The organism is Streptomyces sp. NBC_00536 (genome assembly GCF_036346295.1).
Classification (GTDB): Bacteria; Actinomycetota; Actinomycetes; order Streptomycetales; family Streptomycetaceae; genus Streptomyces.
Genome location: NZ_CP107819.1, coordinates 6,456,412 through 6,687,097, shown reverse-complemented (window position 1 = coordinate 6,687,097; position 230,686 = coordinate 6,456,412). Strand labels below are relative to the sequence as shown.

The following is a 230,686-nucleotide window of genomic DNA, read 5'->3' as shown; positions in this document are numbered from 1 at the left end:
GCTGGACCCGGCCACCGTCCGGGTGGCGGACGGCCTGCTGTGCGCCGGGGAGCACCGCTTCCCGCTCCGGGCGGGTACGGAGGGGCTGGCGCCGCCCGCGCTGCTCGCGGCCCAGTGGTACCGCCCGGCGCACTGGCGGGAGGCCCGCACCGGGCTCAACTACCGGCGGTTCTTCACCATTTCCGAGCTGATCGGGGTGCGCGTGGAGGACCCCGAGGTGTTCGCCGCCACCCATGCCAAGCTCCTGGAGCTGGTCGCCGACGGGGTCGCCGAGGGGCTGCGGATCGACCACGTGGACGGGCTCGCGGACCCGGCCGGATACCTGCGGCGGCTACGGGCCGCGGCCGGGCCCGGGGTGTGGATCGTGGTGGAGAAGATCCTGGCCCGCGGGGAACGGCTGCCGGACGACTGGCCGGTGGCGGGCACCACCGGCTACGACGCGCTGCGCCAGATGGACGGGGTCCTGACCTGCGGCGCGGGCGCCGCCGAACTCGCCGCCCGCTACCGGCGCGCCACCGGCCTGCCCGACTGGCCCGCGACGGCCGCCGCCGCCACCCGCGAGGTGCTGACCGGGGACCTGGCGGCCGAGCTGGCCGCCCTGGAGCGGCGGGCCGGGCCCGGCCTGGAGGCGGCCGTACGGGAACTCCTCGTCGCCTGCCCGGTCTACCGGACCTACCCGGGCCGCGCGGACCTGCCCGGTCTCGTCGACCCGCCTCAGTCCGCGGCCGCGCCCGAGGCGGTCAAGTCCGTGCGCGAACTGCTCCTGTCCGACCCGGGGTTCGCGGCCCGGTTCGCCCAGACCTCGGCGGCGCTGCGCGCCAAATCCCTGGAGGACCGGGCCTTCTACCGCTACGCGCCGCTACTGTCGGCGACCGAGGTGGGCGGGGACCCCGGCAGTCCGGCGGTGGACCCGGAGGAGTTCCACGCGTACTGCACCCACCTGGAACGGGACTGGCCCGGCACCGGCACGGTCCTGTCCACGCACGACACCAAGCGCAGCGCGGACGTCCGGGCCCGGATCGCGGTGCTCTCGCAGCGCCCGGAGCTGATGCCGCTGCTCGCCGGGGCCCCGGACCCGCAGCAGGCGTGGGTGGCCTTCCAGAGCGCCCTGGGCCTGGGCGAGGTGCCCGAGCGGACGGAGCGGCTGGCCGCGGCCCTGCTCAAGGCCGCCAAGGAGGCCGCGCTGCACACCAGCTGGACGGAACCGGACCCCGCCTACGAGGCCACCCTCGCGGGACACCTCCCCGGCCCCGGAGCCCTGCCCGACGTCTCCGGGCCGGCCGGGGACGGCATCCTGGCGATGACCGCGCTGCACCTGACCATGCCGGGCGTACCGGAGGTCTACCAGGGCGGCGAGGAGGAGTACCGGGCCCTGGTGGACCCGGACAACCGGCGCCCTGCCTCCTTCCCCGGCCCCCCGCAGACCGGCACCGGCGCGGCGAAGCGGGCCCTGACGACCACCCTGCTGCGGCTGCGCCGGGAGCGCCCCGAGCTGTTCACGGGCTACGCCCCCCTCTCCGCCGAGGGCCCGGCGGCCGAGCACTGCCTGGCGTACACCCGTTCCCCGGACCTGCTGGTCGCGGTCACCCGGCTGCCGCACCTGCTCGGCGTCGCGGGCGGCTGGCGCGGCACCCTGCTGCCGCTCCCGCCGGGCACCTGGACCCCGGCCCTGACCCCCGGCGGCGGACCCCTGAGCGGCGTGGTCCCCCTCCGGGACCTCCTGTCGGCGGGCCCGGTGACGGTCCTGCTCCGGGGTGCCCCCTAGCCCGGCCCGTCGGCCAGCAGGTCGGCGAAGGAGCGGGCCGCGCCGGTCAGGGGCTGCCGGGAGAAGACCGCCAGGGGGCGGTGCCACGGCGGGTCGACCGGGAGCAGGACGCAGTCCTCGCCGACCGCGCTGCGGACCAGGTGCGCCGGGGCGGCCACGACGCCGAGGCCCGCGGCGGCCATCCGTACGGCGGTGGAGGTGTGTTCCGTGTGGACCGCGGTGCGCGGGGTGAAACCGGCCCGGCCGCACACCCGGTCCAGGAAGGGCTCGCCCTGGACGCGGGGCTCCATGGCGCAGCGGATCCAGTCGCGGTCGGCGAGTTCGGCGAGGCGGACCGCGGCGCGCCCGGCGAGCGGGTCGTCGAAGGGGACGACCAGCACGATCTCCTCCCGGCCCGCCGGGAGCAGCGGGCCGGTCCAGTCCTTCGGCTCCGGGCCCACGGCGAGGTCCGCCGCGCCGCGCTCCAGCTGCTCCTCCAGGGTCTCGGTGGTGGCGTACTCGCGCAGCACCAGCCGGACCCCCGGGTGCAGCGCGCGCCAGCGGGCGACCACCCCGGGCAGCAGTCCGACGGCCAGCGCGTGGACGGTGGCGACGTGCAGTTCGCCGCCGGCCGCCCCGGCGGCGGCGCGGGCCGCGCGTTCGGCCTCCCGGGCGCTGCGGACGGCGAGCTGCGCGTGGGGCAGGAAGGCCCGGCCCATGGCGGTGAGCCGGACGCCGCGCGGCATCCGTTCGAGCAGGTCGCCGCCGAGCGACCGCTCCAACGCCTTGACCTGATGGGACAGGGCGGGCTGGGTGACGTACAGGACCTCGGCGGCCCGGGTGAAGGAGGACTCCTCCACGACGGCGAGGAAGTACTCCATCTGGCGCAGGCTCATGACCAGCCATCATGTGTCATGCACGCTGTGCATGGGAGCGACAAGATCATTGCCTTGGACGCCCAACGGCCTTGCACCGCACGCTGGATCCATGAACACCGACGTGAACACAGAAGCGACCGACGTGATCGTGATCGGCGGCGGCACCGGCGGGTACGGCACCGCCCTGCGCGCCGCGGGCCTCGGGCTCAAGGTCGTCCTCGCGGAGCGCGACAAGGTCGGCGGCACCTGCCTGCACCGCGGCTGCATCCCCAGCAAGGCGATGCTGCACGCCGCCGAACTCGTCGACGGGATCGCCGAGGCCCGCGAGCGGTGGGGCGTGAAGGCGAGCCTGGACTCGGTGGACTGGTCCGCGCTGACCGCGACCCGCGACGACATCGTCGGCCGCAACCACAAGGGCGTCGAGAGCCACCTGAGCCACGCCGGGGTCACCGTGGTCCGCAGCGGGGCGCGGCTGACCGGTCCGCGGTCGGTACGGACCGAGGACGGCCGGGAGTTCACCGCCACCCGGGGGATCGTGCTGGCCACCGGATCGCGGCCGCGAATCCTGCCCGGCCTGGAGCCGGACGGCCGGACGGTGGTGACCAGTGACGACGCGCTGTTCGCCCCCGGTCTGCCCGGGTCGGTGCTGGTGCTGGGCGGCGGGGCGATCGGCGTGGAGTACGCCTCCTTCCACCGGTCGATGGGCGCGGAGGTCACCCTCGTCGAGGCGGCCGACCGGCTCGTCCCGCTGGAGGACGTGGACGTGTCGCGGCACCTCTCCCGGGGGCTGAAGAAGCGCGGGATCGACGTGCGGACGGGCGCCCGGCTGGAGGGCGCCGTCCGCACCGCCGACGGGACCGGGGTGCGCGCCACCGTGCGCACCGACCGCGGCGAGCTGCGCGAGATCACCGCCGAGCGCCTGCTCGTCGCGGTCGGCCGGGTGCCGGTGACGGACGGGCTGGACCTGGAGGCGGCCGGACTGGCCGTGGACGAGCGGGGGTTCGTCGCGCCCGCCGACTGGTCGCGGCTGGAGACCGCGGTCCCCGGCATCCACGTGGTGGGCGATCTGCTGCCGCCGCCCTCCCTCGGGCTGGCGCACGCCTCGTTCGCGGAGGGGCTGCTGGTCGCGGAGACCCTCGCGGGGGTGGCGTCGGCGCCGGTGGACTACGCGGCGGTGCCGCGGGTGACCTACTCGGCCCCGCAGACGGCCGCCGTCGGGCTGACCGAGGCGCAGGCGCGGGAACGGTCGTACGACGTGGTGGTCAACTCGATGCCGCTGACGGCCGTGGCCAAGGGCATGGTGCACGGGCAGGGCGGCATGGTGAAGGTGGTCGCCGAGCGCGACGGGCGCGTGCTCGGGGTGCACCTGGTCGGGCCGCACGTGTCGGAGATGATCGCGGAGAGCCAGCTCATCGTGGGCTGGGACGCCGAACCGGCCGATGTGGCCCGGCACGTCCACGCCCACCCGACCCTCTCGGAAGCGGTCGGCGAGGTGTTCCTGAGCCTGGCGGGCCGCGGCCTGCACCAGCAGTAGGGGGCAACCCGGGGCCCCGGGAGCGGTAGGGGCGCACGTCAGGCGGGCAGAGCTTGACAGTGACCCTCCTCCGAGACATGTGCTACCCCACACCGCTCGAACTCGCCCTGGCCGCCCGCGCGCTGGCCGACGCGCACCCCGCCCTGGCCCGGCTCCGGCGCGCCGGAACCTCCCGGGGCGGGCGGCCCCTGTGGCTGCTCTCCGTCCAGTCCCCGGCCGCCTACGGTCCGGAGCCCGGCCAGGCGCCGGAGCCCGGCCAGGGCCCCGGTCCGTACGCCGCTCCCTACGCCGCCGCCGCGCAGCGCAACGTGCTGGTCGTCGCCGGGGCCCACGCCAACGAACCCGTCGGCGGGCCGACCGCCCTCGCGCTCGCCCGTCGCGTCCTCGACACCCCGGACCTGCGCGCCGGGTGCGGCTGGCACTTCCTGCTCTGCGCCGACCCGGACGGCGCGGCCCTGCACCACACCCCGCACCCGCATTCGATCCTCGACTACCACCGGGGCTTCTTCCGGCCGCCCGGCCCCGAACAGCCCGAGTGGGCGCCCTCTTTACTGCCCCCGGACCGGCTGCCGCCCGAAACCCTGGCCCTGACCGCGCTGATCGACGAACTGCGCCCGGTGCTCCAGGTGTCCCTGCACGCGACGGACCTCGGCGGCAGCTGGGTCCAGCTCACCCGCGACATACCGGGACTCGCCGAACCCTTCGCCAAATCGGCCGCCGAGCTGCGGATCCCGGTGGAGACGGGGGCCTCGGACGCGGCGGGCTGGCCCTCCCCCGGCCCCGGCATCTTCGTGATGCCCGCGCCGGGCGGCGACGCCGCCGGGGTGTTCCACCCGGAGGACACCCGGCTGAGCACCTGGTACCACGCCCACGCCTACGACGGGACGACCGCGATCGTCGAAGTCCCCATGTGGGCCAGCGACCTGGTGGACGATCCGGCCCCGCACCCCGATCCGCGGCGCGCCCTGCGCGCACTGGCCCGGCGGCTCACCGAGGACGCCGAGCAGGTGGCCCGGGTGCTCGCGGGGGCCCGTACCGAACTGCCGTACGGGGACCCGGTGTCGGGCCCGCTGCTGCGCGCGGTGGACTGGACGCTCGCGCTGATCCCGCGGATCGCCGCCGAGTGGTCCGGCGGCTCCGCGCCCACTGAGGCGACGGCCGCGTACATCGGGAGCATCGACGCCTTCGCGCGCCGCCTCGCGCTGCGGGCCGCCGCCATGCTGCTCCGGGTGCTGCGCGCGGCCGGGCACCCGGCGGCGGGCTCGCTGGACCGGCTGGTCACGCTCTGGTGCGAGGCGTTCGCGGCCCGGTTCCAGGCCCGCTGGGTGCCGGTGGCCACCCAGGTCGAGCACCAGACCCGGACCGTGCTGGCGACGTACGAACGCCTCCTGGCGGTCAGCCCTTAGGCCGGGCCGGGTACCCCGCCGGGCCCGGCGGTCCACGCGTACCGGCGCTTGGGCGCGCCCGCCGCGCCGAGGCGGTCGTAGAAGCGGACGGCCCCTTCGTTCCACTCGGGAGTCTGCCATTGGACCTGGTCCAGGCCCAGCCCGGCCGCGAGGTCGGCGACGGCGGCCATCAGGGCCGCGCCGAGGCCGTGCCCGCGCGCGCCCTCGGCGAGGTAGAGGCAGTCCATGTGGAGGTAGTGTCCCGCGTCCCAGAACGCGAACTCCCGGGAGCAGGCGGCGTATCCGACCGTTTCACCCGCCGGGTCCTCGGCGATCAGCACCCACAGCCCGGGCGGCGGTGCATCCCCTTCGGGGAAGAGCAGCGGTCCGAGCCGCTCGGCCAGGCCGGGCGGCCGGGGGGCGGAGCGTTCGTAGGCGATGTGCTCGTGGATGAGTTCCACCACGCGCGGGAGGTCTTCGGGGCGCGCCGGGCGCACCGCGGAGCGATGATCCTTGGAATCCATGCCGCCATCCTGCGCGCCCGGCCGTCCCGCGCGGCGCGCGGGGGTGCCCCGCTAGTGCTGTGGCCGGGAAGGTTTGCCGGGTCGCGGTGTCCGGTGCCCTGGGGTCTCCCCAGGCCCGAAGGGCCGAGGGGACGCATCGCAAGGCGGAGGGCCGCGACTCGTACTGGACGTACCGTCGTGGTCCGACAACGCCGGGGGCACCTCCCAGCGGTAGCTGGGGGAGAGGCGCCGTGCCGGGCGCCGTGACACGGTGAACCTTTCCGGTCACAGCACTAGGGCCGGCGGACCTCGAACTGGAAGCAGCCGTACTCCAGGGCCCGTACGTGTACGAGCGCCACCCCGGGCGCGGCGAACGCCTCCCCCAGGGCCCGGTCGAACCCGGCCTGCGCGTCGTCCGGGACCTCGAAGAGGCGGCCCCCGACGATGTGCCCGGCGGCGTCGTAGCGGCGCAGCGTCCGCAGCGCCCCGGGCCGCGCGAACGGGTACCCCGGGGCCTCCCCCGGCCCCGCGCAGGCGTCGGCGTGGATGAACACCGGGCCCGCCTCGTCGTAGGCCCCGGGCTCGGCCCCGGTCTCCCCCGCCCAGCGGCGCAGCGGCGCGTACGACACGAGCGCGACCCGCTCACCGGCTTCGATCCCCCGCAGACAGCAGCGCAGCGGGCTGCCCACGCAGTCGAGCGGCGCCCCGTCCTCGCGCGCGGTGAACGGCCGCACCGGCCGCCCGGAATCGTCGGCGGTCCGCAGCTCCCGGAGCGCGGCGGGCGGGATGGCGAGGGGTGTGTGAGCGGTCATGGGAACAGTCTCGGCGGCGCCGTCCGGCCGGGCTGGCGGAAATCGGACGTGTGGCTCCCGCCCCGTAGCCAGCTGCTAGTTCGAGGACAGCCGGTAGGACATGTTGCCGAAGCCGACCTGATCGCCGGCCCGGACCACGGCCGCGCCGGTGACCCGCTGGCCGTTGACCGTGGTGCCGTTGGTGGAGCCGAGGTCCCGCAGCACCCACCGGCCGCCCTGCAAGCTCAGTTCGGCGTGGTGGCGGGAGACCGTCTCGTGCACGAGCCGCAGCCCGCTGCCGGGGTCCCGGCCGATGGTCAGCGCGTACCCGCCCGCGCCGTACGGCGGGAGCAGCAGTTTCGGCAGCTTCTCCGCGGTCCAGGCGCGCCGGACACCCGCGCTCACCGCGGACACCCGGCCGACCCAGCCGAACAGCCGCTGGGTCAGGGGGCTTTCCAGACCGCCGGGGCGCCGGGTGCCGAGGTCCGCCGTGAGGGCCGCCAGGTCCTCGGAGCGGCGCGCGACCAGCGCGAGTTCCATCCGGCGCACGAAGGTGTCGTGCGAGAGCCGGCCGTCGGCCGCCCCGTCCCGCAGCCACCCGAGGGCGCGGTCGCGCTCGGCGTCGGAGACCCGGCGCACCGGGTAGGCGGGGAACTCGAAACTGGACGTCACAGGTCTTCTCCCAGGAGGCCCCGGGCTTCAGCCCGGGGAGGAATGGGTCCTTGGGGCGGAGACGCCGAGCGCCGAAGTTCGGTTCGCATCTGGCCCGACCTGTCCTTTCGGTTGTTGTCAGTGGGCGAGGATAGGACCGTTGCCGCTGGGTGTGGAACGAGTGCTGCGCGAAGTCGAAGCAGACACATCTGAAGAAACGGGAAGCACTGCCGTCTCTGAACTACACCAAGCGCGGCTTCCGGCTGAAGGACGGCCGCCTGCACCTGGCGGGCGGGATCGACTGGGGTGTCGAGGAGACCGCGACCACCACCAGCGACGCCCACGACCTCCCGCACGCCGAGCACGGCAAGAACGCCGCGCAGAGGCTCGCCCGGTATCAGCGGATGATGGCACGCCGGAAACCCGCGAAGGGCAAACCCGGGTCGAAGGGCTACCAGCGGGCGAAGAAGCAAGTCGCGAAGCTCCACAAGAAGGTGGCCCGGCAGCGTCAGGACACCGGCCGCAAGTGGGCCAAGTCCGTCGTCCGCGCCCACGATGCCCTGGCCGTGGAGGACTTCCGGCCGAAGTTCCTCGCCAAGTCGACCATGGCCCACAAGGCGGCCGACGCGGCGATCTCCGCGACGAAGACGGCCCTGGTCGAGATGGGCCGCAAGCACGGACGGGCTGTGCACCTGGTCCACCCCGCGCACACCACCATGGACTGCGCGCAGTGCGGAGCGAGAACCAAGCACGCACTACCCCTCTCAGAACGAACCTATACGTGCACCGCGTGCGGAGCCGTGTCCCCCAGGGACAAGAACTCCGCCCGCGTGATGCTGGTCCGGGCTGGTCTCCACCCCGGCTGGTGCTGATCGCAGAAGACCAGACGGGGCGCCGCCCCATCTGGCGGCGTGAGCCAGAAATCCCCGATCAGCCCTGAAGGACGAGGAATCCCCTCCCCTCAAGGAGGGGAGGATTCAAAGGGTGATTGTCGGCCCGTCGTGCACCAAGTGTCCAGAACTCCCGCGTCCGGCCCGCGATGATGGGCCGCGTCAAGCCGGATCACGTGGCCGTCGTGGCACGAACGCCGGTTGCCGCCCGAGACGAGGGGACCGTCCATGCAGTTCGAGGTGTGGGCACCGCAGGCAGGACAGGTGGGTCTGCGGCTGAACGACGGCACGCGGGCCATGGCTCCCGATCCGGAGCGGGACGGCTGGTGGACCGCCGAGGCGCCCGCCGCCGACGGGGACCGGTACGGGTTCGTTCTGGACGAAGCCGATGCACCGCACGGGGATCCGCCGCCCGTACGGCCCGATCCCCGCGGCCGGCGGCTGCCCGACGGCCCGGACGGGCTCTCGGCGGTGGTGGACCTCGAAGCGCTGTTCCCCGCCGCCCCGGCCCCCGCGCCCCGCACCTCCCTCCAGGACGCCGTCCTGTACGAGCTGCACATCGGCACCTTCACCCCCGAGGGCACCTTCGACGCGGCCGCCGCCCGGCTGCCCCACCTCACGGCCCTCGGCGTCACGCACGTGGAGCTGATGCCCGTCTGCTCCTTCCCGGGGCGGCACGGCTGGGGTTACGACGGGGTCGCGCCCTGGGCCGTGCACGAGCCGTACGGCGGCCCGGCCGGGCTCGCCCGCTTCGTCGAGGCCGCGCACACCGCCGGGCTCGGGGTGGTGCTGGACGTGGTGCACAACCACCTCGGCCCGTCCGGCAACCACCTCCCGGCCTTCGGCCCGTACTTCACCGACACCCACCACACCCCGTGGGGCGCGGCGGTCAACCTGGACGCGCCCGGCTCCGACGAGGTCCGCGCGTACCTCCTGGGCAGTGCGCTCGGCTGGCTGCGGGACTACCGGATCGACGGGCTCCGGCTGGACGCCGTGCACGCGCTGGCCGACGGCCGGGCGCTGACCTTCCTGGAGGAACTGGCCGCGGCTGTGGACGCGTTCGCCGCCGAGGCCGCCCGCCCGGTCTTCCTCATCGCCGAATCCGACCAGTGCGATCCGCGGACCACGACCCCGCGCACGGCCGGCGGGCTGGGCCTCACCGCGCAGTGGAACGACGACTTCCACCACGCCCTGCACTGCGCGCTGACCGGCGAGTCCCAGGGCTACTACGCCGACTTCGCCCGCGCCCCGCTCACCGCCCTCGCCAAGACCATGACCCGGGCCTTCTTCCACGACGGGACCTGGTCCTCCTTCCGGGGCCGCACCCACGGCCGCCCGGTGGACCGGCGCCGCACCCCCGCGCACCGCTTCCTCGGCTACGCCCAGACCCACGACCAGATCGGGAACCGGGCGCTCGGCGACCGGCTCGCCGCGTCCCTCTCCCCCGGGCTGCTGGCCTGCGCCGCGACCCTGGCCCTGACGGGGCCCTTCGTGCCGATGCTGTTCATGGGCGAGGAGTGGGGGGCGGGGACCCCCTGGCAGTACTTCACCGACCATCCCGACCCGGCGCTCGCGGAGGCGGTGCGCACGGGCCGCCGCCGGGAGTTCGCGGCGCACGGCTGGAAGGCGGAGGAGATCCCGGACCCGCAGGACCCGGCGACCCGGGAGCGGTCCTGCCTGGACTGGGCCGAGCCGCGGGAGGCCGGGCACGACCGGCTGCTGGAGTGGTACCGGGCGCTGATCACGCTCCGGCGGACCCTGCCCGACCTGCGGGACCCCGATCTCGCGGCGGTCCGGGTGGCCTGCGACGAGGAGCGCCGCTGGGTGACCTTCCGGCGCGGGGACGTCCGGGTCGCGGTCAACCTGTCCGCCGAGCCGGTGACCATCGCGCTGGGCCGCAACGGCGTACGGGTGCTGGCCTCGTGGGAGCCGCTGGAGCACCCGGGGCCGGACGGCCGCCTCCACCTGCCGGGCGAGTCGGCGGCCGTCCTGGGTCCGTGAGCGCGGCCGTTTTCCGCCTACGGGCCTTGTACGGGCGTTACTCGACGATCGCGAGTTCGTGCGGGGCGTTGTTGAAGCTGCGCCCGCCGTCCTCGGTGACCGTCACGATGTCCTCGATCCGGACGCCGAAGCGGCCGGGGAGGTAGATGCCGGGCTCGACGGAGAAGCACATGCCGGGGACGAGCGGTTGCTCCTCGCCCTCGATCATGTAGGGCGGTTCGTGCGTGGTGACGCCGATGCCGTGGCCGGTGCGGTGGATGAACCGCTCGCCGTAGCCGAACTCGGTGATCACGGCACGGGCCGCCCGGTCCACGTCCTGGCAGGCGATGCCCGGCCGGACCGCCGCCACGGCGGTCCGCTGGGCCTCGCGGACGATGTCGTGGACGCGCTGCTCCTCGGCCGTCGGTTCGCCGACGTGGACGGTGCGGGAGATGTCGGAGCCGTAGCCGTGCTTGAGGCCGCCGAAGTCCAGGACCACCATGTCGCCGTGTTCGATCACCCGCGCGCCCGCCTCGTGGTGCGGGTTGGCCCCGTTGGGTCCGGAGCCGACCACGGTGAAGTCGACCTGGGAGTGGCCGTGTTCGCGCAGCAGGGCGGCCAGGTCGGCGGCGACCTCGGTCTCCGCGCGCCCGGCGAAGCGGACTCCGAGGATCCGGGCGTACGCGGCGTCGGCGGCGGCCCCCGCCGCCTCCAGCCGGGCCAGCTCGCGCGCGTCCTTGACCGCGCGCAGCATGGGCAGGGCGTCGGTGAGCGAGACGTGGGAGGTGGTGGGCAACTCGCGCTGGAGGCCCAGCAGATGGAGCGCCCAGGTGTTGTCACTGACCCCGAAGCGGCCGGACACGTCGAGCAGCGGGGCGGTGACGCCGTAGGGGTTCTTGCCGTCGGTCCAGTCGCGCAGGGTGAGCGCCCCCGCGCCCGGCGCCGCGGCCGCGTCGGGGGCTTCCAGGGTGGGGACGACGAGCACCGGGTCCTGCCCCGCGGCCAGCACGAGCAGGGTCAGCCGCTCGGTGTCCACGGGGCGGTAGCCGGTGAGGTGGGTGAGGTCGGGGCCGGGGGCGATCAGCAGACCGGCCAGCCCGGCGTCGGCGGCGCTCTGCGCGGCGGCGGCCATCCGGGCCGCGTAGTCGGCGGCGGTGAACGGCTCGGGGACGGTGTCGGACGCGGCGGGGGGTGCGGTGTCGAAGGCCATGGGGCGATCCTGCCGTGAGCGGTGCGGCGAGCGCGACGGCCGCGCCGGTCGGAATCCGGGGCGGGCGGGTCGGAATCCGGGGCCGGCGGGCGGGGCGGGCGGGCCGCGGAAACGGTGTCGCGGGACCACCTCCCTGATCGGCTATGCTGTGCATGCACATCGAACGGGCGGTCCGCCGCCCTTCGTGGTGGGTGTAGCTCAGTTGGTAGAGCACCTGGTTGTGGTCCAGGTGGCCGCGGGTTCAAGTCCCGTCACTCACCCTGATCCCGTGGGGGGTACGAGGTTTCCTCGTACCCCCCACGGGCTTTTCGCGTCCCCCCGGGCGGCGGCCCGCGGACCGGCCTGGCAAGATCATGGCCATGGTTCCCGTCCTCGTCACCGCGCTGATCGTGGCGGGCGTGGTGTTCGTGGCGGCCGTCGTGTGGGCCTGGCCCCGGCTGGCCGGACCGGGGCTGCGGCCGGTGCTCGGCCGGATCGGGCTCCAGCTGGCGATCACCCTCACCATGGGCCTGCCGCTGCTGCTCGCGGTGAACCACACCTACGGCTTCTACTCCTCCTGGAGCGACCTGCTGTCCCTGTCCCGGGACGCGCCGGTGGCGGCCGGGCAGGACCAGGGGGCGCGCGGCCTGGTGGTGCGCGGCACCCACTCCTGGCGCTACCGGGGCTCGGACGACCCGGCGGAGATCGGGCGGATCGAGGCGGTGACGGTGCGCGGGGCCCGTAGCGGGCTGAGGGGGCAGGCGTACGTCCATCTGCCGCCGGAGTTCCTGCGGGCGGACGCGGCGGAGCGGGCGCGGTTCCCGGTGGTGCTGGCGCTGAGCGGGTACCCGAGCACGACGCGGGTGCTGATCGACCTGTTCCGGTACCCGCAGCTGGCGCTGGACTCGGTCCGGGCGGGGAAGATGCGGCCCGCGGTGCTGGTGATGATGACCCCGACGGTGGCGCCGCCGCGCGACACCGAGTGTGTGGACGTACCGGACGGACCGCAGGTGGAAACGTTTTTCTCGCGGGACCTGCCGGAGGCCGTCGCGGCGCACTACCGGCTCACCCGGGACCCGCGGGCGTGGGGCGTGATCGGCAATTCGGTGGGCGGGTACTGCGCGCTGAAGCTGGCCCTGCGGGCACCGGACGCCTACCGGGCCGCGGCGGGGCTCTCGGCCTCGTACCAGGCGGCGCGGGACGACGAGACGGGCGACCTGTTCGGCGGGGACGCGGCGCTGCGGCGGGAGAACGACCTGCTGTGGCGGCTGCGGACGCGGCCGCAGCCGCCGGTGTCCCTGCTGGTGGCCAGTAGCCGCAAGGGCGAGAAGCAGTACCCGCAGACGCTGGAGTTCATCGCGGCGGTGCGGCCGCCGGCCCGGGTGTCCTCGATCGTGCTGGACAGCGGCGGGCACAACTACGAGACGTGGGGGCGGGAGGTCCAGCCGGCGCTGGAGTGGCTTGTGGGACGGCTGCGACAGCCGGACTGAGCGGGCGGGCCCGCGCCCAGGACCGGCACCCGGGCCGAGCGGCGGACCCGCGCCGTCACACCCGTCCGGGGCCCGCCGCAGCGGGCCCCGGACGGGGCGCGGCGCGGGTCAGGCCGTCTTGATCGCCGGGTCGGAGACGCCCGGGGCGCCCGTCTCCACGTGGCCCGCGAAGCGGCGCAGGAAGGTCGCGTCCGCGTCCGAGACGACCTTCACGTCGTACCAGCGGCCCGTGGCCTGGAGGTTCACGGTGTACGCGACCGTGGCCCCGGCGAGCACCTTGAAGGTCTGCGCGGCGCCGCCGTAGGCATTGGTCACCGTGAGGTTGACGGCGGCCGTGCCCGTGTTGGTCATGGACAGGTCCAGGTTGCCGGACGCCGTGACGTGGCGGGCGGTCACCTCGGGACCGGCCTTCTTCGCCGGGCCCTTGAAGGTGCGCAGGAAGCCGTTGGGCCCCCAGACCGAGAGGTTGATCTGGTTGCCGGTGGAGCTGCTGGTGCTCCAGGTGTCGGAGAGGGTCTTGCCCGCCTCGACCGTGTAGGGCCAGGGGCCGTCCGTACGGTTGCCCGAGGTGCTGTGGAAGTGCGCGCCCAGCGCCGGGCCGCTGGCGAAGGTGAGGGTGAACTTGCCGGTGGAGACGGTGGCCTTGCCGTCCACGTACGGGGCGTAGCCGAGCGCGCGGGTGGGCTTGGAGCCCGGCTCCTGCACCGGCAGGGCGCCGGTGGCCGGCGGGACCGGGTGGTAGGAGGCGTGCGCGTTGTGGTCGGGCGGCAGGTAGCCCGCGGTGGACGGCAGCGCTGCGGGGGCGGCGTCGGCCTGCGTGAAGTCGAAGGCCGCGGTCAGGTCACCGCAGACGGCGCGGCGCCACGGCGAGATGTTGGGCTCCTGGACGCCGAAGCGCTTCTCCATGAAGCGGATCACCGAGGTGTGGTCGAAGGTCTCGGAGCAGACGTAGCCGCCCTTGCTCCACGGCGAGACCACGATCATCGGCACGCGCGGGCCGAGCCCGTAGGGACCGGCCGCGTAGCCGGAGACCCCGCCGGTGTAGAGGTCCTTGGTGACGTCGGCGGTGGACAGGCCCCAGGACGAGGAGGCCGGCGGGTACGGCGGGACGACGTGGTCGAAGAAGCCGTCGTTCTCGTCGTAGGTGATGAAGAGGGCGGTCTTCGCCCACACGGCCGGGTTCGAGGTCAGCGCGTCGAGGACCTGGGAGATGTACCAGGCGCCGAAGTTGGTGGGCCAGTTCGGGTGCTCGCTGAAGGCCTCGGGCGCCGCTATCCAGGAGACCTTCGGCAGGTTGCCGCTCTGCACGTCGGCGCGGAGCTTGTCGAAGTAGCCGTCGCCCGCCTTGGCGTTCGTACCGGTACGGGCCTTCTCGTACAGGGCGTCACCGGGCTGGGCGTTGCGGAACGAGTTGAAGTACAGCAGCGAGTTGTCGCCGTAGTTCCCGCGGAAGGCGTCGCTGATCCAGCCCCAGGATCCGGCCGCGTTCAGCCCGTCGCCGACGTCCTGGTAGACCTTCCAGGAGACCCCGGCCGACTCCAGGCGCTCGGGGTAGGTCTTCCAGCCGTACCCCGCCTCCTGGTTGCCGAGGACCGGGCCGCCGCCGGTGCCGTCGTTGCCGGTGTGACCGGACCAGAGGTAGTAGCGGTTGGGGTCGGTGGCTCCGATGAAGGAGCAGTGGTAGGCGTCGCAGACGGTGAAGGCGTCGGCGAGGGCGTAGTGGAACGGGATGTCGTTCCGGTTCATGTACGACATGGTGGTCGTGGTCTTGGCCGGGACCCACTTGTCGTACTTGCCGTTGTTGTAGGCCTGGTGACCGCCGGCCCAGTCGTGGTTGAGGCCCTCGACGAACTGCATGCCCAGGTCGTTGACCGTGGGGTGGAACGGCAGGATGTCCTTGGTCCCGTTGGACTGGTAGAAGACGGACTTGCCGTTGTCCTGGAGGACCGGGCGCGGGTCACCGAAGCCGCGTACGCCCTTCATCGTGCCGAAGTACTGGTCGAAGGAACGATTTTCCTGCATCAGTACGACGATGTGCTCGATGTCCTGGATGGTGCCGGTCGTGCCCTGCGCGGGGATGGCGGCGGCGCGGGCGATGCTCTCCGAGAGCAGCGTGGCGGCGGCGGCGCCGCCCGTGATCTGCAGGAACCGGCGACGATCGAGTTCTGCCATGGTGTGAGGACCTCTGGGGGTGAGGAGGGGTGCTGCGGGGCGCTGAGGGGCGACCCAAGGACAACGTGCCCGGCCCACCGGCAGGGGACTCCTCCATGACGCGCCGCGGTACAACCGGCTAACGGAAGCCGCGTCGGCCCCCGCGGCGGCGCCGGGTACGACGACGCCGGGGCCCGCTGTCCGATGACAGCGGGCCCCGGCGTGCGGAACGTGCGGTGTGCTCAGCCCTCTTCGGGGGCCAGGCGCAGGGAGATGGAGTTGATGCAGTAGCGCTGGTCGGTCGGCGTGGGGTAGCCCTCGCCCTCGAAGACGTGTCCCAGGTGGGAGCCGCACTTCGCGCAGCGGACCTCGGTGCGGACCATGCCGTGCGCGGTGTCCGCGATCAGCTCGACCGCCTCGGAGTCCTTCGGGTCGAAGAAGGACGGCCAGCCGCAGTGCGACTCGAACTTCTCCGTGGAGCGGAACAGTTCGGAGCCGCAGGCCCGGCAGGAGTAGACGCCGGGCGTGGTGGTGTCCGTGTACTCACCGCGGAAGGCGGGTTCGGTCCCGGCCAGCCGCAGCACCTGGTACTCCGACGGGGTCAGCTCCGTCTGCCACTGCTCGTCGGGCTTCTCGATCTCGTACGCCATCGCGCCTCTCCCCTTCAGTTCGCCAGCCGGGCCAGGATGGCCGGCCCCAGGTCGGTCACGTCACCCGCCCCCATGGTGAGAACGAGGTCGCCGGGCTTCACCATTCCCGCGATGACCTCCGCGACGGCGTCCTTGTCGTGCTCGGCGCTGACGTCGGCGTTCGCGGCGCGCGCCGCGGCGATGATGATCTCGCTGGTGACCCCGGGGACCGGGTCCTCGCGGGCCGGGTAGATGTCGAGGACCACGGAGGCGTCGGCCAGCGCGAGGGCCTGGCCCATCTCCTTGCCCAGTTCCTGGGTGCGGGAGAAGAGGTGCGGCTGGAAGACGACCAGGATCCGGGAGTCACCGGCGGCGCCGCGGATGGCCTCCAGGTCGGCGGTCATCTCGGTGGGGTGGTGCGCGTAGGAGTCGATGACCTGCACGCCCGCCGCCTCGCCCTTGAGCTGGAGGCGGCGCTTGACGCCGGTGTACTTGCCGAGCGCGGAGGCCAGGTTGTGCGCCGGGATGCCGAGGGCCACGCCCGCGGCGAGGGCGGCGACGGCGTTGAGCGCGTAGTGGCGGCCGGGCACCGAGACGGTGAAGGTGAGCAGCTTGCCGCCGATGAGGACGGTGACCTCGCCGGCCAGCCCGCGCGGGGTGATCTTCAGGACGCGGACATCGGCGGTCTCGGTCTCGCCGTAGGTGACGACGTTGACGGAGGACAGGTCGCGGACCCGGCGGGTCAGCTCGACGGCGCCCTCCTGGTCGGCGGAGACGACCAGGGTGCCGCCGGGGACGATCTTGCCGACGAAGGTCTCGAAGGAGTCGTGGATCTCCTCCATCGAGGCGTAGTTCGCGTGGTGGTCCAGCTCGCTGTTGAGGACGATGGCGACCTGGGGCGCGTACTTGTGGAAGCTGCGGTCGCTTTCATCCGCCTCGGCGACGAAGATGTCGCCCTCGCCGTGGTGGGCGTTGGAGCCGGGGGCGTCCAGGTCGCCGCCGATGGCGTAGGAGGGGTCCAGGCCCAGGGCCGAGAGGGACACCGCCAGCATCGAGGTGGTGGTGGTCTTGCCGTGCGTACCGGCCACCGCGATCGGGCGCAGGCCGTCCATCAGCGCGGCGAGCGCGTCCGAGCGGTGCACGACGGGGACGCCCAGCTCGGCGGCGCGGGCCAGCTCGGGGTTGTCGGCGCGGATGGCGCTGGAGACGACCACGCAGGTCGCGTCGTCGGCGAGGTGGCCGGCGGCGTGCCCGATGTGGACGGTGGCGCCGTGGGCGCGCAGCGCCCCGGCGGTCTCGGAGTCACGGGCGTCGCTTCCGGCGACCCGCGCGCCGCGCTGCGCGAGGATCTTCGCGATGCCGGACATCCCGGCGCCGCCGATGCCGATGAAGTGGGGCCGTTCCATGGCGGTCGGCAGGCCGGGCGTCATACAGGTCGCTCCTGATGGTCAAACGTGACGGTGTGCGTGGCGCCCAGCCTATTCGTTGTGGGCGAAGAGTTTGAGCACCGGAACCCCGACCTTGTGCCGTGCCCGCGAGGCCCAGTCCCGGTGGAAGAACTCCTCCACGAAGTGCGGGGCGGTCAGGACGATCACTTCGTCGGCGCCCGTCTCGGCCACGACGGCCTTCAGTTTGTCGAGCGGGTGGTCCTCGATGACCTGTCCGACGGCCTTGGCGCCCTTGGCCCGCAGGGACGCCAACGAGTGGGACAGGGCCTGCTCGGCGGGGCCGCGGGCCGCCTCGCCCTCGGGTTCTTCGCCCTCGCGCAGCGCTTCGGGGATCTCGCCGAGCGCGACGTCGTCGATGGCGCGCAGCAGCCGGTCCTGGTCGCCCCGGGGCTGCATGAGGACGAAGAAGGAGACCGGGTCGTCGCCGTGCAGGGTGGTGACGAAGTCCACGTCTACGGGTGTCAGAGGCTGCTCGATCATCAAAACGCTCGTGAACACGGACGCCCTCTCCTTCATCGGCCGTGGCCGGCCCCTGCGGAAACCATCCTGCCCCGCTGTCGCACGGGGCTCGCGCTGGTATATGTGCCCAGCGGAAGCTAAGCGGAACGACAAATTCCGCTCGCTTGTCAGATCCGACGGTAACTCGTGTAGAGGAACCCGGCCTCTTCCAGCAGCGAGGCCAGTGCCAGCCGGTGCGGTACGTCGACCCGCGGGCCCCCCGCGATCCGCTGGGCGTCACCCGCGGTGAGCGTCGGGGACACGCTCAGGCACAGCTCGTCCAGCACCCCGGCGGCCACGAACTGGCCCAGCAGCCTCGGCCCGCCCTCGGTGAGCTGACGGCGCAGACCCCGGCCGGCCAGCTCCCGTACCGCCCGGGCCGGGTCCACGCCCGCGCCGTCGCCGGCCACCACCACCTCGGCCCCGGAGGCGGCCGCGGCCGCCACCTGGTCGGCGGGGGCGGTGGCTCCGGTGAGCACGAGGGTGGGCACCAGCGGGGAGGTGAACAGGGGGAGGGTGAAGTCCAGGTCCAGGCTCGCGGTGACCACGGCGATGACCGGGGCGGGGCCCTGGCCCGCGGCGGCCCGGCGGGCGGCGAACTCCGCGCGGGCCCGGGCCGGGCGGTACCCCTCCTGGCGAACCGTTTCCGCGCCCACCACCACCACATCGGCCAGCGCCCGCAGGGTGCCGAAGATGCGCATGTCGGTCTCGCTGGAGAGGGGCTGCGAGCGCCCGTCGTGCTGGCCCGCGCCGTCCAGCGAGGTCACCATGTTCGCGCGCAGCCAGTGCGCCCCGCCGCTGAGCGCGGGGTACGCGTAGGCCTCCGCCAGCTCGTCCAGGGACCACGGGTGGTCGCCCGGGGCGGGGGATGTCTGACCGGTGGATGTCTGACCGGTGGATGTCTGACCAGTGGATGTCTGATCGGTCACAGGGAACAGGCGTCGCATCGGTGCAGTGTGACACGCCCCGTAGAGTTAAGGGCTGTGTCAACCTCTCTCTCCCCCTCCGGTGCCGCCACCGCACACGGCGACGCCGCCAGGCGGGACCCGATAGCCGACGCGGGACCTGGTGACGGACCCGACGCGGGTCCGCTCGCGCTGTGCGCCCGCGCCCCCCACGTGCCCGCCGAACGGCTCGTCGCCGAGATGGTGCCGCCGCCCCGCTTCGACTCGGTGCGGTTCGACACCTACAACCCGGATCCGGACCAGCCGAGCCAGGCCGAGGCCGTCACCGTGCTGAGCGGCTTCGCCGCCGGTCTCGGCGGGGCCCACGCGAGCGGCGCGGGCAAGCGCCGCTGGTTCGCGCGGAGCCCCAAGGGGAACCCCAAGAAGAACGCCCCCGCCGGCGGACCGCGCGGGGTCTACCTCGACGGCGGCTACGGCGTCGGCAAGACCCACCTGCTGGCCTCGCTGTGGCACGCCACCCCGGCCGAGCCCGCGCTCAAGGCCTTCGGCACCTTCGTGGAGCTGACGAACCTGGTCGGCGCGCTGGGCTTCCAGCAGACCGTCCAGACCCTGGGCGGACACCGGCTGCTGTGCATCGACGAATTCGAACTCGACGACCCGGGCGACACCGTGCTCGTGTCCTCGCTGCTCGGCAGGCTCGTCGAGCAGGGCGTCGCGCTCGCCGCCACCTCGAACACACTGCCGGGCAAGCTCGGCGAGGGCCGGTTCGCGGCCGCCGACTTCCTGCGCGAGATCCAGGGCCTGTCCGCGCAGTTCCGGCCGCTGCGGATCGACGGCCAGGACTACCGCCACCGCGGCCTGCCCGAGGCGCCCGCGCCGTACTCCGACGAGCAGGTCGCCAAGGCGGCGTACGCGACGCCCGGCGCCAGCCTCGACGACTTCCCCGGGCTGCTCGAACACCTGGCCAAGGTGCACCCGAGCCGCTACGGCGCGCTCACCGAGGGCGTCGCCGCGGTCTGCCTCACCGATGTCGGCCCGGTGCCGGACCAGTCGACCGCGCTGCGCCTGGTGGTGCTGGCCGACCGGCTGTACGACCGCGAGATACCGGTCCTCGCCTCCGGCGTGCCCTTCGACCGCCTGTTCAGTGACGAGATGCTGAACGGCGGGTACCGCAAGAAGTACTTCCGGGCCATCTCGCGGCTCACCGCGCTCGCCCGCGACGCGAAGGGCCTGGTGGCCCAGTAGGTTTGGGGGCGCCGGACTGGTCGTCAGACCGCCCGGCCGCTTCCACCTATGCGAAGGGAACTGCCATGGCCACCACGCGTCACGCGCACACCGTCTGGGAAGGCAACCTGCTGAAGGGTTCGGGGGTCGTCACCCTCGACTCCTCGGGCAAGGGCTCCTTCGAGGTCTCCTGGCCCTCGCGCGCCGAGGCGGCCAACGGCAAGACCAGCCCGGAAGAGCTGATCGCCGCCGCGCACTCCAGCTGCTACTCGATGGCGCTCTCCCACGGTCTGGACGGTGCGGGCACCCCGCCCACCCGCCTGGAGACCAAGGCCGACGTCACCTTCCAGCCGGGTGAGGGCATCACCGGGATCCACCTCAGCGTGCGCGCCGAGGTGCCGGGCCTGGACGCCGAGGCCTTCGCCGCCGCGGCCGAGGACGCCAAGAAGAACTGCCCGGTCAGCCAGGCCCTGACGGGGACCACGATCACGCTCTCCGCCGAGCTGCTCTGACCCCTCGCCGCCTACGGCCCGCGCCCGCCCACCCCCGGCATCCGGTGGGCGGCGCGGCCGACGGCTGTCCGCCGCTCTCGCGCCCCCGTTCGATCTGATGGAAGATCGGACGAAACCGAGGCGATTGGGGTTGCGGTGGCCAAAAAGAAGGAGCAGTCACAGCGGAAGCGGACGCCCCTCACCGAGCTGCTGCGGGTGCCGGTCGGGGACGCGGTCCACCTGGCGCGGACCGACCCCCGCTCCACCCCGGGGACGAACGGCGGGAAGGCGGCCGCACTGGCCGCCGGCGCCGCGACGGGCGAGCGGCTCGCCGCCCTCCAGGAACGGCTCTACGCCGCCAGCACCGCCGGGGACCGCCGCCGGGTGCTGCTCGTGCTCCAGGGCATGGACACCAGCGGCAAGGGCGGCACGGTCAAGCACGTGATCGGCTCCTTCAACCCCTCCGGCTGCCGGATCAAGGCCTTCAAGGCGCCCACCCCCGAGGAGCGGGACCACCCCTTCCTCTGGCGGATCAAGCAGGCCCTCCCCCAGCCGGGCGAGATCGGCATCTTCGACCGCTCGCACTACGAGGACGTCCTGATCGCCCGGGTGCGCGCGCTGGCGCCGCGCGCTCAGCTGCGCCGCCGCTACGAGCAGATCAACCGGTTCGAGAAGGCCCTCGCGGACGACGGCGTGAGCGTGGTGAAGGTCTTCCTCCACATCTCCTACGAGGAGCAGCGCGAGCGGCTGCTGGCCCGCCTGGACGCCCCCGCCAAGCACTGGAAGTTCAATGTGGGGGACATCGAGGAGCGCGCCCTGTGGCCCGCCTACCAGGAGGCCTACGAACTGGCCCTGGAGCGCTGCTCCACCGCCGCCGCGCCCTGGTACGTGGTGCCCGCGGACCGCAAGTGGTACCGCAACTGGGCGATCGCGGCCCTGCTCCTGGAGCACCTGGAGGCCCTCGCGCCGCAGTACCCGGAGGGTGACTTCGATGTGGACGAGTGCCGCTCCCGCCTGCTCAGCTCATAGTCATATATTTTGCGTGCGTGACCATTTCTGTACGCAAAGTGGCCGTAGTGGCCGTGCTCGGTGCCGCTCTCGTGGGCTGCGGGGGCGGCCAGGGCGCCCCGGGGGCCGCCCACGGACCGGCCCGGTCGGACGCTCCCGCCCCGGCCGCGCCCTCCGGCCCGGCCGCGTCCTCACCCTCCGCCTCCGCCGCCGCCTCCGCATCGCCCTCCAAGGCGCCCACGATCGCGCCCGGTCCGGGCGGGCTGACCCCGGTCTTCGAACGCGCGCGGCAGACGACGGACAAGACCGTCGCGCTCACCTTCGACGCGGACATGACCTCCGACCAGGGGCCGCGCGCGGCGGGCGGCGAGCACTTCGACAACCCGCAGCTGATCTCCACGCTGCGGCAGCTGAAGGTGCCCTCGACCGTGTTCATGACCGGCCGCTGGGCCGAGGAGTACCCGGACCAGGCCAAGGCCATCGGCACCGATCCGAACTTCGAGATCGCGAACCACTCCTACAGCCACCACGCCTTCAAGTCCCCCTGCTACGGGCTCCCCGCGCTCGACGGCGCGGAGGCGCGGGCCGATGTGGACCGGGCCTTCGAGGCCTTCCGCAAGGCGGGCGCGGTCAACACCGTCCCGTACTTCCGCTTCCCCGGCGGCTGCTACGACGACCAGGCGCTGCGCGTCCTGTCCACGGCCAAGGTCACGGCCGTCCAGTGGGACGTGGTCAGCGGGGACGCCTTCGCCAAGGACCCGGACGCGGTGGCCGAGCAGGTGCTGGCCGGGGTGAAGCCCGGTTCGGTGGTGGTCATGCACTGCACGCGCAGCGCCGCCCCGGTGACCGAGGAAGCCGTCCGCAAGATCGTCCCGGAACTCCGCAAACGCGGCTACCGCTTCGTCAAGGTCTCCGACCTGATCGGCAAGTGAGCGCGCGGGGGCGGGACTTTGAAAGCACGCCCTAGCCGGAGCAGGCGGTGCGCTGGGCGTCCTGCCACTCGCAGACCGGGCACAGCACCACGCCCGGGGTGGCGACCCCGTATTCGGTGGGCTTGCCGCACTCCAGGCAGTCCGCGTACGGCGGCCCGGGCACACGGCCGGCGGGCGCGGCCGGGGCGGGGCAGTACGTCGCGCTCTCGTCCGGGCGCTGCGGCCCCTGCGGCTGGTCCATGAGTACGACGGTACCCGGCCGAGCCGGGTACCGCGTCGGCGGTCGCCCGGTCAGTGGGCGGCCGCCGCCTCCGTGACCTCGCTCGGGCGGACGATGACGAAGCCCTCGCCGCGCAGCATCAGCTGGACGGCCTCGCCGGAGCCGCCGCGGATCATCGAACCGACGGACTGCGAGCGGTGCAGGCCGGTCTCCAGGTGGGCGCTCCAGCCGACGACCGCGTCCGTGTCGACGTACACCGGAGCCTGCGCGGTGACCGGGATGATGATCGGGTTGCCGTCGCAGACCAGCGCTATCTTCCCGTAGCCGGTGAAGACGCTGTTGAAGAGGCCGCCGCCGGTCATCCCGGCGCCCTTCACCATCTTGATCTCGTAGGACAGGGTCGGGTCGAAGCACAGGACGTTGCGGCCGTTGATGGTCAGCGCGTCGCCCTGCTCCATCTCGACGATGAAACAGTTCCCTGCCTGGTGCGCGAACCAGGCCTCGCCCTGCCCGCGGACCGACATCAGGGCCAGGCCCTCGCCGGTGACCGCGCGCTTGAGCATGCCGCCGATGCCCTGGCCCTTGCGCTCGAACTGGAGGTTGCCCCGGAAGGCGATCATCGCGCCCTGGCGGGCGAGCATTTCACCGTTGACGGTGTACTTGACGGATTTGGCGTTCTGCAGCTCCATGCCGGGGGCGGTGGGTGCCTGAGCCAGGTTCTCTGATGCGAAAAGATCACTCTTCATGGAAGGGATCCTCGCCCGGGAGGGGGCGTGCGGACATCCTCCTGAAGTCGGAGGCCCCGGTGCGGGGTGGCAGACTTTGCCGGATGAGCGCTCCCGAGACGGCCCCCGACACGGCCCCTGAAACCGCACCTGAATCCGCCCCTGACACCGCACCCGGGTCCACCGCCCGCGACGAGGCGCCGCAGTTCGTGCTGCCGCTGGTCGTCCGGCTGGAGAAGACCGCGCCCCCGGCGCGGACGGACGCCCTGGAGACGGCGGCCCGCGCGGTGCTGGTGCTGCTCTCGGACGAGCGGGCGCTGGGCGAGGGCGAGTGGGCGCGGGCCGTCCACGACTGGCAGGACGCGCGGATCCGCAAGGTGGTGCGCCGGGCGCGCGGAGCGGAGTGGCGCAAGGCGGAGACCCTGCCGGGCATCACCGTGAACGGCGGCGGGTCCGAGGTACGGGTGTTCCCGCCCGTCCCGCTGGACGGCTGGCCCAAGGAACTCGCCAAGCTCCAGGTGTCCGGCACCGACCTGGACGACCCGGAAGCGGTCGCTCCGGCGGCGCCCGGGGTGCCCGTGCTCTGGCTCAACCCCGAGCTGGACATGTCGGCGGGCAAGGAGATGGCCCAGGCCGGGCACGCGGCGCAGCTGGCCTGGTGGGAGCTGACGGGCCCCGAGCGCGCGGCCTGGCGGGCGGACGGCTTCCGCCTCGCCGTGCGGACGGCCGGGCCCGAGCAGTGGGCCGAGCTGACCGGGAGCGGGCTGCCGGTGGTCCGGGACGCCGGTTTCACCGAGATCGCGCCCGGCTCCTGCACGGTCGTCTCCGACCACCCCGCCCTGCGCGCCCGCCTGCGGTAACCGCCGGGCGGGGGCCGGAGCGGCCCGTTCCCCCGTGTGCGGAACCTCAAATATTGCTCTGAACGTCCCTTCCTGCGGTTGGCGGGTCTTCGCCGGGGTCATGACACCGGCACGGACCGCTTGGAAGGGGGCGAGGGGTACATGAAGCGCACGGCACACCTGGGGGTGGGCATCGGCTGGCGGCCGGAGATCGCGGAAGCGGTGGAACGGCTGCCGGACCTGGACTGGGTCGAGGTGGTGGCCGAGAACATCTGCCCGGGCCACCTCCCCGCGTCGCTGCTGCGGCTGCGCGAGCGCGGCACCGCGGTCGTCCCGCACGGCGTCGGCCTGGGCCTCGGCGGGGCCGACCGCCCCGACCCGGCGCGGCTCGCCGCCCTCGCCGAGCGCGCGGTGGCGCTGGGGGCGCCGCTGGTGAGCGAGCACATCGCCTTCGTACGGACCTCCTCGCCGGTGCTGGAGGCCGGGCACCTGCTGCCCGTGCCCCGGACCCGGGACGCCCTGGACGTGCTGTGCGAGAACGTGCGCATCGCCCAGGACGCGCTGCCGGTGCCGCTGGCCCTGGAGAACATCGCCGCGCTGATCTCCTGGCCGGGCGAGGAGCTGACCGAGGGACAGTTCCTGGCGGAGCTGGTCGAGCGGACCGGCGTACGGCTGCTGATCGACGTGGCCAACCTGCACACGAACCGGGTGAACCGGGGCGAGGACCCCCTCGCCGCGCTGGACGCGATCCCGCTGGAGGCGCTGGCGTACGTCCACGTGGCGGGCGGGGTCGAGCGCGACGGGGTGTGGCACGACACCCACGCGCACCCCGTCGCGCCGGTCGTCCTCGACCTGCTGGCGGAGCTGCGCACCCGGGTGGACCCGCCGGGGGTGCTGCTGGAGCGCGACGACGACTTCCCCGCGGAGGCGGAGCTGGTGGACGAACTGACCGCGATCCGCACGGTGGTCCGGGGCGACGGGCGGGCCGGCGGCCAGGGCGGTGACCGGGTCGGCGGCCGGGACGACGGCCGGGGCGGTGACGGCCGGCGCCCGGTGTCCCGCGCGCCGCGCTCCCCCGCCGTGGCCGCGGCGCCCGCCGCCGCGCCCGCCCCCGCACCCGCCGTCGCGGCCGGAGGCCTCGCCGCCGCGCGCACCCGGGTGGGCCTCGGCCAGGCCGCCCTGCTCTCGGCCCTGGTCGCGGGTACGCCCGTACCCGAGGGGTTCGACGGACAGCGGCTGCGGGTGCAGTCGCGCGCCCTCGCCGCCAAGCGGGCCGGGGTGGTGCGCAAGCTGGCGCCCGAACTGGCCGAGGTGCTGGGCGCGGCCGCCTACCGCGAGGCCTTCCTGCGGTACGCGGGGACCCGCCCGATGACCGGCGGCTACCGGCGCGACGCGCTCGATTTCGCCGAGCACCTGCTGATCCGGGACCTGCCCGAGGACCCGGCGGCGCGCCGCCTGCTGACCGAGTGGTGGCAGGACCGGGCCGGGGTGCGCCCCGTGGGCCCGCTGGCCCGCTGGGCGCGGGCGCTGCTGCCCTGGCGGCGCAGGCCGCCCCGGCCCGCCGCCCGGTCGGCGCACGCCCCGCACACCGGGCACACCCCGGACGCCGGTCACTCCGGTCACTCCGGTCACGCCGGTCACTCCGCGCCCGCCGCCGCCGAGGCAGCCGCGGCGGGCCGGGGCGCGAGATGAACACGCTCGCCGTCCTCGTGTGGGTGGCCGTCCTCGCCTCCTCCATCGCCCTGCACGTGGGGATCCGGCGCTTCCGGACCCGCCCGGCCGGTCCGCTGCCCCGGCTGCACGACCTCTCCGAGGCCGCCTTCCTCTCCGGCGGTCCCGGGCGGGTCGTCGACGCCGCGCTGGTCTCGCTGCTCTGCGACGGCCGCCTCGTCATCGGCGGTCCGGGCATCGTCCACGCGCTGCCCGGGGTCCGGGCCCACGACCCCGCCGAACGGGCGGTGCTCCAGGCCCACTCCACGGCGCCCTCGGGGGCCCTGCACCTGCTGCGGCTCGCGGCGATGCGGGACCCGGCCGTCCAGGAGACCGGCGACGTACTGGCCGACCGCGGGCTCATCGCGCTGCCCGGCACCGGCCGGCTGTGGCGGCGCTGGGGGAAGATCCAGGCCGTCGTCTGCGTGCTCGGCTTCCCGCTGGCGATCGCGCTCACGGTGCTGCAGTTCGCGCGTCCCGGGCCCCTCGGCTTCCAGCTGCCCTTCATCGCCATGGTGTTCCCCGTGCTGCTGGGCGGCGCGGTGGCGGGCGGGGTGGGCGCCGCCCGGGGGCTGGGCCGGATCACCGCGGGCGGGCGCCAGGCGCTGAACGAGATCCGGGCCCTGCACGCGGGTGACCAGAGCGCACAGGTGCAGGCCGCGCTGTTCGGACTGGCCGGCGTCCGGGACCCGTACCTGCGGGCGCAGTTGCTGCCCGCCGCCCGGCTCGGCGCCGCCCGCGCCACCGCGCCCCGCGCCTCCCACGGCGCGCACGACGCGACCGGCTCCCACGCGTCCGCCGGGGCTTCCGCCGACATCCTGCCCGTCGTGTGGTGCGCCGGGAGCGACGGCGGCGGAGCGAGCGGCTGCGGCGGAAGCTCCGGTTCCAGCTGCGCCTCGTCGGGATCGTCCGGCTCCTCGTGCGGATCGTCCGGCTCCTCGTGCGGTTCCACGGGATCGAGTTGCGGTTCCTCGGGGAGCAGCTGCGGGAGTTCCTCCAGCTGTTCGAGCGGTTCGAGTTGCGGCAGTTCGTCAGGTTCCAGCTGCTCCAGCAGCACCTGAGCGCTCCCGACCGGTCCTGACCGCTCCCGACTTCTCCTGACCGCTCCCCAGGAGCTTCAGCATCCTGTAGGAATCTGGCCATGTTCTGGGTCCTGTTCCTGCTGACGGCCTGGGCCGGGGCGCTGCTGTCGTGCGCCCGCCTGCTGAGAGCCGCGTCCGACGGCGCGGAGCCCGCCCCCGGCGGCGCCACCGCGCACCACTACGACGAGCTGAACCTGTACGAGGCCGCCTACCTGGCGGGCGGTCCCCGGCGGGTCGCCGAGCTGACGCTGCTCTCGATGGAGCGCCAGCGGCGCCTGCTGCTGACCCACACCGGGTGGGCGACGGTCCTGGACCCGGTCGGCCGTGATCCGCTGGAGCGCTCGGTGCTCGGCGCGTTCGGGCCCGACGGGCAGTCACCGGTGGAGTCCGTCCGTACCGCCGCGGCCGGGGACGAGGCCGTACGGGCGCTCGCCGACCGGCTCGGCGCGGCGGGCCTGGCCGTGCCCGAGGACGCCCGGGCGGGGATCAGCGCGGGGGTCGACGCGGTCCGCGGGGCCAGCGCGCTGACCGTCGCGCTGGCCGCGGCCTCCTTCGCGGTGCCCACCGGCGGCACCACGCCCACCCTCGTCCTGTGCTGGTTCGCCCTGCCGCTCATCCTCACCCTGGGCTGCCTGGGCATCGCCCGCTTCGAGTCCCACCCGTACTCCTCCTGGGCCTCCCCCGCCGGCCAGCGGCTGCTGACGGCCCTGGACCGCGAGCGCGGGCGCAGCGAACCGCTGGCCGCCATAGCGGTGCGCGGGGTGCGCGCCGTCGGGGATCCGGACCTGCGGGCCGCGATGTCCTGCGGCAATCGGGGGACGGTCCCGCGGCAACGGGGGTACTGAGCGCGACATGCGGCGGTGATCCTGTACAAGCGCGCCACCCTGTCGTCCCATCGGCTGATCCGATGAGACGACAGGGGCCGCCATGCGGACGACGCTCACCCGCTACGGAGCCACCGCGGCGCTCCTCTCCTTCGCCCTGTGCGCCCCGACGGCCCCCGCCCGGGCCGCCGACGGCCCGGACGCCACGGCCCCGTCCGGCCGGGCCCGTACCGCACCGGAGCCCCGGCCCCCATCGGAGACGCCCGCCGAGCGCGCCCGGCGCCTCGGGGCCGAGACCGCCGCCCGCCGGGCCGCCCTGCACCGCCCCCGCTTCGGCGCCTGCCCCGCGAGCGAGGGGCTGGCGGACCCCGTGCGCTGCGCCGTGCTGCGCGTACCGCTCGACTACGCCCGTCCCGACGGCCCGCAGATCTCCCTGACCGTCAGCCGGGTCACCGCCACCGGCGACCGGACGGCCCGGCAGGGCTCCCTCGTGTACAACCCGGGCGGGCCCGGCGCCTCCGGCATGTACTTCCCGCTGGTCGCCGACCTGCCCGAGTGGCGGCGCGTCGCCGCCGCCTACGACCTGGTCGGCTATGCCCCGCGCGGGGTGGGCCGCTCGGCGCCGCTCTCCTGCCAGGACCCGGCCGCCCGGCCCGCGGGGCCCACCCAGGTCCCGGACCGGCCCTCCACGGCGTACAAGGAGCAGCGGATCGCGGCGGCCCGGGAGTACGCGCGGGGCTGCGCGCGCCGGGCGGGCGCGGCGCTGGCGCACTACACGACCCTCGACAACGTCCGGGACCTGTACGTGCTGCGCGCCGCGCTCGGCGACGAGCGGCTGAACTTCCTGGGGGCGTCGTACGGGACCTACCTCGGCGCGGTCTACGCGACGCTGTACCCGCGGCAGGTGCGCCGGGTGGTCTTCGACTCGGCGGTCAATCCGGATCCGCGGCGGATCTGGTACCGCAACAACCTCGACCAGTCACCGGCGTTCGAGCGGCGCTGGGCCGACTTCCGCGCCTGGGCGGCCCGCCACCACGACGTCTACGGGCTGGGCCGCACGGCCGAGGCGGTCCGCGCGAGCTACGAGAAGGTCCGGGCGGGGGTGGCCCGTACGCCCGCGGGCGGCGTGGTCGGCACCGGTGAGCTGCAGGCGGCGTACCTCAAGGCCGCCTACTACGACGACGTCTGGCCGCGGCGGGCGGCAGCGCTCAGCGCCTACCTGCGCGGCGATCCGGGGCCGCTGACCGAGCAGGCGGGGCCGGACCCGGCGGCGGCCGCCGGATACGAGAACGCGCGGGCGGTCTACACGGCGGTGCTGTGCAACGACGCGCCCTGGCCCGCGGACTGGGCGACCTGGGACCGCGACAACACCGAACTGGCCCGGACCGCCCCCTTCGAGACCTGGCCGAACGCCTTCCTGAACCTGCCCTGCGCCTCCTGGCCGGCGGCCGGACACCGGCAGCGTCCGGTGGCGGTGGGCGAGGGCATGGGCATGGGCCAGGGTGTGGGCGAGGGCGGCGCGGGGGCCGTGGCGCTGCCCCGGACGCTCGTGGTGGCCGCGGAGCGGGACGGGGCGACCCCCTATCCGGGGGCGCTGGAGCTCCAGCGGCGGCTCGGCCCGCAGGCCTCGCTGGTCACGGAGGCGGGGGCCGGTACGCACGGCGTGGTCGGCGGACGCAACGACTGCGTGGACCGGCATGTGGAGCGGTATCTGCTGACAGGTGACACGCCGGGACGGTATGTCATGTGTGCGCCGCATCCGGAGCCCGCACCGGTGTCGCTGGACGACCGGGCAGCGGGCACCCGCAGGGTGCCGCTGCCGCCAGTCGTCTGAACTTCCGGGCGGGATCTCCGGCTGCGTCGATTCGGGGGCATGGCCTCCCGATCCCCGGAAGCCCGCGTCGGTCTGAACACGCGGTCTTCCGGTCCTTCCCCCCAGGGGAGGTATCAGGCGAGCCCGGCCACCAGATCGGCGACGGACTTGCGGCGTCCTGTGTAGAAGGGGACTTCTTCACGGACGTGCATACGGGCCTCGGAGGCGCGCAGGTGACGCATGAGGTCGACGATGCGGTACAGCTCGTCGGCCTCGAAGGCCAGCAGCCACTCGTAGTCGCCCAGCGAGAAGGACGCGACGGTGTTGGCACGCACGTCCGGGTAGCCGCGGGCCATCATGCCGTGGTCCTTGAGCATGCGGCGGCGGTCCTCGTCGGGCAGCAGGTACCAGTCGTAGCTGCGTACGAAGGGGTACACGCTGACGTAGTCGCGCGGGTTCTCGTCGGCCAGGAAGGCCGGGATGTGCGACTTGTTGAACTCGGCCGGGCGGTGCAGGGCCATGTTCGACCACACCGGCTCCAGCGCGCGGCCCAGCTTGGTGCGGCGGAACAGGTTGTAGGCGCTCTGCAGCTCGTCCGAGGTCTCGGCGTGCCACCAGATCATGATGTCCGCGTCGGCGCGCAGGCCGGAGACGTCGTAGCTGCCGCGGACGGTGATGTCCTTCGCGGCGAGCTGGTCGAACAGCTCCTGGACCTCGTCGGCGTAACCGGCGCGGTCCTCAGGCAGGACGTCCTTCAGCTTGAAGACGGACCACAGGGTGTAGCGAATGACCTCGTTGAGGTCCTTGGCCTTCTTCCCCGCGTTGGGAATCTTCTCTGGTGCAGTCATGTGCCTATTGTCCCGTGTCCTGATCAGTGCTCTGTGCCTGGGGTGCCGAACGCGCTCGCGGAGCCCGGAGCGGAGCCCGCCGCGGACAGCGCCGCGGCCACCGCATCGGCGGCCCGGTGGGCGCTCGCGACGCACGCGGGGATGCCCACGCCGTCGTACAGCGCACCGCAGACCGCGAGCCCGGGCAGGGCCGCGACGGCCGTCCGGATCCGGGCGACCCGGTCCAGGTGGCCGACCGGGTACTGCGGCAGTCCGCCGGTCCAGCGGGTGACGGCCGAGGCCACCGGGCGGGCGGCCAGCCCCACGGCCGCGCCGAGGTCCGTCAGCGAGACGTCGACCAGCTCGGCGTCCTCCCGCTCCAGGACCGCCTCGTCGCCGTGCCGGCCCACCGAGGTGCGCAGCAGGAACAGGTCCGGGTCGGCGCCCGACCAGGCCCACTTGTTGCTGGAGAAGGTCGAGGCCTTGATGGTGCGGCCGTCCACCGGCGGCACCAGGAAGCCGCTGCCCGCCAGGTCCGGCGGCAGGTCGGAGCGCCGGAAGGCCAGGGTGACCAGCGCCATCGAGGCGTAGTCGACCCCGCGCAGCTCGGAGGCGGCCGCGGGCGCGAGGCGCTCCAGCAGCCCGGCCGCGGGGCCCGCGGGGGTGGCGAGGACCACGGCGTCGGCCTCGATGACCTCGGCCGGATCGCCGCCGGGGCCGCCGGTCACCACGCGCCAGCCCGCGTCCGTACGCAGCAGTTCACGCACCGGGGCTCCGGTCAGGATCCGGGCTCCGGCGGCCCGGCAGGCGTCGGCGACGGCGAGCGGGAGGCGGCCGATGCCGCCCTCGATGCCCGCGAAGACGGGTCCGGTGTCCTGCGGCCGCTCGGCGGCCCGGCGCTGGATCTCCCGTACGCCCTCGCCGAGCGAGCGGTGGGACCGGGCGGCCTCGAAGAGCTGCGGTACGGCGGCGCGCATCGAGATCCGGTAGGCGTCACCGGCGTAGACCCCGCCGAGCAGCGGTTCGACCAGCCGGTCCACGACCTCGCGGCCCAGCCGGGCGGCGACGTACGCGCCGACGGCCACGTCCTCGCCCGTCTCGGTGCGCGGGAGGTCGGCGTCGGCGGAGATCCGGGCGAGGCCCTCGGCGGAGAGCACGCCGGAGGCGGCGAGCGGGTTCAGGTCGCCGGGGACGCCCATCACGTGGCCGCGCGGCATGGGGCGCAAGGCGCCGCGGGTCCACAGGGCGGCGGTGGCGGTGGCGGGTGCCTGCAAGGCGTCGCCGAGACCGACCGCGCGGGCCAGGTCCACGGCTTCGGGGCGGCGGGCGAGCACGGATTCGGCGCCGAGGTCGACGGGGAGCCCGGCGAGTTCCCCGGCGTACAGCTTGCCGCCGAGCCGCGCTCCGGCCTCCAGTACGGTCACCCGCGCGCCGGCGGCGAGCAGCCGGTGGGCCGCCGCGAGTCCGGCGATGCCGCCGCCGATGACCACCGCGTGGCCGGCCCGGCCGGGGGTCCCGGGACCGGGGCCGCCGCGCCCGTCCGCACTCATGTCCGCTTCCTGCATGGACACATCGTCTCAGACCGATCACCGGCGCCGGACCCTGACCTCATCGGGACCGGCCCGGGGCCGACCCTCCCGGGGCTCCGCCCCGGACCCCGCGCCTCAAACGCCGGCGGGGCTGAAAGTGGCCGACTGAACGCCCGTTCGCCCGTAGCGTGTTCCCGACCTGCAAGGCGGCGGAGGGACGGTAGGGACGATGGCGGCGACGGAACGACTGGTGGTGGTCGGCGGGGACGCGGCGGGGATGTCCGCCGCCTCGCAGGCCCGGCGGCTCAAGGGCCCGGCGGAGCTGGAGATCGTCGCCTTCGAGCGGTCGCACTTCACCTCGTACTCCGCCTGCGGGATCCCGTACTGGATCGGCGGGGCCGTCTCCGGACGGGACGAGCTGATCGCCCGCACCCCCGAGGAGCACCGGGCGCGCGGGATCGACCTGCGCACCCGGACCGAGGTGCTGGAACTGGACGTGCAGGGCCGACGGGTCCGCGCCCGCGATCTGGACTCCGGGTCCGAATCCTGGACCGGCTACGACCGCCTCGTCCTGGCCACCGGCGCCCGCCCGGTCCGCCCGAAGCTCCCCGGGATCGGCGCCCACGGGGTGCACGGCGTCCAGTCCCTGGACGACGGACAGCGCCTGATGGACACGCTGGAGCGTACGGACGTACGCCGCGCGGTGGTGGTCGGCGCGGGCTACATCGGGGTCGAGATGGCGGAGGCCCTGGTCCTGCGGGGCTACGAGGTGACCGTCCTGCACCGCGGCGCGCAGCCGATGGCCACCCTGGACCCGGACATGGGCGGCCTGGTGCACCGGGCGATGAACGCGATGGGGATCCGCACGGTGTCGGGGGCCGAGGTGACGAAGATCCTCACCGACGACGAGGGCCGGGCCCGGGCCGTGGCGACGGCGGCGGGCGACGAGTACCCGGCGGACGTGGTGGTCCTCGGCATCGGCGTGGAGCCGCGGACCGCGCTGGCCCGGGCGGCCGGACTGCCGCTCGGGGAGTCGGGCGGGCTGCTGACGGACCTGTCGATGCGGGTCCGGGGGCACGAGGACATCTGGGCCGGCGGAGACTGCGTGGAGGTCCACGACCTGGTCTCGGGCCGCACCCGGCACATCCCGCTGGGCACGCACGCCAACAAGCACGGCCAGGTGATCGGCTCGGGCGTGGGCGGCGGCTACGCGACCTTCCCCGGGGTGGTGGGGACGGCCGTGAGCAAGGTGTGCGACCTGGAGATCGCCCGCACGGGGCTGCGGGAGCGGGACGCGCGGGAGGTCGGGCTGCGGTTCGTGACCTCGACGATCCGCTCGACGAACACGGCCGGGTACTACCCGGGGGCGGCGGAGATGACGGTCAAGATGCTGGCCGAGCAGCGGACGGGGCGGCTGCTGGGGGTCCAGATCGTGGGCGGGGCGGGGGCCGCGAAGCGGGTGGACATCGCGGCGGTGGCCTTGACGGCCGGTATGACGGTGGAGCAGGTGGTCTCGCTGGACCTGGGGTACGCCCCGCCGTTCTCTCCCGTGTGGGATCCGGTGCTCGTGGCGGCGCGCAAGGCCGTGTCCGCGGTGCGGGCCGCGGGGATCTGACCGGGCCCTGCGGGGCTGGTCCCCTACCCGCCCTTCCACCGTTCCCCGGGCTCTGCCCGGACCCGCGCCTCAAACTCCCCCAGCTACCGCTGGGAGGTACCCCCTGGCGGGGCTGGAATTGGCTGCGCCAATTACCAGCCCGCCCGGCGATTGAGGGCATCTTTCAGCCCGTCCGGCGTTTGAGGACCGGGGTCCGGGGCGGAGCCCCGGGAGCGGCGGGTCAGCGCTGCGTCTGCGTGTGGACGTAGTCCACCAGGCGGGTCAGGGCCGTGGGGTCGGTCGTCGGGAGGACGCCGTGGCCGAGGTTGAAGATGTGGCCCTCCAGGCCGGACGCGGCGGCGAGGACCTCGTCCGTCTTGGCCTCCACGGCCTCGGTGGTGGAGAAGAGGACCGCCGGGTCCAGGTTGCCCTGGAGCGCCTTGCCGGGGCCGACGCGGCGGACGGCCTCGTCGAGCGGGACCCGGTAGTCGACGCCCATGACGTCCGCACCGGCCTCGCCCATGAGGCCGAGCAGCTCACCGGTGCCCACGCCGAAGTGGATCCGCGGGACCCCGTAGGAGGCGATGGACTCCAGGACCTTGGCGGACGCGGGCATCACCGAGCGGCGGTAGTCCGCCGGGGCGAGCGCGCCGACCCAGGAGTCGAAGAGCTGGACCGCGGAGACGCCGGCCTCGATCTGGACCTTCAGGAAGGCGGAGGTGATCTCGGCGAGGCGGTCGACGAGGTCGGCCCACAGCTCCGGGTCCCCGTACATCAGGGCCTTGGTGTGCTCGTGGTTCTTCGACGGGCCGCCCTCGACGAGGTAGCTCGCGAGGGTGAAAGGCGCACCGGCGAAACCGATCAACGGCGTGGCGCCGAGTTCACCCGTGAGCATGCCGATCGCCTCGGTGACGTACCAGACGTCCTCGGGGGTGAGGTCGCGCAGCTGTGCGAGGTCCTCGCGGCGGCGGATCGGCTGGGCGACGACCGGGCCGATGCCCGGCTTGATGTCGAGGTCGATGCCGATGGCCTTGAGCGGGACCACGATGTCGGAGAAGAAGATCGCCGCGTCGACGCCGTGGCGGCGCACCGGCTGCATGGTGATCTCGGTGACCAGGTCGGGCCGCATGCAGGATTCCAGCATCTGCGTGCCCTCGCGGACCTTGCGGTACTCGGGGAGCGAGCGCCCCGCCTGGCGCATGAACCACACGGGCGTGTGCGGCACCGGCTCACGGCGGCAGGCCTTCAGGAAGGCGGAATCGTACGTCTGACTCGGCGTGCCCTTCGGGCTTTCGTTGGCGCTCACGACCCAAATCTTCGCACGTATGAAGAAGTGCCCGGCCCGGCGCGGGTGTCCCTGCGCCGTACGGGCTCCCGCTGCGCCTAGTCTTCCCGGCATGGCTGCGGCTCAGGGACGATTTTCAGATGGCGCTGACGGTGTGGACAGCGCGAAGGAGAGCGCCGTCCCGCTCCCGTTCCGGCGTGCGGTCGACGGCTTGAAGAAGGCGCGGCTGCGCCCGGGGATCGAGATCGACCCGACGAAGCCGCCCCAGCGGCTGGCTCCGTACGCCTACGCGCTGGAGGCGGCGGTCGTCGACGGCGAGGACGACCTGGCCGACGGGCGGCTCATCCTGCTCCACGACCCCTCCGGGCACGACGCCTGGCAGGGGGCCTTCCGGCTGGTGACGCTCGTACGGGCGGAACTGGAGCCGGAGATGGCGGCCGACCCGCTCCTCCCCGAGGTGTGCTGGTCCTGGCTGACCGGGGCGCTGGACGCGCGCGGGCTGACGTACGGGGAGGCGAGCGGCACGGTGACGATGGCCGGGTCGCACTACTTCGGCGGGCTCTCGGAGCGGCGTCCCGCGACCCAGATCGAGATCAGAGCCTCGTGGACGCCCCGCGAGGGGGTGGGCGGGGTGCCGGACACGGCGGCCCACCTGGCCGCCTGGTGCGATCTGCTGTGCCAGATCGCCGGGCTGCCGCCCACCGGGCCGGTGGACACGGGCGTGGTCTCCCTGCCACAGCGGCGCGGTCCGCACCACCCGTAGCGAAGGGGCCGGACGGCCCTGTCGCGCGGCCCCGCCGGGTGCCGCGCGGCGGCCCGCGGGTGCGCCTCAAGGCCCGCGTGTTCCCCTCTCCGCCCGCGACGGGCGGTCAGAACGGGGCAACCGATGCGGTCTTCTGATCACCCCTTGATCGATCGTGCGTCCGAATTGCCCGAATTGTTACTCACCAAATCGTGATCATTCCCTAAAGCCGGGCGGGTGACGTGCCGAAGGAGTGAGTGACCATCCGCACGGTGGGTATCGGCTCCTTCCCCGGCCGGCACCCACTCGCCACTCCCTCAGGAGGCCTGGTGTCCGTTCTTCTCGAGCAGCCCGCAAGCCTGGTCGCCTACCGCCCGAACAAGCCGACGGCCATGGTTGTCGTGGCCGACCCGCGCGTCCGCTCCACCGTGACCCGCCACCTGTGGGCTCTCGGGGTCCGTGACGTCATCGAGGCTTCGTCCATCGCGGAGGCCCGCCCCCGCGTCGGAAGCCCGCGCGACATCTGCGTGGCCGACGTGCACCTGCCCGACGGTTCCGGTCTCACCCTGCTCTCCGAGACCCGTGCCGCGGGCTGGCCCAACGGCCTGGCCCTGTCCGCCGCCGACGACATCGGCGCCGTACGCAACGCCCTCGCGGGCGGAGTCAAGGGCTACGTCGTCACCGGAACCCGTACCAACATCGGGCTCCCCAGCCGGCCCGGCTCCGCGCCCATCGGCGCGGCCGCCGCCCGGATGCACCGCCGCCCCCCGGGTGCCCCGAGCCACCCGGGCGGCTACCGCGAGCTGTCCGGCCGCGAGGTCGAGGTCCTGCGCCTCGTCGCGGAGGGCCAGTCCAACAAGGCCATCGGAGTCTCGATGGGCCTGTCCGCCCTGACCGTCAAGTCCCACCTCGCCCGGATCGCCCGCAAGCTGGGCACCGGCGACCGGGCCGGGATGGTCGCCGTCGCACTGCGGACCGGGATCATCCACTGACCCCGCTCCCGGGGTCCCCGGCGCACGCCTCCGGTTACCGCCGGGAGGCGCACCGGGGTACCCGGGGAAACGTCCGTGTTCACACCTCGCGCCCGTCGCCGGAACGTTCCGGCGACGGGCTCGTCGCATCCATGGATACCCTTGACCGGTGACCGACGCCCAAGAGACCGCAGCAGACCTGCGCACCACCACCGGGGGCGGCCCCCCGGACGACGAGGTTTCGTCCGATGGGCTGCCCATCCCGCTGCTCGAACCCCGTGAGGGCATCCCTCCGGTGGTCGCCGACGAAGAGGCCCTCGCCCGGGTGGTCGCGGCCTTCGCCGCGGGCACCGGACCCGTGGCCGTCGACGCCGAGCGCGCCTCCGGATACCGCTACGGCCAGCGCGCCTACCTGGTGCAGCTCCGCCGCGAAGGGGCCGGGTCCGCGCTGATCGACCCCGTGGGGTGCCCCGACCTCTCCTCGCTGGGCGAGGCGCTGTCCGGCACCGAGTGGATCCTGCACGCCGCCACCCAGGACCTGCCCTGCCTGCGGGAAATAGGCATGGTCCCCACCTCCCTCTTCGACACCGAGCTGGCCGGGCGCCTCGCCGGGTTCCCCCGGGTCGGACTCGGCGCGATGGTCGAGAGCGTGCTCGGCTACGCGCTGGAGAAGGGGCACTCCGCCGTCGACTGGTCCACCCGCCCGCTGCCGGAGCCGTGGCTGCGCTACGCCGCCCTGGACGTGGAGCTGCTGGTGGACCTGCGCAACGCGCTGGAGAAGGAACTGGACCGGCAGGGCAAGCTCGACTGGGCCCACCAGGAGTTCGACGCGATCGCCGCCGCCCCGCCCGCCCCGCCGCGCAAGGACCCCTGGCGGCGCACCTCCGGGATGCACAAGGTGCGGCGCCGCCGTCAGATGGCGGTCGTGCGCGAACTGTGGGAGGCCCGCGACCGGATCGCGCAGCGACGTGACGTATCCCCGGGCAAGGTTCTGGGAGATGCGGCGATCGTCGAGGCCGCCCTCGCGCTCCCCCTCAACGTGCACGCCCTGTCCGCCCTGCCCGGCTACGGGCAGCGGATCGGCCGGCGTCAGCTGGACCAGTGGATGGCCGCGGTGGACCGGGCCAAGGCCCTCCCCGAGAGCGAGCTGCCGCAGCCCGGGGCCACCCCGGCCGGTCCCCCGCCGCCGCGTTCCTGGGCGGACAAGGACCCGGCGGCCGCGGCCCGGCTCTCGGCGGCCCGTACCGCCGTCTCCGCGCTGGCGGAGGGCTTGAACCTGCCCCAGGAGAACCTGATCACCCCGGACAGCGTCCGGCGGCTGTGCTGGGAGCCCCCCTTCCGGGTATCGGCCGATTCCGTGGCGGAGGCCCTGGCCTCGTACGGGGCCCGCCCCTGGCAGATCGAGCAGGTGACGGACGCCCTGGTCACGGCCCTGGCCGTGACGGGCTAGCGCCGCCGCCGACCGAGATCCCGAGAGCCCCCGCCGAACCCGGCGGGGGCTCTTCGCGCACCGCGGCGCGGCGCGGCGCCCTACGGCACGGGCAGGGGCGTGACGTTGTCGTGGTCGTCCACGTGGAAGCTGCCCTGGTCCTTCCCGAACACCTTGGTGTGCTTGAGCCACTGCTTCGACATCTCGTGCAGGATGATGCGCCGGCCCTCCCACGGCATCTGGTGGCTGGCGCAGGACACCTTGAACATCAGCTTGTTCGCGCCCACGATGGCCTTGTAGAGCTCGGTGACCGACAGGCCCAGGGTGGTCACGGTCTTGTCCAGGTCGCCGTACACGATGAGCACCGGGACCGGGCCGCCGAGCGTGCCGTGGAGCGGCGCGGTCTTCTTGTTCCAGCCCCACCAGAAGGTCTGGCGCTGGCGGCTCAGCCCCTCCGTCCGGCCGTTGGGCAGCGGCTTCCCCCACAGGCGGCCCTGGGTGTCGCTCGCGATGATCGCTTCCCAGACCAGGTCCACCGCGCCCGGTGCCTGCTGGGCCGCGCAGTCGGGACCCAGCTCGTTCCTCCAGGCCTTCGTCAGCCCGTCCTTGTTGCCGAGGGTCATCGGGTACGGCGGGGTGTTCAGCGGCAGCGGGGACGGGGCGTCGAACTCGGTCCCGGGGGCGCTGTCCGGGCCGTCGGGCTTGAACACCGGGGCCTGGAACATCAGGCTCCTGACGTTCTCCGGGTGCTGGATCGCGTAGGGGCCCAGCGCGTACGCGGCGGCGGAGTTGCCGATCATGTCCAGCTTCTGCACACCGTGGAGGTCCTTGATGTACTCGACGACCCTGTCCAGCTCGTCCCAGTCGCTCTTCGAGTTGCCCAGCTGGTGGGGGTAGGAGGGGGCGCAGTCGGCGGTCAGCGGCAGGTTGGGGGGCAGGACGCGGTCATGCTGGGCCGGGTTGGCGTTGCAGGGGGTGTCCATCTCCGGGCGGGGGGAGAGCCCCATCCCCTGGAAGTCCAGCAGGAACACGTCGTAGCCGGCGTGTGCCAGCACCCGGGACCAGCTGTAGTCACCGAGGCCGATGTCGTAGGTGGCCAGGACCGGCACGGACCTGCCGTGCAGCATCAGGACGACGCGGCGGTCGGCGGCCGGGGTGCCCGGCGGGGTCCCGTCGTACTCACGGAGGAAGAGCTTCACCAGCTGGTTGGCGTTGGCGGGGACGGTCGACTTGTGCTCGACGGCATGGTCGGTGTGCTTGATGGGCATGCGGGACTCCGTCGCGTCGGCGGCTGTCCGGAGGCGGGCGCCCCGGGCGCGGTCAAGGATCGGGGCCGCCGGGACGCCGGGCCCGGAGCGGGGCCGGGCGGACGGCCGAGGACGACCCCATCGGGGCGCTGCGCCGGGCCGATCGGCCGGGCGCGCGGCCGGGGCGCACGGACCTGGGGACGTGGGGCGGAGTGTGACCTTCACCGCTCCTTCCGGTGGGGGTGTCCACATGGGTTACCCGCAAGTAGCATGGGGCAGGTGAGCGGGCGCTCAGGACCATCTGACCGCGCCCCCGCGCAGCAGTGCCACCCCGCACCCTGGAGGAGAGCCATCGTGCCTCGTACCGTCAGGGACGTCGTCTTCGTCGACGGCGTCCGCACCCCGTTCGGCAAGGCGGGCCCGAAGGGCATCTACCACGAGACCCGGGCCGACGACCTCGTCGTCAAGGCGATCCGGGAGCTGCTGCGCCGCAACCCGGACCTGGACCCCGCGAAGATCGACGAGGTCGCCATCGCCGCGACCACCCAGATCGGCGACCAGGGCCTGACGCTGGGCCGCACGGCCGGCATCCTCGCGGGCCTCCCGCAGTCGGTTCCCGGCTACTCCATCGACCGCATGTGCGCCGGTGCGCTCACGGCCGTGACGACCGCCGCCGGTTCCATCGCCTTCGGCGCCTACGACGTGGTCATCGCCGGTGGCGTCGAGCACATGGGCCGTCACCCGATGGGCGAGGGCGTGGACCCGAACCCGCGCTTCGTCAGCGAGAAGCTGGTCGACGAGTCGGCCCTCTTCATGGGCATGACGGCGGAGAACCTGCACGACCGCTACCCGACGATCACCAAGCTCCGCGCCGACGAGTACGCCGTGCGCTCGCAGGAGAAGGCCGCCAAGGCGTACGCCGACGGCAAGATCCAGCAGGACCTGGTGCCGGTCTCGGTGCGCAACACCAACCCGGAGGTCGGTGAGACGGGCTGGGGCCTGGTCACCACCGACGAGCCGATGCGCCCGGGCACCACCCTGGAGAACCTGGCGAACCTCAAGACGCCGTTCCGTACCCACGGACGCGTCACCGCGGGCAACGCCGCCGGTCTCAACGACGGCGCCACCGCCTCGATCCTCGCCTCCGAGGACTTCGCCCGCGAGAACAACCTCCCGGTCAAGATGCGCCTGGTCTCCTACGCCTTCGCGGGCGTGGAGCCGGAGGTCATGGGCTACGGCCCGATCCCGGCCACCGAGAAGGCCCTGGCCCAGGGCGGCCTGTCGATCTCCGACATCGGTCTCTTCGAGATCAACGAGGCCTTCGCCGTCCAGGTGCTGGCCTTCCTGGAGCACTACGGCATCGCGGACGACGACGCGCGCGTCAACCAGTACGGCGGCGCGATCGCCTACGGTCACCCGCTCGCCTCCTCCGGCGTCCGCCTGCTCACCCAGCTGGCCCGCCAGTTCGAGGAGCAGCCGCACGTCCGCTACGGCCTGACCACCATGTGTGTCGGCTTCGGCATGGGCGCGACGACCATCTGGGAGAACCCGCACTTCGACGGAGGCAGCAAGTGAGCACCACCACCACTGACCTGCTGAAGGGCGCGGCCGAGCTGTTCCCGGACGAGGTCGTCACGCAGGCGCACGTCCGCCACCTCGACCTGCCGTTCGGCGCAGGGCGCTTCGCGCTCGTCACGCTGGACAACGGCCTGGACCACACCAAGCCGACCACCTTCGGCCCGCAGTCGCTCGCCAACCTGAACGCGGCGGTCGACCAGCTGGAGCAGGAGGCCCTCGCGGGCTCCATCGTCGGCGCGGGCATCACCGGCAAGCCGTTCATCTTCGCGGTCGGCGCCGACCTCAAGGGCGTCGAGCTGCTCAAGAAGCACGACGAGGCGCTCGCCATCGGCAAGGGCGGCCACGACGTCTTCAAGCGCCTCGCCGCGCTGGCCGTCCCCACCTTCGCCTACTACAACGGCGCGGCGATGGGCGGCGGTGTCGAGGTCGGTCTGCACTGCACCTACCGCACCGTCTCGAAGGCCATCCCGGCCTTCTCGCTGCCCGAGGTCTTCCTCGGTCTGGTCCCCGGCTGGGGCGGCTGCGCCCTGCTGCCGAACCTGATCGGCGCGGACCGCGCGGTCTCGGTGATCATCGAGAACTCGATGAACCAGAACCGTCAGCTCAAGGGCAAGCAGGTCTTCGAGCTGGGCATCGCCGACGCCCTGTTCGAGGGTGCCGACTTCCTGGAGCAGTCGCTGATCTGGACGGCGAACGTGCTGTCCGGCAAGACCGAGGTCGTACGGGCCGAGGTCGACCGCGGCGAGGCCTGGGACGCGGCGGTCGCCCGCGGCCGCGCCATCGCGGACTCCAAGGTGCACGGTGCGGCCCCGGCCGCCTACCGCGCGCTGGAGATCATCGAGGCGGCCAAGGACGGGGACCTGCAGAAGGGCTTCGACGCCGAGGACGCCGCGCTGGCCGACCTGATCATGGGCGGCGAGCTGCGCTCCGGCATCTACGCCTTCAACCTGGTCCAGAAGCGCGCCAAGCGCCCGGCCGGCGCCCCGGACAAGAACCTGGCCCGCCCGGTCACCAAGGTCGGCGTCGTCGGCGCGGGCCTGATGGCCTCGCAGCTGGCGCTGCTCTTCCTGCGCCGCCTGGAGGTGCCGGTGGTCCTCACCGACATCGACCAGGAGCGCGTGGACAAGGGTGTGGGCTACGTCCACGCCGAGATCCAGAAGCTGCTCGGCAAGGGCCGTATCAACCAGGACAAGGCGAACCGCCTGACCGCCCTGGTGACCGGTGTCCTGGACAAGGCCGAGGGCTTCGCGGACGCGGACTTCATCATCGAGGCCGTGTTCGAGGAGATGTCGGTCAAGCAGAAGGTGTTCGCGGAGGTCGAGGCGGTCGCTCCGGCGCACGCGATCCTCGCCACCAACACCTCCTCGCTGTCGGTCTCGGAGATGGCCTCCAAGCTCCAGCACCCGGAGCGCGTGGTCGGCTTCCACTTCTTCAACCCGGTCGCGATCCTCCCGCTGCTGGAGATCGTCCGCGGTGAGCAGACGGACGACGCCTCGCTGGCCACGGCCTTCGGTGTGGCGCGCAAGCTGAAGAAGACCGCGGTCCTCACCAAGGACGCCCCGGCGTTCGTCGTGAACCGCATCCTCACCCGCTTCATGGGCGAGATCCAGAACGTCATCGACGAGGGCACCCCGGTGGTCACCGCCGAGAAGGCCATCGAGCCGCTCGGCCTGCCGATGTCCCCGCTGGTGCTGCTGGAGCTGGTGGGCCCGGCGATCGGTCTGCACGTGTCGGAGACCCTGAACCGCGCCTTCCCGGAGCGCTTCACCGTCTCGCCGAACCTCAAGCGGGTCGTCGAGGCCGGCAAGCGCGGGTTCTACGTCTACAAGGCCGAGAACGGCTTCAAGCCGGAGCTGGACCCCGAGGTCGCCGCGCTGCTCGTCCAGGGCGACTCCGTCCTGACCGAGGAGCAGGTCCGTGACCGCGTCCTGGACGCGGTGGCGCAGGAGATCGGCCTGATGCTGGAGGAGGGTGTCGTGGCCGAGGCCCAGGACATCGACCTCTGCCTGATCACCGGTGCGGGCTGGCCCTTCCACCTGGGCGGCGTCACGCCGTACCTGGACCGTGAGGGCGTCTCGGAGCGGGTGAACGGGAAGAAGTTCCTCGCCCCGGGTCTGGCGAGCGTCCCGGCGTAACGCCGGACACCACCGCACGACGGCGAACGGCGGGCGGTACGGGATCACTCCCGTACCGCCCGCCGTTTCGCGTGTCCGACGTGTCCGACGTGTCCGGCCGAAACGTTACTGCTTGAACTGGAAGACGCCCTCGTACAGCACGTGGTCCGACTCCGGGACCTTCACCGTCACCGCCCGCGGCGCGGTGAAGTGGGCCTCGGTGGCGAAGATGTAGTCGATCTTGCGGCCGTCCTCCGCCGTCGGCGCGCCGTTGCGGCAGCGCGCCGGTACCGGGTCCTGGCAGCGCACTCCCCCGGTGCCGCCCATCTTGAACCAGCGCCGGTTGCGCTCGTCCGCCTCCAGGAAGCGCCCGTCGGGGTCGTGCTGGTCCTTCTCGCCGCGCGTGTGCCCGTACAGCCCGGCCAGGGAGCCCTCGTTGGGCTGCTGGTTCAGATCTCCCGCCAGGATCACGGGGGTGGCGGGCGGGAAGGCGACCGGGTCGTCGAACCAGCGGTGGAGTTCCTTCAGCTGGCTGTCGGCGGTCCCGGCGTGGGCCCCGCAGAAGGTCAGCCCCCGGCCGCGCGCCCGGGTGGGCAGGCACAGCAGTCCGCGCAGCACCGGCTCGGTCCGGCCCGCGGCCAGATAGGTCTCCCCGTCGGTGTCGGTGAAGGGGCGGTAGCGCGGCGGCCCGGTCGGCGCTTCGGCGGAGAACACCGCCAGCCCGTAGGAGGAATCGGCGCCGCAGGCCGGGACGTTGCCGTGCATCTGCTGGTAGGCGCCGCGCAGGGGCAGGCCGCGCTCCTTGAACACGGCCTGGAGCGCCTCGAACTGGCCGCGGCAGATCTCGTTCACGCCGATCAGGTCCGGGTGGCGCAGCACCACCTCGTTGACCAGCCGGGCCACCGAGGTGCCCTTGCCCGTGCCGCCGTGGTTGGCGCACTGGTGGGCGGCCCCGCAGATGTTCCACTGCAGGACCACCACCGAGGCCCCGGCGTCCGGGTCCGCTTCCACGGAGCCGTCCCACAGCGGGGCGTCGGCGCCCGTACCGGCCCACCCCAGGGCGGCGGCCGCGAGCGCCAGGCCCAGGCCCAGCGCCGCCAGCCGTCGTCTCCTCGTCACGCCGTCACGGCGGGCCCCAGCGGGCTGCCCGTCTCCGGGGCGAGCTGACGGCGGACCCGGAGCCTGCCGTCGGTCCCGACGACCGCGACGACCACGGCGCCCGCGGCGTCGTAGGCGAGCGCGGGGGCCTGTGTGAACATCTCGCCGCTCTCCCGCCAGCGGGCGCCGGAGACGTCCTTCTCCCGGTCGGGCAGCGAGACGGTGAGCCGGCCGCGCGCGCTGCGGTGGGCCAGGTGCGCCTCGCGGGCACCGCGCTGCGGGGCCCACAGCGCGGCGACCGCGCCCGTACCGCCGTGCCCGCCGACGCCCGCGCCCGAGCCGGGCCAGCGGCCGGTGTCGTGCTGGCGGTAGGCCATGACCTGCTGGGTGCCCGCCTCGCGGTAGTAGAGGCAGGTGCGTCCACCGCCGGAGTTCACGGCGGTGATCCCGCCGGTGGCCACGGGCCCGGTCACCAGGGAGTCGTCGCGGGTGAAGGGCGCGCCCGGCTCCTTCTGGAACCAGCGGACCACGGAGCTCTTGCCCGGTACGTACAGCTCGACGGTGCCGAACTCGGTGGTGATCGCGGTGCCCGCGTCCTGCAGGAAGCTGCCGCCGAGGCTCACCCAGGGCTCCCAGCCGCCCTGGGCGTTCTGGCGGCGCAGGGAGATGCCCTGGTCGAAGTTGCGGGCGAAGACGTACAGCAGGCCCGCGCCGTCCACCGCGGCCATCGGGACGCCGAGTTCGCGCTGGCGGCGGCCGTCGGGGTGGACCCACTCCGGGGACTCCAGCGACTGCCAGCCGCTGAACCCGCCGCCGTCCGCGTTCTGCGTGGTGTACACGAGGTCGATGGCGACCGCCCCGCCCTCGGCCGTGCGGCGGCGCTGCGCCACCACGTGCGCCGGTCCGCCGGGGATCCCCGCCAGCGCCGTGGTGGGCGCGAGCCAGCCGTCGCCGAGCGGGAAGGGGCCCTGCCACCGGCCGCTCGCGGGACCGGTCTCGGTGAAGAACACCAGGCGGCCCGCGAGGACGGTGAAGGCGTTCAGGCGGCCGCCGGGTCCCAGCCGGAGCCAGTCGGTGGCGGGCGAATAGCGGTAGGCGGTGCTGCGCATGTGGGTGCTGCGGTACGGGTTGGGGCCGAGCTGGCGGTCGCCGCAGGCCTGGCAGGTGCCCTGCGGGCAGTGGGTGGCGTCCAGGCCCATGTAGGTGGCCAGGTAGTCGGCCTTCTCGGCGAGTTCCATCCGGTCCAGGTTCGGGCCCCAGAAGCGGTTGGCGTAGGCGCGGTAGAACTCGACGGCGGGGGCGTGCTCCGCGCTCTCCCGGTAGCGGGTGAGGGCCGCGATGGCGAACTCGGCGGTGGTGGCGTGGTCGACGTGGTCGGAGGTGACGAACTCGCTCTTGCCGCCGTCGTGTTCCGGATCGGGGTCCAGCGTGCGGACGGTGGTGGGCCGGATCTCGGCGAGCAGCGCGGCGAGGCCCGCGATGACCATCTCGCGGGAGATCTGCTGCACTTCGCTCAGCGCGGAGCCGTGGACCGGCACGGTCGCCTGGGTGGGGTGGACGCCGTTCCACAGCTCGAACATCCGGGTGCGGACACCGGAGGGCGTGGGCACGCCCATGTGCAGCTGGCAGAAGTACATCCGTACGGCGGGGTGCGCGAGGAGGGTGAAGCGCTCCACCGCGAAACCGGGGACGAGTTCGGTGATCTCGCGGGCCCAGGGGCTGTCGCGGTCGCCGGTGGCCATCCGCGCGTAGGCGGAGCGCAGGCCGCAGCCGCGGGCCGTGCTGTAGCCGGTGTAGTCCGTGGGCAGCGCGGCCCGTTCGGGGTCGTTGGTGTCGGCGTTGATGCCGTCGCCCTCGCCCGCGGTCAGGACGACCGTGGCGACCGGGTCGCCGTCCTGGAGCGAGCGGACCAGGTCCGGGTTCATGAAGTACAGGTCGTCGTCCTGGTGGGCGACGACGTGCAGGATCGATCGGTTTCGGTTCATCGGTCCACCACGTTCATAGCCATGGCTCCGGAGACGGAGCAGTAGGGCCGGACTCGGACCGGCCGGGACGGGTGCACGACGACGAAACGGGACACGTCGTCGGCGGAGAGCGGAACGGCGGGGTACGGGTAGGCGCCCCGGACGTCGGGGAAGTCCTCGAAGAGGTGGCAGACGCGCACCCGGCGCCTGCTCCCGGGGTGCGGCTGGAGCCACCAGTCCCAGTCCTCCCAGCGGGCGAGGCGGTCCTCCACCAGCCGGGCCAGGGGCAGTTCCATCCGGAAGGAGCGCTCGCCGAGCACCTCCACCGGCAGGGACACCTCGCTGCGGTACGGGCCGCGCCGGACGAGCACGAAGCGGGCGCCGTGCTCCAGGGTCCGCGCCCCGCACAGCACCCCGGAGACGGTGATCCCGTCCTCGCCGACACGCACCTCGCTCGCTTCGGCGTGCGCCTCGCGGTGCACGGTACGGAGCATCAGGGCGCCGTTCGGCTGCGCGTAGGGCAGGTTCCACAGGACCGGGCCGGGGCCCGGGGCTTCGAGGAGGCGGGCGCGGGCGTCGATGAGCCCGCGGGTGTCGCGGATCCCCGCCGTGAGGTGGACGGGGTCCCCCTTGCCGGTGGCGAGCATGACCCGCCAGCGGCCGTCGCCCAGGTGGTCGAGGGCGGCCGGGGGCACGACGGCGGTGTGCCGGACGGCCCCGGTGGGCAGCGTCTCGCGCTCGGTGTCCAGCGCCAGGTCGGGCAGCCGGGAGCCGCTGGAGGGCCGGTGCCGCAGCAGGAACCCACCGCGGCCGCGGGCTCCGGCGGGGCCGTCGCAGGTCAGGCGCAGCCAGCCCGCGTCGGGTGCCTCGGCGTGGCACACGGCGCTCTTCGGGGAGTCGGGCGGAGCGCTGTCGCCCGGCGGGCGGCCCAGGCGGGCGGCGGTCGGCCTGCGGTACCCGGAGCGGGCGGCCGCGCGGCGCCCGGCGGCCTCCTCGAACAGCGCGGTGTACCGGGCGGCGATCACGGCGGGGTCGTAGCGCTCGGCGTTGCGCAGGGCGGCGGCGGCCATCGCGGCGCGCAGCGGGCCGTCCGCCATCAGCCGGGCGAGGCCCGCGGCGACGGCTCCGACGTCGCCGTTGGCGACGAGGAGGCCGTCCTCGCCGTCGCGCAGGATCTCGCGCGGGCCGACCGGGCAGTCGGTGGCGACCACGGGCAGGCCGCAGCGCATGGCTTCGACCAGGGTCATCCCGAAGGACTCGGCGCTGGAGGTCACCGCGGCGATCGAGCCCTTGGCCCACTCCGACTCGATCGGTGAGAAGCCGCCCATCAGCAGGATCCGGCCGGACAGGTCCAGGTCGTTGACGAGGGTCCGCAGCGCGCCGGCCTCATCCCCGTCGCCGTAGATCCGCAGCCGCCAGTCCGGGAACTCGGGGGCGAGCCGGGCGAAGGCACGGATCAGCAGGTCGTAGCGCTTGACGTGGTGCATGCGGCCCGCGCTGACGATGACCTTGCGGGCGCCGTCGGAGGGCGGGGCCACGGGCCGCGGCACGCTGTTGGGTACGGCGTGCACGGGCACCCCGGGCACCGGGGTGTGCTCCCGGAAGGAGCGGGCGTCGGCCTCGGTGACGGTGGTGACGAGGTCGAGGCGCGGATAGACCCGGGCCATCTCCGCCCGCACGGCCGGGGGGATGGCCAGGTGCGTCATGTGCTCCTGGGCCACCCGCAGCGCGCCGTCGCGGGTGTGGCGGGCCACGAAGAGGTTCAGGCTGGGGCGGGTGCCGACGACCACGTCGGCGCCGGTCCCCTTCAGCTCCTCGATGATGCGCCGGTCGGACAGGGCGCTGTACTGCTCGTGGAACTCCTCCTGGCGGGGCACGACCGTGGTGGGTCCGGCCAGGTCCGGGTGGCCCCGGTCGGCGCCGGTGCGGCCGGGCCGCAGGTCGACCAGGGCGCGGACGGTGACCTGCGGGGAGATGGCGAACTTGGGGGGCGCGGCGGTGCGCCGGAAGACCGAGACGATCTCGACCTCGTGGTCCGCGGACAGGGCCTCGGCGAGGTTGATCACCGTCCGGTTCGTGCCGCCGATGCCGTAGATGTTGTTGATCAGGAAGGAGATCTTCATCGGCCGTGGGACTCCTTCCGCTCGAAGGGGCCGGGTACGGGGAAGTAGGCCGCCAGGAAGTCCTGGAGCATCGCGGCCTGGCGCTCCTGGTCGCGGCCGTCGGAGACGGTGTCGTTGACGCAGAAGGCCTGCCGGTCGCGCCGGGCCAGCAGGATGTTCATCCGCCGCTCGATCCCGGGCCGGTCCAGGGGGAGGTAGGCGAACGTGATGTCCGAGGGCACCGCGCGTCCCGTCAGGTAGGCGTAGTAGTGGTAGAGGGACGAGGGTATGGAGATGTCGGTCGTGCTGCGCAGCCGGCTGAAGGTGGTGGCCCGGTGCGGCCCGGCGAAGGTCTCCTCCATCTCCGCCAGGATGCTGCGGCGCAGCGGGTAGGGGGCGTGCCGGATCTTCTGCACGAGGGTGGTCCCGAAGAACTCCTCGATGAGCCGGCGGTTGTTCTTGGCCGCCGCGTTCACCGGGCGGTCCCCGAGGGTGACGCCGGAGCGCGGGACCTGGGCCGGTGACAGGAACACCCGGGTCATCCCGTTCGACAGGAAGAAGTCCTGGGGGGTGACGGGCCGGCCGAGGAACATGTCGTCGTTGAAGTACAGGAAGTGCTCCGCGAGGCCGTCGATGTGGTGCAGGCGGCTCTCGATCGCATGGGAGTTGAAGGTGGGCAGGGCCGCGGGGTCGTCGAATATCTCCCGGTGGTCGACCACCGTGATCCGGGGGTGGGCGTCGTCCAGCCAGTGCGGCCGCTGCCGGTCGGTGACCAGGAAGATCCGGCGGGCCCAGGGCGCGTGCTGCTCCAGCGAGCGCAGCGAGTAGCGCAGTTCGTCGCGGTTGAGGTAGCGCGCGGGGTTGGCGGACTCCTCGTGGTAGCCGTCGCCGTCCTGTTCGCGGCGGCGCCGCTGCCAGGCGGGGTCGTCGCCGTCGACCCAGGTGTAGACGACGTCGACGGGGAAGCGGATGTCCTCGGGCAGCGCGGCGGCGTAGGCCTCGACGGTACGGACGTGACGGGTGCGCCGGGTGTGGCGGGAGGCGAAGGCGGTGAGCCGGTTCACGGGAACCGTGATCCGGGGCGCGTCGCAGGCCACGCTGCTGGTCACCCGGTTCGCCCGGGGCGCGACCAGCCGGCCGTCCTCCGGCTGCCAGAACTCCAGGTCGCAGCCGTATTCGAGGCCGAGGGTGAGCGAGCCGCCCGGGTCCCGCCAGACCATGCCGACCCGCAGCACCTCGGCCGATCCGGTGATGCGGCGCCCGCGCCGGGAGTCGCCGAGCGCGGCCCGGCCCGGGGCCCGCGGTACGCCGCCGGGCGCGTCCTCGGCTCCGGCGAGGCCCTGGGCGACGTACACCGGGGCCCGGCGCGCACACTCCCGCAGGGCGGCGATCACCGCGGGCCGGTCCTCCTCGCGCACGGCGAAGCACGCCCGCAGGTCACTGAGCCCGCGCACGGCGAAGTGGTCGACGCCCGCCTGCTCCAGGGCGGTGACGACCAGTTCGAGGTTGGCCTCGCGCAGCCCGAGCGGCGAGGCCGTGGCCCGGACCAGCGCGATCCGGGCGCTGCCCGCGGCCAGTACGGCGAGGCCCTCGCCCTCCTGGAAGAGGTGCGGCCAGCGCCCGCGGGCCCGCCGGGCGCGCAGCGCGCGGGCCGGTCCTGAGCCGAACCGGGCGCGGCGCAGCAGCCGTTTGACCCCCGCGCGCAGCCCGCTCGGGATGCGCCGGGCCACGCCGCGGCGCAGCCGGGTGGGCAGCACGGCCCGGTAGAGGGCGACCGCCGGGGACGCTTCGGGGTTGGCCGTGGTCATGAAGGGCTGCCCGCCTCCCCGTGCGCGGTCGCCGCCGGGATCGCGAAGCCGCTCCCCGGGCCGGGATCGGACCCGAAGCCCGCCGGGTCGAAGGCCGTGGGTGCGAAGGCCGTGGGGTCGAAGGCCGCGGGGGCGGTCGGCCCGAAGTCGGCGAGCAGGTCGGACGCGGAGTCGAAGCCGGTGGGGACGGCGGAGGCGGCGTCGGCGTGACGGTCCGAGTGCGGCTCCGGCTGCGCCGCGGCCCGTTCGAAGGGGCTGGGCACCGGGTAGTACCGGCGCAGGAAGTCCAGGACGGACCGGGTCCCGCCGTGGGCCAGCGCGTCGGGCGAGCCCAGCCCGCACAGCTGGATCTGCTGCGCGTCCCGGCGTACGAGGAGCCGGTCGAGCCAGCGGGTGACGCCGGGCACCGCCGCGTGCACCGCGATCGTGGCCTCGCCCGAGGGTTCGGCGTGCCCGGAGAAGTGCGCGGCGTGGTGGACGACCCCGTCCAGCGGGTGCGTGCCCTCCAGTTCCGGGGCGTACTGGCCGTCGGTGAGTGGCTGGTGGGCGCCGAAGCCGTCGGCCACGGCCTCCAGTATCTCGCGCGCGTACGGCTGGGGGCCCGGCGCGTACCCGTGGGTCACGGCGCGCTGGGTGAAGGAGTAGGCCCAGCCGGTCCAGGGCGCCGCCGCCTCCCGGGCGGACCAGGGCCCGCGCCGGGGCCGGGTGCCGCCGAGCGCGGTGAAGTAGTCGAACGGCCGGACGGGGCGGCCGAGCAGCGCGCCGGGGCGGAAGTACAGGAACCGGTCGGCGAGGCCGGGCACCGCGTGCAGGTTCCGTTCCGCGTCCGGCCCGGCGGGCACGATCCGCAGCCGGTCGTCGGCGTGCACCCACTCCGGTACGGGCGCCAGCGCCAGCACGTGCACCATGTCGGTCCAGGGCGCGTACTGGTGCAGCGACCGCAGGGTGGCGCGCAGGAGTTCCCCGGCCCACGGCTCTTCGTGCGCGTCGTGGCACCAGAGCACGGCCGCGTCGACGGGGAAGGTGACCTCTTCCACGCGCGGGACGTCGAAGCCCGGCCGGGTGCGCGTCGGGTCGGCGCCCGCGTCGGTGTCGGCGTACCCGGTGAGCCGCTCGTGGGGGATCTCCACGGTCTGCGGATCGTCGGCCGGGACCACCCGCTGCACCCGGTTGGGGCGCGGGCCGACCAGGCGGGGGGCGCTCCGGGTGGTGTCCGTGGTCCAGAACTCGATCTCCACGCCCTGGTTCTCGCCGACCCACAGGGAGCCCGTGGGATCCGTGCGCAGCCAGACCAGGCGGATCACCCGGGACGCACCGAAGTGCTTCCAGGCCTTGACGTGGCTGCCGGGGATCCTGGCGGTGTCGTCCTTGCCCGGGGAAACGGAGACCACGTAGCCCGTCTGCCGTTCCAGCAGGGCGCGCAGCACCCGGCGGACGGCGCCCTTGTGCTCACGGGCGACGGCCAGGCACATCCGGCGGTCGTCCAGCGCGGGCACGCTGAACCAGGGGATCTTCGCCCGGTCGAGCACGGCGGTGACCAGCGCGAGGTCGGTGCGCCGGGCGAGGTCGGCGGTGAGGCCGGAGTGGACGTGACCGACCCGGCCGTCCGGCGCCTTGGCGCGTCCCTCGGGCAGATTGCTGAAGTCCGTCGTCCGCAGCCGCCGCAGGGCCCGCTGGTGCAGCCGCGATTCGCGCTGGGCCAGCGCCCGGTCCAGGCGCTTCTTGAGCGTGCGGCGCACCGGGACGGGCACGGTGTTCATGGCCACGGTCCGCACGGGCCGGGGCACCAGCTTCTGGTAGACCTGAGAGGCGGAACTGGTCGATCCGGAATCTTGCATCTCGCACGCTCCTTCTCAGAGTTCGCAGGGGCCGGGGACGGGGAAGTAGGCGTTCAGGAATCCGCTGAGGAGTTCCTGCTGCACCGCCATGTCCTCCGGGGTGGAGAAGGCGTCGTTGAGGCAGAAGGAGTCCTGGTCCCGGTTCCCCAGCAGGCGCTCCAGGCGCCGCGCGAGGTCCGGGACGGCCAGCTGGAGGTAGGTGAAGGCCATGGAGCCGGGCTGGGCCCGGCCGGTGAGCGCCGCGTAGTACAGCGCCAGCGACGAGGTCGGCGACAGGTCGGTCATCGCGCGGAACCGGCTGGCGGACGTACGGGCCCACTCGCGCGGGAAGTCCGCCTCGGCCTCCGCCATCGCGCTGCGGCGCAGGGCGTAGGGGATGTGCTCCATCGGCTGGGTGATGACCCGGCCGAACCGCTCCAGCAGCAGCGCCCGGTTGTTCTTGCAGGCGGCGTCGACGGGGGTGTCGGCGTCGGTCACCGGGCCCTGCGGGATGCGGTTCTGGGAGAGGAAGTAGCGGGCCGTGCCGACGGGGGTGAAGAAGGCGTGCGGGGTCAGCGGCCGGCCCAGGAACATGTCGTCGTTGAAGTACAGGAAGTGCTCCGAGAGCCCGGGTATGTGGTGCAGCCTGCTCTCGATGGCGTGCGAGTTGAAGGTCGGCAGGTCGGCCGGGTTCCGGAAGATCTCGCGGTGGCTGACGATGCGGAAGCCCGGCAGGTCGCGCCGCATCCAGGCGGGCACCTGGTCGTCGGTGACCACGTGGACGTTGCGGATCCAGGGCGCGAACAGGTGCAGCGAGCGCAGCGAGTAGCGCAGTTCGTCGCGGCTGAGGAAGCGGGCGTCGCTGGCCGATTCGGCGTGGTAGGCCTCACCGCGGGCGGCGGCCTTGCGGGCCGCCCAGGCCGGGTCGCCGCCGTCCACCCAGGTGTAGACCGCGTCCACGGGGAAGTCGACGTCCTCGACCAGCGGGACGAGGAACTCGGGCCGGGTCGCCAGCGCGGGCGCCTCGTCCAGGGTGGTGTGGACGGGCACGAAGCGGCTGAACAGCCGTCCGGCGCCCAGCATGACGGGGCCGTCGGCGGCCACGGACCAGGTGACGCGGTTGGCGCGGGGGGCGGTCAGCCGGTCGCCCTCGCGGCGCCAGAACTCGACCGCGCAGCCGTATTCGTGCCCGAGGAGCAGATGGCCGCCGGGGTCGGTCCGGTACCAGCTGACCTGGACGGCGGCGGCCGTACGGGCGCGCTCCCACACCCGCCCGTCGTGCCCGGGGACGGGCCGGGCGGCGCGCAGCGGTTCGGCGGCCAGGGCGCTGACGTGCCCGGCGGGCCCGGCGAGGCGGCGGCGCAGGCCTTCGAGCACCCGGGCCCGGTCGGCCTCCTCCACGGCGATGACCGTGCCGTGGTCGGACTTGCCCCGGACGGCGAAGTACGGCACCCCGAGCGTGTCGAGGAGCGCGGCGACGGCGGCGCGGTTGGCCTCGCGGGCGGTCAGCGGGGTCGCGCGGGGGTCGGCGTACGCCTCGTCCCCCGCGTCGCCCACCAGCAGGGTGGGGCCGTCGGCCGCACCGGCCGGACTCGTCTTCCCCGCCCCGGCCTGTGTCGCACTACCAGGCATGCTGAACCTCTCCGCGCCTTCTGTCACCGGTCTCTCACTCTGCGGTCCCGCACACTGCCGAGTTCCCGGTCCCATCGCCGCAAGATACGGAAATTGTAATTCCATTTGCTTGGTCGCCCGGCACCCGCGGTCCGCGGCCACGGGCGTTAGGCGACCACCCACCCGCCGAAGGCCAGCCCCGGCACCGCCGGATCCTGGCGCGCCACGCGCAACCGGCCGTCGGCGCCCAGGGAAAGGACCGTGAGACGGCCGAACCCGTCGATCGCGGCGGCCGGTTCGCGCGGTCCGGGCGCGCCCAGCGGCTCCCACCAGAGTCCGGCCTGCTCCTGTTCGGTCGGGTACGCCCCGATACCTACGGCGCCCTCGGGGGTCCGGCGCAGCAGCACGGTGCAATCGTAGGAGTCTATGTCCGTCCGCAGCGCACAGGCTCCCGCCGCCGCGGCGGCGCCGGCCGCTCCGGCCCCGCCCAGCGCGGTCACCGTACCGTCCGCGCGCAGGGCGTACGTCACCCCGTCCCGTTCGTCACAGCCGTACAGGGTGACCCGGCCGGGCCCGGTGGCCAGCGCGGTCAGCCCGGTGCCCGGGGGCACCCGCAGCGGCAGCGGCGGTCCGGCGCGGCGCAGGTCACCGGCCGGGGCGTCGTGGCGCCAGTGCAGCACCCCGTCCCGGGACGGGGCGAACAGCACGGGCTGCCCCGCGGCGTCGAGCGCGGCGGCCATCCCGTCCTGGACCCCGGACCCCTGGAGGTCGCGCCAGGGCGTCCAGGAGCCGTCCGGGCGCTGCGAGCGGGCGCTGACCCCGCGCCCGAAGTTGCGGACGTACACGTGGACACAGCCCTCGGCGTCGACCACCGCGCACGGCACCCCGGCGGCGCGGCCCTTGCCGGTGGCGGCGCCGTTCGGGTTGCCCAGCGAATGCCAGGCGCCCACCGGGCGTCCGGTCTGGTACTGCACGGCGTGCATCACCTCGACCCCCGCGCCGTCCGGCCCGGGGGGGGTGCGCCGCAGCGCGAGGAGGTGGACCCAGCCCTGCGGGCTCCGGGCCACGGACAGCACCGGCAGCAGGGACGGGGTGTCGAGGTGCTCGCGCACCCACTCGGGCCCGCCCGGGGTCCGCTCGGTCCAGCGCGTCACCGCGCCGCCGAGCGCGGCGTAGGCGGTCAGCCGCCCGTCCGCGCCCCGGACGGCCCCGATCCGGGGCCCGGGGTAGCGGACGATGGCGGCGGGGGCCGCCCGGCCGCAGGAGGCGGCGGCCCGGAAGCATTCGACGGCGAGGCCGGGCGGGCGCTCGGCCCGCACCGCCTCCAGGACGCCCCCGGCGACCGCCGCGTGGTCGGGGTGGTCGGCGTACACGGCGCCCTCCGCCTCGTTCCACGCGAGGTGTTCGGGGTCGGGGTCCAGGGTGCACACCAGGGTGGGCGCGAACCGGCGCAGCAGCGCGGCGGCGAGGCCGGCGAAGGACGGGTGCACCCGTTCGGACGGCTGCGACGGCTGCGACGGCTGCGACGGTTCGGTGAAGCAGACCCTCGTGGCGGGCCGGGTGCGGAGCCGGAAGAGGTGCAACACGGCGTCGGGCCCGAGCGGTTCGGTGGCCCGCTCCCAGGGGCCGCCGCGGCCGATCACATCGAGGAGGTGGTCGCGGGCCTGCGGGGGCGCGGGGATCAGGCAGACGACCGTCACGGCGCGGTCCGGTTCGCCCAGCGCGCCGAAGAGCGCGGTGCCGGTCACGGCGAGGGCGTCGGCCGGGTGGGCCACCAAGTGCAGCGTGTGGGAAGGGTTCCGGGGAGCCGGGCCGGTGGCCGGGGTGCCGCGGCGCCGGCGCCGCGACGATCGCTCGTTCTTCACAGTGGCGCCCGCCCCCACCCGTCGCTCCCGCCCGTTCTTTCGCGCCCGCGATCCTCGCACACCCATGACATCAGTCGACTATATGAAGGTCGCCGGTGGTCTATAGTGCGCGATCGAACAATCGAGCGGAGGACCGGGGCAGATGAAGACCAACGCCGCGTCAGCGGACAGTACGTCGGCCACTTCGCCGGACGGCGCGGACGACTCCGGTTCCGGTTCTGGTTCCGGTTCCGGTACGGGTCCCGACTCGCCCCGGCCGCCCCGCTCGCGCGGCCGCCGGGTCCTGCGGATCGTGCTGGTGCTGGTCGCGGTGCTGATCCTCGCGGGCGCGGGCGCCGGGTGGTGGGCGTACAGCCACCTGAACGGCAACATCGACAGCGTCGACCTCGACAAGGCCATCGGCGACAACCGGCCCGCGAAGGTGGTGCCCGGGGCGCAGAACGTCCTCGTGCTCGGTTCCGACTCGCGCGCCGGGGCCAACGGCGAACTCGACCACGGCGATGTCAGCGGGGCCCGTTCCGACACCGCCATGCTCGTGCACCTCCCCGAGGGCCGGGCGAAGGCCACCGCAGTGAGCATCCCCCGCGACACCCTGATCACCCGGCCCGAGTGCAAGGACAACGACGGCAAGACCCTGGCTCCGGCGAAGCGGGTCATGTTCAACTCCGTCTACTCCGTGGCCGGTCCGGCCTGCGTGGTCAAGACGGTGGAGGAGATGTCCGGGATCCGGGTGGACCACTTCGTGGAGGTGGACTTCGCCGGGTTCAAGGACCTGGTCGACGCCCTCGGCGGGGTCACCGTGACCCTGGACAAGCCCATGTCCGGGAAGAAGGGCGGGCTCAAGCTCGACGCCGGCACGCACCGCCTCAACGGCACCGACTCGCTGAAGTTCGTCCGTACCCGCTACGGCTACGGCGACGGCAGCGACCTCGGACGGATAGGCCTCCAGCAGCAGTTCATGATGGCGCTGCTCTCCGAGATCAAGAACCAGGACGCGCTGGGCAACCCGGCCCGGCTCTACAAGCTCGCGGACGCCGGGACCAAGTCGCTGACCACCGACTCCGGCCTCGGTTCGCTGACCGCCCTCGCCGACTTCGCGCAGAGCATGAAGGGCGTCGACCCGAGCACCATGGAGACCATCATGCTGCCGGTCGACTACGACAAGGTCGACCGCAACCGCGTGGTCGTCGCCGAGCCGCAGGCCGGGACGCTGTGGGAGGCCCTGCGCAACGACCGGAAGATCCCGGCCGACGCGAAGAAGTCCCCGGCCACCGGCGGCTGAGCCGCCGGCGGCCGGGGGCCGGGTCAGGGGTCGGGGGCCTAGTACTCCGCGTCCCGGCCGGACTGGCCCAGGCGGCTGTTGCGGCGGCTGTACAGGAAGTACACGAAGAAGCCGATCACCATCCAGATCCCGAAGCGCAGCCAGGTCTCGGCCGGCAGGTTGAGCATCAGCCAGAACGAGGCCGCGATCGACAGGATCGGGACCACCGGCACCCACGGGGTGCGGAACGCCCGGTGGAGGTCGGGGCGGGTCCGGCGCAGGACGATCACGCCGAGGGCGACCACCACGAAGGCGAACAGGGTGCCGATGTTCACCAGTTCCGCGAGCTTCTCCAGGCTGGTGAAGCCCGCGACGACAGCGATGATCACACCGAGGAGCAGGGTGGCCCGGTAGGGGGTGCGGTACTTGGGGTGGGTGACGGAGAAGACGCGCGGCAGCAGTCCGTCACGGCTCATCGCGAAGAACACCCGCGTCTGGCCCAGCAAGAGGATCATGCACACCGTGATGAGCCCGACGGACGCCCCGAGGCTGATGGCACCGGAGAAGAAGGGCTGGTCCACGGATTTGAAGGCTTCGGCGAGCGGGGCACTCGGCGACATCTGCTCGTAGGACTGCATGCCGGTGACCACCACCGTCACGGCGACGTAGAGCACCGTGCAGATGAGCAGAGAGCCGAGGATGCCGCGCGGCATGTCCCGCTGGGGATTCTTGGTCTCCTCGGCCGCGGTGGCCACGACATCGAAGCCGATGAAGGCGAAGAAGACGAGAGAGGCCGCGGTGAAGATGCCCATGACGCCGAAGTTGGTGGGCTGGTAGCCGAACATCAGCTGGACCAGCGGCGCCTTCCAGCCGCTTCCACCGGGCTGCGGCTGCGCGGCCGGGATGAACGGGGAGTAGTTGTCGGCCTTGATGAAGAACAGGCCCGCGACGATGACCAGCATCACCACGATGAGCTTGATCGCGACGACGATCGCCGTGATCCGGGCCGACAGCTTCGTCCCGACGACGAGGATCGCGGTCAGCGCCAGGACCAGGACGAAGGCCAGCAGGTCGAAATGGCCTCCCGGAACGTCGGGCCCGGACAGTGCGGCGGGCAGGTCCCAGCCGAGGTTGGTGTGCATGAGGTGGCGCACGTACCCGGACCAGCCGACCGCCACCACGGCCGTGCCGAGCGCGAATTCGAGCACCAGGTCCCAGCCGATGATCCAGGCGGGCAGCTCACCGATCGAGGCGTAGGCGAAGGTGTACGCCGATCCGGCCACCGGCACGGTGGACGCGAACTCGGCGTAGCAGAGGGCCGCCAGGGCGCAGACGACGCCCGACACCACGAAGGCGAGGGCAGTGGCGGGTCCGGCGTTGTTCCGGGCCGCGATGCCCGTGAGAACGAAGATGCCGGTTCCGATGATGACGCCCACACCGAAGACGGTCAGGTCCCAGGCGGAAAGGGATTTACGGAGCGCGTGCTCCGGTTCCTCCGTATCGCGGATGGACTGTTCCACCGACTTGGTACGGAACGGGCTGTTCAGATTCGTACTCACCGACGCACCTCCCAGAAGAGAACGCATCGCACCGCACGGAACCACGGGAAACGGGACGGGCCGGAAAGTCCGCCCCTCTCAGGGTGAACCTTCCGGCCCGTGCCGTGCAACCGCAGATGATCAGGGACGACCTAGTCGACCGTGGCGGCCGGCTCGTTCTCGTAGCGGCCGTCCAGCTTGGCGACCAGGCCGGTGACCTGCCGCGCGATGTCCGGAGCGGTCAGCCCGATCTCGGCCATGACCTCCTTGCGGGAGGCGTGGTCCAGGAAGCGCTGCGGGATGCCGAAGTCGCGCAGCGGTACGTCGACCCCCGCGTCCCGCAGTGCCTGCGAGACGGCCGAGCCGACACCGCCGGTGCGCCCGTTGTCCTCGACGGTGACGACGACCCGGTGGGCGTCGGCGAGCGGGGCCAGGGCCTCGTCCACCGGCTTGACCCAGCGCGGGTCCACGACGGTCGAGGAGATGCCCTGCTTGTCGAGCAGATCGGCGATCTCCAGGCACATCGGGGCGAGCGCGCCGACCGAGACGATCAGTACGTCCGGACGGGTGACCTCGGGGGCCGGAGTGCGCAGCACGTCCATTCCGCCGATCCGGCCGACGGCCGGGACCGCCGGGCCGACGACGCCCTTGGAGTAGCGCACGACGGTCGGGGCGTCGTTGACCTCGACGGCCTCGCGCAGCTGGGCGCGCAGCTGCTCGGCGTCGCGCGGGGCGGCGAGCCGCAGGCCCGGGACCACCTGCATGATCGACATGTCCCACATGCCGTTGTGGGAGGCGCCGTCCGAACCGGTGACACCGGCCCGGTCCAGCACGAAGGTGACCCCGCACTTGTGCAGGGCCACGTCCATGAGGACCTGGTCGAAGGCGCGGTTGAGGAAGGTCGCGTAGACCGCGAAGACCGGATGGGCGCCGCCGGTGGCCAGGCCCGCCGCCGAGGTGGCGGCGTGCTGCTCGGCGATGCCGACGTCGAAGATCCGGTCCGGGTAGGCGTCCGCGAACCGCTTGAGGCCCACGGGCTGGAGCATGGCCGCGGTGATCGCGACGATGTCCTTGCGCTCCTTGCCCAGCTTGACCATCTCGTCGGCGAAGACGGAGGTCCAGCTCGCGGCGTCGGTGGAGACCGGCAGCCCGGTGTCCGGGTGGATCGGCCCGATGCCGTGGAAGCGGTCGGCCTCGTCCTGCTCGGCCGGCTCGTAGCCCCGGCCCTTCTGGGTGAGGCAGTGGACGATGACCGGGCCGCTGAAGCGCTTGGCGCGCTGCAGGGCGGACTCCAGGGCCTCCACGTCGTGGCCGTTGATGGGCCCGATGTACTTCAGGCCGAGGTCCTCGAACATGCCCTGCGGGGCGATGAAGTCCTTGAGGCCCTTCTTGGCGCCGTGCAGGGTCTCGTAGAGCGGCCTCCCGACGACCGGGGTGCGCTCCAGGAGGTCCTTGCCGCGGGCCAGGAAGCGCTCGTAGCCGTCCGTGGTGCGCAGGGTGGCCAGGTGGTTCGCGAGGCCGCCGATGGTGGGCCCGTACGAGCGCTCGTTGTCGTTGACGACGATCACCAGGGGGCGGTCCTTGGCGGCGGCGATGTTGTTCAGCGCCTCCCAGGCCATGCCGCCGGTGAGGGCGCCGTCGCCGATCACGGCCGCAACGTGGTGGTCCTCGCGGCCGAGCACCTCGTTCGCCTTGGCCAGGCCGTCGGCCCAGCCCAGCACGGTGGAGGCGTGCGAGTTCTCGATCACGTCGTGGTCGGACTCGGCGCGCGAGGGGTAGCCGGAGAGGCCGCCCTTCGAGCGCAGGTTCCCGAAGTCCTGGCGGCCCGTGAGCAGCTTGTGGACGTAGGACTGGTGGCCGGTGTCGAAGAGGACCTTGTCCTTCGGCGAATCGAAGACCCGGTGCAGGGCGATCGTCAGTTCGACCACGCCGAGATTGGGGCCGAGGTGCCCGCCGGTCTTGGAGACGGCGTCGACGAGGAAGGACCTGATCTCGGCGGCGAGCTGAAGGAGCTCCTCCTGGCTGAGCCGGTCCAGATCGCGCGGTCCCTTGATGCGGGTCAGCAGCACCCGTGCCTCCTTGCAGTTGCTTGCTGGTCTGTCGAGTCTAATGTTCCGCTCGCGGCGCCGGTCGCCGGGCCGTCCCGGTGACATCACGCCTTTGTCATATCTGTACACACCCGCGCCGCCTCACACGCCACGTTCGGGTGGATGTACGCACAGGTGCCCGACACCACGCGGGGTGGTGTCGGGCACTGTGGCGGCGTACGTCCGGACGGGTGAGGGCCCGGGCGTGTCCCGGCCGCGGCCGGGCCGGACGGGGTCCGACCTGGGCCGGGTCCGGATCCGGGCGGGTGCCGTTAGGCGCGTCCCGCCGTCTTCTGCGTCTTGCGGGTGACGGAGTCGATCACCACGGTGGCCAGCAGCACCGCGCCGGTGATCATGTACTGGATCGGCGTCGCGATCCCCTCCAGGGCCAGACCGTACTGGATCGATGTGATCACCATGACACCGAGCAGGGCGTTCCAGGTGCGGCCGCGGCCGCCGAAGAGGCTGGTGCCGCCGATGACGGCCGCCGCGATGACGTTCATCAGCAGGTCGCCCGCGCCGGCGCTCTGGTTCGCCGCCGCGATCTTGGAGGCCCAGAACAGGCCGCCGATCGCCGCGAACGTACCCGCGATGGCGAAGACGGTGATGCGGACCCGGTTCACGTTGATGCCCGCGCGCCGGGAGGCCTCGACGCTGCCGCCGAGGGCGAAGATCTGACGGCCGAAGGTGGTGCGCCGCAGCACGAAGTCGGTGGCGACCAGGGCCAGCAGGAAGAGCAGCACCGCGAGCGGCATGCCCTTGTACTGGTTGAACACGACCGCGGGGCCGAAGGTGAACACCGCGAGCAGACCGGTGCGCAGCAGGATCTCGCCGAGCGGCCGGGAGGGGACGCCCGCGGCCTCGCGGCGGCGCGCGTCGGAGAACGAGGCGAGGAAGTACGCCGCGGTGGCGAGGGCGGCCAGCCCGTAGCCGACGGCCACGTCCGTGAAGAAGTACGTGGTCAGCTTGCCGACCACGCCCTCGGAGTCGATGTTGACCGTGCCGTTGCTGCCGAGGATCTGCAGCATGGCGCCGGACCAGAAGAGCAGGCCCGAAAGGGTGACGGCGAAGGCCGGGGCGCCGATCTTGGCGAAGAAGAAGCCGTGGACGGCGCCGATCAGGGCGCCTCCGGCGATCGCCGCGAGGATGGCCAGCCATTCGTTGACGCCGTGGGTGACCGCGAGGACCGCGACGATCGCACCCGAGACGCCGCTGACCGAGCCGACCGAGAGGTCGATCTCGCCGAGCAGCAGGACGAAGATGATGCCGACCGCGATCATGCCGGTGGCCGTCATCGTGATCGCGATGTTGGTGAGGTTCTCGGGGCCGAGGAAGTGCGAGTTCAGGCTCTGGAAGATGCTCCAGATGATGATCAGACCGAGGACGACGGGGACGGAGCCCAGGTCGCCGGACTTGAGCTTGCGGCCGAACTCGTTCAGGTATCCGGCGAAACCCTGCTCGCGCACGAGCAGCCGGGGGTCGACGGCCGGGATGGCGTCGTGCGCCGCGGCCGGGTTGACCGGGTCGATGTGACCGCTCGGCTTGGCGTGCGCGGGGCCCTTGCCCAGCGGTCCGGCGGAGGGATTCTGGGTGCTCACTTGCGGGCCTCCCCGGTGCGGGCCGCCCGGCGGGTCACGGCGTTGTCCGTGGCACCGGTGATGGCGGAGATGATCTCTTCCTGCGACGTGTCCTTCACGGAGAAGACGCCGTTGTTGCGGCCGAGGCGCAGTACCGCCACCTTGTCGGCCACCGCCTTCACATCGGCCATGTTGTGGCTGATGAGGATGACGGCGTGGCCGCGCTCGCGCAGCCGCTCCACGAGGTCGAGCACCTGTGCGGTCTGCTCGACGCCGAGGGCGGCGGTGGGCTCGTCGAGGATGACGAGCTGGGGCTCGCCCAGCATGGAGCGGGCGATCGCCACGGTCTGGCGCTGACCGCCGGAGAGCGAGGCGATCGGGATGCGGACGCTGGGGATCCGGATGGACAGGGTGGTGAGCAGCTCGCGGGCGCGCCGCTCCATCTCCACCTCGTCGAGGACACCGCGCCGCTTGAGCTCGCGGCCCAGGAAGAGGTTGCCGACGACATCGATGTTGTCGCAGAGAGCGAGGTCCTGGTAGACCGTCGCGATGCCCAGGTTCTGGGCGTCGTGGGGCTTGGTGATCGACACCGGGCGCCCCTCCCACTCGATGACTCCGTCATCGATGGGGTGTACGCCGGCGATCGTCTTGACCAGCGTGGACTTACCGGCGCCGTTGTCGCCGACCAGGGCGACCACCTCGCCTGAGTGGATCTCGAGTTCTACGTCGGTCAGGGCCTGGACGGCGCCGAACCTCTTCGAGACCCCTCGCAACGCCAGCACGGGCGCAGCGGACACATGAACCATCTCCTTCGCCGCCTGACCGGCGGGGATGTCGTGCAAAAGAGCAGGACCACAGGGGGTATTTACAAGGGTAGAGAAAACGTTTCCTCACGGCTTCGCGAGGGGCGTTTTCTGTCCGGCGCCCCGCCGATGGCGGGATGGAGGCGGGGCACCGGACAGGTGTGGGGGCCGGCGCGGCGGGCGATCGGCCCGCCGGGCGCGGCGCGGCCTTACTTCAGGCCGAGGGTGGCGCAGGCGGCCGTGTACTTGTCGGTGCAGATCTCGTCGGCCGAGTAGACGTTGTCCCGGATGACGGTGTCCTTGATGTTCGCCTTGGTCAGCGAGACGACCGGGATCAGCACGGACGGGATGCCCTTGGTGGTGGGGCTGTCGACCTTGGACGTCGTGACGACCTCGATCCGCTCCTTCTTGGCGAGGGCGACGGCCATCTTCGCGGCGGCCTCGGCTTCGGGGGCGTACGGCTTGTAGACGCTCATGAACTGCTCGCCCGCCACGATCCGCTGCACACCGGCGAGTTCGGCGTCCTGACCGGTGACCGGGGGCAGGGTCGTCAGACCGGCCGCCTTGAGGGCGGTGATGATGCCGCCGGCCATGCCGTCGTTGGCCGAGTAGACGCCGACGATCTTGTCCTTGCCGACCGCGGAGAGCGCGGCCGCCATGTTGGTGTTGGCGTTCTCCGGCTTCCACTCGACGGTGTCGTACTCCTTGGCGATGTTCACCTTGCCGTCGAGGACGGAGTGCGCGCCCTGCTTGAACAGCTTGGCGTTCGGGTCGGTGACGGACCCGTTCATCATGACGATCTGGCCGTCCTTGGCCTTGTCGCCCAGCGCCTCCAGGAGCGCCTTGCCCTGGACCTTGCCGACCTCTTCGTTGTCGAAGGAGGTGTAGGCGTCGATCGGGCCCTCGGCGAGGCGGTCGTAGGCGACGACGGGGATGCCCGCGTCCTTGGCCCGCTTGACGGCGCCCGCGATGGCCTTGGAGTCCACGGCGTCGACGATCAGGACGTTCACCTTGTTGGTGATCATCGTGTCGACCTGCGAGTTCTGCGTGGTCGCGTCCTGCTTCGCGTTGGCGTAGACCACTTCGCCCTTGCCACCGGTCAGGTCGGCGACCTGCTTCTCGATGAGCGGCTTGTCGAACTTCTCGTAGCGCGCGGTCTGGTTCTCCGGCAGGAGCAGGCCGACCTTGATCGCGTTGCCCTTGACCGTGTTGGTGTCCGACTTGGTGCCGGACTCCTTCGCACTGCCGCAAGCGGCGAGCGAGACGGCCATGGCGCCGGCGGCGACGGCTACGGCGGTTCTGCGCATACGCGTGTTCATTACTTGAACCTCCCTGACGAGGCCGCAACGTTGCGGCCGAGGTGGGTGTGAGTCAACCCCGGCCGCAAGATTGCCGTCAAGGAGTGAATCCTTAACGAGATGACAACGGTGCCATCCGTTATCTAACTGAATGCAGCAGCACGGGTTCCTGAAACCCGCCAAGCAGGGTCGAATCGCCCATCTCGCTCAGTACGAGCGCCAGCGCGCCCAGTACCTCGGCCCGCCCGCCCAACGACCCGGTGAGGACCGACAACTGACGCGCCGCACTCGGTATCGCATAGCGCCCCACGGACTCGCGTATGGGAGCCAGGACCAGCTCTCCGGCGTCCGCCAGCGAACCGCCCAGCACCACCCGGCTCGGGTTCAAGAGGTTGCAGAGGCTGGCCACCGCGCTGCCCACGTGCCGGCCCACGTCGGTGATCACGCGGCGGCAGCCCGGATCGCCGCCCCGGGCCAGCTCGACCACGCGCTCCATGGTGAGTTCGGGGCCGTGGCTGCCCTGCAGCAGCGGCAGGACGTAGCGGGCCGCCGCGAAGGTCTCCAGGCAGCCCCGGTTCCCGCAGCGGCAGACCGGACCCGACTCGTCCAGCGTGATGTGCCCGATCTCGCCCGCGGTGCCCCCCGGGCCCCGGTAGATCTGCCCGTTGATCACCAGACCGGCGCCGACGCCGCTGGCGACCTTGATGTACGCCAGGTCCTTGACCCCGCGGCCGCTGCCCCACACCAGCTCGCCCAGGGCGCCGAGGTTCGCGTCGTTGTCGACGTACACCGGCACGCCGAGCCGCTGCGACAGCTCCCGGCGCGGATTGATCCCGGCCCAGCCCGGCAGGATCGAGGTGGACCCGAGGTTCCCGGACTCCCCGTCGATCGGGCCGGGGACGCCGAGACCGACGCCGATGACCTTGTCCCGGCTCACCTCGATGCTCTCGATCAGGCTGCTGACCAGGGCCTCGGCCCGGTCGAAGCCGTCCACCCAGGAGGCGTCGACGTCCAGCGGCTCGGCCTCCTCGGCCAGCACCTGGTGGGCGAGGTTGCCGACCGCCACGCGCAGGTGCGTATGGCCGAAGTCGACGCCGATGACGATGCCCGCGTCCCCGCTGAGCGAGACGCTGCGGGCCCGGCGGCCACCGGCCGAGGTCGGGGTGACCTCGACGGTCCCGCCGTCCTTCAGCTCACGGACGATGTTGGAGACCGTGGCCGCCGACAGTCCGGTGGTACGGGCGATCTCCGCCTGGGTCAGCGAGCCGGCGAGCCGGACCGCGCGCACGACCCGTTCGAGGTTCGCGCGGTGCAGAGACGACTGCGATCCCGGAGTCTTCACGACTCATCCACTCCTGCCATTAGCGACGGCCTGCCGTCGCCCCCCGGCCGGGGTCGGGTCACGAGACCCCGGCGTCTCTCCAACTTGTGAACTCTAAGTCGAGCCTTTGGACATCCAGACGTCAAGAGGCCGACGCAGCACGAATCGGCCACTATCGGTCATAAGTACGAGAGAAACATCCCCCCGGCCCGTGTTACGGTCGCTGAGGCGCCGATCCTCTGCGGCCTTTCCGGCCGGACCGGGCGCCCTGTCGATGTCAGCGCTATGCGAGGAGGTGTTCGGGATGAGTCCCGATCGAAGTCCTTGCCGCGCTCTCGTTGGTTAATCAGCCGCTGATCGGCTGACTCTTCTTCCTTGAGTGCGCACGGCCGCGGTGTGTCCGCGGATGTCCGTGCACTTCCTCATGCCCTCCGTACGCCCCGGCCCCGTGCCCGGCGTGCGCCCCCCGGACTTTGTCCGGAGAGAACCCCGCCATGCCCGTCGGCGCTCTTCCCGGCTCCGTGCCGCCCCGCGCCGACCCATGATCACTCCACGTGACCGCACGGCTCCATGCCGTCCGGGCGCCGTGGAGGGAGGTATTCGTCATGACCATGCTCACCCCTCGCACCCCCACGAAGCTCGCACCGCCGGGCCGGGCCCGCCGCGAGCGCAAGGCCGCCGAGCTGGAGGCCCGTACCCGCGCCGTCGGCGAGCGGCTCGCCACGCTCAGCGCCCGGCCCGGCCCGCAGGTCCTGCAGGACCTGACCGCCGGCCGCCACGGCCTCACCCACGCCGAGGCCGCGCTGCGCCTGGAGCGGGACGGCGCGAACGTCGTCGCCCACGAGCGCGCCCCCCGCTGGTGGATCCAGCTCGCGAAGGCCTTCGCGAACCCCTTCATCGCGGTCCTCGTCTTCCTGGCCGCCGTCATGTACTGGCAGGACCCCGCCGACCCGGGCGTCGTCATCCTCTCGGTGATGGTCGGGATCAGCGGCCTGCTGCGCTTCTGGCAGGAGTTCCGCTCGGGCCGGGCCGCCGACGCGCTGAACAAGCTCGTCACCACCACCTGCGCGGTGCAGCGCCGGGCCGGCAGCGGCTCCGGCCCGACCACCTTCGAGGTCCCGATGGACCGGGTGGTCCGCGGTGACATCGTGAAGCTGGCCGCCGGCGACCTGATCCCCGCCGACCTGCGGCTGGTCACCTCCAAGGACCTGATGGTCAGCCAGGCCGCGCTGTCCGGCGAGTCGTTGCCGGTCGCCAAGGCCGACACCCGGGCCGAGGACCTCGGCCAGTTCGAGACCACCGACCCGGTGGAGGCCGACAACCTCTGCCTGATGGGTACGTCCGTCACCTCGGGCACCGCCACCGCGGTGGTCGTCGCCACCGGCTCCGACACCTACTTCGGCTCGATGGCGGGCTCGCTGGTCGGCGAGCGCCCGCAGACCAACTTCGACACCGGGGTGCGCAAGGTCAGCTTCCTGCTGATCCGCTTCATGCTGGTGATGGTCCCGGTCGTCTTCATGATCAACGGCTTCACCAAGGGCGACTGGAACGCGGCGTTCCTGCTCGGCATCGCCGTGGCGGTGGGCCTGACGCCCGAGATGCTGCCCATGGTCGTCTCCGCCAACCTGGCGCGCGGCGCGGTCGCCATGGCCAAGCGCAAGGTCGTCGTCAAGCGGCTCAACGCGATCCAGAACCTGGGCGCGATGGACGTGCTGTGCACGGACAAGACCGGCACCCTCACCGAGGACCGGATCGTCCTGGACCGCTACCTCGATGTGCACGGCGCCCCGGACGACGAGGTGCTGGAGTACGGCTACCTCAACTCGCACTTCCAGACGGGCCTGAAGAACCTGATGGACCAGGCGGTCATCGACCGCGTCAACGAGGCCGAGGAGGTTGTCGTCGACGCTCGGTTCTCGATGGTCGACGAGATCCCCTTCGACTTCGCCCGGCGCCGGATGTCCGTGGTCCTCAACCGCAACACCCTGGCCGGCGGGGTCGGCCGGTCCGAGCACATCATGATCACCAAGGGTGCGGTGGAGGAGGTCCTCGACCTGTGCACCCACATGACGGACCGCGGGCAGAAGGTCGAACTGACCGAGCAGCTGCGCTGGCACGTGACCCGGATCGCCGAGGAGAACAACCGCGAGGGCCTGCGCGTGCTGGCCGTCGCCACCCGGTCGGTCGCCACCCCCCGCGACACCTACACCGTCGCCGACGAGGACCAGCTGACCCTGGTCGGCTTCCTCGCCTTCCTCGACCCGCCGAAGGCCGACGCGGCCCGGGCCCTGCAGGGCCTGGCCGACAAGGGCATCACGGTCAAGGTGATCACCGGTGACAACGAGCTGGTCGCGGCGCGGGTCTGCGCCGACGTGGGCATCGACGTCGGCCAGGTGGTGACGGGCTCCGCGCTCGACGCCCTGGACGACGCGGCACTGCGCGCTCTGGCCGCCCGTACGACGGTCTTCGCCAAGGTCAATCCGGTCCAGAAGGCCCGGATCGTGCGGGCCCTGCAGGCCGACGGCCACACGGTCGGCTTCCTCGGGGACGGCATCAACGACGCGGCCGCGCTGCGCGACGCGGACGTCGGCATCTCGGTCGACACCGCCGTCGACATCGCCAAGGAGTCGGCGGACATCATCCTGCTGGAGAAGGACCTGACCGTCCTGGAACAGGGCGTGCTCCAGGGCCGGACCACCTTCGGCAACACGATCAAGTACATCAAGATGACGGCCAGCTCGAACTTCGGCAACGTCTTCTCGGTGCTGGTCGCGAGCGCGTTCATCCCGTTCCAGCCGATGCTCGCGATCATGCTGCTGGTGCAGAACCTGGTCTACGACATCGCCCAGCTGGCCACCCCGTGGGACCGGATGGACGAGGAGTACCTGCGCAAGCCCCGCAACTGGGACGCCAAGGGCATCGGCCGGTTCATGGTCTGCATCGGCCCCATCAGCTCGATCTTCGACATCGCGATGTTCGTGATCATGTGGAACGTGTTCGCCGCCAACAGCGAGGCGAACCAGGCGCTCTTCCAGTCCGGCTGGTTCATAGAGGGGCTGCTCTCGCAGACCCTGATCGTCCACATGATCCGTACCCGCAAGATCCCCTTCATCCAGTCGCGGGCGTCCTGGCCGGTGATGGTGATGACCGTCCTCGCGGTGCTGACCGGGCTGTACCTGCCCTTCTCGCCGCTGGCCGAGTCGCTGGGCTTCGTGGCGCTGCCCGCGGGCTACTTCCCGTGGCTGATCGGCGTCCTGCTCGCGTACTGCACGCTCACGCAGCTGTTGAAGACCGTGTACATCAAGAAGTTCAACACCTGGCTCTAGCAGGCCGCACACAGAGGGGAAAAGGCCGATGCAGCTCACCGAATGGCAGATGGCCGGGCACCTGGCCGCCGCGCTCGGCTTCGGGGCGGCGATCGGCCTGGAACGGCAGTGGCGGGCCCGGATGGCGGGTCTGCGGACGAACGCCCTGGTGGCGGGCGGCGCCGCGCTGTTCGTGCTGCTCTCGCAGTACGGATTCATGAGCGAGGTGTCCGAGGTCCAGTACGACGGCTCGCGGGTCGCGGCGCAGATCGTCTCCGGGATCGGCTTCCTCGGCGCCGGTGTGATCATGCGCGACGGCCTGAGCGTTCGGGGCCTGAACACGGCGGCCACCCTGTGGTGTTCGGCGGCCGTGGGCTGCCTGGCCGGCACCGGGATGTTCGTCCTGGCCGCCTTCGGCACGGCGGGCGTGGTGGGAGCCAACCTCCTGCTGCGCCCGCTGGGCCGGCGCCTGGACCGGGAACCGCGGGGCGGCGCCGAGGTGGCCACCGACTTCCACTTCGAGGCGGTGTGCCTGGAGGCGGAGGAGGCCCACATCCGCCACCGGCTGGTCGACGCGCTCGGCCGGCCCGGCTACCAGCTGCGCTCCATCCGCAGCCAGGACGGCCCGAAGGAGGGCCTGGTGACGGTGTCGGCGCTGCTGACCGCCGAGGGGGCCGGGGGCAAGGCGCTGGAGGATGCGGTCAGCAACCTCTCGCTGGACCCCTCGGTCTCGGCGGTCAGCTGGTCGGTGGTGCCGGACCCGTCCGCTACTTGAGGGTGGCGGAGGTCAGACCGGCCTGGATCTGCCGCTGGAAGGACAGGTAGACCACCAGCATCGGGATCATCGCGATGGTCACACCGGCGAAGAGCACCGGCAGGTCCGTCTCGTAGCCCATCTGGTACTGGAGCTGGATCAGGCCCTGGGTGAGCATGTAGCGCTCAGGGTCCGATCCGGTCTGGGGCTGCATGAGCACGGCGGGCAGGATGTACTGGTTCCACTGGCCCAGGACATTGAATATCCCGACGGAGATCAGGCCGGGCTTGGCCATCGGCAGCATCACCTGGAAGAAGATCCGGGTGTCGGACGCCCCGTCGATCACCGCCGCCTCGTACACCGCGGTCGGCAGCGTGCGGAAGAACGAGTGCATGAAGAAGACGGTGAAGGGCATCGAGTAGGCGACGTACACCAGGATCAGGCCCTGGTAGCTGTTGAGCATGTCGAGCCGCTTGACCATGAAGAACAGCGGTACGAGCGCCAGGAACACGGGGAACATCGCCCCGCTGACGAAGAAGTAGTAGATGGTCCGGTTGCCCTTGAACGGGTACCGGGCCAGCACGTACGCCGCCATCGAGCCCAGCAGCATGGTCAGCGGGACCGAGAACACCATCACGATGACGGTGTTGCCGAAGTAGTCGCCGATGCCCTTGTCCCAGGCGCGGGAGAAGGCGTCGAAGTGCCAGTTGGAGGGCCAGCTCAGCGCAGAGCCGCCGATCTGGCTGTCGGTCTTGAAGGAACCGAGCGCCAGCCAGATCAGGGGCAGGACGATCAATATGGCCCACACGGCGAGGAAGCCGTGCGAGAAGACGTTGAGCACCGCGCCCTCGGAGCGGCCCGGGCCGCCGGTTTTGGCGGGCTTCTTGCGGTCGGTCCGCTCGGCCGCGGCCTCACCGGGTGCCTTGGTGACTGTGGTCATGGTGTCTCCCGCTCAGAACTCGATGCGCTCGCGGCGGGTCGCGCGCAGCGTGATGAGGGAAAGGATCAGGGTGAGGACGAGCATGACGACTCCCATGGCGCAGGCGTAGCCGCTCTTGCCGAAGTACAGGAAGTTGCGCATCAGGACCGTCGCCATGACCTCGCCGTGATGGTCGGGTCCGCCGCCGAACTGGCCCGATGTCATGGTCGACACGAGGACGAACATGTCCATCGCGGCGATGCCCAGATAGACCGCGGAGGTCTGCACAGAATCCCACAGCAGGGGCAGCGTGACCTTGATGAAGGTCTGGGCGCGCCCCGCGCCGTCGAGCAGCGCGGCCTCGTAGATGTCCTTGGGGACGGTCTGCATCGCGGCGGAGAAGAGCACCAGGTAGAAGCCGACTCCGTGCCAGACGACGACCCCGAGCATGCACCACAGCACCAGGTTGGGCTCGTTGAGCCATTCGATGGGGTGCTGCGGGTCGACGATGCCCAGCTTGATCAGTACGCCGTTGAGCAGGCCGCCCTGGTCACTGCGGTAGACCGCGCCGAAGAGGACGGCGAGGATCGCGAGGGAGAGGACCTGCGGGAAGAAGTAGACGATCTTGTAGAAGGGCGCGCCCCGGACGCCCCGGACACCGCCGGCGCCGCTGCGCCCGCCGACGTTCACCATGAAGGCGAAGAAGAGGGCCAGCAGGATGGTGATGGTCGGGACGAACACCAGGAGGAACAGGTTGTGCCACAGGGCGCCCCGGAAGACCTCGTCCTTCATCAGGGCCGAATAGTTGTCCAGGCCGACGAAGTCGAACGTCGGTGACTGGCCGGACCAGTTGGTGAAGGAATAGCCGAACGTCTGAATGTACGGCCAGATGACAAAGGTCAGATACAGCGCGAGCGGCAGGAGGAGGAAGCCGGCGATGAAGCCGGCCTGTCCTTTGCCCCGGGCGACTTGGCTCATGGTGTCCGTCCCTGATGGTTCCCCCAGCTACCGCTGGGTGGGTGCCCCCGGCCGGGGGGACCGGCCGGGGACGATGGCGTCAGCTGCGGTGGTTGTTCTTGGCGTTGGGGTCCTTGGCCGCCTTGTCTACCGCAGCCTGGGCCCGCTTGATCCATTCCTTCGGCTGAATTCGCTTGGCCATCAGCTCATTGGACGCGGCCTGGATGTCGTTGTCCATCTGGCTGTACCAGTCGGGGTACAGGTAGGCGAAGGTGTTGGTGCCGGCCGCCTTGAGCGCGGTCACCGCGGACTGGGTGCCGGGGCGCAGCTTGACGTTGGGGTCCACGCCGTCCTTGACCACGGTCAGGGAGTTGGCCTGCTGGGCGAAGAGGGTGGACCACTCGCGGGAGAGCATCGAGCGCAGGAACTCCAGGCCGCCGGCCTTGTTCGCGGCCTTCTCCGGGACGATGAAGGGCTCGCCGGCGCCGGCGCGGATGGCCTCGAAGGGCATCTTGCTGTCGGCCAGGACGGGCATCGGGAGGAACTTCATGTCGAAGTCGTCCGGGGTCTGCTTGAGCTGCTCGTTCTCCAGCCAGGAACCGGAGGGGATGAAGGCGGCCTTGTACTGGTTCCAGGCGGTCTGCGACTCGGTGTGGGTCAGACCGTTGGTGCCCGGCATCAGGAGGTCCTTCTCGACGACCTCGTAGACCGCTTCGACCGCGGCGAGGGCGGCCGGGTTGTCCGCGAAGGCGTTCGGCGCCAGGTTGTCGATCGCCTTGACGGCTTCGATGCCGCCCTTCTTGGCGATGAGGTCCATGATGACGACGTTGATGTAGTAAGGGAACTTGCCCTGGTGGGCGAGGCCGCCGATGCCGGCCGCCTTGGCCTTGGCGCAGACGGCGAGGAACTCGTCCCAGGTCTTGGGCTCGGTCCAGCCCTTGTCCTTGAAGAGCTTGCCCGAGTACCAGAAGCCGAAGACCGTGTAGACGTAGTAGAGGGCGACGAACTTGCCCCCCTGGGTGCCCTGTTCGACGGTGCCCGGGAGCAGCATGTCCCGGACCTTCTTGGCCGGGTCGTCGAGCGAGGGCGCGTCGAGCACCTGCGTCAGATCCGCGAGCTGGCCGCCCTTGGCCAGGACGTCGACCTTGATCTGCTGGGCGCCCGAGTCGTCGACGACGTCCGGCGGGTTGCCGCCGTTGAAGCGCGGCTGGAGCTTGGCGGTGATCTCCTGGGTGCCGAGGTGGGTGCTGGAGGTGCCCCACTTCTTGTCGAAGGCCGCTTCCCAGGCCTTCGCGTAGTCGTCACCGAAGCCGCCCTTGAAGACGACGATGTCCATCTTGCTGCCCTTGGCGACACCGAAGGGGTTGTCCTTGGACGTGACGCCCTTGGAGGCGGTGTCCGAGGGCTTGTCGGCGCCGCCGCCGGAGGCGCAGGCGGACAGGAAGCTCATCGTCGGCACGGCGATCAGGCCGAGTGCCGCCGACCGCCGGATCAGGTCGCGGCGGCCGAGGCCCTCACCGTTGTTGTGCTCGCCCTGGGCGGAGATGGATCCCATGCTCATGTCCTCGCCTTCGTCAGAAGTGTGAAGGAGGCCGGAAGTCACGGCAGCTGCCGCGCATGCGGACAACGCCGCAGGTCCCCGCCCGTCCCCCGGTCCGGCACCGCGGGAGACGCGGTAGTCCGGACGGGCACAGGTATAGTCCACTTCCGCTCGGGTGAGCAAGATCATGCACAGAGAAGACCTTGGGCTTTTCCGAGTTGAGACCTCACCGTCACCTGGCCCCGCCCGCCGGAGGTGGTCCGGGACAACGAAAAGGGCCGTACCCCCTTTAACGGGGATACGGCCCTTTGGTGCCGATGTGCTTAGTTGCGGATGAGGTTCCGCAGCACGTACTGCATGATGCCGCCGTTGCGGTAGTAGTCCGCCTCGCCCGGGGTGTCGATGCGGACGACCGCGTCGAAGTCGACACCGGTGTCGGTGGTGACCTTGACCGTGCGCGGGGTGGTGCCGTTGTTCAGCTCCTCGACGCCGGTGAAGGAGAAGGTCTCCTCGCCGGTGAGGCCGAGGGAGGCCGCCGTGACGCCCTCCGGGTACTGGAGCGGCAGGACGCCCATGCCGATCAGGTTGGAGCGGTGGATGCGCTCGTAGGACTCGGCGATGACGGCCTTGACGCCGAGCAGCGCGGTGCCCTTGGCGGCCCAGTCACGGGACGAGCCCGAGCCGTACTCCTTGCCCGCCAGGATGACCAGCGGGATGCCGGCGGCCTGGTAGTTCTGCGAGGCGTCGTAGATGAACGCGACCGGCGCGCCCTCGACCGTGAAGTCGCGGGTGAAGCCGCCCTCGGTGCCCGCGGCGATCTGGTTGCGCAGGCGGATGTTGGCGAACGTACCGCGGATCATGACCTCGTGGTTGCCGCGGCGGGAACCGTACGAGTTGAAGTCGCGGCGCTCGACACCGTGCTCGGTGAGGTACTTGCCCGCCGGGGTGTCGGCCTTGATCGCACCGGCCGGGGAGATGTGGTCGGTGGTGACCGAGTCGCCCAGCTTCGCCAGCACGCGACCGCCGACGATGTCGGAGACCGGGGTGGTCTCCATCGTCATGCCGTCGAAGTACGGGGGCTTGCGGACGTAGGTGGACTGCGGGTCCCACTCGAAGGTGTTGCCCGTCGGGATCTCCAGCGCCTGCCACTGCGCGTCGCCCGCGAAGACGTCCTGGTAGGACTTGCTGAACATGTCCTCGCCGATGGCGCTGGCGACGACGTCGTTGACCTCGGCCTCCGTCGGCCAGATGTCGGAGAGGAAGACCGGCTTGCCGTCGAGGTCCACACCGAGGGCGTCCTTGGTGATGTCCACCTTCATGGAGCCCGCGATGGCGTACGCGACGACCAGCGGCGGCGACGCCAGGTAGTTCATCTTGACGTCCGGGTTGATCCGGCCCTCGAAGTTGCGGTTGCCCGAGAGCACCGAGGTGACCGCGAGGTCGTGCTCGTTGATCGCCTTCGAGATCTCCTCGTCCAGCGGACCGGAGTTGCCGATGCAGGTGGTGCAGCCGTACCCGACGAGGTTGAAGCCCATCTTGTCGAGGTACGGGGTCAGGCCGGCCTTGTCGAAGTAGTCGGTGACGACCTTCGAACCCGGGGCCAGGGTGGTCTTGACCCACGGCTTGCGGGTCAGGCCCTTCTCGGTCGCCTTCTTGGCCACGAGCGCCGCGGCGACCATGACGTAGGGGTTCGAGGTGTTGGTGCACGAGGTGATCGCGGCGACCGTGACGGCGCCGTGGTCGATCTCGAAGGACGAGCCGTCGGCCAGGGTGACCAGCGTCGGGCGGGTCGGCACGCCGTTGGCCGAGGCCGGGGCGTCGGAGGCCGGGAAGGACTCCTTGCCCGCCTCGTCGTCGTCCTCGACGTAGTTGCGCACGTCCTGCGCGAACTGCTGCGAGGCGTTGGCGAGGACGATGCGGTCCTGCGGGCGCTTCGGGCCGGCGATCGACGGGACGACCGTCGACATGTCGAGTTCCAGCTTCTCGGAGAAGTCGGGCTCGGCGGCCGGGTCCAGCCACAGGCCCTGGGCCTTGGCGTACGCCTCGACGAGCGCGACCTGCTGGGCGTCGCGGCCGGTCAGGCGCAGGTACTTCAGGGTCTCGTCGTCGATCGGGAAGATCGCGGCGGTGGAACCGAACTCCGGCGACATGTTGCCGATGGTGGCGCGGTTCGCGAGCGAGGTGGCGGCGACGCCCTGGCCGTAGAACTCGACGAACTTGCCGACGACGCCGTGCTTGCGCAGCATCTCGGTGATCGTGAGCACCAGGTCGGTGGCGGTGGTGCCGGCCGGCAGCTCGCCGGTCAGCTTGAAGCCGACGACGCGCGGGATCAGCATGGAGACCGGCTGGCCGAGCATCGCGGCCTCGGCCTCGATGCCGCCGACGCCCCAGCCCAGCACGCCCAGGCCGTTGACCATGGTGGTGTGCGAGTCGGTGCCGACGAGGGTGTCGGGGTACGCCTGGCCGTTACGGACCATGACCGTGCGGGCCAGGTGCTCGATGTTGACCTGGTGGACGATGCCGGTGCCCGGGGGGACGACCTTGAACTCGTCGAAGGCGGTCTGGCCCCAGCGCAGGAACTGGTAGCGCTCCTTGTTGCGGCCGTACTCCAGCTCCACGTTCTGCTGGAAGGCGTTGGCCGTGCCGAACTTGTCGGCGATGACCGAGTGGTCGATGACCATCTCGGCCGGGGCCAGCGGGTTGATCTTGGAGGCGTCGCCGCCGAGCGCCTTCACGGCCTCGCGCATGGTGGCGAGGTCCACGACACAGGGCACACCGGTGAAGTCCTGCATGATCACGCGGGCCGGCGTGAACTGGATCTCCTCACTCGGCTGGGCCTGCGAATCCCAGTTGCCGAGCGCCCGGATGTGGGCGGCGGTGATGTTCGCGCCGTCCTCGGTACGGAGCAGGTTCTCCAGCAGCACCTTCAGGCTGTAAGGCAGACGGGCGGAGCCCTCGACCTTGTCCAGCTTGAAGATTTCGTACGACTCGTCGCCCACCTGCAGCGTGCTGCGGGCGTCGAAGCTGTTCGCCGACACGACAGTCTCCTTCATGCATGAATTCGCGCGTTCTACCGCATCCTGCCGCGTGGCACTGTGGCCAATCCGCTAAGGTGAGGCTAAGTTAGGTAACCCTTACTCCAGCGGGGGGCTGCGGCGCGCCTTCGGCAGTTATCTCGATGTCGAGATAACTCTAGTACATGTCCGGCCCGACGGGTGTTCCCGTGGGGGCGGGGCGGGGCGTTCGGGTCCCCCGCGGTGGGTGCGCCTCAATCGCCGGCGGGGCTCGGGGTGTGTCCCCGCACCCGGGGTCGGTGGGGTGTCAGGGCGGTGGCGCCGGCCCCCTACGGAGTGTCTCCTCGGCTCGCGGAACTCGGCGGGTCGGAGAAGCGGAGCTGTGCTGTCCGCTCGTCCTGCGGGGACCCTCCTCCGCGGCCCGACCCCACCACCCTGACGCCGGACCCGCCGCGGCGGGTCGTGGCCGGGACGGGGACACGCAGGAGTGTCCCCGCAGGACGAGCGGTCACCACCGGGCACAGTCTCCGACCGGCCCGCGGCCGCGAGCCGAGGAGACACTCGTGCGGGGCACCGGCACGGACACGGCCCGCCCACCCCGACCCCGGATACGGGGGACACCCCAAGCCCCGCCGGCGTTTGAGGCGAACCCACTCGGCCGGCAACTGCCCGACGCGGCCCAGGGGGAGCCACTGTCCCCTTTTGTCCCCATCCGCGCAGGCGGGCCGAATGCCGGGCGCCGCCGCACGCCTGACGGTCGGTGACACCCGTCCGCCACACCCGGCGCGATCTACATCTCATATGTGAGATACCGTGCAGCCATGGCAGACGACTACCTCGTACGCATCGGCAAGCTCATCCGTGACGCCCGTCAGCACCGGGGCTGGACACAGAGTCAGCTCGCCGATGCGCTCGGCACCAGCCAGAGCGCGGTGAACCGCATCGAACGCGGCAACCAGAACATCAGCCTTGAGATGATCGCCCGAATCGGTGAAGCGCTCGACAGCGAGATCGTGTCGCTGGGTTACGCCGGCCCGATGCACCTGCGGGTCGTCGGCGGCCGCCGCCTCTCCGGCGCCATCGACGTCAAGACCAGCAAGAACGCCTGTGTCGCGCTGCTCTGCGCCTCACTGCTCAACAAGGGCCGCACGGTCCTGCGCCGGGTCGCCCGCATCGAGGAGGTGTACCGCCTTCTGGAGGTACTGAACTCCATCGGCGTGCGCACCCGCTGGATCAACGACGGCGTGGACCTCGAACTGATCCCGCCGGCCAAGCTCGACATGGACGCGATGGACGCCGACGCGGCCCGCCGGACCCGCAGCATCATCATGTTCCTGGGCCCGCTGCTGCACCGGATGGACCACTTCAAGCTGCCCTATGCGGGCGGCTGCGACCTCGGCACCCGCACCATCGAGCCGCACATGATCGCCCTGCGCCGCTTCGGCCTGGACATCACCGCGACCGAGGGCATCTACCACGCCGAGGTCGAGGCGGGCGTCTCCCCCGGCCGCCCGATCGTGCTGACCGAGCGCGGGGACACGGTCACCGAGAACGCGCTGCTCGCCGCCGCCCGGCACGACGGCGTCACCGTCATCCGCAACGCCTCGTCGAACTACATGGTCCAGGACCTGTGCTTCTTCCTGGAGGCGCTGGGCGTCAAGGTCGAGGGCATCGGCACCACGACGCTGACCGTGCATGGCGTACCGAACATCGACGTCGACGTCGACTACTCCCCCTCCGAGGACCCGGTCGAGGCGATGAGCCTGCTCGCCGCCGCCGTGGTCACCGAGTCGGAGCTGACGATCCGCCGGGTCCCGATCGAGTTCATGGAGATCGAACTCGCCGTCCTGGAGGAGATGGGCCTCGACCACGACCGCTCGGCGGAGTACACGGCCGACAACGGCCGCACCCGCCTGGTGGACCTCACCGTCCGCCCGTCGAAGCTCGAAGCCCCGATCGACAAGATCCACCCGATGCCGTTCCCCGGGCTGAACATCGACAACGTCCCGTTCTTCGCGGCCATCGCGGCCGTGGCCCAGGGCCAGACCCTGATCCACGACTGGGTGTACGACAACCGGGCCATCTACCTCACCGACCTCAACCGCCTCGGCGGCCGCCTCCAGCTCCTGGACCCGCACCGCGTCCTGGTCGAGGGCCCCACCCGCTGGCGCGCGGCCGAGATGATGTGCCCCCCGGCCCTGCGCCCCGCGGTGGTCGTCCTCCTGGCGATGATGGCGGCCGAGGGCACCTCGGTCCTGCGCAACGTCTACGTCATCAACCGCGGCTACGAGGAACTGGCGGAACGCCTCAACTCGGTGGGCGCCCAGATCGAGATCTTCCGCGATATCTAGGAACCCGAGGCATCGGATTTCAGAGGGACCCACCTGGTCATCGTGTCCCAGGCCTCCACGGCGTCTATCACGACTTCCGCGGAGGCCTGGGAAGCAGGTCCGACGGCGCTCGCCACGATGAGCAGCATTTCCCCGTACTGCTGCACCAGTGCGATGAACTCCTCGGTCGCGGGAGCGGTCCAGAGCTGGCCGAGCGTTGCCACCGCGACCTCACCGGGACCGGTGAACGCCCAAGCACGCCCGTCGGAAGATCTGGGCGGCAAACCGGACCACAGCGGTTGCAGGTTGAGCGCCTCGGCGAGGGGCGACCGGGGCCCGTAAGCAGACGTGGCCGTCCAGCTGTCCCCGCTCTGGACCAACTGCGCCGCCTCGATGGAGGGGTTGACCAGGAGAGCGGGAACGAGCAGGCCGTTGCGCTCCCGCACGGGCACTCCGGCGGCGAAGGCCTTCCAGCTGAGACCCGCCTCTTTGGCCACATTGATCAGGGCCGAATCGTTCCATTGCGGATATCGGCACAGGCCGAAGTGGAAGAGCCGTGCCTGGGCCCAGCTGTACTGGTCGTCCACGTGGAGCGCCGGAACGCCGTCGCGCAGCGGGTAGCCGCAGTCCTGGCAGTCGCCGGCCCACAGCAACTGCATGAGGGAACGGGCTTCCTCCTGCCCGAGTCTGTCCAGGCAGTCCTGGCTGAAGGCCAGGCGCGGGAGTCCGGCCGAGCCCTCCTCGGCCTCCAGGACCACCCAGTCCGATGGCTGGCCGTGCTCCCGCGCCCGGTTCCACCACTCCTCCCCCAGCGGGACGTTGCCGAAGGAGTACGCGGTCACTCCGGCCATCAGGCAGCCGATGGGGTCGCCCAGATTCCCCTGCTTGACCGCCGTTTCGTAGGCACGCGAGACATAGGCGTTCGCCGTCTCGGGGTCTTCTCGGCGCAGGAGGACACCGGCGTACGAGAGTGCGGCGAGCGGGATCTCGCCGTCCGCGGCAACCCTCAGGGCCTCGACGGCTTCGTCGGACTGCCACTCGGACCTCAGCCAGTCCGAGTAGTGCAGGGCGCTCCCGGGATCGCCTGCCTCGGTACCGCGCTTCCAGAGCGCTATCGCCTCGTGCTGGTTCCCCAGCTTTTCGTGGACCAGGCCGAGGGCGCCGATCGACTCTGTCTCCCCGGACTCGATCGCACGCTCGTACCAGTCCCGTGCCGCGTCCAGGTCGCCCCTCGCGACCGACAGGGAACCCATGTTGTGAGCCCCGGCGGCTTCGCCCAGGCAGAAGACGCGCTCGAAGCAGCGGCCGGCACCGTCATAGTCCTTCTCCGCGGTCAGCAGCGCCCCCAGGTTGATCAGGCCGTCGGGATCGTCCGCCTCCACGAGGGGGCGGAGCACCTCCTTGGCCACGTCCGGCCGGCCCGCCACCCTGGCGACGGTCGACACCAGCACACGGCGCGTGTCGTCCACGATGCGCAGGGCCTCGTCCCACACCTGGCCCGGGAGCTCGCTCGGACGGGACCGGCGCGCGGCGTCGGACACGAGGTAGTCGAAGGGCTTCCACGTTCCTCCCCGGCCCGGGACCAGGGGGCTGGTCACGCCCAGCACGATCCTGGACGCCCAGTCCCAGGCTTCCTCCATGCCTTCCGGCCGCAGCGCCGGGCCGCCCGCCCGGTCGAGGAAGTACGCGTGGAGACGTTCCAGGGACTCCGGCGCCAGCGCGGTGTCCACACCTGTGCGGGCGAGGGCGACGGCGGCCGCGACGAGCGCGGCACCCCGGGGGTTGCCCTTCACCCGGGAAGCGGCCTTCCACCGCTTGAGGACCTGCGGTCCCGCCGCGAGGTACTCCGCCACCCCGTGTGCCCTGTCGGCGTTCAGTGCCGCGACGATGCGCGGATCCTCGCGCGACGACGCGGCCCGCCGCTCGTCATCGGTCCAGATCCGGTCCAGGGTGAGGTGATGTGCCGCGCGGATCACTCTGCCCGGCGAGGACGGCAGGCGCGGCCCCGTGCCCCGCGAGAGCGACGGGCCGTCCTCCTCATCCGTGTAGTGCTCGTGGAACTCGGTGCGCAGCGTGGCGAGCACGACCGTGCCGCGGCGGACGAGCCGGTCGAGCAGGGACGGCGTCAGCCCGTCGGACCGCAGGTAGTTGTGCAGGTCGTCGAGCCATACGACCTTCTCCTGATCGCTTCCGGAGGAGGAGAGCAGGAAGGACAGGTCGACGTCGGGGTCCGGCTTGCAGACCGACCGGTCCCGGAGATTGCGGACCATGCCTTCGAACAGGGCCCTCGACTTGCCCGCGGCCGAATCCCCCGTCAGCAGCAGCATGCCGCCCGTTTCCGCCAGCGCTTCGAGCCGGGCGTCCACCTGCGCATCGACGCGGCGCGGCACGTACTGCACGACGTCCGGGTGGCCGACGGCATCCGGCGCACGATGAACACCGAAGGAGACCGCGTGGGCGTCGGCGACGGGGAGCCAGTCGCCCTCGCGGGAGGCGGAGGCCTCGTGCACCACCTGCGGCGCCGGCCTGCCGATCTCCACCACTTCGGGGCAGACCCCTGCGGCTGCCTCCACCGCCCGCCGGAAGCCGGCATCGGCCGCCACGACGGAGAGGGGAACGGCTTCCACCCGCGCGTGACCCCACTGCGCGGGATCCCCGGAGACCACGCCGATCAGATACTCGCCGGCGAAGAGCGCGGCGCCCGACATCCCCTGCCACGGCGATGCGCTGGGGGTGCCGTCCGCGGGCGGCGGGGCGTGGGAACTGTCCAGGACGTAGCGGCCGCGCAGGATGGACGACCCCGGCTTCAGCGTGCCCACGATCTGCTCGGTGTCCGGCCTCATCCCGTCCCGGAGCGAGATGCGCGGGTAGCCCACCGCTTCGCAGTTCTCCCAGGCGGCCAGGCCGGTGGTCCGGCCCCACCGGACGTCGGACATCCGGCACGTCGTGGCGTCCCTGACCAGGTCTTCGTCCGCTTCCAGCAGGGCCGCGTCGCACGACTCGTCGTAGCGGCGCCACACGAGGCGGCAGCTGCGCGTACCCGTCCCTCCGGGGACGGCGACGCGAGCAGCCCCGCCCTCCCCCTCGAACAGGTGCGCCGAGGTGAGCACCAGGCGGGAGTCCAGCAGGAAGCCGCTGCCCTGCCGCGCTCCCTGGACGATGGCGATGCGTTCGACGGACCGGGCGCTCATCCGCCGCGCAGTCCGGACGGACGCTCGAAGTCACCCATGTCGACTTCGGCCTGGTGTCCGATCTCGATCGGCCCGCCGTTGGCCGAGTCCTTCGGCTTCAGCTTCACGGACACCTTGTGGACGGCGTTCCGCGCCACCCCCACCTGGGCGTCGCCGGAGACCACCCATGCCTTGAACCCGGCCTTGGCGGTCGCGTCGCGCCGCAGCTCGACCGAGAAGTCCAGAGTGATCTCGTCGACCTCGAACCTGATGCGCCGGCCGTCCGCGGCGTGCACCGAGGCCATCAGCTGATCCCGCAAGCCCTGTACGGCCTCCGTGAGTTCCACGTTCTCCAACGGATCGCGCACGTCTCCGACTCCCCCGTTCGGTCCACCGTCAACCGCTACCACTATCACATTGTCCTGGCGCGAAGCGGCGATACGGACCGCTGGACAACTGGGCCGCCCGCGCGGTCAGTCGACCTGGAGTTCGCCCATGCGGCTCCAGCCGGTGGCGCCTTCGATCGTGGTGCTCACGATCTCGGGCGTACGGGTGACCAGGGGGCGCATGGTGTCCAGGGCGGCGCGGAAGTGGTCCGAGGTGACGTGTGCCTCCGCGGCGCCGTCCTGGAAGGCCTCCACCAGGACGTAGGTGTCGGGCTCTTCGAGGCTTCGGGACCACTCGAACCAGAGGTTGCCGGGCTCGGCGCGGGTGGCTCGGGTGAACTCGCCGACCGTCTCGGGCCACTGGTCGACGTACTCGGACTTGACGCGGAATTTCACCACAATGAAGATCATTCGCTCATTGTAGACAGGAGGTGGCGAGCAGTTCCGGAAAGGGCACCCACGGGCCGGGGTACGCGCATATGCTGCGGGCTTTGTTCAACGTACAACCTGTGGGGGGTTCATCGTGTTCGTTCGCCGTGGGGCGGCGGCAGCCGTCGTCATGAGTGCGGTTCTGCTGGTGGGGGCGGGGTGTGAGGATCCGGCGCCCAAGGCCGCGGGCGGTGGGAAGGGCACGGCCGCCGCGACGGCGAGCCCGTCCGCGACTCCGTCCGCGGGCGCTGTGATGCCCTCGGTCGTCGGGAAGCCGTTCACCGAGGCCGAGGCCGCCGTCAAGGGACTGGTCACCCCGCCCGTCAAGGCGCGCAGCGCCTATGCCGACGTCACCCTCGCCCCGGACCACGGCGCGTGGGCGGTCTGCTTCCAGACCCCGGCCGCGGGCGCCGCGGTGCAGGCCGCCTCGGTGGTGGAGCTGTCGCTGGTGGCCGCCGGTACGCCGTGTCCCGGGCAGGCCGGGGCGACGCTCAAGCCCTCGACGGCGCCCACGCCCCCGGCTCCCCCGGCGACCCCGACGCCCAAGCCGGTCCCCAAGCCGAAGGCCACCGTCCCGACCGATGCCGGGAGCACCGGCGGGGACGGCGGCAACGGTGAGACCGCGAGCAGCAGCAGCGGCGGCGGCGGGGCGGACGTCTACTACAGCAACTGCACCGCGGCCAAGGCCGCCGGGGCGGCGCCCATCCGGCGCGGTCAGCCCGGTTACCGCAGCGCCCTCGACCGGGACAACGACGGCATCGCCTGCGACAAGTAGGGCAAGGGGCGAGGGGCGCGGACTGGCCGGTTTCGGTCGTACGTCCCGCCGGGCTCCCGCCACTCGTGGCGGGAGCCCGGCAGAATCGGCCCGTCGGTACGTGTCGAGGGGGCGGCCATGTCAGTCGGAACAGCAGCGTCGAACGCGGCGAGCCGGGCGGGGACTCCGCAGCTGGAGGGGGTGCCGCTGCTCGGGTCGCTGTTCGACCTCACGTCGGATTCGCTCGGCACCTATCTGCGGGCCCGGCACCGGCACGGGGACGTGGTGCGGATCAGCGCCGGGCCGCCGGGGCTGCGGGCCGAGCTGCACTGCGTGTTCTCCGCGGAGGGCGCGCAGCAGGTGCTGGCCTCGGAGTCCGCCAACTTCCGCAAGGACAACCCCTTTTACCAGGAGATCCGCGATTCCTTCGGCAACGGTCTGCTGACCAGCCAGGACGAGGACTATCTGCGCCAACGTCGCCTGGTCCAGCCGCTGTTCACCCGGCGCCGGGTCGACGGGTACGCCGCCGCGGTGGCCGCCGAGACCGCGCAGACGCTGGAGAGCTGGCAGGAGGCCGTCGACTCGGTGGTCGACGTCTCGGTCGAGATGATGCACCTGGCCCTGCGCGCGGTCGCCCGGATCCTCTTCGGCACCGATGTGGAGGCCACCGTCGATGTCGTGGACCGGTGTTTTCCGGTCATCACGGAGTACGTCCTGCGGCGCGGGTACTCGCCCGCCAACATCCCGCGTTCCTGGCCGACCCCGGCCAACCGCCGGGCGGCCGCCGCGCTGGACGAGCTGTACGGGGTGTGCGACCGGATCATCTCCGAGCGGCGTGCGGCGCCCGACCCCGGCGCGGACCCCGGCGCGGATGCGGGTACCGGCACCGGCGAGGGCCGCAAGGGCGAGGACCTGCTGACCCTGCTGGCCGCCGCCCGGAGCGCGGACGACGGCGCCTTCGACGCCGACGAGCTGCGCGACCAGGTGCTGATCTTCCTGCTCGCCGGGCACGAGACCACGGCCACCTCGCTGTCCTTCGCCCTGCACCTGCTCGCCCGGCACCCCGAGCTGCAGACCCGGGCGCGCGAGGAGATCTCCCGGGTGCTGGGCGACCGTACGCCCGGGGCCGAGGACCTGGAACGGCTGCCGTACCTCACCCAGGTGCTCAAGGAGGCGATGCGGCTCTACCCGGCGGCGCCGGTCATCGGGCGCCAGGCCGTCGCCGAGACCGAGATCGACGGGCACACCGTGCCGGCGGGGGCCACGGTGATCCTCGCGCCGTGGGTGACCCACCGGCACCCGGACCACTGGCCCGACCCGGAGCGCTTCGATCCGGACCGGTTCACCCCGGAGGCGGAGGCGGCCCGTCCGCGCTACGCGTGGTTCCCCTTCGGCGGTGGCCCCCGGGCGTGCATCGGCCAGCACTTCTCGATGCTGGAGTCGGTGATCGCCCTGGCGATGACCCTGCGGGCCTACGAGTTCGAGGCGGTGGACACCGAGATCCCGGTCACGGCCGGGATCACCCTGCGGGTCACCGGCCCGGCCCGCTGCCGGATCCGCCCGCTGCGCCCGGCGCCGTAGCGGACGTAGCGGACGCAGCCGACGCAACCCGCGTATCCGAACGCGGCCGACGTAGCCAGCGCGGCCGTCATGGCCGAGACTCGTCCCGTGGAACAGGCAGGGGGCATCACCCCCTTCGGGACGTGGCGGCTGATCAGTGAGGCGCCGGACGCGCGGCTGGGCCGGGGAGTGGTGGGCTACCGGGGGTACCTGGTCGCCATGGACCGGCCACAGCGCCGCGTCGAGGTGCCGAACGGGCTGGTGACGATGGTCGTCAACTTCGCCGCCCCGGTCCGGGTGTCCCGGGCCGGGTCGGGCCCCGGGACCGCCTACAGCTCCCTGGTCAACGGCCTGCGGACCGATGCGACGGTCGGCGAGCACGACGGCCGGATGCACGGGGTGGAGGTCCATCTGGCTCCGTGGATGGCGTTCACCCTCTTCGGCGTACCGATGTGGGAACTGCGCGACCGGGTCGTCCCGTTGAGTGATCTGCTGGGTCCGTCGGCGCACGTACTGGAAGCACGCCTCGCCCGGGAGCCGGGCTGGCCCGGGCGGTTCGCGCTGCTCGACGCCCTGTTGCTGGAGCGCGCGGCCGCGGGCCCGGCGGCCGCCCCGCAGACCGCGTGGGCATGGGACCGCCTGGTGGAGAGCGGTGGCACGGTTCCCCTGGCCGCCCTCGCGCGGGGCACCGGCTGGAGCCCGCGCCACCTCGAACAGCGGTTCAGGGAGCAGATCGGCCTCTCCCCCAAGACCGCCGCCCGGGTCCTGCGTCTCCAGCGGGCCCTGCGGATGCTGGCCGGTGGGGCCGCGGCCTCCGTCATCGCGTCGGCGTGCGGGTTCTACGACCAGGCGCACCTGCACCGGGACTTCCGCCGGATGACCGGCTTCGCGCCCGGGGAGTTCCTGGTCCACCGGGGGAACGGCGCCCGCCCGGTGGACCGGCTGCCGGGTCAGGTGACCAGCGCGCTGGTGGACGCACAGGTCAGGTGAATGTGCCGGTACGGAGCCTGCGGAGCGGCTTTCCGGCCATAGCGTTTTTGTCCAATACCCCGGCTCCGCGTCCTGCGAGGGTGGGGTGACCCACGGGGGACGGCGGGGTCGGGCGGATTCTTCCGCCCGGCCCCGCCGTGGCGTTCAGACCGCCGCCGGGGTGTTGTTGCCCTTCAGCCGTTCGAGGTCGGAGGGCCGGACCTGGATGACGACCAGCGCGATGACGGCCGCGACCAGGGCGAAGAGGGACGCGGCGATGAACGCCTCCGACACGCCGGAGGTCAGCACCTGGGCGCCGTACTGGCCGGGCAGCTGGCCGGTGCGCTGGAAGGCGAGTTTCTCCGCCGGGGTGGAGTGGGCGAGGAAGGCGGGCACCTGCTTGGCCGCCTCGTTGCGGCTGGCCGTGCCGTAGAGGGTCACCAGGATGGACAGGCCCAGCGAACCGCCCACCTGCTGCATGCTGTTGAGCAGCCCGGACGCGGCGCCCGATTCGCGGTGGGGGACGTTGGAGAGCGCCATCAGCGTCAGGGAGACGAACTGCATGCCCATGCCGAGGCTGAAGAGGAGCATCGGGCCGAGGATGCTGCCCAGGTAGGTGGAGTGCACGTCGGTGAAGGTGAGCCAGCCGAGGCCCGAGGCCGCGCACAGGGCGCCCGCCACCATGAAGGGTTTGGGCCCGAACTTCGGCAGCAGTTGTGAGGTGATGCCCGCGCTCACCGCGATCACGGCGCTGACGGGGAGGAAGGCGAGGCCCGCGCGGATGGGGGTGAAGCGGAGCACGTTCTGCACGAAGAGGGTCAGGAAGAAGAACATCCCGAACATGGCGCAGGCGAGGAAGAGCATCATGCCGTAGGTGCCGGCGCGGTTGCGGTCGGCGAACATGTGCAGCGGGGTGATCGGCTGGGGCGAGCGCCGTTCGACCATGATGAAGGCGCTCAGCAGGACGACGGCCAGGCCGAAGGACGTCAGGGTGTAGGGGTCGGTCCAGCCTTGCTGCGCGGCCCGGATGAACCCGTAGACCAGGGAGACCATGCCCAGGGTGCCGGTCAGGGCGCCGACGAAGTCGAAGTGTCCGGGATGGCGTTCGGATTCCCGGATCACCCGCGGGGCCGCCACGGCGATCAGCACGGCGATGGGGACGTTCACGAAAAGCACCCAGCGCCAGTTGAGCCATTCGACGAGTGCGCCGCCGGCCAGCAGGCCGATGGCCCCGCCGCCCGCCGAGACGCCCGCGAACACGCCGAAGGCGCGGTTGCGTTCGGGGCCTTCGCGGAAGGTGGTGGTGATCAGGGCGAGCGCGGTGGGGGACGCGATGGCGCCGCCGACGCCCTGGAGCGCGCGGGCCGCCAGCAACTGGCCCGCGTTCTGGGAGAATCCGCCGAGCAGCGAGGCGAGGCCGAAGAGGAGCACGCCGAAGATGAAGACGCGGCGCCGGCCGAGGATGTCACCGGTGCGCCCGCCCAGCAGCAGCAGTCCGCCGAAAGTCAGTGTGTAGGCGCTGACGACCCATGAGAGGCTCTCGGTGGAGAACTTGAGGGCGGTCTGGATGTGGGGCAGCGCGATGTTCACGATGGTGACGTCGAGGATCACCATGAGTTGGCAGGAGGCGATGACGAGCAGTGCGAGCCCGCCGTCACCGCCCCCTCGGACCTTGCCTTCGGTCCCGCTGGTGCTCGGCGATGTGTTCGGGTCCACTGTTCGACGCTAAGCCCGTGCCCCGGGAGTCACCACTCGAACGGCCTAGAGCATGTGGTATTTCACATGTCACACTTCCCCCATGGATTCTCAGGACGACTTCCTCCGCCTCTCCGCGGCCACGGCCCGCTTCACCCACGGCGCCCCCCGCGCGTTCTCCTTCGGGGACGACGGCCGGCTGCTCTGGTTCCTCCGTTCCACCGGCCCCACCGACCCCTTCGACAGCCTCTGGGTCCTCGACACCGTCACCGGCACGGAGACCCGGCTCGCCGACCCCCGCGACCTGCTGCCGGACGGCCCCGGCGAACTCCCCCTCGCCGAGCGGCGGCTGCGCGAGCGGATCCGGCTGAGCGCCGCCGGGATCGGCTCGTACGCGCTCTCCGGCGTCGGCCGCCAGGCGGTCTTCGCCCTGTACGGGCGGCTGTACGCGGTCACCGCGGACAAGGACGCGGCGCCCGCGGAGATCCCGGCCGAGGCGGCCGCCTTCGACCCGCTCCCCAACGCCGACGGCTCGCGCACCGCCTACGTGAGCGACGACGCCCTGTACGTCTCCCCCGGCGGGCGGGTCAGCCCCGCCGACGGAGCCCGCTGGGGCATCGCCGAATTCGCCGCCGCCGAGGAACTGGACCGCACCCGCGGCCACTGGTGGTCCCCGGACGGGGTCACCCTGCTGGCCGCCCGCGTCGTCGAAGACGCCCTCCAGCGCCGCTGGTTCGCCGACCCGGAACACCCCGAGCGGCCCGCCGAGGACTTCGCCTACCCGGAGGCGGGCGGCCCCAACGCCGACGTACAGCTCTGGGTGCTCGGCGCGGACGGCGGACCGGGCGTCCGGCTCGACTGGGACGCGGCCACCTTCCCCTACGTCTCCGAGGCCGGCTGGGAATCGGAGCGGGAGATCCTGCTGACCGTCCAGGACCGGCTCCAGCGCACAGTGGTGCTGCTCAGCGCCGACCCGGTCACCGGGCGGACCACGGAGCTGTCCCGCACCACGCACCCCCAGTGGGTGGACCAGCTGGTGCCCGGCACCCCGGCGCGGCTGTCCGACGGGCGGATGCTCACCGCGGTCGACACCCCGGGCGGGGCCGCGCGCGCCCTGGCCGTCGACGGCGTACCCCTCACCGGGGACGGCGTACAGGTGCGCGGCGTGCTCGGCGAGCACGACGGGCGCCTCCTCGTCGAGGCCGGACTGCGGGACCCGTCCGAGCAGCAGGTGCTGCTGCTCGACACCGCCACCGGGGAGCTGACCCCGCTCGCCGACGGGCCCGGGGTGCACACGGCCCTCGCGTCCGCCGGGGCCCTGCTGCTGACCTCGGCCGACGCCGACGGCTTCCGGCGGACCCTGCGCACGGCGGACGGGCGGGAGCTGACCGTCGCCGACCTCGCCGAGCCGCTGCCGTACCGGGTGGCGCCGCGCTTCGAACGGGTCACCGAGCACGGGATCCCGACCGCGCTGGTGCTGCCGCGCGGCCACGTCCCGGGGCGGCGGCTGCCCGTGCTGCTCGACACCTACGGCGGCCCCGGCTACCAGGACGTGTCCGCCGAGCCGCGGCGCTGGCAGGCCCGTCAGTGGTGGGCCGACCAGGGGTTCGCGGTGGTCACGGTCGACAACCGGGGCACCCCGTACGTCTCCCCCGCCTTCACGCACGCCATGTACCGGGGGTTCTCGGAGGTGACGATGGCGGACCAGGTGGCGGCGCTGCGCGCGCTCGGCGAGCGGCACCCGGACCTCGACCTGGGCCGGGTAGGGGTGCGCGGCTGGTCCTACGGCGGCTATCTGGCCGCGATGGGCGTGCTGCGGCACCCCGAGGTCTTCCACGCGGCGGCGGCCGGGGCCGCGCCGACCGATTTCCGGCACTACGACACGGCGTACACCGAGCGCTACCTGGGCCTGCCCCAGGAGGAGCCGGAGGTCTACGAGCGGGACAGCCTGATCGGTGACGCCCCGGCGCTGACCCGGCCGTTGCTGCTGGTCCACGGGCTGGCCGACGACAACGTGCACCCCTCGCACACGCTGCGGCTCTCGCGGGCGCTGACCGACGCCGGGCGCCCGCACCGGCTGCTGGCCCTGCCCGGGGTCACGCACATGCCGACCGGCGGTGTCCGCGAGAAGGTGATGGCGCAGGAACTCGCCTTCTTCCGCGAGGCGCTGGGCCTGGCCTGACGTCGCCTCCCGAACCCGTACGGAGAAGGGCCCCGCCGCCGGAGACCGGCAGCGGGGCCCAACCCCTTTCTTCCCCGGGTCCCGTCAGTTCCCCGGGAAGTGACACGCCACATCGCGTCCGGCGACCGGCTGGAGCACCGGCCGCTCGGTGCGGCAGATATCCTGCGCCTTGGGGCAGCGCGGGTGGAAGGAGCACCCGGGCGGCGGCGCGGCCGGGCTCGGCGGGTCGCCGAGCAGCACGATCCGCTCCCGGCGCCGCTCGGCGACCGGGTCGGGCAGCGGTACGGCGGACAGCAGCGCCCGGGTGTAGGGGTGCTGGGGGTCGGCGTACAGCGCGTGCTTGTCCCCGATCTCGACGATCCGGCCCAGGTACATCACGGCGACCCGGTCGCTGACCCGCTTGACGACGGAGAGGTCGTGCGCGATGAAGACGTACGCCAGGCCGAGTTCACGGCGCAGCCGTTCCATCAGGTTGACGATCTGTGCCTGTACGGAGACGTCGAGGGCGGAGACCGGCTCGTCGGCGATGATCAGCCGGGGGCTGGTGGCCAGCGAACGGGCGATGCCGATGCGCTGGGCCTGGCCGCCGGAGAACTCGTGCGGGTAGCGGTCGATGTGCTCGGGGATCAGCCCGGTCAGTTCCATCAGCTCGGCCGCCCGGCGGCGGGCGTCCTGCGCGCTCCAGCCCTGGACCAGCAGGGGGTCGGAGATGATCCGGGCCACCGTCTGGCGGGGGTTGAGGGAGGAGTGCGGGTCCTGGAACACCATCTGGAGGTGGCGGCGCAGCGGCCGCATCGCGCCTTGAGAGAGCCGGGCGATCTCCCGGCCCTCGAAGGCGATGCTCCCCGAGGTGGGTTCCAGCAGCCGGACCAGCATCCGGCCGGTGGTGGACTTGCCGCAGCCCGACTCCCCCACCAGGCCGAGGGTTTCCCCGGCGGCCAGCTCGAAGGAGACCCCGTCCACGGCCCGGACGGGGGCGCCCTTGCGGCCGGTGGCGGTGCGCTTGCCGGGGAAGGCCATGGTCAGGTCGCGGACGGACAGCAGGGGTGGCGCGGCGGCTCCGGCGCCGGTCGCGGTGCTCGTGGTGGTCACCGGGAGGCCTCCTGTACGGGATCCGTGGCGGCCGGGGCCGCGCCGGGGCCGCCCGCGAAGTGGCAGGCCACCCGGCGCGCGGGGCCCGCGTACGGATCGAGGGCGGGCCGGACCGTCGTACAGCGCAGCCGCTCGGCATCGGTGCCCGCGGCGGCGCGGGCGCAGCGCGGGGCGAAGGCGCAGCCCGGGGCGGGTTCGCGCAGGGAGGGCGGGGAGCCGGGGATGGTGCGCAGCGGCTGGTCGTCGGCGTCGTCGAGCCGGGGCAGGGAGTCCAGCAGGCCCCGGGTGTAGGGGTGGGCGGGGTCGGCGAACAGCGCGTCGGCGGGGGCCTGTTCGGCGGCCCGGCCGCCGTACATGACCAGCACCTCGTGGGCGACGCGGGCGACCACCCCGAGGTCGTGGGTGATCATGACGACGCCGAGGCCGCGGTCCTGCTGGAGCCGGGCGATCAGTTCGAGGATCTGCGCCTGGACGGTGACGTCGAGGGCGGTGGTGGGCTCGTCCGCGATGAGCAGGTCGGGTTCGCAGGCCAGCGCCATGGCGATCATCGCGCGCTGGCGCATGCCGCCGGAGAACTGGTGCGGGTACTCCCCGGCGCGGCGGGCGGGTTCGGGGATGCCGACCTCGCCGAGCATGTCGACGGCGCGTTTGCGCGCCGCGGCCCGGCCGGCTTTGAAGTGGACCCGGAAGTGCTCGGAGATCTGTTCGCCGACCGTGTAGTAGGGGTGCAGGCTGGAGAGCGGGTCCTGGAAGATCATGGCCATCTTGCGGCCGCGCAGCCGGGAGAGTTCCTTCTCGCCCAGCGTGGTGAGTTCGCGGCCGTCGAGGGCGATGGAGCCGCTGATCTCGGCGTCGCGGTGCAGTCCCATGACGGCGAGGGAGGTGACGGACTTGCCGGATCCGGATTCCCCGACGATGCCGAGGGTGCGGCCCGCCTCGACGGTGAAGCCGAGCGAGTCCACGGCGCGGACGGTGCCGCGCGGGGTGCTGAACGTGACGTGCAGGTCGCGCACTTCAAGGAGAGCGGCCATCAGTACCTCACCCTCGGGTCGATGACGGCGTACAGGAGGTCGACGACGAGGTTGGCGACGACGATGAAGAAGGCGGCGAGCAGGGTGACGCCGAGGACCACCGGCTGGTCGGAGTTGACGAGGGCGCCGTAGAAGAGCCGTCCGATGCCGGGGAGTCCGAAGAGGGATTCGGTGATGACGGCTCCGGCGAGCAGGCCGCCGAGGTCCATGCCGAAGATGGTGAGGATGGGGGTCATCGCGGAGCGCAGGCCGTGTTTGACGACGACGGTGCGTTCGGGCATGCCCTTGGCCCGGGCGGTACGGATGTACGGCTCGGCCATCGCCTCGATCATCGAACCGCGGCTCTGGCGGGCGTACATGGCGGCGTACAGCAGCGCGAGGGCGGTCCAGGGCAGCAGCAGGTTGCCGGCCCAGCCGAGCGGGTCGTCGGTGAAGGGATGGTAGGTGGGGTAGGGCAGCAGGTCGGCGACGCGGATCACCCCGTAGATCAGCATCACGGAGGTGAAGTAGACCGGCATCGAGGCGGCGGCGACCGCGCCGACCATCAGGGCCTTGTCGGTGACGGTGTCCTTGCGCAGGGCGGCGGTGACCCCGGCGCCCAGGCCCAGCAGCAGCCACAGGGCGGCGGCGCCGACGGCGAGGGAGGCGGAGACCGGGAGCCGGTCCATGAGCAGGTCCCACACGGGCAGGGAATTCTCGTACGAGTAGCCCAGGCACGGGAAGTCGCACTGCACGGCGTACTGGCCGGTGCCCAGGGTGCGGCCGGTGAAGATGCCGCTGAGGAAGTCGAGGAACTGGCGCCACAGCGGCTGGTCGAGGCCGAGGTACTCGCGCACCACGGCGATCCGTTCCTCGCTGCAGCTCTTGCCGCAGGCGGCGGCGGCCGGGTCGGAGGGCAGGACGTAGAAGATGAGGAAGGTGACGGCGGCGATGGCGAGCAGCACCCCGGCCAGGGCGAGCAGGCGGCGCAGCAGGTAGAGGATCACGTGCGGCCGCCCCGGGGGTCGAGGATGTCGCGCAGTGCGTCGCCGAGCAGGGTGAAGGCGAGGACGGCGAGGAAGAGGAAGGCGCTGGGGATGACGAAGTACATGGGGTCGGTCTCGTAGAAGGCGACGCTCTCGGCGATCATCTGGCCCCAGGACGGGGTGGGCGGGCGCACGCCCACGCCCAGGTAGCTCAGGGCGGCCTCGGTGCTGATCATGCCGGGGATGAGCAGGGTGGTGTAGGCGATGACGGGGCCGGAGACTCCGGGGAGGATGTCGCGGGTCAGGATCCGCCAGGCGCCGGCGCCGCCGACCCGGGCCGCGTCCACGTACTCGCGGTGTTTGAGGGAGAGGGTCTGGCCGCGGACGACGCGGGCGATGCCGGGCCAGCCGAAGAGGCCGATGACGGCGGTCATGAGGACGATCCGGTTGACGTCCTTGGCCACCGACAGGACGGCGATCATGAAGATGAGGGAGGGGAAGGACATCGTCAGGTCCATCAGCCGGGACAGGACGGCGTCGGTTCGGCCGCCGAAGTATCCGGCGGCGATGCCCGCGGCGGTCCCGGCGATGACGACGATCGCGGTGGCGGTGAAGGCGATCAGGAGGGAGACCTGGGCGCCGTGCACGACGCGGGAGAAGAGGTCGCGGCCGGTGACGGGTTCGACGCCGAGCCAGTGGTCGGGGCCGATGCCGCCGAGGGAGCCGAGCGGGAGGCCGCCGAGGTAGGCGTCGATGGCGCTCTTGTCGTAGGTGTCCGGGTCCCAGCCGCCGAGCGCGCCCAGCCAGGGGGCGGCGGCGGCCATCAGGACGAAGAGGACGACGATGACGAGACTGACGCGGACGGCGGGGCGGCGGCGGAGTTCCCGCCGGGCGAGCTGCCAGGGGCTGCTGCCCGGGGGGACCTTGGCCGCCGCCGCCCCAGGGGCGGCGGCGGGTGCGGTGTCGGTCATGGTCAGCCCTGGCTCTTCGCCGGGTCCTTGAGACCCACGGTCGCGTAGTCGATCTGGCCGACCCAGACGGGGTGGCCGAAGGCGCCCGCGATGTTGGGTCCGACGAGCAGCGGCTTGCGCTCCAGGAAGAGGGGGACGGACGGGGACTTGGCCATGATGGCCGTGTCGAGATCCTTCCAGGCCTGGTTGGCTTCCTTGGCCTCGGCCATGGCGTTGATCTCGTCGATCCGCTTCATGGTTGCGTCATCGCGGAACTGGCTGTTGTTGCCCTGGTTGCCCTTGGGCTTGATGGTGCGTCCGTCGAAGACCATGGGGAGCCAGGTGGAGCCGGAGGGGTAGTCGGGGCACCAGCCGGCCATCGTCATGTCGGGCGTGGTGGACAGGTCACCGATGACGTCGTAGTAGGCGCCCGGGTCGACGGTGTCGATGACGACCTCGATGCCCGCGCGGGACAGGCCCTGCTGGATGGCCTCCGCCTTGCCCTTGTCGCCGGTGGAGACGGCGAGGGAGACCTTCAGCTTCTCCTTGCCCGCGGCCTTCAGGAGGTCCTTGGCTTTGGCGGGGTCGCCCGCGGGGGCGATCTTGAGGGGATCGGCCTGCTTGCCGCCGGCGAGCGCGGGCGGCAGGTAGGAGGTGGCGACCTCGTTGAGGGCCGGGCCGCCGCCCGCGGTGATGATGGCCTCCTTGTCGACCGCGTACTGCATGGCCTCGCGGACCTTGGGGTCGTTGAAGGGGGCGCGGGAGTTGTTGAGGCTGAGCATCGTGGTGCAGCCCTGGGACTCGGCGAGCAGGCGCTGCTTGATGTCCGGCTTGGGCAGCACCTTGGGGGCGCTCTCGGGCCGCATGTTGGACCACTCGACGGTGGAGGCGTCGGCGCCCTCCCCGGCGATGATGCGGTCGTCGATCTGGCCGCCCTTGAGGCCCATGACCACGACGAACTTGTCGGGGTAGGCCTTGCGGACGGTGTCCGTCTTCGGGTCCCAGTGCTCGTTGCGGACCAGGACGAGCTTCTTGTCCCGGTCGTAGGACTCGATCTTGTACGGGCCGGAGGAGAAGGGGCGGGCGTCGTACTGGGTGCCCTTCTCCTGGGCCACGGGGACCGGTGCGAAGGTCGGCAGGGTGGTGGTGGCGGAGAACTCGGCGACCGGCCGCTTCAGTTCGAAGACGATCGTGCGGTCGTCCGGGGTCTTGACGGAGTCGAGATGTTGTCCCTGCAAGGGACCTTTGTAACCCTCGGTGCCGGCCAGGTACTGGGCGGCGTAGTCGGGGCCGCCGGTGAGGTCCGGGGCGAAGGAGCGCTCGACGTTGTACTTGATGTCGGCGGCCTTGATCGGCGTGCCGTCCTCGTACTTCAGGCCCTCCTTGAGGGTGAAGGTCCAGGTCCGGCCGCCGTTGGAGGGGGTGCCGAGGTCGGTGGCGAGGTCGGGGACGAGGTCGCTGCCGCCCTTGCCCGGTTCGGCCTTGAAGGTGACCAGGGTGCGGTAGAGCAGCCGGGTGCCGAAGTCCATCGTCGGCATGACCCAGTTGCGCGCCGGGTCGAGGTGGGCGAAGTCCTGGTTGGACAGGACGGTGAGGGTGCCGCCCTTGACCGGGGTGCCGCCGACGGTCCGGCCGTCGTTGGCGGCGGCCGGGTTGGCACCGCCGCCCCCGCCCGCCGAGGCCTTCTTGGTGCCGGAGCAGCCCGAGGCGCCGAGTGCGAGAGCCGCCACCAGGGCGGTGGCGAGGGCGAGTTGATGGCGCTTGGTCATGGGTCACTCCAGGGAAGGGCCGCGCTCTACGATGTGACCGGTAACATAGTAATGTGAAATTGCACTGACAAGGGGTCTGCGCCGACGTTATCCAGCCGTGTCCAAATGTGCCGCCCAGAAAGCGAGTTGGGGCCCCGACCAGACGGTCGGAGCCCCGGGAACGCGCGCGGCGGTACTGCCGCCGGATCAAGCGCGGATCAGGCGCGGATCAGGCCTTGGCGGCCGCTCCGCCGCCGAGCCGGGCCGCGCCGCGGCCCACGGGCTCGTCGCGGCCCTGCGCCCACAGCGAGCGGACGTGGCCGAGGTGGCGGGTCATGCAGGCCTGCGCCCCCGCCGCGTCGCCCGCGATCATCAGGTCGAGCAGCTCGACGTGCTCCTCGGCGGAGGAGACCAGCTTGCCCGCCTCATCGAGGCCGGTCAGCCCGTACAGCCGGGAGCGCTTGCGCAGGTCGCCGACCGTCTCGACGAGCCGGTCGTTGCCCGCGAGGGCGAGGAGCGACAGGTGGAAACGGCGGTCCGCCTCCAGGTAGCCGATGAGGTTGTGCTCGCGCGCGCTGGTGACGATCTCCTCGGCGATCGGCCGCAGCGCCTCCAGCTGCGCGACGGTGGCCACCTCGGTGACCCGGCCGATGGTCGGCACCTCGATCATCGTGCGCAGTTCGGTGTACTGGTCCAGGTCCCGCTCGCTGACCTCGGTGATCCGGAACCCCTTGTTGCGCACGGGTTCCACCAGGCCCTCGCGGGCCAGGTCCAGCATCGCCTCGCGCACCGGGGTGGCCGAGACCCCCAGTTCGGCGGCGAGCCCCGGCGCCGAGTAGACGTTCCCGGGACGGAGTTCACCCGCTATCAGGGCGGCTCGAAGGGCGTGTCCGACCTGGTCGCGCAGCCGCTCCTGGGCCTTGATGAGACTGTGCTGTTTCAGGTCACCCATAGCTTTTCCTCCGAGAATCGCAGAGGGCACAGCGTACAATGTCACGTTTCGCTATTGCCCCCGGCCGCCGTGTACAGGGCCACTGCCACGGCAAGATCCTCCCAGGCCATGCCCACGCTCTTGAAGAGCTGTGGACAACTCTGCGTCCGCCCGCCCGGCATCCGGCCCGCGACCAGGTCAGCCAGGGTGCCGTTGATATGACCGGGCCCGATGGCCCCTTCCGCCTCCGGGATGAGCAGGTCCCCGGCCTCCCGCAGCGCGGCCGCCCGGGACTCGACGTACACGGAGGCCCGCCGCACCAGGGCCGTGTCCGTCTCCCGCGCGTCCGGCTCGTGCGAGCCCACCGCGACCACGGTGGCGCCGGGCGCCACGAGCCGCCCGTCGAAGAGGGGTTCGCGGGCGGTGGTGCAGCAGACGACCAGGTCCGCGTCCGCCACGTCGCCGGGGCCGCCGGTGCGGGCGGGCACGCCGAGGGTACGGGCGTACGCGGCCAGCTTCCCGGCGCCCGCCGGGTCCCGGGCGACCACGACCACCCCGGCCAGTTCCCGCACCGCGGCCACCGCTTCGAGGTGCCCGTACGCCTGGGGGCCCGAGCCGAACAGCACGAGCCGCAGCGGCCGCCCGGCCGGGGCCAGGTACCGCAGCGCGAGGGCGGAGACCGCCGGGGTGCGCAGCGCGGTGAGGGCCGCCCCGTCGAAGAGGGCCAGCGGGCTCAGGGTGGGGCCGTCCAGCAGCAGGTAGGACCCGGTGATCCGGGGCAGTCCGCGCGCCGGATTGCCGGGGGCCACCCCGGCGATCTTCACCCCGGCGTACGCCCCCGACGCGGCCGGCATCAGCAGCAGCTCGCCGCCGGGCACCGCGAGGGCGGTCCGCTGCGGGCAGCCCTCGGGGTCGGGCCCGGTGCGCAGCGCGTCCGCCAGCGCGTCGGCGGCCGCGCCCGGCGTGAGCAGGCCCGCCATCCGCGCGGCATCGAACTGCGGGATCCCCCCGGGCGCGGCGCCGCTCACGGGACCCACGGGACTCGCCGGACTCGCAGGACTCACCGGGCTCACAGCGCGAACCCGGTGCCGAGGACGTCGTGCGGGTCCCGGACGAAGACGTGCTCGCCGGTGCGGTGGACGGTGCCGGTGACCTCGGTGACCAGCCCCTCGGCGGGTTCGCCGGAGCCCGCGTACCCGAGGACCCGGCCGGTGAAGACCGTACCGGCGACGGATTCGTGGAGCAGGTCCTCGTGCGCGCCCAGGCGCCCGTCCTCGGCGAGGAGGGCGAGGCGGGCGGAGGTGCCCGATCCGCAGGGCGAACGGTCGATCTGGCCGTCACCGAACACGGTGACATTGCGCTGATGGGGACCGAAGGGGGTGTCGGGCAGTTCCTCGTACAGGATCACCCCGTAGACCCCCGACAGCAGCGGCCCGTCCGGGTGCCAGGTGCCCGGGTGCGCGGCCAGCGCCGCCCGGATCTCCTGTCCGGCCCGCACCAGCGCGGGCAACGCCTCCCGGCCGGTGCCCAGGCCCAGGTCCCGCGCGGCGACCGAGGCGTAACAGGCCCCGGCGTGCGCGAGGTCCACCTCGGCGACGCCGAAGGAGGTGGCGACGGGCACCTTGCGGGCGGTGACCCTGGCCGGGACGTTGCGGAAGGTGACCCCGGTGGTGCGGCCCTCGGCGCGGTGGACGGTGGCGGTCACCCGGCCGGAGGGCACGTCGATGCGCACCTGGGCGTCCCCGTCGTGGGGGGCGGCGACCAGGCCGCTGTCCACGGCCCAGGCGCCGAGCGCCATCGTGCCGTGCCCGCAGGCCGTGGAGTAGCCGTCCTTGTGCCAGAAGAGCACCCCGAAGTGCGCCCCGTCGTCATCGGGCGGGACCACGAACCCCCCGTACATCCCGGCGTGTCCGCGCGGCTCCTGGACCAGGAGGCGGCGTACGTCGTCCAGGGCGCCCCGGCGCGGAGCCGTGCCGCTGCCGCCGGGGCCTATGGCGGTGGCGCAGCGCTCGGCCACGGTGTCGCCGGGGACCGGCGGGAGGCCGCCGGTGACGATCCGGAAGGGTTCCCCGGCGGTGTGGTAGTCGGTGGTGCGCACGGGAGTGAACGCGTCGCCCCCGGGGGCCGGGTGTTCGCCATGCGTGGCGGTCACAGCTGGAAGCCTCCGGGGAAGGGGTCGGACGGGTCGAGGAAGTACTGGGCGGTGCCGGTGATCCAGGCCCGGCCGGTGACGGTCGGGACGACGGCGCGCAGGCCGCCGACGGTGGTCTCGGAGACCAGCCGGCCGGTGAACTCGGTGCCGATGAAGGACTCGTTGACGAAGTCCCGGCCGACCGGGAGGAGGCCCCGGGCGTGCAGCTGGGCCATCCGCGCGGAGGTGCCCGTTCCGCAGGGCGAGCGGTCGAACCAGCCGGGGTGGATGGCCATCGCGTGCCGGGAGCGCTCGGCGTCGGAGCCGGGGGCCGCCAGGTAGACGTGCTTGACCCCGCCGATGGAGGGGTTCTCCGGGTGGACGGGCCGGTTCTCGCCCGCGTTGACGGCCTCCATGACGGCCAGCCCGGCGGCGAGCAGGTCATTGCCGCGGGCCCGGTCGAAGGGGAGCCCGAGGGCGTCGAGTTCGACGAAGGCGTAGAAGTTGCCGCCGTAGGCGAGGTCGTAGGTGACCGTGCCGTATCCGGGGACCTCGGCCTTGAGGTCGAGGCCGACGCAGAAGGAGGGGACGTTGGTGAGGGTGACGTGTTCGGCCACCCCGTCCCGGACCTGGACGTCCACGCTGACCAGGCCCGCCGGGGTGTCGAGGCGGACCGTGGTGACGGGCTCGACGACGGGCACCATGCCGGTCTCGACGAGGACCGTGGCCACCCCGATGGTGCCGTGGCCGCACATCGGGAGCAGCCCCGACACCTCGATGTAGAGCACCCCGAAGTCGGCGTCGGGGCGGGTGGGCGGCTGGAGGATGGCCCCGCTCATCGCCGCGTGTCCGCGCGGTTCGTTCATCAGCAGGGTGCGGACGTGGTCCATGTGCGCGATGAAGTGGAGCCGCTTGTCGGCCATGGTGGCGCCGGGGATCACCCCGACTCCGCCGGTGATCACCCGGGTGGGCATGCCCTCGGTGTGTGAGTCCACGGCGTGGTAGACGTGGCGGGTGCGCATGGAGTCCCCCTGGGGTCTCGGCTGGAGTCGCGGCTGGAACGGGCCGGGCGGGCGTGGCGGGCCGGGCGGGCCTGGGCGGAGACTAGTTGAGGCCCTCGGCAAGGGCCTTCTCGGTGGCGGCGCGGACGGCGGCCTCGGTCTCGCCGGTGAGCGGGAAGCGGGGCGGCCGGACGGACCCGCCGGGGCGGCCCGCGAGGTCCATGGAGAGCTTGATGGCCTGGACGAACTCGGTCTTGGAGTCCCAGCGCAGCAACGGGTGCAGGGACTTGTACAGCGGCAGGGCGGTCTCCAGGTCACCGGCGACGGCGGCCCGGTAGAGCGCGGCGCAGGAGTTCGGCAGGGCGTTGGGGTAGCCCGCGATCCAGCCGACGGCGCCGGCGAGGGCGAGTTCGACCAGGACGTCGTCGGAGCCGATGAGCAGGTCGAGGCCCGGGGCGAGTTCGGCGATCTCGTAGGCGCGCCGGACGTCCCCGGTGAACTCCTTGACCGCGACGATGCTGCCGTCGGCGTACAGCCGGGCGAGCAGCGGCGGGGTCAGGTCGACCTTGGTGTCGATCGGGTTGTTGTACGCGACGACGGGCACCTGGACCTTGGCGACCTCGGCGTAGTGGGCGCGTACGGCGTCGTGGTCGGCGCGGAAGGCGTTCGGCGGGAGCAGCAGGACGGAGCCCGCGCCCGCTTCGGCGGCCTGTTCGGCCCAGCGGCGGGACTCGGCGCTGCCGTAGGCGGCGACGCCCGCCATCACGCGGTCCCCGTCGCCGGCGGCCTCGATGGCGGTGCGGACGACCCGGGCGCGCTCCTCGTCGGTGAGCGTCTGGTACTCGCCGAGCGAGCCGTTGGGGACGACGCCGTCGCAGCCGTTGGCGATCAGCCAGGCCACGTGTTCGGCGTAGGCGTCGTAGTCGACGGACTGGTCCTCGCGCAGCGGCAGGGCCGTGGCGACCATGATGCCGTGCCAGGGGCGGGTGCGGGGCGAGGGGGTGGTGGGCGCGGGGGTGGGCGCGTCGGTCATGACAGAACTCCTTATGTGATGTGTGACATTTTACTAGCGGGCGCAGGGCGGCCACAAGGGGTGCGGCCACCCGATCGGTGCGCCTACGGGGATACGGGCTCGTCGCCGGGCCGGTCGGCGGGCTCCCCGGCGGCGGTCCGGCCCGCGGCGGGCAGCGCGGCGAGCTGGCGCAGCGGCACCGGACAGGACAACGGGCGCCGGTCGGCGGCCGCTTCGCCGCCCGCGAGCGCGGTGACGGCGGCGCCGCACATCCGGCCCTGGCACCAGCCCATGCCCGCGCGGGTGAGCAGTTTGACGGTACGGGCGTCCCGCGCGCCGAGATCGCTCACGGCCTCCCGGATCCGCCCGGCCGGGACCTCCTCGCAGCGGCACACGTCGGTGTCGTCCGGCAGCCACCCGGTCCACCCGCCCCCCGGGCGGTGGGCCGCGCCCATCGCGTCGGCGAAGGCCCGCAGCCGGGCCCGGCGGCGCACCAGGGCGGCCGGGGCCGGGCGGCCCGCGACGGAGTACGCCGCCAGTTCACCCTCGGCCAGGGCCAGTCCGGCGCCGCCGATCCCGCCGGTCTCGCCCGCCGACCAGATGCCGGGGACCGAGGTCCGCTGGCTCCCGTCGAGGCCGAGCGCCACCGTCCCGTCCGCCGCGGGCACGGTGGCGCAGCCGAGGCCGGTGGCGAGTTCCAGCTGGGGCACCAGGCCGTGGCCGACGGCGAGCGCGTCGCAGCGGATCCGGCGCTCGGTGCCGGGCACCGGCCGCCAGTCGCGGTCGAGCCGGGCCACGACCACGGCCTCGACCCGGTCCGTGCCGAGGGCTTCGACCACGGCGTGGCGGGTGCGCAGCCGCACCCCGTGGCGCAGCAGCGCCCCGCCGTGGACGGCGCCTTCGAGGAGCTTGCCGGGGTTGCGCAGCAGGGTGGGCACCCGGCCCGCGTAGGCCGTGTAGGAGGCGGCCTCCACGACGGCGGGCACCCGGGCCCCGGCGGCGGCCAGGGATCCGGCGACCGCCAGCAGCAGCGGACCACTGCCCGCGACCACGATCCGGCGGCCGGGCAGGACGAGACCGGCCTTGAGCATGGCCTGCGCTCCCCCGGCCCCGACCACGCCGGGCAGCGTCCAGCCGGGGAAGGGCAGCTGGCGCTCGTGGGCGCCGGTGGCGAGCAGGACGGCGCGGGCGCTCAGGGTGACGGCGCGCTCGTCCTCGCCTCGGGTGCCCGCGACGGCGTGCAGCAGCCAGTGCCCCGCGCCGGCGGCGGTGTCCGGGACCACGGTCCAGACGTGGTGGGCGGGCAGGAAGGTGATCCGGCCCGCCGACTCGTGGGCGCGCAGCCGCCGTTCACGGCCTTGGAAGGCGGCCCAGTCGTGGTGCAGGGCCTCGGGGCGGGCGGCGCCGAGCCCGGGGGCGGGGTGGCGGTAGTACTGGCCGCCCGGGCGCTCCCCCGCGTCGACGAGGGTGACGCGCAGGCCCAGGTCGGCGGCGGTGACGGCGGCGGCGAGCCCGGCGGGGCCCGCCCCGACGACGGCGAGGTCGCAGGAGCCCGCGGAGGCTCCGGCGGGGTCAGACGGCGAGGTCGGCACGGCCGGTTCCCTCCTGGGTGGTGACGGTGTCCCCGGGCCGGGCCGGGACCAGGCAGGCGCGCTGGTTGGGGAGGCCGTTGACGGTGACGAGGCAGTCGTAGCAACTGCCGATCCCGCAGAACGCGCCGCGCGGGGCGCCGCCCTCGCGGGTGGTGCGCCAGGCGAGGATCCCGGCGGCCCACAGGACGGCGGCGATGCTCTGGCCGTCCTGTGCGGGCAGCGTACGGCCGTCGAACTCGACGGTGTGGGCGGCCGGTGCCGCGCCGCCGACGAGGTCGCGCGGTTCCCGGGGCCGACGGGTGCGGCGCGGGCTGGCCATCAGGCCTCCTTCGTGGGGCGGTCGGACGTCGAGGGGCCGGGCGTCGAGGCGTCGGGCGCGAAGCGGTCGGGCCGGAAGGGCCCGGGGTCCAGCGGGGCGGCGGCGCCGGTGAGCGCGGCGGCGATCAGCATCCCGGTGCCGGGGGCGAGGCCGATGCCCGCGCCCTCGTGGCCGCAGGCGTGCAGCAGCCCGGGGACCCGCGGGTCGGGGCCGATCGCCGGGAGGTGGTCGGGGAGGTAGGGGCGGAAGCCGTGGTAGGCGCGCAGCACCCGGACGTCCGCGAGGACCGGGAAGAGGGCGGCGGCCTGGGCGGCGAGGCGGCGCAGGGCTTCGGTGGACAGGGCGCGGTCGAAGCCGACCCGTTCACGGGTGGCGCCGATGAGGACCGGCCCGGCGGGGGTGCCTTCGACGACGGCGGAGGACTGGAGGGCGGCGGAGCCGCTGGCGACGTCGGCGATGTAGTCGGCGGCGTACACCTTGTGCCGCACGACGCGCGGGAGGGGCTCGGTGACCAGGACGAAGCCGCGGCGGGGCATGACGGGCAGGGTGGTGCCGGCGAGTTCGGCGATCGCGCCGCCCCAGGTGCCGGCCGCGTTGACGACGGCCGGGGCGTGCAGGGTGCGGCGCGGGGTGCGCACGCCCCGTACCGCGCCGTCGGCCGAGCGGAGGACCGCGGTGACCTCCTCGCCGGTGAAGACGCGGGCGCCGCTGGCGGCGAGCAGCCGGGCGGCCGCCTGGGCGGGCTGGACCTGGGCGTCGTCGGGGTAGTGGAAGCCGCCCGCGAGGCCGGGGGCGAGGTGCGGCTCCAGGTCGTGGAGCGCGTCCGCCGCCACCTCGGTGGCCGTGACGCCGACGGCGCGCTGGCCGTCGGCGAAGACCCGCAGGGCCTTCAGGGTGGCTTCGTCGGGGGCGACGACCAGGCCGCCCTTGGCTTCGTACTCGGTCTGCGCCGGGAGGGCGGCGGCCAGTTCGCGCCACAGGGTGGTGGAGAGCAGCGCGAGGTCGAGTTCGGGTCCCGGCCCCTTGTCGGAGACGAGCAGGTTGCCTTCTCCGGCGCCGGTCGTGCCGCCCGCGACGGGGCCGCGGTCGACGACGGCCACGGAGAGTCCGGCGCGGGTGGCGTAGTACGCGCAGGCGGCTCCGACGACGCCCGCGCCGATGATGACGGCATCCAGCGGGGCGTCCGGGGCGGCGGCCGCGGGTGCGCCGGAGGATGCGTCGGCGGGTGCGTCCGTAGGTGGTCTCTTGGGCACGGCAGTAATATGTCACATTCTTTATCGGCCATCCAGGACATGGCGCCGGGATGTGCACCGGGATGGAGCCGGGCCGGTCCGGCCCCCCGTTCAGGTCCGGACCGGCCCGCACCGGATCAGCTGCGCAGCGGGCCCTCACAGCTGTAACTCGACGTCCCCGCGACCTTGCTGGACCAGATCTCCACCGCGCCGAAGGAACAGTTCATGTCGGCGAGGTTGTTGGAGACCGCGCCCGCCCGGTCGAGGATGAAGTAGTCGACCGTCTCGGACATGTCCTTGAAGTTCTGGTCGTTGCTGCGCCAGTCCTTCAGGTTCGCGGTGATCCGGCCCGTACAGGTGAAGCGGCGCTTGCCGGGGTCGCCGTTCTCCACGCAGTCCGGGTTGTTGGAGGTGGCGGTGGCGAAGGAGGACTTCACCGACGCGAGCGCGGAGTCGCGCAGCTGGTCGTTGGCGGTGAAGACGGTGTTCGGCACGTACAGGTCGTTCACCTTGGCGATCTGCGCGTCCAGGAACTTGTCGTAGTCGCGCTGGATGTAGCTGTCCGAGCCCATGCGCACGCGCCAGGCGTCGAAGCCCGCCACGTCGTTCGCGCGGATGCGGCTGTACATCTCGCGCAGTTCCGAGGGCTTCTGGGTCCACAGGAACTCGAAGAACGTTCCCGCGTAGTTGTAGAAGCGGAAGCCGTCGTTGCTGTAGGTGGCGTGGAGCAGCTGCTGGACGTTCATCCGCGGCCCGCCGCCCGCGGTGTCGTTGATGATGCCCTTGACCAGGGACTTGCGGACGGCGATGCCGTTGTCGCGGGTGGCGCCGTCGAAGAACTCGGCGGTGCCCTCGTCCATGGCGGTCGTGCGGTCGTTCTGGTACCAGTCGCCCTGGCCGAAGAAGCCGGGCACGGCCCAGCGGCCGTTGAGGTAGTGGGTGTACTCGTGGCGGAACAGCTCCTCCAGGGTGAGGGAGGAGTCCTGCGGCACCCGGCGCTGGTAGGTGTAGAAGGTGGCGCCGTTCTCGATGTAGATGCCGCCGTTGTTGGTGCCCATGCCGGTGAGGATCGGGTGGTAGTTCTCGTAGTCGGCGCGGGAGGCGTACAGCACGATGTTCAGGGTGGTGTTGGTGTCACCGGCGAGCGGCTGGTCGGTGCCGAGCACCCGGTGGAACTGGGTCTTGACCTGCTTGCTCGCGTAGTAGAGCTGGTCGACGGTGGCCCGGTCGAGGGCGGTGCGGACCTTGATGCCGCCGTTGTCGTAGGTGTAGGTGTTCGGGAAGAGCACCTTCTCGATGTCGTCCTTGCACACCCCGTACGGCTTGCAGGCGTTGTAGGTGTTGAGCCAGGAGACGATCTTGGCCCACTGCTCGCTGCCGTTGCCGAAGGTCGTCTTGACCGGCTCCAGCAGGGCGCCGAGGTCGGCGGTGATCTGCGCCTCCAGCCCCTCGACCTGGCCGAACCGGCCGTACTCGCTGATCGCGTCGCGCGCCGCCCAGGCGTTGGCGGTGCCCTTGAGGTGGCCGTAGCCGGCGTAGGCCTTGAACATGGCGCGGTAGGCGGGGTCGGCCGCGACCGCCGTGTGGAACGCGGCGTCGTTGTTGCCCGGGTAGACGCCCAGGTAGTTCACGGACAGACCGGCGAGCACGGCGCCCGCCCAGGAGGCGTCCTGGTTGGTCTGCGGGTGGGCCGGGTCCAGGACGGGCAGGACCTTCTTGATCAGGCCGATCTGGTGCTGGCGCAGACCCGGGGCGCTGCCCGCGTAGAGGGCCTCGCGCAGGGTGCGGGCGTTGGAGGCGCTGACGTCGAAGGTGTGGGCGGCGGCGCCGAAGTCGGCGATGGCGGCGCGCATCGCGTCGACCGTCGGGGCGTCGGTGACGTCGATCTCGGTGTGCGAGTAGTCGTGGTAGACGACGGCGTGCAGGTACGTGAACATCTCCTCCAGGTGCGAGGAGTTACGGCCGTCGTGGGCGGCGGCCAGGCTGGATATCCGGCGCGAGACGGCCTGGACGTGGGCGTCGGACATCACCGGGACCAGGCGGGCGTCCCAGGTCCAGATGAGCCCGCGCAGGCAGCCGTCCGCGGTGACCGAGGAGTCGGCGAGGAAGTCGGCGAACTGCTCCGGGGACAGGCCCGTGATGCCGTCGAGGGTGCAGGGGACGCCCGCGGCCAGCAGGCCGTTGCCCGCCGTGCGCTGCGAGGTGGCCTTGCCGGCCTTCTCCGCGCCGCGGTCGGCGAGTTGGGTGGCGCTGGGGGCGGCGGCCGGGGCCGGTCCGGCTATCTTGCCCGCTTCCTGACCGGTTCCCGGGGCGGGGGCCGGTGCCGAGGTGAGCGCGGGGGCGGTGGCGAGGTGTTGGACCTCGTCGAAGGGGTTCTGGCCCGCCGGGGCCGGGGCGGCGGCGGGCGTGCCCGAGGCGAACGTCGCGGGGACCGGGGCGGCACCGGCACCGGCCGTCTGGGCCACGACCTGGCCTGCGGAGGCGAGGAGGGTCACCGTGACGGCGGCGGCGAGGAGGGACGTACGCACAGCTCTGTGCTGGGACACCGGGAACTCCTGGTTGCGGTGAGGGAGGTGGGGGACCAAAGGGTGCAACTGCCCTGCGTCACACGGCGTTTGACGGGGATTAATGTGAACGCCGTGTGACCTGTAACATAGTAATGTGAAATTGCACTGACAACCCCTGTGCGCCCACCAGTTCACGTCTTCCCAGGGAGCTTTCGTGACCGACCGCCCCTCCCGTCTCAATACGGGCAGCCACGATCTGCCCGTATCAGCCGAGTTGTCCGCCTTCATGTCCGGAAACTGGTCCGCCTCACCCCTGCCGGCCGATGCCCGCGTCGCCGCCCACGCCGTCACCCCGGCCCGGCGCGCACGGCTCTCGGCCCGCTTCCCGGGCGAGCGGCTGATCATCCCGGCGGGCGAACTCAAGGTCCGCTCCAACGACTGCGACCACCGCTTCCGCCCGCACAGCGCCTACGCCTGGCTCACCGGACTCACCGGCGAGGACCAGGTCGGACACGTGCTGGTGATGGAACCGGCCGGGCCGCACGGGCACGAGGCCGTCCTGTACCTGCGGCCGCGCTCGGCGCGCACCGACGGCACCGAGGAGTTCTACCGGGACCGCCGCTACGGCGAGTTCTGGGTCGGCCGCCGCCCCGACCTCGCCGAGGCCGAGCGGCTCACCGGCATCCGCTGCGCCCACCTGGACACCCTGGGCGCCCCCGAGGCCCGCCACGCCGCGCACGACCCGGCGCTCGCCACCGCCCTCTCCGAGCTGCGCCTGGTCAAGGACGCCTGGGAAGTGGCCCAGTTGCAGCTCGCCGTCGACCACACGGCCGCCGGGTTCGAGGACGTCGTACGGGCGCTGCCGCGCGCCCTCGCCCACCCGCGCGGCGAGCGCTGGATCGAGGGGGTCTTCGGGCTGCGCGCCCGCGCCGAGGGCAACGGCACCGGCTACGACACGATCGCGGCCTCCGGCGCGCACGCCTGCGTGCTGCACTGGATCCACAACGACGGCAGGCTGAACCGGGACGAACTCCTGCTCCTGGACGCGGGCGTGGAGACCGACACCCTCTACACGGCCGACGTCACCCGCACCCTGCCGCTCTCCGGCCGCTTCTCACCCGTCCAGCGGCAGGTCTACGAACTGGTGCTGGCCGCACAGGACGCGGGCATGGCGGCGCTGCGCCCCGGGGCCAGCTTCCGCGACTTCCACCGGGCCGGGATGCGGGTCATCGCCGAGGGGCTCGCCGACTGGGGCGTCCTGAAGGATGCGGAAGGGGACCTGCACCGCCGGTACACGCTGTGCAGCAGCGGTCACATGCTGGGACTGGACGTCCACGACTGCGCCCAGGCACGGCAGGACACGTACCTGGACGGAGTGCTGGAGGAGGGGCAGGTCCTCACCGTGGAGCCGGGCCTCTACCTCCAGCCGGACGACGAGACCCTCCCCGCGGAACTGCGGGGGATCGGGGTCCGGATCGAGGACGACCTGGTCATCACAGCGGAAGGAGCGCGCCTGATGTCGGGCGCGCTCCCCCGCACGGTGACGGGTATCGAGGAATGGATGGGGACCCTGCTGGAGGGCTAGCGGTTCCTGCTCCAGCTGCTGTCGTGGCTCCAGTTGCCGTCATGGCCACCGTTGCCGTCGTGGTTCCAGTTGCCGTCACCGCCGTTGTCGTGGTTCCAGCCGTTGTCGTGGCTCCAGTTGTCGTGGTTCCAGTTGCTGTCGTTGTTCCAACCGCTGTCGTGGTTCCAGTTGTTGTCACGGTTCCAGCTGTTGTCCCAGCTGCTGTCGTGGTTCCAGTTCCCGTTGTCCGAGCGCCAGTCCCAGCACCAGCTGGGACGGTCGTCCCCGCGCGAGGGGTCGCAGCAGGTACGCCAGTCCTGTCCGTGCCACTGATCGGAGCACCACCAGGTCTGCGGGAGGGTCTGTGGCTGGGCCGCCGCTACGGCGCTGCCCAGCGGAGCCAGGCCCAGCACGATTCCGGCGGCCCCGGCGACTACGGCCGAGGCGATCGCACGGCGCATATCCATGCACCTCCGAGTATCGGAGAGTTCTATCAGAAATGGGGCATATCAACCCTAGGCGAGGACCGCGATGCCGTCGAGTTCGACCAGCGCCTGCTCGTCCCAGAGCCGGGTGGTGCCGATGACGGCCATCGCCGGATAGTCGCGGCCCGCCAGCCGGTGCCAGATCCGGCCCAGTTCCGGGGCGCACGCCCGGTAGTCCGCCACGTCCACGGCGTACACCGTCACCCGTGCCAGCTCCGCGGGGGTGCCGCCCGCCGCCGCGAGGGCGGCCAGCAGGTTGGCCAGGGCCCGTTCGAACTGCTGCGGCAGGGTGTCCCCCACCACCTTGCCCGCGGCGTCGAGCGCCGTCTGCCCCGCGAGCAGGACCAGCCGGGACCCGGAGGCCGCCACCGCGTGCGAGAAGCCGGTCGCCGGGGAGAGCCCGGGCGGATTGATCCGCTCGATCACCGGGCCACCCCCGCCGGTCCGTGCTGCCCGTGCTGCCCGTGCTGCGTGAGCGGGCCGACCTGCCCGTGCGGCCCCTGCTGCTCCTGCCGCGCGTACAGCGACCGCGCGATGATCGTGCGCTGCACCTCGCTCGCCCCCTCGTAGATCCTCGGCGCCCGGACCTCCCGGTACAGGTGTTCCAGCAGGTGGCCGCGCTGGAGCGCGACCGCGCCGTGCAGCTGGACCGCGTGGTCGACGACGTACTGCGCCGTCTCCGTGGCCAGCAGTTTCGCCATCGCCGCCCGCCTCGGCACGTCCGGCGCACCGCTGTCCGCGTCGTACGCCCCGGCCGCCGCGTAGACGAGCAGCCGGGCGGCCTCCGTGCGGGTGGCCATCTCGGCGACCCGGTGGGCCACCGCCTGGAGGTCGCCGAGTACGCCGCCGAACGCGGCGCGGTGCGCGGTGTGGGCCAGGGTCGCGTCCAGGGCCGCCCGGGCCATGCCGACGGCGAAGGCGCCGACGCTGGGCCGGAAGCGGTTGAGGGTCTCCATGGCGACCCGGAAGCCCCGGCCGGGCTCGCCCAGCAGGTCCTCGGGGCCGACCGGCACGCCGTCGAAGGCCAGGGAGCCGATCGCGTGCGGGGAGAGCATGTCGAGGGGCTCGCCGGTGAGGCCGGGGCGGTCGGCGGGGACCAGGAAGGCGCTGACGCCCTTGGCCCCGGGGCCCTCACCCGTCCGGGCGAAGACGGTGTAGAAATCCGCTTCGGGGGCGTTGGAGATCCAGCGCTTCTCCCCGGTGAGCCGCCAGCCGCCGCCCTTCCCCGCTGCTCCGGTGCCCCCGGCCGGGTCCGCCGCCAGGGCCAGGGCGGCCGCGTCCGAGCCCGCGCCGGGCTCGCTCAGCGCGAAGGCGGCGACGGTGCGTCCGGCCCGTACGCCGGGCAGCCAGCGCTCGCGCTGCGCCGCGCTCCCGGCGCTCAGCACGGGGTGCGCGCCGAGACCCTGGAGGGCGAGGGCCGTCTCGGCCTCGGTGCAGCCGTAGGCGAGGGACTCCCGCAGCAGGCACAGCTCCAGCGCGCCCGCACTGAAGACCCGCTCCAGCAGGCCGTGTTCGCCGAGGGCGGCCAGCAGCGGCCGGTTGACGCGCCCCGGTTCACCTTTTCCGGCGAGCGGCCCGAGCCGCTCGGCTGCGAGCGCGCGCAGCCGCTCGCACCATTGCTCTTGTTCCGGGTCGAGCGCGAATCCGGCCATCCGAATGCCTCAGTTCTCCGCGGGAGCCACGGTTTTCCTGTCGCACCAGTTTTCCTGTCGCACCAGTCTTATCGCGTGCAGTTGACTGTCGTCACCATCACGATACGCTCGTCACGCGTTCGCACGGCCGGCACCACCCCCCATCCCGGACCGTCGCAAGGGGGCGAACCCGCCTTGAAGCTCATGCCTTCCGCCCACGCCGACACCTTTGCCCGTGACCACCTGCCACCCGGCCACGAGTGGCCCGAACTCCTCTTCCAGCTGCCGGAACTGGCCTATCCGGACCGGCTGAACTGCGGGGCCGAGCTGCTCGACGCCACCGTGGCCCGGTTCGGCGCGGACCGCCCGGCCTTCCGCACCGGATCCGGCGAGGTCTGGTCGTACGGCGAACTGCGCGAGCGGGTGGACCGGCTGGCCCATGTGCTCACTGTCGATCTCGGCGTGGTCCCCGGCAACCGGGTGCTGCTGCGCGGACCCACCGGCCCCTGGCTCGCCGCCTGCTGGCTGGCGGTCATGAAGGCGGGCGCGGTGGCCGTCACCGTCCTGGCCCAGCAGCGCTCCCGGGAACTGGCCACGGTGTGCGCGATGGCCCGGGTGCGGCACGCCCTGTGCCACGCCGACGTGGTGGCGGACCTGGCCGGGGCGGAGGTGCCGGGGCTGCGGATCACCCCGTACGGCGGCGAGGACCCGGACGATCTGCTGCGGCTGGCCGAGCGGGCCCCGGCCACCCCGTACCGGGCCGTGGACACCTCGGCCGACGACGTGGCGCTGATCGCCTTCACCTCGGGCACCACCGGACGGCCCAAGGGCTGCATGCACTTCCACCGGGACGTCCTGGCGGTCGCCGACACCTTCTCCCGGCAGGTGCTGCGCCCGCGCCCGGACGACGTCTTCACCGGCAGTCCGCCGCTCGGCTTCACCTTCGGCCTGGGCGGGCTGGTGGTCTTCCCGCTGCGGGCCGGGGCCTCGGCGCTGCTGCTGGAGCAGGCGGGGCCGCGGGTGCTGCTGCCCGCGCTCGCCGAGCACCGGGTGAGCGTCCTGTTCACGGCCCCCACGGCCTACCGGGCGATGCTGGACGAGCTGGACGGCCACGACCTCTCGGCGCTGCGGCGGTGCGTCTCGGCGGGCGAGAACCTGCCCGCCGCCACCTGGCAGGCGTGGTACGAGCGCACCGGCCTGCGCATCATCAACGGCATCGGTGCCACCGAGCTGCTGCACATCTTCATCTCGGCGGCCGACGCGGACATCCGCCCCGGTACCACCGGCCGGGTGGTGCCGGGCTGGCAGGCGCGGGTGGTGGACCACACGGGCCGGGAGGTGGCCGACGAGGAGCCGGGGCTGCTCGCGGTGCGCGGTCCGGTCGGCTGCCGCTATCTGGCCGATCCGCGGCAGGGCGAGTACGTACGGGACGGCTGGAACGTCACCGGTGACACCTACATCCGCGACCGGGACGGCTACTTCCGCTATGTGGCCCGCGCCGATGACATGATCATCTCGGCGGGCTACAACATCGCGGGCCCCGAGGTCGAGGAGGCCCTGCTGCGCCACCCGGACGTGGTGGAGGCCGCGGTGGTGGGCCGCCCGGACGAGCGACGCGGACAGGTCGTGGTCGCCTACGCGGTGGCCCGGCCGGGCGCCGAGCCGTCCGAGGAGGATCTGCGGGCGTTCATGCGGGCGGAGCTGGCCCCGCACAAGTGCCCGCGCGCCTTCGTCTTCGTGGCTGCCCTGCCGCGGACCCCGACCGGCAAGCTGCAGCGCTACCGCCTGCGCGATCTAGAGTGAACCCGTGGCCGAGCAGCACACCCCACGATCCTTGATCGTCACGTTCTACGGCGCTTACGGGCGCACCTTCGACGGACCCGTCCCGGTGTCCGCCCTGATCCGCCTCCTGGGCGCGGCCGGGGTGGACGCCCCGGCGGTCCGCTCCTCGGTGTCCCGGCTCAAGCGGCGCGGGTTCATCCTGCCCGCGCGCGGGGCGGACGGCGCGGCGGCCTACGACCTCTCGGAGGAGGCCCGGCAGCTGCTGGCGGACGGCGACCGCCGGATCTACGCGGCCGCCGCACCCGGGGAGGCCGCGGCCTCGGGCGGTGAATGGCTGCTGGCCGTCTTCTCCGTGCCCGAGGAGGAGCGGCACAAGCGCCACCTGCTGCGCTCGCGCCTGGCCCGGCTCGGTTTCGGCACGGCCGCGCCGGGCGTGTGGATCGCCCCGGCCACGCTCTACGACGAGACCCGGCACACCCTGGAGCGCCTCCAGCTGACCCCGTACGTCGACCTCTTCCGCGGCGCGCACCTCGGCTTCGCGGCCACCGCCGAGGCGGTGTCCCGCTGGTGGGACCTGGCGGCCCTGGCCAAGCAGCACGAGGAGTTCCTCGGCCTGCACGGACCGGTGCTCCGCGGCTGGCAGTCGGGCGCCGAGCCGACGCCCGAGCAGGCCTACCGCGACTATCTGCTCGCGCTGGACTCCTGGCGCAGGCTGCCGTACGCGGACCCCGGCCTCCCCCCGGAACTGCTGCCCGCCGACTGGCCGGGCGAGCGCGCGGCGGCGGTGTTCGCGGCGCTGCACTCCCGGCTGTGGGAGCGGGGGGCGGCGTTCGTGCGGCCCGAACCGCCCACGTCCTGAGCGGGTCCCGCGGCGGGTGAAATTGAGGTGCCCGGGCCCGGCCGTCCACCGCACAATGACCCATGACCTGGACCTTCACTGAAGACCTGACGGCGTACCTCGACGCGGCGGGCGCGGCGGTGGCCGCCGAACCGGTGCCCAACACCCTGTTGCGGACCACCGCCGACGGCCTGCGGCGGCGCGGCCCGCAGGCCTTCGGCAGCGGCACCCCGTTCTTCGGCTGGTGGACCGGCCCGGACGGGGCGGTCGCGGCGGGCCTGGTGTGCACCCCGCCGAATCCGCTGCTGGTGGGCGCGCTGCCCGCCGAGGCGCTGGCCGCACTGGCGGACGTACTGCACACCGAGCCGCTGCTGGCGGGCGTGGCCGGGTTCAACGGGCGGCGCGCGGACGCGCGGGTGCTGGCGGAGGCCTGGGGCCGTCCGGTGGACATCGAGGAGAACCGGCTGTTCCGGCTCGGCACCCTGGTGGCCCCCTCCCCCGCCCCCGCGGGCGCGGCCCGGCCCGCCACCGAGGAGGACCTGCCGCTGCTGCTGGAGTGGCTGGCCGCCTTCGCCGCCGAGGCCGACACGATCACGGCCGGCACGACCTGGGTGCGCGACCGGCTGTCGTACGGCGGTGTGCTGCTGTGGCAGGACGCGGCCGGGACGCCCGTCTCGCTGGCGAGTTTTTCCCGCCCCCTGGGCGGGGCCGCGCGGGTCGGCCCCGTGTACACCCCGCCGGGGGCGCGCGGGCACGGCTACGGGGCGGGGTCGACGTACGCGGCCACGCTGGGCGCGCGGGCGGCGGGCGCGGCGGAGGTGATCCTCTTCACCGATCTCGCCAACGCCACGAGCAACCGCCTGTACCCGAGGCTCGGTTACGTCCCGGTCGGGGAGCGCTCGATGGTGCTGGCCCGTACCACCTCGGTCGTTTAGCCGCGCCCTGTCGGGGGTTTGCGGCTGCCCGCGCGGTAGGGGGCGGGCCAGGGGGCGGCCGGGCCCGTGTAGTCCTGGTCGGCGGCGGCGTGCAGGGTCCAGTGGGGGTCGTAGAGGTGCGGGCGGCCGAGCGCGCACAGGTCCGCGCGGCCCGCGAGGAGCAGGGAGTTGACGTCGTCCCAGGAGGAGACGGCGCCGACCGCGATGACCGGGACGCCGAGGGCGCCCCGGATCCGGTCGGCGTAGGGGGTCTGGTAGGAACGGCCGTATTCGGGGCGCTCGTCGGCGACGACCTGGCCGGTCGAGACGTCGATGGCGTCCGCTCCGTGGGCGGCGAAGGCCGCCGCGATCGCCACGGCCTCCTCGGCGGAGGTGCCGCCGGGTGCCCAGTCGGTGGCGGAGATCCGCACGGTCATCGGGCGGTCGGCGGGCCAGACTTCGCGGACCGCGTCGAAGACCTCCAGCGGGAAGCGCATGCGGGCGGCGGGCGAGCCGCCGTAGGCGTCGGTGCGGTGGTTGGTCAGCGGCGAGAGGAACCCGGAGAGCAAGTAGCCGTGGGCGCAGTGCAGTTCGAGGAGATCGAAGCCGCAGTCGGCCGCGCGGACGGCGGCGTCCGTGAACAGGCCGCGGATACCGGCCAGTTCGGCGGCGCTCAGTTCGTGCGGGACCTGTGAGACGCCGGGCCGGTACGGGAGCGGGGAGGCGGCGACGAGCGGCCAGTTCCCGGAGTCGAGCGGCTGGTCCATGCCTTCCCACATGCGGCGGGTGGATCCCTTGCGGCCCGCGTGGCCGAGCTGGACGCCGAGCGCGGTGCCGGGTGCGGAGGTGTGCACGAAGTCGGCGATCCGGGTCCAGGCCGCTGCCTGTTCGCCGGTGTACAGGCCGGTGCAGCCGGGGGTGATCCTGCCGTCGGCGCTGACGCACACCATCTCGGTCATCACCAGGCCCGCGCCGCCGAGGGCCCGCGCGCCGAGGTGGACGAGGTGGAGGTCGCCCGGTACGCCGTCCTCGGCGCTGTAGATGTCCATCGGGGAGACGACCACGCGGTTGCGCAGGGTCAGGCCGCGCAGCCGGTACGGGGTGAACATGGGCGGGGTCGCCGGGTCCGGGCAGCCGAAGTCCTGCTCGACGGCGCGGGTGAAGCGCTCGTCGCGCAGCCGCAGATTGCCGTGGGTGACCCGGCGGCTGCGGGTGAGCAGGTTGAAGGCGAACTGCCGGGGCGGCTGGTCGACGTATCCGGCGATGTCCTCGAACCAGCGCATGCTGGCCGCCGCGGCGCGCTGGGTGCTGGCCACGGCCGGGCGGCGGGCGGCTTCGTAGGCGGCGAGTGCGGCCGGTACGCCGTCGGGGCCGGGCAGTTCGCGGACGGCCTCGGCGAGCGCGAGGGCGTCCTCGACGGCGAGTTTGGTGCCGGAGCCGATGGAGAAGTGGGCGGTGTGCGCGGCGTCCCCGAGGAGGGTCACGTTGCCCTGCGACCACCGCTCGTTGACGACCGTACGGAAGGCGGTCCAGGTGGAGCGGTTGCCGCGCAGGGAGCGCCCGCGCAGCGCCTCGCTGAAGGTCTTGGCGCAGCGGGAGGCCGATTCGGCCTCGTCGCAGAGGTCGAGTCCGGCGGCCCGCCAGACCTCCTCGCGCATTTCGACGATGACGGTGGAGGAGTCGGCGCAGTAGGGGTAGCCGTGCAGCTGCATGACCCCGTGCTCGGTTTCGGCGATCTCGAAGCGGAAGGCGTCGAAGGCGAAGTCGGCGGCCAGCCAGATGTACCGGCTGCGGCCGGTGTCCAGCCGCGGGCGGAAGGTGTCGGCGCCCGCCTCGCGGGTGGCGCTGTGCACGCCGTCGGCGGCGATGACCAGGTCGTACGTCGCTCCGAGCGCCTGGGCCGCGGGCAGCCGGGTCCGGAAGCGGAGCCGGACGCCGAGGGCCGCGCAGCGCGCGTGCAGGATCTCCAGGAGCCTGCGGCGGCCGAGGGCGGCGAAGCCGTGGCCGCCGGAGGTGAGGATCCGGCCGCGGTGGACGACGTCGATGTCGTCCCAGCGGACGAATTCGGCGGACAGGGCGGCGTAGACCTCGGTGTCGGCGCGTTCGATGCCGCCGAGGGTCTCGTCGGAGAGCACCACGCCGAAGCCGAAGGTGTCGTCGGCGGCATTGGCCTCCCACACCTCGACCCGGTGTCCCTGCCGGGCCAGCAGAGCGGCGGCGTACAGTCCCCCCGGTCCCCCGCCCACGACAGCGACCTTCATGGCGCTACCTTCCCCTCCACTGGGGTGGCCGCTTCGCGGTGAAGGCGGCATGGAATTCGGCGTAGTCCTCGCCGTTCATCAGCAGGGCCTGGGTGTTCGCGTCGAGTTCGACGGAGGCCGCGAGCGGCATGTCGAGTTCGGCGGTGAGCAGGGCCTTGGTCTGGGCGTGGGCGAGGGCGGGGCCGGAGGCGAGGCGTTCGGCGAGTTCGGCGGCCCGCTGGCCGGCCTTGCCCTCTTCGGTCAGTTCGCTGAGCAGGCCGATGCGTTCGGCTTCGGCGGCCCGGACGGTTTCGCCGAGCATGAGGAGCCGGGTGGCGTGGCCGAGGCCGACGACGCGGGGCAGCAGGTAGGCGGCGCCCATGTCGCCGCCGGAGAGGCCGACGCGGGTGAAGAGGAAGGCGAAGCGGGCGGTGGGGTCGGCGATCCGGAAGTCGGCGGCGAGGGCGAGGACGGCCCCGGCTCCGGCCGCCACCCCGTGTACGGCGGCGATGACGGGGAAGGGGCATTCACGGATGGCCCGGACGACCTGTCCCGTCATCCGGTTGAAGTCCAGGAGCTGCGCGGTGTCCATCGCGAGGGTGGCACCGATGATCTCGTCGACGTCACCGCCGGAGCAGAAGCCGCGGCCTTCGCCGCCGAGCACGAGGGCCCGTACGGACCGCTCGCGGGAGAGTTCGGCGAGCAGGTCGCGCAGGTCGGCGTAGGCGCCGAAGGTGAGCGCGTTCAGCTTCTCGGGGCGGTCGAGGGTCACGGTGGCCACGCCGTCCTGGCGGGTCAGCCGGAGGTGGCGCCACCGTTCGGTGGGGGCTGCGGAACCGGTGAAGGGGCTCACACGGTGACCGTATCACCGGATCGTGACTGTCGTCAGGGAAACGCAACAGCACAAACGCAACAGCACCTACGGCGCCGAAGGTCCCGTCCGGAAGGAGCGGTGGTCCCCCGCGCCGACGGCGGGGTGCCCTACGCCACCGGATCGCCACTTCGTATCGTTGAAAGCAGGACCTTTCCCCTCACTCGCGTGCCAGACCCCCATGCCAGCCCCTCGACGGAACGGACGGACGCCCATGCCCGACACCTGCGCGTGGCGGATCGCCCTCCCGCACACGACCGCGGCCGTGCCGATCGCCCGCGCCCTGGTCCGTACCGCGCTCGCCGAGATCGACGCGCCCGCGGACAGCGACACCGCCGAACTGCTCACGGCGGAGCTGGTCGCCAACGCCGTCGAGCACACGAGCGGCGCATCGCCGATCGAACTCGTCGTGGAACTGCTGGCCAACGGCTGCCAGGTCGAGGTGCACGACGGCGACCCGCGGCTCCCCGCCGGCCTCGGCCCGCAGCCGCCGGACCCCTGGCAGGAGCACGGCCGCGGTCTGCTGCTGATCCGCGCCCTCAGCTCCGCCTGCGGCCACCGGCCCACCGCGCACGGCAAGGCCGTCTGGTTCACCCTGCCCGCGCGGCCGCCCGCCGCCGCGTGCTGACCGCGTAGGGGGCCCTTCCCTTACGGCTTCGCGAGGGTCGCGTTACGGCTTCGCGAGGGTCGCGACCAGGACCGCCTTGATCGTGTGCAGCCGGTTCTCCGCCTCGTCGAAGACGATGGAGTGCGCGGACTCGAACACCTCGTCCGTCACCTCCAGCGACTCCAGGCCGTGCCGCTCGTGGATCTCGCGGCCGACCTTGGTGCCGAGGTCATGGAAGGCGGGCAGGCAGTGCATGAACCTGACGTCCGGGTTGCCGGTGGCGCGCAGGACGTCCATGGTGACGGCGTACGGCGACAGCGCCGCGATCCGCTCGTCCCAGACCTCCTTGGGCTCCCCCATGGAGACCCAGATGTCGGTGATGACGAAGTCGGCCTGCGCCACGCCCTCGGAGATCTCCTCGGTGAGGGTGATCCGGGCGCCGCTCGCGGCCGCGAGTTCGCGCGCCGCGGCCACCACCGGCTCGGCGGGCCAGTACGCCCGGGGCGCCACGATCCGTACGTCCATGCCCAGCAGGGCGCCGGTGACCAGGTAGGAATTGCCCATGTTGAAGCGGGCGTCGCCGAGGTAGGCGAAGGCGATCCGCTCCAGCGGACGGCCCGGGCAGTGCTCGGTCATCGTGAGGACGTCGGCGAGCATCTGGGTGGGGTGCCAGTCGTCGGTGAGGCCGTTGAAGACCGGGACGCCCGCGTGCGCGGCCAGCTCCTCGACCGCGGCCTGACTGTCGCCCCGGTACTCGATGCCGTCGAACATCCGGCCCAGCACCCGCGCGGTGTCCTTGACCGACTCCTTGTGGCCCATCTGCGAACCGGAGGGGTCGAGGTAGGTGGTGTGGGCGCCCTGGTCGGCGGCGGCCACCTCGAACGCGCAGCGGGTGCGGGTGGAGGTCTTCTCGAAGATCAGCGCGATGTTGCGGCCCTGGAGCCGGCGCTCCTCGGCGCCCGCCCGCTTGGCGGCCTTGAGCTCGGCGGCCAGCTCGATCAGGCCGCGGAACTCGGCGGCGGTGAAGTCGAGCTCCTTGAGGAAACTGCGGCCGACGAGGTCGGTGGCCATGGGGACGCTCCAGAGTCGCGCTGACAGGGGATACTGGAAGTCTATACGATCCTCTGCATTGATATACAGCCCCCCACATGGGCTGACCTGCCCGGAGATCCCCCGGCCTCAGACGGCGTCGCGTTCGACGGGACAGCTCATGCAGCGCGGCCCGCCCCGGCCGCGGCCCAGTTCGCTGCCCGGGATCTCGATCACCTCGATGCCCTCCTTGCGCAGGTGGGTGTTGGTGGTGACGTTCCGCTCGTAGGCGACCACCACCCCCGGCTCCACCGCCAGCACGTTGCAGCCGTCGTCCCACTGCTCCCGCTCCGCGGAATGCACGTCCTGGGTCGCGGTCAGCACCCGGATCGAGTCCAGGCCCAGCGCCGCCGCTATGGCCCGGTGCATGTGCTCCGGCGGGTGGTCGGTGACCTTGAGTTCCTGGGCGCCGTCGCCCGGCTCGATCGTGTAGGAGCGCAGCATGCCGAGACCGGCGTACTGGGTGAAGGTGTCCCCGTCGACCATCGTCATCACCGTGTCCAGGTGCATGAACGCCCGCCGCTTGGGCATGTCCAGGGCCACGATGGACGTCGCGGAACCGGCGGCGAACAGTCCGCGCGCCAGCATCTCCACCGCCTGCGGGGTGGTGCGTTCGCTCATCCCGATCAGCACCGCGCCGTTGCCGATGACCAGGACGTCCCCGCCCTCGATGGTCGAGGGGTAGTCGGCCTGGCCCTGGGTCCAGTAGTGGAAGGCGCCGGAGGCCGTGAAGAGGGGGTGGTGCTTGTAGATCGCCTCGAAGTGCACGGTCTCGCGCTGCCGGGCGGGCCAGCGCATCGCGTTGATGGACACGCCGTCGTAGATCCAGGCCGAAGTGTCGCGGGTGAACAGGTGGTTCGGCAGCGGCCCCAGCAGGAAGTCGTCCAGTTCCATCGCGTGGAAGCGGACCGACACGGGCTCGGTGTGCCGCTCCAGGAACTCCCGCTTGGTCATCCCGCCGACCAGCGCCTCGGCCAGCTCGGCGGAGGTCAGCCCGTCGAAGGCGGCCCGCAAGTGGTCGGTGGCGAGGGGACCGTACTCCTTCTCGTCGAAGACCCGGTCCAGTACGAGGCGGCGCGCCTCCGGGATGTCCATGGACTCGCCCAGCAGATCACCGAAGAGGTGCACCTCGACGCCCCGGTCGCGCAGCACGTCGGCGAAACCGTCGTGTTCCTGCCGGGCCCTGCGCACCCACAGCACGTCGTCGAAGAGCAACTGGTCCTTGTTGCTCGGCGTCAGCCGCTTCAGCTCCAGATCGGGCCGGTGGAGGATGACGCGGCGCAGCCGCCCGGTCTCGGAGTCGACATGGAATCCCATGGCGTACACGTTCGCAGACCGGGCGGCGTTTTGACGTGCCGTTGACTCAGCGCAGGCCGAGCAGGGCCGAAGGGGCACCCTTCAGTTCCGGGGCGATCACTCCCAGCTTGGGGGCGACCACGTTCGGCAGCCCGAAGTTGTGGCCGTCGGGCATCGTGATCGGCGCTCCGACGATCACCCCGGCGCCCCGGGCGAGCAGGGTCGTGGCGGGCGCGTCCAGGGAACCCTCACCGTCCGTCTCCTTCCGGCCCAGCAGGTTCGGCACCGGGGAGGTGATCCCGGTGTGGCCCAGCTCGGTGCCGATCGGGATGACCGGCACGAGCGGGGTGGGGAGCAGGTCCCCGGAGTGGTGCACGGGCACCTCGGGCGCACCGACGACCGGGACGGGCACCCCGGTGGCCACCCGCGGGGTGTCCACGCCGAGCGAGGTCTCCACGGCCTCCAGCGGTACCCCCACCGGCACCGTGCTCGCCAGGGCCGGGCTCGCCGCACCCGCCGCGGCCATACAGGTCATGAGCGCCGCAAGGCTTCCGCGCGCGGTCATCTTCATATCTGACGTTCCGTCCTTCCAGGGTCGCGGATGATTCCGCTGCCCTGGAAGAACGATCCCGCCCGGTGTTTCCAGGGAGTTCCACGGCAAAGTTCCCCCATACGACCTAACCGGGGGCGCGCGGTTCACACGGATCGCACCCCCGGCCGGCCCCGGGCGGGCCCCCGGCCGAGGGTGCGATCCGTCGCTCACAGACGCGGATCGACCGGTTCCGACTCCAGGGCCAGCACGGCGAAGACGGCCTCGTGCACCCGCCACAGGGGTTCGCCGCCCGCCAGCCGGTCCAGCGCCTCCAGCCCGAGCGCGTACTCGCGCAGGGCGAGCGAGCGCTTGTGCCCGAGGAACCGCGAGCGCAGCCGCTCCAGGTGGTCCGGCCGGGTGTACTCGGGACCGTAGATGATCCGCAGGTACTCGCGTCCGCGCACCTTGAGGCCCGGCTGGACCAGCCGCTCGCGCCCGCCGCGCACGTACGCCGCCAGGGGTTTGACGACCATGCCCTCGCCACCCTCGGCGGTCAGCCGCAGCCACCAGTCGGTGCCCGCCCGGACGGACTCCGCGTTGCCGGTGTCCACGAGGATCCGGTCGGTGCGGCGCAGCAGCGCGGCGGCGGCGCCCTCCTTCGCGCGGCGCCCGTCGGCCTCCACCAGCCGGTCCAGCCAGCGGAGCTGTTCGTCGTGCGGGACCGCCGCCAGGGACCGCCCCTCCACCGCGAGCAGCTGGAAGGGCGCGAGCCGCACCCCGTCCAGGCCGTCCGTGGGCCAGCAGTATCGCCGGTAGGCCTCGGTGAAGGCCGCGGCGTCGGCGGACCGCTGCCGCTGGCGGTCCGCGAGCGCGCCCACGTCCACGCCGCGGGCGGCGGCCGCGTCCAGGGCGGCCAGGGCGTCGGGGAAGACCGCGCCGGAGGCCGCGCCCACGGCGGCGTACTGCTCGCGCAGCAGCCCGGTCGCCTTCAGCGACCAGGGCAGCAGTTCGCCGTCGAGCAGGAGCCAGTCGGTGGCCAGTTCCTCCCACAGGCCCGCGCCGGAGACCGCCGCGCGCAGCCGGTCGAGCACCTCCTCGGTGAGGGCGGGATCCGTGAAGAAGGGCCGCCCGGTACGGGTGTACACGGAGCCGGTGGAGCCGGTGGTTCCATCGCTGACCCCGAAGCGCGCCGCCGCGGCGCCGGCGTCCCGGCAGAGCAGTACGGTGGCCCGCGAACCCATGTGCTTCTCCTCGCACACGACCCGCTCGACACCGTCCTTGCGGTACTGCGCGAAGGCCTCGGCGGGGTGCTCCAGGAAGCCCTCCTCGGCGGACGCCGCGGTGGGCGCCATGGTCGGCGGCAGGTACGGGACCAGCCGCGGATCGACCGCGAAGCGGCTCATCACCTCCAGGGCCGCCGCCGCGTTCTCCTCCCGGACGGTGACCCGGCCCAGGTGCCGGGTCTCCACCGCCCGGCGCCCCTGTACGTCGGCCAGGTCCAGCGGGCGGCCGTCCTGCCCGCCGGGCGCGGCGGCCGCGAGGGGGCGGGTGGGCTCGTACCAGACCTGCTCGGCCGGTACGTCGACCAGTTCGCGCTCGGGCCAGCGCAGCGCGGTCATCCTGCCGCCGAAGACGGCGCCGGTGTCGAGGCAGAGGGTGTTGTTGATCCACGTGGTGTCCGGGACCGGGGTGTGGCCGTAGACCACGGCGGCCTTGCCCCGGTAGTCCTCGGCCCACGGGTAGCGCACGGGCAGCCCGAACTCGTCGGTCTCGCCGGTGGTCTCGCCGTACAGGGCGTGCGAGCGGACCCGGCCGGAGGTGCGGCCGTGGTACTTCTCGGGCAGCCCGGCGTGCGCGACCACCAGCTTGCCGCCGTCCAGCACGTAGTGACTGACGAGGCCCGCGATGAAGCGGCGGACCTCCTGGACGAACTCCTCGTCCTCACGGGCGAGCTGCTCGATGGTCTCGGCGAGGCCGTGGGTGCGGCGGACCTTGGCCCCCTTGAGGTAACGGCCGAGCTTGTTCTCGTGGTTCCCGGGCACGCACAGGGCGTGGCCCGCCGCGACCATGCCCATGACGCGGCGCAGCACCCCGGGGCTGTCGGGGCCGCGGTCGACGAGGTCTCCGACGAAGACGGCGGTGCGGCCCTCGGGGTGGACCCCGTCGCGGTAGCCCAGCTCGGCGAGCAGGGTCTCCAGCTCGGAGGCGCAGCCGTGGACGTCACCGATGATGTCGAAGGGGCCGGTGAGGTGGGTGAGGTCGTTGAACCGCTTCTCCAGGACGACTTCGGCGGCCTCGGCCTCCTCGACGGACCGCAGGACGTGCACCTTGCGGAAGCCCTCGCGCTCCAGCCCCCGCAGCGAACGGCGCAGCTCGCGCCGGTGGCGCTGGATGACCTGCCGGGGCAGCCCGGCCCGGTCGGGGCGCTCGGCGTTGCGCGCGGCGCACACCTCCTCGGGCAGGTCGAGGACGATCGCGATGGGCAGCACGTCGTGCGCGCGGGCCAGCTGGACGAGAGCGCGGCGGGCCTCCTGCTGGACGCTGGTCGCGTCGACGACGGTGAGCCGCCCGGCGGCGAGGCGCTTGCCCGCGATGAAGTGCAGGACCTCGAAGGCGTCCTTGCTGGCGCCCTGGTCGTTCTCGTCATCGGCGACCAGGCCCCGGCAGTAGTCGGAGGAGATCACCTCGGTGGGCTTGAAGTGCTTGCGGGCGAAGGTGGACTTGCCCGAGCCGGTGGCCCCGATCAGTACGACGAGGGCGAGGTCGGTGACGGGCAGCGTCCGCGGTGCGGTGGTCGTGGTCACGGCTGTATCGGTGGTGCTCATGCGGCGATGCCCTCCTTCGGGGCGGAGTCCTTGCGGAAGAAGACGGCCAGCTGGGTGGGCGGCCCCACCTCGGGGTCGTCCGGTCCGACCGGCGCGAAGTCCACGGCGTAGCCGTACCGTCCGGCGGTCCGGTGGGCCCAGTCGCGGAACTCCGCCCGGGTCCACTCGAAGCGGTGGTCGGCGTGCCGGACGTCCCCGGCGGGCAGCGTCTCCCAGCGGACGTTGTATTCGGCGTTGGGCGTGGTGACCAGCACCGTGCCGGGCCGTGCCGCGCCGAAGACGGCGTACTCCAGCGCGGGCAGCCGCGGCAGGTCCAGGTGCTCGATGACCTCGCTGAGCACGGCCGCGTCGTATCCGGTCAGCCGCTTGTCGGTGTAGGCGAGGGAGCCCTGGAGCAGCCGGACGCGCCCGCTCTGCCGCTCGCCCATCCGCTCCAGGCGCAGCCGCCGGGCGGCGACGGTCAGCGCCCGCACGGAAACGTCCACGCCGACGATCTCGGTGAAGGACACGTCCGCGAGGAGGTCGTGGATCAACTGGCCCTGGCCGCAGCCAAGATCGAGGACCCGGTGGGCGCCCGCCGCGCGCAGGGCGTCGAGGATGGCCGCGCGTCGCTGCCGGGCGAGCGGCACCCGCCGCTCCTCGGCTTCCGGGGTGGCCGTCTCCTCGATGACGGCGTTGTCGATCTCCTCGACGGCGCTGCCGTCGGACTCGGCGAGGCGGACCAGCTCCAGGCGTTCCAGCGCGTCCTGGGTGAGCCGCTTCGAGCGGGCCAGGTAGCGGGCGGCGATCAGGCCGTGCTCGGGGTGCTCGGCGAGCCATCCGTCCCCGGCCCGCAGGAGTTTGTCGACCTCGTCGGGCGCCACCCAGTAGTGCTTGGAGCCGTCGAGAACCGGCAGCAGGACGTAGAGCTGGCGCAGGGCGTCGGCCAGGCGCAGCTCCCCTTCGAGCACGAGCCGTACGTACCGGGAGTCGCCCCACTGCGGGAACCGGGTGTCGAGCGGTACGGGCGTCACCTCGACGGCGCTCCAGCCGAGCGGGCCGAACAGGCGGCGCACCAGCTCCGGACCGCCGCGCGCGGGCAGCGCCGGGATCACCACGCGCAACGGGCGTGCCTGCTCCGGCAGTTCCGGGCGGGCGGCGCAACGGGCGTTCAGCGCGCTGCGGAAGACCGAGCCGAGGGCGACGGCGAAGAGCGAGGAAGCGGCGTACGGACGGTCGTTGACGTACTGCGCGAGCGCGGCGTCGGGCGCCCCGCCCCGACCCCGGCCCTGACCGCGCCGCACGAGGGCGACGGGATCCACCTCCAGCAGCAGCGCCGCGGTGCAGCGCTCGGGCGTGGCCTCGGGGTAGAGGACGTGCGCGGTGCCGTGGGAGGTGCTGAACGACTGCGCCTTCTGCGGATGCTTGTGCAGCAGGAAGCCCAGGTCAGTGGCTGGTTTCTCGGCGGTGCCGGTGGTCGTGATCGTCAGGAACATGCGGTTCAGTATGGGCAGGCCGCGGGAGCCCGGACAACGCGATTTAGGGGGTGCCGGGGGGACGGGCGCCGCGGGATGCGGCGGCCGCCAGGGCGGCGGTCTGGGGCGGGCCCGTGCCGCAGCAGCCGCCGATCAGGCGGGCGCCCGCGCGGCGCCAGGCCGCGAGCGGCCAGTCGGCCGTGCCGGAGCTGTCGTTCGGGTACGCCAGCAGGGGCTTGGCCGTCACCGCGGCCGCCGCCTCCAGGGCGGGCAGGACGTCGGCCGCGGCGCAGCAGTTGACGCCGACCGCGATCACCTCGGGGGCGGCGGCGGCCGCCGCGAAGGCCTCGGCGAGCGGCTGGCCGGCGCGGGTACGGTCCCCCGCCACCGTGTACGACAGCCAGGCCCGCGCCCCCGTCCCGGCGAGCAGGGACAGCAGCGCCTCCGCCTCGTCCGTGTCGGGGACGGTCTCCAGGGCCAGTACGTCGGCCCCCGCCTCCAGCAGGGTCTCGATCCGGGGGCGGTGGAAGGCGGCCAGCTCGCGCACGCTCAGCCCGTACCGGCCGCGGTACTCGGAACGGTCCGCCAGCGTCGCCCCGTACGGGCCGACGGACGCCGCCACCCACACCTCGTGCGCCACGGCCCGCGCCGCCCGGTCGGCCAGGGTGACGGAGTCGCGCAGCAGGGCGGTGGTCCGCGCCCGGTCGTAGCCGTGCCGGGCGAAGGCCTCGTAACCCACCTGATAGCTCGCGGTGATCAGCACCTCGGCCCCGGCCCGCGCGTACGCCGTGTGCGCGGCCTGCACCTGCGCCGGGTCCTCGGCCAGCACCCGCGCCGACCACAGCCCGCCGGACAGGTCGCAGCCCTGAGCGGCGAGCTGGTCGCCGAGCCCGCCGTCCAGGACCACCGTGCGGTGGCGCAGCGCCTCGGCCAGCGGGGTGCGGGCGCGGGTCATGGCGGGGTCACTCCTTGAGCTGGGACATCACCCGGGAGGAGATCAGCTCCAGGTGGTCCAGGTCGTCGAGGTCGAGCATCTGGAGGTAGATCCGCGAGCAGCCGATGGCCTCGAAGGCGGCGATCCGCTCCACGACCTCGTCCGGGGAGCCGGCCAGGCCGTTGGCCTTGAGCTCGGCCACGTCCCGGCCGATGGCGGCGGCCCGGCGGGCCACCTCGGCGTCGTCGCGGCCCACGCACGCCACGAGCGCACTGGAGTAGACGAGGTCGTCGGGTGAGCGGCCCGCCGTCACGGCCGCGGCCCTGACCCGGGCGAACTGCGCCTCGGTGGGATGCCGTACGCCGTGTGCTCCGCCTCGTACCAGGCGGCGCCCAGGCCGAGTTCGACCCGGCCGCCGGACATCTGGTCGACCTGTGCCACCTGGATGGCGAGGACGCCGGGGAGCCGGAAGGTGCCCGCGGTCATCAGGGTGCCCAGCCGGATCCGCCGGGTTTCCCGGGCCAGCCCGGCCAGGGTGATCCAGGCGTCGGTGGGCCCCGGAAGTCCGTCGGACGATCCCATGCTGAGGTAGTGGTCGGACCAAGAACCAGTACTCTTGCTAACCATTGCCTATCACCGACCTGAGCTGCGAGGGCTGGTCTACGTCCAGTCTGCATCGCACTTGCGGATATGCACGAGCCCCGCCCGCCCGAAGAGGACCCGGGCTCGTTGTGATCTTGTCGCTAGCCGATCAACTGCTCAGCGGTGCCAAGCCACACCCGCTGCTCGACCGTGACGCCAAACGGGGTGATGTGAGGCCGGTCGCGCTCCTCGTACCACGTGTACGCGATGCGTTGCTGGATGCGGGGCCAGCCCTTCGGAAGGCGCACCCTTCGTGTGGACCCTTCCCACGCCATGCCGCCACCTCCCTTACTCTCTTCAGCTATGGGCTTTCGAAACGACGTCACAGCCGCACGGATAGACACCGCCGCAGAGGCTCGAATAAAGGCTGGACACCGCGTGTTCGCGTACCGCCTTCAGGTTCCGCAGACGTCGGCCAACGACATGTCGACTGTTGCGGACGCGATTGAGGCTGTGGAAGCACTGGGATGGCAGCTCGACCGAATGGAGCCGGACAGCTTCGTCGGGAAGGGCGCGCTCGCCCCCAACGTGTCATGGATGCTCGTCTTCCGCAGCATGCTCTGACGCCTGCTTGATCCCGCGCCCGTCGTTCACGTGGACGACGGGCGGTGCCGTAAGGCTCTTCGCTCCCTCGATCGCGAGGAAGCTCGCCCGTGTGCGGTTTAGAGAGTCCGGCAGTAGGTGGTTCGAACAGCGACTCTTGGTGATTATTGGTTCATGCGAGCGGCGACCTGTCGCGCTTACTGAGCGTGGTGAGGGCGGTGCGTGCCGGGTCTCTTGCGCTTTCCGCTACGTCAACTCCTACGGTCATTGGTGTGGCCGGAGAGACCGGCCCGGCGATGAAAGGCACGGCTATGGCCTGGTCCATCGCGGACGTGGCCCGGATGTCCGGGGTGACGTCCCGGACGCTGCGGCACTACGACGAGATCGGGCTGCTTGTTCCTGCGTACATCGGGAGCAACGGCCACCGCTACTACGAGGAGGCAGAGCTGCTGCGGCTGCAGCAGATCCTGCTGATGCGGGAACTCGGTCTGGGACTGCGCGAGATCGCGGCGGTCCTGGAGTGCCAGGTCGACCAGGTGGCCGCGCTGCGGGAGCACCACCGGAGGTTGCTGGCGGAGCGGGAGCGGCTGGATGTGCTGGCCGCCACGGTCGGCCGCACCATCGCCGAACTTGAGGAAGACAAGGACACCCACGACATGGCGAAGATCAGCAGGCCGGAGAACTTGTTCGAGGGCTTCGATGCCGCCCGCCACGAGGCGGCCGCCCGCGAGCAGTGGCCTGACGAGGGGGAGCAGTCGAGGCAGTTCGCCGGCGCACTCACCGATGAGGACCAGGCGCGGCTGCAGCGGGAGGCGACCGCGGCAATGGTCCGCATGGCCGAGTTCGCGGCATCCGGCACGCCGGCGACCGACCCGGCAGTGCAGGCTGAGGTCGATGCCCACTACCGGGGCATCTGCCGGATGTGGACCCCGAACGCGGCCGCGTTCAAAGCTCTCGGGCAGACGTATGTCGACGATCCGCAGTGGCGCGCGGCCTGCGACCAGGTCGCTGACGGGCTCGCCGCCTACCAGCGGGACGCGATGGCCGCCTACGCGGACGCCCGCCTGAGCTGACCGGGTCACCGGCAGCTGGAGGGCTGCAGACCTCCAGCTCGGGCATCTTCCACCCGATCTGATCCACCACCCGGCGATGCCCTGTCCACGCGATGCGGATTGCCGCACACTCATTGGAGCATCCGCCGTGATCCCCGCCCACTGGGCCCGCCACCACCGCCGTGAGGACAGCGAACTCCTCGGCTACCTGCGCCCGGTCGACGACAACCCGCTTCTGTTCACCCCAGTCACCGTCTTCGGCCACCCGCTCGGCGTACCCACCCACGAGCATCACGCCCGCCAGTGCCTTGACCGCATGGGGCTGAGCTACCTGGCCCAGGACTGGCTGCTGTCCCTGCCCGGCCGCCCGGACCCCATCGCCGTCCAGATCGTCGAAGCCACCCCGCAACAGCTCCGGGTGAAAAACGTCGACTACGGCTACGCAGACGCGAACATCGGCCACATCTTCGTCCTCGACGTCCCCGCCGCCGGGCAACTCCACCCGCGCTGACCCCAGCCCAGCAGCCCCGGTCGCATCAGCAACGCTGGACGGGACGAGAGCGGCGGCACCACATGTCGGCCTCATCCCCTCCCGGAGATCTTGTGCCCGTCCTGCCGTCCTGCCTGCTCGAACCCTTGTGGGACCAGTTCGCGGCGCTGCTGCCTGAGCATGTGGACACACACCCGCTGGGCTGCCACAACCCGCGCATACCCGACCGGGTGGTCTTCGAGCATGTCATCGCCGCGCTGGTGCACGGCTCCGGCTACGAACGCATCGCCAGTCCCGGCTGCTCGGACCGCACCATTCGACGCCGCGTCAAGTACTGGGCCCTGCTGGGAATAGCCGAGCAGATCCACGCGCTCGCCCTGCAAGCGTACGACCGCATGATCGGCCTTGAGCTCGACGAGCTGTCCGTGGACGGCTGCATCACCAAGGCCCCATGCGGCGGCGAGGCCGCCGGGCGCTCCCCGGTGGACCGGGGCAAACAGGGCCTGAAGCGCTCGATGGCCACCGAGGCCACCGGCGTTCCGCTCGGCATCGTCTCGGCTGGGGCCAACCGCCACGACTCTCCGCTGCTCGTGCCCACCCTCAAGGCGGCCAACGAGCAGGTCGGCGGGCTTCCCGACCAAATCAACGTGAACCTGGACCGCGGCTACGACAGCGACAAGACCCGTTGTGCCCTCCGAGAGTTGGGCTTCACCGGCGAGATCGCCCGCAAGGGCGTACCCGCCCCGATCCAGGCCGGCAGGAGGTGGGTGGTGGAACGGAGCCACGCGTGGATGAACGGCTTCGGCAAGCTGCCGCGCTGCACCGAGAAGCGCACCCGCGTCGTGGATTTCTACCTCTACCTGTCCGCCGCGATCGTCACACTGAGTATGCTCATCCGCCGCGCGACCCCGCGCTACCGCTGGGACGGCCGTCCCACCACCAAGCGCTTGAAGTGACGCCTATTGCCGGGCGCTCTTAATCGCGTTCGTCCGCCTCGGTCTCGCCGTCGGGCCTTGACGCCCATGGGGTCTGCCGCACGATCGGGTGACATCTGATCTGGCTTGCCCTGTGGGGTAGGTGGGAAGGATGTCGCTGTGCCCAAGCCTTATCCGGAAGAGTTCCGTCAGGATGTCGTGCGGGTCGCGAGGAACCGCGGCCCGGGCGTGACGGTCGAGCAAGTGGCCGCCGACTTCGGAGTCCATGCGATGACGCTGTGGAAGTGGATGCGCCGGGCGGACATCGACGACGGGGCCAAGCCCGGAACAACCAGCCAGGAGAGCGCGGAGCTGCGCGAAGCGCGTCGGCGCATCAAGCTGCTGGAGCAGGAGAACGAGGTCTTGCGCCGGGCCGCGGCCTACCTGTCCCAGGCGAACCTTCCGGGAAAAGGATCTACCCGCTCGTGAAAGAGCTGGCCGTGGACGGGGTGCCCGTCACGGTGACGTGCCGGGTCCTCAAGCTCGCCAGAGCGCCCTACTACCGGTGGCTGGAGCGGCCGGTGACCGATGCCGAGGTCGAGCGGGCCGCTCGCGCGAACGCGTTGTTCGACGCCCACCGTGAGGACCCGGAGTTCGGCTACCGCTTCCTGGCCGACGAGGCCCGCCGCGCGGGATCCGGCATGGCCGACCGGACCGCGTGGCGGATCTGCCGGGACAACCGCTGGTGGAGCGTGTTCGGCAAGAAGCGTGGCAGGAACAAGAAGGCCGGCCCACCGGTGCACGACGATCTCGTTCGCCGCGACTTCACCGCGACCGGCCCGAACCGGCTGTGGCTCACCGACATCACCGAACACACCACCGGCGAGGGGAAGCTGTATCTCTGCGCGATCAAGGACGTCTTCAGCAAGCGGATCGTGGGCTACTCCATCGACACGCGCATGAAGTCCCGCCTGGCCGTCGCCGCCCTGGACAACGCCGTGGCCCGGCGTGAACACGTCGCCGGATGCATCCTGCACAGCGACCGCGGATCGCAGTTCCGGTCCCGGAAATTCGTCCGGGCGCTCGACCGGCACCGCATGGCCGGATCGATAGGGAGGGTCGGGGCGGCCGGCGACAACGCGGCCATGGAGTCCTTCTTCAGCCTGCTGCAGAAGAACGTCCTCGACCGCCGGACGTGGACCACCCACCAGGAACTGCGGATCGCGATCGTCACCTGGATCGAGAGGACCTACCACCGCCGCCGCAGACAAGCCGCACTCGGCCGGCTGACCCCCGTCGAATTCGAGACCGTCATGACGACACCGGCCCTCCAGGCCGCGTAACCGAACCTGTCACCCAAACCTGCATCAGACCCATGCGATCGCGATTCGCCTGTCCACCCGCTCTCGGTCCGTGCCAGCCTTCGTGGTGCTTGGTGCCACCGTGACGGCATCGACGAACAGGGCCAGGAAGCTGCGGCGCTCGTCGACTCCCCACTGCGTCCACGCCCCGTTATCAGCGAACGGGTCGCCCTCGGAGTTACTGAACCACTCGTCGACCGGAAGGCGGCTGGACGACGTTGCTGATGCTGTCAGTTCAGCAATTCGGTCCGTGCAGGATTTTTCGTGGGTCTGGTATTTCTGAATGGTGTCCTTAAACGACTTCGTGCCTACGCTGCCGTCGTAGAGACCTTCGGCCCGATCCGCGTACAAGGCTTCCATGCTCGCCTGCACGTGGAGCAACTGCGCTTCCTGCTCAGCAAGCTCCTCCGTTGCTTGTGGGTCCGTCCCCTGGACCGCGAAACGCTCCGCTGCGAGAGCCAGCCACTCAATGTCATCGGGATCGGACACGTCCAGCGCGCCAAGCCGTGCCCACACGCGCGACGCCACCACGTCGTCCGCGTGCGGCATCGTGACACCTGTTGCGTGCTTCGGCTGATCCGCCACCGTGCGTCGCATGTTGCATACATAGGAGCCGTACGGCCCTTTGGCCCGCGCCACAGTCATGCCGGAGTCGCAAAGCTTGCAGCGGAGGAGCCCCCAAGAACCCAGAAGCGTCCGCTCTCCGGTCCGGTCCCGCTGCACCGTCCGCTTGCGCCCGTCGAGCATCCGCTGAATGTCGTACCACCGCTTGGGGCTGATGAAGCCCGTATGCGGTGACACAGGCTGTCCATTGTCGTCGCGGAGGATGGTGCGGACCTTCGTCTTGGGATCAACGGGCCCGATGGCGTAGCCAGCTAGCCGGGGGTCTCGAAGGATGCGCCCGACGACTGTAGGAGACCATTCCGAACTGGCTTCGTCGGAGGCGCCCCCCTTGCGGGTCTTCCGAGCAGCGGTAACACGTGCCTTGGCCGCGTCTTCGTCCAGGCTGCCGTAGGGCGTCCGTGCACCCTTCTCGGTAAGATCTGAAGCGATGGCGCTTGTCCCCTTGCCGTCCTCCGCCATCTCGATGATGCAGTTCACCGTGTCGGCGGGGGTGGACTCAGGGCCAGGAACCGCTACTTCGCTCTGCGGCCCGGGGCTCAGTACACGGATAGTCAGACCGTCGACGTTGACTTGATCGGCCACGAACCCGAAGGGCACGGGGCCGGAAGAGTGGCTTCCCTTGGCGTTGAGTTCGGCGAACGCGTCACGGATGAACTTGCTCTTGTTCTTGCTCTCCTGGTGGGCCAGGCCGGCGATCAGAGCGAAGAACGCGACGCCGAAGGGGTTGTCATCGCTGGTGTTGATGAAGGGCTCTTGCGTCGACACCAGTGCGACGCCGTGCTTCGCCAACTCCTGCTGAATGCGCAGCGCTTCCGCGGCCCCCTGACGGGTCAGGCGGGAAAGCATGTAGATGACCACAACATCGAACTTCTTCGCGCGGGCGTCCGCCATAAGCCGCTCGAAGCCGGGCCTGACAACGTTAGGGTCGTACCCGGAGAGTCCTACGTCGGCATAGTCGGCCTCGACGTGGGCCCAATTGTCCTGGGACTTGATGTAGGCAACGCTCTTGTCCCGCTGCATCTTGGGGGACGCCTGGCTGTCGGTCTCACTCTTGTGACTCTGACGCTCGTATGTGACGGCCCTGATCATGTCCTGATCCCTGTCCCCCAGGGCGATTAACTCCACGGGTAGATACGAAGGAAAGCTCTTCGGTGGCCTTGGCGACCGAAGGAGCGTGTCGTAATTCGCACCCTGCTGGGGCTCGGTGAAAATACGCAGATCCATGCTCCCATCCTGCCCCTCCCGCCCCAGCCAGGTGAATCTGTGTCAACCGGAAGGCGCGACGCACGGCCGCGCCAGTGACCAGGGCGGAGGGGGATCGTTTGCTCGGACGGAGCCGGACCGCCCGGCCCGCGCGCCGGCGGCCTTCGCCAGCGCGTCCACCGCCCCCTTCCGCTCCCCGGAAGGGCCAGGGCCGAGGAGGCCGCCATGTCCCACGAGTCCGTGCCAGAGCACCCCGGACAGACCGGACAGGCAGCAGAGCACCAGGTTCGCCAGGAGTCCGTGGTTCCCGCCCAGAGCGGCGGAGCGCCGAAGGGGCTCCTGCAGCAGATGGAAGAGCTGATGGCGGCGCTGAACGCCGACCTCTCCGATCTCGACGCCGATCTCCAGTCCTCCGTGGGCCGCACCACCGGGACCCCCGGGACCACCGGGACCCCCGTGGCCTCGGGCCGCGTCCCCGAGAGCGAGCAGCCCTTCGGAGTCCGCTGATCGCAATCCGTTGATCATGCGGGTCCCGCCGCCCCGGTACGGCGGGACCTCGCCCGGCGCCGGGCGCCCGCCATCCGCGCCGGAACGGGACCAGGACCGCTCAGACCACGCCCGAGGCGGAACCCCGCTCGCGCACCGTCATCTTGCGCAGGATCGCCCGTACCCGGTCGCTCGACTCATCCGCCGCGTCGATCGACTCTATGCACTGCCAGTACAGGCCCTCGTCGTCCGTGGCACAGGCCACCCCGACCAGGGCTATCCCCACTTCGCCCAGTAACGCCTGGAGCCCGAGCAGGCACTGGCGGACATCCGCCACCTCGGTCAGCTGCGCCGCTCTGGGCGGATAGTCGGGGACCCGGCCCTCGCCGCGCACCGCGGCCCGGTCGATCACCCCGCAGCCTCTGGTCCCCGCCTCGCCCAGCCCTCGTGCCTCCGCTCTCAGCTCCGGCGGCCCCGTAATGGCCAGCCATCCCCCTATCCCCTGCGCGAGGGCCTGGGCCTGCCAGGCCTCGCCCACGATGTCCATCGCCGCCCCGCTCTGTGCCAGAGCATGTCGGCCGGCCGCGATCAGCCGTACCGCGTCCATATGCCGTCCCCCGTCCGCACGACACCCCGCTGTTCCCTCATCACTACCCAGCGTGAGGGCAACGGGCCAGTAAAGCCAGGGGTATTCGGAAATCTGTGGACACAAACATGGTTGTGGACAGCGCCATCACTCCGAAGAGTGACAATCTGCTTCCGAAGTGCCCTTCACAGGAAAACGAAGTTCATTCCTGTCGATCTTCGCGGCCAGCGCATCGAGCACGTCCACCCCCAGAACCTCACAGAACTGCAGCAGATACGCCAGTACGTCCGCGACCTCATCGGCCACACGGTGCGCGGTGTCCGGCGACTCCATGACCCGCTCCGACTGTTCGGGCGTCAGCCACTGGAAGATCTCGACCAGTTCGGACGCCTCCACGCTCAGCGCCACCGCCAGGTTCTTCGGCGTGTGGAAGGGCTGCCAGTCGCGCGCCGCCGCGAACGCGGCCAGCCGCCGCTGCAGCACCGCCAGCCGCTCGTCCGGCCCGGGCGCGGGTGCGCGTCCGGGCGCGGGTGCGGGGTTCTCGTTCACGGGGTCGTTCATGGAGTCGTTCACGGGGTCAGGTCTACCACCGACACCCCCGGCAGTTCCCGGGCGTTTCCGATGCCTTCCTCGCCCACCGCCGCCACCAGCCGGATGTGCCCGCGGCCGCACGAGAGCAGGGCCAGGCGCAGCAGTTCGGCGCGCTGGGCGCGGTCGAGGCCGCGGTCGAAGCCGTCGGCGAGGACGGTCAGCGCCTGCTGCGCGGGCAGCAGCTCGGCGCTCTGGTCCACGGCCAGCACCCCGGGGCCGGTGAGCAGGACCAGGGCCAGGGCCAGGAAGCGCAGTTCGCCCGCGCCCAGGCGGCCCAGTTCCGTTGCGGGGAGCGCGCCCCGGTCCAGTTCGGCCAGCACCCGCCCGTCGGCCGCGGCCCGCTCCCGCAGCCCCTCGACCGCGCCCGCGCAGCCGGTCCGGGCCGCCTCGGTCAGCAGCGCGTGCCGGGTGCCGCACTCCTGCCGGGTCCGGCGCAGTACGTCGGCCAGGTTGCCGCAGTCGCCGCGCAGCCGTCCTTCGCCGGGCGGCACGGGGGCGCGCATCGCACCGGGCGCCGGATCGCAGGGGAACACCGACCGCAGCGCGACCACCACTTGTTCGGCGGCGGCCAGCACCTGGCGCTGGCCTTCGGTGCTGCCGGCCACCCGCAGCGGCAGCAGCGCGGTGCCGAGCCGGTCGTCGGGGAAGGGGGCCCGGGTGACGCCGGTGGATCCGCCGGTCAGCCAGGCGGCCTGGACCGAGCGCCGTCCGGGGTCGCGCAGGGCGGTGTTCAGCAGGATCTGGTCGCCCGCGGTGAGCCGTTCGCCGACGATGCGCAGGGCGGGTTCGGCCTGGACGGCGAGGTCGAGGCGGACCGGGCCCACGGGCCCGTCGACGGTGCAGCCGATCCGGAAGCCGCGGCGCCGCTCGGCGTCGGGGCGGGCCCGCTCGGGCACCAGGGCCACCGGGTCGGGGAACACCTCGTCCAGGCCGGCGCCCGAGCCGAGCCGCGCCAGGGCCTCGTATCCGGCGAGGGCCTGGGACTTGCCGCTGCCGCTGGGCCCGGCGAAGAGGGTGACCGGGGCGAGCGGGAAGACCGCCCCGCGGTGCGAGGCGAAGGCGGACAGGCGCAGTTCGGTGATGGCGGGCCGGGGGTACCGTACGCCTCCGGCGCGGTGGTCGGCGTACGGCCTCGGGGCGGGCACATGGGCAGGCGGAGGTAAGGCGGCGGCGGGACCGCTGCGCGTGCCGTCCAACGTGCCGTCCGAACCGGCATCCGAAGTGCCGTCCGAATCGGTGTCCCAAGTGGTGTCCGAAGTCGTGTCCGAAGTGGTGTCCAACGTGGCGTCCATGCCCGGACGCTACGGGCCACCCGGGCACCCCCGGCTCCGCTGAACCGTTCCGCCGCCGCGACCTTCCTACGATCGGGGGACGGCCGCGGCGGCGATCCCCTCCACCTCGGTGCCCACCGGCGCCAGCAGGAAGACATTGCGGTCGACCCGGTGCATGCCGCTGCCCAGCCCGAAGACCACGCCGCTGCTGAAGTCCAGGATCCGCTTGGCCACTTCGCTGTCGGCGCCCGTGAGGTCGAGCAGGACGGGGATCTGCGCGATGAGGTACTCGGCCACCTCGCGCGCGTCCGCGAAGATCTGGACCCGGATCACCACGAACCGGCGCTGCGCCGAAACGGCCGCACCGGGAGCCGTGGGCATGGTGCGGTGGTCCACTCTGGAGGGCCACTCGTTGCGGCTGCGCAGGGGTACCACCTGCGCGAGCCCCTCCCACTGTTCATCGGTGACGTCGTACCTGCTCACCAGGCCGCCTTGGCCAGACGCTTCTTGTGCATCTCCCCATCCTCTCGCGTTTCACCCGTTCAGCCCAACAGCGACACGAAGCACGTAAGGTCGCCGCCATGACCCATCGCGACGAGGTCCCCGCGGTCCGTGAACCGGCGGGTCGTACGCCCCCCGCGCCCCGGTTCGTCAAGCGCGCGGACGCCTTGCGCAATCACGAGCAGATACTCGCGGCGGCGGAGCAGCTGTTCGCCGAACACGACCCGCGCACGGTGACGATGGACCGGATCGCCAAGGCCGCCGGGGTCGGCCGGGCCACCCTCTACCGCCGCTTCCCCGATCCGCGCTCGATCGCGGTCGCGCTGCTGGACGAACACGAGCGCATCCTGCAGGGGAAGCTGGCCTACGGCCCGCCGCCGCTCGGCCCGGGCGCGCCCGCCGCGGAGCGGCTGTCCGCCTTCTACTCCGCCGCCCTCGACCTGCTGGAGCGTCACCTTCCGCTGGCGCTGGGCGCCGAGCACGGACCGGCCCGGTTCACGGGCGCCGCGTACAGCCACTGGCGGGCGCACGTCCGGACGCTGCTCGCGGACGCGGGCATGGAGGACCCGGAGAGCGGCGTGGACATCCTGCTCAGCCCGCTGGCGCCCGAGGTGTACCAGCACCAGCGGCACACCCTCGGCCTCAGCAGGGAGCGGATCGCGCGGACCCTGGACCGGCTCGCGCGCCGGGTACTCAGCGACACCGATTTAGGTTAGGTTAGGCATACCTAACCACCTCGGGACGATGGAGAGATCCGCATGCGCATGTCCGGCGACCCCGCCCAGCCGACCGACGCGGAGCGCGCGCGGTCCGTCCTGGCCGCCGCCCACTCCATGACCGTGATCGCCGACGGACTGCGCACCGAGGTCTGCCACCTGGACGGCACCGACGTGCTCGGCCGCCTGCACCTGCACCCGGCCGGACCGGCCGCGGGGAACCCGCTCGCCGAGCGCTCCCCGCTGCACGACGGGCGGCCCGCGATCCGGCTGCCCGCGATCCGACTGGAATTCACCGACATCGCGCCGACGCCCGTACGCGACCGGGTCCGCGCGCGGGTCACGATCCTCGGCCACCTGCTGACCCCGTACGCCGACGGCTCGGACGGCTCCGACACCGGCACGTGCGTGGAATTCGGCCAGGCCATCCTGGAGACCGGCGAGGGACGCTCGTACATCGGTCTCGAAGAACTCGACGCGGCCCGCCCCGACCCGCTCGCCGCCTACGAGTCGGGCATGCTCACCCACCTGCTCGACGAGCACAACGAACTGGTCACCCTGCTCCTGCGGCTGGTCCAGCCGCCGCCCCTCACCGGGGTGCTGCGCGCGCTGCCGCTCGCCATGGACCGCTACGGGATCACCCTGCGGCTCGAAGAACGTGCCGGGCACCGCGACGTGCGCCTGCCCTTCCCCTCCCCGCTGGACGACGTCGAACAGTCGGGGGTCCAGATCCAGGCCCTGCTGGCCGCCGCGCGGCGGCTCTCGCACCGCAACAGCCTGCCCGCCTGACTGGCCGCCTGATTGGCCGGATCTCGCCCCGTTCGCTCTGGAATAGCCCTGGATCGAGGGCGGTTGGAGCGATCATGAAGGCACTCACTTACGCCGCTTACGGCACCGACGGCTCCCCCGGCACCCTCGAACTCGTCGACGCGCCCGAACCCAGGGTGGGCCCCGGCGAGGTGCTCGTCCGGGTCAAGGCCGCCGGGGTCAACCCGGTCGACTGGAAGATCGCCGCCGGATACCTCGACTCGACGCTGGAGGTCCGCTTCCCCGTCATACCGGGCTGGGACGTCGCCGGAGTGGTGGAGGCCATCGGCCCCGACACCTTCGGCTACGCCGTGGGCGACGAGGTGTACGGCTACCTCCGCAAGGAATGGGCGCAGCTCGGCACCTACGCCGAACTGGTCTCGGCCCCCGTGCGCACCCTCGCCCACAAGCCCCGCGAGCTGACCTTCGAGCAGGCCGCGGGCATCCCGCTGGCCGGGCTCACGGCCTACCAGTCGCTCCAGCGGGTGAAGGTCACCGCGGGCGAGACCGTGGTCATCCACTCGGCGGCGGGCGGCACCGGCTCGCTGGGCGTGCAGATCGCCGTCGCCCTCGGCGCCCGGGTGATCGGCACCGCCGGGGCCCACAACCACGACTACCTGCGCTCGCTGGGCGCCGAACCGGTGCTCTACGGCGAGGGGATGGGCGACCGGATCCGCGAGCTGGCACCCGACGGCATCGACGCGGGCCTCGACTTCTTCGGCGACGGGGCCGTGGAACTGCTCCAGGGCCTGGTCAAGCAGCGGGACCGGGTGGTGTCCATCGCCGACTACGAGGCCGCGGCCAAGGGCGCGCACCAGCTGTGGGTGCGCCCCGACACCGCCGATCTGACCGCGCTCGCCGAGCTGGCGGACAGCGGGAAGCTCGTCGTGAACGTGGAGCACGTCCTTCCGCTCGCCGAGGCGGCCAAGGCCTGGGAGCTCAGCGCGGCCGGCCGCACCCGCGGCAAGATCGTGCTGAGCGTCTGATCACACGGAGATGCGGAGGGCGGGCGGGTGGGTGCGCACCCACCCGCCCGCCCGCCCGCCCGTCCGTCCGTGGGGTCAGAGCGCCCGCGCCGGGGCGGCGTAGCGGCTCGCCGGGCGCGCCAGGCCGTAGTTCTCGCGGAGGGTGCGGCCGGTGTACTCGGTACGGAAGAGGCCGCGCTTCTGCAAGATCGGCACCACGTGGTCGACGAAGTCGGTCAGCCCGGTGGGCAGTACGGGCGCCATGATGTTGAACCCGTCGGCCGCGCCCTGGGTGAACCACAGCTCCAGCTGGTCGGCGATCTGCTCCGGGGTGCCCGCGAAGACGCGGTGGCCACGGCCCGCGCCGAGGCGGGCGATCAGCTCGCGCAGGGTGAGGCCGTCGCGGCGGGCGAGTTCGGCGACGAGCGTGAACCGGCTCTTGTTCCCGTTGATGTCGCGCTCTTCGGGCAGTTCGGGCAGCGGCCCGTCGAGGGGGTGCCCGCTGAGGTCGGTGCCGAGCATCCCGGACAGCTGCGCCAGACCGTACTCCGGCACCTGGAGGTCGGTGAGCTGCTGTTCGAGGGCCTTGGCCTCGGCCTCGGTGGAGCCGATGACGGGGGCGATGCCCGGCAGGACGAGCAGGTCGTCCTCGGCCCGGCCGTACGCGGCGAGGCGGGACTTGAGGTCCTTGTAGAAGGCCTGGCCGTCGGCGAGGGTCTGCTGCGCGGTGAAGACGGCCTCGGCGTACTGCGCCGCGAACTCCTTGCCGTCCTCGGAGGAACCGGCCTGGACCAGGAGCGGGTGGCCCTGGGGCGAGCGGGGCACGTTGAGCGGGCCCGCGACGCCGAAGTACTCGCCGCGGTGGGCGGCCGGGTGCAGCTTGTCGGTGTCGGCGTAGATCCCGCGCTCCTTGTCCAGGACGATCGCGTCGTCGTCCCAGCTGTCCCAGAGCTTGGTGGCCACGTCGAGGAACTCGCGGGCGCGGTCGTAGCGCAGACGGTGTTCCAGGTGCTCGTCCTGGTTGAAGTTGCGGGCCTCGTCGACGGTGCCGGAGGTGACGATGTTCCATCCGGCACGGCCGTTGCTGATGTGGTCGAGGGACGCGAACTTGCGGGCCGTGTGGAAGGGCTCGTTGAAGGTGGTGGAGACGGTCGCGATCAGGCCGATGTGCTCGGTGACCGCGGCGATGGCGGAGAGCAGGGTCAGCGGTTCGAAGCCGCCGAGGGCGTTGTAGCGGGCCTTGCCCCACAGGGCGAGGCCGTCGGCGAAGAAGATCGAGTCGAGCCGCCCGCGTTCGGCGGTCCTGGCCAGCTCCTGGAAGTAGCGCAGGTCGGTGACCCGCTCGGGGCTGCTGTCGGGGTGGCGCCAGGCGGCGTCGTGGTGGCCCGCGTTCATCAGGAAGGCGTTGAGGTGGAGGGTACGGCGGGACTCGCTGGTCGTGGTCATGACGGGTTCCTCAAGGGGAGGTGAGAGCGGCAAAGGGAGCGGGGGTCAGCCGGCGGCCGGGACGCGCCACAGGCTCAGGCGGCGCTCGATCGAGACGAGCAGCTGGTTGAAGGCCACGCCGATCGCGGAGATGGTGATGATCCCGGCGTACATCTGGGGGATCGCGAAGTTGAACTGCGAGGCGTTGATCAGATAGCCGAGGCCCGCCTTGGCGCCGATCATCTCGGCCGCGACCAGGACCAGGATGGAGACCGCCCCGGCCAGCCGGATGCCGGTGAAGATGGTCGGCACGGAGGACGGCAGGATCACCTTCTGGAACAGCCGGAGGGTGGAGAGGTCCATCGAGCGGGCGAGCCGCACGAGGGTGGGGTCGGCGCCGCGGACGGCGCTGATGGTGTTCAGCAGGACGGGCCAGACGCAGGCGTAGACGACCATCGAGATCTTCGAGGTCTCGCCGATGCCGAGGAGCAGGACGAAGACGGGGAGCAGTGCGAGGGCGGCGGTGTTGCGGAACACCTCCAGGAGCGGGCCGAGCAGTTCCGCGACCGGCCGGTACCAGCCGATGAGCAGGCCGAGCGGTACGGCGACCGCGACGGCGATCCCGAAGCCGCCGAAGGAGCGGACCAGGCTGGCCCAGGTGTGCTCGCCGAGCTGCCCGTCGGCGAGCAGCTCCCACCAGGCGACGGCGACCTCGCTGAAGGGGGGCAGGAAGGTCCGGTCCACCAGGCCGAGGCGGGGCGCCGTCTCCCATACGAGGAGCAGCGCGACGAGGGCGGCGGAGCGGAGGGCGGCGGCGCGGATCCAGTACCGGGCGCCCTTGCGGGCGGCCTTGCGGGGTGCCGTGCCCGTGGCCCGGGGCTGCGCCGCGGGGGTGGGCTCCGATGCGGGGGCGGGCTGGGCGGCGGCTGCGCCGGGCGTCTCGGGGCTCCGCCCCGAACCCCGCTCCTCAAACGCCGGAGGGGCTGGATTCGCCCGACCGGGGGCTGAATTCGCTCCCGCCGGAGGGGCTGGGTATGCCGGGGCGGGGGCGGTGGCGGTGGCGGGATCCGCGGCCAGTTCGGCGGCCAGGCCCGCGGTCTGTTCGGAGGCCGGGCGGGCGGTCAGCTCGGCCGAGGTGTGGGCCGGGGTGTGGGCCGGGGTGTGGGTTTCGGTGCTCATGCGGTGGCCTGCTCCTTCTCCAGTTGCTGGGCACGGGCCACCTCGTCGTGGAGCAGGGTCCAGATCTCGTGGCGGTAGCGGGCGAATTCGGGGCTGGAGCGCAGGTCCTCGCCCAGGAGGCCGTTCGCGCGGCCCCCGAAGGAGACGGGGACGATCTCCTTGACCCGGCCGGGGCGGGAGGTGATGACCGCGACGCGCTGGCCGAGGTACACCGCCTCCTCGATGCTGTGGGTGATGAAGACGACGGTCTTGCCGGTGGTCTGCCAGATCCGCCGGAGTTCGTCCTGGAGGGACTCGCGGGTCTGCGCGTCGAGCGCCGCGAAGGGCTCGTCCATCAGCAGCACGTCGGGGTCGTAGGCCAGGGCGCGGGCGATCGCGACGCGCTGGCGCATCCCGCCGGACAGTTCGTGCGGGTGCCGGTCGCCGAAGCCGGTGAGCCCGACCAGGTCGAGGAACTCCCGGGCTTTCGCGGTGCGTTGGCGGCGCGGTACGCCGGTGGCCTCCAGGCCGAATTCGATGTTGCCCAGTGCGGTGCGCCACGGCAGCAGCGCGTACTGCTGGAAGACGATGCCCCGGTCCAGGCCCGGCCCGGTGACCGGCTCGCCGTCGAGCAGGATCCGGCCGCCGGTCGGCCGGGTCAGGCCGCCGAGCAGGTCGAGCAGGGTGGACTTGCCGCAGCCGCTGGGGCCCACGACGACCAGGAACTCCCCCGCCCCGATGGAGAGGTCGATGCCGTCGAGTGCGGTGAAGTCGCCCCGGGACGCGGACGGGAAGGTCTTGGTGACCGATTCGAAGACGATCTTCGCCATGACGCTCAGGCCCCCTTTCCGTAGCCGTTGAACTCGTTGGTGTAGAGGTCGGCGGCCTTGAGCTGCCCCTTCTTGATCTCTCCGCGCTCCCCGAGCCAGTCGAGCCAGAGCTGGAACTCCTTGTCCCCGATCCGGCCGCCGGTCTCGGCCACTCCGTACGAGTGCCAGTACTGGAGGGTGGTGGTGTCCTCGTTGCGGCCGCGCTTCTTGACGATCGCGGTCATCCGGGCGATCACCTCCTCGCGCGGGGTGGTGCGGGACCACTCGATGGCCTTGGCGACGCCGGTGACGAACGTACGGACGGTGTCCGGGTTCTCCTTGATGAAGCGCTGGGTCATCACGTACGTACCGGCGCTGAACGCGCCGAGCAGTTCGTAGTCGGTGAACAGGGGCCGGATGCCGCCCGCCGCGAGAGCCTTGTCGCGCAGGACGCCGCTGAGCACGGCGACCTCGATCTGCTTCTGTCTCAGCGCCTGTTCGGTATTGACCGGGGGTATCACCAGCGCCTCCACCTTGGCCGCGTCCGCCTTGGAGAGGCCGTTGCGGCTGAGGTAGATGTCCAGGAGGGCCTGGTAGTGGGCGCCCAGGGTGTTCATGCCGACCTTCTTGCCGATCAGGTCGCGGGCGGATCGGATCGGGCTGTCCTCCAGGACGTAGTAGCCGCCGTAGGAGTACTGGTCGGAGCCGTAGTAGGAGACGACGGCCTTGATCGGGGCCTTGCCCGCCGCGAGTTTGACGACGGCGCCGTTGAAGGCTCCGCCGAAGTGGGTCTGGCCGGTGGCGGCGGACTGGATGTCCTGCGGGCCGCTGATGGTGTTGCCGACCCAGTCGAGGGTGACGTCACCGAGGTAGCCGAGGTCCGCGGCGAGTTCGGGCAGCGAGACCGCGCCGACCGAGCCCTGGTACTTGAGCTTCTTGAGCTGCGCGCCCCCGCCCCCGCCGCCGCCGCCGGAGGCCGTGGCCGTGCCGCAGCTGACCGCGGCCGCCGAGATGCCGAGCAGGGTGAGGAACTGGCGTCGGGAGGTGGTGGTCCGGGTCCGGGCGGGTGCTGCGGGCATGGCTGGTCCTTCTCGGGGCGGTGGAGCGGGCGGGCGGGCGGTTACGGGGCGGTGGTCAAGGTGGGGTCCGGGTGGAGCGCGGTGCGCGCGAGCACGGCCCCGGCGAACTCGTCGACGGCCTGGAAGAGGTCCAGCTCGGCCTCGGGGCGCAGCCGGTCGGGTCCCTCGCCGCGCTCGATGGAGGAGTCCAGGACGAAGCGGCCCGCGGTGACGTGCCGGGCGCCGAGCGCGGTGAGCACCGGGCGCAGGGCGTAGTCGAGGGTCAGGACGTGGGCGAGGCTGCCGCCGGTGGCGAGCGGCAGGACCGTTTTGCCGGCCAGGCCGTCCTGCGGGAGCAGGTCGAGGAAGGCCTTGAGCAGGCCCGTGTACGAGGCCTTGTACACCGGGGTCGCGATGACCAGGCCGTCCGCCCCGGCGACGGCGGCCAGCGCCCGGCGCAGTTCCGGCTGGCCGCTGCGGGCGGCCAGCAGGTCGGCGGCGGGCAGTTCGCGGACGGCGAGGTGCGCGGTCGCGAAGCCCGAGTGGGACAGACGGCGCAGGGCGTGCTCGGCGACGACGGCGGTGCGGGAGTGCAGGGAGGGACTGCCGGTGAGGGCGAGGATGCTGGCCACGAGGGCTCCTTGGGCGTCGTACGGGGTGGGGCCGGGCGGGGTCGGACTTACTGGGCGGCGCCGCCCGAGGCGCCCGACGCTCCCGAGGGGATTCCGAAGGACGGGGCGGGGACGCTCTCCGGGCTGATCAGGCGGGAGGGGCGGCCGTCGGGGCCGACCGGGACGTCGCCGTCGACGGTGACCCGGCGCAGGGTGCGCTCGTGGTCGTCGGAGTCGTCGACCCCGTAGTGCTGGGTGGCCCGGTTGTCCCAGATGGCGACGTCGCCGGCGCTCCACTGCCAGCGGACGGTGTTCTCGGGGCGCTCGACGTGCGCCTGGAACAGGTCGAGGAGGGCGCGGGAGTCCTGGCCGGCGAGGCCGTCGATGCGCTGGACGAAGTTGCCGAGGAGCAGGGTGCGTTCGTCGGTCTCGGGGTGGACGCGGACCACCGGGTGCTCGGTGAGGAACTTCGTGGAGGTGAACACCTCGCGGTACTGGGCGAGGGCCTCGGGCAGGGCGTCGGGGCGCAGTGCGGCGTAGTCGTACTCGTTGGAGTGCACGGCGCGCAGGCCGTCGGCGAGGGCGCGCAGCGGGGCGGGGAGGCCGGCGTAGGCGGTGGCCGTGTTGGCCCACAGGGTGTCGCCGCCGTAGGGCGGGATGGTGACGGCCCGCAGGATGGAGAAGGCGGGATAGGCGGGGACGAAGGTGACGTCGGTGTGCCACTGGTTGGCGCGGGCGCCGTGGTGGGAGTCGATGCCGAGGGCGTACCGGCCGTCCGCGGAGGGGACGGTGGGGTGCGCGACGGGGGCGCCGAGGAGCTGGGCGAAGGCCTCGTGCCCGGCCTCGTCGAGGTGGTCCTGACCGCGGAAGAAGACGACCTTGTGGGTGAGGATCGCGGCGCGGATCTGGGCGACGGTCTCGGGGGCGAGGTCGCCGCCGAGGCGGACGGAGCCGATCTCGGCGCCGATGCGGCCGCCGACCTTCCGGACGGTGACGGTCGCCTCACGGTGGGTGGTGGCAGTGCTCATGGGGAGCCTCCTGGGGATTCGTTCCGCAGCGGAAGAAATGTGGGTGGGCGTGCCGGGGGGCTGGCGCCGGTGGGCGGTGTGCCGGGGGCCGGTGGGCCGGGTGGTGGGGCAGCGCGGGGCCGGGCGGGGGTGGCGCGGCGGCGGCCGGGGCCCCTGGCGGGGCTCAAAGGAGGGGTGCGTCGGGTGCGTCGGGGCGCGGAAGGCCGAACGCGGGTGGGGCGGTCAGGCCCGGGAAGGGGCCGGACAGCGGCCCGGACAACCGACCGGAGCGGTACACGCGCCGGGGGTGTGGAGCCGCGAGACGTTTCGAACAGTCGCGGACATGGCCCGGACTCTGTCAGCGGGCCCAGTGCCGGTCAACCCCCCGGGGGGACCGTCCGGAACCGGCCACGGGGCGTGTGTACGGGGATCAGCACACCCGGCCTGACCTGCGGTTCTGCCGCTCCCAAGGGCGGGCTCCCGGTGCCCGGTGGCGCATGATCGCCCCTGCCGGATTTCACGACCCCGCAACGCGGCCGCCACGCGCCCGCACGCAGACCGGCCTCTTCCGGGCCCGACCCCGGCCCCCATCCCGGCCGCGCCGGGGCCCGCGCCGCCCTCACCTTGGCCGCTGCCCTGGCCCATTTCAGCCCCGCCGGCGTTTGAGGCGCCCCCGGAGGGCCGTGCCACGGGTCGCGGCGCCCCCACGCCGGCCCGATCCCGGCCGCGCCGGGGCGCGCGCCGCCCAGACCCTGGCCCCTTCCAGCCTCGCCGGCGTTTGAGGCGCCCCCGGAGGGCCGTGCCAGGCGCGTTCGCGCGGCGGCGGGAGGTGGGACGGGCGGCCGCGCGTGTCCGGGTGCGGCTTCCGCTGCCCTCCGGGGGCGCCTCAAACGCCGGCGAGGCTGATTTTGGCGCCCCGGACACCGGCACGGCCGAGGTTGGCGCCCCGGACACCGGCGAGGCCTAGATGGGTGGGCCCGTTGTTCCGGGATCCCGCCGGTCTGTCCTGAACCTGCCACGCGGCGGGAGTGCGAGATCACATATGGGGGTTATGGCTTCGCTTTAGCGGCGCCCCTAGCATTCGAGCCATGACGGTCCTGCCTGATGACGGGCTTTCCCTGGCCGCCGAGTTCCCTGACGCGACGCATGAGCAGTGGCAGCGCCTGGTAGAGGGCGTGCTGCGCAAGTCGGGCAAGGAAGCATCCGGCGAGGCAGCTGAGAACGCGTTGTCCACCACGCTAGAAGACGGGCTCACCACGCGCCCGCTCTACACCGCGCCCGCTTCCGGCGGCTCCGCGGACGCCGATGCCATCGGCCTGCCCGGATTCGCGCCGTTCCTGCGCGGGGGCCGGGCCGAGGGGACCGCCGCCTCGGGCTGGGACGTGCGCCAGCGGCTCACGCACACCGATCCGGCGCTGCTGAACGAGGCCGTCCTCGCCGACCTGGAGAACGGGGTCACCTCGCTGTGGCTGACCATCGGCCGGGGCGGCGTCCCGGTCGCGGGGCTGGCCCGGGCGCTGGACGGGGTCTACCTCGACCTCGCACCGGTCGCCCTGGACGCCGGAGCCGAATTCGCGGCGGCCGCGCGGGAGTTGCTGCGTCTGTACACCGAACGCGAGGTGGCCCCGGAGGCCGCGCGCGGCAGCCTCGGCGCCGACCCGCTGGGCCACGAGGCCCGTACCGGTGAGGCGTTGGACCTGTCGGCGGCGGTGGAGCTGGCCCGGGAGACCGCGGCCGGCTGGCCCGGGCTGCGCGCCCTGACCGTGGACGCCCTCCCCTACCACGAGGCGGGCGGCTCGGCGGCGCAGGAGCTGGGGCTGTCCCTGGCCACCGGCGTGGCCTATCTGCGCGCGCTCACCGAGGCGGGCATCGGGACGGAAGCGGCCTTCGGGCAGCTGGAGTTCCGGTACGCCGCCAGTGCCGACCAGTTCCTCACCATCGCCAAGCTGCGGGCCGCGCGCCGCCTGTGGGCCAGGATCGCCGAGGCGTCCGGCGCCGCGGAGGCGGGCGCCCAGCGCCAGCACGCGGTGACCTCGCCGGTGATGATGACCCGGCGCGACCCGTGGGTGAACATGCTGCGCACCACGGTCGCCTGCATGGCCGCGGGCGTGGGCGGGGCGGACTCGGTCACGGTGCTCCCCTTCGACCACGACCTCGGGCTGCCGGACGCCTTCGCGCGCCGGATCGCCCGCAACACCTCCACCATCCTGATGGAGGAGTCGCACCTGGCCCGGGTGATCGACCCGGCGGGCGGCTCCTGGTACGTGGAGCAGCTCACCGACGAACTCGCGCACGCCGCCTGGGAGTTCTTCCAGGAAGTGGAGAAGGCCGGCGGACTGCCCGGCGCACTGCGCTCCGGCCTGGTCGCCGAGCGGCTCGCCGCCACCTGGGCCGACCGGTCCAAGAAGCTGGCCAAGCGCCGCGAACCGATCACCGGGGTCAGCGAGTTCCCGTCGCTGGCCGAGAAGCCGGTGGTCCGCGAGAGCGCGCCCGCCGCGCCGGCCGGCGGGCTGCCGCGGGTCCGTCGCGACGAGGCCTTCGAGGCGCTGCGCGCCCGCTCGGACGCGCACCTCGCGGCGACCGGGTCCCGGCCACGGGTGTTCCTGGCGGCGCTGGGTCCGGCCGCCGCGCACACCGGGCGGGCCACCTTCGCCTCCAACCTGTTCCAGGCGGGCGGCGTCGAGGCGGTGCACGATCCGGTGTCCGTGGACGCGGAGTCGGCGGCCGCCGCCTACGCGGCGAGCGGCGCCGACGGCATGGCGGTGCTGTGCTCCAGTGACGCGCTGTACGAGGAGCGGGCCGGGGCGGTGGCGGCCGCGCTGCGCGCCGCGGGCGCCACGACCGTGTTCCTCGCCGGGCGCCCGGGTACCTGCGCGGCCGATGTGGACGAGTACGTCTTCGCCGGCTGTGACGCGGTCGCCGTGCTGTCCTCCGTACTCGACCGGATGGGAGTGACCTCGTGAGCATCCCCGATTTCTCCGAGCTGGCGCTCGGCGGGACCGCTCCCGCCGGGTCCGAGGAGCAGTGGCGGGCGGCGGTGAAGGAGTCCACCGGCTCCGCCACGGGCGACCTGCTGTGGGAGACCCCGGAGGGCATCGGCGTCAAGCCGCTGTACACCGGGCGGGACCTGGAGGGCCTGGACTTCCTGGGGACGTACCCGGGCGTGGCCCCGTACCTGCGCGGCCCGTACCCGACGATGTACGTGAACCAGCCCTGGACGATCCGGCAGTACGCGGGTTTCTCCACGGCCGAGGAGTCGAACGCCTTCTACCGGCGCAACCTCGCGTCGGGCCAGAAGGGCCTGTCGGTGGCCTTCGACCTGCCGACGCACCGCGGTTACGACAGCGACCACCCCCGGGTGACGGGCGATGTCGGCATGGCGGGCGTCGCCATCGACTCGATCTATGACATGCGTCAGCTGTTCGACGGGATCCCGCTGGACAAGATGTCGGTGTCGATGACGATGAACGGCGCGGTGCTGCCCGTGCTGGCGCTGTACATCGTGGCGGCGGAGGAGCAGGGGGTGTCCCCCGACAAGCTCGCGGGGACCATCCAGAACGACATCCTCAAAGAGTTCATGGTCCGCAACACCTACATCTATCCGCCGAAGCCGTCGATGCGGATCATCTCCGACATCTTCTCCTTCACCTCGCAGAAGATGCCGCGGTACAACTCCATCTCGATCTCCGGCTATCACATCCAGGAGGCGGGGGCGACCGCCGATCTGGAGCTGGCGTACACCCTGGCCGACGGGGTGGAGTACCTGCGGGCGGGCCTCGGCGCCGGGATGGACGTGGACGCCTTCGCGCCGCGCCTGTCCTTCTTCTGGGCGATCGGCATGAACTTCTTCATGGAGGTCGCCAAACTGCGGGCCGCGCGCCTGCTGTGGGCGCGCCTGGTCAAGCAGTTCGACCCGAAGAACGCCAAGTCCCTTTCACTGCGCACCCATTCGCAGACCTCGGGCTGGTCGCTGACGGCGCAGGACGTCTTCAACAACGTGACGCGCACCTGTATCGAGGCGATGGCGGCGACGCAGGGGCACACCCAGTCGCTGCACACCAACGCCCTCGACGAGGCGCTCGCGCTGCCGACGGACTTCTCGGCGCGGATCGCGCGCAACACCCAGCTGCTGCTCCAGCAGGAGTCGGGGACCTGCCGGGTGATCGACCCGTGGGGCGGCAGCGCGTACGTCGAGAAGCTGACCTACGACCTGGCCCGCCGGGCGTGGCAGCACATCGAGGAGGTCGAGGCGGCGGGCGGCATGGCGCAGGCCATCGACGCGGGCATCCCGAAGCTGCGCGTGGAGGAGGCCGCGGCCCGTACGCAGGCGCGGATCGACTCGGGCCGCCAGCCGGTGATCGGGGTGAACAAGTACCGGGTGGAGACCGACGAGCTGATCGACGTGCTCAAGGTGGACAACTCCTCGGTGCGCACCCAGCAGATCGCCAAGCTGCGGCGGTTGCGCGAGGAGCGGGACGAGGCGGTGACGCAGGACTGTCTGCGGGCGCTGACGAACGCCGCCGAGCGCGGCGCCGGTTCCGGGCTGGAGGGCAACCTCCTCAAGCTGGCGGTGGACGCGGCGCGCGCGAAGGCGACCGTGGGCGAGATCTCGGACGCCCTGGAGAAGGTGTACGGGCGGCACGCGAGCCAGATCCGTACGATCTCGGGTGTGTACCGCAACGAAGCAGGCGAGTCCCCGTCGGTCGAGCGCACCCGTGCGCTGGTGGACCGGTTCGAGGAGGCGGAGGGCCGTCGTCCGCGCATCCTGGTGGCCAAGATGGGCCAGGACGGGCACGACCGCGGCCAGAAGGTGATCGCGACCGCCTTCGCCGACCTGGGCTTCGACGTGGACGTCGGCCCGCTGTTCCAGACGCCGGAGGAAGTGGCCCGCCAGGCCGTCGAGGCGGACGTCCACGTGGTGGGCGTGTCCTCGCTGGCGGCCGGTCACCTCACCCTCGTACCGGCGCTGCGCGAGCAGCTCGCCCACGAGGGGCGCGAGGACATCATGATCGTGGTCGGCGGGGTGATCCCGCCCGCGGACGTGCCGACGCTGCTGGAGATGGGTGCCACCGCGGTGTTCCCGCCCGGCACGGTCATTCCGGACGCGGCGCACGACCTGGTGACGCGGCTGGCCGCCGACCTCGGCCACGAGCTGTAGGCGGGGGCGGCGACCCGATGCCCCCGAAGATCGACATCGACGCCTACGCCAAGGGCGTGCTCGACGGGAAGCGCGCGCACATCGCGCGCGCCATCACCCTCGTGGAGTCCACCCGTGCCGATCACCGCGTGCTGGCGCAGCGGCTCCTGACGGAGCTGCTGCCGCACGCGGGCGCCGCCCGGCGGATCGGGATCAGCGGGGTGCCGGGCGTGGGCAAGTCGACGTTCATCGATGCCTTCGGCACGATGCTGACCGGGCTCGGGCACCGGGTGGCGGTGCTGGCAGTGGACCCTTCGTCCACCCGTACGGGCGGGTCGATCCTGGGCGACAAGACCCGGATGGAGCGCCTTGCCGTGGATCCGGCGGCCTTCGTCCGGCCCTCGCCGTCGGCGGGCACCCTGGGCGGGGTCGCGAAGGCGACCCGCGAGTCGATGATCGTCATGGAGGCCGCGGGCTACGACGTGGTGCTGGTGGAGACGGTCGGCGTCGGCCAGTCCGAGACCACGGTGGCCGGGATGGTCGACTCGTTCCTGCTGCTGTCCCTGGCGCGTACGGGCGATCAGCTCCAGGGCATCAAGAAGGGCGTCCTGGAGCTGGCGGACGTCCTGGCCGTGAACAAGGCGGACGGCCCGCACGAGCGGGACGCCCGGGCGGCGGCGCGCGAACTCGCCGGTGCGCTGCGGCTGATGCACCCGGTGGACGCGGCCTGGACCCCGCCGGTCCTGACCTGCAGCGCGCGCGAGTCGGCGGGTCTGGACGAGGTGTGGAACCGGCTGGAGCAGCACCGCAAGGTGCTGGAGGCCGACGGCAGGCTGACGGCGAAGCGGGCGGCGCAGCAGGTGGAATGGACGTGGACGATGGTCCGCGACGAACTGCTGGGACGGCTGCGGGCCGACCCGGCCGTACGGGAGCTGGCGCCGGGCCTGGAGGCGGAGGTCCGCGCGGGCACGGTGACCGCCACCTCGGCGGCGGACCGGCTGCTGGCGGCCTTCGGGCGCGGCGGCTTGTAATACCACCAGCTGGTACCACCGGGGCGGGTCGCCCTCTGACGCGTGGTGAGCGGGCGACCCGGACCGGGTGCGGTCAGGCGCCGACGAGGACCGGGCCCTCCGAGGTCAGCGAGCGGCGCAGGATCCGGACCCGCTCGGCCGGGTCCTGGCTGGCCAGCAGGGCGGAGAGGACCGCGATCCGGGTCTGGCCGGCCCGCAGGGTGCCGGAGGCCACGGCCCCGGCCGCGACCAGGTCGACGGCTCCGCCGTGGGTGTAGATCTCGGTGACCGGGCCGGCCGCGACCCGGGTGGTGAGCGCCACCAGCACGCCGCGCGCGGTGGCGGCGCGGACCGCTTCCACGATCTCGGGGGTGGCGTTGCCCGCGCCGGTGGCGACGAGGACGATGCCCTGGGCTCCGGCGGCGACGGCCGCGTCGAAGAGCACCGGATCGGCGTCGGCGTGGTGCATGACCATGTCGACGCGCGGCAGCAGTTCCGGCATCGCGGGCAGCGCGAGCGGCTCCGGGCGGACCGGGTGGCGCAGCACGGTGATCTTGCCGAAACCGACCTTGCCGAGCTGCTGGCCCGAGGGGTCCGCGAAGGCGTCGGCGATCAGGGTCTGGGTCTTGACGGTGCCGCGCGCGGCGTGGACCCGCCCGGCGAAGGCGATCAGCACGCCGAGCCCGCGGGTGGTGGCGGCGGTGAGCAGGGCGTCGTAGAGGTTGCCGGGTCCGTCGCCGTCCTCGGTGCCCATGGGCAGCTGCGAGCCGGTGAAGACGACCGGGCGCGGGTCGTGGTGGTGCAGGTCGACGAGGAAGGCGGACTCTTCGAGGGTGTCCGTGCCGTGGGTGACGACGACGCCCTGTACGCCGGGGTCGGCGAGCACCTCGTGGACGGTGCGCAGCAGGGTGAGCTGGTGGGCGGTGGTGAGGCGGGGGCTGTTCACGCTGAACAGGTCGACGATCTCGACGGTGACCCCTTCGGGCAGCGGCGCCGTGGCCATGACCTCGCGCCCGTCGGCGTCGGCCGCGAATCCGGAACCCTGCCAGCGGCTCGCTATCGTCCCGCCGGTGCTGATGACGACGATCCGTCCCACGGCTGCCTGCCTTTCCCTGAATAGCCCCCGTACGTATATTCGTATCCAGCAATCATAGAAACATCTACGCGCAATGTGATTGCTAGTTCAGCCCCAGATTTCACACGGGGTGGGGGATGATTGCGCCATGGACGCTATTGACCGCGAAATATTGCGTGAGCTGCAGAAGGACGGGCGGCTCAGCAACCAGGAGCTGGCCCAGCGCGTGGGCCTCACCCCCTCCCCCTGTATGCGCCGGGTCCGCCAGCTGGAACAGGACGGGGTGATCCAGGGCTACCGCGCGGTGATCGACCCGGACGCGGTGGGGCGCGGCTTCGAGGTGCTGGTCTCGGTGGAGGTGCGCCGCGACCGGGAATCCGTGGAGGCCTTCGAGGCGGCACTCCAGGACATTCCGGATGTGATCGAGGCGTACCGGCTCTTCGGCAGCCCGGGCTGTCTGCTGCGGATCGCGGTCGCGGACCTGCGGGCGTACGAGCGGCTGTGGATCGAGCAGCTGACCGCGCTGACCGGAATCACCGAGGTCAACTCGCAGATCATCATGAAGCGGATCAAGGAGCCGACGGGCCTGCCGGTGTGAGGGCCGGGCGGCGTCCGTGGTGTCGTAGCCTTATTGCACATTGGTCGCAATAAGAGGCTGCGACAAACTGCGACGAAAGGGTGCCGCGTGGGCTCTCCGGTGGTCCTCGGGATCGAATCGTCCTGCGACGAGACGGGCGCGGGGCTGGTGCGGGACGGGCGGCTGCTCGGGCACGCCGTCGCGTCGAGCATGGACGAGCACGCGCGCTACGGCGGGGTGGTCCCCGAGATCGCGGCCCGCGCGCACCTCCACTCCTTCACCCCGGTGGTCCGCCGGGCGCTCGCCGACGCGGGGCTGAGCGCCACGGACATCGGCGCGGTCGCCGTGACCACCGGACCGGGGCTCTCCGGCGCCCTCCAGGTCGGGCTCGCGGGGGCGAAGACCCTCGCGTACGCGCTGGGCGTGCCGCTGTACGGAGTCCACCACCTGGCCGGGCACGTCGCCGCCGACACCCTGGCGCACGGCCCGCTGCCCGACCCCTGCGTGGTGCTGATCGTGTCCGGCGGGCACACCTCGCTGCTGCTCGTACGGGACCTGGCCCGCGATCCGATCACGCACCTGGGCGACACCGTGGACGACGCGGCGGGCGAGTGCTTCGACAAGGTGGCCCGGGTCTTCGGGCTGCCGTACCCGGGCGGACCCGCCGTCGACCGGGCGGCCCGGGAGGGCGACCGGCGTGCGGTGGCGTTCCCGCGCCCGCTGACCGGGCCGCGCGACGACCCGTACGCCTTCTCCTTCTCCGGGCTGAAAACGGCCGCCGCCCGCTGGGCCGAGCAGCACCGCCTCCGGGGCGAGCCGCTCCCGTTGGCCGACGGGGCCGCCTCGCTGCAGGAGGCGGTCGCCGACGTGCTGACCCGCAAGGCGGTCGCCGCCTGCCGGGCGCACGGGGTGGGCACCCTCGTGGTGGTCGGCGGGGTCGCGGCCAACTCCCGGGTCCGGGCCCTGGCCGAGGCCCGCTGCCGGTCCGCGGGCATCACCCTGCGCGTCCCGCCGCTGGGCCTGTGCACCGACAACGGCGCGATGATCGCCGCCGTCGGCGACCTGCTGGTCCGCGCGGGCGCCGAACCGGCCCCGCTGGACGTCTCGATCGACCCGTCGGCGCCCCTGGAGTACGCGGCCCTGCATCCGGTGGCCCGCCTGGCGGCCGGGGCCGTGGCCCGAACCTGACGATGGCCGGTTGATTTTCAGCCATTGCATCAGGCCTGGCAAAAAGGCGAGTTACCTCCTTCCCTGATGTTTGACCGCGCACTTCCGGGCTCGCCCGCCGATCCGGGCGAGCCGGCTCCCGGACACCCCGTGTGACCTGTCCAACAAGAAATGCGTCACACCTCCGGAGCACCCCTGGAGCGCCCGCCCCCCGCCCCGGCCGCGCCCGATGGCCGGTCGTCACCGGGTTGTCCGGATTCACCCCCTCGCGCCCGAGGCCGTCCGCGAGCCCGCCCCCGCCCGCTCCACAAGAGCCGCTCGACCGGAAGTCAAGCCGGTCCGGTCCATCCCCCGGACGGGCCGGATCCGCCGCGGAACACAGGCCTCCGCTCCCCCGGCTCCCCCGGCTCGGAAAATCTCGACACCGTCACGGGGAGACCTGAACATGAGTGCTGGTCCTGCTGTTCACCCAGGTCCGACGGCTGGCTCAACTCGGTCGGCCACGCGGGAGGGTGCGGCAGGATCACCGGACAACACTGTGCGACGCGACTTCTCGGGACAGGTGGAGCGGCGGTGTATCAAGGCGATGAGGCTGCTTCCGATGTACGGCATGACGACGCCGAGGCGCGCACACGGGCCTGCCACGTGGCCTCCGGGCATACGCGGCAACCAGCTCATGAGTACCTACACACGGGGTGAATTCGAAGTGCATCAGCCTGAACCACAGCCACCGGGACCCGAAGAGTCCGCATCAGTTCCGCAGCCGATCGGCACGCCCACCGGCGTACCCGTGTCGCGTACCGGCGCCCCCGCGCCGCGCACCGGCCGCGAGCCCGTGATCGTCCCCGTTTCGATCGCCAGCCTGCTGCCGGGTGAGTCGCCCCGCTCCGAGGGGCCCGACCAGGAACACGTGGCCCGGCTCTCCGAGGTCGAGGGCCCGCTGCCGCCCATCCTCGTGCGCCGGTCCGACATGCGCGTGATCGACGGCATGCACCGTCTGCTGGCCGCCCTGATCAGGGGCCAGGGGACGATCGACGTCGAATTCTTCGAAGGCACCGCCGAGGAAGCCTTTTTAAGAGCGGTCCAGGCCAACATCACCCACGGTCTGCCGCTTTCGCAGACCGACCGGAGGGTCGCGGCCACACGCATCATCGAGTCCCACCCGCAGATGTCGGACCGCGCCATCGCCCGGGCGTCGGGCATCGGCGCCAAGGCGGTCGCGACCATCCGGCGGCGTTCAACTGACGCCGTGCCGCAGTTGAACGTCCGGATCGGCCGCGACGGCCGGGCCCGTCCGCTCAGCAGCGTCGAAGGGCGCTGGCGCGCCGCCGAGCTGATGGCCGAGAACCCGCAGGCGTCCCTGCGCGAGGTGGCCCGCCTGGCGGGGATCTCGCCGGCCACCGCCAGCGACGTCCGCAAGCGCCTCCAGTCCGGCGAACTGCCCGCGACCACACGGCCGGAGAACGTCACCTCCCTCGGGGCGTCCGCCGCCTCGTGCCGGACCGGGAAGAACTCCGGTGCCGCCACCGGCTCGGACGCGTCCGCCGGCGCCGATGGCGGGAGCGACCGGGAGGGCGACGACGAAGCGCAGACCGGGGCCGACGGGTCGACGCCGGCCGCGTCGCAGCACGACCGGCTCCGGCGCGACCGCCGGACGCGGACGGCCACGGCGGAGCCCGCGATCGTGCTCGACAAGCTGCTGCGCGACCCGTCGCTGCGTCTCAAGGAGGAGGGGCGGCACCTGCTGCGCCTGCTCCAGCAGAACGCCTCGGCGGAATGGAACCACCTGACCGCCGCCGTCCCGCCGCACTGCGGGGCGCTGGTCGGCAGCCTGGCACGGCAGTACGCCGCGACCTGGCTGGAATTCGCGCAGCACCTGGATGAGCGCGACCGGTCGGTCCCGCAGAAGGCGGCCGGCTGACGTGCAGGCCGTAGTGCGGGGTGCCCGGACACCGGGTGCCCCGCACTACGCTGTCCCCTGGTGTGTCGGGCAAAGTGCCTGACGTTGTCTGGGGGTTGGTGTGGTTTCCGGTCGTGTGATCCGCTTTGACGGGACCCGGGGGTACGGGTTCATCGCACCCGAGCACGGCGGGGAGGACGTCTTCCTGCACGTGAACGACCTGTTGATCCCGGAGTCGTACATCCGCTCCGGCACGGCGGTCGAGTTCGAGATCGAGGACGGTGACCGGGGGCTCAAGGCGTCCTCGGTACAGCTGGCGAAGAACGACGACGGAACTCCGGTGACACCGCCGGTGCAGGGTCCGGCCGCCGGGTCCGCTTCCGGGCCCATCGACGATTCCCTGTGCGACGCGCTGAGCCGCGCCGAGTACATCCGGGAGGTCACCGAGGTCCTGCTGGAGGCGGCGCCGTCGCTCACCGGCACCCAGATCGTGCAGATCCGTCAGAGGTTCCTGCAGGTCGCGAAGAACCACGGCTGGATCGAAGGCTGAGGCACGCGCACAAGCCAGGCACCTGCGCGAAGGGCGCCCCTCCCGTCGGGAGGGGCGCCCTTCGCGCAGGTCCGGCCCTACGCCTGGCGGGGGGCGGGCAGCGCCGCCGGGTCGTGCTCGGGGTCGAGCAGTTCGTTCAGGTGGCGGGCCTGCGCGTCCCAGGACCACGACCTGCGCGCCCACTGGCGGCCCGCGGTGCCCATCTCGGCGGCCCGCCCGGTGTCGAGGAGCAGCCGCGTCAGCTCGGCCGCTATGCCCTCGGCCCGGTTGCCGTCCACGACGCTGCCGGTCGTGCCGTCGAGCACGGTGTCCGGGGCGCCGCCGGAGTCGCCGACGACGACGGGCAGCCCGCTGGCGGCGGCCTCCAGGAAGACGATGCCAAGCCCCTCGGCCTCCAGGCCGCCCTTGCGGGTGCGGCACGGCATCGCGAAGACGTCGGCCGCCGCGTAGTAGCGGGGGGTCTCGCGGTGCGTCTTGCCGCCGACGAACCGGACCGCGTCCTCGCCGTGGCGGCGGGCCAGCTTGCGCAGCCGGGCCTCGTCCGGGCCCTGGCCGACGATGAGCAGCACCGCGTCGGGCACCTGCCGCCGGATCATCGGCATGGCCTCGATCAGCTTGTCCTGTCCCTTGCGGGGGACCAGCCGGGCCACGCAGAGGATGATCCGCTTGCCCGTCAGCCCCAGCTCCTCGCGCAGCGCGGCGCCCGCTTCGGCGTCCGGGCGGTAGGTGTCGGCGTCCACGGCGGGCACCAGCCGGCTCAGCTCGGCGCGCGGGCCGAGCGCGGGGGCGATCCGGGCGCGCGTGTATTCGCCGAGGTAGGTGACCACGTCCACGCCGTTGCCTATCCGGCGCATCATGGTGCGGGCGCCGGGCAGCCGCGCCCACCAGATCTCGTGGCCGTGGGTGGTGGCCACGATGCGCCGTACGCCGTTCTCGCGCAGCGTCGGTGCCATCAGGGCGAGGGGGGCCGCCGCCCCGAACCACACCCGGTCGCAGCCGTGCGCGCGGGCTATCTCGACGGCCCGCTTGGTGACCCGGCCGGTCGGCAGCAGCATGCCGCTGGTGTCACGGACGACCGGGAACGGCAGCGTGGCGTCGTAGGCCGTGTCCCCCGGTTCGTGCGAGGTGTAGACGACGACGTCGTCGTCCGGCATCCGCGTGGCCATGGCGTGGACGAAGGTTTCGATCCCGCCCTGGCGCGGCGGGAAGTCGTTGGTGATGACGAGAGTGGAGCCCATAACAGTCCAGGATCCTTCAGCCGGAGGGGATCGGACGCACGGTGAAGAGGTAATTCCGGAACTCGTCCGTGACCTCCGTCACCCGTATCCACACTCCGTCGTGCCAGCGGTGCATCGTGTAGTCGAGCGCGGCCAGCCGGTCGACGATCCGGTGCGCCCTCGTGTCGTACTTCTCCAGGTGACGGTCCTCGATCTCCAGCAGCAGCGCGGGCCGGTGCCGCTCCAGGGTGCGGCGGGCGCCGGTCAGGACGGCTTCCTCGGCGCCCTCCACATCGGCCTTGATGAAGTCGACCCGCTCCAGCGCCATGTGCCGGCAGAGCCCGTCGACGGTCCGTACGGGCGTGGCCACGGGGCGCGAGCGCGGGAACTCGGTGTTGGGCCCGGGCCCCGAGGCCCCTTCGGTGAGGTACGCGCGTCCGTGCACCGGGAGCAGCCGGCGCCGGGGCAGGCTCATCGTGCCCTCCTGCGCGCGGGCGCCGAGGGCGGTGCGGTGCACGGTGACGTTGTCGCAGCCGAGCGCGGCGGCCGTGGTGCGCAGCCAGCCCGCCGGGCCCGGCAGCGGCTCGACGCTGTGGACGGCTCCCGTCGGCCCGCTGAGCGCGGACAGGGCCCAGGTGTAGAGCCCGTATTCGGCGCCGATGTCGAGGCAGACGGACCCGGGCCGCACCAGCGGCCGCAGGCCTCCCACTTCCCCCTCTATGAACGGCCACCGGGAGGAGGCCCAGCGGAGCCCGCCCGCCACCGCCGATACGCGGATGCCCGCGTACGGGCGTCGGCCGCGCGCGGATCCGGGTCCGGGTCCGAGTCCGGGTCCGGGGGAAGCCGTCCGGGGCGTCGACGGGCCGTTCACCGGGGAGCTGTTGGCTGACATGCGCGTCACCCTAATACGATCATCCGCCGCGACCGGATCCGTTCGAAGAGGACCCGGTCCTTCTCGGCCACGCGCTCACGGCACGGGCCTCGCACGGGTCTCCCACGGGTCTCGCACGGGTCTCAGTGCAGGCGGCGCACCGGTCCGGCGAGGGCGGGCCAGGCACCGCGCACCACCCGGCTGGTCCGGCGCGGCCGGGCCTGTTCGTACGTACGGAACGTCGTCCAGCAGATCAGCAGCACCCCGGCGAACACCGGCAGCCAGGCCAGCCGGGCGAGGATCCAGCCCGGGTGGTCGGGCACGGTGTGCAGGCCGGGCAGCGGCTCGCCGACGAGCAGACCGAGGGCGGTCACGGCCATCATCGAGGTCTGGTGCCACAGGAAGATGGTCATCGCGGACAGGTTGACCAGGGCCACCGCGGCCCAGGCCACGGGCCGGGCGAGCACCCTGCGCAGCGGGCCGAGCAGCAGCAGCGCGGCGCCGCACTGCGCGGTGCCGAAGGTGACGGTGGCCAGGTTGGGCGGGTCGAGGTTGGAGATGGCCGGCCCCGGAACGCCGACCATGGCCGCGGGGTAACCGGCGAACAGGACCAGTGCCGTGCAGGCCGCGGCGCCGCCGAGCAGCATCGCCCAGCGCGCCCGCAGGCTGCGCAGCCCGCCGCGCGCCCAGGCGGCGCCCACGCTGTAGGGGACGAGCCAACCGACCACCACGTTCAGCGAGTTGAGCCATCCGGGGCCGTCCAGGACGAACCGGATCACATCGACGAGCAGCACGACGGCGAACGGCCACAGCGGATGCATGCGCGTCACGAGCGGGGTGATCGCGGTCAGCACGGCGAAGACCAGCAGGAACCAGAGCGGGGACAGCATCAGCTTGCACAGGGTGTGCAGCGTGTCCTGGTCGACCCCGGCGGCCAGCATCACGACCACCGCGACGCTCCACACCGACAGCAGCGCGGCGACGGGCCGGAACAGCCGGGCCATCCGGGCGCCGAGCCAGCGCCGGTAGCCGGTGCCCTTGGCGCGGGCGGACGCGTAGCTCTGCGCGCCGACCAGGCCGCCCACCAGGAAGAACACCGCGAGGGTCTGGAACACCCAGGAGATGGGGGTGAGTTCGGGCAGGTAGCCGAGCGGGCTGGCACTGTGGACGGTGCCGCTGTCGATGACCAGCGCGGTCACCAGCCAGTGCCCCAGGACCACGCCGGTGATGGCCAGGGCCCGCAGCGCGTCTATGGCACGGTCCCGGTCGGCCGGAGTGGCGGCGTCTATCCGGCGGACGAGGTCATGCACGGGGGCCTCCGTGGTGCTCTTCGGGGCCGGTCCCTCCGGCCACGATCGTGGCGATGCTGCGCAGGGACCGGGAACCCGGTGAGAGATAGTCGCTGTGGCCGGCGGCGCCCGCGTCGAAGACCTTCGCGCCGAACTCCGGCGCAACCGGGTCGGCCCCGAACCCCAGGCTGACCGGCCCGAGTCCGACCGTGGTGTGCGGTACGTCGGCGATCCAGTCGGTGGCGCCGCGGCCGGCCCAGACGGTGGCGCGGGTGTGCAGGGCGGTGACGTTGCCGAAGCCGGTGCCGGGGCTGCCGTAGAGGACGATGGCCGAAGCCTTCGCCCCGGCCGCGGCGCGGGCGCAGACGACGCTGCCGTAGGAGTGGCACACGAGGGTGGTCCGGGCTCCGGGTGTGCGGGCGGCCAGTTCCGTGAGGAACGAGGTGAGTGCGCTCGCCGCCCCCTCCGCCCGGTCCGGGGTCACCGCGGCCAGGCTCACGGTCGTGGGGGTCCGGTAGCCGAGCCAGGCCACCACGGCGGTCCGGCGGCCGGAGGCGCGCTGCAAGGACTGCCCCGCGCCGCGCAGCCGCCAGTAGTTGTCGACGCTGATCCCCGCGCCGGGGACCAGTACGGCGATCCGGTCGGCCGTCGACAGGTCTCCGAAGACCTCGACGAGGCGGCCGCCGTCCCGGCCGTCGAAGGACAGGATGTGGCGCTCGGGTTCGCGCATCTCGCGCAGGGCCGCGGCCCGTCTGGCGTCGCCGTGTCCGGCCGCCGTCGCCGTCGCGGCGGCGATGTCCGCGCGGGTGGCGGCGTACCGCTCGGAGAGGGCCCGCGCGCTGACCGCGGGGAGGAGGGCGGAGGCCGCCGGGGCCGGGGCCGGTACGTCGGCGGGCCGGGCCACGCCGGACACCGGTATGGCCACGGACGCGACGACGGCCGCGCTCACCGCGGCGCGGCGCAGTCGGCTTCCGCTGGATCGAGACGCCATGACAGGTGGTCCTTCCGTACCCGGATCGCTTTCGTACGTTCTCGCCGAGAGGTTATGGAGCGCACCGTCGGACTGTCATCACCGCTGCGGTCGGTTCCGGTCGCGGAATGGAAAAGCCTCATGGCCCCGCCCCGGTCAGAGGCGAAGCCATGAGGGAATTACGATCGGCCTTGTCGCATACGGGCCTTGGCCGATTCAGGCCTTGGCCATCGCGTCGATCAGGCTCTTGGGCCGCATGTCGGTCCAGTTCTGCTCGATGTATTCCACGCACTCCTGACGGGCGGCCTGTCCGAAGACGGACGTCCAGCCGTCGGGCACGTCGACGAATACGGGCCACAGCGAGTGCTGGCCCTCCTCGTTGGTCAGGACCAGGTAGTTGGCGTCCGGGTCTTCGAACGGATTCGTCACCACGTCATCCTCTCTCGGAATTTCTGTCGGAACCGGGCCGGCGGACGGTGACGTCCGCCGGCCCCGCTCCTCGGGGGTGTTTCCACTATGGCCCGGGCTCCGGGCACCGCGTCAACCTTGATCATCAACGCGGGACTCCGGCCCGGTGGTACGTGTTCAACCGTGTCGTCCGACGGCAGTTGAACACCTGTCGCCCGCCGGCCCGCCGCGCCGGGCGGCCTTGATCGGCGGCTCGCCGCGGTGCGATCGTGGGCGCGGCCGGGTGGTCAGCGGTGCTGCCAGCCGCGGGCCTGGAGGGCCTTCTTCAGGAGCGTCGTCAGCCCTGTGGCGACGCTGAGGTGGACCAGGCCGGCCAGCTTGCTCGTGGCGTGCTCGATGCGGATGTCCTCGATGTTCACTCCGGCGCGCCCGACGTCCGCGAAGAGCCGGGCCAGCTCGCCCGGCTGGTCGCCGATCAGGACGGACACCGCCTCGAACCGCTCGGGCCCGCTGCCGTGTTTGCCCGGGATGCGGGTGCGGCCGGCTCGGCCCCTGCGCAGCATGCCCTCGACGGTCTCCGCGCCCGCGCGGCCCTTGGCTTCGTCGGCCGAGGCGATCGCCCGCAGACCGTCGACCATCTGCCGCAGATCCTCACCGAGGTCGTCGAGGAGGTCGGCCACGACCTGGGCGTTGGCGCTCAGGATGGCCGTCCACAGGCCGGGGTCGGCCTCCGCGATCCGGGTCAGGTCCCGCAGGCCCGGACCCGCCAGGCTCACCGCGCGGTCGTCGGCGTCCTCCAGTCGCATCGCGACCAGGCTGGCCACGACGTGCGGGGCGTGCGAGACCAGGGCGACGGCCCGGTCGTGCGCGGCGGCGCGCATCAGGACCGGCACGGCCCCGCACAACGCCACCAGTTCCAGGGCGGAGTTGAGGGTGTCGTTCCCGGTGTCCGCCGTCGGCGTGAGCACCCAGGCGCAGCCCTCGAAGAGGTCGGCGCGCGCGGTCAGCGGACCGCTGCGCGATGCTCCGGCCATGGGGTGGCCGCCGATGTAGCGGGCCGTGTCGCAGCCGAGTGCTTCGGCTTCCTCCCAGGGCTCTCCTTTGACGCTCGCGACGTCCGTGTAATGGCGTGCCACGCCCTCCGCCTGTACGTCGGCGAGCACGCGGCCCACCAGGGGTGGCGGCACCGCCATGACCGCCAGATCCACGGGTTCCGTGGGGGCGGCCACCGTGCCCGCCCCGAGCGCGGCCGCCGTGCGGAGCGCGGTGGAATCCACGTCCCGCAGGTGCACGCGCACGTCCCGGGCGCGCAGGGCCAGCGCCACGGACGTGCCCATCAGTCCCGTGCCGATCACCAACACCGAGCGCATGACGGTGGGTTCACCTTCTCCCGGTCGATCGACAACCTGGTCGGACGGGTGCCGTACGCAGCCGTCCGGGGCCCGTCGTGCCGATGCCGCCGGACATCCAGGGATGGCCGGCGGCATCGGGAATACGGGCTACTTCGAAGCCGCCATCGCCTCGATCAGGCTCTTCGGCCGCATGTCGGTCCAGGAGTTCTCGATGTAGTCGAGGCAGTCCTGACGTCCCGCGTTCCCGAAAACCGACTCCCAGCCTTCGGGCGCGTCGATGAAGACGGGCCAAAGGGAGTGCTGCCCCTCGTCGTTGACCAGGACCAGGTATTCGGCATCGGGGTCCTCAAACGGATTCGTCACCACGCCGTCCTTTCTTGGATTCAAGAGATCTATCGCATCGGTGGTGCGCCCACGGAAGTTGGCCCGCTTCGCGCCACCACCGGTGGCCGTCCGGCGCGGTGCCGGGTCCCACTCGGGACTCACTATGACCCGAAGCCGCCTCGGTGCGTCAACCACGTCGGGTGGCTCCCCGGCCGCCTGTTCAACTGACCCCTCGCACCAGTTGAACGAGGTTCCGGCCGCCCGCGCCGGACCCCGCCGGGCCCCTCTTGATCAGCTCTTGATCAGCGCGCCGACCGGGTGTCATCGTGGAATGCTGCCGCGCCGCGCCACTGCCGCGCCGGCCCCTTCTCTCCTCGATCCCCACTCCTCTCCTCGATTCCCAGGAGGCTGCCTTGCCCATGTCCACCGCCACCGAGGGGGCGCCGTCATGCCGTTCGTGAGCGCCAACGGAATCCGGCTCTCGTACCAGCGTGCGGGCCGGGGGGAGCCGGTACTCCTCATCATGGGCTCGGGCGCCGGCGGCCGCGTCTGGACCATGCACCAGACGCCCGCGCTGAACCGGGCGGGCTTCGAGACGATCGTCTTCGACAACCGGGGCATCGCCCCGTCGTCCGCTCCGCCCGGCGACTACGCGCTCGCCGACCTGACCGCCGACACCATCGGGCTGATCGAGGCGCTGGACATCGGGCCGTGCCGGATCGTCGGCACCTCGATGGGCGCCATGATCGCCCAGGAGCTCGCGCTCGTCCGGCCGGACCTGGTGCGCAGCGCCGTCCTCATGGCGACCCGGGCGCGCTCCGACGTCACGCGGCGGATGCTGCAGGCGGCGGAGCTGGAACTGCGCGCCTCGGGCATCACCCTCCCGCCCAAGTACGGCGCCGCGCGGACCGTCCTGGAGATGCTGTCCCCCGCCACCCTCAACGACGACACCGCGGCGGCCGGTTGGCTGGAGATCTTCGAGCTGACCTCGGGCGACACGGCCCCCGGTCAGGACGCGGTCGACACCGTCGGCGACCGGCGCGAGGCGCTGCGCGGCATCACGGTGCCGTGCCGGGCGATCGCGTTCGCCGACGACATCATCTGCCCTCCCCACCTGGTCGCCGAGGTGGCGGACGCCGTCCCGGACTGCGACTACGTAGAGATCCCCGACTGCGGCCATCTGGGAAACCTGGAGCGGCCGGAGGCCGTGAACGCGGCGGTCATCGAGTTCCTCCACAAGTACTGAAGGCCCCTCCCGAGCACGAAGGACGTTTCCATGGCAAGGAGCGCCAGCGCGGCCAAAAGCCAGGCGCGGCTACGGTTCGACGACGACTCGATCACCCGGCGGCGGGTCAAGAAGGGAACGGTCCGGCGCATCCTCCCGTACGCCCTCAGCTACCCCTGGCCGATGGCCCTGCTGCTGTTCAGCACGGTCGTCGACGCCGTGGTCACCGCCGCGGGGCCGCTGGTCCTGAAGATGGTCATCGACGACGGCATCCTGCGGGAGCGGACCGGGACGGTGATCTGGCTGTGCCTGGCCGTGACCGGTCTCGCGCTCGTCGAGGGGGTCTCGATGTACGCCCAGGCCTGGTGCTCGGGCCGGATCGGCGAGGGCGTCGTCTACGACCTGCGCAACAAGGTGTTCTCGCACGTCCAGAAGCAGTCGCTGGCGTTCTTCACCCGCGCGCAGACAGGAGCCCTGGTCAGCCGGCTGAACACCGATGTCGTCGGGGCGCGGCAGGCGGTGACGGTCCTGCTCTCGCAGTCGCTGTCCGTCGCGCTCTCGCTGGTCCTGGTGCTGGCCGCGATGTTCTACCTGTCCTGGCAGATCACCCTCACGGCCCTGGCCGTGATCCCCTTCTTCCTGCTGCCGGCGCGGCTGGTCGCGGGGCGGCTCCAGCGCATCACCCGTGAGCGCATGGAGCTGGACGCCGACATGAGTTCGCTGATGAGCGAGCGCTTCAACGTATCGGGCGCCATGCTCGCCAAGCTCTACGGCCGTGCGGACGACGAGTCGGGACTGTTCGCCCGCAAGGCGGGCCGGGTCCGCGACATCGCCGTCATGGGGGTCGTCTACGGGCGGATCCTCGGCATCGTCGCCACCGTGCTCACGGCGATCACCACGGCCCTGGTCTACGGGCTGGGCGGTGTCCTCACCATCAACGGCACGCTGGCGCTCGGCACCCTGGTGGCGATGGTCGCCCTGCTGATGCGGCTCTACGGACCGGTCAACCAGCTGTCGACCATGCAGGCGACCGCGATGACGGCCGTGGTCAGCTTCGACCGGGTCTTCGAGATCCTGGACCTCGAACCGAACATCGCCGAGCGGCCCGGTGCCCGGGAGCTGGCCGACGTCCGGTCCGTTCCCGGGAGCGGCGACGCGCCGGACATCACCTTCGAGGGGGTCAGTTTCCGGTACCCGACCGGTGACGAGGCCTCGCTCGCCTCCCTCGGACCGGCGGGCCCCCGCCGCTCCGGGCCGGCCGAGGAGTCCTGGACGCTGCGGGACCTGAGCTTCCACGTCCCGGCCGGGAAGCTGACCGCGCTGGTCGGCCCGTCGGGTGCGGGAAAGACCACGATCACCCAGCTCGTGCCGCGGCTCTACGATCCGGTCGAGGGCGCGATCCGCATCGACGGCCAGGACGTCCGGGACCTCACCCTGCAGTCCTTGCGCGACACCATCGGTGTGGTGACCCAGGACGCCCACCTGTTCCACGACACGCTGCGGGCCAACCTGGAGTACGCGCGGCCCGGTTCGAGCGAGCAGGAGCTGATCGCCGCCTGCGAGGCGGCGCTGATCTGGGACACCGTCCGGGCCCTCCCGGACGGCCTCGACACCATGGTCGGGGACCGCGGTTACCGCCTCTCCGGCGGCGAGAAGCAGCGGATCGCCCTGGCGCGGCTGCTGCTCAAGGCACCGCCGGTCGTCGTGCTCGACGAAGCCACCGCACACCTCGACTCGGATTCGGAGGCGGCGATCCAGCGCGCGCTCAAGACCGCGCTGGCGGGGCGCACCTCGCTGGTGATCGCCCACCGGCTGTCCACGATCCGCGAGGCCGACCAGATCCTGGTCGTGGAGGCCGGGCGGATCCGCGAACACGGCACGCACGAGGAGCTGCTGGCCTCCGGCGGCCTCTACGCCGACCTGTACCACACCCAGTTCGCCCCGCACGATCCGCTGGACGAGCCCGTGCTCAGCGCCGACGCGCGCTGACCGGCACGTAACGACCTCAAACGCCGATCGCCGGTCCTTCCCCGCGGGGAAGGACCGGCGATCGGCGTTTCGCGCGTCCCGGCCAACTGAGGCGGTGAGCCGGTTGAACAGGCGGCCGGGCGCTCCCGCCCTACGGCGTACGGGCGAAGTCGTGCACGACCACGGCGACCGCGCCGACGGCGGGGTGCCGTTGCAGGACCGCTTCGATCTCGCCGAGTTCCATCCGGACGCCCGCGATCTTCACCTGGCGGTCGACGCGGCCGAGGTACTGCAGGGCCCCCTGCGGCAGGACCGTCACCGCGTCGCCGGTCCGGTAGAGCCGCCCGGTGGGCGTCTCGCCGAACGGGTCGCGGAAGAAGGCGTCCCGGGTCCGGTCGTGGTCGCCGACGTAGCCGCGCCCCACGCAGACCCCGCCGACGAACAGTTCCCCGGTCTCGCCCGGCGCGCAGGCGTACCAGCCGTCGTCCTCGCGCCGCAGCACGTAGAGGGTGCTGTTGACGACCGGGGTGCCGATGGGCAGGCGCAGCAGGTCGAGGTCGGCGGGGAGCACCGTGTGGTGGGTGACGTCGTCGGAGCACTCGGTCGGGCCGTAGGCGTTCACCAGTCCGGCCTGGGGCATCTCCTGGAGCCAGCGCCGGGCCACCTCGGTCGGCAGTTCCTCACCGGTGGCGAGCATCCACCGCAGGCCCTCCAGCCGGCCCGCCGCCGGGGCGGCGGCCAGGTCGTCCATCAGCAGGCGGACCATCGTGGGCACCAGTTCGACGACGGTGACCCGCTGTTCGTCGACGAGCCGGGCGAACGCCACCGAGTCGTGCGCCGTCGAGTCGCCGACCACGACGACCTCGCCGCCGACCACCAGCGGGCACAGCATCTGCCAGATCGAGATGTCGAATCCGAGGGGGGCGGTCTGCGCGACGACGTCGCGGTCGGTGAGGCCGAGGTCGACGACCTTGGCGAAGAGGTGGTTGAGCATGCCCTGGTGCTCGACGACCGCACCCTTGGGCCTGCCGGTGGAGCCGGAGGTGAACAGGACGTAGCGCGGGTGGTCCGGACCGTCCAGCCGGGCCGGGCCCTGCCACGGCTCGCACGTGGCCGCCCCGGCGGCGCGCACGAGCGGTACGCCCGCCTCGCGGGCCCCCTCGACGAGGGAGGCGGAGGGCGTCTCCCGGTCGGTGTTGACCAGGATCACGGCGCCGGCCTGGCCGAGGACGTCCGCCACCCGGCGGGCCGGCCAGTTGCCGTCCGCGGGCAGGTAGAGCGCGCCGAGGAGTTCGGCGGCCAGGAAGGCGGCGACGACCGTGGTGCCGCGTTCGCCGCCGACGGCCACGACCGTGCCGGGGGTGACCCCCTCACGCTCCATCAGGGTGGCCAGGCGCCGTGCTTCCAGGGCCAGTTCGGCGTACCCGAGCCGCTGGTGGGCGTCGCGCACCGCGGGCCGGTCGCCGTCCCGGGCGAAGCGCTCCACCCGGGTGATCACGGCGTCCGTGAGGTCGACCGCGTGCTCGCGGGTCATCGCCAGCTCGCGCGCGCGCCGGAGTTCACCCGGGGAAATCTCCAGTTCCGGCAGCTCGGCGTGGCCGAGCAGACCATCCACGATCGTCATGAATCCACTCCTTGTGGTCGGCGCTAATAGCCGCTATTGACTGTTCAGGGAATAGCCGGATCTTGCCGGGCTACTTTCCCTCCAGTACGGTAATCCATGCTAGGGCGATCAGATACGGCTTTCATCGCCCGATGGAAAGCACTGCGTAATTTCGCGCGATCCACGGCCATTTGACGGCCGGTCGGCTCGGCGAAACATATCTGAACGCAGCTGCCCGGTCTCATTTCCGACCACTTTCACATCCACTATCCGTCCTGCAGAGGGTGTCCGGCACCATGCCCATCATCAGCTCCCCTCATGAGTTCAATGTCGAGGACCTCTACATAGATCTGCGCAAGGTGAACGACACCCCGCTGTACCTGAAATGCGAGGGTTTCAACTTCGCGGGATCCATCAAAATGAAGGCCGCCGCCGAGATGGTCGACGCCGCGGAACGCGACGGCCTGATCCACCCGGACTCGATCCTGGTCGAATCGTCGTCGGGCAACCTGGGCATCGCGTTGGCCATCATCGCGGCCGACCGCGGCTACCGCTTCGTGTGCGTGACCGACCCCCGGTGCAACTCCACCACCCAGCGGCTGATCCAGTCCCTGGGCGCGGAGGTCCGGGTGATCTCGAAGCAGGACGCCAACCTGGGCTACCTGCACAGCCGGATCCAGTACGTCCGCGACCTGTGTGACTCCAGCGACCGCTACGTGTGGCTCAACCAGTACGCCAACCCGAACAACTGGCGGGCGCACTACGAGCACACGGCGCCCGCCATCGCCCGTACGTTCCCGGACCTGGAGGTCCTGTTCGTCGGCGCGGGGACCACGGGCACCCTGATGGGGTGCGCGCGCTTCTTCAAGGACCACCGCAAGCCGGTCACGATCGTGGCCGTCGACGCCGTCGGTTCGGTCACCTTCGGCGGCATCCCGGAGCGCCGGGTGGTCCCGGGCCTCGGCACCAGCACGCGCCCTGAACTGGTCGACGAGTCCTGCATCGACGACGTCGTGCACGTCTCCGAGACCGACACCATCGGCGTCTGCCACGCCCTGGCCGCCAAGGGCTTCGTGCTCGGCGGGTCGACCGGGACGGTGGTGAGCGGCGCCGCCCGCTGGCTGGGCGAGAAGTACCCGGGCGAGGACCCCGTGGCGGTCGCCATCTCCCCCGACCTCGGCGAGCGTTACCTCGCCTCCATCTACGACGAGGGCTGGCTGCGCGAGCACTTCGGCCCGGACAGCCCGTCGTCCACCCCCTCTCCCACCCTTTGGAGCGCACACCCATGACCCAGGCCCCCTCGTTCTCCGTCATCTCCGGCGAGCAGGTCGTCGACGTCCTGCACGGCCACGAGAAGCAGGTCACCGCGATGGTCGAGAAGGCGTACCGCCTGCACGGCCAGGGCCTGACGGTGAACCCCGACTCCTACTTCCTCCGGTTCCCCGAGCGGCCGTCCTCCCGGATCATCGCGCTGCCCGCCTCGGTCGGGGGTGACGTGGACGTCCACGGCATCAAGTGGATCTCCTCGTTCCCCGAGAACGTCGCCGCCGGCATCCCGCGGGCCTCCGCCGTGCTCGTCCTCAACGACACCACGACCGGCTACCCGATGGCCTGTCTGGAGAGTTCCGTCATCAGCGCGTCGCGGACCGCCGCCTCCGCCGCCCTGGCGGCGGTGACACTCGCCGAGCGCCGCGGGGTCACCCCGCGCCGGGTCGGTTTCATCGGGGTCGGGCTGATCGCCCGCTACCTGCACACCTATCTGGTGGCCAACGGCCTCGCCTTCGACGAGGTGGGCGTCTTCGACCTGTCGCGCGAGCACGCGGAGGGCTTCGAGGACTACCTGACCCGCGCCGAGGCCGGACCGGTCACGATCCACGACAGCGCCGACTCCCTCATCACCGGCTCGGACCTGATCGTGCTGGCCACGGTGGCGGGCGAGCCGCACATCACGGACCCCGCGCTGTTCGCCCACAACCCGCTGGTCCTGCACGTCTCGCTGCGCGACCTCTCCCCCGAGATCATCCTGTCCTCCTACAACATCGTCGACGACGTCGACCACTGCCTGAAGGCCGACACGTCGCCGCACCTGGCGGAACAGGCCACCGGCAACCGGGACTTCGTCGACGGCACCCTCTACGACCTGCTGGAGGGACGGACCACTCCCCCGGCCGACCGGCCCGTCGTGTTCTCCCCGTTCGGCCTGGGCGTGCTCGACCTGGCGGTCGCCAAGTACATCTACGACGAGGTGCGGACGGACGGCACGCTGCAGACCGTGCCCGGCTTCTTCCACGAGATGAAGCGCTACGGCTGAACCGACGCTCCCGGAACACCACGAAGGGCCCGCCTCAACGGCGGGCCCTTCGTGGTGTGGGGGGTGTGGGGAGTGTGGGGGGTGTGGGAAGTGGGGGGACGGTCCGGGTCAGGGACGGACGCCCGTGCGGGACCTGACGTAGGCGGCCAGCCGCTCGATGCCCTCGCCGATCCGCTCGTGCGTCAGATAGCTGACGGAGAGGCGCAGGCTGCGCTCACCGCCGCCCTGCGGGTAGAAGTAGGACATCGGCGTCCAGATGACTCCGAACTCCTCCGCGCAGACCTCCAGGGCCGCGTTGTCCGCGACGAACGGCACGTCGACGGCGAGGAAGAAGCCACCGCTCGGCTCGTTCCAGCGGATGCCCAGGGCCGCCCGCTCGGCCTCGGGGAAGCACCGGTCCAGCTCTTCGAGCGTGACCCGCATCGCGTCCCCGTAGTAGGCGGCCGTCCCGGCGTTCAGCTCGGTGGTCCGCCCGCCCGCGGCGAGCAGCATGCCGGCCACCACCGCCTGGCTGAGCGGGGAGGTGTTCACCGTCACCATGCTCTTGATCCGGGTGAGTTCGTCCGCCAGCAGGCCGGTGGAGCCGTCGGCGGCCACGACGGTCTGGTCGGCGACCACGAAGCCCACCCGGGCGCCCGGGAACAGCGTCTTGGAGTACGAGCCCAGGTGGACGACGTGACGGCCGCGGTCGAGGGACTTCAGGGTCGGCAGCTGCTTGCCCGGGCTGACCATCCGGTAGGGGCTGTCCTCCAGGATGAGGATGCCGTGGCGGGCCGCGAGGTCGAGCAGTTCCAGGCGCTGGTCCAGCGGCATCGTCGTACCGGACGGGTTGGAGTGGTCCGGGACCACGTAGAACGCGCGGGGCCGGCGTCCCCTCGCCCGCTCGTCCAGGATCGCCCGCTCCAGGTCGGCGCAGCGGAAGCCGTCGGCCGATTCCTCGACCGCGGTCGGCTCGATGTCGAACAGCCGGGCCGCTCCGGTGATGCCCACGTAGCAGGGGCTGGAGACCAGCAGGACGTCCTCGGGCCCGGAGATGAGCGCCCGGACCGCCAGGAGCATCGCCTCCTGGGCGCCGACGGTGACCACGACGGATTCCGGGGAGACCGCCACGCCCTCGTCCGCCAGCAGCGTCTCGGCGATCAGCTCGCGGATCTGGCCTGCCGTGGGCCCGTACTGGAAGAGCGCCGAGCGGATCTCCTCGGGGGACGCCCCGCCCTCGCCCAGGTGGTCGAGGTAGCGGCGCAGGTGGGTGAAGATCTGCTCGGTCTCGAAGAAGCCCGCGTACGGGCGGCCGGGCGCGAAGGAGACCGCGTCGGGGTAGCGGTGGGTGACCTCGTTGAGGAAGTTCATCGTGTCGAGCACGGGGTCGCAGACGCTGCCGTGCAGGTCTTCCTTGCGCAGGTCGCCGGTGCCGGCGGCCCGCTGCGTGACCGGCGGCCGCTGCGGCGCCGGGTCCGGCGGGGGCGTGCCCGTCACCAGGTGCGGGCCGGCGTCCGCGGCCGAGCCGGTGCCCGTGAGCACCATCGCCTCGGCGAGTTCGGCGGCGACCAGGCCGAGTACGTGTTCCACGCCCTGCTCGCCGTCCACGGCCAGGCCGTGCAGGACGGGCCGCCCGAGGAGGACGGCGTCGGCCCCGAGCGCCAGTGCGGCCAGCACGTCCGCGCCGCGGCGCACTCCGCCGTCGAGGAGCAGCGGGCAGGCGCCCGCGACCGCCTGCGCGATCTCCGGCAGCACCTCCAGCGTCGCCGGGGCACCGTCCAGCTGTCGGCCGCCGTGGTTGGACACCACGATGCCGTCGGCCCCGGCGGCGAGCGCGCGGCGGGCGTCGGAGGCGGTGAGGATGCCCTTGACCAGCACCGGCAGGGAGCTGACGGAGCGCAGCCAGGCGACCACCGACCAGTCCAGGGACGGATCGAAGGCGGTGCGGGCGTGCCCGCTGGGCGAGGAGAAGCCCGCGCCGTCGAAGTTGGCGGGGACGACCCCGGCGGGCAACTGGAAGTCGTTGCGCAGATCGCGCAGCCGGCGCCCGAGGTGCGGGGCGTCCACGGTCAGGACGAGGGCCTCGAAGCCCGCCCGTTCGGCGCGCTCGACGAGTGCGCGGGTCGTGGCGCGGTCGCGGAAGCAGTACACCTGGAGCCAGAGCGGACCGGTGGCGGCCGCGGCGATGTCCTCGAAGGTGCGGCTCGCCATGGAACTGACCACGAGGGGCAGCCCGGCCCGTCCGGCGCCCCGGGCGGTGGCGACCTCTCCGTCCGGGTGGGCCAGCGTGTGGAAGGCCATCGGCGCGACGCCGAGGGGAGCCGCCCACACGCTGCCCAGGATCTTGGTCTCGGTGGCCGGGGCCCCGATGCCCGTCAGCACCCGGGGGCGCAGCCGGACGCGGTCGAACACCTCCCGGTTCGCCGTAAGGGTGCGCTCGTCTCCGGCGCCGCCCTCCAGGAAGTCCCATACGCCGGGGTCGAGCCTCCGGCGGGCCAGGGCCTCGTAGTCGGCGGTCGTCAGCGGGTCGGCGGCGCCCATCAGGAGGTCAGCCGGTCGCGCTCGACGGCCTCGTACAGGGCCCGGATGTTGGCGCTGCCGAAGCCGCGGGAGCCCTGGCGCTGGATCAGCTCGAAGAAGAGGGTGTTGCGCTCGTACGGGGAGCGGGTGAAGAGCTGGAGCAGGTGGCCCCACTCGTCGCGGTCGGCCAGGACCTGGGCCTTGCGCAGCTCGGCTATCTGGTCGGCCATCCCGTCGAAGCGCTCGGCGAGCATGTCGTAGTAGGTGTCCGGGGTGTTCAGGAACTCCACTCCCCGGTCCCGGGACTCCTCGACCGCGGGGATGATGTCGTCCACGAGGAAGGCGAGGTGCTGCGCTCCCGGGCCGCCGTTGCGCTCCAGGAAGGCGTCGAGCTGGCCGGGCTCCTTGGCCGGGTCCGGCGCGACGAGGGTGAAGGTGACCCCGCCGGAGTCGCTCCGCACCACGACGGAGTCCATCGCCTGGCCGCCGACGGCGACGTACTCCGAGGAGTAGCGGGAGAAGCCGAAGGCGTCCCGGTAGAAGTCGGCGTAGTCGTGGAGGGTGTTGCCCGCGAGGCAGACCGCGATGTGGTCCAGCAGCCGGATCCGGGACGGTTCGGTGACGGTCACCCGCGGGCTGGGGGTCCAGCGGCGGCCGTCGGCGAGCAGGCCGCCGGGCGTGGCGGGCCCGGACAGCAGGGTGTGGGCGACGCTGCCGAAGCCCGAGACGACGACGTTGCCGCGGGTCGAGGCGAGCGGCGCGGCTCCGGCCGCCACCGCCCGTTCGCCCGCCGCACTCGCGTCGTCGCAGGTCATGGCGATGTCGGCGATGCCTTCACCGTGATGGTCGAGGAACTTCCAAATGCCGCGGCCCGAAGTGACCACCAGCCGTACGTCCCCCTGCCGCAGCAGGATCGAGCTGCGGTCCACCTCCACCGAGTCCGCGACTCTGGTGAAGCCGAGGGCCGATACGAAGTAGTCGACGGCGGAGACTTTGTCGGATGCGAACAATTCGACATATGCGATGTCCTGCACAGCCATGGTGCTAGCTACCTCCTGAACGGCCGACGGCCGGTGGTGTTTCGTGGGTGACGTGGCGTTGCGGAGCCGGGCACCGGGGGGACGGGGGCGGGCGGGACCCCCGGTCTCCGCACATGACGAATCCCGGGTGTCCCGCCCGACGAGCCCTATCGACGCCGGGTGGTTACCAGCGCCATTCCTGCTGCTTGAAGAGGTGACCGGCGGTGATGTCGCGGTCCTTGCACCAGGTGAGGAACTCCTCGATCTGCTTGATCTGGTAGGTGTCCTCGGTGTAGGTGGTGGCCATGACGTGGCCGAGCCAGTCCTCTTCGCCCATGGCGTAGACGTACGCCTCGGTGGCGCCCAGCTCCGTCATGATGGCGGCGGCCTGCTCCGCGTTGGATCCGGAGAGCTTGCGCGAGTTGCTCATCTTCTTGGTGACCGGGATGGTCAGCAGCGCCTGGTAGAGCCAGGTCAGCGGGGCGCCGTCGCACTCCATGCCAAGGAAGGCGATGTCGGCGGTGCCCAGGTGCTCCTTGATGTAGCGGTACAGGGCCGGCTCGATGCCCGAGGAGTCGGCGCCGATGAAGACCTTCTTGCCGGCCAGTTCGGCCCAGTAGGTCGACTTGGCACGGATGTCGAGGTCACAGTGCTCGCCGAGGAACGGCGTGGCGGTGATCTTGCCGCCGGGGAACTCGACCTCGTCGAAGTCGTCGACCTCGATGACGTTGAAGCCCTGGTTGCGGAGCATCAGCGCCATCGACGGGTCCGCGAGGTTGCCGCGCGAGGAGCGCGGAACGACGATCGCGCCGAGACGGCCGCGCATCTGGAGGAGCGTCTCCAGGACGATGTGGTCCTGGTGGCCGTGGGTGATGAGGACCAGGTCGATGTAGTCCGGCAGGTCCTCCAGCGTGAAGCGGTCGTCCTTGTCGCTGTCGGCGCTGATGAAGGGGTCGGTGACGATCGCGGCCTCGGGCGTCTGGAGGACCAGGCAGGCGTGACCGAAGTAGCGGATGCGGCCGCCGCCCTCGATGTGACGGTCCGGCGAGAGGCTCGGGGCGTCGGTGAGCATGGTCGCCAGGTGGGCGGTCTGCTCGTCGTCGAGCTCCAGCGCCTCGCGCAGGTGGGCGAGGGTGGTGCCGTGCACACGGGCCTTGAACAGCTCGGCGAGGCCGGGGTGGTTGAACGGGATGTCCAGCTCCAGGACGTCCGGCGAGGGCAGGCGCGGGGTGCTCAGGATGAACGGGCGCTCGATGCCGGTCTCGAAGGACAGCTGAACCGACTGGCGGCCCTGCTGGTAGACGTCGCTCTTGTAGACGACCGGCTCCATGAAGCGCATCTGCGCCTGGTTGTCGGTGTCGTAGGCGAGTTCGATGAGTCCGCCGAGCTCGGCGGGCATCTTCGGGTAGAGCGGGGTGAGGTCGAAGCCGGTGGCGTTCGCCCGCAGGGTCTCCTGGCCCGCCGCGATCGCCTCGGCGAAGCGGAGCATCGGGGCCCGGTCCTTCTTGATCGAGGCGACCAGGTCACGGACCTCGTCGGCGCGCTCCTCCGGGATGTTGACGAAGTAGCCGCCGCGCAGCTCGGGGTTGTTGCTGGCCGCGACGTGCACCTGCGGGGACTGCAGGTACGACTCCAGCAGCGGAAGCTGCAGGAACGCGAGGTTCATGGCGGCCTGGACCGGGGCCACGGTGTACGGCCAGGCGAAGAACCTGTCCACCAGCGGCTCGATGATGACCTTGGACTTCAGATACAGCAGCTCGTCGGACATCTGCGTCCCTCTCTCCAGCAGAAAGCGAAATAATTGACCAACCGACCGGTTATCGCTACCGGAATTCGGTGCGCCGGGCCGGTCGGCGATGGAAATGACGGCCAGAGAGAATCAGCTAAGACCTGAAGCCAGGGAGCCGAAGAAACTGCATCCGCTCCGCCACACAAAGCTCACCGCACGCAGAGCGCTCTCCTCAATCAGGATGACCTGAGGCCCTGCGGTGGATCAATACTCGGCGGCGGGGAAAGGCCGTTGAACACCGCCGGGCGGCGCGGCGCCGCGCGAAATTCGCGGCAGCGCCGGCCGCCCGCTGTACAACTGCGTCGGCGCGTCGGTTGAACGGCGCCTCGCCGGCCGTGCCGTGAAGGACCGTCAGACGGCTATCGCCGCGACGTCCGGACGGGCGAGGCGCTGGTAGTCCGCGACGGACAGGGCGACCGACAGGTCGAGGCGCCCCGCGTTGAAGTAGATCTCGTCGTGGACCAGCAGGCCTTCGTCGACGAGCAGGTCCAGCTCGGCGGAGAAGGCGAACGGGGTGATGGACCCGCTGACGCTGCCCGCGAGGCGCTCGGCGACCTCCTGGGTCGCGAAGGAGGCCTCCCGGCCGCCGTAGCGCAGCGCCAGGGCGGGCAGGTCGACCCGCCGGTCGCCGGGAACCACCGCGAGCACGTAGCGGCGGGACCGCTTGCCGGTCGCCACCCGGATCACGATGGACTTGGCGGCCTGCTCCAGCGGGTGTCGGCGCAATTCGCTGGCGACATCGGTGCGGCCCTCGGGTTCGTGCGGGATGGTGCGGTAGGACGCGTCCCCGGACGCGAGGAGTTCGGTCAGGCGCTGGAAGGCATCGCGGTCCTCAGACATTCAGGTCCTCCTCGGACTGGTGGGTGGTGACGGTTCGGGGGCAGTGGGGGCGGCAGTACACCGTTCCTCCGTAGGCAGATGGGCGCCGCCGGGACATCGCCGACGGCCGTGACATGCGCCCAGCGGGATCCGACCGCAGGCTGGACAACCTCCGCGCACGGCTCGTGGGGTGCGCAGGGCAGGGGCAGGGCCTCAGCGCCCGGGGGTTCCCGGGGTGAGTTCGTGCAGCGGTACGACGTTCAGGAAGGCGACGTCGCCGATGCGCCGGGCGCTCAGGCCCGTCACCGTCAGCGAGTTGTCGTCGTTCACCAGCACCGACGCGCCCTCGTCGGTCAGCAGGGTGCACAGCACCTCGACGTCGGGGGTCCGCACCGACACCGGGGAGCGGTCGGGGCGGACGGCGAGCCGCGCCGCGCGTTGCCCCGCGACCAGCTCACCGCGCTCGATGATCACCAGCTCGTCCACCAGCTCGGCGAGCTGGAGGGGCAGTTGACCGGAGACGAGCACCGTGCGGTCCTCGGCGGCCAGCCGCTGGAACAGGTCCCTGGCCCAGCGCAGACCGCGCTCGTCCAGTCCGCCCAGCGGCTCGTCCAGCACCAGGACGGGCGGGTCGGCGAGCAGCGCGCAGGCGACGCCGAGGCGTTGGCGCATGCCCAGCGGGAAGGTGCCGACCCGGCGGTGCTCCGCCCCGGTCAGCCCGGCCTCGTCCAGCAGCGCGTCCACCCGGGCCCGCGGTACGCCGTAGCGGCGGGCCGCCCCGGTCAGGTACTCCCGCGCGGTGTTCCCCACGTGCGGGCAGTAGACGCCGTGGGTGGCGAGCAGTACGCCGACCTCCTGCGGGCCGGGCGGGTGGTCCTGGAACTCCCGGCCGCCGATCGTGGCGCTGCCGGACGTCGGGGCGCTCAGCCCCAGCAGCACCCGGAGCGTGGTGGTCTTGCCCGCGCCGGCCGGACCGAGGAGTCCGGTGACGCGTCCGGAACCGACCGTGAAGCTGAGGCCGTTGACGGCCGTGACGGTGCCGTAGCGCTTCGTCAGTTCCCTGATCTCGATCATCATCACCATCGTGGAGTGGACCGGGCCCGCACCGCATCGGGCGGGGTCGTCGACCGCCGGCGGACCTGCCCGCCGTGGGATGTCGCCCGCGCTCCGATGCCGCCTGCGGGCGGATCTGATTTCTCTCGCCGCGGCGGAAGCCGACGACGGTACTCACCCGCCGTCCCCCCGGTGAACCACCGGGGCTCCATTGCCCGAGCCTTTCGGACGAAGAACCCTCGCTGCAAGGATGACGGGAACTTCTGCACTGTCCACAGAAAGCCTTTAAGGAGGCCCCTCGATGGGCAATACATCGGCGTGGAACATATGCCTCGGGACGGGCGGCCGAAATGAATTCGGTGGCCCGTACGGAATGGCGGCGCGGAATGTCTGATTACCTTATCGGACGTTCCCGCACCCTGACGGCCGACGTACGGATCGACCGCACCGACGTCGACCGTGCCCGCCGCGAACTCGCCGGGCGGGTCTGGCGCACCCCGGTGGTGCGCTGCGACCAGCTGGACGCCCTCGCGGGCACCCGCCTGTGGCTGAAGGCCGAAAACCTCCAGCGCGGCGGGTCGTTCAAGGTCCGCGGCGCCCTCCTGGCCGTCGACGAACTCGCCCGCTCCGGAAGCCGGGGCGTGGTCGCGCAGAGCACGGGCAACCATGCGATCGCCGTGGCCCTCGCGGCCCGTGAACACCGGCTGCCCGCCACGTTCGTCCTTCCGTCGGACGCACCGGCCGGCAAGATCCGGCGGATCCGCGCCACCGGCGCCGAGGTGCTCACCGTGGGGACGCTTCTGGCCGAACGGGTCGCCGTGGTCGAGGAGTTGAGGGAGCGGCACGGTTACGACACCGTCGACCCCTACGAGAACCCGCGGGTGGTCCTCGGCCAGGCCACCGCCACCGCCGAACTGCTCGCCCAAGTGGTCGCCGAGGGCGCCCGGCTGGACGCCGTCGTCGTCCCCGTCGGCGGTGGCAGCGCCGTCGCCGGTGCGTGCCTGGCCGCCGCCGGATCCGGTACGGCGGTGATCGGGGCGGAACCCGAGGCCGTACCGGCCCTCACGGCCGCCCTGCGGGCGGGCCGCCCGGTGACCGTGTCCGCCGGTCACACCATGGCCGACGGGCTGCGCCCCGACCGGATCGGCGCGCTGCCCTTCGACCTCGCCCGGCCGGCGGTCACCTCGGTGGTCACCGTCCGGGAGGCCGCCATCGCCGACGCCCTGCGGGCCGCGTTCCTGCACGTCCGCCTGGTCATCGAGCCGGCGGCGGCCACCGCGCTCGCCGCCGCCCTGTCACACGCCGCCGAACACGGCGGTGACGTCGGGGTCCTGCTCAGCGGGGGAAACGTCGAGCCGGGCCTGATCACTTCGGTGCTCGCCGAGCAGGACAGCCTCGTCTGACACCTCCCCGCACCCGGCCCCGCGGGGGTGGGCCGCCCGGTCGTCTCCGACCGGGCGGCACCGCCCCGCGGGGCCTTTTCGCGTGCCCGCGGGGCCTTTCGCGTGCGTCAGCTCTCCCAGCCGAGCCAGGCGGCCACCTCCGCCCAGACCAGCCCGAGGTTCTCGGGCTTCGCGAGGTCGTAGTGGGTGCACGGGACACCCGCTTCCGACACCACGCCCGTCACGTAGGGCGCCCACCGGTCCGCGCTCGGCCCCTCCTCCTCGCGGCCGTTCTTGGCCACGACCAGCAGGGCGTCACCGTCGAACCGGCCGTGCACGTGGGTGCGCCGGATCCGGCGGCCGTTGTGCAGCACCCGGGCGAAGCTCCGGTACTCCTCGTCGGTGACCGCGCCCAGCGCGCCGCCCGCCTCCAGCCGTACCACGTCGACCAGTTGGTCGATCTCGGCCTCCGGGTCGACATCCTGCTCCTGCGCCGCCAGGGCGGCCTCCTCCTCGCTGTCCCACGGGTACTGGTCGAGCAGCACCAGCGCCCCGACCTGCTCCCCCGCCGCCTGCAGCTGCACGGCGATCTCGTGGGCGAGCACGCCTCCGTACGACCAGCCCAGCATGTGGTAGGGGCCGCTCGGCTGCACCGCCTTCATCTGCGCGATGTAGTCCGTGGCCATCTCCACGATGGAGCCCGCGAGTTCGGACGTACCGTCCAGCCCGCGCGCCTGCAGACCGTACAGCGGGACGCCCTCCGGGACGTACCGGACCAGCGGCATGTAGCACCAGCTCACACCACCGGCCGGGTGGAGGCAGAAGAGCGGCGGCCGCTCGCCCTGCTCCCGGATCGGCAGCAGGACGTCCAGCGCGTCCCGGACCGAGGACAGGCTCATCCGCTTCATCAGCTGGGCCACGGTCGGAGCCGCGAACAGATCGCGGACCGCCATCGCCACGCCCCGCTCGCGGAGCGCCTCCACCAGCCGGACCGCGAGCAGCGAGTGACCGCCCAGGGCGAAGAAGTCGTCGTCGACGCCGACGCTCTCCAGGCCGAGGACCTCCGCGAACGCCTCGCCGATGTTCGCCTCGAAGGAGTTCACCGAGTGGTGCGCCTCCTCGCGCACCGTGGCCTCCGGCACCGGCAGGGCCTTGCGGTCCAGCTTGCTGTTCGGCATCAGCGGCAGCTTCTCGATCACCACGACCGCGGACGGCACCATGTACCCCGGCAGCCGGTCCTGCGCCACCGCGCGCACCGCCGTGCCGAGCCGGTCCAGCTCCTCCTGTTCGAGACCGCGGTTCGGCACCACGTACGCCACCAGTCGCTGGTCACCGGGGATGTCCTCGCGTACGAGGGCCACGGCCTGGCCGACCGAGGGGTGCCCGGCGACCACCGCCTCGATCTCCCCCAGCTCGACCCGGAAGCCACGCACCTTCACCTGGTCGTCCGAGCGGCCGACGTACTGCAGGTCGCCGTCGGCGGTCCAGCGCACCACGTCGCCCGTGCGGTACATCCGCTCCCCGGCGCCCTCGAACGGGTCCGCCACGAAGCGGCCCGCCGTCAGGTCGGGACGGCCCAGGTAGCCGCGCGCCACGCTGCGGCCCGCGATGTACAGGTCACCGGCCACGCCCACGGGCGCCGGCGCCAGCCGGTCGTCCAGCACGTAGACCCGGGTGTTCCCGATCGGGCCGCCGATCGACGTCGCGTCGGCGTCCGGCCCCGTCAGTTCCTTGCCGGTCGACCAGACCGTGGTCTCGGTCGGGCCGTACAGGTTCGTCAGGGTGGGCGTCCGCGTCAGCAGCGTCCGCGCCAGGTCGGCGGGCAGGGCCTCGGCGCCGATCATGGCCCGCACCCGGCTCCAGTCCACCGGGTCGTCCGCGTCGGCGATCAGCCCGCGCCACAGGCTCGGCGTCGCGTGCACGATCGTCGCCCCCGTGTCCCGGATCAGCCCGCGCAGCGCCCACGGGTCGAGCACCTGCTCCTGCGAAGCCAGCACGATGCGGGCCCCGTTCAGCAGCGGCAGGTAGAACTCGAAGCCCGCCATGTCACAGCCGTGCGTGCTCACCGCGAGCAGCCGGTCCTGTGCGTCGAGCACGAAGCGGTCCTGCATCGCCGACAGGAAGTTGACGATCGCCCGGTGCTCCACCAGCACGCCCTTGGGGCGGCCGGTCGAACCCGAGGTGTAGATCACCCACATGGGGTGCTCGGGCCGCAGCGGGGCCGTCCGCTCGCTGTCGGCCAGCGGGCCGTCCGCCAGGGCGGCGAGCCGGTCCACCACCTCGGCGGAGTCGAGCAGCAGCACCGGGACCTCGTCCGCGTCCGCCGCGGCGGCCACCGGCCGGCCCTCGGGCTCGGCCGGCCGCTCGCCCAGGCTTTCGCTGGTGAGGCGGCAGACCGCACCCGAGTCGGCGATCACATAGGCGATCCGGTCCGCCGGGTACATCGGGTCGATCGGCAGGTAGGTGGCACCCGCCTTGATCACGCCGAGCAGTCCGACGACCAGGTCGACCGTGCGCTCGAAGACCGCCGCGACCACGTCCTCGGGGCCGATCCCGCGGCCCGCGAGCAGCCGTGCCAGCCGGTTGGACCGGGCGTCCAGCTCGGCGTAGCTGAGTTCGACGTCGCCCTGCACCAGGGCGATCGCGTCCGGGGTCCGGGCGGCCTGCGCCTCGAACAGCTCGACGACCGTCGCGTCCGGCACCGGGGCCTCGGTCGCGTTCCACGCGGTGAGGACGTTGCGCCGCTCCTCCGCGCCGAGCACGTCGACCGCGCTGAGCCGGGCCCCCGGCTCCTCGGCGAGCGCCTCCAGCACCCGGACCAGGCGCTCGGCGATACGAGCCCCCGACTCGGGGTCGAAGAGGTCCGCCGCCGCGACCACCGCGCCGCGCATGCCGGCGGGTGCGCCGTCCGCGTCGTGCACCTCGACCATGCTGAAGTCGAGGTCGAACTTGGCGACGGCCGGGCCGGTGGGCTGTACGGCGCTGCCGCCGTCGGAGGGCTGGATGCCGGGCTTCCCGGAAGGCTCCGCGTCAGCGGTGGCCCGCGACCGGTCGACCGCGTTCTCCACCAGCAGCATCACCTGGAACAGCGGGTGGCGGGCCATCGAGCGGGCCGGAGCCAACTCCTCGACCAGCTTCTCGAACGGCACGTCCGGGTGGGCGAACGCACCCAGTCCGGACTCGCGGACCCGGCCGAGCACCTCGCGGAACGTCGGATCGCCGGCGAGGTCGGTCCGCAGCACGAAGGTGTTGACGAAGTAACCGACCAGGTCGTCCAGCGCCTCGTCGGACCGCCCGGCGATCGCCGAACCGATCGGGAGGTCGCTGCCCGCTCCGAGACGGTTCAGCAGGACGGCCAGGGCGCCGTGCAGGACCATGAACATGGTCACGCCCTCGGCACGCGCCACCTCGGCGAGGCGCGCGTGCACCTCGGCGGAGATCTCCAGCCGCGTGCGGTGGCCCCGGTGGCTCACCGTCGCCGGACGCGTCCGGTCGGTCGGCAGCTCCAGCTCCTCCGGGATTCCGGCCAACGCCTCGCGCCAGTAGCCGACCTGACGGCTGATCAGGCTGTCCGGGTCCGCCGCGTCACCGAGCACCTCGCGCTGCCAGAGCGCGTAGTCGGCGTACTGGACCGGCAGCGGCTCCCACTCCGGAGCCCCGCCCGCCCTGCGCGCCTCGTAGGCGGTGGACAGGTCCCGCGCCAGCGGGTCCCACGACCAGCCGTCACCGGCGATGTGGTGCACCACGACCACCAGAGTGCAGTCGTCGGGCCCGGTGCGCAGCAGCGAGGCCCGGATCGGGAACTCGGCCGACAGGTCGAAGCAGTACGCCTCGGCCTCGTCCACCGCTCCGGCCAGGTCCGCCGGGTCGACGTCGGCCGTGTGCAGCGCCCAGTCGACGTCCGCGACGTCGAGGATCCGCTGGTACGGCTCGCCACCGTCCACACCGAACACGGTGCGCAGGACCTCGTGGCGGCCGATCACATCGCGGAAGGCCGCGTCCAGCGCCTGCGCGTCCACGTCGCCGCCCAGCCGGGAGGAGACGGGGATGTTGTAGGTGCCGCTGGGCCCGTCCATCTGGTTGATGATCCACAGCCGGCGCTGGCCGTAGGACAGCGGGAGGCGGTCGGGCCGGGGCTGGGGAGTGAGGGCCGTGCGGGCTGCCTCGGCGCCCGTGAGGCTGGCGGCGAGGGTGGCGACGGTGGGGGCTTCGAAGAGGGTCCGGATCTCCGTCTCGACACCGAGGACGGTACGGATCCGGCTCACCAGACGCACGGCGAGCAGGGAGTGCCCGCCGAGCTCGAAGAAGTCGTCGTCCACGCCGACGCTGTCGAGGCCGAGGACCTCGGCGAACGCCAGGCACAGCAGCTCTTCCTGCAACGTGGCCGCCCGGCGGCTGCTTCCGATGGCGGAGGTGCCGTAGGTGGGGGCAGGGAGGGCCTTGCGGTCCAGCTTGCCGTTCCCGGTCAGGGGCAGGGCGTCGAGGACCACGACGGCCGCGGGGACCATGTGGTCCGGCAGCTTGCGGCCCGTGAACTCCCTTACGGAGGCGGGGAGACCCGTGTTGTCGTCCTCCTCGTCCACCGGGACCACGTAGGCCACCAGGCGGACATCACCCGGCAGGTCCTCACGCGTCACCACCGCGGCCTGGTCGACCTGCGGGTGGGCGGCGATGGTCGCCTGGACCTCACCCGGCTCGATCCGGAAGCCACGGACCTTGACCTGCTCGTCCGCACGACCCAGGAAGACCACTTCACCGTCGGCGGTCCAGCGTGCCCGGTCGCCGGTGCGGTACATCCGCTCACCCGAACCGAACGGGTTCGCGACGAAGCGCTCCGCCGTCAGCGCCGAGCGCTGGACGTAGCCGCGCGCCAGCTGCGCGCCCGCGACATACAGCTCACCCGTCACACCGGTCGAAACCGGCTGGAGAGCGGCGTCCAGGATGTAGAACCGGGTGTTCGCGACCGGGGTGCCGACCGGCACCACGCCGTCCGCCGTGAGGCGGGTCGTCGCGACACCGATGGTGGTCTCGGTCGGACCGTAGTGGTTGAAGACCCCACGCTCACCGGCCTGTTCGACCAGTTCGCGGACAAAGGCAGGGGTCGCGGACTCGCCACCGAGGACCAGCGAACGGCCCGGCAGGACACCCTCCACACCGACGGCCGACGCGAGCGCGGCCAGGTGGGACGGGACCGCCTTGAAGTAGTCGATCTCGTGCTCCGCCAGGTACGCGGAGACCACCAGCGGGTCGGTGACCGCGTCCTCTTCCAGGACGTGCAGTTCACCGCCCGTCGTCAGGCTCGCGAAGACGACGGTGTTGCCGAGGTCGGTCGCCTGCGCCTGAAGCAGCGCGTAACGGGCACCCGCCCGGTCGAAACCAACCCGGCCGGGAACCGAAGCGACGTAGTTCACCAGACCGGCATGCGTGACCGCGACACCCTTCGGACGACCCGTCGAACCCGACGTGTAGATCACATACGCCAGAGCGTCACCGGAGACCTGAATCCCGGGCGCCGTTGACGGCGCCCCGGCCAGCTGCATCCGTACCATCGCGCCGTCCACGGCGACCAGGCGGACACCGACCGAGGGCAGCTCGTCGAGGATCTCCTCGGTGGTCAGGATCAGAGCCGCACGGCTGTCCTTCATCACGAAAGCGATCCGGTCCGTCGGCTGACCGGCGTCCACCGGGAGGTATCCGGCGCCCGCCTTCCAGACCGCCAGGATTCCGGCGAACATCTCGACGCCACGCGGGAGGGCCAGGCCCACCACGGACTCGGTGCCGATGCCCTGACCGACCAGGTAGTGCGCGAGACGGTTCGCCCGCTCATCCAGCTCCCGGTACGTCACCCGCTCACCGTCAGCGACAACCGCCACCGCATCCGGCGTCCGCAGCACCTGAGCCTCGAACAGCCCGACGACGGAAGCCGCCGTGACCTGCTCCGCGGTGTCGTTCCAGCCGACCAGCACACGCTCACGCTCAGCCGCGCCCAGGACGTCCACCGCGGCCACCGCAACACCCGGCTCCCGCGTCACCACATCCAGCACCCGCGCCCAAGCCGACGCGAACCGCGGCGCCCACACCGCATCGAACAGATCCGCCGAGACGGTCACCGTTCCCCGGACACCCGCCGGACGGCCCTCCGCATCGAACACCTCGCCCACCAGCACGTCGAGGTCGAACTTCGCCGGTGCCTCGGACACCTTCCGCTCGGACTCCGCGGCCTCGGGCTCGGGGAGCCCGGCCTCAGCGGCCTCGGACTCGGCCTCCGCCGACGCCGCACCGGACTGCATGCCGGGGAGGTCGAGGATCGCGTCCACGGTGTTCTGCTTGGTGAGGACGACCTGGAAGAGGGGGTGGCGTGCCATCGAGCGGGCCGGAGCCAGCTCTTCGACCAGCTTCTCGAACGGCACGTCCTGGTGGGCCAGAGCGGACAGGGTCCGCTCACGCACCCGGCCGAGCACGTCCCGGAAGGTCGGGTCGCCCGACAGGTCGGTCCGGACCACCAGGGTGTTGATGAAGAAACCGATGAGGTCGTCGAGCGCCTCGTCCGTACGGCCGGCGTTCGCCGAACCGATCGGAATGTCACTTCCCGCACCGAACTTGGACAGCAGGACCGCCAGCGACGCCTGGAGGACCATGAACGGGGTCACACCCTCGACCCGCGCCACCTCCACCAGCCGCGCATGCACGGCCGCCGGAACGTCGACACCCACCTGGTGTCCACGGTGCGAGGACACCGCCGGACGCGCACGGTCGAACGGCAGCGACAGCTCCTCCGGAGAACCACCCAACGCCTCACGCCAGTAGGCGATCTGCTGGGCGATCACGCTCTCCGGGTCGTGCTCGTCGCCGAGGATCTCGCGCTGCCACAGCGTGTAGTCCGCGTACTGGACCGGGAGGGCGTCCCATTCGGGCGCCCGGCCCTCGCTGCGCGCCGCGTAGGCGACGGACAGGTCCCGGGCCAGCGGGCCCTTCGACCAGCCGTCACTCGCCACGTGGTGCATCGCCACCGTCAGCACCCGCTGCTCCGGACCGGCCTCGAACAGCCAGGCCTTGAAGGGCACTTCGGAGGCCAGGTCAAAGGCGTGGTCCAGGGCGCCCTCTACCGCCGACACCAGGTCATCCGGTGCGACCTCGTGGACCGACAGCTCCCACTCCAGGTCCTCGATGCCGAGGATCCGCTGGTACGGCTCACCGTCGACGACCGGGAACACGGTGCGCAGCACCTCGTGGCGCCCGAGCACATCGCGGAACGCGGCGCCGAGGGCGTCACGGTCCACATCGCCCGACAGCGACAGCACGGCCGGCACGTTGTAGGTGGCGCTGGGACCTTCGAGCTGGTTCAGGAACCACAGCCGTCGCTGCGCGAAGGACAGCGGCACCCGCTCCGGGCGCACCCCGGCCGTCAGCGCGATCTGGGCACGGTCCGCACCCGCCAGGCGGGCCGCCAGCCGCGCGACCGTCGGCGCCTCGAACAGCATCCCCAGCGGCATCTCGACACCGAGGACGGTACGGATCCGGCTCACCAGACGCATCGCGAGCAGGGAGTGACCACCCAGCCCGAAGAAGTCGTCATCGATGCCGACGTTCTCCAGACCCAGCACCTCCGCGAACGCGGCGCACAGGATCTCTTCCCACACGTTCGCCGGGCCGCGGCCCGCACCCGTGACGTATTCGGGAGCGGGCAGGGCCTTGCGGTCCAGCTTGCCGTTCACCGAGAGCGGCAGCGCGTCGAGGACGACGACCGCCGAGGGAACCATGTACTCGGGGAGCTGCTGGGCTACGAACTCCGTGACGCGCAGCGGGAGTTCAGCACCAAGGCCGTCGGCGACGACGTAGGCGACCAGGCGCTTGTCACCCGGGACGTCCTCGCGGGCCACGACCACGGCCTGACCGACCTCCGGGTGGGAAGCGATGACGGCCTGGACCTCACCCAGCTCGATCCGGAAACCACGGACCTTGACCTGCTCGTCCGCACGACCCAGGTACACCACCTGGCCGTCCGCACTCCACCGCACCACATCACCCGTGCGGTACAGACGCTCACCCGAACCGAACGGAGAAGCAACGAAACGCTCCGCCGACAGACCCGGACGGCCCAAGTACCCACGAGCCAGACCCGCACCCGCGAGGTACAGCTCACCCGCGACACCCACAGGCGCCGGAGCGAGCCGGTCGTCCAGCACGAACACCCGGGCGTTCGAGATCGGACGCCCGATCGGCACCACACCCTCGACCACCGCATCGGCGTCCGTGTACCAGGCCGTCGAGTACACCGTGGCCTCGGTCGGACCGTAGATGTTCGCGACCCGGGCACCCGGCAGAGCCCCACGCACCGCGGCCACCGCATCCGCCGTCAGCGCCTCACCCGCAAGCACCACCACACCCGGCCGAGCATCAACCCCACCACCGGCAACCACCTGCGCGAGCGCGGACGGAACACCACTGACCAGGCTCACACCCCACGGCCCACGATCCCGGTCCGCCAGCACCAGAAGGTCACGCACGACCTCCACCGCACCACCGGACACCAGCGGACCGAACAACTCGAAGACGGAGACATCGAAGTTGAACGACGTCGACACCAGCACCCGCTCGAACGCGGCACCACCGAACTCGGACACAGCCCACGACAACAGGCCCACCACCGAACGGTGTTCGACCACCACACCCTTCGGCCGACCCGTCGAACCAGACGTGTAAATCACATACGCGGGCTGCGAGGGAAGGACCTCCACACCCAGCGGCCCGGCCGGAAGACCCGCCAGCTCACCGGCCACGGCCGGCTCATCCAGCACCACCAGGGGAACCCCGGACCCCAGCCCACCCGTCAGCGACTGCGAGGTCACCACGGCCACCGGCGCCGCATCGGCCAGCATGAACGCGACACGGTCCGCCGGGTACTCAGGATCGATCGGCAGATACGCACCACCGGCCTTCACCACCGCGAGCAGCGCCACCACCATCTCGACACCACGCTCCAGCGCGACACCGACCACCGACTCCGCACCCACACCACGGTCCACCAGCAGACGCGCCAGCCGGTTCGCCCGCGCATCCAGCTCCGCGTACGAAAGCTCCACACCCTCCGACACCACGGCCAACGCACCCGGAGTCCGCGCCACCTGCGCCTCGAACAACCCCGGCAGCGACGAAGGCTCGACCTCCACCGACGTGTCGTTCCACTCCACGAGCACCCGGCTGAGCTCCGCCGCGTCCAGCACGCCGACCTCGTTCAGCGGCACCTGAGCGCCGCCGTCCAGCGCCGTCTCCAGCGCCGACACCAGGTTCTCCGCAGCCGTACGCACCAGGGCGCCGACGGCCTGCGGGTCGATCGGGGAGACCGCGTCGACCGCCAGGCTGATCGCGTCGCCGTCGTCGTCGACCGAGACGGCGAGCGGGTAGTTGGTCAGTTCCCGGGCGAAGATCATCCGGATGCCGCCGACCCGCTCGTCCGCGGGATCGGCCTGCGGCGCGGGCTCGGGTGCCGGTTCGAGTTCGGTGTTGTGACGGTAGTTGAACAGCGCCGAGAACAGCGGCGAGTTCCCCGCCATGCCACTGGCCTGGATGGCCTGCGCCAGCGGCGCGTGCTCGTGTTCCAGCAGCTCCGCGAGCTGCTCGCGCAGCGCGGACACCGCGTCCAGAACACCGAGGTCAGCGGTGCGCACGCGCACCGGCAGGGTGTTCATGAACGGACCGGGCACCCGCTCCGAGGCCGCGCCGGCGTTCATCCGGCCGAACAGCACCGTTCCGAACACCACGTCGTCGCGGCCGGACATCGTCCCGAGGGCGCGTGCCCACGCGACGTGCATCACCGTCGCCGCACTCGCGCCGAGCCGACGGGAGACGTCCCGCAGCCGTACCTCCAGCTCGGGTGCGAACGGCACCCGGGCTCGTACGACTCCCGCGCCGCCGCTCCTGACGTCCAGCGCGCCGAACGGTGCGGTCCCTTCGGTGACGTCCCCGAGCAGCTCCGTGAAGTACTCCTCGTGCGCTCCGCTGTCCGCACCGCTCCGTGCCTGGGCGACGAAGTCGCGGAACGGCAGCGGCTCCGGCAGCTCGCCGCCCCGCCCGGTGAGGAACGCGTCCAGTTCACCGAGGACCACTTCGAGCGCGGTGTGGTCCTGAACGATGTGGTGCATCCGCACCAGCGCGACCCAGCGCTCGTCGTCCGCGACGGGCGCGACGTGGGTGCTGATGAGCGGCGCCCGGTCGAGGTTCATCGACAGGCCGACGCCGGTCAGCAGCTGATCGGCCAGATCGCTGTTCTCCGGGTCGAGGACCACCTCGTGCACCGGCAGTTCGGCCTCGCGCCACACGACCTGGACCGGCTCGGTCAGGCCGTCCCAGACGATCCCGGTACGCAGGATGTCGTGACGGGCGATCACCTTCTGCAGACCGTCGAGGAACGCGTCGAGACGCTCGCGGGAGCTGAACTCCATGACGAACGGCATCACGTAGGCGTCGTCGCCACCGCCGTCGGCGAGGAGGTGGTGGAAGAGCAGGCCCTCCTGGAGCGGGGCCAGCGGGTAGACGTCGGCGATGTTGGCCGCGCCGCCCTCGACGGTGGCGACGATGCGTTCGATGTCCTGCGTGGTCAGGTCGACCAGCGGGAGCATCTCCGGGGTGATAGCGGTCGCACCGGCCGGGATCCGGTTCTCGGGAACGACCACCTGCTCGGCACCCGCCGCGAGCGCCAGACCCGCGGGGGTCGCCGTCTGGAACAGCGCCCGCACCGACACCGACACACCGCGCCGGCGCAGCACCTCCACGAGACGGATCGCCAGCAGGGAGTGACCACCGAGCCGGAAGAAGTCGTCGTCCACGCCGACCGCGTCCAGGTGCAGCACCTCGGCGAAGGCGGCGCACAGGATCTCTTCCCGTACGTTCGCCGGGCCGCGGCCCGCACCCGTGACGTACTCGGGAGCGGGGAGGGCCTTACGGTCCAGCTTGCCGTTCACCGAGAGCGGCAGCGCGTCGAGGACGACGACCGCGGAAGGAACCATGTACTCGGGCAGACGGCCCGACACGAACTGCCGGACGTCCTCCGCCGCGACAGCCGTATTGCCCTCGGGGACGACGTAGGCGACCAGGCGCTTGTCACCCGGGACGTCCTCGCGGGCCACGACCACGGCCTGACCGACCTCCGGGTGGGAAGCGATGACGGCCTGGACCTCACCCAGCTCGATCCGGAAACCACGGACCTTGACCTGCTCGTCCGCACGACCCAGATACACCACCTGGCCGTCCGCACTCCACCGCACCACATCACCCGTGCGGTACAAACGCTCACCCGAACCGAACGGCGAGGCGACAAAACGCTCCGCCGACAGACCCGGACGGCCCAAGTACCCACGAGCCAGACCCGCACCCGCGAGGTACAGCTCACCCGCGACACCCACAGGCGCCGGAGCGAGCCGGTCGTCCAGCACGAACACCCGGGCGTTCGAGATCGGACGCCCGATCGGCACCACACCCTCGACCACCGCATCGGCGTCCGTGAACCACGCCGTCGCATACACCGTCGCCTCGGTCGGACCGTAGATGTTCGCGACCCGGGCACCCGGCAGAGCCCCACGCACCGCGGCCACCGCATCCGCCGTCAGCGCCTCACCGGCCAGGACGACCACCTGCGGCCGGGCGTCAACCCCACCACCGGCCACGACCTGCGCGAGCGCGGACGGAACACCACTGACCAGGCTCACACCCCACGGCCCACGATCCCGGTCCGCCAGCACCAGAAGGTCGCGCACGACCTCCACCGCGCCACCGGACACCAGCGGACCGAACAGCTCGAACACCGACACGTCGAAGTTGAACGAGGTCGACACCAGCACCCGCTCGAACGCGGCACCACCGAACTCACCCACCGCCCACGCCAACAGGCTGGCCACCGAGCGGTGTTCGACCACCACACCCTTCGGACGACCCGTCGAACCCGACGTGTAGATCACATACGCGGGCTGCGAGGGAAGGATCTCCACACCCAGCGGCCCGTCACCCAGACCCGCCAGCTCGGCCCCGGTCGCAGCGTCGTCGATCAGGACGACCGGAACCCCGGCCGTCGCGGGAAGCAGCCGCGCTGCCACGGCCTGCGCGGACACCACGGCCACCGGGGCCGCGTCGGCCAGCATGAACGCGACGCGGTCCGCCGGGTATTCGGGATCGATCGGCAGATACGCACCACCGGCCTTCACCACCGCGAGCAGCGCGATCACCATCTCGACACCGCGCTCCAGCGCGACACCGACCACCGACTCCGCACCCACACCCACACCACGCGACACCAGCAGACGCGCAAGCTTGTTCGCCCGCGCATCCAGCTCCGCGTACGACAGCTCCACACCCTCCGACACCACGGCCAGCGCATCCGGAGTCCGCGCCACCTGCGCCTCGAACAGACCGGGAAGGGTCGAAGACTCGACCTCCACCGACGTGTCGTTCCAGGCGACCAGCACACGCTCACGCTCCGCCGCGTCGAGCACGTCCACCGCGCTCAGCGACACCTCCGGACCGCCGTCCAGCGCCGTCTCCAGCGCCGCGACCAGGTTCTCGGCGGCCGTGAGCACGAGGACGCCGACGGCCGCACCGTCGATGGGCGCGAGAGCGTCCACGGCGAGCGACAGCCCGCGGTCGTGACCGTTGTCGTCGACCGCGACGGCGAGCGGGTAGTTCGTCCGCTCACGGGAGAACACCAGCCGGATGCCGTCGGCCTCACCGACCGTGCCCCCAGCGGCCTCAGTACCCTCCGCGAGGGTCTCGGCGGTCTCCTCCTCGGCGTGACCACCCGTGTTGTGCCGGTAGTTGAACAGCGCGGTGAACAGCGGCGCGTCCCCGACGACCCCGCTGGCGCCCTGCGCCACGGAGAGCGGCGCGTGCTCGTGCTCCAGCAGCTGCGCGAGCTGGCCGCGCATCGCCGACACGGCGCCCAGCACGCCGAGTTCATCGGTGCGCACGCGCACCGGAAGCGTGTTGATCAGCGGACCGGGGACCCGGTCGGCGCCGACGCCGGCGTTCATCCGGCCGAACAGGATCGTCCCGAAGACGACGTCGTCGCGGCCGCTGACCGCGGCCAGCGCCCTGGCCCATGCCACGTGCAGGACGGTCGCCGCACTCACACCCAGCCGACGGGCGACCTCCCGCAGCCGTGTCTCGGCGACCGGAGCGAACGGGACGACCTCGCGCACGACCTCCGCGCCGGCCCCGTGGATGTCCACCAGGCCGTAGGGGGCGGTCGGTTCGGTCACGTCACCGAGCAGCTGGGCGAAGTACTCCTCGTGCACGGCGTTCTCGTTGCCGCCGCGGGCGTGGGCCACGTAGGTCCGGAAGGACAGCGGCTCCGGCAGTTCGGCGCCCCGTCCGGTGAGGAACGCGCCGACCTCACCGAGCAGGATCTCCAGCGCGGTGTGGTCCTGTACCAGGTGGTGCACGCGCACCAGGCCCAGCCAACGCTCCCCGTCCGCCAGGGCGGCCGCGTGGACGGTGAACAGCGGAGCCCGGCCCAGGTCCATCGTGGTGCCGACGACGTCGACCAGCTCGGCGACCGGGTCGGCGCTCCGCGCGTCGAGGGTCACCTCGGCGACCGGCAGGACGGCCTTGCGCCAGACCACCTGGACCGGCTCGACCAGTCCCTCCCAGACGAACGAGGTCCGGAAGATGTCGTGCCGGTCGAGCACGCACTGGAGTGCGTCCGTGAAGGCGCCCAGCTGCTCGCGCGAGGAGAATTCGAGCACCGAAGGAAGGACGTACGCGTCGTCGCCGCCGTCGGCGAGGAGGTGGTGGAAGAGCAGGCCCTCCTGGAGCGGGGCCAGCGGGTAAACGTCGGCGATGTTGGCCGCGCCGCCCTCGACCGTGGCGACGACCCGGGCGATCTCCTCCGTGGTCAGGTCGACCAGCGGGAGCATCTCCGGGGTGATCGCGGTCGCCCCGGCCGGGATCAGGTTCTCGGGAACGACCACCTGCTCGGCACCCGCCGCGAGCGCCAGACCCGCGGGGGTCGCCGTCTGGAACAGCGCCCGCACCGACACCGACACACCGCGCCGGCGCAGCACCTCCACGAGACGGATCGCCAGCAGGGAGTGACCGCCGAGCCGGAAGAAGTCATCCTCCACACCGACGTTCTCCAGGCCCAGGACCTCGGCGAACGCGGCGCACAGGATCTCCTCGCGCAGGTTGGCCGGGCCGCGGCCCGCACCGGTCACGTACGCGGGGGCGGGGAGGGCCTTGCGGTCCAGCTTGCCGTTGACCGACAGAGGGAGCGCGTCCAGGACGACGACCGCCGTGGGAACCATGTACTCGGGCAGCCGGGCGGCGACGAACTGCCGCACCTCGTCCACCGGGACGTCGGCTCCCTCACCGGGGACGACGTAGGCGACCAGGCGCTTGTCACCCGGGACGTCCTCACGGGCGACCACCGCGGCCTGCGCCACCTGCGGGTGCTCCGCGACGACCGCGTGGACCTCGCCCAGCTCGATGCGGAAACCGCGGATCTTGACCTGGTCGTCGACCCGGCCGAGGTACTCGATCCGGCCGTCCGCGTTCCAGCGGGCCAGGTCACCGGTGCGGTACAGGCGCTCGCCCGTGCCGTACGGGGAGGCGACGAAACGCTCCGCCGTCAGACCCGCCCGGTTCGCGTAGCCGCGGGCCAGCTGGACGCCCGCGAGGTAGAGCTCTCCCCCGACACCCACGGGGACCGGAGCCAGCCGGTCGTCCAGGACGTACACCTGCGTGTTCGCGACCGGAGCACCGATCGGCACCACGGTGCCCGCGACACCCGGCTCGCACGCCCAGGCCGTGACGTCGACGGAGGCCTCCGTCGGCCCGTACAGGTTGTGCAGCCCGACACCACCGAGGACCTCGAAGAACCGGTCCCGTACCGAAGCCGACAGCGCCTCACCCGAGCACACCACGTACCGCAGCGTCTCGGCCGCGTCCGGGGCGGAGGCATCCGCGAGGAACGCCTCCAGCATCGACGGCACGAAGTGCGCCACCGACACTCCCTGCTCGCGCACCAGGCCGGCCAGGTACTCCGGGTCCTTGTGACCGTCCGGACGGGCCACCACGAGACCGGCGCCGACCGACAGCGGCCAGAAGAACTCCCACACCGACACGTCGAACCCGAACGGCGTCTTCTGCAGCACCCGGTCCGCGCCCGCGAGCTGGAACCGCTCCTGCATCCAGGCCAGCCGGTTCACGATGCCCTCGTGCGACACGACGACGCCCTTGGGGCGGCCCGTCGAACCCGACGTGAAGATCACGTACGCGGGCTGCGCGCCCAGCACCTCCACACCCAGCGGACCGGTCGAGATCTCCGTCAGCTCGGCGGCCACGGAGGCCCCGTCCAGCACCACCTGCGGCACATCTGCCGGCAGCACACCCGCCACCGCGGCGGAGGTGACCACCACATCCGCGCCCGCGGTTTCCACCATGTACGCGACACGGTCCGCCGGAAGGCCCGGCTCCAGCGGCAGGTACGCGCCACCGGCCTTGACCACCGCGAGGAGCGCCACGACCAGGTCGACACCGCGCTCCAGCGCGACACCGACCACCGACTCCGCACCCACACCACGCCCGGCCAGCAGCCGCGCCAGCTGGTTCGCCCGCGCGTCCAGCTTCGCGTACGACACCTCCACACCCTCGAAGACCACCGCGACCGCGTCCGGCGTCCGCGCCACCTGCGCCTCGAACAGACCGGGCAGCGAGGAAGGCTCGACCTCGACCGCGGTGTCGTTCCACTCCACCAGCACCTGCCGGCGCTCGGCCGCGTCGAGCAGGTCGAGACCGCCGACGCGGCTCTCCGGCTGCTCCAGCAGCAGTTCCAGCGCCCGCCGGACCCGCGTCGCGAGCTGTACGACGGTGTCCCGCTCGAAGAGGTCCACCGAGGCGGTGAGCGAGCCGTGCAGACCGGCCGGAGTGCCGTCCGCGTGGAACCGCTCGACGAAGTCGAGTTCGACGTCGAACTTCGCGGCGCGTACGTCGACACCCGCGTCCGCCGCCGATGCCTCGGCCTCGGCGCCGGAGCGCTCCAGCACGATGCGCTCGTTGTTGTGGACGGTCAGCATCACCTGGACCAGCGGGTGCCGGGACAGGGAGCGGACGGGGGCCAGTTCCTCGACCAGCTTCTCGAACGGCACGTCCTGGTGGGCCAGCGCGGCCCAGCCGGACTTCCGGACCCGGGCGAGGACCTCCGTGAAGGTCGGGTCGCCGCTCAGGTCGGTGCGCAGCACCAGCGTGTTGACGAAGAAGCCGATCACGTCGTCCAGCGCGACGTCGGTGCGTCCCGCGACGGCCGTGCCGATGGGGATGTCGGCGCCCGCGCCGAGCCGGGACAGGACGACCGCCAGGGCGGCCTGGAGGACCATGAACACCGTGGCGTCCTCGGCCCGTGCCACCTCGGCGAGGCGGGCGTGGACGGCCGCCGGGATCTCCAGGGGCACGCCGTGGCCGCGGTGCGAGGCGACGGCCGGGCGGGAGTGGTCGAAGGGCAGGCCGAGTTCCTCGGGGGCGCCCGTCAGGTTCTCGCGCCAGTAGGCGATCTGACGGGCCATCAGGCTCTCGGGGTCCTGCTCGTCACCGAGCAGCTCGCGCTGCCAGAGGGTGTAGTCCGCGTACTGGACGGGCAGCGGCTCCCACTCGGGCGCCCGGCCTTCGGCGCGCGCCGCGTAGGCCGTGGTCACGTCCCGCAGGAGCGGCCCCATCGACCAGCCGTCGGTCGCTATGTGGTGGACCACGACGACCAGCACCTGGTCGTCGGGACCGGTCCGCAGCAGTGTCGCGCGGACGGGCACCTCGACGGCCAGGTCGAAGGCGTGCCCCTCCAGCTCGGCGACCTTGGAGTCGACCTCATCGGCGGCCACATCGGTGACCGCCAGCTCCCAGTCCAGGCCCTCCAGCTTCTGGATGCTCTGGAAGGGCTCGCCGTCGACCGTCTCGTAGACCGTACGGAGCACCTCGTGGCGACCGAGCACGTCACGGAAGGCGGTGTTCAGGGCGCCACTGTCGATCCGGCCGGGCAGGCGCCGGACGATCGGCATGTTGTACGTGGCGCTCGGGCCCTCGAGCTGCGCGAGGAACCACAACCGACGCTGTGCGAAAGACAACGGAACCATCAGGACTCCTCCTGGTTGCGCATCGGCCGCAACGCCGGCCTAGCTGACTTTTCATTTCCAAGCTGCTGTGCCAGTCCGGCTACCGTCGGCGCCTGCAGAAGCGCCGACAGCGGCGCCTCGATGCCGAGTGACGCCCGTATCCGGCTGGTGAGTCGTACGGCGAGCAGCGAGTGCCCGCCCAGGGCGAAGAAGTCGTCGTCGACGCCGACGCTTTCCAGCCCGAGAATCTCGGCGAAGATCGCGCAGAGGATCTCCTCCCGCGCGTTGGCCGGCCCTCGACCGGATCCGGCCTTGTATTCGGGGGCCGGGAGGGCCTTGCGGTCCAGCTTGCCGTTCACCGAGAGCGGCAGCGCGTCGAGGACGACGACGGCCGAGGGAACCATGTGCGCGGGGAGGTGGCTCGCCGCGAACTCCGCCGTGGAGACCGTCAGTCCGGTCACCGCTCCGGCGCCCTGGACCGGGACCACGTAGGCGACCAGGCGCTTGTCTCCCGGTGTGTCCTCGCGGGCGATGACGGCGGCCTGCGCCACCTGCGGGTGGCCGGCGATGACGGCCTGGACCTCGCCCGGCTCGATCCGGAATCCACGGATCTTGACCTGCTCGTCGACCCGGCCGAGGTACTCGATCTGGCCGTCCGCGTTCCAGCGGGCCAGGTCACCGGTGCGGTAGAGCCGCTCACCCGTGCCGTACGGGCAGGCGACGAAACGCTCCGCCGTCAGACCCGCCCGGTTCGCGTAGCCACGGGCCAGCTGGACGCCCGCGAGGTACAGCTCGCCACCGACGCCCACGGGGACCGGAGTCAGCCGGTCGTCCAGGACGTACACCCGGGTGTTCGCGACCGGAGCGCCGATCGGCACCACGGTGCCACCGGCACCCGGCTCGATCGCCCACGCGGTGACGTCGACGGAGGCTTCCGTCGGCCCGTACAGGTTGTGCAGCTCCACCCCGGCCAGGACCTCGAAGAACCGGTCCCGCACCGAGGCCGACAGCGCCTCGCCCGAGCAGACGACGTACCGCAGCACCTCGGCCGCGTCCGCGGCGGAGGGTTCGGCGAGGAACGCCTCCAGCATCGACGGCACGAAGTGCGCCACCGACACCCGCTGCTCGCGGATCAGGCCGACGAGGTACTCGGGGTCCTTGTGGCCCTCGGGACGGGCCACCGCGAGACCGGCGCCGACCGACAGGGGCCAGAAGAACTCCCACACCGACACGTCGAACCCGAACGGCGTCTTCTGCAGCACCCGGTCCGCGTCATCGATCCCGAACCGCTCCTGCATCCACGCCAGCCGGTTCACGATCCCCTCGTGCGAGACCACGACGCCCTTGGGGCGCCCCGTCGAACCCGACGTGAAGATCACGTACGCGGCACCCCGCGACCGCATCTCCACGCCCAACGGCTCACCCGAGAGGCCCGCCAACTCCCGCTCGACGGCGGGCTCGTCGACGAGGACCACCGATACGTCGACCGGTACCGCATCCGCGACCGCGGACGCCGAGACCACCACACCGGCACCGGCCGTCTCCAGCATGTACGCGATCCGGTCCACCGGAAGCCCCGGCTCCACCGGCAGGTACGCGGCGCCCGCCTTCACCACCGCGAACAGCGCCACCACCATGTCGACACCGCGCTCCAGCGCGACACCGACCACCGACTCGGCGCCCACACCACGCGACACCAGCAGCCGCGCGAGCTTGTTCGCCCGCGCGTCCAGCTCCGCGTACGACAGCTCCACGCCCTCGAAGACCACCGCGACCGCGTCCGGCGTCCGCGCCACCTGCGCCTCGAACAGACCCGGCAGGGTCGAGGACTCGACCTCGACCGCCGTGTCGTTCCAGGCACGCACGACCCGGTCCAGCCCGGCGTCGTCCAGTACGGCCACCGAGCCCAGGATCGCCTCCGGGCCGCCGTCCAGCGCGACCTCCAAAGAGGACACCAGACCCTCGACGGCGGTGCACAGCAGGGCCGCCACTTCCGCCGAGTCGACCGGTGCCACCGCTTCCACGGCCACCCGGATCGTCCGCCCGCTGTCGTCCAGCGCCACGGCGAGCGGGTAGTTGGTCGTCTCCCGCGAGAGCAGCGTCCGGATCCCGCCCGACGTCTCTTCGGCGACCGGTTCCGTGTCGGCCGGTGTGTCCGCCACCGGCGTGCCGGTGCGGTAGTTGAGGAAGGAGGTGAAGAGCGGCGAACCGGCCGTCACCCCACTGGCCTGCTGGGCCACGGTGAGCGAGGCGTGCTCGTGTTCGAGGAGCTGCGCCAGCTGGCCGCGCATCGCGGTCACCGCTTCCACGACGCCCAGCTCGTCCGTCCGTACGCGCAGCGGGAGGGTGTTGATGAAGGGGCCCGGGACCCGGTCGCCGCCCGCTCCGGCGTTCATCCGGCCGGACAGCACCGTCCCGAAGACCACGTCCCCCCGGCCGCTGATCACTCCGAGCACCCGCGACCACGCGACGTGCACGACGGTCGCCACGCTGGCGCCGAGCCGGCGGGAGACCGACCGCAGCCGCTCGTTCAGCGCGGGGTCCAGCTCTCCGGTCGCGCGCTCGGTGCCCGAACCGGCACCGCGCACGTCGGTCAGTCCGTAAGGGGCCGTCGGTTCCGTGACGTCACCGAGCAGCTCGGCGAAGTAGCGCTCGTGCTCCTCCCGCGCGGATCCGCCGCGCGCCTGCGCCACGAAGTCGCGGAACGGCAGCGGCTTCGGCAGTTCGTCGCCGCGGCCGCTCAGGAACGCCGCGATCTCGTCCAGCAGGACCTGCAGTGCGGTGGCGTCCTGGACCATGTGGTGGACCAGGACCAGTCCGAGCCAGCGTCCGTCCGGACCGGCGGTCGCGTGCAGCTCGATCAGGGGTGCCCGGGACAGGTCCATCGACAGGCCCACCGCCGCGGCCAGGCCGGTCACGAGGTCGGCGCCGTGCGGGTCGAGGGACACCTCGTGGACCGGCAGCTCGGCCTCGCGCCAGACCACCTGGACGGGCTCGCGCAGTCCGTCCCACACGATGCCGGTCCGCAGGATGTCGTGGCGGTCCAGCACCAGCTGGAGGGCCTCGGCGAACCGGTCGAGCAGCTCGCGGGAGCCGAATTCCAGGACGTTCGGCTGGACGTAGACGTCGTCGCCGCCGTCGGCGAGCAGGTGGTGGAAGAGCAGGCCCTCCTGGAGCGGGGCGAGGGGGTAGATGTCGGCGATGTTCGCCGCGCCGCCCGCCACGGTCGCCACGACCCGGTCGATCTCTTCGGCGTTCAGGTCGACGAGCGTGAGCATCTCGGGGGTGATCTCGGTCGCGCCCGCCGGAATGAGGTTGTCCGGCACGTCCGTGTGCCGCACGCCCTCCACGAGGGCGAGGCCGGCCGGTGTGGGGCTGTCGAACAGGGCCCGCACCGACAGCGCCACGCCCTGCTCCTGTGCCCGTGTGACCACGGGCAGGGCGAGCAGCGAGTGGCCGCCGAGTTCGAAGAAGTTCTCGTCGACACCGACGCTTTCGAGCCCGAGGACCTCGGCGAACGCGGCGCAGATGATCTCTTCGCGGGCGTTCGACGGCCCGCGGCCGCCACCGCGGACCCCCGTGGGAGCGGGCAGGGCCTTGCGGTCCACCTTGCCGTTCGCGGTCAGCGGCAGCTCGTCGAGGACGACGAACGCGGAGGGCACCATGTAGGCCGGAAGGTCCCGGCCGAGATCCGCCCGCAGCGCCGTCACGTCGATGTCGCCGTGGGGAACCAGGTAGGCGGCCAGCAGCGCATCGCCCTGGGTGTCCTTGCGGACGGCGGCGACCGCCCGCGCCACACCCTCATGGCGCTCCAGGACGGCCTCCACCTCCCCCAGCTCGATGCGGAAACCACGCACCTTCACCTGGTCGTCCGCGCGCCCCAGGCACTCCAGCTCGCCGTCGGCGCGCCAGCGGGCCAGGTCGCCCGTCCGGTACAGCCGCTCCCCCACCGCGAACGGCGAGGCCGTGAACCGCTCCGCCGTGAGCCCGGGACGACCCGCGTAGCCGCGGGCCAACTGGGCACCGGCGAGGTAGAGTTCGCCCGCCACACCGGCCGGAGCGGGCCGCATCGCACGGTCCAGGACATAGGCCCGGGTGTTGGCGAACGGGCGTCCCACCGCCACCGCGTCCCCGGTGACCTCGGCCGAGGTCGCCCACACCGTGGCTTCGGTCGGCCCGTACAGGTTCACCGCCCGCACGCCCAGCGCCACGAACCGCTGCGCCAGCTCGCGCGGCAGCGCCTCGCCGCCGACCAGCGCCCGCACGCCCACCGGCCAGCCGCTCTCCTCCAGCAGCGCCCGCCACAGCGACGGCACCGCCTGGAGGGCGGTCCCGCCCGACGACACCACCAGCTCCGTGAGGGCGGCCGGGTCCCGTACGGCCTCGCGGGAGGCCACGACCACCGAGGCACCCGACACGAGCGGCAGGAACAGCTCCAGCGCCGCGATGTCGAAGGACACCGTCGTCACCGACACCAGCCGGTCCCCGGCCGCCAGCGGCACCCGCTCGCCCGCGGCGAACAGGTGGTTCACCAGCGCGCCGTGCGAGATCACCACGCCCTTGGGGCGGCCCGTCGAACCCGACGTGTAGATCACGTACGCCGTGTTCCGGGGCTCGGCGGCCACACACACGGCTGCACTTGAGGTATCCGCCAGCTCCGCGACCACCGAGGGATCGTCGACCGCGACCACGGGCACACCGGCGGGAACCACACCCGCGACCGCCGACTGCGAAAGCACCAGCGGAACACTCGCGTCCGCGAGCACATAGGCGATCCGGTCCGCCGGGTAGTCCGGGTCGATCGGCAGGTACGCGCCGCCGGCCTTCACCACCGCGAGCAGCGCGACCACCAGGTCGACCCCGCGGTCCATCACCACGCCCACGACGGACTCCGGCCCGACCCCGCGCCCGGCCAGCAGCCGCGCCAGCCGGTCCGCCCGGGCGTCCAGCTCGCGGTACGAGACCTCCGCGCCCTCGGACACCACCGCGACGGCATCGGGCGTACGGGCCACCTGGGCCTCGAACAGCCCCGGCAGCGTGTCCGCGGGGACAGCCGCCGCCGTGTCGTTCCACTCCTCGACGACCCGGCTCAGCCCGGCCTCGTCCAGGACGCGCACGGCGCCCAGCGAGGCCTCGGGACCGCCGTCGAGCGCCGTCTCCAGCGCCCGGACCAGCTCCTCCGTGGTCGTGCGGGCCAGGACGCCGACGACCTCCGGGTCGATCGAACCGATGGCGTCGACGGTCAGCGCCAGGCTGTCGCCGTCGTCGTCCACGGCCACGGCGAGCGGATAGTTGGTGCGCTCGCGTGCGTACAGCAGGCGGATGCCCAGACCGTCCGGCTGCTCGTCGGCGGACCGCTCCTCGACGGCGGCCTGGTCCTGAGCTTCCTGGTCCTCGCTCCGTCCGGTGTTGTGGCGGTAGTTGAGGAAGGCGGTGAACAGCGGGGCCTGCCCCTCCAGCCCGCTGGCCTGCTGGGCCGTCGCGAGCGACGCGTGCTCGTGCTCCAGCAGCCGCGCCAGCTGGGTGCGCATCTGCGACACCGCCGTCAGCACCCCGGTGTCGCTCGTACGGACGCGCACCGGAAGCGTGTTGATGAACGGCCCCGGTACGTGGCCGGCCTCGGCGCCGCCGCTCATCCGGCCGAAGAGCACCGTCCCGAAGACCACGTCGTCCCGCCCGGACAGCACCGAGACGGTCCGCGCCCAGGCGACGTGCAGCACGGTCGCCGCGCTCACCCGCAGCCGACGGGCCACCTCGCGCAGCCGGCGCTCCGACTCCGGGGCGAAGGGCACCACTCCACGGGTCACCTCCCCGCCGTCGCCGCGCACGTCCGTGACCCCGTACGGGGCCGACGGCTCCTCGAAGTCGCCCAGCAGCTCGGCGAAGTACTCCTGATGTCCGTCGACTTCGCTCTCGTCGCGCGCCTGCGCCACGAAGTCGCGGAAGGGCAGCGGCTGCGGCAGGTCCGCGCCGCGGCCGGCGAGGAAGGCGCCGACCTCCGAGAGCAGCAGCTCCAGGGCCATGTGGTCCTGGACCAGGTGGTGGATGCGGACCAGCGCCAGCCAGCGGTCGTCGCCGGGAACGGCGGTCCGGTGCACGGTGATCAGCGGTGCGCGGCCCAGGTCCATCGCCAGGCCCACGGTCGCGATCAGGTCCGCGACCGGGTCCGTGCCGCCCTCGGGGAGGGTGACGTCGGTGACGGGCATGGTCGCCTGCCGCCAGACCACCTGGACCGGATCCGGCAGCCCGTCCCAGACGAACGAGGTCCGGAAGATGTCGTGCCGGTCCAGCACGCTCTGGAAGGCCGCGAGGAAGGCGTCGAGTCCGGTGCACGAGGCGAATTCGAGGACCGCGGGCATCACGTAGGCGTCGTCGCCGCCGTCCGCGAGCAGGTGGTGGAAGAGCAGCCCCTCCTGGAGCGGCCCGAGCGGGTAGACGTCCGCGATGTTCGCGGCGCCGCCGTCCACGGTGGCGACGACCCGGGCCAGTTCCCCGGCCGTGAGCGTCACCAGCGGAAGCATCTCCGGGGTGATCTCCGTCGTTCCGGCCGGGATCAGATTGTCCGGTACGTCCTTCTGCTGGGTGCCCGCCGTCAGCGCCAGCCCGGCCGGGGTCGGCGTCTCGAAGAGCGCCCGCACCGGTACCGTCACGCCCTGCGTGCGCAGCCGCTCCACCAGCCGGATCGCCAGCAGCGAGTGACCGCCGAGGGCGAAGAAGTCATCGTCGGCACCGACCTGCTCCAGCTCCAGCACCTCGGCGAACGCGGCGCACAGCACCTCTTCGCGGGCGTTCGACGGCCCGCGCCCGGTGGCGACGGGGTACTCCGGCGGCGCGGGCAGCTTGCCCGTGTCCACCTTGCCGTTCGCGGTCAGCGGCAGCTCGTCGAGGAGTACGACGGCCGCGGGGACCATCGAATCGGGCAGCTGCTCCCGTACAAACGCGCGCAGCTCCGCCGGGTCGATCTCCATGCCCGGCGCGGGCACCACGTACGCCACCAGCCTGCGGTCGGCCGGCGCGCCCGCGGGGCGGGCCGCGGCCTCGACGGTGTTCCCCTTGCCGGGGAAGACCGCCTCGACGCCCGAGCCGTCCAGGATCCGGACGCCGCTGAGCGGCAGTTCCGGCGTGCCCGTCAGGGTGTCCACCACGCGTGCCAGGCAGTCGGCGAGCAGGAGGACCGTGTGCTCGTCGAACAGGTCGGACGCGGCCGTCACCGAGCCACGGATGCCGGCGGGGAGCCCGTCGCCGCCGAAGACCTCGGTGAAGGACAGCTCCAGGTCGAACTTCGCCAGCGCCGCCCCGTCGGGGGTCACCGTCGACACCTCGACGGATTCACCGTCCAGCACCGTCCGCGCGGCGTTCTGCAGGGTCAGCATCACCTGGAAGAGCGGGTGCCGCGACAGTGACCGCGCCGGGGCCAGGTCCTCGACCAGGCGCTCGAAGGGCACGTCCTGGTGCCCGAAGGCGGCCAGGGTCGTCGCCCGTACCCGGCCGAGCGCTTCACGGAAGGTCGGGTCGCCGGACAGGTCCGTGCGCAGCACCAGGGTGTTGACGAAGAAGCCGACCAGGTCGTCCAGCGCCTCGTCCGAGCGGCCGGCGACATCGGTGCCGACCGGGATGTCCGTGCCCGCACCGATGCGGCTCAGCAGGACGGCGAGGACCGCCTGCAGCGCCATGAACACCGTGACGCCCTCGGCCTGCGCCAGCTCCAGCAGCCGGGCGTGCGTCGGCGCGGAGAGCTCCAGCCGCACCCGGTGGCCCTGGTACGAGGCCACCGCCGGGCGCGGACGGTCGAGCGGCAGGGTGATCCCGTCCGGGATCCCGGCCAGCGCGCCGCGCCAGTAAGTGAGCTGACGGTGCATCATGCTCGACGGGTCGTCCGCCTCGCCGAGCAGGTCGCGCTGCCAGAGCGCGTAGTCCGCGTACTGGACCGGAAGCGGCTCCCACTCGGGCGCCCGGCCCTCGCTGCGGGCCTGGTAGGCCGTCATGAGGTCCCGCGTGAGCGGGCCCATCGACCAGCCGTCGCTGGCGATGTGGTGCAGCACCACGACCAGCACCTGCTCGTCCGGCGAGGCCACCAACAGCTGGGCCCGGATGGGCACTTCGGCGGCCAGGTCGAAGGCGTACCCCTCGGCGGCCGCGATCGCGGCCGCCAGAGAATCCGGGGCCACCTCGGTGACGGACAGCTCCCAGGGCAGGTCGTCGATCTTCTGCACGTCCTGGTACGGCTCGCCGTCCACCGTGACGAACACGGTCCGCAGGACCTCGTGGCGGTCGATGACGTCCCGCAGCGCGGTGTTCAGCGCCGCACGGTCGATCCCGGCCCCCAGGGGGAGCACCATCGGAACGTTGTAGGTGGCGCTCGGCCCCTCCAGCTGCGAAATGAACCACAGCCGCCGCTGCGCGAATGACAAAGCAATCATCAGGACTCCTCCTGGTTGCGCCGCGGCCGAAGGGCCGGCCTGGTCGATGCCTGCGTCTGCTCCGACTGCTGCCCGAGCCGGTCGGCGAGACCGCCCGGCGTCGGGGCATCGAACAGTGCCGCGATTTCCACTTCGATGTTCAGCACCGTCCGGATCCGGTTGATCAGGCGGGCGGCGAGCAGGGAATGACCGCCGAGGAGGAAGAAGTCGTCTTCGACCCCGACCTCGGCCACGCCCAGGACCTCCGCGAACGCCTGGCAGAGCACCCGCTCGCGTTCGTTCGCCGGGGCCCGGCCGGATCCGGCGCCGCCCGACAGCTCGGGGGCGGGGAGGGCCTTGCGGTCCAGCTTTCCGTTCCCGGTCAGCGGCAGCGCGTCCAGGACGACCACCGCGGACGGGACCATGTACTCCGGCAGCCGGCCCGTGACGAACGTACGGACTTCGGCCGACAGGGCTCCCGGATCGTCGTCCGGGTCGTCCGCGACGACGTAGGCGACGAGGCGGACATCACCGGGCACGTCCTCGCGGGCGATGACGGCCACCTGGGCGACCTGCGCGTGTCCGGCGATCACGCCTTCGACCTCGCCGGGCTCGATCCGGAAGCCGCGCACCTTGACCTGCTCGTCCGCACGGCCCAGGAACTCCAGCTGGCCGTCCTCGCGCCAGCGGGCCACGTCACCGGAGCGGTACATCCGCCCACCGGACGCGAACGGGTTCGCCGTGAACCGCTCGCCGGTCAGACCGGGACGGTTCACATAGCCACGCGCCAGCTGGGCACCCGCGATGTACAGCTCACCCGCGACACCCGGAGCCACCGGACGCAGCCACTGGTCCAGCACGTAGAGCTGCATGTTCGCGATCGGACGGCCGATCGGGACGGCGTCGCCGACCTCGTCACCGGCACGGACCTCGAACACCGCACAGCCGACCACAGCCTCGGTCGGACCGTATTCGTTCACGACCACCGAACCGGGGGCCCGCTCCAGCCACGACTGCACCACCGAACCCGGCAGCGCCTCACCGCCGACCACCCACGTGGCCGCAGCCCCCTTGACCTCGCCGTCCGTCAACATCTCGGAGAGGAGCGGAAGGTGAGCCGGAACGGCCTTGGCGAGACCGAAACCGCCACCATCGCGCAGGAGTTGCGCCAGACCCTCGGCGCCGCCCTCGCGGCTCACCACCACCGGCGCACCCGAGATCAGGGGTACGACGACACTGGTCACCGTCAGGTCGAACGCCAGCGACGAGTGCAACGGAGCACCGCCCAGCGCCACTTCGTAAGAACCAGCCGCGAACTGGGCGTAGTTGGCGAGACCACCGTGCGGGACGGCGACACCCTTCGGGCGTCCCGTCGAACCCGACGTGTAGATCACGTACGCCAGACCCTCGGGACGGGTCACCACCTCCGGGGCGGTACCCGGCAGCATCGACAGCTGGACACCCATCAGCGTGGAGTCCACCGCGACCATCCGCGCACGGCCCGCCGGGAGATCACCCAGGATCTCCTCGTCGGTCAGCGTCAGCACCGCACCGCTGTCCGCCAGCATGAACGAGATCCGGTCCACCGGGTACTCGGGGTCGATCGGCAGGAAGCCCGCGCCCGCCTTCCAGGCGGCCAGGATCGCGACCACCGCGTCCACACCACGCGGCAGGCAGATGCCCACCAGCGACTCGGCGCCCACACCCTGACCGACCAGGAACTGCGCCAGCCGGTTCGCCCGCTCGTCCAGCTCCGCGAACGACACCTCGACACGATCCGCGATGACCGCGACCGCATCCGGAGTCCGCGTCACCCGGGCCGCGAACAGCTCCGGCACCAGAGCCGAACCGAAGTCCACGCCGGTGTGGTTCCACTCGGTCAGGACCCGGCGCTGCTCGTCCGCGTCGAGGACGTCCACCGCGTCCAGCGACAGGCCGGGCTCACGCGTCACCGCGTCCAGCACCCGCACCAGGCGGGCACCGAACCGTTCGACCGATTCCACGTCGAACAGGTCGGCCGCGGCCACGACCACACCCCGGAGTCCGACCGGTCGGCCGGTGGCGTCGAAGGCCTCGGTCAGGCGGACCTCCAGGTCGAACTTCGCCACGCCACCGATGGCCCTGGCCCCGCGGACCGGCTCCGCCTCCGGGCCGGTCTCCTGCGCCACCCGGGCCGGGACGTTGTTCTGGAGGTCGAGCTGGACCTGGAACAGCGGGTGCCGGGCACGGGAGCGCGTGGGTGCCAGCTCCTCGACGAGCTTCTCGAACGGCACGTCCTGGTGCGCCAGGGCCGACAGGGTCGTTTCACGGACCCGGCCGAGCACCTCGCGGAACGTCGGGGTGCCCGAGAGGTCCGTCCGCACCACCAGGGTGTTGATGAAGAACCCGATGAGGTCGTCGAGCGCCTCGTCCGTACGGCCCGCGTTCGCCGAGCCGATCGGGATGTCCTCCCCCGCACCGAGCTTGGAGAGCAGCACCGCCAGCGATGCCTGGAGGACCATGAAGGGGGTCACGCCCTCGGCCCGCGCCACCTCAGCGAGGCGGGCGTGCACGGCCGCCGGAACCTCCAGCGGCACCCGGGTGCCCCGGTGCGAGGCCACCGCCGGACGCGGCCGGTCGTACGGAAGTTCCAGCTCCTCCGGGAGCCCGGCCAGCGCCTCGCGCCAATGGGCGACCTGGCGTGCCATCAGGCTGTCGGCGTCCTGCTCGTCACCCAGCAGCTCGCGCTGCCAGAGGGCGTAGTCCACGTACTGGACGGGCAGCGGCTCCCACTCGGGCGCCCGGCCCGCGGACCGCGCTGCGTAGGCGGTCGCGATGTCACGGGACAGGGGGCCCACGGACCAGCCGTCACCGGCGATGTGGTGGACCACGATCAGCAGCACCTGCTCATCGGGGCCGGCCGCGAACAGCGTGGCGCGGAAGGGAACCTCGGCCGAGAGGTCGAAGGCGTAGCCCTCGGCCTCGGCCACGGCGCCTTCCAGCCCGTCCGGGGCGACCTCGACCACCTGCATCTCCCAGGCCAGGTCAGCGGCGCCGAGGATCTTCTGGAAGGGCTCGTTCTCGCCCTCCGCGTAGAGCGTCCGGAGTACTTCGTGGCGCCCGACGAGGTCCCGGAGCGCCGCGCCCAGCGCGTCCCGGTCCAGGCCGGAGGGGAGTTCCAGCCGGAAGGGGATGTTGTACGTGGAACTCGGTCCTTCGAGCTGGCCGATGAACCAGAGGCGCTGCTGTGCGAAGGACAGCGGCGGGTGCTCCGGCCGGTCGGCGGGCGTGAGCGCGAGCCGGGCACCGGACGTGCCGGCCAGGCGCGCGGCCATCCCGGCCACCGTCGGGGTCTCGAAGAGCGTCCGGAGCGGCAGCTCGACACCGAGGACCACACGCACCCGGCTGATCAGCCGGACGGCGAGGAGGGAGTGGCCGCCGAGGGCGAAGAAGTCGTCCTCCACACCGACGCTCTCCAGGCCGAGGACCTGCGCGAACGCGGCGCACAGCAGCTCTTCCTGGAGCGTCGCCGGACCCCGTCCGACTCCACCCTCGTACGCGGGGGCGGGCAGGGCCTTGCGGTCCAGCTTGCCGTTCACCGACAGGGGAAGCGCGTCCAGGACCACCACCGCGGACGGAACCATGTACTCCGGCAGACGGCCCGACACGAACTGCTGGACGTCCTCCGGCCGTACAGTGCCCTCGCCGTCGGCGGGGACGACGTAGGCGACCAGGCGGACGTCTCCCGGCGCGTCCTCGCGGGCGATGACCGCGGCCTGCGCGACCTGCGGGTGACCCGCGATCACGGCCTGGACCTCGCCCGGCTCGATCCGGAAACCACGGACCTTGACCTGCTCGTCCGCACGCCCCAGGTACTCCAGCCGGCCGTCGGCGCGCCAGCGCGCGACATCGCCCGAACGGTACATCCGCGCACCCGGCTCGAAGGGGTTCGCCGTGAACCGCTCCGCCGTCAGACCCGGGCGGTTCAGGTAACCGCGGGCCAGCTGGGCACCCGCGATGTACAGCTCACCCGCGACACCCGGAGCGACGGGGCGGAGCCACTCGTCCAGGACGTAGAGCCGCATGTTGGCGATCGGACGGCCGATCGGAACCGGCTCCCCGATCTCCTGCCCGGCCCGGATCTCGAACACCGCACAGCCGACCACCGTCTCGGTCGGACCGTACTCGTTCACCACCACCGAACCCGGCGCGCGCTCCAGCAGATCGCGCACCACACCCGGCGGCAACGCCTCACCACCGACCACCCAGGTGGCCGCAGCGCCCTTCAGCTGAACATCCGTCAACATCTCGGACAACAGGGGCAGGTGGGCCGGTACGACCTTCACCAGACCGAAACCACCACCCTCACGCAGCAGTTCGGCCAGACCCTCGGCACCGCCCGCACGGCTCACCGTCACCGGCGCACCCGAGACCAGCGGGGCCACGATGCTCGTCACCGTCAGGTCGAAGGCCAGCGAGGAGTGCAACGGCGCTCCGCCGTGCACCGCTTCGTAGGAACCGGCCGCGAACCGCGCGTAGTTGGCGAGCCCGCCGTGCGTGACCACCACGCCCTTCGGGCGGCCCGTCGAACCCGACGTGTAGATCACGTACACCGGCTGCGAGGGAAGGACCTCCACACCCAGCGGCCCGTCACCCAGACCCGCCAGCTCACCGGCCACGGCCGGCTCGTCCAGCACCACCAGGGGAACCCCGGACCCCAGCCCACCGGTCAGCGACTGCGAGGTCACCACGGCCACCGGCGCCGCATCGGCCAGCATGAACGCGACACGGTCCGCCGGGTACTCAGGATCGATCGGCAGATACGCACCACCGGCCTTCACCACCGCGAGCAGTGCGATCACCAGGTCGACACCGCGCTCCAGCGCGACACCGACCACCGACTCCGCACCCACACCACGGTCCGCGAGCAGACGCGCCAGCTTGTTCGCCCGCGCATCCAGCTCGGCATACGACAGCTCCACACCCTCCGACACCACGGCCGGCGCATCGGGAGTCCGGGCCACCTGCGCCTCGAACAGACCGGGAAGGGTCGAAGGCTCGACCTCCACCGCCGTGTCGTTCCACTCCACGAGCACCTGCCGGCGCTCCGCGGCATCGAGCACGTCCACCGCGCTCAGCGACACCTTCGGGTCGGCGGCCACCGCGGCCAGCACCCGCCCGAGGCGTACGGCGATCCGCTCGACCGACTCCGCGTCGAAGAGGTCCGCCGAGGCGACGATGCCGCCGTACAGTCCTGCCGCGCTGCCATCGGTGTCGAAGGCTTCGCCGAAGCCCACCTCCAGGTCGAACTTCGACCAGGCACCCGACGACGGCGCTCCACCGGCACGCGCACCGCCGAGATCCAGCGTCGCCGCCTTGTTGTTCTGCAGGGTCATCGACACCTGGAACAGCGGGTGACGGGCCATGGAGCGGCTCGGAGCCAGTTCCTCGACCAGCTTCTCGAACGGCACGTCCTGGTGGGCGAAGGCGGAGAGCCCCGCCTCACGGACCCGTGCGAGGACATCGGAGAACGTCGGGTCGCCGGACAGGTCCGTCCGCACGACCAGGGTGTTGATGAAGAACCCGACCAGGTCGTCGAGCGCCTCGTCCGTACGGCCCGCGTTGGCGGTGCCGATCGGTACATCGGTACCGGCGCCGAGCCGGTTGAGCAGGACGGCCAGGGCTGCCTGCAGGACCATGAACATGGTCGCGCCCTCGGCCCGGGCCACCTCCGCCAGACGTGCGTGCACGTCCGCCGGGACCACCAGCGACGCGTCGTGCCCACGGTGGGACGGGGTCGCGGGACGGCTGTGGTCGACGGGGAGCGCCAGCTCCTCCGGGATGCCGGACAGCGACTTCTTCCAGAAGTCGATCTGGCCCGCCAGCACACTGTCCGGGTCGTGCTCGTCACCGAGCAGCTCGCGCTGCCAGAGCGCGTAGTCGGCGTACTGGACCGGCAGCGGCTCCCACTCGGGCGCCCGGCCTTCGCTGCGCGCCGCGTAGGCGGTCGACAGGTCCCGCGCCAGCGGCTCCCGCGACCAGCCGTCGCCCGCGATGTGGTGCATGACGACGGCCAGCACCGGCTCCACGTCGGGCCCCGCCTCGAAGAGGCGGGCACGGATGGGTACTTCACGGGTGAGGTCGAAGGCGTACTCCGCCGCCTTCTCGACCTGCTCGTCCAGTTCCGCCGATGCCACCGGGACGACCTCGATCGCCCACTCCAGCTCCGCGCTGTCGAGGATCCGCTGGTGCGGCTCGCCGTCGACCGCCGGGAACACGGTGCGCAGCACCTCGTGCCGGCCGATCACATCACGGAAGGCCGCGTTCAGCGCCTCACGGTCGGTCCCGGCGGCCAGCTGAAGCACCACCGGAATGTTGTACGAAGCTCCCGACGACTCATCCAACTTGCTGAGGAACCACAGGCGTTGCTGGGCGAATGACAGCGGGAGGCGGTCGGGCCGGGGCTGGGGGGTGAGGGCCGTGCGGGCGGTCTCGGCGCCGGTGAGGCTGGCGGCGAGGGTGGCGACGGTGGGGGCTTCGAAGAGGGTCCGGATCTCCGTCTCGACACCGAGGACGGTACGGATCCGGCTCACCAGACGCACGGCGAGCAGGGAGTGCCCGCCGAGCTCGAAGAAGTCGTCGTCCACGCCGACGCTGTCGAGGCCCAGGACCTCGGCGAACGCCAGGCACAGCAATTCCTCCCGCAGAGACACCGCCCGGCGGCTGCTCCCCGCGGAAGACGCTCCGTAGGTGGGGGCGGGCAGGGCCTTGCGGTCCAGCTTGCCGTTCCCGGTCAGGGGCAGGGCGTCGAGGACCACGACGGCCGCGGGGACCATGTGGTCCGGCAGGCGCTTGGCCGTGAACTCCCGCACCGCGGACGGCAGGGTGCTGTTGTCGTCTTCCTCGTCGTCCGGGACGACGTAGGCCACCAGGCGGACATCGCCGGGTACGTCCTCACGCGCCACGACGGCGGCCTGAGCGACCAGCGGGTGGGAGGCGATGGTCGTCTGGACCTCGCCCGGCTCGATGCGGAAGCCACGGACCTTGACCTGCTCGTCCGCACGGCCCAGGAACACGACCTGACCGTCAGCGGTCCAGCGTGCCCGGTCACCGGTGCGGTACATCCGCTCACCCGAACCGAACGGGTTCGCGACGAAGCGCTCCGCCGTCAGCGCCGAGCGCTGGATGTAGCCGCGCGCCAGCTGCGCGCCCGCGACATACAGCTCACCCGTCACACCGGTCGAAACCGGCTGGAGAGCGGCGTCCAGGATGTAGAAGCGGGTGTTCGCGACCGGGGTACCGACCGGCACCACGCCGTCCGCCGTCAGGCGGGTCGTCGCGACACCGATGGTGGTCTCGGTCGGCCCGTAGTGGTTGAACACCCCACGCTCACCGGCCTGTTCGACCAGCTCCCGGACAAAGGCAGGGGTCGCGGACTCGCCGCCCAGGACCAGCGAACGACCCGGCAGCACACCCTCCACACCCACGGCCGACGCGAGCGCGGCCAGGTGGGACGGGACCGCCTTGAAGTAGTCGATCTCGTGCTCCGCCAGGTACGCGGAGACCACCAGCGGGTCGGTGACCGCGTCCTCTTCCAGGACGTGGAGTTCACCGCCCGTCGTCAGGCTCGCGAACACCACCGTGTTGCCGAGGTCGGTCGCCTGCGCCTGAAGCAGCGCGTAACGGGCACCCGCCCGGTCGAAACCGACCCGGCCGGGAACCGAAGCGACGTAGTTCGCCAGACCGGCATGCGTGACCGCGACACCCTTCGGACGACCCGTCGAACCCGACGTGTAGATCACGTAGGCCGCACTGTCCGCGTGCACACCGACCCCGGGCGCCGTCGCAGGCGCCGTCCCCAGCTGCATCCGTACCATCGCGCCGTCCACGGCGACCAGACGGACACCGACCGAGGGCAGCTCGTCGAGGATCTCCTCGGTGGTCAGGATCAGAGCCGCACGGCTGTCCTTCATCACGAAAGCGATCCGGTCCGTCGGCTGACCGGCGTCCACCGGGAGGTATCCGGCGCCCGCCTTCCAGACCGCCAGGATTCCGGCGAACATCTCGACGCCACGCGGGAGGGCCAGGCCCACCACGGACTCGGTGCCGATGCCCTGACCGACCAGGTAGTGCGCGAGACGGTTCGCCCGCTCATCCAGCTCCCGGTACGTCACCCGCTCACCGTCAGCGACAACCGCCACCGCATCCGGCGTCCGCACCACCTGAGCCTCGAACAGCCCCACCACAGAGGCCGAACCGACCTGCTCAGCGGTGTCGTTCCAGCCGACCAGCACACGCTCACGCTCAGCCGCGCCCAGGACGTCCACCGCGGCCACCGCAACACCCGGCTCCCGCGTCACCACATCCAGCACCCGCGCCCAAGCCGACGCGAACCGCGGCGCCCACACCGCATCGAACAGATCCGCCGAGACCGTTACCGTCCCCTGCACACCCGCCGGACGGCCCTCCGCATCGAACACCTCGGCAATGATGAAGTCCAGGTCGAACTTCGCAGCCGACTCGTGCACAGCCGTGGCATCCGGCTCATGCACAGTCGTGGCGTCGGTCTCATCAAGGGCCTCCGTCGCGTTCTCGTCGCCTTCCCGCCCACCGGCCTCCAGGCCCGGCAGGTCAAGCACGGCGTCCACGGTGTTCTGCGTCGTCAGGACGACCTGGAAGAGGGGGTGGCGGGCCATCGAGCGGGCCGGAGCCAGCTCCTCGACCAGCTTCTCGAACGGCACGTCCTGGTGCGCCAGGGCCGACAGCGCGGTCTCGCGCACCCGGCCGAGCACCTCGCGGAAGGTCGGGTCGCCCGAGAGGTCCGCCCGCATCACCAGGGTGTTGATGAAGAAGCCGACGAGGTCGTCGAGCGCCTCGTCCGTACGGCCGGCGTTCGCCGAACCGATCGGAATGTCGGTTCCCGCACCGAACTTGGACAGCAGCACGGCCAGCGAGGCCTGGAGGACCATGAACGGGGTCACACCCTCGACCCGCGCCACCTCCACCAGCCGCGCGTGCACGGCCGCCGGAATGTCGACCGTCACGTGGTGTCCACGGTGTGAGGACACCGTCGGACGCGCACGGTCGAACGGCAGCTCCAGTTCTTCCGGCGATCCGTCCAAGGCCTCGCGCCAGTAACCGATCTGGCGGGAGATCAGGCTCTCCGGGTCGTGCTCGTCGCCGAGCACCCCGCGCTGCCACAGTGCGTAGTCCGCGTACTGGACCGGCAGCGGCTGCCACTCGGGCGCCCGGCCCTCGCTGCGCGCCGCGTAGGCGACGGACAGGTCCCGGGCCAGCGGGCCCTTCGACCAGCCGTCACTCGCCACGTGGTGCATCGCCACGACGAGCACCCGCTGCTCCGGACCGGCCTCGAACAGCCAGGCCTTGAAGGGGACTTCGGTCGCGAGATCGAAGGTGTACGCCGCGGCCTCGGTCACCGCGTCCTCAAGCTCTGCCGCTATGACATCCGCACTGATCAGTGCCCACGACATCTGATCGATGTCGAGGATCTGCTGGTACGGCTCACCGTCGACGACCGGGAACACGGTGCGCAGCACCTCGTGACGCCCGAGCACATCCCGGAGGGCAGCGGCAAGGGCATCCTCGTCCACGTCACCCGACAGCGGCAGAACCGCGGAGGTGTTGTAGGTGGCGCTGGGGCCTTCGAGCTGGTTCAGGAACCACAGCCGTCGCTGGGCGAACGAGAGCGGTACCCGCTCCGGGCGCTCCGCGGCCGTCAGTGCGATCTGGGCGCGGTCCGCACCCGCGAGGCGGGCCGCCAGCCGTGCGACCGTGGGCGCCTCGAACAGCGTCCGCAGCGGCATTTCGACACCGAGGACGGTACGGATCCGGCTCGCCAGACGCACCGCGAGCAGGGAGTGACCGCCCAGGGCGAAGAAGCTGTCGTCGACGCCGACGCTGTCGAGGCCCAGGACCTCGGCGAACGCCTGGCACAGCAGTTCCTCCCGCAGCGATGCCGCCCCGCGGCCGCTGCCCGAGGAGGTTCCGTACGCCGGGGTGGGCAGGGCCTTGCGGTCGAGCTTGCCGTTGCCGGTCAGGGGCAGGGCGTCGAGGACCACGACGGCCGCGGGGACCATGTGGTCGGGCAGTCGGCGGCCCGCGAACTCCCGTACGGCGGCGGGCAGTCCGCTGTTGTCGTCCTCGTCGTCGGCCGGGACGACGTAGGCCACCAGGCGGACATCGCCGGGTACGTCCTCACGCGCCACGACGGCGACCTGTGCCACCTGCGGGTGCGCGGTGACCGTGGCCTGGACCTCGCCCAGCTCGATGCGGAAGCCACGGACCTTGACCTGCTCGTCCGCACGGCCCAGGAACACGACCTGACCGTCAGCGGTCCAGCGTGCCCGGTCACCCGTGCGGTACATCCGCACGCCCGAGCCGAAGGGGCTCGCGACGAAGCGCTCAGCCGTCATGCCGGGACGCTGGACGTAGCCGCGCGCCAGCTGCGCGCCCGCGACATACAGCTCACCCGCGACGCCCGCCGGAACGGGCTGGAGGGTGGCGTCCAGGATGTAGAAGCGGGTGTTGGCGACCGGGGTGCCGACCGGTACCACGCCGTCCGCCGTGAGGCGGGTCGTCGCGACACCGATGGTGGTCTCGGTCGGACCGTAGTGGTTGAACACCCCACGCTCACCGGCCTGTTCGACCAGTTCGCGGACAAAGGCAGGGGTCGCGGACTCGCCACCGAGGACCAGCGAACGGCCCGGCAGCACACCCTCCACACCCACGGCTGACGCGAGCGCGGCCAGGTGGGACGGGACCGCCTTGAAGTAGTCGATCTCGTGCTCCGCCAGGTACGCGGAGACCACCAGCGGGTCGGTGACCGCGTCCTCTTCCAGGACGTGCAGTTCACCGCCCGTCGTCAGGCTCGCGAACACCACCGTGTTGCCGAGGTCGGTCGCCTGCGCCTGAAGCAGCGCGTAACGGGCACCCGCCCGGTCGAAACCAACCCGGCCGGGAACCGAAGCGACGTAGTTCACCAGACCGGCGTGCGTGACCGCGACACCCTTCGGACGACCCGTCGAACCCGACGTGTAGATCACATACGCCAGAGCGTCACCGGAGACCTGAATCCCGGGCGCCGTTGAGGGCGCCCCGGCCAGCTGCATCCGTACCATCGCGCCGTCCACGGCGACCAGACGGACACCGACCGAGGGCAGCTCGTCCAGGATCTCCGCCGTCGTCAGCACGAGGGCCGCGCGGCTGTCCTTCATCACGAAGCCGACGCGCTCCGTCGGCTGGCCGGCATCCACCGGGAGGTAACCGGCACCCGCCTTCCACACCGCCAGGATCCCCGCGAACATCTCGACACCGCGCGGGAGGGCCAGGCCCACCACGGACTCGGTGCCGATGCCCTGACCGACCAGGTAGTGCGCGAGACGGTTCGCCCGCTCATCCAGCTCCCGGTACGTCACCCGCTCACCGTCAGCGACAACCGCCACCGCATCCGGCGTCCGCACCACCTGAGCCTCGAACAGCCCCACCACAGAGGCCGAACCGACCTGCTCAGCGGTGTCGTTCCAGCCGACCAGCACACGCTCACGCTCAGCCGCGCCCAGCAGGTCCACCGCGCTCAGCAGCAGCCGGGGGTCGGCGGCCACCGCCGCCAGAACCCGTCCGTACCAGGCCGCGAAGCGCTGGACCGAGTCCGGCGCGAAGAGGTCGGCGGAGGCGACGACCGAGCCGTACAGCCCCGCCGGTGCACCGGCGGCGTCGAAGGCCTCGCCGACGCCGAACTCCAGGTCGAAGCGCGCCACCGTCGTACCGGCGGACACTCCGCCGGCCTGGAGGCCGGGCAGGTCGAGCACGGCTTCCGAGGTGTTCTCCACGGACAGCAGGACCTGGAACAGCGGGTGCCGGGAGAGCGAGCGGGTCGGAGCCAGCTCCTCGACGAGCTTCTCGAAGGGAACGTCCTGGTTCTCGAAGGCGGACAGGCCGCTCTCGCGCACCCGTGCCAGCACATCGGTGAACGCGGGGTCCCCGGACAGGTCCGTCCGCATCACCAGGGTGTTGATGAAGAAGCCGACGAGGTCGTTGAGCGCCTCGTCCGTACGACCGGCGTTCGACGAGCCGATGGGGATGTCGGTGCCCGCACCGATCCGGTTCAGCAGGACGGCCAGGGCCGCCTGCAGCACCATGAACATGGTCACGCCCTCGGCGCGCGCGATCTCGGCGAGCCGTGCGTGAACGGCGGCCGGGATCACCAGCGGGGCGTCGTGCCCGGTGTACGAGGCGACCGCGGGCCGCGTGTGGTCGGTCGGCAGGTCCAGCTCGTCCGGGACGTCGGCGAGCCGCTCGCGCCAGAAGTCGAGCTGCGCGGTCATCAGGCTCTCCGGGTCGTCCCCGTCGCCGAGCAGTTCGCGCTGCCACAGCGCGTAGTCCGCGTACTGGACTGGCAGCGGCTCCCACTCGGGCGCCCGGCCCTCGCTGCGCGCCGCGTAGGCGACCGACAGGTCCCGGGCCAGGGGCTCCCGCGACCAGCCGTCACCCGCGATGTGGTGCAGCACGATGACGAGGGTGTTCTCGTCGCCGCTGCGGAAGAGCCAGCCGCGGAAGGGTACGTGCTCCGCCAGGTCGAAGGCGTGTCCGAAGGCGTCGGCGACCGCGGCTTCCAGGCCGGCCGGTTCGACGTCCCGGGTTTCCAGCTCCCAGTCCAGTGCGTCGAGTTCGATGATCCGCTGGTACGGCTCGCCGTCCGCGGTGGCGTACACGGTCCGCAGGACTTCGTGCCGGCCGATGACGTCCCGCAGTGCGGCATTGAGCACCGCGCCGTCGACCTCTCCGGCCAGCTTCAGCGCGACCGGGATGTTGTACGTCGAACTCGGGCCCTGCAACTGGCCGATGAACCAGAGGCGTCGCTGGGCGTAGGACAGCGGTACGCGTTCCGGGCGCTCCATGACGGTGAGCGCCGTGCGGGTTCCCCCGGCCTCCGGGAGCCGGGCGGCGAGCGCGGCCGGGGTCGGGGCCTCGAACAGGGCGCGGACCTCGACGTCGACTCCGAGCACCGCACGGATGCGGCTGGTGAGGCGGACGGCGAGCAGGGAGTGGCCGCCGAGGGCGAAGAAGTCGTCCTCGACGCCGACCTCGGAGACCCGCAGGACCTCCGCGAAGGCCTCGCACAGGGCCCGCTCGCGCTCGTTCGCCGCCGCGCGCCCGGAGCCGGACCCGCCGGCGATCTCGGGGGCGGGCAGTGCCTTGCGGTCCAGCTTGCCGTTGCCGGTCAGCGGCAGCGCGTCGAGGACGACGACGGCGGACGGGACCATGTACTCGGGCAGGCGGCCGAGGACGTGGTGACGGATCCGGGCGGGCAGTGCCTCCAGGTCCTCCTCCGGGTCGTCGGCGACGACGTAGGCGACGAGGCGGACGTCACCGGGCACGTCCTCGCGGACCACGACGGCGACCTGGGCGAGCTGCGGGTATCCGGCGATCACGCCTTCGACCTCGCCGGGCTCGATCCGGAAGCCGCGGACCTTGACCTGCTCGTCCGCACGGCCGAGGAACTCCAGCTGGCCGTCCTCGCGCCAGCGGGCCACATCGCCCGAGCGGTACATCCGCAGGCCGGGTTCGAACGGGTTGGCCACGAAGCGTTCCGCCGTCAGCTCGGGGCGGCGGACGTAGCCGCGGGCCAGCTGGGCGCCCGCGATGTACAGCTCTCCGGCGACGCCGGGGGCCACCGGGCGCAGGGAGTCGTCCAGGACGTACAGGCGCGTGTTGGCGACGGGACGGCCGACGGGTACGACGGCGCCGGTTTCGTCCCCCGCCCGGACCTCGAAGACGGAGCAGCCGACCGTGGTCTCCGTGGGACCGTACTCGTTCACGATCACCGAGCCGGGAGCGCGCTCCAGCCAGGCCTGCACGACGGAGCCGGGCAGCGCCTCGCCGCCGACGATCCAGCGGCTGGCGGCGCCCGCGACCTCGGCGTCCGACAGGGATTCCGCGAGCAGCGGCAGGTGCGCGGGGACCACCTTCGCCAGGCCGAAGCCGCCGCCGGAGGAGCGCACCAGGGAGGCCAGGCCCTCGACCCCGCCGACCTCGTCGACGACGACGGTGGATCCGGACAGCAGCGGTACGACGACGCTGGTGACGGTCAGGTCGAAGGCCAGCGAGGAGTGCAGCGGCGCGCCGCCCTCGGCGCGGCCGTTCATCCCGTAGGCCTCGGCCGCCCACAGGACGTAGTTGGCGAGCCCGCGGTGCGGGACGGCGACGCCCTTCGGGCGGCCCGTCGAACCGGAGGTGTAGATGACGTACGCCAGACCCTCGGGACGGGTCACCAGCTCCGGCGCGGTGCCCGGCAGCATCGACAGCTGGATGCCCATGAGGGTGGAGTCCAGCGCGACCATCCGGGCGCGGCCGGCCGGGAGGTCGCCCAGGGTGTCCTCGTCGGTCAGCGTCAGGACCGCGGCGCTGTCCGCGAGCATGAAGGAGATCCGGTCCACCGGGTACTCGGGGTCGATCGGCAGGAAGCCCGCGCCCGCCTTCCAGGCGGCGAGGATCGCGACCACCGCGTCCACACCGCGCGGCAGGCAGATTCCGACGACGGACTCGGCGCCGATGCCCTGGCCGGTCAGGAACTGCGCCAGCCGGTTCGCCCGCTCGTCCAGCTCCGCGAACGAGACCTCTTCGTCCTCGGTGACGACGGCGAGCGCGTCCGGCGTACGGGCCGCCCGCGCCGCGAACAGTTCCGGCATCAGGGCCTGGCCGAGGTCGGCGGCGGAGTCGTTCCACTCCACCAGGACCCGGCGGCGCTCCGCGTCACCGAGCACGTCCACGCCGTCCAGCGGCGCGTCGGCCCCGCCGTCGAGGGCCGCTTCGAGGGCCGTGACGAGGTTCGCGACGGTCACGTGCATCAGTGCGCTGACCGCGTCCGGGTCGATGGGGGCGATCGAGTCGATGGTCACGTCGAGCGAGTCGCCGTCGTCCGTGACCGCCACGGACAGCGGGTAGTTGGTGCGGTCGTGCTCGAAGACCATCCGGATGCCGGTGACCGGGTCGGCCGCGGCGGCCGCCTGGGCCTGCGCGTCCCGCGCGGCGCCCTGGCTGTGGCGGTAGTTGAAGAAGGACGTGAACAGCGGGCTGTTGCCGGGGACGCCGCTCGCGCGCTGGGCCAGTGCCAGCGGTGCGTGCTCGTGCTCCAGCAGCTCGGCGAGCTGGCCGCGCATCGCGGATACGGCGTCCAGGGCGCCGAGTTCGGCGGTGCGCAGGCGGACCGGGAGGGTGTTCATGAAGGGGCCGGGGACGCGGTCGGAGCCCGCGCCCGCGTTCATCCGGCCGAACAGGACGGTACCGAAGACCACGTCCGTACGGCCCGAGACCGCCGCGAGCACGCGCGCCCAGGCGACGTGCAGGACGGGGGCCGAGCTGACGCCCATGCGCCGGGCGATCTCCCGGATCCGCAGGGTCAGGGGGCGCGGCAGGGTGAGCCCGCCGCGGATCACGCCGCTGCCGTCGCCGCGTGCTTCGAGTACGCCGTACGGGGCGGTGGATTCGGTGACGTCGCCGAGCAGTTCGGCGAAGTAGCGCTCGTGCTCGGACTCGTCGACCGCGCCGCGCGCCTGCGCCACGAAGTTGCGGAAGGGGAGCGGCTGCGCGAGTTCGTCGCCGTGCCCGGTGAGGAAGGCGTGCACCTCTTCCAGCAGGACCTCCTTCGCGGTGTGGTCCTGCACCATGTGGTGCGCGCGGATCAGGGCGAGCCAGCGGCCGTCGGCCTCGTCCTGCGTGGCGGGGGCCAGGTGCAGGTCGATCAGGGGGGCGCGGCTGAGGTCCATGGCGGTGCTGCCGAAGGCGACCAGCTCGGCCACCCGGCCGGCGTCGGTGCCGTCCGCGCCGAGGGTGACTTCCTCGACGGTGAGTTCGGCATGGCGCCGGACCACCTGGACGGGTTCGCGCAGGCCGTCCCAGACGATGCCGGTGCGCAGGATGTCGTGCCGGTCGACGACCTGCTGCAGGGCGTGCAGGAAGGCGTCGAGGCCTGTGCGCGAGTCGAACTCCAGGACCATCGGGAGGGCGTAGGCGTCCTCGCCGTCACCTGCGAGCAGGTGGTGGAAGAGCAGGCCCTCCTGGAGCGGGGCGAGGGGGTAGACGTCGGCGATGTTCGCCGCGCCGCCGTCGACGGTGGCGGCGATCCGTGCGATCTCCTCCGTGGTGAGGTCCACCAGGGGCAGCATCTCGGGGGTGATGGCGGTCGCGTCGGCGGGGATCAGGTTCTCGGGGACCTCGACCTGGGCCGCGCCGCCGGACAGGGCGAGTCCGGCCGGGGTCGGGGTCTCGAAGAGCGCGCGCACGGGGACGGCGACGCCGCGGACGCGCAGCCGCTCGACGAGGCGGACGGCGAGCAGCGAATGGCCGCCGAGGGTGAAGAAGTTGTCGTCGACGCCGACCTGTTCGAGGCCGAGAGCCGCGGCGAACTCCTCGCACAGGATGCGCTCCTGGCGGGTGGCCGGGCGGCGGCCGCCGCCGGCCGCGTAGGCCGGGGCGGGCAGGGCCTTGCGGTCGAGCTTGCCGTTGACCGTGAGGGGCAGCGCGTCGAGCACGACGACGGCGGACGGCACCATGTAGTGGGGCAGCCGGGAGCCGACGAACTCGCGGATGGAGGAGCCCAGTTCGGCGGCGGCCTCGGCGCTGTCGGACTCGCCGTCCGAGGTGCCTTCCGCCGCGACGACGTAGGCGACGATCCGTACGTCGCCGGGGGTGTCCTCGCGCGGGACGACGGCCGCCCGGGCCACCCGGGGGTGTGCGGCGACGACGGCCTGGACCTCGCCGGGTTCGATGCGGAAGCCGCGGACCTTGACCTGCTCGTCCGCGCGGCCCGCGAAGACCAGCTGTCCGTCCTCGGTGCGGCGCGCCAGGTCGCCGGTGCGGTAGAGGCGCTCGCCGACGGCGTAGGGGGACGCGACGAAGCGCTCGGCGGTGAGGTCCGCGCGGCCGACGTAGCCTCGGGCCAGCTGGGCGCCGCCGATGTAGAGCTCTCCCGTGACACCGGGGGCGACGGGCTGGAGGTGGGCGTCCAGGACGTACATCCGGGTGTTGGCCACCGGGCCGCCGAAGGGCACCGCGCCGGCGCCGTCGGGGTCGACCTGGCCGACCGCCGTGATCACGGCCGCCTCGGTGGGGCCGTAGGCGTGGACGAGGCGACGGCCGCGGGCCCAGGCGCGGGCCAGTGCGGGGTCGATGCCCTCGGAGCCGACGACCATGGCGCCGACGCCGGCGAGGTCGTCCAGGTCGAGGACCGCGAGGAGGGAGGGGACCAGGCTGGCCGAGCGGACGCCGGTCCGCTCCACGAGGTCGCGCAGCAGCGCGGGCTCGGAGCGCTCGGTCGCGCTCGCCACGACCAGGGTGCCGCCGTGGGCCAGGGTGACCGCGACGTCGAGCACGGAGGCGTCGAAGTTGAAGGAGGCGAACTGGAGGACCGGTGTGCCCGGGGCGACCCGCATCAGGGGGCCGAACACCGAGACCAGGTTGGCGAGGGCGCCGTGGGCGGTCGCGACGCCCTTGGGGCGGCCGGTCGAACCCGAGGTGTAGATGACGTAGGCGAGGCCGCCGTCGGTGACCGGGGCGTGCGGGGCGGTGGCGGGGAGGGCGGCGAGTGCGGCGCTCTCCGCTGCGTCGTCGAGCCACAGCACGCGCTCCGCGTCGAGCCGGCCGGCGACGCCGTCGGCGGTGTCACGGGTGCTCAGCACCACCCGGGCGTGGCTGTCTTCGAGGATGAACGACAGCCGGTCGGCGGGGTGTTCGGGGTCGAGGGGGACGTAGGCGCCGCCCGTCTTCCAGACGGCGAGGATCGCCACCACGATGTCGGCGCCGCGCGGCAGGCACAGGCCCACGACCGTTTCGGCGCCCACGCCGAGGCCGGTCAGGCGGTGGGCGAGGCGGTTGGCCCGGGCGTCGAGTTCGGCGTAGGTGACCTCGGTGCCCTCGGACACCACCGCGACGGCGTCCGGGGTCCGCTCCACGTGGGCCGCGAACAGCTCGGGCAGCAGGGCGGGGGCGGTGTCGGCGGCGGTGTCGTTCCAGCCGGTCAGCAGCTGGTGGCGCTCGGCCGGGGCGAGGACGTCGGCGGTGTTGATCCGGGCCTGCGGGGCGGCGGTCAGCCGCTCGACGACGCGGACGAGGCGTTCGGCGAGCCGGGCGGCGGAAGCGGCCTCGAACAGGTCGGCGTTGACGATCACCGAGCCGTGCATGCCCGTGGGGGCGCCGGACGCGTCGAAGGACTCCTCGGCGGTGACTTCGAGGTCGAACTTGGCGACGGTGCCGATGGGCGCGGAGGTGGACCCGGCGGGGAGCCCGGCGGCGTGCGCGTCACCGAGGTCGGCCTCGGCGCGGGCGAGGTTCTCCACGCTGAGCATGACCTGGAACAGCGGGTGGCGGCCCAGCGAGCGGGTGGGGGCGAGTTCCTCGACGAGCTTCTCGAAGGGGACGTCCTGGTGCTCGAAGGCGGAGAGGTCCGTCTCGCGGACCCGCGCCAGGAGTTCGGTGAACGTGGGGTCGCCGGAGACGTCGGTGCGCAGGACGAGGCTGTTGATGAAGAAGCCGACGAGGTCGCGCAGTGCGACGTCGGTGCGGCCGGCCATCGCGGTGCCGATCGGGAGGTCGGTGCCCGCGCCGAGCTTGGACAGCAGTACGGCGAGCGCGGCCTGCAGGACCATGAAGACGGTCACGCCCTCGGCCCGGGCCAGCTCCGCCAGCCGGGCGTGGGCCTCGGCGGGGATCTCCAGCGGGACGCTGTGACCGCGGTAGGTGGCCACCTGCGGGCGGGCGTGGTCGCAGGGGAGTTCCAGCTCCTCCGGGACTCCGGCCAACGCGCCCTGCCAGTAACGGACCTGACGGTTCACCAGGCTGTCGGGGTCATCCATGTCGCCGAGCAGCTCGCGCTGCCACAGGGCGTAGTCCGCGTACTGGACCTCCAGCGGCTCCCACTGGGGTGCCCGGCCGCCGCGGCGGGCCGCGTAGGCGGCGGAGACGTCATCGGCGAGGGGGCGCATGGAGTAGCCGTCACCGGCGATGTGGTGGACCACCACGGCCAGTACGTACTGCTCGGCGGCGGTACGGAACAGCCAGGCGCGGATGGGCACTTCGGCGGACAGGTCGAACCGGTGCCCGGCCGCGTCGGCCAGGGCGGCGGCGATGTCGGCGGGTGCCTGCGATCCGTCGGCAGCGGTCAGGTCGACGCGCTGGAGGGCCCAGTCCAGATCCTCCATGTCATGGATGTACTGGTAGGGCTCGCCGTCGACGACGCCGACGGTGGTCCGCAGGACCTCGTGCCGTTCCAGAACGTCACGCAGGGCCGCCGCGAGGGCGTCCTCGTCCAGCTCACCGGACAGCGGAAGTGCGAGCGGAATGTTGTAGTTGGCGCTCAGACCTTCCAGCTGCTGAATGAACCACAACCGACGCTGCGCGAATGACAACGGAATCATCAGGACCCCTCCTGCTTAACGTCCTGGCCGCGACGTCGGCCGAGGCTGACTGGTGAACTCCAGCCGCCCTTTTCCCTGCCCTGATGCCGGCACGGGTAAATGGCGGCTATGTGCGGCGTCGTTTCCACCGGGAATTCGAACCGGGCTTTATGCCCGCCTTTTCATTTCTCGGTGGAACGGGGCGCCGCAGCTTCCCGGAAAGCCACTATGGCTCAGCCCCCCACGGTGATCAACGTTCTGCCGGGACCCTCCGCCGCCGCCCTCCGGTACCGGATCCGGAGGGGTTCGGGCGTGTCCAAGGGAGTGTTCAAGGGGGTGTTCAACTGCCCTCGCGGATGCAGTTGAACACCCGCCGGATCCAGCGGCCGGCTCCTTGACAGCGCGAGGTCCCGGACAGCAGAAAGTCCCGCCGCCCGGGGAGGGCGACGGGACTTCCCGACGGCACGTCTTGACTAATCGCGTTTCATTCGTCGCGGCGGCTGGAGGCGAAAACGGTGAGCAGGGTGGCGACCAGGGCCCAGCCGGCCAGCGCGGTCCAGGCGCCGGCGGCCGTCCACGGCCATGTCTGGCCGCTGGGCTCGAAGGTCAGGCGCTGCCACGACTGGAGCACCATCGTGTGGAGGATGGAGGCGGAGATGTGGTCCTGCTCGTCCAGCAGGGACGGGACCACGAAGAGCAGGGTGATCGTGGTGACGATGGTGATCGCGCTGTGCCGCAGGATCGCGCCCATCCCCATGCCGACGAGGGCGGACACCGGGGCCAGCACCACGGACGCGGCGAGCATGCGCGGCACGCCCGGGTGGTCGAGGCCGGCGGCGACGCCGCGGCCGGACAGGATCCACTGGACCGCGCCGTAGGAGATCCCCACCGCGAGCAGCCCGAGCACGGTCGTGGTGGCGGCGACCACCCCCACCTTGGCGGCCATCACCGAACGGCGGGCCGGGACCGCCATGAAGGTCGTACGGATCATTCCGGTGGTGCATTCACCGAGCATCGTGATGGCACCGATGGCACCGGCGCCGAACACCATGAAGGTGGCGCTGCCCCGGGGGAACGAGTCCCCCACCGCCCCGTACAGGCGGAAGTACTCCTGCCTGTCCGCGGCGTCGGTGGGATAGCTCAGGTAGTCGCCGTAGGTGGTGCTGAGGCTGACGAACAGGACCACCAGCAAGGTGGCCGCGAAGGCCCAGATGGTCGAGCGCAGCGACCACAGCTTGATCCACTCCGCGGCGAGCAGGTCGGTGAACCGCGCCCGCGGTTCGGGGGCCCGGACGTGGCAGGCCATGGCCTTCGTCGTCATCGTCGTCGTCTTCGTCGTCGTCGTCGGCGCGGTCATCGGGTCTCTCCTGCGAGGTATTCGACGCTGTCTGCGGTCAGTCCCATGAACGCCTCCTCCAGCGAGCCGCTGCGGGCGGTCAGCTCGGTGATCAGGATGCGGTGCTCGAAGGCGATCTCGGCGATCCGGTCCGTGGTGAGACCGACGGCCGTGAACTGCCCCTCGGACACCCCCTCGACCGACGCGCCCTCGACGGTCAGCAGCGGGACGAGCCGCGCGGGATCCGCGGTGCGGACCGACACGCTCCGGCCGGCGCCGCGGTCCGAGAACTCGGTCACGCTCTCGGCGGCGATCAGTTCCCCGCGGCCGAGGACGATGAGGTGTTCGGCGGTGTGCTGCATCTCGGTCATCAGGTGGCTGGAGACGAAGACCGTGCGCCCCTCGGCGGCCAGCCTGCGGAACAGCCCGCGCACCCAGTACACGCCCTCGGGGTCGAGGCCGTTGAGCGGCTCGTCGAAGAGCAGCACCGGCGGGTCGCCGAGCAGTGCGGTGGCGATGCCGAGGCGCTGGCGCATGCCGAGGGAGAAGCCGCCGATCCGGCGGTCGGCCGCCTCCCCCAGACCGACCTCGTTCAGTACCTCGTCGACCCGGCCGCGCGGGATCGCGTTGCTGCGGGCCAGTGCGCGGAGGTGGGCGTGGGCGGTGCGGCCGCCGTGCGCGTCACCGGCGTCCAGCAGGGCGCCGACGTGCCGCATCCCGCGGGGCAGGTCGCGGTACGCGCGGCCGTCCACGGTGACGGAGCCGCTGGTCGGGCGGTGCAATCCGAGGATCATGCGCAAGGTGGTGCTCTTGCCCGCTCCGTTGGGGCCGAGGAACCCGGTCACGTGACCCGGTTTCACGGTGAAGGTCAGGTTGTTGACCGCAACCTTCTTGCCGTAGCGCTTCGTCAGCTCGTGGACTTCGATCATGCGGCTCATCTTGCCTACGGGGCGGTGTTCAGTACATCGCACCAGGGGTGACACCCGGCCGCCCCATCGTGTCACCCAGGGGTGTACTCCCCTGGTCCGATGCCGGTCCGGGAGCGGTCTGGCTACGATCGCCGCATGTACGCCACGCTGACTCTCCCGCTGCTCAAGCGCGTGCCACCGGGTGGCTGGACGGCCCTCACCTGGCTGGTGGTCACCCTCTATCCCACGGTGCTCATCGGACAGGAGGGCGCCCTCGCCTGGATCAACGGCTCCTCCTACACGGGCTACTCGGCCGCGAACCGGGACTGGGCCCTGCTGTGCGCGGCCGCCCTCATCGCCGTGGCGGGCAGCGCGCTGCTGGGCCGCCGGCCGCTGATCGGCATCTTCCTGCTGGCCTTCGCCACACTGGCCGCGAACAACGGGTGGGCGCAGGGGTCGCAGTTGCCGCCCCTGCAGTTCCTGTCCGCGGACATCGCGCTCTGCGTGATCACCGCCACCCGCCCGCGGCGGACCTCGTGGATCGCGGCGGGTCTTCTCGTCCTCGTGGTGGCCGTGCACGAGGCCATGGTTCCCGCCCGCGACTCCGGTGACGCCCAGGGGGCGATCCTGCTGGCGGTCATCGCCTGGCTGATCGGCCACTCGATGCAGCAGGCCCGTGTCCACGCCGAGCAGCTCGGCGCCCAGGCCTCCGCCCAGGCGGTCACCGCCGAGCGGCTGCGGATCGCCCGTGAGCTGCACGACATGGTCGCGCACACCATCGGCATCATCGCCCTGCAGTCGGGCGCCGCACGCCGGGTCATCGAGACCCAGCCGGCCCGGGCCCGGGAGGCGCTGGGTGAGATCGAGACGGCGAGCCGGGAAACGCTGTCGGGGCTGCGCCGCATGCTGGGCGCGCTGCGGCAGCCGGAGGCCGGCGGCGACGCCGAGCCCGCCCTGATGGAGCCCGGTCCCGGTCTGGCGAACATCGACCGGCTCGCCGAGACCACGGCGGCGGCGGGCATCACGGTCGACGTCCAATGGCTCGGGGAGCGGCGGCAGTTGCCGCCCGACATCGAGGTGTCGGCCTTCAGGATCATCCAGGAGGCGGTCACCAACGTGGTGCGGCACGCGGACACGAAGGCGTGCCGGGTGTCCATCGACTGTCAGGACCGTGAGCTGGCCATCGAGGTCGTGAACGAGGGCCGGCGCCGGATCCAGTCCACCGTCACCGGGTCCGGTTTCGGCCTGGTGGGCATGCGGGAGCGCGTCGGTCTGTTGCAGGGCGAGTTCTCCGCCGGTCCGCTTCCCCAGGGCGGCTTCCGCGTCGCCGCCCGTCTTCCCGTCCCGGCAGGAGTCCGATGAGCATCCGCGTGGTATTGGCCGATGACCAGCCGCTGGTGCGCACCGCCCTGCAGATGGTGATGACCGAGGCGCCCGACCTGGAGGTGGTCGGCGAGGCGGGCAACGGGGCCGAGGCGGTGGAACTCACCGCTTCGCTGGAGCCGGACGTCGTCGTCATGGACATCCGGATGCCCGGCATGGACGGCATCGAGGCGACCCGGCAGATCACCGCCGGTCCCTCGAAGGCGCAGATCGTGGTGCTCACCACCTTCGACGACGACGATTACGTGTACGCCGCGCTGCGGGCGGGCGCCTCGGGTTTCCTGGTCAAGGACATGGCGCTGGACGAGATCCTGGCGGCGGTACGGGTGGTCGCCGCCGGGGACGGCCTGATCGCCCCCAGCGTCACGCGCCGGCTGATCAGGGAGTTCGCGAGTCTCCCCGCTCCCGGGGCGCCGAGTGCGCCCCGGCGGACCGTCAGCGGCATCACGGTCCGGGAGCGGGAGGTGCTCAGCCTGGTCGGCCGGGGGCTGTCCAACGCGGAACTGGCCGAGCACATGGTGATCAGCGTCCACACGGCCAAGACCTATGTGACCCGGCTGCTGGCGAAGCTCGACGCCCGTGACCGGGTCCAGTTGGTGATCATCGCCTACGAGGCCGGTCTGGTGTCGCCGTAGCCCTGCTCCACTGCCCGCCGCCGAAGGCCGGCCACCGCGTCCGTTTCCACGGACCGCGGCGGCCGGCCTTCGGCGTAACCCTGTTCCACAGTCACCGGGCCGAGCCGGTCACTGCTCTGCGGTCAGCGGCCGCTCCTCTCGCGCATCGGCCGCAGCGCCGGGCGGGTCGACTTCTCGGTGCCGAGCTTCTTGGCGAGTCCGGCCACGGTCGGCGCGTCGAAGAGCGTCCGGATCGTGACGTCCACGTCGAGGAGGGCCCGGATCCGTGCGGTGAGTTCCACGGCCAGCAGGGAGTGCCCGCCGCGCTCGAAGAAGTCGTCGTCGACACTCACCTTCTCCAGCCCCAGGGCCTCGGCGAAGGCCTGGCACAGGAGTTCCTCCTGCCGGTTGGCCGGGGCCCGGCCGGTTCCGGCGCCCGCCGCGTAGTCCGGTGCGGGCAGGGCCTTGCGGTCCAGCTTGCCGTTGGCGGTCAGCGGGAGGGCCGCCACCACGACGACCGCGGACGGGACCATGTGCTCCGGGAGCCGCTGCGCGGCGAACGCCCGCAGCTGCTCCGGCAGGCCGCCGGCCTCGCCGTCGGCGGGGACGACGTAGGCGACCAGGCGGACGTCTCCCGGCGCGTCCTCGCGGGCGATGACCGCGGCCTGCGCGACCTGCGGGTGACCCGCGATCACGGCCTGGACCTCGCCCGGCTCGATCCGGAAACCACGGACCTTCACCTGCTCGTCCGCACGCCCCAGGTACTCCAGCCGGCCGTCGGCGCGCCAGCGCGCGACATCGCCCGAGCGGTACATCCGCGCACCCGGCTCGAAGGGGTTCGCCGTGAACCGCTCCGCCGTCAGACCCGGGCGGTTCAGGTAACCGCGGGCCAGCTGGGCACCCGCGATGTACAGCTCACCCGCGACACCCGGAGCGACGGGGCGGAGCCACTCGTCCAGGACGTAGAGCCGCATGTTGGCGATCGGGCGGCCGATCGGAACCGGCTCCCCGATCTCCTGCCCGGCCCGGATCTCGAACACCGCACAGCCGACCACCGTCTCGGTCGGACCGTACTCGTTGACCACCACCGAACCCGGCGCGCGCTCCAGCAGATCGCGCACCACACCCGGCGGCAGCGCCTCACCACCGACCACCCAGGTGGCCGCCGCGCCCTTCAGCTGAACATCAGTCAGCATCTCGGACAACAGGGGCAGGTGGGCCGGTACGACCTTCACCAGACCGAAACCACCACCCTCCCGCAGCAGTTCGGCCAGACCCTCGGCACCACCCGCACGGCTCACCGTCACCGGCGCACCCGAGATCAGCGGGGCCACGATGCTCGTCACCGTCAGGTCGAAGGCCAGCGAGGAGTGCAACGGCGCTCCGCCGTGCACCGCCTCGTAGGAACCGGCCGCGAACCGCGCGTAGTTGGCGAGCCCGCCGTGCGTGACGGCGACGCCCTTCGGGCGGCCCGTCGAACCGGACGTGTAGATCACGTAGGCCAGACCGTCCGGCGACACCGACACCTCGGGAGGTGTCGTCGGCTGCGCGGAGAGTTGCATCGTCATGAGCGGTCCGTCCACCGCCACCAGCCGGGCCCGGCCCGCCGGCAGCTCGTCCAGCACCTCCTCGTCGGTCAGCGTCAGCACCGCGCCGCCGTCCGCCAGCATGTAGGCGATGCGGTCGGCCGGGTATTCGGGGTCGATCGGCAGGTACGCGGCGCCCGCCTTCCAGGCCGCGAGGACCGCCACGACCATCTCCACCCCGCGCGGCAGGCACACGCCCACCATCGACTCGGCGCCGACGCCCTGGGCGAGGAGGTAGTGCGCGAGCCGGTTCGCCCGTGCGTCCAGCTCCCGGTACGAGACCTCCGCGCCGTCGGCGATCACCGCCGCCGCGTCGGGCGTACGGGCGACCTGCGCCGCGAACAGCTCCGGGACCAGGGCCGGGCCGAAGTCGGCCGCGGTGTCGTTCCACTCCACCAGCACCCGGCGGCGCTCGTCGGCATCGAGGACGTCCACCGCGCTCAGCCGCAGCCCCGGGTCCGTGCCCACCAGCTCCAGCACGCGCACCAGGCGCTCCGCGATCCGCCCGACGCTCTCCCCGTCGAACAGGTCGGCGGCGCCGACCACCGTTCCGGCGACACCGGCCGGTGCGCCGGAGGCGTCGAACACCTCGCCCAGCAGCACGTCCAGGTCGAACCTGGCCGCCACCGCGGCGCCCGCCGACACACCGCTCACGCCCGCGCCCGGCAGGTCCAGGACCGCCTGCGCGTTGTTCTGCATCGTGAACACGGTCTGGAAGAGGGGGTGGCGGCCCATCGAACGCGCCGGGGCCAGCTCCTCCACCAGTCGCTCGAAGGGCACGTCCTGGTGCTCGAAGGCCGACAGGCTGGTCTCCCGGACCCGCTTCAGCACCTCGCGGAACGTCGGGTCACCGGACAGGTCCGCCCGGATCACCAGGGTGTTCACGAAGAACCCGACGAGGTCGTCGAGCGCCGCGTCCGTACGGCCCGCGTTCGCGGCGCCGATCGGTACGTCGACACCCGCGCCGAGGCGTGACAGCAGGACCGCCAGCGCCGACTGCAGGACCATGAACATGGTCACGCCCTCGGCCCGTGCCACGCGCGCCAGCTCCGCATGCAGCGCGGCCGGAACGCGGACCGGCACCTCGACACCGCGGTTCGACGCCACCGCCGGACGCACCCGGTCGACGGGCAGCGCCAGTTCCTCCGGGATGCCGTCCAACGTCCCGCGCCAGTAGTCGACCTGACGGGTCATCAGGCTGTCCGGGTCACTGCCGTCGCCCAGCAGCTCACGCTGCCACAGCGCGTAGTCGGCGTACTGGACCGGGAGCGGCTCCCAGGCGGGCGCGGTGCCCGCCGAACGGGCCGCGTACGCGAGGGACAGGTCCTGCGCCAACGGCGCCCACGACCAGCCGTCGCCCGCGATGTGGTGCACCACGACCACCAGCACCCGCTCCTCGGGGCCGGACTCGAAGAGCCAGGCACGGAAGGGCACTTCCGACGCCAGGTCGAACAGGTGACCCGACGCGGCGGCCACCGAGGCGTCCAGCTCCTCCGGGGTCACCTGGACCACGGACAGCTCCCACTCCAGTTCCTCGGCCGCGATGATCCGCTGGTACGGCTCGCCGTTCTCCGTCGGCAGCACCGTGCGCAGCACCTCGTGCCGGCCGACGACGTCCCGCAGGGCCGCGCCGAGCGCCCGGGGGTCGATCCGCCCCGGCAGCTTCAGCGCGATCGGGATGTTGTAGGCGGCGCCCGCGTCCTGGAGCTGTCCGATGAACCACATGCGGCGCTGTGCGAAGGACAGCGGCACCCTGTCGGGGCGCTCCATCGGCGTCAGGGCCGGCCGGCCGTTCCCGTCGCCGTCCGAGAGGCGGGCGGCGAGGGCCGCGACGGTCGGTGCGTCGAAGAGGACCCGGATGTCCAGGTTCACGCCGAGCACCGCCCGGACCCGGCTGGCCAGCCGGACCGCCAGCAGGGAGTGGCCGCCGAGGGCGAAGAAGTCGTCGTCGACGCCGACGCTCTCCACGCCGAGCACCTGCGCGAAGACTCCGCAGAGGATCTCCTCGCGCATGTCGGCCGGTCCGCGGCCCGCCGCCGTCCGCTCCTCGGGGGTGGGCAGGGCCTTGCGGTCGAGCTTGCCGTTCACGGTCAGCGGCAGCGCGTCGAGGATGACCACCGCGGTGGGGACCATGTACTCGGGCAGCCGCTCGGCGGCGAGCCGGGTGACCAGCTCGGGCAGCTCGGCGGGTGCGCCGGGCGCGGGGACCACGTAGGCGACGAGGCGCTTCTCGCCCGGGGTGTCCTCGCGGACGATGACCGCGGCCTGGGCGGCCTGCGGGTGCGAGGCCACCACGTTCTCGATCTCGCCCGGCTCGATCCGGAAACCACGGATCTTGACCTGGTCGTCGGTGCGGCCCGCGAACGCGAGCTGTCCGTCGGCCGACCAGCAGGCCCGGTCGCCGGTGCGGTACAGCCGCTCCCCCGCGCCGCCGAACGGGTTGGCCACGAAGCGCTCGGCCGTCAGGCCGGGACGCCCGAGGTACCCGCGGGCCAGGCCCGCGCCGGCGACGTACAGCTCACCGGCGACGCCGACCGGAACGGGGGCCAGGGACTCGTCCAGGACGAACACCCGGGTGTTCAGCACCGGGGTGCCGATCGCGACCTCGCCGGTGGCCGGGTCGCAGAGCGAGAGGGTCGCGTCGACCGTCGTCTCGGTCGGACCGTAGGAATTGAACAGCTCGTGACCGCGCGCCCAGCGGGCCATCACCTCGGGCGGGCACGCCTCACCAGCGGTCACCAGGACCACGTCCGCGCCGATCGAGCCCTCGTCGAGGGTGGCCAGCACGGCGGGCGGCAGCGTCACGTGCGTGACCCCCTGCTCGGTGAGGAACACCGGCAGGGCTTCGCCGAGGCGCCGCTCCTGCGGGATCACCACGAGCGTGGCGCCCGTCAGCAGAGCCATCATCCATTCCCAGCCGAAGGTGTCGAAGCCCGCGGAGGCGAACTGCCCCACCCGCGAGCCGGATCCGACCCCCAGGTAGCGCATGTGGCCCGCCACCAGGCTGGAGACACCCGCGTGGGAGACCAGCACGCCCTTCGGGCGGCCCGTCGAGCCCGAGGTGTAGATCACGTACGCGGGAGACTCCACCCGCACCGCGGGGCCCGGCTGCG

General features: G+C 72.2%; 150 protein-coding genes, 1 tRNA gene and 1 pseudogene (2 of these 152 running past the window's edge). 58 read left to right on the top strand and 94 right to left on the bottom strand.

Annotation, left to right across the window (positions count from 1 at the left end):
- Nucleotides 1–1,765, top strand: partial view of a malto-oligosyltrehalose synthase gene (gene treY, locus OHS33_RS28665; RefSeq protein WP_330333296.1) — the 3' portion only. 437 nt of this gene lie to the left of the window's left edge; the window shows 1,765 of its 2,202 coding nt (coding positions 438–2,202); its start codon lies off the left edge, out of view; its stop codon occupies nucleotides 1,763–1,765.
- Here treY and OHS33_RS28660 read toward each other — a convergent pair.
- Nucleotides 1,762–2,640: a LysR family transcriptional regulator gene (locus tag OHS33_RS28660; protein ID WP_330333295.1), complete on the bottom strand. Its 879-nt coding sequence runs from the start codon at nucleotides 2,638–2,640 to the stop codon at nucleotides 1,762–1,764. The two genes, treY and OHS33_RS28660, sit on opposite strands and share 4 nt — an antisense overlap.
- Before the next feature lie 91 nt (nucleotides 2,641–2,731).
- Here OHS33_RS28660 and lpdA point away from each other — a divergent pair, with 91 nt between their 5' ends.
- Nucleotides 2,732–4,156, top strand: a complete 1,425-nt coding sequence (lpdA, locus tag OHS33_RS28655) for a dihydrolipoyl dehydrogenase (protein ID WP_330333294.1) — start codon at nucleotides 2,732–2,734, stop codon at nucleotides 4,154–4,156.
- Between the two features lie 59 nt (nucleotides 4,157–4,215).
- Nucleotides 4,216–5,562: a M14 family zinc carboxypeptidase gene (locus tag OHS33_RS28650; protein ID WP_330333293.1), complete on the top strand. Its 1,347-nt coding sequence runs from the start codon at nucleotides 4,216–4,218 to the stop codon at nucleotides 5,560–5,562.
- Here the strand turns inward: OHS33_RS28650 and OHS33_RS28645 are convergent.
- The 3 genes from OHS33_RS28645 to OHS33_RS28635 form a co-directional block, all read right to left on the bottom strand.
- The gene (locus tag OHS33_RS28645; RefSeq protein WP_330333292.1) at nucleotides 5,559–6,065 is read right to left on the bottom strand and encodes a GNAT family N-acetyltransferase; all 507 of its coding nucleotides are present in this window, start codon (nucleotides 6,063–6,065) and stop codon (nucleotides 5,559–5,561) included. The two genes, OHS33_RS28650 and OHS33_RS28645, sit on opposite strands and share 4 nt — an antisense overlap.
- A gap of 272 nt (nucleotides 6,066–6,337) precedes the next feature.
- Nucleotides 6,338–6,856 (bottom strand): DUF1203 domain-containing protein, encoded by a 519-nt coding sequence (locus OHS33_RS28640; RefSeq protein WP_330333291.1) that lies wholly within the window; start codon nucleotides 6,854–6,856, stop codon nucleotides 6,338–6,340.
- 75 nt (nucleotides 6,857–6,931) lie between these two features.
- Nucleotides 6,932–7,507 carry a DUF1707 and FHA domain-containing protein gene (locus OHS33_RS28635; protein ID WP_330333290.1) on the bottom strand — a complete coding sequence of 192 codons (576 nt, stop codon included), beginning with the start codon at nucleotides 7,505–7,507 and terminating at the stop codon, nucleotides 6,932–6,934.
- A 149-nt stretch (nucleotides 7,508–7,656) separates the two neighbouring features.
- Between OHS33_RS28635 and OHS33_RS28630 the strand changes: the two genes are divergently transcribed.
- Together OHS33_RS28630 and treZ are read left to right on the top strand one after the other, a co-directional pair.
- Nucleotides 7,657–8,358: an RNA-guided endonuclease InsQ/TnpB family protein gene (locus OHS33_RS28630; protein ID WP_330333289.1), complete on the top strand. Its 702-nt coding sequence runs from the start codon at nucleotides 7,657–7,659 to the stop codon at nucleotides 8,356–8,358.
- Between the two features lie 246 nt (nucleotides 8,359–8,604).
- Nucleotides 8,605–10,377 carry a malto-oligosyltrehalose trehalohydrolase gene (treZ, locus tag OHS33_RS28625; protein WP_330333288.1) on the top strand — a complete coding sequence of 591 codons (1,773 nt, stop codon included), beginning with the start codon at nucleotides 8,605–8,607 and terminating at the stop codon, nucleotides 10,375–10,377.
- A gap of 37 nt (nucleotides 10,378–10,414) precedes the next feature.
- Here treZ and OHS33_RS28620 read toward each other — a convergent pair whose 3' ends face one another.
- Nucleotides 10,415–11,566, bottom strand: a complete 1,152-nt coding sequence (locus OHS33_RS28620) for an aminopeptidase P family protein (protein WP_330333287.1) — start codon at nucleotides 11,564–11,566, stop codon at nucleotides 10,415–10,417.
- 187 nt (nucleotides 11,567–11,753) lie between these two features.
- Between OHS33_RS28620 and OHS33_RS28615 the strand changes: the two genes are divergently transcribed.
- Nucleotides 11,754–11,826 (top strand) — tRNA-His (locus tag OHS33_RS28615).
- A 99-nt stretch (nucleotides 11,827–11,925) separates the two neighbouring features.
- Entirely contained in the window at nucleotides 11,926–13,035 is a 1,110-nt protein-coding gene (locus OHS33_RS28610) for an alpha/beta hydrolase (RefSeq protein ID WP_330333286.1), read from the top strand.
- A 108-nt stretch (nucleotides 13,036–13,143) separates the two neighbouring features.
- Here OHS33_RS28610 and OHS33_RS28605 read toward each other — a convergent pair whose 3' ends face one another.
- The 5 genes from OHS33_RS28605 to OHS33_RS28585 all read right to left on the bottom strand — a co-directional run bounded on the left by OHS33_RS28605 (nucleotide 13,144) and on the right by OHS33_RS28585 (nucleotide 18,708).
- Nucleotides 13,144–15,207 carry a phosphocholine-specific phospholipase C gene (locus OHS33_RS28605; RefSeq protein ID WP_330333285.1) on the bottom strand — a complete coding sequence of 688 codons (2,064 nt, stop codon included), beginning with the start codon at nucleotides 15,205–15,207 and terminating at the stop codon, nucleotides 13,144–13,146.
- A gap of 221 nt (nucleotides 15,208–15,428) precedes the next feature.
- Complete coding sequence (gene msrB / locus OHS33_RS28600) at nucleotides 15,429–15,836, bottom strand: peptide-methionine (R)-S-oxide reductase MsrB (RefSeq protein ID WP_330333284.1); 408 nt, start codon at nucleotides 15,834–15,836, stop codon at nucleotides 15,429–15,431.
- Between the two features lie 14 nt (nucleotides 15,837–15,850).
- Entirely contained in the window at nucleotides 15,851–17,245 is a 1,395-nt protein-coding gene (murC, locus tag OHS33_RS28595; RefSeq protein ID WP_330333283.1) for a UDP-N-acetylmuramate--L-alanine ligase, read from the bottom strand.
- 48 nt (nucleotides 17,246–17,293) lie between these two features.
- On the bottom strand, nucleotides 17,294–17,761 hold the full coding sequence (locus tag OHS33_RS28590; RefSeq protein ID WP_330333282.1) for an indole-3-glycerol phosphate synthase: 468 nt from the start codon (nucleotides 17,759–17,761) through the stop codon (nucleotides 17,294–17,296).
- Between the two features lie 128 nt (nucleotides 17,762–17,889).
- The gene (locus tag OHS33_RS28585; protein WP_330333281.1) at nucleotides 17,890–18,708 is read right to left on the bottom strand and encodes a pyrimidine reductase family protein; all 819 of its coding nucleotides are present in this window, start codon (nucleotides 18,706–18,708) and stop codon (nucleotides 17,890–17,892) included.
- A gap of 102 nt (nucleotides 18,709–18,810) precedes the next feature.
- Between OHS33_RS28585 and zapE the strand changes: the two genes are divergently transcribed.
- The 4 genes from zapE (at nucleotide 18,811) to OHS33_RS28565 (ending at nucleotide 22,321) form a co-directional block, all read left to right on the top strand.
- Entirely contained in the window at nucleotides 18,811–19,911 is a 1,101-nt protein-coding gene (gene zapE, locus OHS33_RS28580; RefSeq protein WP_330335245.1) for a cell division protein ZapE, read from the top strand.
- A gap of 65 nt (nucleotides 19,912–19,976) precedes the next feature.
- Nucleotides 19,977–20,402, top strand: a complete 426-nt coding sequence (locus tag OHS33_RS28575; protein ID WP_330333280.1) for an OsmC family peroxiredoxin — start codon at nucleotides 19,977–19,979, stop codon at nucleotides 20,400–20,402.
- A 135-nt stretch (nucleotides 20,403–20,537) separates the two neighbouring features.
- Nucleotides 20,538–21,410: a PPK2 family polyphosphate kinase gene (locus OHS33_RS28570; protein ID WP_330333279.1), complete on the top strand. Its 873-nt coding sequence runs from the start codon at nucleotides 20,538–20,540 to the stop codon at nucleotides 21,408–21,410.
- Nucleotides 21,411–21,427: 17 nt separating this feature from the next.
- A complete protein-coding gene (locus OHS33_RS28565; protein ID WP_330333278.1) occupies nucleotides 21,428–22,321 on the top strand; it encodes a polysaccharide deacetylase family protein in 894 nt (297 codons plus the stop codon).
- A 31-nt stretch (nucleotides 22,322–22,352) separates the two neighbouring features.
- On the opposite strand, the gene OHS33_RS28560 is transcribed toward OHS33_RS28565, so the two are convergent.
- The gene (locus OHS33_RS28560) at nucleotides 22,353–22,562 is read right to left on the bottom strand and encodes a hypothetical protein (protein ID WP_330333277.1); all 210 of its coding nucleotides are present in this window, start codon (nucleotides 22,560–22,562) and stop codon (nucleotides 22,353–22,355) included.
- A 50-nt stretch (nucleotides 22,563–22,612) separates the two neighbouring features.
- On the bottom strand, nucleotides 22,613–23,287 hold the full coding sequence (locus OHS33_RS28555) for an AIM24 family protein (protein WP_330333276.1): 675 nt from the start codon (nucleotides 23,285–23,287) through the stop codon (nucleotides 22,613–22,615).
- 83 nt (nucleotides 23,288–23,370) lie between these two features.
- Here OHS33_RS28555 and OHS33_RS28550 point away from each other — a divergent pair, with 83 nt between their 5' ends.
- The 5 genes from OHS33_RS28550 to OHS33_RS28530 all read left to right on the top strand — a co-directional run bounded on the left by OHS33_RS28550 (nucleotide 23,371) and on the right by OHS33_RS28530 (nucleotide 29,555).
- Nucleotides 23,371–24,126 carry an aminoacyl-tRNA hydrolase gene (locus tag OHS33_RS28550; RefSeq protein ID WP_330333275.1) on the top strand — a complete coding sequence of 252 codons (756 nt, stop codon included), beginning with the start codon at nucleotides 23,371–23,373 and terminating at the stop codon, nucleotides 24,124–24,126.
- A 141-nt stretch (nucleotides 24,127–24,267) separates the two neighbouring features.
- The gene (locus tag OHS33_RS28545) at nucleotides 24,268–25,797 is read left to right on the top strand and encodes a DUF692 domain-containing protein (RefSeq protein ID WP_330333274.1); all 1,530 of its coding nucleotides are present in this window, start codon (nucleotides 24,268–24,270) and stop codon (nucleotides 25,795–25,797) included.
- Nucleotides 25,794–26,876, top strand: coding sequence for a TIGR04222 domain-containing membrane protein (locus OHS33_RS28540; protein ID WP_330333273.1), 1,083 nt, complete (start codon nucleotides 25,794–25,796; stop codon nucleotides 26,874–26,876). Before OHS33_RS28545 ends, OHS33_RS28540 begins: the two co-directional genes overlap by 4 nt.
- A gap of 80 nt (nucleotides 26,877–26,956) precedes the next feature.
- Nucleotides 26,957–27,742, top strand: coding sequence for a TIGR04222 domain-containing membrane protein (locus OHS33_RS28535; protein WP_330333272.1), 786 nt, complete (start codon nucleotides 26,957–26,959; stop codon nucleotides 27,740–27,742).
- Nucleotides 27,743–27,824: 82 nt separating this feature from the next.
- Nucleotides 27,825–29,555, top strand: coding sequence for an alpha/beta fold hydrolase (locus OHS33_RS28530; protein WP_330333271.1), 1,731 nt, complete (start codon nucleotides 27,825–27,827; stop codon nucleotides 29,553–29,555).
- Nucleotides 29,556–29,668: 113 nt separating this feature from the next.
- On the opposite strand, the gene hemQ is transcribed toward OHS33_RS28530, so the two are convergent.
- Together hemQ and hemG are read right to left on the bottom strand one after the other, a co-directional pair.
- Nucleotides 29,669–30,382 (bottom strand): hydrogen peroxide-dependent heme synthase, encoded by a 714-nt coding sequence (hemQ, locus tag OHS33_RS28525; protein WP_330333270.1) that lies wholly within the window; start codon nucleotides 30,380–30,382, stop codon nucleotides 29,669–29,671.
- Between the two features lie 23 nt (nucleotides 30,383–30,405).
- Nucleotides 30,406–31,911, bottom strand: coding sequence for a protoporphyrinogen oxidase (hemG, locus tag OHS33_RS28520; RefSeq protein WP_330335244.1), 1,506 nt, complete (start codon nucleotides 31,909–31,911; stop codon nucleotides 30,406–30,408).
- Nucleotides 31,912–32,119: 208 nt separating this feature from the next.
- On the opposite strand from hemG, the gene OHS33_RS28515 reads away from it, so the two are divergent.
- Entirely contained in the window at nucleotides 32,120–33,505 is a 1,386-nt protein-coding gene (locus tag OHS33_RS28515) for an FAD-dependent oxidoreductase (protein ID WP_330333269.1), read from the top strand.
- Nucleotides 33,506–33,725: 220 nt separating this feature from the next.
- Here the strand turns inward: OHS33_RS28515 and hemE are convergent, their stop codons facing one another.
- Entirely contained in the window at nucleotides 33,726–34,790 is a 1,065-nt protein-coding gene (gene hemE / locus OHS33_RS28510) for a uroporphyrinogen decarboxylase (RefSeq protein ID WP_330333268.1), read from the bottom strand.
- A 91-nt stretch (nucleotides 34,791–34,881) separates the two neighbouring features.
- Here hemE and OHS33_RS28505 point away from each other — a divergent pair, with 91 nt between their 5' ends.
- From OHS33_RS28505 to OHS33_RS28495, 3 genes are all read left to right on the top strand, one after another.
- Nucleotides 34,882–35,532, top strand: a complete 651-nt coding sequence (locus OHS33_RS28505) for a DUF3000 domain-containing protein (RefSeq protein ID WP_330333267.1) — start codon at nucleotides 34,882–34,884, stop codon at nucleotides 35,530–35,532.
- A 308-nt stretch (nucleotides 35,533–35,840) separates the two neighbouring features.
- Nucleotides 35,841–36,503: a response regulator transcription factor gene (locus OHS33_RS28500; protein ID WP_330333266.1), complete on the top strand. Its 663-nt coding sequence runs from the start codon at nucleotides 35,841–35,843 to the stop codon at nucleotides 36,501–36,503.
- 148 nt (nucleotides 36,504–36,651) lie between these two features.
- Entirely contained in the window at nucleotides 36,652–37,932 is a 1,281-nt protein-coding gene (locus tag OHS33_RS28495) for a ribonuclease D (RefSeq protein ID WP_330333265.1), read from the top strand.
- Nucleotides 37,933–38,012: 80 nt separating this feature from the next.
- Here OHS33_RS28495 and OHS33_RS28490 read toward each other — a convergent pair whose 3' ends face one another.
- Nucleotides 38,013–39,179 (bottom strand): alpha/beta fold hydrolase, encoded by a 1,167-nt coding sequence (locus tag OHS33_RS28490; RefSeq protein WP_330333264.1) that lies wholly within the window; start codon nucleotides 39,177–39,179, stop codon nucleotides 38,013–38,015.
- A 333-nt stretch (nucleotides 39,180–39,512) separates the two neighbouring features.
- Between OHS33_RS28490 and OHS33_RS28485 the strand changes: the two genes are divergently transcribed.
- Both OHS33_RS28485 and OHS33_RS28480 read left to right on the top strand, forming a co-directional pair.
- Entirely contained in the window at nucleotides 39,513–40,733 is a 1,221-nt protein-coding gene (locus tag OHS33_RS28485; protein ID WP_330333263.1) for a thiolase family protein, read from the top strand.
- Nucleotides 40,730–42,871, top strand: coding sequence for a 3-hydroxyacyl-CoA dehydrogenase NAD-binding domain-containing protein (locus OHS33_RS28480; protein WP_330333262.1), 2,142 nt, complete (start codon nucleotides 40,730–40,732; stop codon nucleotides 42,869–42,871). The genes OHS33_RS28485 and OHS33_RS28480 overlap by 4 nt, the downstream gene beginning before the upstream one ends.
- A gap of 105 nt (nucleotides 42,872–42,976) precedes the next feature.
- Here OHS33_RS28480 and OHS33_RS28475 read toward each other — a convergent pair whose 3' ends face one another.
- The 7 genes from OHS33_RS28475 to OHS33_RS28445 form a co-directional block, all read right to left on the bottom strand.
- Nucleotides 42,977–43,969, bottom strand: a complete 993-nt coding sequence (locus OHS33_RS28475) for an endonuclease/exonuclease/phosphatase family protein (RefSeq protein ID WP_330333261.1) — start codon at nucleotides 43,967–43,969, stop codon at nucleotides 42,977–42,979.
- Nucleotides 43,966–45,933 carry a PIG-L family deacetylase gene (locus OHS33_RS28470; RefSeq protein ID WP_330333260.1) on the bottom strand — a complete coding sequence of 656 codons (1,968 nt, stop codon included), beginning with the start codon at nucleotides 45,931–45,933 and terminating at the stop codon, nucleotides 43,966–43,968. The genes OHS33_RS28475 and OHS33_RS28470 overlap by 4 nt, the downstream gene beginning before the upstream one ends.
- Nucleotides 45,930–48,035 carry a glycosyltransferase family 4 protein gene (locus tag OHS33_RS28465; protein WP_330333259.1) on the bottom strand — a complete coding sequence of 702 codons (2,106 nt, stop codon included), beginning with the start codon at nucleotides 48,033–48,035 and terminating at the stop codon, nucleotides 45,930–45,932. Before OHS33_RS28465 ends, OHS33_RS28470 begins: the two co-directional genes overlap by 4 nt.
- Entirely contained in the window at nucleotides 48,032–49,822 is a 1,791-nt protein-coding gene (locus tag OHS33_RS28460) for a stealth family protein (RefSeq protein ID WP_330333258.1), read from the bottom strand. The genes OHS33_RS28465 and OHS33_RS28460 overlap by 4 nt, the downstream gene beginning before the upstream one ends.
- Entirely contained in the window at nucleotides 49,819–51,660 is a 1,842-nt protein-coding gene (locus OHS33_RS28455) for a sugar phosphotransferase (protein WP_330333257.1), read from the bottom strand. The genes OHS33_RS28460 and OHS33_RS28455 overlap by 4 nt, the downstream gene beginning before the upstream one ends.
- Before the next feature lie 15 nt (nucleotides 51,661–51,675).
- Complete coding sequence (locus tag OHS33_RS28450; RefSeq protein ID WP_330333256.1) at nucleotides 51,676–53,271, bottom strand: stealth family protein; 1,596 nt, start codon at nucleotides 53,269–53,271, stop codon at nucleotides 51,676–51,678.
- A 146-nt stretch (nucleotides 53,272–53,417) separates the two neighbouring features.
- Nucleotides 53,418–55,025 carry a hypothetical protein gene (locus OHS33_RS28445; protein WP_330333255.1) on the bottom strand — a complete coding sequence of 536 codons (1,608 nt, stop codon included), beginning with the start codon at nucleotides 55,023–55,025 and terminating at the stop codon, nucleotides 53,418–53,420.
- 232 nt (nucleotides 55,026–55,257) lie between these two features.
- On the opposite strand from OHS33_RS28445, the gene OHS33_RS28440 reads away from it, so the two are divergent.
- Nucleotides 55,258–56,397, top strand: a complete 1,140-nt coding sequence (locus OHS33_RS28440; protein WP_330333254.1) for an LCP family protein — start codon at nucleotides 55,258–55,260, stop codon at nucleotides 56,395–56,397.
- A gap of 38 nt (nucleotides 56,398–56,435) precedes the next feature.
- Here the strand turns inward: OHS33_RS28440 and OHS33_RS28435 are convergent, their stop codons facing one another.
- The 6 genes from OHS33_RS28435 to OHS33_RS28410 form a co-directional block, all read right to left on the bottom strand.
- The gene (locus OHS33_RS28435; RefSeq protein WP_330333253.1) at nucleotides 56,436–57,962 is read right to left on the bottom strand and encodes an amino acid permease; all 1,527 of its coding nucleotides are present in this window, start codon (nucleotides 57,960–57,962) and stop codon (nucleotides 56,436–56,438) included.
- 104 nt (nucleotides 57,963–58,066) lie between these two features.
- On the bottom strand, nucleotides 58,067–59,983 hold the full coding sequence (gene dxs, locus OHS33_RS28430) for a 1-deoxy-D-xylulose-5-phosphate synthase (RefSeq protein WP_330333252.1): 1,917 nt from the start codon (nucleotides 59,981–59,983) through the stop codon (nucleotides 58,067–58,069).
- A gap of 290 nt (nucleotides 59,984–60,273) precedes the next feature.
- On the bottom strand, nucleotides 60,274–61,569 hold the full coding sequence (locus OHS33_RS28425; protein WP_443065474.1) for a sugar ABC transporter permease: 1,296 nt from the start codon (nucleotides 61,567–61,569) through the stop codon (nucleotides 60,274–60,276).
- Nucleotides 61,570–61,595: 26 nt separating this feature from the next.
- Entirely contained in the window at nucleotides 61,596–62,384 is a 789-nt protein-coding gene (locus tag OHS33_RS28420; protein ID WP_330333251.1) for an ATP-binding cassette domain-containing protein, read from the bottom strand.
- A gap of 206 nt (nucleotides 62,385–62,590) precedes the next feature.
- The gene (locus OHS33_RS28415) at nucleotides 62,591–63,700 is read right to left on the bottom strand and encodes a sugar ABC transporter substrate-binding protein (protein ID WP_330333250.1); all 1,110 of its coding nucleotides are present in this window, start codon (nucleotides 63,698–63,700) and stop codon (nucleotides 62,591–62,593) included.
- A gap of 118 nt (nucleotides 63,701–63,818) precedes the next feature.
- Nucleotides 63,819–65,021 (bottom strand): ROK family transcriptional regulator, encoded by a 1,203-nt coding sequence (locus OHS33_RS28410; RefSeq protein WP_330333249.1) that lies wholly within the window; start codon nucleotides 65,019–65,021, stop codon nucleotides 63,819–63,821.
- Between the two features lie 584 nt (nucleotides 65,022–65,605).
- Here OHS33_RS28410 and mgtA point away from each other — a divergent pair.
- A complete protein-coding gene (gene mgtA / locus OHS33_RS28405) occupies nucleotides 65,606–68,326 on the top strand; it encodes a magnesium-translocating P-type ATPase (protein WP_330333248.1) in 2,721 nt (906 codons plus the stop codon).
- A gap of 28 nt (nucleotides 68,327–68,354) precedes the next feature.
- Nucleotides 68,355–69,080, top strand: coding sequence for an MgtC/SapB family protein (locus OHS33_RS28400; protein ID WP_330333247.1), 726 nt, complete (start codon nucleotides 68,355–68,357; stop codon nucleotides 69,078–69,080).
- Here the strand turns inward: OHS33_RS28400 and OHS33_RS28395 are convergent.
- The 4 genes from OHS33_RS28395 to acnA all read right to left on the bottom strand — a co-directional run bounded on the left by OHS33_RS28395 (nucleotide 69,073) and on the right by acnA (nucleotide 75,528).
- A complete protein-coding gene (locus tag OHS33_RS28395) occupies nucleotides 69,073–69,999 on the bottom strand; it encodes a carbohydrate ABC transporter permease (protein WP_330333246.1) in 927 nt (308 codons plus the stop codon). The genes OHS33_RS28400 and OHS33_RS28395 overlap by 8 nt on opposite strands.
- A gap of 12 nt (nucleotides 70,000–70,011) precedes the next feature.
- On the bottom strand, nucleotides 70,012–70,956 hold the full coding sequence (locus OHS33_RS28390; RefSeq protein ID WP_330333245.1) for a carbohydrate ABC transporter permease: 945 nt from the start codon (nucleotides 70,954–70,956) through the stop codon (nucleotides 70,012–70,014).
- A gap of 79 nt (nucleotides 70,957–71,035) precedes the next feature.
- On the bottom strand, nucleotides 71,036–72,490 hold the full coding sequence (gene ngcE, locus OHS33_RS28385; RefSeq protein ID WP_330335242.1) for an N-acetylglucosamine/diacetylchitobiose ABC transporter substrate-binding protein: 1,455 nt from the start codon (nucleotides 72,488–72,490) through the stop codon (nucleotides 71,036–71,038).
- Between the two features lie 308 nt (nucleotides 72,491–72,798).
- Entirely contained in the window at nucleotides 72,799–75,528 is a 2,730-nt protein-coding gene (acnA, locus tag OHS33_RS28380; protein WP_330333244.1) for an aconitate hydratase AcnA, read from the bottom strand.
- Between the two features lie 782 nt (nucleotides 75,529–76,310).
- Between acnA and OHS33_RS28375 the strand changes: the two genes are divergently transcribed.
- Nucleotides 76,311–77,840, top strand: coding sequence for a helix-turn-helix domain-containing protein (locus OHS33_RS28375; protein ID WP_330333243.1), 1,530 nt, complete (start codon nucleotides 76,311–76,313; stop codon nucleotides 77,838–77,840).
- Here OHS33_RS28375 and OHS33_RS28370 read toward each other — a convergent pair.
- The 3 genes from OHS33_RS28370 to OHS33_RS28360 form a co-directional block, all read right to left on the bottom strand.
- Nucleotides 77,837–81,010, bottom strand: a complete 3,174-nt coding sequence (locus OHS33_RS28370; protein WP_330333242.1) for a tetratricopeptide repeat-containing serine protease family protein — start codon at nucleotides 81,008–81,010, stop codon at nucleotides 77,837–77,839. The genes OHS33_RS28375 and OHS33_RS28370 overlap by 4 nt on opposite strands.
- Nucleotides 81,007–81,357: a trypco2 family protein gene (locus OHS33_RS28365; RefSeq protein ID WP_330333241.1), complete on the bottom strand. Its 351-nt coding sequence runs from the start codon at nucleotides 81,355–81,357 to the stop codon at nucleotides 81,007–81,009. The genes OHS33_RS28370 and OHS33_RS28365 overlap by 4 nt, the downstream gene beginning before the upstream one ends.
- A 105-nt stretch (nucleotides 81,358–81,462) precedes the next feature.
- Nucleotides 81,463–81,786 carry a putative quinol monooxygenase gene (locus tag OHS33_RS28360; RefSeq protein ID WP_330333240.1) on the bottom strand — a complete coding sequence of 108 codons (324 nt, stop codon included), beginning with the start codon at nucleotides 81,784–81,786 and terminating at the stop codon, nucleotides 81,463–81,465.
- Between the two features lie 112 nt (nucleotides 81,787–81,898).
- On the opposite strand from OHS33_RS28360, the gene OHS33_RS28355 reads away from it, so the two are divergent.
- From OHS33_RS28355 to OHS33_RS28345, 3 genes are all read left to right on the top strand, one after another.
- Nucleotides 81,899–82,579, top strand: coding sequence for an excalibur calcium-binding domain-containing protein (locus OHS33_RS28355; protein ID WP_330333239.1), 681 nt, complete (start codon nucleotides 81,899–81,901; stop codon nucleotides 82,577–82,579).
- 117 nt (nucleotides 82,580–82,696) lie between these two features.
- Complete coding sequence (locus OHS33_RS28350) at nucleotides 82,697–84,139, top strand: cytochrome P450 (protein ID WP_330333238.1); 1,443 nt, start codon at nucleotides 82,697–82,699, stop codon at nucleotides 84,137–84,139.
- A gap of 87 nt (nucleotides 84,140–84,226) precedes the next feature.
- Nucleotides 84,227–85,108 (top strand): helix-turn-helix domain-containing protein, encoded by an 882-nt coding sequence (locus tag OHS33_RS28345; RefSeq protein WP_330333237.1) that lies wholly within the window; start codon nucleotides 84,227–84,229, stop codon nucleotides 85,106–85,108.
- A gap of 144 nt (nucleotides 85,109–85,252) precedes the next feature.
- On the opposite strand, the gene OHS33_RS28340 is transcribed toward OHS33_RS28345, so the two are convergent.
- Nucleotides 85,253–86,803: an MFS transporter gene (locus OHS33_RS28340; protein WP_443065364.1), complete on the bottom strand. Its 1,551-nt coding sequence runs from the start codon at nucleotides 86,801–86,803 to the stop codon at nucleotides 85,253–85,255.
- A gap of 82 nt (nucleotides 86,804–86,885) precedes the next feature.
- Between OHS33_RS28340 and OHS33_RS28335 the strand changes: the two genes are divergently transcribed.
- A complete protein-coding gene (locus OHS33_RS28335) occupies nucleotides 86,886–88,964 on the top strand; it encodes a S9 family peptidase (protein ID WP_330333236.1) in 2,079 nt (692 codons plus the stop codon).
- A gap of 84 nt (nucleotides 88,965–89,048) precedes the next feature.
- Here OHS33_RS28335 and OHS33_RS28330 read toward each other — a convergent pair whose 3' ends face one another.
- The 14 genes from OHS33_RS28330 to OHS33_RS28265 all read right to left on the bottom strand — a co-directional run bounded on the left by OHS33_RS28330 (nucleotide 89,049) and on the right by OHS33_RS28265 (nucleotide 105,514).
- The gene (locus OHS33_RS28330; protein ID WP_330335240.1) at nucleotides 89,049–89,984 is read right to left on the bottom strand and encodes an ABC transporter ATP-binding protein; all 936 of its coding nucleotides are present in this window, start codon (nucleotides 89,982–89,984) and stop codon (nucleotides 89,049–89,051) included.
- Nucleotides 89,985–90,052: 68 nt separating this feature from the next.
- Nucleotides 90,053–91,087 carry an ABC transporter ATP-binding protein gene (locus tag OHS33_RS28325; RefSeq protein WP_330333235.1) on the bottom strand — a complete coding sequence of 345 codons (1,035 nt, stop codon included), beginning with the start codon at nucleotides 91,085–91,087 and terminating at the stop codon, nucleotides 90,053–90,055.
- Nucleotides 91,087–92,073 (bottom strand): ABC transporter permease, encoded by a 987-nt coding sequence (locus tag OHS33_RS28320; protein WP_330333234.1) that lies wholly within the window; start codon nucleotides 92,071–92,073, stop codon nucleotides 91,087–91,089. Before OHS33_RS28320 ends, OHS33_RS28325 begins: the two co-directional genes overlap by 1 nt.
- On the bottom strand, nucleotides 92,070–93,023 hold the full coding sequence (locus OHS33_RS28315) for an ABC transporter permease (protein ID WP_330333233.1): 954 nt from the start codon (nucleotides 93,021–93,023) through the stop codon (nucleotides 92,070–92,072). Before OHS33_RS28315 ends, OHS33_RS28320 begins: the two co-directional genes overlap by 4 nt.
- A gap of 2 nt (nucleotides 93,024–93,025) precedes the next feature.
- The gene (locus OHS33_RS28310) at nucleotides 93,026–94,771 is read right to left on the bottom strand and encodes an ABC transporter substrate-binding protein (protein ID WP_330333232.1); all 1,746 of its coding nucleotides are present in this window, start codon (nucleotides 94,769–94,771) and stop codon (nucleotides 93,026–93,028) included.
- 208 nt (nucleotides 94,772–94,979) lie between these two features.
- Nucleotides 94,980–95,702 carry a GntR family transcriptional regulator gene (locus OHS33_RS28305; protein ID WP_330333231.1) on the bottom strand — a complete coding sequence of 241 codons (723 nt, stop codon included), beginning with the start codon at nucleotides 95,700–95,702 and terminating at the stop codon, nucleotides 94,980–94,982.
- A gap of 41 nt (nucleotides 95,703–95,743) precedes the next feature.
- Nucleotides 95,744–96,661 (bottom strand): ornithine cyclodeaminase family protein, encoded by a 918-nt coding sequence (locus OHS33_RS28300; protein WP_330335239.1) that lies wholly within the window; start codon nucleotides 96,659–96,661, stop codon nucleotides 95,744–95,746.
- Between the two features lie 89 nt (nucleotides 96,662–96,750).
- A complete protein-coding gene (locus OHS33_RS28295; RefSeq protein WP_330333230.1) occupies nucleotides 96,751–97,833 on the bottom strand; it encodes a proline racemase family protein in 1,083 nt (360 codons plus the stop codon).
- On the bottom strand, nucleotides 97,830–98,834 hold the full coding sequence (locus OHS33_RS28290) for a proline racemase family protein (protein ID WP_330333229.1): 1,005 nt from the start codon (nucleotides 98,832–98,834) through the stop codon (nucleotides 97,830–97,832). The genes OHS33_RS28295 and OHS33_RS28290 overlap by 4 nt, the downstream gene beginning before the upstream one ends.
- 82 nt (nucleotides 98,835–98,916) lie before the next feature.
- Nucleotides 98,917–99,846, bottom strand: a complete 930-nt coding sequence (locus tag OHS33_RS28285; protein WP_330333228.1) for a dihydrodipicolinate synthase family protein — start codon at nucleotides 99,844–99,846, stop codon at nucleotides 98,917–98,919.
- An 83-nt stretch (nucleotides 99,847–99,929) separates the two neighbouring features.
- Nucleotides 99,930–101,417 (bottom strand): FAD/NAD(P)-dependent oxidoreductase, encoded by a 1,488-nt coding sequence (locus tag OHS33_RS28280; protein ID WP_330333227.1) that lies wholly within the window; start codon nucleotides 101,415–101,417, stop codon nucleotides 99,930–99,932.
- Complete coding sequence (locus OHS33_RS28275) at nucleotides 101,398–101,736, bottom strand: (2Fe-2S)-binding protein (RefSeq protein WP_330333226.1); 339 nt, start codon at nucleotides 101,734–101,736, stop codon at nucleotides 101,398–101,400. The genes OHS33_RS28280 and OHS33_RS28275 overlap by 20 nt, the downstream gene beginning before the upstream one ends.
- Nucleotides 101,736–102,911 carry an NAD(P)/FAD-dependent oxidoreductase gene (locus tag OHS33_RS28270; protein ID WP_330335238.1) on the bottom strand — a complete coding sequence of 392 codons (1,176 nt, stop codon included), beginning with the start codon at nucleotides 102,909–102,911 and terminating at the stop codon, nucleotides 101,736–101,738. The genes OHS33_RS28275 and OHS33_RS28270 overlap by 1 nt, the downstream gene beginning before the upstream one ends.
- A 194-nt stretch (nucleotides 102,912–103,105) precedes the next feature.
- Nucleotides 103,106–105,514 (bottom strand): collagenase, encoded by a 2,409-nt coding sequence (locus OHS33_RS28265; protein ID WP_330333225.1) that lies wholly within the window; start codon nucleotides 105,512–105,514, stop codon nucleotides 103,106–103,108.
- Between the two features lie 175 nt (nucleotides 105,515–105,689).
- Between OHS33_RS28265 and OHS33_RS28260 the strand changes: the two genes are divergently transcribed.
- On the top strand, nucleotides 105,690–107,060 hold the full coding sequence (locus tag OHS33_RS28260; protein ID WP_330333224.1) for an aminopeptidase P family protein: 1,371 nt from the start codon (nucleotides 105,690–105,692) through the stop codon (nucleotides 107,058–107,060).
- Here OHS33_RS28260 and OHS33_RS28255 read toward each other — a convergent pair.
- From OHS33_RS28255 to OHS33_RS28245, 3 genes are read right to left on the bottom strand one after another with little or no spacing between them, the layout of a single operon-like run.
- Nucleotides 107,057–107,506 (bottom strand): hypothetical protein, encoded by a 450-nt coding sequence (locus tag OHS33_RS28255; protein ID WP_330333223.1) that lies wholly within the window; start codon nucleotides 107,504–107,506, stop codon nucleotides 107,057–107,059. The genes OHS33_RS28260 and OHS33_RS28255 overlap by 4 nt on opposite strands.
- A gap of 48 nt (nucleotides 107,507–107,554) precedes the next feature.
- Complete coding sequence (locus OHS33_RS28250; protein WP_330333222.1) at nucleotides 107,555–107,950, bottom strand: RidA family protein; 396 nt, start codon at nucleotides 107,948–107,950, stop codon at nucleotides 107,555–107,557.
- Nucleotides 107,947–109,176 (bottom strand): acyl-CoA dehydrogenase family protein, encoded by a 1,230-nt coding sequence (locus tag OHS33_RS28245; protein ID WP_330333221.1) that lies wholly within the window; start codon nucleotides 109,174–109,176, stop codon nucleotides 107,947–107,949. Before OHS33_RS28245 ends, OHS33_RS28250 begins: the two co-directional genes overlap by 4 nt.
- A gap of 183 nt (nucleotides 109,177–109,359) precedes the next feature.
- On the opposite strand from OHS33_RS28245, the gene OHS33_RS28240 reads away from it, so the two are divergent.
- From OHS33_RS28240 to OHS33_RS28230, 3 genes are all read left to right on the top strand, one after another.
- On the top strand, nucleotides 109,360–110,958 hold the full coding sequence (locus OHS33_RS28240) for an AMP-binding protein (protein ID WP_330335237.1): 1,599 nt from the start codon (nucleotides 109,360–109,362) through the stop codon (nucleotides 110,956–110,958).
- Nucleotides 110,959–110,962: 4 nt separating this feature from the next.
- Entirely contained in the window at nucleotides 110,963–111,796 is an 834-nt protein-coding gene (locus OHS33_RS28235) for a PaaX family transcriptional regulator (protein WP_330333220.1), read from the top strand.
- Nucleotides 111,797–111,858: 62 nt separating this feature from the next.
- Nucleotides 111,859–112,710: a GNAT family N-acetyltransferase gene (locus OHS33_RS28230; protein WP_330333219.1), complete on the top strand. Its 852-nt coding sequence runs from the start codon at nucleotides 111,859–111,861 to the stop codon at nucleotides 112,708–112,710.
- Here OHS33_RS28230 and OHS33_RS28225 read toward each other — a convergent pair.
- Nucleotides 112,707–114,950: a bifunctional salicylyl-CoA 5-hydroxylase/oxidoreductase gene (locus OHS33_RS28225; RefSeq protein ID WP_330333218.1), complete on the bottom strand. Its 2,244-nt coding sequence runs from the start codon at nucleotides 114,948–114,950 to the stop codon at nucleotides 112,707–112,709. The genes OHS33_RS28230 and OHS33_RS28225 overlap by 4 nt on opposite strands.
- Nucleotides 114,951–114,954: 4 nt before the next feature.
- Complete coding sequence (locus tag OHS33_RS28220) at nucleotides 114,955–115,782, bottom strand: enoyl-CoA hydratase family protein (RefSeq protein ID WP_330333217.1); 828 nt, start codon at nucleotides 115,780–115,782, stop codon at nucleotides 114,955–114,957.
- 232 nt (nucleotides 115,783–116,014) lie between these two features.
- On the opposite strand from OHS33_RS28220, the gene OHS33_RS28215 reads away from it, so the two are divergent.
- Nucleotides 116,015–116,428: an ATP-binding protein gene (locus OHS33_RS28215; RefSeq protein WP_330333216.1), complete on the top strand. Its 414-nt coding sequence runs from the start codon at nucleotides 116,015–116,017 to the stop codon at nucleotides 116,426–116,428.
- A gap of 42 nt (nucleotides 116,429–116,470) precedes the next feature.
- Here OHS33_RS28215 and argF read toward each other — a convergent pair whose 3' ends face one another.
- The 7 genes and pseudogenes from argF to OHS33_RS28180 all read right to left on the bottom strand — a co-directional run.
- Nucleotides 116,471–117,478 carry an ornithine carbamoyltransferase gene (gene argF / locus OHS33_RS28210; RefSeq protein ID WP_330333215.1) on the bottom strand — a complete coding sequence of 336 codons (1,008 nt, stop codon included), beginning with the start codon at nucleotides 117,476–117,478 and terminating at the stop codon, nucleotides 116,471–116,473.
- A gap of 108 nt (nucleotides 117,479–117,586) precedes the next feature.
- Complete coding sequence (locus OHS33_RS28205; RefSeq protein ID WP_330333214.1) at nucleotides 117,587–118,813, bottom strand: arginine deiminase; 1,227 nt, start codon at nucleotides 118,811–118,813, stop codon at nucleotides 117,587–117,589.
- Nucleotides 118,814–118,859: 46 nt separating this feature from the next.
- A complete protein-coding gene (locus OHS33_RS28200) occupies nucleotides 118,860–119,363 on the bottom strand; it encodes a hypothetical protein (protein WP_330333213.1) in 504 nt (167 codons plus the stop codon).
- A 188-nt stretch (nucleotides 119,364–119,551) separates the two neighbouring features.
- Complete coding sequence (locus OHS33_RS28195; RefSeq protein WP_330333212.1) at nucleotides 119,552–122,149, bottom strand: polynucleotide kinase-phosphatase; 2,598 nt, start codon at nucleotides 122,147–122,149, stop codon at nucleotides 119,552–119,554.
- Nucleotides 122,146–123,624, bottom strand: a complete 1,479-nt coding sequence (locus OHS33_RS28190; RefSeq protein WP_330333211.1) for a 3' terminal RNA ribose 2'-O-methyltransferase Hen1 — start codon at nucleotides 123,622–123,624, stop codon at nucleotides 122,146–122,148. Before OHS33_RS28190 ends, OHS33_RS28195 begins: the two co-directional genes overlap by 4 nt.
- Nucleotides 123,625–123,667: 43 nt before the next feature.
- Entirely contained in the window at nucleotides 123,668–124,558 is an 891-nt protein-coding gene (gene mmuM, locus OHS33_RS28185) for a homocysteine S-methyltransferase (protein WP_330333210.1), read from the bottom strand.
- Nucleotides 124,559–124,565: 7 nt separating this feature from the next.
- Nucleotides 124,566–125,137: pseudogene (locus OHS33_RS28180) on the bottom strand (LLM class flavin-dependent oxidoreductase); the annotation flags it as partial.
- A 420-nt stretch (nucleotides 125,138–125,557) separates the two neighbouring features.
- On the opposite strand from OHS33_RS28180, the gene OHS33_RS28175 reads away from it, so the two are divergent.
- The 5 genes from OHS33_RS28175 (at nucleotide 125,558) to OHS33_RS28155 (ending at nucleotide 129,521) form a co-directional block, all read left to right on the top strand.
- Nucleotides 125,558–125,743, top strand: coding sequence for a hypothetical protein (locus OHS33_RS28175; protein WP_330333209.1), 186 nt, complete (start codon nucleotides 125,558–125,560; stop codon nucleotides 125,741–125,743).
- Nucleotides 125,744–126,033: 290 nt separating this feature from the next.
- On the top strand, nucleotides 126,034–126,795 hold the full coding sequence (locus tag OHS33_RS28170) for a MerR family transcriptional regulator (protein WP_330333208.1): 762 nt from the start codon (nucleotides 126,034–126,036) through the stop codon (nucleotides 126,793–126,795).
- Between the two features lie 127 nt (nucleotides 126,796–126,922).
- On the top strand, nucleotides 126,923–127,285 hold the full coding sequence (locus tag OHS33_RS28165; RefSeq protein ID WP_330333207.1) for a hypothetical protein: 363 nt from the start codon (nucleotides 126,923–126,925) through the stop codon (nucleotides 127,283–127,285).
- A 92-nt stretch (nucleotides 127,286–127,377) separates the two neighbouring features.
- Entirely contained in the window at nucleotides 127,378–128,220 is an 843-nt protein-coding gene (locus OHS33_RS28160; protein ID WP_330333206.1) for an IS5 family transposase, read from the top strand.
- A gap of 138 nt (nucleotides 128,221–128,358) precedes the next feature.
- Nucleotides 128,359–129,521 (top strand): IS3 family transposase gene (locus OHS33_RS28155; RefSeq protein WP_443065222.1). Its coding sequence is split into 2 segments (ribosomal slippage): nucleotides 128,359–128,643 and nucleotides 128,646–129,521, totalling 1,161 coding nucleotides; the frame shifts between segments, so codons are not numbered across the junction.
- A 24-nt stretch (nucleotides 129,522–129,545) separates the two neighbouring features.
- Here OHS33_RS28155 and OHS33_RS28150 read toward each other — a convergent pair.
- A complete protein-coding gene (locus tag OHS33_RS28150) occupies nucleotides 129,546–131,387 on the bottom strand; it encodes a recombinase family protein (RefSeq protein WP_330333205.1) in 1,842 nt (613 codons plus the stop codon).
- Nucleotides 131,388–131,591: 204 nt separating this feature from the next.
- On the opposite strand from OHS33_RS28150, the gene OHS33_RS28145 reads away from it, so the two are divergent.
- Entirely contained in the window at nucleotides 131,592–131,873 is a 282-nt protein-coding gene (locus tag OHS33_RS28145) for a hypothetical protein (RefSeq protein WP_443065363.1), read from the top strand.
- A 100-nt stretch (nucleotides 131,874–131,973) separates the two neighbouring features.
- On the opposite strand, the gene OHS33_RS28140 is transcribed toward OHS33_RS28145, so the two are convergent.
- The 4 genes from OHS33_RS28140 to OHS33_RS28125 form a co-directional block, all read right to left on the bottom strand.
- Nucleotides 131,974–132,459, bottom strand: a complete 486-nt coding sequence (locus OHS33_RS28140) for a DUF6099 family protein (RefSeq protein WP_330333204.1) — start codon at nucleotides 132,457–132,459, stop codon at nucleotides 131,974–131,976.
- A 126-nt stretch (nucleotides 132,460–132,585) separates the two neighbouring features.
- Nucleotides 132,586–132,999 (bottom strand): nucleotide pyrophosphohydrolase, encoded by a 414-nt coding sequence (locus OHS33_RS28135; RefSeq protein WP_330335235.1) that lies wholly within the window; start codon nucleotides 132,997–132,999, stop codon nucleotides 132,586–132,588.
- An 8-nt stretch (nucleotides 133,000–133,007) separates the two neighbouring features.
- A complete protein-coding gene (locus tag OHS33_RS28130) occupies nucleotides 133,008–134,321 on the bottom strand; it encodes an AAA family ATPase (protein ID WP_330333203.1) in 1,314 nt (437 codons plus the stop codon).
- 66 nt (nucleotides 134,322–134,387) lie between these two features.
- Complete coding sequence (locus OHS33_RS28125) at nucleotides 134,388–134,783, bottom strand: cell division protein SepF (RefSeq protein ID WP_330333202.1); 396 nt, start codon at nucleotides 134,781–134,783, stop codon at nucleotides 134,388–134,390.
- Between the two features lie 98 nt (nucleotides 134,784–134,881).
- Here OHS33_RS28125 and OHS33_RS28120 point away from each other — a divergent pair, with 98 nt between their 5' ends.
- From OHS33_RS28120 to OHS33_RS28110, 3 genes are all read left to right on the top strand, one after another.
- A complete protein-coding gene (locus OHS33_RS28120) occupies nucleotides 134,882–135,517 on the top strand; it encodes a TetR/AcrR family transcriptional regulator (protein WP_330333201.1) in 636 nt (211 codons plus the stop codon).
- Nucleotides 135,518–135,559: 42 nt separating this feature from the next.
- Complete coding sequence (locus tag OHS33_RS28115) at nucleotides 135,560–136,306, top strand: DUF2470 domain-containing protein (RefSeq protein ID WP_330333200.1); 747 nt, start codon at nucleotides 135,560–135,562, stop codon at nucleotides 136,304–136,306.
- 74 nt (nucleotides 136,307–136,380) lie between these two features.
- Nucleotides 136,381–137,310, top strand: a complete 930-nt coding sequence (locus OHS33_RS28110) for an NADP-dependent oxidoreductase (protein WP_330333199.1) — start codon at nucleotides 136,381–136,383, stop codon at nucleotides 137,308–137,310.
- A 75-nt stretch (nucleotides 137,311–137,385) separates the two neighbouring features.
- On the opposite strand, the gene OHS33_RS28105 is transcribed toward OHS33_RS28110, so the two are convergent.
- From OHS33_RS28105 to OHS33_RS28080, 6 genes are read right to left on the bottom strand one after another with little or no spacing between them, the layout of a single operon-like run.
- The gene (locus OHS33_RS28105) at nucleotides 137,386–138,735 is read right to left on the bottom strand and encodes an LLM class flavin-dependent oxidoreductase (protein ID WP_330333198.1); all 1,350 of its coding nucleotides are present in this window, start codon (nucleotides 138,733–138,735) and stop codon (nucleotides 137,386–137,388) included.
- Nucleotides 138,736–138,780: 45 nt separating this feature from the next.
- Nucleotides 138,781–139,893: an ABC transporter permease gene (locus OHS33_RS28100; RefSeq protein WP_330333197.1), complete on the bottom strand. Its 1,113-nt coding sequence runs from the start codon at nucleotides 139,891–139,893 to the stop codon at nucleotides 138,781–138,783.
- Entirely contained in the window at nucleotides 139,890–140,702 is an 813-nt protein-coding gene (locus OHS33_RS28095; RefSeq protein ID WP_330333196.1) for an ABC transporter ATP-binding protein, read from the bottom strand. Before OHS33_RS28095 ends, OHS33_RS28100 begins: the two co-directional genes overlap by 4 nt.
- A gap of 5 nt (nucleotides 140,703–140,707) precedes the next feature.
- Complete coding sequence (locus OHS33_RS28090) at nucleotides 140,708–141,760, bottom strand: ABC transporter substrate-binding protein (protein ID WP_330333195.1); 1,053 nt, start codon at nucleotides 141,758–141,760, stop codon at nucleotides 140,708–140,710.
- A gap of 41 nt (nucleotides 141,761–141,801) precedes the next feature.
- Nucleotides 141,802–142,371 (bottom strand): NADPH-dependent FMN reductase, encoded by a 570-nt coding sequence (ssuE, locus tag OHS33_RS28085; protein ID WP_330333194.1) that lies wholly within the window; start codon nucleotides 142,369–142,371, stop codon nucleotides 141,802–141,804.
- 47 nt (nucleotides 142,372–142,418) lie between these two features.
- Nucleotides 142,419–143,378 (bottom strand): TauD/TfdA dioxygenase family protein, encoded by a 960-nt coding sequence (locus OHS33_RS28080; RefSeq protein ID WP_330333193.1) that lies wholly within the window; start codon nucleotides 143,376–143,378, stop codon nucleotides 142,419–142,421.
- Nucleotides 143,379–144,445: 1,067 nt separating this feature from the next.
- On the opposite strand from OHS33_RS28080, the gene OHS33_RS28075 reads away from it, so the two are divergent.
- From OHS33_RS28075 to meaB, 3 genes are read left to right on the top strand one after another with little or no spacing between them, the layout of a single operon-like run.
- Nucleotides 144,446–146,320, top strand: a complete 1,875-nt coding sequence (locus OHS33_RS28075) for a methylmalonyl-CoA mutase subunit beta (protein ID WP_330333192.1) — start codon at nucleotides 144,446–144,448, stop codon at nucleotides 146,318–146,320.
- Nucleotides 146,317–148,515 (top strand): methylmalonyl-CoA mutase, encoded by a 2,199-nt coding sequence (scpA, locus tag OHS33_RS28070; protein ID WP_330333191.1) that lies wholly within the window; start codon nucleotides 146,317–146,319, stop codon nucleotides 148,513–148,515. The genes OHS33_RS28075 and scpA overlap by 4 nt, the downstream gene beginning before the upstream one ends.
- A gap of 17 nt (nucleotides 148,516–148,532) precedes the next feature.
- The gene (gene meaB, locus OHS33_RS28065) at nucleotides 148,533–149,525 is read left to right on the top strand and encodes a methylmalonyl Co-A mutase-associated GTPase MeaB (RefSeq protein WP_330333190.1); all 993 of its coding nucleotides are present in this window, start codon (nucleotides 148,533–148,535) and stop codon (nucleotides 149,523–149,525) included.
- 73 nt (nucleotides 149,526–149,598) lie between these two features.
- On the opposite strand, the gene OHS33_RS28060 is transcribed toward meaB, so the two are convergent.
- Nucleotides 149,599–150,600: an asparaginase gene (locus OHS33_RS28060; protein ID WP_330333189.1), complete on the bottom strand. Its 1,002-nt coding sequence runs from the start codon at nucleotides 150,598–150,600 to the stop codon at nucleotides 149,599–149,601.
- A 127-nt stretch (nucleotides 150,601–150,727) separates the two neighbouring features.
- Between OHS33_RS28060 and OHS33_RS28055 the strand changes: the two genes are divergently transcribed.
- The 4 genes from OHS33_RS28055 (at nucleotide 150,728) to OHS33_RS28040 (ending at nucleotide 154,773) form a co-directional block, all read left to right on the top strand.
- Nucleotides 150,728–151,177, top strand: a complete 450-nt coding sequence (locus OHS33_RS28055) for an Lrp/AsnC family transcriptional regulator (protein WP_330333188.1) — start codon at nucleotides 150,728–150,730, stop codon at nucleotides 151,175–151,177.
- Between the two features lie 87 nt (nucleotides 151,178–151,264).
- Complete coding sequence (tsaD, locus tag OHS33_RS28050; RefSeq protein ID WP_330333187.1) at nucleotides 151,265–152,344, top strand: tRNA (adenosine(37)-N6)-threonylcarbamoyltransferase complex transferase subunit TsaD; 1,080 nt, start codon at nucleotides 151,265–151,267, stop codon at nucleotides 152,342–152,344.
- Nucleotides 152,345–153,113: 769 nt separating this feature from the next.
- Nucleotides 153,114–154,244 carry a ParB/RepB/Spo0J family partition protein gene (locus OHS33_RS28045; protein ID WP_330333186.1) on the top strand — a complete coding sequence of 377 codons (1,131 nt, stop codon included), beginning with the start codon at nucleotides 153,114–153,116 and terminating at the stop codon, nucleotides 154,242–154,244.
- A 100-nt stretch (nucleotides 154,245–154,344) separates the two neighbouring features.
- Nucleotides 154,345–154,773, top strand: coding sequence for a cold-shock protein (locus OHS33_RS28040; RefSeq protein WP_330333185.1), 429 nt, complete (start codon nucleotides 154,345–154,347; stop codon nucleotides 154,771–154,773).
- 77 nt (nucleotides 154,774–154,850) lie between these two features.
- On the opposite strand, the gene OHS33_RS28035 is transcribed toward OHS33_RS28040, so the two are convergent.
- From OHS33_RS28035 to OHS33_RS28005, 7 genes are all read right to left on the bottom strand, one after another.
- Complete coding sequence (locus OHS33_RS28035) at nucleotides 154,851–156,011, bottom strand: glycosyltransferase family 4 protein (RefSeq protein ID WP_330333184.1); 1,161 nt, start codon at nucleotides 156,009–156,011, stop codon at nucleotides 154,851–154,853.
- 16 nt (nucleotides 156,012–156,027) lie between these two features.
- Nucleotides 156,028–156,882, bottom strand: coding sequence for an FkbM family methyltransferase (locus tag OHS33_RS28030; RefSeq protein ID WP_330333183.1), 855 nt, complete (start codon nucleotides 156,880–156,882; stop codon nucleotides 156,028–156,030).
- Nucleotides 156,883–157,004: 122 nt separating this feature from the next.
- Complete coding sequence (locus OHS33_RS28025; RefSeq protein ID WP_330333182.1) at nucleotides 157,005–158,171, bottom strand: acyltransferase family protein; 1,167 nt, start codon at nucleotides 158,169–158,171, stop codon at nucleotides 157,005–157,007.
- Nucleotides 158,164–159,141, bottom strand: a complete 978-nt coding sequence (locus OHS33_RS28020) for an alpha/beta hydrolase (protein WP_330333181.1) — start codon at nucleotides 159,139–159,141, stop codon at nucleotides 158,164–158,166. The genes OHS33_RS28025 and OHS33_RS28020 overlap by 8 nt, the downstream gene beginning before the upstream one ends.
- 195 nt (nucleotides 159,142–159,336) lie before the next feature.
- Nucleotides 159,337–159,549: an MbtH family protein gene (locus OHS33_RS28015; RefSeq protein WP_330333180.1), complete on the bottom strand. Its 213-nt coding sequence runs from the start codon at nucleotides 159,547–159,549 to the stop codon at nucleotides 159,337–159,339.
- A 266-nt stretch (nucleotides 159,550–159,815) separates the two neighbouring features.
- Nucleotides 159,816–160,898: a prephenate dehydrogenase gene (locus tag OHS33_RS28010; RefSeq protein ID WP_330333179.1), complete on the bottom strand. Its 1,083-nt coding sequence runs from the start codon at nucleotides 160,896–160,898 to the stop codon at nucleotides 159,816–159,818.
- Between the two features lie 129 nt (nucleotides 160,899–161,027).
- Nucleotides 161,028–161,243, bottom strand: coding sequence for an MbtH family protein (locus tag OHS33_RS28005; RefSeq protein WP_330333178.1), 216 nt, complete (start codon nucleotides 161,241–161,243; stop codon nucleotides 161,028–161,030).
- A gap of 409 nt (nucleotides 161,244–161,652) precedes the next feature.
- On the opposite strand from OHS33_RS28005, the gene OHS33_RS28000 reads away from it, so the two are divergent.
- Both OHS33_RS28000 and OHS33_RS27995 read left to right on the top strand, forming a co-directional pair.
- Nucleotides 161,653–162,450 carry an alpha/beta fold hydrolase gene (locus OHS33_RS28000; protein WP_330333177.1) on the top strand — a complete coding sequence of 266 codons (798 nt, stop codon included), beginning with the start codon at nucleotides 161,653–161,655 and terminating at the stop codon, nucleotides 162,448–162,450.
- A gap of 30 nt (nucleotides 162,451–162,480) precedes the next feature.
- On the top strand, nucleotides 162,481–164,418 hold the full coding sequence (locus OHS33_RS27995) for an ABC transporter ATP-binding protein (protein ID WP_330333176.1): 1,938 nt from the start codon (nucleotides 162,481–162,483) through the stop codon (nucleotides 164,416–164,418).
- 130 nt (nucleotides 164,419–164,548) lie between these two features.
- On the opposite strand, the gene OHS33_RS27990 is transcribed toward OHS33_RS27995, so the two are convergent.
- Nucleotides 164,549–166,021 (bottom strand): amino acid adenylation domain-containing protein, encoded by a 1,473-nt coding sequence (locus OHS33_RS27990; RefSeq protein WP_330333175.1) that lies wholly within the window; start codon nucleotides 166,019–166,021, stop codon nucleotides 164,549–164,551.
- A 275-nt stretch (nucleotides 166,022–166,296) separates the two neighbouring features.
- On the opposite strand from OHS33_RS27990, the gene sbnA reads away from it, so the two are divergent.
- The gene (gene sbnA, locus OHS33_RS27985) at nucleotides 166,297–167,289 is read left to right on the top strand and encodes a 2,3-diaminopropionate biosynthesis protein SbnA (protein WP_330333174.1); all 993 of its coding nucleotides are present in this window, start codon (nucleotides 166,297–166,299) and stop codon (nucleotides 167,287–167,289) included.
- Nucleotides 167,286–168,311: a 2,3-diaminopropionate biosynthesis protein SbnB gene (gene sbnB, locus OHS33_RS27980; RefSeq protein ID WP_330333173.1), complete on the top strand. Its 1,026-nt coding sequence runs from the start codon at nucleotides 167,286–167,288 to the stop codon at nucleotides 168,309–168,311. The genes sbnA and sbnB overlap by 4 nt, the downstream gene beginning before the upstream one ends.
- A 108-nt stretch (nucleotides 168,312–168,419) precedes the next feature.
- Here sbnB and OHS33_RS27975 read toward each other — a convergent pair whose 3' ends face one another.
- The 5 genes from OHS33_RS27975 to OHS33_RS27955 all read right to left on the bottom strand — a co-directional run bounded on the left by OHS33_RS27975 (nucleotide 168,420) and on the right by OHS33_RS27955 (nucleotide 175,511).
- Entirely contained in the window at nucleotides 168,420–170,831 is a 2,412-nt protein-coding gene (locus OHS33_RS27975) for an aminotransferase class I/II-fold pyridoxal phosphate-dependent enzyme (protein WP_330333172.1), read from the bottom strand.
- On the bottom strand, nucleotides 170,831–171,850 hold the full coding sequence (gene hppD, locus OHS33_RS27970) for a 4-hydroxyphenylpyruvate dioxygenase (protein WP_330333171.1): 1,020 nt from the start codon (nucleotides 171,848–171,850) through the stop codon (nucleotides 170,831–170,833). Before hppD ends, OHS33_RS27975 begins: the two co-directional genes overlap by 1 nt.
- Nucleotides 171,851–172,013: 163 nt before the next feature.
- Nucleotides 172,014–173,597 (bottom strand): MBL fold metallo-hydrolase, encoded by a 1,584-nt coding sequence (locus OHS33_RS27965; RefSeq protein WP_330333170.1) that lies wholly within the window; start codon nucleotides 173,595–173,597, stop codon nucleotides 172,014–172,016.
- A 372-nt stretch (nucleotides 173,598–173,969) separates the two neighbouring features.
- Entirely contained in the window at nucleotides 173,970–174,458 is a 489-nt protein-coding gene (locus tag OHS33_RS27960) for a YbaK/EbsC family protein (protein ID WP_330333169.1), read from the bottom strand.
- A 192-nt stretch (nucleotides 174,459–174,650) separates the two neighbouring features.
- Nucleotides 174,651–175,511: an ABC transporter ATP-binding protein gene (locus OHS33_RS27955; RefSeq protein WP_330333168.1), complete on the bottom strand. Its 861-nt coding sequence runs from the start codon at nucleotides 175,509–175,511 to the stop codon at nucleotides 174,651–174,653.
- A gap of 365 nt (nucleotides 175,512–175,876) precedes the next feature.
- On the opposite strand from OHS33_RS27955, the gene OHS33_RS27950 reads away from it, so the two are divergent.
- Nucleotides 175,877–176,893, top strand: coding sequence for a threonine ammonia-lyase (locus OHS33_RS27950; protein WP_330333167.1), 1,017 nt, complete (start codon nucleotides 175,877–175,879; stop codon nucleotides 176,891–176,893).
- 107 nt (nucleotides 176,894–177,000) lie between these two features.
- Here the strand turns inward: OHS33_RS27950 and OHS33_RS27945 are convergent, their stop codons facing one another.
- The 5 genes from OHS33_RS27945 to OHS33_RS27925 form a co-directional block, all read right to left on the bottom strand.
- Complete coding sequence (locus OHS33_RS27945) at nucleotides 177,001–193,980, bottom strand: amino acid adenylation domain-containing protein (protein ID WP_330333166.1); 16,980 nt, start codon at nucleotides 193,978–193,980, stop codon at nucleotides 177,001–177,003.
- Nucleotides 193,980–202,379, bottom strand: coding sequence for an amino acid adenylation domain-containing protein (locus tag OHS33_RS27940; protein ID WP_330333165.1), 8,400 nt, complete (start codon nucleotides 202,377–202,379; stop codon nucleotides 193,980–193,982). The genes OHS33_RS27945 and OHS33_RS27940 overlap by 1 nt, the downstream gene beginning before the upstream one ends.
- Nucleotides 202,379–221,767: a non-ribosomal peptide synthase/polyketide synthase gene (locus tag OHS33_RS27935; protein WP_330333164.1), complete on the bottom strand. Its 19,389-nt coding sequence runs from the start codon at nucleotides 221,765–221,767 to the stop codon at nucleotides 202,379–202,381. The genes OHS33_RS27940 and OHS33_RS27935 overlap by 1 nt, the downstream gene beginning before the upstream one ends.
- A gap of 463 nt (nucleotides 221,768–222,230) precedes the next feature.
- A complete protein-coding gene (locus tag OHS33_RS27930; RefSeq protein ID WP_330333163.1) occupies nucleotides 222,231–223,103 on the bottom strand; it encodes an ABC transporter permease in 873 nt (290 codons plus the stop codon).
- Nucleotides 223,100–224,011 (bottom strand): ATP-binding cassette domain-containing protein, encoded by a 912-nt coding sequence (locus OHS33_RS27925; protein ID WP_330333162.1) that lies wholly within the window; start codon nucleotides 224,009–224,011, stop codon nucleotides 223,100–223,102. The genes OHS33_RS27930 and OHS33_RS27925 overlap by 4 nt, the downstream gene beginning before the upstream one ends.
- 135 nt (nucleotides 224,012–224,146) lie before the next feature.
- Here OHS33_RS27925 and OHS33_RS27920 point away from each other — a divergent pair, with 135 nt between their 5' ends.
- Nucleotides 224,147–225,352, top strand: coding sequence for a sensor histidine kinase (locus OHS33_RS27920; RefSeq protein ID WP_330333161.1), 1,206 nt, complete (start codon nucleotides 224,147–224,149; stop codon nucleotides 225,350–225,352).
- Nucleotides 225,349–226,008, top strand: a complete 660-nt coding sequence (locus tag OHS33_RS27915) for a response regulator transcription factor (RefSeq protein WP_330333160.1) — start codon at nucleotides 225,349–225,351, stop codon at nucleotides 226,006–226,008. The genes OHS33_RS27920 and OHS33_RS27915 overlap by 4 nt, the downstream gene beginning before the upstream one ends.
- Before the next feature lie 122 nt (nucleotides 226,009–226,130).
- On the opposite strand, the gene OHS33_RS27910 is transcribed toward OHS33_RS27915, so the two are convergent.
- Nucleotides 226,131–230,686 carry the 3' portion of an amino acid adenylation domain-containing protein gene (locus OHS33_RS27910; protein ID WP_330333159.1) on the bottom strand. It continues 11,455 nt past the right edge of the window, so 4,556 of the gene's 16,011 nt are visible here — the last part of the coding sequence; its start codon lies beyond the right edge, outside the window — the gene reads right to left on this strand; its stop codon occupies nucleotides 226,131–226,133.

Coding starts and splice junctions, on each gene's coding strand:
- OHS33_RS28660 (WP_330333295.1), bottom strand. CDS start 2,640: ATGAGCCTGCGCCAGATGGAGTACTTCCTCGCCGTCGTGGAGGAGTCC.
- lpdA (WP_330333294.1), top strand. CDS start 2,732: ATGAACACCGACGTGAACACAGAAGCGACCGACGTGATCGTGATCGGC.
- OHS33_RS28645 (WP_330333292.1), bottom strand. CDS start 6,065: ATGGATTCCAAGGATCATCGCTCCGCGGTGCGCCCGGCGCGCCCCGAA.
- OHS33_RS28640 (WP_330333291.1), bottom strand. CDS start 6,856: ATGACCGCTCACACACCCCTCGCCATCCCGCCCGCCGCGCTCCGGGAG.
- treZ (WP_330333288.1), top strand. CDS start 8,605: ATGCAGTTCGAGGTGTGGGCACCGCAGGCAGGACAGGTGGGTCTGCGG.
- OHS33_RS28620 (WP_330333287.1), bottom strand. CDS start 11,566: ATGGCCTTCGACACCGCACCCCCCGCCGCGTCCGACACCGTCCCCGAG.
- OHS33_RS28610 (WP_330333286.1), top strand. CDS start 11,926: ATGGTTCCCGTCCTCGTCACCGCGCTGATCGTGGCGGGCGTGGTGTTC.
- OHS33_RS28605 (WP_330333285.1), bottom strand. CDS start 15,207: ATGGCAGAACTCGATCGTCGCCGGTTCCTGCAGATCACGGGCGGCGCC.
- msrB (WP_330333284.1), bottom strand. CDS start 15,836: ATGGCGTACGAGATCGAGAAGCCCGACGAGCAGTGGCAGACGGAGCTG.
- murC (WP_330333283.1), bottom strand. CDS start 17,245: ATGACGCCCGGCCTGCCGACCGCCATGGAACGGCCCCACTTCATCGGC.
- OHS33_RS28585 (WP_330333281.1), bottom strand. CDS start 18,708: ATGCGACGCCTGTTCCCTGTGACCGATCAGACATCCACTGGTCAGACA.
- OHS33_RS28575 (WP_330333280.1), top strand. CDS start 19,977: ATGGCCACCACGCGTCACGCGCACACCGTCTGGGAAGGCAACCTGCTG.
- OHS33_RS28560 (WP_330333277.1), bottom strand. CDS start 22,562: ATGGACCAGCCGCAGGGGCCGCAGCGCCCGGACGAGAGCGCGACGTAC.
- OHS33_RS28555 (WP_330333276.1), bottom strand. CDS start 23,287: ATGAAGAGTGATCTTTTCGCATCAGAGAACCTGGCTCAGGCACCCACC.
- OHS33_RS28550 (WP_330333275.1), top strand. CDS start 23,371: ATGAGCGCTCCCGAGACGGCCCCCGACACGGCCCCTGAAACCGCACCT.
- OHS33_RS28545 (WP_330333274.1), top strand. CDS start 24,268: ATGAAGCGCACGGCACACCTGGGGGTGGGCATCGGCTGGCGGCCGGAG.
- OHS33_RS28540 (WP_330333273.1), top strand. CDS start 25,794: ATGAACACGCTCGCCGTCCTCGTGTGGGTGGCCGTCCTCGCCTCCTCC.
- OHS33_RS28535 (WP_330333272.1), top strand. CDS start 26,957: ATGTTCTGGGTCCTGTTCCTGCTGACGGCCTGGGCCGGGGCGCTGCTG.
- OHS33_RS28530 (WP_330333271.1), top strand. CDS start 27,825: ATGCGGACGACGCTCACCCGCTACGGAGCCACCGCGGCGCTCCTCTCC.
- hemQ (WP_330333270.1), bottom strand. CDS start 30,382: ATGACTGCACCAGAGAAGATTCCCAACGCGGGGAAGAAGGCCAAGGAC.
- hemG (WP_330335244.1), bottom strand. CDS start 31,911: ATGAGTGCGGACGGGCGCGGCGGCCCCGGTCCCGGGACCCCCGGCCGG.
- OHS33_RS28515 (WP_330333269.1), top strand. CDS start 32,120: ATGGCGGCGACGGAACGACTGGTGGTGGTCGGCGGGGACGCGGCGGGG.
- OHS33_RS28505 (WP_330333267.1), top strand. CDS start 34,882: ATGGCTGCGGCTCAGGGACGATTTTCAGATGGCGCTGACGGTGTGGAC.
- OHS33_RS28490 (WP_330333264.1), bottom strand. CDS start 39,179: ATGCCCATCAAGCACACCGACCATGCCGTCGAGCACAAGTCGACCGTC.
- OHS33_RS28470 (WP_330333260.1), bottom strand. CDS start 45,933: ATGAACCGAAACCGATCGATCCTGCACGTCGTCGCCCACCAGGACGAC.
- OHS33_RS28465 (WP_330333259.1), bottom strand. CDS start 48,035: ATGAAGATCTCCTTCCTGATCAACAACATCTACGGCATCGGCGGCACG.
- OHS33_RS28460 (WP_330333258.1), bottom strand. CDS start 49,822: ATGACCACGGCCAACCCCGAAGCGTCCCCGGCGGTCGCCCTCTACCGG.
- OHS33_RS28455 (WP_330333257.1), bottom strand. CDS start 51,660: ATGCAAGATTCCGGATCGACCAGTTCCGCCTCTCAGGTCTACCAGAAG.
- OHS33_RS28450 (WP_330333256.1), bottom strand. CDS start 53,271: ATGCCTGGTAGTGCGACACAGGCCGGGGCGGGGAAGACGAGTCCGGCC.
- OHS33_RS28440 (WP_330333254.1), top strand. CDS start 55,258: ATGAAGACCAACGCCGCGTCAGCGGACAGTACGTCGGCCACTTCGCCG.
- OHS33_RS28435 (WP_330333253.1), bottom strand. CDS start 57,962: ATGCGTTCTCTTCTGGGAGGTGCGTCGGTGAGTACGAATCTGAACAGC.
- OHS33_RS28420 (WP_330333251.1), bottom strand. CDS start 62,384: ATGGTTCATGTGTCCGCTGCGCCCGTGCTGGCGTTGCGAGGGGTCTCG.
- OHS33_RS28415 (WP_330333250.1), bottom strand. CDS start 63,700: ATGAACACGCGTATGCGCAGAACCGCCGTAGCCGTCGCCGCCGGCGCC.
- mgtA (WP_330333248.1), top strand. CDS start 65,606: ATGACCATGCTCACCCCTCGCACCCCCACGAAGCTCGCACCGCCGGGC.
- OHS33_RS28400 (WP_330333247.1), top strand. CDS start 68,355: ATGCAGCTCACCGAATGGCAGATGGCCGGGCACCTGGCCGCCGCGCTC.
- OHS33_RS28395 (WP_330333246.1), bottom strand. CDS start 69,999: ATGACCACAGTCACCAAGGCACCCGGTGAGGCCGCGGCCGAGCGGACC.
- OHS33_RS28390 (WP_330333245.1), bottom strand. CDS start 70,956: ATGAGCCAAGTCGCCCGGGGCAAAGGACAGGCCGGCTTCATCGCCGGC.
- ngcE (WP_330335242.1), bottom strand. CDS start 72,490: ATGGGATCCATCTCCGCCCAGGGCGAGCACAACAACGGTGAGGGCCTC.
- acnA (WP_330333244.1), bottom strand. CDS start 75,528: ATGAAGGAGACTGTCGTGTCGGCGAACAGCTTCGACGCCCGCAGCACG.
- OHS33_RS28375 (WP_330333243.1), top strand. CDS start 76,311: ATGGCAGACGACTACCTCGTACGCATCGGCAAGCTCATCCGTGACGCC.
- OHS33_RS28370 (WP_330333242.1), bottom strand. CDS start 81,010: ATGAGCGCCCGGTCCGTCGAACGCATCGCCATCGTCCAGGGAGCGCGG.
- OHS33_RS28360 (WP_330333240.1), bottom strand. CDS start 81,786: ATGATCTTCATTGTGGTGAAATTCCGCGTCAAGTCCGAGTACGTCGAC.
- OHS33_RS28350 (WP_330333238.1), top strand. CDS start 82,697: ATGTCAGTCGGAACAGCAGCGTCGAACGCGGCGAGCCGGGCGGGGACT.
- OHS33_RS28335 (WP_330333236.1), top strand. CDS start 86,886: ATGGATTCTCAGGACGACTTCCTCCGCCTCTCCGCGGCCACGGCCCGC.
- OHS33_RS28330 (WP_330335240.1), bottom strand. CDS start 89,984: ATGGCCTTCCCCGGCAAGCGCACCGCCACCGGCCGCAAGGGCGCCCCC.
- OHS33_RS28325 (WP_330333235.1), bottom strand. CDS start 91,087: ATGGCCGCTCTCCTTGAAGTGCGCGACCTGCACGTCACGTTCAGCACC.
- OHS33_RS28315 (WP_330333233.1), bottom strand. CDS start 93,023: ATGACCGACACCGCACCCGCCGCCGCCCCTGGGGCGGCGGCGGCCAAG.
- OHS33_RS28310 (WP_330333232.1), bottom strand. CDS start 94,771: ATGACCAAGCGCCATCAACTCGCCCTCGCCACCGCCCTGGTGGCGGCT.
- OHS33_RS28305 (WP_330333231.1), bottom strand. CDS start 95,702: ATGGGTGACCTGAAACAGCACAGTCTCATCAAGGCCCAGGAGCGGCTG.
- OHS33_RS28300 (WP_330335239.1), bottom strand. CDS start 96,661: ATGGCGGGCCTGCTCACGCCGGGCGCGGCCGCCGACGCGCTGGCGGAC.
- OHS33_RS28290 (WP_330333229.1), bottom strand. CDS start 98,834: ATGCGCACCCGCCACGTCTACCACGCCGTGGACTCACACACCGAGGGC.
- OHS33_RS28285 (WP_330333228.1), bottom strand. CDS start 99,846: ATGACCGACGCGCCCACCCCCGCGCCCACCACCCCCTCGCCCCGCACC.
- OHS33_RS28275 (WP_330333226.1), bottom strand. CDS start 101,736: ATGGCCAGCCCGCGCCGCACCCGTCGGCCCCGGGAACCGCGCGACCTC.
- OHS33_RS28255 (WP_330333223.1), bottom strand. CDS start 107,506: ATGGATATGCGCCGTGCGATCGCCTCGGCCGTAGTCGCCGGGGCCGCC.
- OHS33_RS28245 (WP_330333221.1), bottom strand. CDS start 109,176: ATGGCCGGATTCGCGCTCGACCCGGAACAAGAGCAATGGTGCGAGCGG.
- OHS33_RS28240 (WP_330335237.1), top strand. CDS start 109,360: ATGCCTTCCGCCCACGCCGACACCTTTGCCCGTGACCACCTGCCACCC.
- OHS33_RS28230 (WP_330333219.1), top strand. CDS start 111,859: ATGACCTGGACCTTCACTGAAGACCTGACGGCGTACCTCGACGCGGCG.
- OHS33_RS28225 (WP_330333218.1), bottom strand. CDS start 114,950: ATGAAGGTCGCTGTCGTGGGCGGGGGACCGGGGGGACTGTACGCCGCC.
- OHS33_RS28215 (WP_330333216.1), top strand. CDS start 116,015: ATGCCCGACACCTGCGCGTGGCGGATCGCCCTCCCGCACACGACCGCG.
- argF (WP_330333215.1), bottom strand. CDS start 117,478: ATGGCCACCGACCTCGTCGGCCGCAGTTTCCTCAAGGAGCTCGACTTC.
- OHS33_RS28205 (WP_330333214.1), bottom strand. CDS start 118,813: ATGGGATTCCATGTCGACTCCGAGACCGGGCGGCTGCGCCGCGTCATC.
- OHS33_RS28200 (WP_330333213.1), bottom strand. CDS start 119,363: ATGAAGATGACCGCGCGCGGAAGCCTTGCGGCGCTCATGACCTGTATG.
- OHS33_RS28195 (WP_330333212.1), bottom strand. CDS start 122,149: ATGAGCACCACCGATACAGCCGTGACCACGACCACCGCACCGCGGACG.
- OHS33_RS28190 (WP_330333211.1), bottom strand. CDS start 123,624: ATGTTCCTGACGATCACGACCACCGGCACCGCCGAGAAACCAGCCACT.
- mmuM (WP_330333210.1), bottom strand. CDS start 124,558: ATGACCCGCGCCCGCACCCCGCTGGCCGAGGCGCTGCGCCACCGCACG.
- OHS33_RS28170 (WP_330333208.1), top strand. CDS start 126,034: ATGGCCTGGTCCATCGCGGACGTGGCCCGGATGTCCGGGGTGACGTCC.
- OHS33_RS28150 (WP_330333205.1), bottom strand. CDS start 131,387: ATGGATCTGCGTATTTTCACCGAGCCCCAGCAGGGTGCGAATTACGAC.
- OHS33_RS28145 (WP_443065363.1), top strand. CDS start 131,592: ATGTCCCACGAGTCCGTGCCAGAGCACCCCGGACAGACCGGACAGGCA.
- OHS33_RS28140 (WP_330333204.1), bottom strand. CDS start 132,459: ATGGACGCGGTACGGCTGATCGCGGCCGGCCGACATGCTCTGGCACAG.
- OHS33_RS28135 (WP_330335235.1), bottom strand. CDS start 132,999: ATGAACGACCCCGTGAACGAGAACCCCGCACCCGCGCCCGGACGCGCA.
- OHS33_RS28130 (WP_330333203.1), bottom strand. CDS start 134,321: ATGGACGCCACGTTGGACACCACTTCGGACACGACTTCGGACACCACT.
- OHS33_RS28120 (WP_330333201.1), top strand. CDS start 134,882: ATGACCCATCGCGACGAGGTCCCCGCGGTCCGTGAACCGGCGGGTCGT.
- OHS33_RS28115 (WP_330333200.1), top strand. CDS start 135,560: ATGCGCATGTCCGGCGACCCCGCCCAGCCGACCGACGCGGAGCGCGCG.
- OHS33_RS28110 (WP_330333199.1), top strand. CDS start 136,381: ATGAAGGCACTCACTTACGCCGCTTACGGCACCGACGGCTCCCCCGGC.
- OHS33_RS28105 (WP_330333198.1), bottom strand. CDS start 138,735: ATGACCACGACCAGCGAGTCCCGCCGTACCCTCCACCTCAACGCCTTC.
- OHS33_RS28100 (WP_330333197.1), bottom strand. CDS start 139,893: ATGAGCACCGAAACCCACACCCCGGCCCACACCCCGGCCCACACCTCG.
- OHS33_RS28095 (WP_330333196.1), bottom strand. CDS start 140,702: ATGGCGAAGATCGTCTTCGAATCGGTCACCAAGACCTTCCCGTCCGCG.
- OHS33_RS28090 (WP_330333195.1), bottom strand. CDS start 141,760: ATGCCCGCAGCACCCGCCCGGACCCGGACCACCACCTCCCGACGCCAG.
- OHS33_RS28080 (WP_330333193.1), bottom strand. CDS start 143,378: ATGAGCACTGCCACCACCCACCGTGAGGCGACCGTCACCGTCCGGAAG.
- OHS33_RS28075 (WP_330333192.1), top strand. CDS start 144,446: ATGACGGTCCTGCCTGATGACGGGCTTTCCCTGGCCGCCGAGTTCCCT.
- meaB (WP_330333190.1), top strand. CDS start 148,533: ATGCCCCCGAAGATCGACATCGACGCCTACGCCAAGGGCGTGCTCGAC.
- OHS33_RS28055 (WP_330333188.1), top strand. CDS start 150,728: ATGGACGCTATTGACCGCGAAATATTGCGTGAGCTGCAGAAGGACGGG.
- OHS33_RS28035 (WP_330333184.1), bottom strand. CDS start 156,011: ATGGGCTCCACTCTCGTCATCACCAACGACTTCCCGCCGCGCCAGGGC.
- OHS33_RS28030 (WP_330333183.1), bottom strand. CDS start 156,882: ATGTCAGCCAACAGCTCCCCGGTGAACGGCCCGTCGACGCCCCGGACG.
- OHS33_RS28020 (WP_330333181.1), bottom strand. CDS start 159,141: ATGGCGTCTCGATCCAGCGGAAGCCGACTGCGCCGCGCCGCGGTGAGC.
- OHS33_RS28010 (WP_330333179.1), bottom strand. CDS start 160,898: ATGCGCTCGGTGTTGGTGATCGGCACGGGACTGATGGGCACGTCCGTG.
- OHS33_RS28000 (WP_330333177.1), top strand. CDS start 161,653: ATGCCGTTCGTGAGCGCCAACGGAATCCGGCTCTCGTACCAGCGTGCG.
- OHS33_RS27995 (WP_330333176.1), top strand. CDS start 162,481: ATGGCAAGGAGCGCCAGCGCGGCCAAAAGCCAGGCGCGGCTACGGTTC.
- OHS33_RS27990 (WP_330333175.1), bottom strand. CDS start 166,021: ATGACGATCGTGGATGGTCTGCTCGGCCACGCCGAGCTGCCGGAACTG.
- sbnA (WP_330333174.1), top strand. CDS start 166,297: ATGCCCATCATCAGCTCCCCTCATGAGTTCAATGTCGAGGACCTCTAC.
- sbnB (WP_330333173.1), top strand. CDS start 167,286: ATGACCCAGGCCCCCTCGTTCTCCGTCATCTCCGGCGAGCAGGTCGTC.
- OHS33_RS27975 (WP_330333172.1), bottom strand. CDS start 170,831: ATGGGCGCCGCCGACCCGCTGACGACCGCCGACTACGAGGCCCTGGCC.
- hppD (WP_330333171.1), bottom strand. CDS start 171,850: ATGGCTGTGCAGGACATCGCATATGTCGAATTGTTCGCATCCGACAAA.
- OHS33_RS27965 (WP_330333170.1), bottom strand. CDS start 173,597: ATGTCCGACGAGCTGCTGTATCTGAAGTCCAAGGTCATCATCGAGCCG.
- OHS33_RS27960 (WP_330333169.1), bottom strand. CDS start 174,458: ATGTCTGAGGACCGCGATGCCTTCCAGCGCCTGACCGAACTCCTCGCG.
- OHS33_RS27955 (WP_330333168.1), bottom strand. CDS start 175,511: ATGATCGAGATCAGGGAACTGACGAAGCGCTACGGCACCGTCACGGCC.
- OHS33_RS27950 (WP_330333167.1), top strand. CDS start 175,877: ATGTCTGATTACCTTATCGGACGTTCCCGCACCCTGACGGCCGACGTA.
- OHS33_RS27945 (WP_330333166.1), bottom strand. CDS start 193,980: ATGGTTCCGTTGTCTTTCGCACAGCGTCGGTTGTGGTTCCTCGCGCAG.
- OHS33_RS27940 (WP_330333165.1), bottom strand. CDS start 202,379: ATGATTGCTTTGTCATTCGCGCAGCGGCGGCTGTGGTTCATTTCGCAG.
- OHS33_RS27935 (WP_330333164.1), bottom strand. CDS start 221,767: ATGATTCCGTTGTCATTCGCGCAGCGTCGGTTGTGGTTCATTCAGCAG.
- OHS33_RS27930 (WP_330333163.1), bottom strand. CDS start 223,103: ATGACCGCGCCGACGACGACGACGAAGACGACGACGATGACGACGAAG.
- OHS33_RS27925 (WP_330333162.1), bottom strand. CDS start 224,011: ATGATCGAAGTCCACGAGCTGACGAAGCGCTACGGCAAGAAGGTTGCG.
- OHS33_RS27920 (WP_330333161.1), top strand. CDS start 224,147: ATGTACGCCACGCTGACTCTCCCGCTGCTCAAGCGCGTGCCACCGGGT.
- OHS33_RS27915 (WP_330333160.1), top strand. CDS start 225,349: ATGAGCATCCGCGTGGTATTGGCCGATGACCAGCCGCTGGTGCGCACC.